The following is a 230686-nucleotide window of genomic DNA, read 5'->3' on the forward strand; positions in this document are numbered from 1 at the left end:
CGTCATGGGAAGTCAGGATATCCTGCGGGTGTCTGTCGGCCAACCCATGACCGTCGAACGCGGCGAACTGGAACTGCGCAGCGATCAAGTGATCGATCGCCTCACCGGTGAACGCGGTGTTGTTACCCAAACCATCGGGATCAGCACAAAACGCCGCTACACAGGGGAAATCGTCTACGCGACACCTGTCTCCAAAGCTTCCGAACTGGGCATCGTCGGACGCTACATCAGCGCCGGAGAAATAGGCCAGGATGAAAGCTTCATGATCGGCGCAAACTTCGGAATGCGCTTCTAAACACTTTGCAAACTGTTTTCGGATACATGTCCCGAAAGTCGACCGCAAAACCCTTAACGAACCCCACAGGAGAACAGCGAAAATGAAAAGGAATGTGAAACCACACGTGTTCCTCGCGTCTGCGCTCCTACTGGTTGCTCCGGTTGCCGTTTCTGCCCAGGCCGAGCCTGATGCATCGCCATATGATCAGAGCATCTCTGTCGCTAAGACGCAGATGATGGGCAACTCTGCCGCCGCACTGAAAGCGGCGCGCGAAGCCGAAAAACTGGCCGATGGCGACGATGAGCGCGGCATACTGGACCGACTTACCGCCAAATGGCTGCAAGGCGAGGCTCTGATGCGTTTGAACCGCGCGCCGGAAGCCGAGAAGATTATCGCCGAAGCGCTGAACGAAGTTTCTATCAAAGCGCCTGACCATAAACTTCACGCAGATCTGTTGCGCTCGCAAGCCGGTCTTAAAGCGGCCGCAAGCCAATACGGCGAGGCATTGTCGAGTTTCCAGAAAGCGCATGACCGCTACAAAGCGTTAGGCGAAGCCCGCAGCCAGGCCATTGTCCTGCAAAACATGGGCTCGCTTTATTCAGATGCGCGAGATTACGAACGCGTTCTGAGTTATTACCGCGAAGCGACTTCGGTTTTCACCGAGGATAGCGCCCTATCACTTTCGGCCCATAACAACCGCGGCAATGCTCTTAAAGAGCTGGGTCGCTATGACGAAGCCGAGGATGAATTTCAGCTGGCTCTGAAAGTCGCCGGTACAATGTCTAGCGCGATGCTAGAAGCGCGCATCCTGACCAACATTGCCTCTACCCAATTTCTCAACGGTCAGCTTGCCGCAGCAGAGCAAAGCGTAAGCCAAGGCATGCGTCTGGCAACGCGTGAGGCCCCTGACTGGTTGCCGTTTTTGCACGGCGTCAAATCGCAAATTGCCTATAAAGAAGGGCGGACTTCATTAGCCCAAGTGCACATGGAGCGGGCTTTTGCGAATCAGAATCTCGAAGAGACCTCGCCCTATTTTCGTGACTTCCACGAAACGGCCTACCGCATCTATTCGGAAACCGGCAATTACCGTCTAGCTGCGCAGCATATCGCTGCATTCAATCGGATCGACAGCCAGGCTCGTGATCTGTCTGCACAGGCAAACAACGCTCTGCTTGGTGCGCGTTTTGACGCAGAAAACCGTGAGCTTCGCATTTCCAAACTTTCCGCAGAGAAAGAGCTTAACGAAGCGCAGCTTTCGACAGCGCAAAATCAGAATTTCCTTCTTTCGACGCTGGTCGCATTGGTCATCATCGCCTTTCTGATTGCCCTGGCTGTTCTCAGAACAGTGAACCGCAACCGGGCGGCGATTAAAACCGCCAACGAAAAGCTTACCTACGTCACACAGCATGATAGCCTTACCGGACTGTTTGCGCGTGATTATTTCCGTAGCCTGCTCGACGAGGAAGCCGATGGCTGCCTGGAAGATGGCAAGCAAGGTGTGCTGATGTTGATCGACCTTGATCGGTTCAAGCAGGTCAATGATGTTTACGGCCATGCTGTCGGCGATTCCCTGCTTACTCAGGTCGCAGCTCGCTTCCGCGAGGCTGCTGGTGATCGTGCCGTGATTGGCCGTTTGGGCGGTGATGAATTCGGTTTGTTTCTGCCCCACCCCAGCACCCTGGATGAGGCCGCTGAAATTGCTGATGCGATCATTGCGCGAGTAAGCCAACCCTATGTAATTGATGATAAAGACGTCTCTGTCGGCGCATCCATCGGGATGGCTGAAATCGGTCGCGACGGGTCATCGACCAGCGTTCTGATGACGAATGCCGACCTTGCGCTTTACGAAGCGAAAGGGCGCGGGCGCGGCACACACGTAAGCTATCGCCAGGCCATGCGCGGCCAGCTTGAAGAGCGAGCTTTGCTCGAACTGGACCTGAAACACGCGCTTGAGCGCGATGAAATCTCTGTATCGTATCAGCCTATCGTCGACACAGATGGTAAAACTGTTCTGTGTCACGAAGCGCTTATGCGTTGGAACCACGCAGAACGCGGTGCAGTCGAGCCCAGCACTTTTATCCCGATTGCCGAAGATGCGCTTCTGATCGAACCACTGGGTGAATGGCTGTTACGTACAGCTTGCCATGAAGCGGTAACGTGGCCTGAAAACGTCAAACTGACTGTCAACGTGTCCCCATTGCAGCTTAAAAACCGCGCGTTTTTGGGGACTGTAGTCGAAGCGCTCGCATCGAGCGGTCTTGCGCCAGATCGCCTGCTTTTGGAGATCACCGAAAGCACAGTTTTGGAGATGGACGATGATCTGCAAAGCCTGATCAAGAGCCTGACCGAGCTCGGTGTATCTTTCGCACTGGATGACTTCGGCTGTGGTTATTCATCGCTGAACTACATAGAAAAAATGCAATTCTCGATGATCAAGATCGACAGCGATTTCGTTCAGGCCGCAGCGTCTGGTTCGACCAGAAGCCAAGCCATTGTGACTGCGATTGTCTCGCTTGCGAATTCGCTTGATATCGCGGTAACCGCAGAAGGTATCGAAACCGAAGAACAGGCCGCTGCCATGCGCGAATTGGGCTGCACTTGTTTCCAGGGCTTCTACTTCGGATTTCCGATCGCCTCGCAGAGCTCAGACAGCGGGAATGTCACGGAAATCAAAGCGCGCAAAGTCGCGTAAGGCCAACCTGTCCTAAATGTGAAGCGCCTTTCCGTAAGCGCCCAGCACGCTTTCATGCATCGATTCTGAAATGGTTGGATGCGGGAACACAGTCTGCATCAACTCTGCCTCGGTCGTTTCCAGAGTCTTGCCAATCGTATACCCTTGAATCATCTCTGTGACTTCGGCGCCAACCATATGCGCGCCCAGCAATTCTCCTGTCTTTGCATCAAACACAGTCTTGGTGAACCCTTCGGATTCTCCAAGAGCGATTGCCTTGCCGTTTCCGATGAAAGGGAAAGTCCCGACCTTTACAGAGTGCCCGGCCTCTTTGGCCTTTGCTTCGGTCATGCCGACGCTGGCGATCTGCGGGTGGCAATATGTGCATCCCGGGATTGCATCGCGGTTGAGCGGGTGCGGATGAACATCTTTATTGCCCAATTCCTGCGCAATCGCCTCCGCTGCAGTGACGCCTTCATGACTTGCTTTATGTGCGAGCCACGGCCCGGGTGTGCAGTCACCAATGGCCCACAGGCCTTTTGATTTCGTGCGGCCATACGGATCGATCTGAATGAACCCGCGGTCCATATCGGCGAGCTTTTCCAAGCCCACATTTTCGGTATTCGGCATAATCCCGATGGCAGTGATGCAGTGTGTAAATTCACTCGTTTGGATTTTGCCATCTTTGGCCTTGATCGTCGCGGTGACACCTTTGGCGCTAACTTTGATATCCTCGACACCAGCCCCGGTCATGATGGTCATGCCCTGTTTCGTGAGGCTTTTTTCAAGAAACGATGACACATCGTGATCTTCGACCGGAACAATCCGGTCCAGCATTTCGACAACAGTCACATCCGCGCCCATATCGTTATAGAAGCTCGCGAATTCGATGCCGATTGCACCTGACCCGATCACCAATAATTTTTTGGGCATTTCCGGCGGAGTCATGGCCGTCCGATAGGTCCAGACTTTATCACCGTCCGCCTTTGCAAATGGCAAATCACGCGCACGGGCGCCCGTCGCAACGATAATATGCTTCGCGGCGAGCTTTTCTTCGCCGTTTTCGCCTTTTACCGTCATGGTTGTGGCACCGGTCAGCACCCCCTCACCCATATGGACGGTGATCTTGTTCTTCTTCATGAGGTGCGCGATGCCTGAACTGAGCTGTTTTGCAACGCCCCGGCTTCGCTTTACGACCGCGTCCAGATCCGCCTCGATTTTTCCAGCAATCTTGAGCCCATAATCCGAGGCATGCTGCGCATAATGCAGAATTTCGGCCGAACGCAGCAGCGCCTTTGTCGGGATACATCCCCAATTCAAACAGATCCCGCCAAGGTTTTCGCGTTCAACAATCGCTGTTTTCAGGCCAAGCTGCGCGCAGCGTATGGCGGCAACATATCCGCCAGGACCGGAACCAAGGACGATGACATCGTAATTACCTGACATTGATCAATTATCCCTACAATATTCAAACTTTGCTGAGGTTATCGCCGCACGTATCAGACAACGAAAAGCCTCATTCGAACCTAAAAACAAAAACCGTACCCAAACCGAAATCCAGCGTGCCTTCAGCCATTAATTGCCCCGCGCTGCGGCCTGATGATCCAGAACCAACCAAGCACTGCAAACGTCATCGCAGCGATCAAACTGGGCACTCCAAAGGCAAAGGCCGCCGCTGTGTCAGCGACCAGATATGCAGCCAGAGTAATCATAACGGCCGAAAGCGCCGCAATCAGGAACAGCGCAGACGGTGTCCTCGCCAACTGACGCACTGCCAGAAAATATGTCAGCAAAGCCACGGGAAAGCCGATCGCGAGGCTGCCGAGAAGCGAGACCTGTAACGCACCCAGTTGAAAACCGCTCAGGGCGTTTTCAGAAGAGCTCCGACCAGCTTCGATCATCAAATAAATGGCAACCGGAACCCACGCAGCGATCCCGGCCAGAATGGCTATGACTGCAAATTTGGCAAAAATGATGAACGGATCCAACACAATCGCGCCCTTATCCTGCCATGAGTTCAACGAAATTTTCATTCACCCAGCCAGAATTGCAGACGCCTTCATAATTGCGGACGTTTTGCACTGGTGAACTCGTCCCGCAATTGATCTCTTCATCGCTTTCAGGCGCGTAAACGATCCCGATCCAGTTGCCGACTTGCTGGCACATGGACACATTGCGACCTGGCCCCAATTGATCGATTTCGCGCGCATTTCCAGCTGGTGCATCGCGCACAGATAGCAGGTTTTCGCCTTTGGAATTGAGATTGGTAATCCGGCCACTCCCGGCGCAGGCATCAAACCGTGGGCCGTCAAAACCGATCCTTACGGGGCGCATCGGCGTCCCTGTCTGGGTGCTTCGGGCGGTGGGTGAAACGCCATCCCGATCATAATCGTCTGGCGTACATCCCCCGGCGATCAAAGCCGCCGCACTTATTGAAATAAAAATCAGGCGCTCCGTTTGCGTCAAACGACCAGGCCCATCGGGTTCTCAATCAGGCTGCGGAATTGATCGAGCAATTTGGCACCGTCCACCCCATCAATAGCGCGGTGATCAAAGCTGCCCGTTACGCTCATAACAGTCGCGACTTGTAAGGCGCCATCAACCACATAAGGTCGCTGTTCTCCGGCACCGACGGCAAGGATCATCCCTTGCGGTGGATTGATCACGGCATCGAATTGCTTTGTTCCAAACATGCCGAGATTGGACACCGAAGCCGTGCCGCCTTGATATTCGTGCGGCTGCAATTTCCCGTCACGCGCTTTGCCTGCCAGTTCTTTCATTTCTTTCGAAATCTCCGCGAGACCTTTGCGTCCGGCATCGCGAATTATCGGCGTGATCAAGCCGGTGGGCGCAGCAACCGCGACCGAGATATCTTCGCGCGTATATTGATGCATCACATCGCCCTGAAAGCTGACATTGCATTGCGGTTCGCGTTGCAGCGAACGGGCCAACGCCTTGATGATCAGATCATTGACCGAAAGTTTTACATTGTCCGCTTCCAATGAAGCATTCAGCTGTTTGCGCAGAGCCAATAACGGATCGAGCCGAACATCGACCGTCAAGTAGATGTGCGGTATCTCCTGCTTCGCTTCGGTCAGCCGGCGCGCAATGACTTTGCGTACATTATTGAGCTTCTGTTCCTCGAACGGCGCATCAAAATCGTTGGCAGGTTGCGCCGCTGCCGGGCTCGCAGCGCTCTTCGCAGCAGGTGCCGGGGCCGCGTCTGAAGCATCAGCGTTTTCGACATCGGCTTTGACAATCCGGCCATTCGGGCCGCTGCCGGTCAAACTGGATAGGTCGACGCCATTTTGTTCAGCGATGCGCTTTGCCAGAGGTGATGCGATTACACGGTCCCCAGATTTGCCTGAGCTGGCCGCCGGTGCTGATGATGCGGCAGGTGCTGGGGCATCACTGGAAGCGGGAGCAGGTGCTGGTGCAGGTGCGGTATTTTCACTTGGCGCACTGATTGCGTTTGCATCTTCGCCTTCTTCGGCAAGCATCGCGATGACAGAACCAACCGCGACATTTTCAGCGCCCTCTTCGACAACAATTGCTGCCATCACGCCTTCATCCACCGCTTCGAATTCCATCGTCGCTTTATCGGTTTCGATCTCGGCCATGATGTCGCCTGACTGAATCGTATCACCAACTTTGACGAGCCATCTGGCGAGGGTTCCCTCTTCCATTGTCGGGGACAAAGCAGGCATCTTAATTTCAATGGCCATGGAGTAATCGATTCCTCTTTGGTCGGTTGCACACCATCTCTGGCGAATCCACAGCCTTCGGACAAGGCCTTGCATACGAAACCATTTGATCGGATAGCCCAATCAGGAGGCTTTTATGCGCACATTTCTTGTCGTTACCGACGAAAGCGAAGAGGCCCGCGCCGCGTTGCGCTTTGCCGCCCGCCGTGCGGTAGCCGTTGACGGGGCTGTTCATATCCTCGCTTTGGTACAACAACAAAACTTCAGCGCGTTTGGCGGCGTTCAGGCAACAATTGAACAGGAAGCGCGCGACCGCGCCGAAATGCTTGCTCACGGGGTCGCTGGAAACCTGTTGGCTGAAAGCGGGATTATGCCGACGATTTCGGTCAAAATCGGCAGTGGTCAAAAGATCGTCAGCGAATTCCTGAAATCGCATGACGAGGTTGCAGCCTTGATCCTCGGCGCCGCGAAAGGCAGCGCTCCGGGTCCGCTGGTCGCGCATTTCTCCGCACATGCCGGCGAACTGCCCTGTCCGTTGTATATCATTCCGTCCAATTATGACGAAAAAACCGCTGATCATGGCGTTTGATTGCAGGCTTACTTTCGTTTGCCTTGATGGCGAATGTTGCCCGGACGACCTCTTTTCCCGGTTTTGAACTTACCTTTTTTCGGGCCACCCGCGCCGCGCCTGTTATAATCATTCCGATCGCCACGCTGCGCGAGCGAATTTCCGTCTTCATCGACCGGCTCAAACTTTAACGCGCCTGTCAAAGCATTCGATTCGGCCAATTTCAACTTAACCCGATCACCCGCAGAGTAAGACGTGCCGGTGTCCACTCCGATAAGCGACTGGGCCGCCTCATCATGCCGGAAATATTCACCGCCAAGCGTCGAAACAGGCACAAGCCCATCCCCGCCAAGCCCGACGATAGTCGCGAAGAAACCAAACCCTTGAACGCCGGTGATCCGTGTCTCGAACACCTCTCCGACACGGCCCGATAGCCACGCCGCCACATAACGGTCGATTGTGTCGCGCTCTGCCTCCATTGCGCGCCTTTCAGTTTGGCTGATCTGATCGGCGATTTCTTGAAGACTGGCCGCGTCTTTCTCCGACAATCCACTTGTCTCAGGCAATGAGCCACCCGGTTTGGGCTGCTCCAGCTTGTACGCATCCACCAATGCACGGTGGACAAGCAAATCGGCATAACGCCGGATCGGCGACGTGAAATGCGCGTATGACGCGAGCGCCAGACCGAAATGGCCTGCATTGGCCGGGCCATAATAAGCCTGCATCTGACTGCGGAGAACCGCCTCCATCACTTGTGCTTTTTCGGAATCTTCGGTCAGCTCCTTTAGCATCGCGTTGAAAAGACTTGGCTTAATGACTTGGCCCAGTGCGAGAGTCTTTCCAAGTGTCGCCATATATTCTCGCAGCGCGATCAATTTTTCGCGGCTCGGCGTATCGTGGACACGGTAAACAACAGGAGCGCTCTTGGCCTCCAATGCCTTGGCTGCGGCAACGTTTGCAGCGATCATGAAGTCTTCGACTACGCGGTGCGCGTCAAGCCGTTCGCGCACGGCAATTTCTTCGATCACGCCGTCTTCATTGAGCAACACCCGGCGTTCAGGAAGATCTAGGTCGAGCGGCTCACGCGCCGCACGCGCAGCGGCGAGAGCGCGCCATGCGTCCCAAAGATTGGCGAGATATTCCGGAGGGTTTCCACTATCGACAGCGGCCTGGGCATCCTCATACGGAATGTTGTGATGGATCCGCACGAGAGCGCGCGTGAAACGGAAACTCGTAACCTTACCCTCGCCGTTGATATGCAGATGGCACGCCATCGCCGCGCGATCTTCATCCTCGCGCAGTGAACACACATCAGCTGACAGGATTTCGGGCAGCATCGGCACGACACGGTCGGGAAAGTAAACCGAGTTACCGCGCTTTCGCGCTTCTTTATCAAGCAAGCTGCCGGGTCTAACATAGAAAGACACGTCAGCGATCGCGACAAGCGCGTTGAACCCGCCCTGCCCGTCAGGCTCGGCCCAGATTGCGTCATCGTGATCCCGCGCATCCGCAGGGTCAATCGCAACGATCGGCAAATGGCGAAGGTCTTCGCGCTTTTCCTTTGAGAGTTTTAACTCGGCAGCCTGTGCCGCTTCGCTGTGCACTCCATCGGGGAATACATTGGGAATTCCGTGTTTCGCGATAGCGATTAGGCTGAAACTTTTCGGTGCAAGCGGATCGCCAATGACTTCGACAACTTTGACGCCGGCACGATCGCTGTTCCCCGTGCGCTCGGCAATGACCAGCTGGCCTTCTTCGGCTTCGCCCACATCGCTGATCGGGGCGGATTGCCGCACGCGCTTGTCAACCGGCGCCAGCCATGCTTTTCCGGCGCGGTCCAGCTCGACAACGCCCATCATTCCTTCGGTGCGCGCGGGCAATTTCTTGATCGGAAATGCAACCCAACCGCTGTCCTGTTCTTCGGTTCGGGCCAGAACACGATCGCCGCGTTTCAGGGCTGGCGCGCGTTTACCGCCGCGCCCTTTCAATTCCTTAATCGTGATACGCGGTGGTTTGCCAGGGGCTTCAGGTGACCAGTTATCGGGTTCGCCAATTGGTTCGCCATCTTCAATCGCCACCACTCGCAATACGGTAACCTTGGGGACCCCGCCCATGCGGTGATACGCAGTTTTCTTTCCGTCGATCAGTCCCTCTTCTGCCATATCTTTCAGCAGTTTTTTAAGCCTGATCTTCTCCTGCCCTTTCAAGCCAAAGGCCTTAGCGATTTCGCGCTTACCCGCAGGTTTGTCAGAGGACTGGATAAATTCGATTACCTGCTCTCGGGAAGGCATCCCGGCAGGACGGTTCATTTGTCGTTTGGCCATATCCATGGCCTATGGACGACTGCTTACTCGCTGTCACCTTCCGGCTGCGCCACCGGCTCGAATGCTCCGCCCGGAACCGCGCTCGAAATCGGGGAGCAATACCCCTGCGATGAACAGGCCGAGACACCGAGCAACCAGTCATCTCCGCGCAAAGGCACCGAATATCTCACGATTTCGGCCGGCTGCTGGCCGTTCTCCAGCGTAATCATCGGCTCCCACTGCTCGCCCTTGGTGCCGAGTGGCCGTTCATCGCGCCAATACGCTTCGTCTGTGCGCCTCGCAAAGATTCGATACGCGTCGGCACCGCTCACAGGCGCAAAGCTCAATTCGGTATCCACACGCACCGCTGCATCCGCACTTACCTTGGGCGGCATCGGAGACATCGCCAATTTGTGCAGAGCGCGGACATTCAATTGTGAAGCACGTGTTAGGTAATCAAAATCCAGCTCGTCCACAGTATCGCCGTATGTCACGCCATCTTCAACGCGCAGGTCCTGATGCTGATGCTCATAATCTTCGACCGATACGGTGATGCGAATTGCCGGATACCCCTTATCTAGAAACGGAATCTGGTCCCCGCCCCGGCCCATGCGGTCGGTACGCCAGATTTGACGGACCTGCATACCATCGGGATTATCCGCCGCCAGATCATCAAGCCAGCGCGACAGATTGCGTCCCGGACTATCATTTTCGCCTCCAAACCGGCGCTGTCTTGCGCGCAGCCTTGCGGTAGAATCTGCCCGCAATCCTTCTGAGAAAACCCGGACGTGCTTTGCATCGCAGAAACCGTCCGACCCGCATGAATTGCCGATCATATCGTTGTTGAGCACGGCTTTCACCGTCATGCCCTGAGCCTCGACCCAATCTGCCAGAATGCCAGCCCCGTAGAGGCCTTGTTCTTCGCCGGTAAGCAGCGCGTAAATGATCGTTGATGGATATTTCTGCTGCGAAAGAATCCGCGATGCTTCAAGGATCATGACACTGCCCGAACCATCATCGTTGGCGCCGGGGGCATCGTCTGTTCCGTTAAGAGGATCGGTTACGCGGCTATCGTAATGCCCCTGTACGATTATGACTTCGTCAGGGCGCTCTGTTCCGCGTTGAATTGCAACGGCGTTGCGGATTAGGGTTGGCGTAGGGATCCGGCGACCATCGGCCTCGATAAGCCGTTCGACAGACTGAACCTCGAAACAATCACCGCATGTCGCGCCAATGCGGCGGAATTCATCCAGCGCCCAGTTGATTGCCGCGCCAATTCCGCGGTTTGGATCAGTTTGCGTCGAAAGCGTATGGCGCGTTCCGAACGAAACGATTGTGTCCATATCCGCGCGAAGGCGCTCTTCAGAGACCTGCGCGGCAAGCGCATCGTCGGTTGATGCCTCCGCATGGTCATCCGCGGCAAGCGGGCTGGACAGAAGGGCGGCTGTGAAAGCGAGACGTTTGATCATGACGAACCTTCTTGCTGGTTGGAACTTGAATAACAAGTCCGGTCGCCCATCGGTTCCCCCTCACGCGCCCGGCGTCAATATGCCCGCGCAATCAAGATGCGCTCAACCGCAGCCTCGCCCGTGAAGATACACGTACCATCAGCAGGCAAACTATCACGTGGGACATTGCGAATGGTGAGCTTTTCACCTTTCAGCTTTTCGACCGCTTTTTCCAAGGCATCACCGGTCGGTTTGGACCATTGAACCTCAAGCCATCCCGGATATTTGCCGTTTGACCGGTAAAAATCCGATACCTCATCCCAATCGGTCACGCCCCGGACAATGTTTGCATCGCGGCGTTCCTTGGCCTCAACGAAAAGACTGTCTTGAATGTCTTCTAGAAGGCCGCTGATTTTGTCATAGAACTCTTGGCGTTCAGGGAATGTATTGGCGAGTTTGCCTGTTTCCGGGTTCCACAGTTTGTCGCGGCGGATGGCCGCGACTTTGCCGTTTTCCATATCGCGCGGCCCGACCTCTACGATCACTGGCGCGCCTTTCCGGACCCAATCCCAACGTTTCGCAGAAGCTTTGCCCGGCGATTTGTCGAGCAACACACGCACCTTTTCACCGAATGCGAACTGGCTTGCAATCGCGGCGCGAACCTCTTCACAATAATTAAGGGTTTCCGCGTCCTCAGGCTTATCCCGCAGCATCGGCAGAATAATGACTTGAAACGGTGCGATGCGCGGAGGCACGCGTAATCCGTCATCATCGCCGTGAGTCATTATGACACCGCCGATCATGCGGGTTGAGGTGCCCCAACTTGTCGTGTGGCAATATTGCTGCGTGCCTTCATGATCCTGATACTGGATCCCTGCGGCTTTGGCGAAATTGATACCAAGATAGTGTGAGGTTCCCGCCTGCAAGGCTTTGCCATCCTGCATCATAGCTTCGATGGACCATGTCTCGTCAGCGCCGGGAAAACGTTCGTTTTCGGGCTTCTCGCCTGCAACTACCGGCATCGCCATGTCTTCTTCAGCGCAAGCGCGATACATTTCCAATGCGCGGTGCGTCTCCTGAAGCGCCTCTTTCTTGTCGGCGTGCGCAGTATGGCCTTCCTGCCAGAGAAATTCGCTTGTTCGCAGAAACATTCTGGTGCGCATTTCCCAGCGTACGACATTGGCCCATTGGTTGGTCAACAGCGGAAGGTCACGCCATGACTGGATCCAGCGCGCCATCGCATCACCAATGATCGTTTCCGAAGTAGGCCGCACGACCAGCGGTTCTTCCAATCGCGCCTCGGGATCGGGGATCAACCCGCCCTTACCATCAGCGATCAAACGATGATGGGTGACAACCGCCATTTCCTTGGCAAAGCCATCGACATGGCTCGCCTCGCGTTCGAAATTGGAAAGCGGGATAAAGAGCGGGAAATAGCAATTTTGCACTCCAGCTTCCTTGATCCGGTCATCCATCAAACGCTGGATGCGTTCCCAGATGCCGTAACCCCATGGCTTGATCACCATACAACCGCGGACACCCGATTCCTCGGCCATGTCGGCGGCGCTGATCACTTCCTGATACCATTTGGCGAAATCGTCTTCGCGCTTCACTGTTAAAGCGTGGCGGATGTTGGACACGTTCGGAAATTTCCTACTTCAAAAAAAACTGTGGCGGATGCTTGGCCTTACTTGCCAAGCTCGTCCAGCTTCTTTTGCATCGCGGCCATCTGTTCCCGCAAAGCAGCGATTTCATCGCCCGACTTTCCCTCTGTGGCCGGAGCCGATGGCTTTTGCGGCGCGTCTTTTTTCGCACCGGGGATCAATGTTTCTGCCGCCGCGCGCATCAATGCCATGTTCGTCTCATGAATAGCAGTGAGCGGGTTTGAAGAGATTCCTTTTTCAAACGCTTCGCGAATTTTTGACTGGTTTTCGCGAAAATTGGTCATGCTCGCTTCGAGGTAAGACGGCATCAAATTCTGCATCGAATTCCCGTACATCCCGATCAATTGGCGCAGGAAACTAACAGGCAGCATTTGCCCACCATTGGATTCTTCATCCATGATAATTTGGGTCAGGATCGAATGCGTAATGTCATCGCCAGACTTGGCATCAAGCACTTGAAACTCAAAATTCTCGCGCACCATTTTGGCCAAATCATCAAGCGTGATGTAATTCGACGAGCTCGTATTATAGAGCCGACGATTGGCGTATTTCTTGATGATGATAATGTCGCCTGCATCCGTATCCGCAGACTTTGCTTTGCGCGCCATTTTGATCCCCGGCTGTTATTGTTCTTATCTTCTTAGCATTTGCACAATGTGCAGCGCAACAACGCCTTAACCGGCGCGCAGTCGATGACCCAGCACAGTCAGCAATTCATATTGAGAAACAGCACTTTGCTGCGCAGCAACCGGCAGATAAAAAGGCACCTTCAACCAGTCGCCTTCGGTCAAATCAGGCGCCAGAGTCAGATCGATCACGATCATGTCCATCGAAACCTTGCCTAGCAATGGCAGCTGCCTGCCCCCGTGCTCCAAAGCAAAATCGCGTCCCCTTGCCCGCAAAAATCCATCTGCATATCCGAGGGACACCGTCCCGACCCGCATTGAATCTGGGGCTTGGAATTCAGCATTGTAGCCCACGCATTCGCCCGCTGAAATCTCGCGCACCTGAATAATCGCTGCTTCGATATGAGCAACCTGATGAATCGTACCGGAAAGCTCTTCGCGAGGAACCCCGCCATAAAGCGCAAGGCCAGGTCGCGTAACATCAAATGCATAATCCGGCCCGAGCGCAATTCCTGCGCTGTTCGCAAGGCTCAGACGTTTATAACGGACTTTGCCGCTTGCCTCGCGAAACGCAGACAGCTGACGCGCATTCATGGAGCTGTCTTCATCGGCGCAAGCAAGATGTGACATGAAGACATCAATATTGAGCGACTGAACCGATGGATCCGAAAGGTCGCCAACGGCCAGCCCCAACCGGTTAATGCCCGTATCCACCATTAGATGGCAAGTTGCGCCGCCAGCATCACTCCATCGCCGCGCCTGATCCAATGAATTGATCACAGGCACAGCGCCAGTTGCCCGCGCAAACTCCACATCTGCGCCTGTCATGGGGCCATGCAGAACGGCCACCTGATCGGCGCGAACGTGTTCAAGTAAGGGCGCAGCCTCAGACCAATGCGCCACAAAAAACATCGCAGCCCCAGCGTCACGCAGGACCGGAACGCAGGTATCCGTTCCCAAACCATAACAATCCGCCTTTACCGCTGCGCCGGCTGTGCCCGACACCGAAAGACGATCCAAAGCGCGCCAATTGTGAGCAAGCGCGTTGGTATCGATGTTCAAGCGATGCGAGGGCGGCGGTAAACCTAAGGAAAAATCAGGTCGCGACATCATCGGAAAAATCCGTCGGCGGGCCATCGGGTAAACCCCACCATGCGATCACAACACCGAATGCAACGACCACCCATGTGTACCAAAGACCGGAATAGACATTGCCGGTGCTGGCCACGATGATCCCCGATATCAGCGGAAGGAACCCGCCCAAATATCCGGCCCCGATATGGTACGGGATCGACATTGAGGAATAGCGAATGCGAGGTGGGAACATCTCTGACAAAAGCGCCGCGACGGAGCCATACGTCAAAGCGGACAAAACACCCAACGCAAGCAACATTGCTATAATGCCGATAATATTCGCGAGCGGCGGCACCTGACGGGTAAAATCAAAGCCTGATTGCGATAGCGCGGCCTGCATTCCATCGCGAAGGTCATTGCCGCTTTCAAGCCATTCTTCGGGGATCACGACATCAGCACCCGCAACGGTCACGCCAAGGGTCTCTCCTGGGATGACCGTGTAGGAGACACCGCTAGATGTCAGCGACCCGAGGATTTTGCCGCAATCGCTTTGTTCGCGGTCAAACAGATCGGCGAACGGATCGGTGACGCATTCAGGCCCGGTAACAACTACGGGATATTTCTCGGCTGCTTCAGCAAGCGCCGGATTGGCCAAGTTGCCCATCGTCCAGAAAATAGGAAACAGCAGAGCGAGCGAAGCCAGCGCGCCAATCACAATCGGCTTTTTCCGCCCGACACGGTCCGACCAACGCCCAACCAGCAGGTAGAAACCCATCGACAGCAAGCCCGCAATCAAAAGGATGATTTCCACCGTCAATTCATCAAGCCGCATATCCCCTTTCAAAAACGACAGCGTGGAGAAGAACGCAGTGTACCAAATAGTTGTGAGAATTCCGGCGACCCCGAACAGAGCAACAAAAATCCGCTTTTTGTTTCCGGGATAGGTGAAGCTTTCAATGAACGGGTTGCCCGATGTCTCCCCCGCTTCTTTCATCGCTTTGAAAACCGGGCTTTCAGACAGCTTGAACCGCATCCAGAGCGAAATTGCGAGCAACAGGATCGATAACAGGAACGGGACACGCCAGCCCCATGCGTTAAAATCGTCCTCGGGAATGATGAACCGGCAGAGCAGGACCACGATGATCGAGAGTACAAATCCGCCAACGACACTGGCCTGAATGAAACTGGTATAAAATCCGCGTTTTTCAGGCGGCGCATGTTCCGCAACGTAAATGGCTGCTCCGCCATATTCACCGCCAAGCGCGAGGCCTTGCAACACCCGAAGGAAAATCACGATTATCGGAGCCACAATTCCGATTTGATCAACCGTCGGGATAAGCCCAACGCCTGCTGTCGCTATACCCATCAATGTGACCGTCACGAGAAAGGTGTATTTTCGGCCTAAACGGTCCCCCAGAAAACCGAACAGGATTGCCCCAATAGGCCGAAACGCAAAACCAACCGCAAAGGTTGACCAGACCAGCAAAAGGCCAAGAGTGTCATTATCGACATCGTAAAAGGCGTCTTTCAGGATATAGGCCAGCGTCCCGTAGATAAAGAAATCGTACCACTCGAAAATGGTGCCCGCACTCGACGCGCCGATTACCAGCTTGATTTCATTCTCGCTCGGCTCGCGATCAGCCAGCGCTTGTGCTTCTGCCATAGTCCCCAAAACCCTCTTATGCCTGTTATTACGGCTTATCGGTGCAGGTACTAGCTGCTCGAAAGAGGACTGGAAAGCGCCTCTACCGCAGCTCTCCACGGCAACAAGATTGCATCATGCCTGCCTGGATACGGCAATGCAGGTGTGAGCTGCTCAATCAAAGGCCAATCCGGACGGTTTCCTTCACCCGAAAGCCACCCTGCGAGTGCGGCATAGGCCGCGGCCAAATCATCAAGCGATCTTCCGGTGATGTGCTGCGCCAATATCGCGGCAGAGCTTTGTCCGACGGCGCAAGCGGCAACCTGCATTCCAACTTTTGATATCCGACCTGCATCGTCACGGCTTAGCCCGATTTTGATCGAACTGCCGCAAGTGCGTGAGCGCGCCTCGCTTATCGATTGGAGGCTATCATCGAACGGATAATCAGCCAGCCCCGTTGAAAGAGCCAGAAGCGCTGGCGAATAGAGTTTTGCCGCAGTCGTTTCGACCAACACGGTTACTCCGCCGCGTTGGCCGCATCAGCCCCGTCTTGCAAACGTGATCTCCGCTCAGCGATCATCTGAACAAGCTGGCGTGAGAATGCATCCGCAGCGGGATATGTGCGGGCCTGCGTGATCCAGTCAGGTCGACCCTTGTAGCCCCATACCGTGTCAAAACCGAGCACGACGATCGAAAATGCGAAGACCACAATCAGCACGCCTTTTACAGAACCGAACCCGAAACCGAGCAAACGATCAATTGGCCCCAGGATCGAATTGCGCGATGCCTCGCCCGCATTGCTCGCGATAACCCGCATCGCGGCATATGGAATCAACAGCAGCAAGACGAACGCCAATAAAGGTGTTGCAGGCTCGGCGTTATACACACCGCGAAGCGCCTCGGTAAGCAGATCGTGCAGATAATAAACGGCAAAGGCCGCCAAAATCCAAGCCGCAAGCGATAGAACCTCTTGCACAAGGCCGCGCATAAAACCGCCAATCGCAGCGAACCCTACGACCAAAAGCACAATCACATCAAACAAAGTCATGGTTTCGATCTATTCGCTGCCCATCACCTGGTCAACGAGATTGGCGAGTTGTCCCAATCCGCGATAGTCGAGCGCCGCCGATCCCGTCTTTGCATCAGAAGGGCCAAAGCCTTTTTTAAAGCCGAGTTTGGCTGCCTCTTTCATGCGCAAATCAGAATGCGATACGGGCCGGATTTCGCCAGCCAAAGAGACCTCTCCGAACCATGCTGCTTTATCGGGCAAAGGCTTATCCGCAAGCGCAGAAACCAAAGCCGCCGCAACCGCAAGGTCGGCGGCCGGATCGGACAATCGGTAACCCCCAGCGATATTGAGATACACCTCTGCCGAGCTGAAGTTCAGACCGCAGCGCGATTCCAACACCGCAAGCAGCATTGCCATGCGTCCGCTATCCCATCCAACAACGGCGCGGCGCGGCGTCGCCCCAGATTGCAGACGGACGATCAACGCCTGAATCTCAACGAGAACCGGACGTGTCCCTTCCAAAGCCGGAAATACCGAACTGCCGGCCAAAGGTTGATCGCGGCCAGACAGGAATAACATCGAAGGATTCGAAACCTCTTCCAGCCCTTCACTCACCATCGAGAAGACACCAATTTCATCCACCGCGCCAAAGCGATTCTTGAGCGCCCGCAAAATGCGGTACTGATGGCTGCGCTCGCCTTCGAAACTCATCACGACATCGACCATATGCTCAAGCACGCGCGGCCCAGCGATACTGCCATCTTTCGTCACATGTCCGACCAAAAACAAAGCGGTCCCGTGTTCTTTGGCAAACCGGATCAATTCCAGCGCGCATCCGCGCACCTGGCTGACTGTGCCGGGCGCGCCTTCGATCGTGTCGGAATGCATTGTCTGGATGGAATCGATCACCAGCAATGCAGGCGGTTCGCCCTGCCCCAGCGTCGTCAGAATATCGCGAACAGAGGTTTCCGATGCAAGCCGGATCGGCGCATCGGCCACGCCCAATCGTGAGGCACGGAGGCGCACCTGCCCTGCCGCTTCTTCCCCGCTCACATAAACCACATCATTGCCGCCGCGCGCGATAGTTGCGGCGGTTTGCAACAGCAGCGTGGATTTCCCGATGCCGGGATCGCCGCCCATCAGCACGGCCGAGCCTGGCACCAAACCGCCGCCCAGTGCGCGGTCGAACTCTGCCAGCCCCGTTGATTTGCGCACCGGCAATTCAGTGGGCCGGTTCAAAGGCACAAATTCAATGCCGCGCCCGCCCCGTGACAAATCATGCTTTTGAGAAAAAACCGTCGCCGGTGCATCCTCAACCAGAGTGTTCCACTCCGAACAATCTGCACACTGGCCTTGCCACCGTGGCGAAACCGCCCCGCATGACTGACACACATATCGTTTTTTGCTCTTCGCCATTGGGGATCAATAAGCGGAACATTTGCGGAACGCAATTGCAAAGGCGCGCTATCCACGGCACATAATGGACATGCGTCAAAAGGAACTCAGGCTTGCTCTCATATGCTACGGCGGGGTTTCTCTCGCGGTGTATATGCACGGCGTCACAAAAGAGATCTGGCATCTTGCCCGCGCAAGCCGCTGCTTTCATGCGCCGGTGGCAGGTGAGCTGAAGGGAGTAGCCAGTGTCTATCGCGACCTGCTCAAGACGATTGAGCGGGATTGCGGCCTACGGCTGCGTATTCTGCCCGACATTCTGACCGGAGCAAGCGCTGGCGGAATTAATGCGGTGTTCCTTGCGCAGGCGATACAATCGGGCCAATCGCTTGAACCATTGACTGACCTATGGCTCGAAAATGCAGACGTCAGCGAGCTCACCGATCCAGACGCCGAACCTATGTGGCGTTACGCAAAATTCTGGGCGCAACCGATTGCAGACTGGTTTTTGAAGCGGCCCGGCAATGTCGTAAGCGAAAGTGTATCGCCTGAAACCCGGGCAGAGGTTCGCCATAAAGTTTCGCGTTTGGTTCGCGGCAGGTGGTTTAATCCGCCGTTCTCAGGCGACCGTTTTTCAGCGATGCTGTTTGAGGCTCTTGAAAGCATGGCCGCCAGCCATCTTGGCCCTTCTCTGCTGCCAAATGGTCATCCGATCGACCTGTTTGTTACCGCAACCGATTTTCGCGGACACACAGAGATGCTGCGCCTGAATTCTCCCGCGATAGTCGAAGAAACCGAGCACCGCATGCCGATCGCTTTTCGTGCGTTTGTGAATGACGAAAAAAGCAATGCACTGGCTGATCCGCTTGAGCTTGTGACAGCGGCAAGAGCCACTGCCAGTTTCCCGGGCGCATTTCCGCCGCTTATGATTGATGAGATAGACCGGCTTGCCGCCGAAAACGGACGGCATTGGAAAAGCCGCGGAAGCTTCCTGTCGCGCATCATGCCCATGCATGTGCGCGATGGCACCGTTGATAACGTCGCGCTGATTGATGGCTCTGTTCTGGTCAACGCTCCGTTTGGTGCTGCGCTGTCGGTGCTTAACAATCGCGGCTCTCAACGCGAAGTCGATCGCCGGTTCATCTATATCGAACCGCGCCCTGATCGCACCCAATCAGTCGGAGACAAAAGGGATGAACCCGTCGGCTTCTTCGGCGCAATCCTTGGTTCACTATCCACCATTCCCCGCGAACAGCCGATCCGTGATGATCTGGAGCGTATCGAGAAACAGTCGCGCGATGCAGAGCGGCTTCAGCGGATTGTTATGGGATTACGCCCAGAGATCGACCGGGCTGTAGAAAAGCTGTTTGGCCGGACCTTTTTTCTGGACAGCCCCACGCCCAAACGGCTCGCATCGTGGCGGGCCAAGGCACAACACGCGGCGGGTGAACGCGCTGGATATACTTTTGGCGCATATGTTCAGACGAAGTTTACAGCGATCATTGATCGCTTGGCAGAGCTGACCCTGTCCGCCGCGCCGGAGCTGAGTCTCGCAGATAGCGTTCTCATTGCTGAAACCTTTCGGCGCGCTTTGGAAAACGAAGGCCTGGACACACTTGCCGGTGATGAAGGCGGCGCCAATGAGCGCGCAATCGCTTTCTTTCGAGCGCACGATGTCGGATTTAGAATCCGGCGATTGCAGCTGCTCGCTCGCCGGCTTTCGCGGGATTGGGAGATTGACCCGGAAATCCCCGACGACGCTCTCGATCTGGCTCGGGCAAAAATCTACGATATTCTGGGACTTTACAATCGGGCTGATAGCAGCGCGATTGCAATGCAGGATTTTCGGGACTTTGCGCGCCGTGCATTAGAAGACCCTATTGCCGTACTCAATTTTCTTGAGTCCTCTCGGCTGCTGCCTGAGACCGATCTTGAAGCGGAGCGGATGTTGATCGAGGCATTGGAAGCAGTGCCAAAAAGCCTGAAGCGCCGGATGCTTCTGACCTATCTTGGCTTTCCGTTCTATGATGTCGCTACATTGCCCTTGCTGCAAAATGACCGGCTGTCGGAATACAATCCGGTCAAAATCGACAGGATCAGCCCGGACGATGCGCGTTCCATCCGCGAAGGCGGCACACAAGCCACCCTGCGCGGGATCGAATTCTACAATTTCGGTGCGTTTTTCAGCCGCGCATATCGCGAAAACGATTACGTATGGGGGCGGCTGCACGGGGCCGAGCGAATGATTGATCTTGTCACTTCAACCGTTGAAAGCGGCCTGCCACAAACAACCATACGCGAATTCAAGAAAGCCGCGTTCCTCGCCATTATTGACGAGGAATTTGAAGTGGGCCGGTGCGCGTACAGCCTGCTAACGACAATTCGAAGCGAGATTACCGATAGGTTCGGTTGATCAGCCTTCGATGCTGTTCCAGATGGCTCCGACGAAGGCATCGGCGCTTACAAAACCTTCACCGCGATCAAAACCAGCCAGCGGTTTGGCGGCGACCGTTTCTTCAAGTGATTTGCCTTCACTGTGCAGGGTCTCTACCCGGCTCACAGCTTCACCAATCATTGCGCGATAGGCAATCAATTCGGGCTTGTTCGACATCGTCCCGTGGCCCGGTATCACCTTGGTTTCATCATCAATCATCGCGATAACCAGATCAAGCGATCGCATCGCGTTGTAGACATCCCCGCCGGACGCCACATCGATGAACGGATAGCCTGGAATTTTGAAGTAGAGATCGCCCATGTGAATGACGTTCTTTTCCTCCCATATGACCACGCTATCACCGTCGGTGTGGCCGCCGCCAAGAAACATCAAGTTTATCGTATCGCCATTCAGATGAAACCGCATCCCCTGCGCATAGGTGACGACAGGCAGCGCCTCTTTCGGAGATGGCGCCGTAACGCGCGTTCCGCGAGTTTGCTCGGTCGACATGCGCACCCGCACATTGTCATGCGCAAAAATGGTCGCACCTGTTTTGCCGAAATGTTCGTTCCCGCCGGTATGATCGCCATGCCAATGTGTGTTGACGACATATTTGACCGGAGTTGCGCCAATTCCCGCGACAGCGGCCTCGATCTTCCCAGAAAGCGGCGCGAACTGATCATCGATCAAAACGGTTGCGTCATCGCCAAAGCTAAGGCCGATGTTGCCACCCGCCCCGTACAACACCGCCACGCCGGGCGCGACCTGCTCAGTCTTGATCTCGACGTCATCCATGCTGCGCTGCGCGCTGGTTGGCGCGGCCATCAAGGTTGCAGATACAAGTGCGAAAGCGGCAATACGGTTCATAGCGAGAAACTCCTGTTAGGAGCAGGCCTAGGACCAGATTGCCCTTAAGTCGAGCGAACTACGCCCCGAACGCGTCTTTGAGCTTTGAAAAAAAGCCTTTGCTTTCCGGGCATTCATCACCCGTTTCCGTTTCACGGAATTGTTCAAGGATCTCTTTTTGCTGCCGGCTTAGCTTCGTCGGAGTCTCAACCGCAATCTCCACCACCAGATCTCCGCGGCCCCGGCCTTGCAATACGGGCATGCCCGCGCCGCGCACGCGCAACTGCTTGCCAGATTGTATGCCAACCGGAATTTCAACCGTGTTGGTTGAACCGTCGAGATCGGGAATGTCGACACTGCCGCCAAGCGCGGCAGTCGTGAAGCTAACCGGAACGCGGGTGGCCAACGTGGTGCCTTCACGTTCGAATACTGTGTGTGGTTTTACATGGATGAAGATGTAAAGATCGCCGGATGGTGCGCCGCGCTGTCCCGCTTCGCCTTTACCTGACAATCGGATGCGCGTTCCCGTATCGACGCCCGGCGGTATATCCACCTCTAGTTCTTGTGCGCGATCAACGCGCCCCTCTCCGCGGCAATCGCCGCAGGGGTCTTCTATCACTGCGCCGCGGCCGCTGCATGTCGGGCAAGGACGCTCGACAACAAACAGGCCCTGTTTGGCGCGAACAGCCCCTTGGCCGTTACACAGGTTACATGTGCGCTCGCCCGTTCCCGGTGTCGCACCTGATCCCGAACACGTGTCGCAGCTTTGCGAGACTTCGATTTCGATCTTCGTCGATTTGCCTTCAAAAGCCTCTTCGAGAGTGACCTGCATATCATACCGCAAATCTGCGCCGCGGCGTTGCTGCGGACGTCCGCGGCCTGCGCCGCCGCCGCCAAATGCGCTGCCGAAAATCGTCTCGAATATATCGCCTATGTCAGCAAAATCGCCTTGGCCGCCGCCGCCAAATCCGCCGGGACCGCCGCCTCCGCCATTCATGCCTTGAGTATAGGCGTCATGGCCGAAACGATCATAGGCGGCGCGCTTTTGCGGGTCTTTGAGGCATTCATAGGCCTCGTTGCAGGCCTTGAATTTAGCTTCGGCAGATGCGTCACCCGGATTGCGGTCCGGGTGATATTTCATCGCCACTTTGCGATAGGCACCTTTGAGCGCCGATCCATCGGCATCGCGGGACACCTGAAGCAATTCGTAATAATCGGTTTGGGTAGCCATCCGGTCCTCGCCCTTAGTAAAAAACGAACCGCCGCCAGCGCGCGAATGCACTGGCGGCGGAGCGGTTTTCCATCAGGACATCAGTCCTTCTTGTCTTCGTCTACCTCAGAGAACTCGGCATCGACGACATCTTCGTCGGCCTGCTCTTCCGCAGCGCTATCAGCTGCCGCATCCCCGCCTTTAGGGGCTGCGTTGGCCTGCTCCTGTTCATAGATTTGCTGGCCCATTTTCATGGCTGTTTCGGTAAGAGCCTGCGCCTTTGCGTTGATCTCTTCGGCGTCATCACCTTCGAGCGCGGTCTTGGTCGCGGCAAGCGCTTCCTCGACTGCCGATTTGGTGTCGGCATCAATCTTGTCGCCGTGCTCTTCAAGCTGTTTTTCGGTCGCATGGACAAGACTATCTGCTTGGTTGCGCGCTTCTGCGGCTTCCTTGCGCTTTTTGTCTTCGTCTGCGAATTTCTCCGCATCTTGAACCATTTGATCAATGTCGCTGTCCGAAAGACCGCCGGAGGCCTGGATCTTGATTGTCTGCTCTTTGCCGGTACCTTTGTCTTTGGCCGAAACCGAGACAATGCCGTTGGCATCGATATCAAAAGTCACTTCGACTTGCGGAACCCCGCGCGGTGCGGGCGGAATACCGACAAGGTCAAAATTCCCGAGCAGCTTGTTATCGGCCGCCATCTCTCGTTCGCCCTGGAATACCTTAATCGTCACGGCCTGCTGATTGTCTTCAGCGGTCGAATAGGTTTGGGTCTTCTTGGTCGGGATTGTGGTGTTGCGATCAATCATGCGCGTAAAGACACCGCCGAGCGTTTCAATACCCAGAGACAGCGGGGTCACATCAAGCAGCAGAACGTCTTTAACGTCGCCTTGCAGAACGCCTGCCTGAATTGCCGCGCCCATGGCGACGACTTCATCAGGATTCACGCCCGTGTGCGGCTTGGCCTCGAAGAACTTTTCAACGACTTCGCGAACTTTCGGCATACGGGTCATCCCGCCAACCAGGATCACTTCGTCGATTTCGTCCTTTGAAACGCCCGCATCGGCAAGCGCTTTCTTGCACGGCTCGAGAGTACGGTTGATCAAATCACCAACCATTTTTTCGAGGTCAGACCGGCTGATCGTTTCAACCAGGTGCAATGGAGTGGACGAGCCACCTTCCATGCGCGCTGTGATAAACGGCAAGTTGACTTCAGTCGTCGCCGAGCTTGAAAGCTCAATCTTGGCCTTTTCCGCCGCTTCTTTCAGACGTTGAAGAGCGAGCTTGTCGGTCTTCAGATCCATGTTTTCTTTTTTGTTGAACTGCCCTGCGAGCCATTCGACAATCGCATTGTCGAAATCTTCACCACCAAGGAAAGTGTCACCGTTGGTCGATTTCACTTCAAACACGCCGTCACCGATTTCGAGTACGGAGACATCGAAAGTACCGCCGCCAAGGTCATAGACAGCGATGGTTTTACCGTCTTCCTTGTCCATGCCGTATGCGAGTGCAGCCGCCGTAGGCTCGTTGATGATGCGCAGCACCTCTAGACCAGCGATCTGGCCTGCGTCTTTGGTTGCCTGACGTTGGGCATCGTTGAAGTATGCCGGAACGGTGATAACCGCCTGATCAACGGTCTCGCCAAGATAACTCTCGGCGGTTTCCTTCATCTTTTGCAGAATGAAAGCAGAAATTTGGCTGGGCGAGTAATCTTCGCCACCTGCTTTTACCCAAGCATCGCCGTTCTTTCCTTTGACGATCTCGTACGGAACAAGATCCATGTCTTTTTTGGTAAGCGGATCATTGAACGGGCGACCAATCAAACGCTTGATCGCAAAAAGAGTGTTGTCGGGATTGGTCACTGCCTGACGCTTGGCCGGCTGACCGATCAACCGTTCGCCGTCTTTTGTAAAAGCGACGATCGAAGGCGTCGTGCGAGCGCCTTCGGAATTTTCAATTACCTTCGGCTTGCCGCCATCCATTACTGAGACACAGCTGTTGGTCGTGCCGAGGTCAATACCGATTACTTTACCCATTATTTCCCCATCCATTGGACGTTGTTGGACACCGCCTTCGTGCGTTTCCCCGGTGGATCATCCTTTGGGCAAAACGCCTCGGCGGCTCGAATATGATCGGGATATAGGTGCGGTTTTGCTTGGCACAAGAGATTGACCGCACTAGTTTTGAAGTCGTTAGAAGAGGGAACATCACGAATGAATATGGCAACCAAAAGCAGTCACGCGTTTAAGACGATGGTGATTGCGGGCGCATTGGCCGGTACAATCACGCTTACCGCTTGCGCCAGCGAACCAGAAGCTCCGGCCGAAGAAGTCGCTGGCACAATCCCAGGTATGAGCGTGTCGAACGCGCGCATGGTGCTGGGGGCAGTAAAGGGCAATCCGGCCGCCGTTTATTTCGATTTGAAATACGATGCTGATCGCGGGCTGTCGATCCGGCGTGCCGACGTTACCCAAGCGGGAAGCGCGACATTGCACGATTACGGCGAATACGATTTCAAAGTTCAAATGATGGAGGCCCTTCCGATCCCTCTTGCAAAGGGCACAGAGGTGCAATTCAAACCGGGCGGCCTGCACATCATGGCGTTTGACCCTTCTCCCGATCTTAAGCCCGGCGATAAAGCGGAAATAACAATCACAGTTTCAGGCGGCGGAACGCATGTCTTCGAAGCGGAAGTGTTGGCCGCAGGCGATGAACGAGCCGCTGGAACCGGGGACGGCAACTGAGCGACACCGCTCTTACCGACTTGGAAAATGCAAAACTGCCGGCCTGTCCGGTTGGCGGAGAGCGTCATTTAACTCCGGGTGAGGTAAATCTTGCCCGGACTGTTTTTGGCGATGCAATCGACTATGGCTCGGTCAAATTAAAACGCCGCAAATTCTTTCCGTTCCAGCCCAAACGGATCACGATGGCTCCGCGTGGCCATTTGCATTTCCATCCACAGGGACATGCCTATTGCGATGATTTTGCGGATGAAGGATTGGCGCGCCAGGGGCATTTGATCCACGAACTCACTCATGTCTGGCAAACGCAAACGCGCGGCGATTGGTACCTGATCTTCAGACGCCATCCATTTTGTCGCTATGGCTACACTCTAAAACCCGGCCAGCCCTTTGCCGCCTATGGTATTGAGCAACAGGCAGAAATCGTGAAACACGCATTTTGGCTTAGACATGGGGCCCAGGTCGCAGGCGTTGCAGATGGGGATGCATACAAAATGCTCGTAAATTTTGATGGCGCGACGCTGTGACAGATTTTGAATTCGTATTCGTTCTCTACGCGCTTGTTCTTGGCTTATCGATGGTCGAACTGCTCGCCGGTTTTGGCAGGACGATGGAATACAAATTCGCGCGTGACGCCGAAAAGAAAGAATTCCAAATCGGTTGGCTGACACCGCTCCTTGCGATTTTTGTCATGCTCGATTTGATGAGTTTTTGGACCTTTGCGTGGGTCACGCGTGATTTGATCGAGGTGAACTCGCCTACAATTATGGGTGTGACCGCATTTGCCGCCTCATACTATCTCGCGGCGCGGCTTGTTTTTCCGACTGACCCAGAAGCGTTCACAGATCTGGACGTGCATTTTTACCGCGTTCGCCGGGTAGTTTTGGGAATTTTGATTGCTTTGGTCGTTGTGCAATGGAGCTATCTGTTGACTAAGATCGAGCTGGCCCAGCTTGCCTCAAATCCTGTTTCCATCGTCTTTACACTGGTTTTGGTGGGTTTGATGGGGGCAGCGATGATCTGGAAAAAAGATCGCCTGAACATAGCGCTCCTGATCGCTTTGATCGCGCGATATGTATTTATCTATTTGATTTAATCCTTCGCGCTGCATGCCCATGCGCCGATTAAGGCGTTTGCTTGAAGGCCCAGAGCCGATAAGCGGGCCACATAACGACTTCATCGAGAGGAACCGGGATGATCACCCACACGAATGATAATGGCGCCCACATCATCACAATGGATGATGGCAAGGTAAACGCTTTGAACAAGGAAAAGCTGGATGCTTTGGTCGCAAAGCTGGCGGATTGCGCAAAGGATCAGGCGCCGGTCGCGATTTGCGGGCGAAAAGGGATTTTCTCAGCCGGTTTCGATTTGAAAGGGTTTGCGGCCGGGCCAGAGATGGCAACTGCACAATTACAGGCTGGCAAAGATGCGATCCTCGCCATTCTGCGGCACCCCGCCCCGATCATCACGGTGTGCGAAGGTCATGCTTACCCGATGGGCGCATTCCTGATGCTTGCGGCAGATCATGCAATCGGAACCGAAGGTGACTTTGTGACCGGCATGAATGAAAGCGCCATCGGGATGGCTTTGCCGATCTATCCCATGATCCTTGGCGCGGCGCGCCTTAGCCCGCATGGCCGCAAGGCTGTGGCAACATCAGAAATGTTTGATCCGCACGCTGCACACGATGTTGGCTACTTTCAGAATGTCGTCCCTGCCGAGGCGGTAGATGCTACTCTGGCAGCGACGCTCACTCACATGAAAACCTTAAATCCGGGCGCGTTCAACGCCAACAAAACGGCGATGAACGATAAACTGATCAAAGATATCGAAGCCAGCCCGCTGCCCGATTTCGGGTAGCGCCAGCGATCAATCCGGCTTTTTCGCCACGCCCACCATCGCAGGGCGCAAGAGCCGGTTCTTGATCATCCAGCCAGATTGCATCTCTTGAATGACGGTGCCCGGTTCTTTTTCGTCAGTCGGGATTTCCATCATCGCCTGATGCTGGTTTGGATCAAGTGGCATATCCATGGCCGCAATACGTTCGATACCATTTTGCTTGAAGACTTTTTCCAGCTCTCGCTGGGTTGCCTCGATACCAACCACGAGGCCTTTCATCTTTTCGTCTTCGCGCAGGCTTTCGGGGATCGCATCGACTGCACGCGAAAGGTTATCCCACACGCTCAAAACGTCGCGCGCAAATCCGGTTGCGGCATAGTTGCGCGCATCCTGAATATCCTTTTCTGCGCGGCGGCGAACGTTTTGCGTGTCCGCTTTTGCGTAAAGCACTTCCTGCTTGGCTTCATCTAGATCACGCCGAAGTTCCTCAAGCGCCGCGCTGATATCATCAGCGGGCTCATCATCACCGTCAGGATCGTCTGAGAGAAACTCTTCAGGCACACCTTTCAATTCGGCTTTTACATCTTCATTCGCCGCTTCATCGTGCGGCTTTTTGTTGTCGGTCATGTCTTCTGATTTTCCGTTTAAACGATGAGCTTGTCCATCGATCGGCCAAGCGATCTTGCTGTTAAATCAACCATGGGGACCACGCGCGCGTAATTCAACCTTGTAGGGCCAATCACGCCAAGGACACCCACAACTCGTCCTTCCCGGTCGCGATAGGGTGACGCGATGACGGACGATCCCGAAAGCCCAAAGAGCCGGTTTTCGCTGCCGATGAATATCCGTGTCGCATCGGCTTCGCGTGCGCTTTCCAGAATGCTCGCAACGGATTGCTTGTCTTCCAGATCGTCCAGCAATGAACGCACGCGGTCAATGTCGCCCAGCGCCGCCTCATCAAGCAGATTGGCCGCGCCGCGCACGATCAGCACGGGCCGCTCGTTGGCATCTTCGCTCCATACGGCTAGGCCGCGTTCAACCAAATCGCGGCTCGCATCATCTAACTGGGTTTGCCCCGCTGCGATCTCCCCGCGCATCGCCTGCGATGCTTCGGCGAGCGTTCTGCCCGAAAGACGCGATGTGATATAATTCGTCGCCCGGTCAAGCGATCCGGAACTTGCTGGCCCGTCCAGTTGCACGACGCGGTTTTCCACACCGCCATCTTCGCCAACCAAAACAGCAAGCGCCCTTCCCTGACCCAGATCGACAAGATTGAACTGCGCAAGCCTTTGCTCGCGTGTCGGCACCATCACCATTCCCGCAGCGCCAGATAGATCGGAAAGCAGGGCGCTGGCTTGCTGCAAGGCGTGTTCAATGGGGCCGCTTTCCGAAAGGCGTGCTTCGATCTGCGCCCGTTCCTCGCTGGTGGGTTCGGCCACGCGCATCATGCCATCCACAAATATCCGCAACCCTGCATCGGTGGGCAAGCGGCCAGCGCTGGTATGCGGGGCCGCTAGAAGCCCGAGGCTTTCCAGATCAGCCAGGACCGAACGGATCGAAGCCGACGAAAGGTTAAGCGTGCCATCAGCGGCCAGCGCCTTTGATCCAATCGGCTGCCCGCTATCGATGTACCCTTCGACCACGCGCCGGAAAATCTCGCGGGCGCGTTCGGTCAGTTCGGTGATCGGCGGTGAAGACATATCACCTAATTAAGCTGACTGTCGCCATTCGCCAAGCCTTGCGGTGTGATCCGATCCCCTCCACACCGCGCGGCAAGAACGAATCAAACGAAAGCAGGAGTTTTTCAATGCGGCCATCAGGACGCGCGCCAGACGAAATGCGCGCTATCACAATCGAGACCGGATATACCAAACATGCAGAGGGTTCTTGCCTGATCGGTTTTGGAGATACCAAAGTTTTGTGCACCGCATCAGTTGAAGAACGCATTCCGCCGTGGCTTCGCGGTAAAGGCGAAGGCTGGGTCACCGGCGAGTATTCAATGCTCCCCCGCGCAACACACACTCGCGGAAGCCGCGAAGCAGCGCGCGGTAAACAGTCGGGTAGAACGCAGGAAATTCAGCGTTTGATTGGCCGTTCTTTGCGGGCCGTTGTCGATCTCAAAAAGCTGGGAGAACGCCAGATTACACTCGATTGTGACGTAATACAGGCCGATGGCGGAACCCGCACCGCCTCTATTTCGGGCGCTTGGATTGCCCTGCGCCTCGCGGTGAACGGCCTTATGGCATCGGGCGATATCAAAGAGGACCCGATCACGGCTCAGGTCGGTGCAATCTCTTGCGGGATATACAAAGGCACACCTGTCCTCGACCTTGATTACCCGGAAGACAGCGATGCGGATGCGGATGCCAACTTTGTGTTGATTTCGGGGGGCCAGATCGCAGAAGTTCAGGCCACTGCCGAAGGCGCGACCTATGATGAAGAAGGCCTTTTGCGCCTCCTGCGGCTCGCTAATATCGGGTGCGACGGTATCTTCAAAGCGCAATTGGACGCAGTAAAATGACACGCAAACTGGGTGGCGGGTCGCTTGTGATCGCGACCCATAATTCCGGCAAGCTGAAAGAGATTTCAGCGTTGCTTGATCCGTACGGGATGAAATGCATTTCGGCAGGCTCGCTGGGCCTGCCGGAACCCGCTGAAACGGGCACAACCTTTGCCGAGAACGCCTTGATCAAAGCGCGGTCTGCAGCAGAGGCCTCGGGCCTTGCATCGCTTGCAGATGACAGCGGTTTGAGTGTTACCGCATTGGGCAATCGTCCCGGTGTGTACACCGCCGATTGGGCAGAGCGGCAATGGTTCGAGGGGGAACCAGGGCGCGACTGGTATATGGCCATGGGCAAAGTCGAAGGGCTGCTGCAAGAACTTGGCCCCGAGACCGACCGATCAGCGGCCTTTCATTGTGTTCTGGCCATCGCATGGCCAGACGGCGAACACGCCGTTTATCAGGGCAAGTGCCCCGGAAGATTAACCTGGCCACCGCGCGGCAAGCTGGGTTTTGGGTATGATCCAGTCTTCATTCCAGAAGGGCAGGATCAAACATTTGCCGAAATCGATCCGGCACAAAAACACGCGATAAGCCACCGCGCTGATGCATTTGCCAAACTTGTTTCTGATCAATTCGGAACCTGATTAATAGGCGTATTGGCCCACGACATTACCGGGCGGGCTATATCGGCAAACCAGAACATCACGGCCACCACCCGTTGCAATGCCGCAGCCCAGCTTGTCGGTGTTTTTCCAGATTATCTGTGTGTAATGGCCAACATCCTGCCAGCGCCCCGTGCTGCTGACGAATGGGAAATTTCCATGGATGTAGAACTCTTTTTCATCAATCCAGCCAGCGGCCATGCGTTCATAACTAAAGGCGCTGGCCGTTCCCGCCCATAGGTTCTCCCCTTGCCCCTCGCGTGCATTGTTGGGGCTGTGTTCGAACCGACCGCTTGATGCCAGCTCCTGCGCATAGGCCAGAGCCTGCTTGCTCAGTTCGGCATCCAGAACCAGAGCGGGTGTACCGACCTCGGCGCGCGCTGCATTATGATCACGCAGCATCACTTGGAGCATTTGTTCTTGCCGTGTTGATACGGGCGCCGGCGTTGGCGAGGGGGACGGCGTTGCACCGGGAGCAGGCGACGGGCTCGGTGAAGGAGACGGAGAGGGGCTCGCCGATGGCGACGGGCTTGGCGACGTGCTTACCGCGCCAGAGGCATTGCCAGCTGATGACGAACCGGCGCCGCCGCAGCCGCCGAGGGCCATGGCCGTTGATACAATTGCAAATCCTGTTGAGCGGAGGAACCGATAGCGTGTTTTCATGGATTCCCCATCACCTGACCGTGTCTAATACCCCCTGAAAAAACATCCTTAACAGGCCGTAGTCAAAACAGTTTATCCCGGTTTCAAACCCGCTGGTACGAAACCGGTTCTGCAATCCAGCCAAAGTGATGGATTGGCTTTTTGCCGCGGGCATCGCATAGGGTCACCACTGTGGCACGAGCACTTTATATCCATTGGCCCTTTTGCGCGAAGAAATGCCCCTATTGCGATTTCAACTCGCATGTTCGCGAAACTGTGGAAACCAATTCATGGGCAGACGCGCTTGCCGCGGATATGCGCGCAGAGGCGCAGGTCGCCTCTGGTGAGACGCTGACGTCGATCTTTTTCGGCGGAGGTACGCCGTCGCTTATGCCGCCTGCCCTTGTCGGGCAATTGCTGGATCAGGCGAATGCGCTGTGGGGATTTGATCCCGACATCGAAATCACGCTTGAGGCCAATCCTTCATCCGTCGAGGCCGCAAATTTTGCCGCATTGGCAGGCGCAGGGATCAACCGCGTTTCGCTGGGTGTTCAATCGCTAAACGATGAAACGCTGCGATGGCTGGGCCGGCTTCACGGGAGCCAAGAGGCACTGAACGCGCTTGAAACGGCGCAGCGGCACTTCAGCCGCGTGAGCTTCGATCTGATCTATGCTTTGCCGTCACAAACTGTGGCCGATTGGGAAAGCCAGCTGAAGCGCGCGCTGGGCTTTGGCACCTCACACATGTCGCTTTACCAATTGACGATCGAACCCGGCACCCGTTTTGCCACCGATGTCAGACGCGGCGTTTTTAATCCTCTTGATGATGATGAAGCCGCCGAGCTTTTTGCGCTGACGCAGTCGCTGACCGAGGCCGCCGGAATGCCAGCCTATGAAACAAGCAATCACGCGCGCGCCGGTGAGGAAAGCCGCCACAACCTGAGCTATTGGCGGTATCAGGATTACGCGGGAATTGGCCCCGGTGCGCATGGCCGCAGAGGCGGTTTTGCCACCACCCGACATAAAAAACCGGAGAATTATCTAAAAGCCGTGTCTGAGCGCGGTCACGGTATCTCAGAGCAATTGATGTTGCGGCCGCGTGATCAGGCGGCAGAGGCATTGCTGATGGGGCTGCGCCTTGCCGAAGGCGTCGACTTGCAGCAGCTATCCGCGCGGTTTGGGCTGCGAATTGATGATTTGGTCGATCAGGCAAAACTGTTGCAATACCAGACGCTGCAAATGATCACGCGTGAGGGCAATCGAATTGCCGTTGCGCCATCGGGTAGACCGCTGCTTGACGCACTGCTGGGAGAGATCGTCTCCGATGCGCTTGTGCAGGCATGAGCAGCGCGGATATCCTTGGCGCGTGGCATTCCTATCTTAGCGATAGCAAACGTCGCTCACCCCATACCGTTCGCGCTTATTGCTCTGCCGCTCAGCGGATTGTGGCCGCCCGCGATCTATCGACGTTTGACCATGTCGCCGCGCTGGAGGCGCAAGACCTGCGCGCGCATCTTGCCGAGCGGCGCGCCGAGGGCCTTTCCAATGCCAGCGCCGCGCGCGAACTCTCCGCGCTCAAAGCTTTTATTGCCTTTGCGCGCAGTGAAAGCGGTGATCCTGATCCCGCGGCTCCGCGTATGCGAGGTCCCCGGATCAAGAAAGGGCTTCCCCGCCCTGTAACGCCTGATGAAGCGGTCAATATGGCGGACATGGTCGATGGCACCGCCAGCGATGACTGGATCGGCGCCCGTGACCGCGCCGTGCTGCTATTGATGTACGGTTCCGGCCTGCGAATTGCCGAAGCACTTTCACTGAAGGGCGGCGATGTCCCACTGGGCGAGACTCTTCGGGTCACCGGCAAAGGCGGAAAGCAACGCCTTGTCCCGATTTTGCCAATTACGCGCGATGCGGTGGGCGAATATACCAAGTCCTGCCCCTATCCACTTGGTCACAAAGAGCCATTGTTTCGCGGAGCCAAGGGCGGGCCATTATCGCCCGGTATGGTGCAAAAAGCGACAGCCAAAGCGCGCCGCGCGCTTGGACTGCCCGACACTGCCACTCCGCATGCTCTGAGGCATTCTTTTGCCACGCATTTGCTTAGCGCAGGTGCCGATTTGCGGTCGTTGCAGGAATTGCTGGGCCACGCATCGCTGGGATCAACGCAGATTTACACCAAAGTCGATGCGGCAAGCCTGCTGGAGAATTATCGCAATGCGCATCCAAGAGCCAAGAAGCGCTAAGTTTGCTACGGCCAGGGAGTTTTAAAGCCTTTTATTGCCGCGAATATAACGCCTGAATACACGATCATTTTCAGGGTTATCGGCATGTCAGGCTTACCCCTCATCGATGTTTCAAGCGCGTCTCAATCGCGTCCCAGATCACCCCCGCCGTATCGGTGCCGTTGAATTTATCAATCGCGACAATTCCCGTTGGCGAGGTCACGTTGATTTCAGTCAGCCATTTTCCGCCGATCACGTCGATGCCGACAAAAGTCAGCCCAAGGCGCTTCAATTCCGGTCCCATCGCATCGCAGATTTCCTGCTCACGCGATGTCAGACCGGTTGCCTCTGCGCTGCCGCCCATGGCGAGGTTTGAGCGGAATTCGCCCTCGCCCGGAATGCGGTTGATTGCGCCAGCAACCTCGCCGTCGATGATCACAATCCGCTTGTCGCCCTCGGCAACTTCGGGAAGGAAGGGTTGGACCATATGCGGTTCGGGCCAAGTCTGGTTGAACACTTCAAATAAAGCGGTGAGGTTGTCTCCATCCGCCGGAATGCGGAAAATCGCCTTGCCCCCGTTGCCGTGGATTGGTTTCACCACAACCGCCCCATGCTGGGCCATAAATCGTTTCACTTCATCGACGCTGCGCGTCACCAACGTTGGCGGCATAAAGTGGCGGTAATTGAGCACCATTACCTTTTCCGGTGCATTGCGAACATTGGCAGGATCATTGACCACCAAAGTCTCGTCCTTGATCCGCTCAAGCATGTGCGTTGCGGTGATATACCCCATATGAAAAGGCGGGTCCTGACGCATCAGGATAACATCGATATCCTTGCCCAGATCAAGCCGCTGCGGCGCAGCTTTGGATACGTGATCACCTTCGACCCGCTGAACTTTGACTGGATAACATTGTGCGTACAACCGATCATCCGCATCCAACGTCAGGCTTTCGACGTGGTATTCAAACACTTCATACCCGCGCTCCTGCGCTGACAGCATCAGAGCAAAAGAGCTGTCGCCAGCGATATTGATATCTTCGATAGGGTCCATCTGGACCGCGACGCGCAAAGTCATGCGGAAATCCTCTAGGGTTGAAACGCGTTGGTGATGTGGCGCGGGCTGGTGCCGGGCGCAAGCAGGATTACATCTATTCGCAAATCATCGCCCTGCTCGGCATATTCATGCGCAACCGCCTCTGCCGCGGCAGCCACCCGCCACAATCTGCGTTCGTCAATGGCGGTCGCAAGATCGGCAGCGCGCTTTCGCCACTTTACCTCGATAAAGGCAGTAAGCGTTCCGTACCGCGCGATCAGATCAATCTCGCCCACAGGTGTCTTGACCCGCTCGGCAAGAATTCTCCATCCTTGCTGGGCCAGCCACTGCGCCGCCTGAGCCTCCGCTTCGCGTCCCTTGCGCTCGGCCATTTCACGCTTGGCTGTCATCGGGCAATCATTTCGATTTCAGCTCGACCGCGCGGGCATACAGGGTCTGACGGTCAAGGCCGGTTGCTTTTGAAACCTGCGCCGCTGCTTTGCTGGGGCTAAGTTGGGTCAACGCCTCGGCCAGAAGCAAATCGGGATCAGAGACAGATGTTTTTTCATTGGGCGGACCGATCAGCAACACAATCTCGCCCTTTGGCGGATGGTCGGCATAATACGCGGCTAACTCGGCCGCATTGCCGGTGCGACATTCTTCATGAAGTTTGGTCAGTTCCCTGGCCACCGACACCTCGCGCGAAGGCCAAATTTCGGCAATCGAACGAAGGCTTCGATCAAGCCGCGGCCCTGTCTCGTAAAAAATCAAAGTTGTATTGACCGCGCCAAGTTCGGTCAGAATGTCACCTCGTGCCTTTTCTTTAACAGGCAAAAACCCAGCAAACAAAAACCGGTCATTGGGCAAACCGGAAAGCGTCAGCCCTGTTATCGCTGCGCAGGCACCCGGAATGCTTGTAATCGCAATTCCAGCCTCGCGCGCCTCTCGCACAAGACGGTATCCGGGGTCCGAGATTAACGGGGTGCCCGCATCGCTGACCAAGGCAACGGGCAAACTGCGCGCGGTATCAATCAAGGATTGCCGCTGGCTTTCAGACGCGTGATCATCATAGCGTTGCATTCGGGTGGACACGCCGCAATGCTTTAACAGCTTTCCCGTCACCCTCGTATCTTCGCAGGCTATCAGTTCGCAGCGGCGCAGCACGTCGACTGCACGAACCGTTACATCGCCGAGATTGCCAATTGGCGTGGCGACAATATAAAGCCCCGCTTCAAGTGGTTTGATAAGGGCTGATTCAGGTTGAGGCGTGTTCATATGACGCCATCTGTGGAGCAGCGATCAGGGGTCGGCAAGAATGAAGAGTGTGAACAATTCGGTTTCGCGTGTGTTTTCCAAACGCGCATTGGCTATCGCAGGCACTGCGGCCTTGCTTGGCGGGTGTTCCGTCATTCCGAAAACGGGGCCGTCAGAAACCGCTGGTCCGGTAACCGCGCCGACGCCAGAACCAAGCGCGACTGCGCTGCCAACTGACGCTACACGGCACCGTGTTGCTCTGCTCGTGCCGATGGGCGGGAATACCGCAGAGGTAGGTCGGTCGATTGCCAACGCGACAACGATGGCGCTGCTTGATACCAACGCCAACAACCTGCGTCTCACCACGTATGACACGTCAAAAGGTGCCGCTTCGGCGGCGCGCAAAGCGATCGCAGATGGAAACAAATTGATCCTGGGTCCGCTTCTCGCCGAGAACGTACCAGCGGTTCAGGCCGCTGCACGTCCGGCAAACGTCCCGGCAATCTCATTTTCAAACGATATTCGCGTCGCCAGTGCCGATGTCTTTTTGATGGGGCATGTGCCCGAACAATCCATCAGACGCTCGGTTGCCTATGCGAGAGAGCGCGGATCCAATAACTTTGCAGCGCTGGTTCCAGAGGGCACTTATGGGCAGCGTTCGTTTGATGCTCTCAACAATGCGTTGAACGATTTTGGCGGTAATCTGGTGGGATCTGCGAGCTACGCACGGGGCAACACCTCCATCGTGAGCGCAGCGCAGCGTCTACGCGCGGCCGGCGGGTATGATACCGTCGTTATTGCAGACGGGGCCCGCCTCGCCGTGCTGGCAGCCGCCGAAGTGAAAAGCAGCGGCGCAGATGGCACGCGTATTCTGGGTACAGAGCTGTGGAGCGGGGAGTCTGTTCTCACCCGCTCAAATGCCATCGATGGCGCGTTGTTCTCCGCCGTTTCCGACGGGCGTTTCAAACGATTTGCCGACAGTTACGAGGGGCGGTTCGGCAGCAAGCCGTACCGCATCGCAACTCTGGGTTATGACTCCGTCCTGCTGACCTTGCGGGTCGCACGTGATTGGCGGGTTGGTCGAGATTTCCCCACTGCCATGCTATTTGATCGCGGCGGCTTCCTTGGCGTGGACGGTCCATTCCGCTTTGGTCGCGACGGCATTGCCGAGCGCGCTCTGGAGGTCCGCGAAGTGCGCGGCAACAGCGTTGTGCCGGTTGATGCGGCCCCATCCAGCTTCCCAAGGTAGAAACCGGCGCAAAACCGGAGCAAAACAGACGTTCCTAGCTTGTGAGGGCGCGCGGGTGTGTCCATATCAGTGCTATGTCTGATGACCTGTTTGAAAATACGCCGACATCGAGCGGTGATTACGATTCCTCCTCCATCGAAGTGCTGGAGGGGCTGGAACCGGTTCGCCGCCGGCCGGGTATGTATATCGGCGGCACTGATGACCGCGCCTTGCACCACCTCGCCGCAGAAGTGCTCGACAACTCTATGGACGAGGCGGTCGCAGGCCACGCCAACCGGATTGAAATGCGCCTTGAAGAAGGCAACCGGCTGACCGTTAGCGATAACGGGCGGGGTATCCCGGTTGACGAACATCCAAAGTTTCCGGGCAAATCCACACTCGAAGTCATTCTGTCCACGCTGCACTCGGGCGGTAAATTTTCTGGCAAAGCCTACGCCACCAGCGGCGGCCTGCACGGCGTCGGCGTCAGCGTGGTCAACGCGCTTTCATCGCACACCCGCGTAGAGGTCGCGCGCGATAAACAGCTGTACGCGCAGGAATTCGGCAAAGGGCAAACGCTAGGTAAGCTCGAAGAATTGGGCTCGACGCCGAACCGCCGCGGCACCCAGGTCAGCTTTACGCCTGACACAGAAATTTTCGGCGACCGCCAATTCAAACCGCACCGTCTGTTCAAACTTGCGCGGTCCAAGGCTTATCTGTTTGCCGGCGTCGAAATACGTTGGAAATGTGCGGAAAGCCTGACCAGCGATGACGTACCGGCCGAAGCTGTTTTCAAATTTCCCGGCGGACTTGCTGATCACCTGAAAGAGCAAATCGGCGGGCGCGAATGTGTAACCACAGAGCCTTTCGCCGGGAATCAGGACTTTCCCGAAAATGCCGATGGTCAAATGCAGGGTAAGGTTGAATGGGCGATCGCGTGGCCGCTATTCTCCGACGGGTCGACCAGTTGGTATTGTAACACCGTCCCTACTCCAGATGGCGGCACCCATGAGCAAGGCGTGCGCGCTGCTCTGACCAAAGGCCTGCGCGGCTTTGGAGAGCTCACCGGCACCAAAAAAGCAAAAGACATCACAGCAGACGACGTGATGACCGGCGCCGAGGTGATGCTGAGCGTCTTTATCCGCGACCCTCAGTTCCAATCGCAAACCAAAGACCGTCTGACATCGCCAGAGGCGTCACGTCTGGTTGAAAACGCAGTCCGCGACCATTTCGATCACTTCCTCACCGACAATATGGAGCGCGGCAAAGCGCTGCTCGGTGAAGTGATGGAGCGCATGGATGAGCGGCTCAAGCGCAAGCAGGAACGCGAGGTCAAACGCAAGACAGCAACCAACGCCAAAAAGCTGCGCCTGCCAGGCAAATTGACCGATTGTTCTGGCGAGACAGACGGCGAAACGGAACTTTTCATCGTCGAAGGCGATTCCGCTGGTGGCAGTGCAAAACAAGCGCGTGACCGCAAGACGCAGGCCATCCTGCCTATCCGCGGTAAAATCCTGAATGTGGCAAGCGCCACAGCAGACAAAATTCGCGCAAACTCAGAAATCGCTGATCTCGGCCTCGCGCTGGGCTGCGGCACGCGTAAAGACTGCGATGCGGAAAACCTCCGTTATGACCGGGTCATTATCATGACCGATGCGGACGTTGACGGTGCGCACATTGCGACGCTGCTGATGACATTTTTCTTTCAGGAAATGCCCGATCTCGTGCGCAAGGGGCATCTGTTCCTCGCCCAGCCCCCGCTATACCGTCTGACCGCTGGTAAAGAGAGCCGCTATGCACGCGATGATGCACACCGGGCTGAGCTGGAAAAGACTGTCTTTAAAGGCAAAAAGGTCGAAGTGGGCCGGTTTAAGGGCCTTGGAGAAATGAACCCCCAGCAGCTGCGCGAAACCACGATGAGCCCTGATACGAGATCGCTGATACGGATCACTTTGCCGCCTGAGTTTGAACAACGCGCCGCGGTTAAAGAATTGGTCGATCAACTGATGGGCCGCAATCCAGAACACCGGTTCAACTTTATCCAGAACCGCGCGGGCGAAATGGACCGCGATATGATTGATGCCTGAAGACAGGGTAGGAAAATACCCGGATCCCCGCGAAGAGGATATCTACGCGGGCGACCGGCGGATATCACGCCCAGACAGCTCGCTTCCCGACTGGGAAGTGCCCGACACTTCGTATCGCCCGATCCCGATTGTCTGGTTTACAGGCGCGATGATCATACAGATGCTCGCCATGTGGATTGTGTCGCTCTTTTTTTCCTCGCAAAACGGCTGGCTGACCATTGCTGTCGCTGGATTGATGACGGGAATAATCGGCAAATGGACGTGGGACCGCGGTATGAAAGATGCCGCAAGTGGTTGGAAAATAGCCACGATCTCTGTGCTGCTGTTGTTGCTGGCGCTCGTCTGTTTGGGCGCGAGCACGAGGCTGTAATATCGCCTCCGCCATGGAAGAGAGAAAGACGATGGGGCTCCTTAAAACTGTAGGTTTGAGTGTTCTGGGGCTGGCGTTCGCCTTGGCCGCGCCGCTTCAACCGCTCGGCGCTCAGGAACACAGCGAAAATCCCTCTACTGATCGTTCGCCAATCGATCTGCGCAGCGGCCAAGTGATAGCCCTTTTGAACGGCGAACTGGATGCCCCCTTGGAGGATGTATTCACGGATGGTTTTCTGGCCGCGGTCCCGCCAACACAGCTTTATGTCTATTGCGCGCAGCTTGCCGCACAATTTGGACGCGCTGTAAAAATCGAGACCGATGGCCCTCCGGGCGCGAACCGTCTCGCACTCACGATCACGATGGAGCGCGCCATCGGGACCGGAGCGATTGCGATCGATCCCGCTAAAGGCAACAGGATCACCGAGCTGCTGTTTCGCAGTTTTAATCCACTGAACGATACGCCCGCGAAGATTACCGCTGATCTAAATGCTCTTCCCGGCCAGATCGGCGCGTATTTCGGTCCGCTTGATGGGAAAGATCCCGTTCTCAGCATCAACGCAGATGAACAGTTCGCCATTGGCTCAACCTTCAAACTCTACATTCTGTCGGCGCTTGCGCGGCGGATACAGGCGGGCGATGAAACCTGGGATGCCGTTTCCGATTTAAGTCTTGCGCGGCGCAGCTTTCCCAGCGGAATGATGCAGGATTGGCCCTCGCCCGCGCCCGTTACACTGCAGACACTTGCGACGATGATGATCTCCATCAGTGACAACACCGCAACCGATGTTCTGATGCAGCATTTGGGAGTTGATGCCGTCATTACCGAGATGATCGAAAGCGGCCATTCCAATCCGCGGCTGAACGTACCGTTCCTGACCACTCGCCAAATGTTCGCGCTGAAAGCCGCCGGTGACGCAGTGATGGATGAATACCGCGAAGCATCTGCTGAGGAAAAGGCTGACCTGCTCGCTTCGCTCAGCGAAAGCGAACTGGATCAGGAAGCCATCCAGTCAACATTCGCAGGCGGCCCGGTTGCGCTGGATATAGAATGGTTCGCTAGCCCGGAAGATTTGCGAAAGATGCTGATCCACATGCCAAAGGGCGGATACGGCGTCCCGCTAAAGATCATGTCGGTTAATCCGAGCATGGTTGAAAGCGGCTGGACAAACTGGTCCCGTGCGCATTTCAAAGGCGGGTCCGAACCCGGCGTGCTGAACCTGACCTGGTTGCTGTATGACCGGATTGGCCGGCCGCATGTTCTGACGCTGAGCTGGAACAATAAAGACGCGAATGTTGACAACGCTGCGCTCGAATTGATCGCACAGCGGATTCTGGCGCTTCCGCAATAGGCATTCCCGCGCGCCCTCTTGCGTAGCAGAGCCGCGCATTCTATCGCTGCGCGGAAATTAAGTTTCGAATTCAGACCAATCAAAGGGACAGTATGACCGACCAGCAACGCTTTGACGGAACCAGCGACTATATCGCGACGGATGATCTGAAAGTTGCGGTCAACGCCGCCGTTACCCTGCGCCGGCCTCTGTTGGTCAAGGGTGAACCCGGCACCGGCAAAACGGTGTTGGCTCACGAGATCTCAAAAGCGCTTGGCGCGCCGATGATCGAATGGAACATCAAATCAACGACCAAAGCGCAGCAAGGCTTGTATGAATATGACGCGGTTGCCCGCCTGCGCGACGGCCAGCTCGGTGAAGAGCGCGTCCACGACATTCGTAACTACATCAAAAAGGGCAAACTTTGGGAGGCGTTTACCTCGCCCGAATTGCCAGTCTTGCTGATCGACGAGATCGACAAGGCCGACATCGAATTTCCGAACGATTTGCTGCAAGAACTCGATCGGATGAGCTTCGATGTCTACGAAACGCAGGAGCGGATCGAAGCCAAAGAGCGTCCGATTGTGGTCATTACCTCGAACAACGAAAAAGAACTGCCTGACGCGTTTCTGCGCCGCTGTTTTTTCCATTACATCAAATTTCCCGACCGTGAGACGATGCAATCAATCATCGACGTGCACTATCCCGGCATCCAGAAGACACTCGTGAAGAAAGCCATGGATATTTTCTATGAGCTGCGCGAAGTGCCTGGATTGAAAAAGAAACCATCGACCAGCGAACTGCTCGATTGGCTTAAACTCCTCATGAACGAGGATATGCCGCTGGAAACATTGCAGGATTCGAACCCGAACAATGCCATTCCGCCGCTTCATGGTGCGTTGCTTAAAAACGAGCAAGACGTGATGATGTTTGAACGGCTTGCGTTTATGGCGCGCCGCAATCCGACCTGAACTCTGCTGTGACGCATGTAGGCGGATGCTTGTGCGGAGCAGTGCGGTTCACGATAAATGCTGAGCCTCAAGGGGCGCGGTACTGCTGGTGCCGTGATTGCCAACGCATCGCTAGCGGTATGGCGACGGCAAACGTGCTGTTTGATGCAGAGTCAGTCTCTTACAAGGGTGACATGACAACAATGCAGCTCGTCGCAGATAGCGGGAACACTGTCGAAAGAGGGTTCTGCAAGAGCTGCGGATCGCAAATGTATAGCAAGACGGTGGTCGGCCCCGTTCAGCCAATGCGAGTGCGCGCAGGTACGCTGGATGATCCGGAGATCTGTGCACCAAGCTATATCATTTGGGGCAGCCGGGCACCGACTTGGGCGCCCTTCCCAACCGATATGCCGGTCTATGAAGCCGGTCCCGGATCAAGCCGGATCGCTTAGCGACCGCCTTAATCGAAGCTGTAAGCGATCTCAAAATCGCCCCAGCGGCGGCCGTTGATAAACAGCGGAATGTATACGTTGCGGACAACAATGTAACGTTCGCCGTCGCCTTCCTGACGGTAGACCGCCATCATGTATGGCGCGTCGCTTTTCTTTGCAGCAATGTCGCACCCTTCAAGGAGGATGCGGCCATTGCGGCAATATGCCGTGTCGTGCGACAGATCTCCGGTTGGTGCGCGGGATTTATCGCTGAGATGAGTGGGCAGGAACCCGTTTATATCCGTGCAGGCGGCTGCAATAACCTGAGGATTGCTGGAGGTGGCTTCATCAAGCATCGCCTGCCAATTGCGATCAGCCCAATTGGACAATGTTGTACGATATAGCGGCGGGTTGGTGCCAGCAACCTCGACATAGTCCCGGTCAAAAAACGCCGCTTCTGTGATCTCTGCTTCAGAGATGGCTTGTTCGGCGCGCTCGACAATTCCGGCAAGCATCTCTTGCGCCTTTTGAACCATCGAACTGTCTTCAGGCGATAGACCCGCTTGAACGATGCTGTCGAACATCTCGCTTGCGGTGAGCTCAAGCTCATCCATTTTACGTTGAGCGCCTTCGAGCTGGTTCTCGTTTGTACGAGCTGCCACGTCGAAACTGGTCAAAACATTCTGCACCGCGTTAACATGGCCGCTGATTGTGCCGGTTGATCGTGCGATGACGTCGTTTTGTTTATCAACTTCTTCCACCAGTTCGCCGACGCTGAAAATGGTGTTTTCAATGCGTGAAACAGAGGCTTTGGCGTCGCTGCTGGCTTGCGAACCGGCTTCGATGCGCCCGATAACCTCGCTTGCCTCGGCACCAAGAGCCTCGACCGTCTGGGAGATTTCCTCTGTTGCCTTGCGCGTATCATTCGCAAGGCTTTTGACCTCGCTTGCCACAACTGCAAACGTTCGTCCGGCTTCACCTGCCCGCATGGCTTCAATGGTGGCGTTCAACGCCAGAATATTCGTGGTTTCGGCAATATCATCAATGTCTTGTGCACTGCGGCGAACTTGCTCCATCGCCGCAGAGAAGCTCGTGACGTGCTGACCCAGTGTATCCACCAATTCCAAAAGGCCATTTATCTGCCCCAACGAAGACCGGATCAAAGCCGTGCCCTCGCCCAGTCGCTCTATCGCGCGCTCGGACAAAAGGCGGGCTTCATCGCTTGCTTCGGAGACTTTGGCTTGATCGGCTTCAAGCGCAGCGACTGTTCCGCGCAGGGCTTCATGCTCTTCACGAAGGGATTTCGACGATTGAATGACCTTTTCGACCACCCCTGCAACATCGGTACAACCGACCGTGACTGCGCCGCAGCTCTCTGGAATTTTATCGAGCGCAGAGGCGTTCGCAGTATCGATGGTAATAGGCTTCATTATGTGCCGGTCCCTCTTGGCGCTTCATTGCGAGACCGGGGGTAGGCCTTGTTGGTTAGCGAAAACTTAACTCCGCCTATTTGCTTACGGTTAAATACTGGAAAGTCCGCTGTTTGGAGGCTACACGGTTCACATGTTTTTCAACTTTATGGATGAACTGCGCGAAGCAGGTATCGGCGCGAGCTTCAAAGAGCATCTCACTCTGCTTGAAGCGCTCGAAAAGGATGTGATCGAGCAAACGCCCGAGGCATTTTACTATTTAAGCCGTGCGACCTTTGTGAAAGACGAAGGAATGCTGGATCGGTTCGATCAGGTTTTCCATAAAGTATTCAAAGGCATAATGTCGGATTATGGCCAGAACCCGGTCGAAATTCCCGAAGACTGGCTGAAAAACATCGCCGAGAAATTCCTCACCGAAGAGGAAATGGCCGAGATCGAAAAACTTGGCGATTGGGATGACATTATGGAGACGCTCAAGAAGCGGCTCGAAGAGCAGGAAAAGCGGCACGAAGGCGGCAATAAGTGGATCGGCACGGGCGGCACGTCACCTTTCGGAAATTCGGGCTACAATCCCGAAGGCGTACGCATCGGCGGCGAAAGCAAACATAAACGCGCGATCAAGGTGTGGGAAAAACGGGAGTTCAAAAACCTCGATAGCACCAAAGAACTGGGCACTCGCAACATCAAAATGGCGCTGCGACGTCTGCGCAGGTTTGCGCGTGAGGGCGCGCAGGACCAGCTTGATCTGGACGCGACAATTGAGGGCACGGCCAAGCAAGGCTGGCTTGATATACACATGCGGGCAGAGCGGCGTAATGCAGTGAAATTGCTGTTGTTTCTTGATGTTGGCGGCTCCATGGACCCGTTCATCAAGCTATGCGAAGAGCTGTTCAGCGCAGCGAATGCAGAGTTCAAAAATCTCGAATTCTTTTACTTCCACAACTGCCTGTACGAAGGGGTTTGGAAGGATAACAAACGCCGCTGGCAAGAGCGCACCAAGGTGTGGGATGTGCTGCACAAATACGGCCATGATTACAAAGTGATCTTTGTCGGCGATGCCGCGATGAGCCCCTATGAAATCACCCATCCGGGCGGCTCAGTCGAACACATGAACGAAGAGGCCGGCGCGGTCTGGATGCAGCGTGTGACAAACACGTACCCCGCGACCGTCTGGCTAAACCCCGTGCCGGAAAAACAATGGGGTTATTCGCAATCGACCAAGATGATGAAAGAGCTGGTCAATGACCGGATGTATCCGTTGACGCTGGAGGGGCTGGAAAAAGCCACACGCGAACTCAGCCGGAAACAAGGGCACTAACACCGGCTAATAAAGCAGGTGTTCCCGCACCATTTGCACCCAGGCGGCTTCATCATGCGATGCCAGCGCGTCCAGATCATCTGGCGCCGAATTCGGATTGTCGACCCATTCGCGTAGGCCAGGCCCGCCATTGATCACATCAATCGCCAGAACATCTTTGGTGTATTCGTATTTAAAGTCAGCCGCGCGCCACAATTCATAAGATGGATAGAGCCGCTGGATCGCTTTGAAAGCAAGCGCCTGTAGCCGCCAAGGTTTGAACGCACCGTGATCATAATGCGGACCTTCTGCGTGGATCATCAGGGCATTACAGAGCTGTCCTGCATGTTTGTGGAAAGTTGGCTCAAACCAGCAATCACGCAACGCGCAGCCTTGCATCCACTCCGGAGCCAGCTTTCGCATTTCCGCCAGAATCGCCTTCGCATCCAGATCGGGTGCACCGAACAACACCTCCAGAGGGCGCGTTGTCCCCCTGCCCTCGCTCACATTGGCGCCCTCGATCATAACTGTCCCCGCATAGGCGCGGGCCATGTTCACACTGGCTGCGTTAGGTGATGGATTGATCCACACCCGTGATGTCGGCCAGCCATGCCCATCGCCATCAGGCTCCCAGCCTTCCATCGCGACCACACGGTACTTCACATCAAGATCGAAGTGGGAAAGGAACCAGTGCCCCATCTCGCCAAGCGTCAACCCATGACGCATGGGCATCGGAGCCGCACCGACAAAACTTTCGTTCCCGGGAACAAGCAGCGTGCCTTCGACAGGCCGCCCCGCCGGATTGGGCCGGTCAAGAACCCACACCTCTTTGCCGCTCTTCGCCGCTTCTTCCAAAAGATAAAGCAGCGTCGTGACAAACGTGTAGATGCGGCAGCCAAGATCCTGAAGGTCAAACAGGAACACGTCCGCGCTCGACATCATTTGGCCGGTCGGGCGGCGGACCTCGCCATATAGCGAGAAGATCGGGATGCCGTATTGCGGATCCATCTCATCGGCTGTTTCGACCATGTTATCTTGCTTGTCGCCTTTAAGCCCGTGTTGCGGGCCAAAGGCGCTCGACACATTCACACCCTTGGCAATCAAAGCATCAAGACTGTGCGTAAGGTCTTCGGTCACGCTTGCCGGATGCGCCACAAGAGCAACGCGTTTGTCTTTCAGCTCATTGAGCAATTGCGGGTCTGCCAAAAGGCGGTCGATTCCAAATTTCATAAAGTGTGAGTTGGAACAGCAGCGTTCTAAAGGCAATGGCATTCCCACAAGGAATCCCTATATGCACGGTCATGGACTGGACTGTTGCAATCATCGCCGCCCTTTGGGCCATTATCCTTGGCGGAGCGGGCGGCGCGCTAACCGAGATTGGCGAATGGTACCGAAATCTGAACAAACCCAGTTGGCAGCCGCCTGATTGGCTATTCGGCCCGGCCTGGACGGTTATCCTCGGCCTGTCTGGCTGGAGCTTTTATGAGGCAATGACAAATGCCGCGACGATTGCCGATACGTACTTTATCGGCGGATTGTTTCTCGCAAACTTCTTGGCCCATCTTGCCTGGTCACCGTTGTTTTTTAAGATCAAACGGCCAGACTGGGCGTTGTTTGAAAACGCATTCCTGTGGGCTTCTGTGCTCTCGCTCTGTGTCTTTTTGCCGCAATATTCCGCGCTCGCAGGCTGGCTGAACCTTCCTTACATCGCATGGGTCAGCTTTGCGGTTTTGCTCAATTGGAAAATTGTCCAATTGAACGGTCCGTTCGGCGCGAAAACGGCGTCCTAACGCTTAATCCCGGCGCTATACGCCAAGCCAGTTGCTTTAACGTTCGACGATCATTTGACGGCAGGCTTCGCTGTGAAATTCAGGTTTTCCCGGACCAAATGCCAAGGCCCAGAATTGCATACCGCCATCGGGGTGTTCGACGATCGCGTTAAGCGCGACCTGCGCTGGCGCAGGCAGATCACTCGCGATACTGGCTTTCAGAACGAGGCCGCTATCATTGTGTGAACATGCAATCGAAATCGCATCAACAGGCGCATCGCGCATGCCTTCGCGAAACGAATCGAAGTCATAACAGGCCCAGCGGCTTGACGGAGAGAGATTGAATTCGCGGTAATAAGTGCCGCCAATCGGCTGCCAGAAAATCTCGAAACAGGTGGTCTTCCACAGATCATCCATGCGCGTCGCAGTGGTATGCTGTGGCAGGTTGATCCGGCCAATAGTCCCGTCGAGCCGGAATTCTGCATCACAGCCTGCATCAGTGGCGGTTACAGACGCTGTCACAGCGCGGATGGGCCCCAGATCACAGGTCCGATGAAGCATAAGAGGTTGCATCCTCTCTCTATTACCGACGCAGCAATGACGGGCAAGCACTTCCCCCGCCCCTCTGCCGCTGTTAAGCGCTGCGATTATGAGCAAGAATTACGAATCCAATCTGCTGCGCCTGCTTGATGAGCGCGGATACATCCATCAGGTGACCGACGCGGGCGCGCTGGATCAGCTCGCGCTGAAAACCGTAGTTCCCGGCTATATCGGATTTGATGCGACCGCGCCGAGCCTGCACGTTGGCAGCCTGGTCCAGATCATGATGCTGCGCCGCCTGCAACAGGCCGGGCATAAACCGATTGTGGTTATGGGCGGTGGTACAACCAAAGTCGGCGATCCATCGGGCAAGGATGAAAGCCGTAAGATGCTGACCTCCGATATGATCGACGACAATATCGCTTCGATCCGCACGGTGTTTGAAAAATTGCTGACATTCGGAGACGGACCAACGGATGCCGTTATGGTCAACAATGACGAGTGGCTATCACAGCTCGGCTATGTTGAATTGCTGCGCGATGTGGGTCCGCATTTTACGATCAATCGCATGCTCACATTCGATTCAGTGCGTTTGCGGCTGGACCGCGAGCAACCGCTGACTTTCCTCGAATTCAATTACATGATCCTGCAGGCTTACGACTTTCTCGAGCTTGCCCGCCGTTACGATTGCCAATTGCAGATGGGCGGGTCCGATCAGTGGGGCAACATTGTGAACGGCATGGAATTGGGCCGGCGGATGGAGCAGCGCGAGCTGTACGGCCTGACTACGCCGCTGCTCACCACGGCCGATGGCGCAAAGATGGGTAAGACTGCTGCTGGCGCAGTGTGGCTGAATGAAGAGCAATTGCCATCGTACGATTTCTGGCAATATTGGCGCAATTGCGATGATCGCGATGTGGGTCGTTTCCTACGCTTGTTTACCGACCTACCGCTGGAAGAGATTGCCAAGTTGGAACAGCTCGAAGGGTCTGAGATCAATGAGGCCAAGATCGTGCTCGCTAATGCGGTGACGCAATTGGTTCGCGGTGAAGATGCGGCAAAGGCAGCCGAAGCGACCGCAACGGAGACATTTGCTGGCGGCGGTGCTGGCGAAGATTTGCCGACGCTCGCGGTGGGCGCTGAAGGTATGCGCGTCGGTGCGGTTTTGACCGAGCTGGGTTTTACGGCTTCCAATAAAGAGGCGAAACGCAAGCTGGCTGAAGGCGCGGTAAAGCTGAATGATGAAACGATCAGCGATCCCGGATTCCTGATTGTCCCCAAGAACGACGAAACGCTTAAGATCAGCCTGGGTAAAAAGAAGCACGCGCTCATTACGCTATAACTGCTACAGGCTTTCCAACTTTCTTTTACGCAGATTTACCAAATATCAGCCTTTGTCATTCATCAGGAACGCTGTGGAATGCATTTGGAGGGTTTGGACCTGTGTCAGCCGGAGCAAATTTAAGCGTTACTGATCTGCGCCGGGCGGCGCGTCATCCGGTTGATTTCCCGGTAATCGTTGAGCATTTTCGGCACGGCGATATCAATCTTCATGTCAGCAATCTTTCCGCACACGGATTTATGGTTGACGATGCAAAGCAATTGAACCGCGGCGACCGCGTGATTATTCGACTGCCGGTTGTCGGACGCATTGAGGCTTATACGATCTGGACCCGCGATAATCGCGCCGGCTTCCAATTTGAACGTATCATCCGGCTCGATGATTTTGTCGAAATCATCGATACAATCCAGCCCAATCCGCGCCTCCGCCGGAACCGTTAAACACCAAATTTCTCTTACACGATAAGCCCCGGCTGACTTGGCAGAGCGCGTACCGCCTGCCATGGCGTTTTGGTGACTGACACCGACACCGCCCCTTCCATGCACCCTTTCCGCGTCCATAATTTCCGCGCATACTGGCTTAGCCGGTTTGCGATGACATTGGCGCAATACGCCATGCTGCTGATCATCGGCTGGCAGACCTATAATATCGCGCGCGATAGCGGCATGAACATTGCCGAGGCATCGGGACAACTTGCGCTGATCGGTCTGCTGCAATTTTTGCCGCTGTTTATCCTCACACCGTTTTCAGGGCTGGCCGCTGACCGGTTCGATCGGCGATCGCTTGGGCGCCTGACAGTGCTCTTGCAGCTGCTCTGTGCAGCGGCCTTGGCGTGGACAACATGGAACGGCGACATTTCGCTGCCAATTTTGTTCGCCGTAGCAATCGTGCTTGGGATAGCGCGCGGTTTTGCAGGACCGGCATTATCGGCCCTCGCCCCGAACCTTGTGCCCAAGCCGATTTTGCCGACAGCAATCGCGCTATCATCCATTGCCTGGCAAGTGGGCATGATCGGCGGACCGGCGCTGGGCGGATACCTCTATTCAATTGGTCCCGCCCTGCCCTACACCGTTGCCGCAGGCTTGTTTGCGGTTTCGATGATTGCGCTCACCCTGATTGGCAAAGTGCCGCAACCGGCGGTCCGCAAAGACCAGCGTCCGATTGGCGCAATCGTCGACGGTTTGCAGTATGTCGTCCAAAACAAAATGGTCCTTGGTGCGATCACGCTCGATCTGTTTGCGGTGTTTCTGGCGGGTGCAACCGCTCTGTTTCCCGTCTACGCCCGCGATATCCTGCAGGTCGGCGAAACGGGCTTGAGCCAGCTTGCAATGGCGCCCGCTATCGGAGCGGCGCTTACCGCGTTGTTCTTTTCATTCCGGCCAATCGCAACCAATGTCGGTCCCAAAATGCTTTGGGCCGTCGCCATTTTCGGCGTTGCAACGATAGCCTTCGGCCTTTCGACATCCATGCCGCTTAGCCTCGCAATGCTGTTTATCGTGGGCGCAGCAGATATGTTCAGCGTCTATATCCGGCAGTCCCTGATCCAGCTGCATACGCCCGATGACAAGCGCGGGCGCGTGTCATCGGTCAGCTTGCTAACCATTAGCGCATCAAATGAAGGCGGTGATTTTTTCTCAGGCACACTCGCGTTTCTTATCGGCCCGGTTGCCGCAGTCGTAGCCGGCGGGATCGGCGCGATTGTAACGGTTGCGATGTGGAGCCGCGTATTTCCCGTATTGCGGACGACAAAGACCTTCGATCCGCCTGACAATTTGCTAGAACACCCTCAGACACCAGAAAAACAGAACCCTCAGGAGGCCTGATATGAAAGCCCAAAGCATTCTCGAAACCATTGGCAACACCCCGCATGTTCGCCTGTCGCGCCTGTTTCCCGATCACGAAGTCTGGCTAAAGTCCGAACGCTCGAACCCGGGCGGCTCAATCAAAGATCGCATTGCGCTCGCTATGGTCGAGGATGCAGAGGCCTCCGGCAAACTGAAAGCCGGCGGAACAATCGTTGAACCGACCAGCGGTAATACCGGTATTGGCCTTGCCATGGTTGCCGCGGTCAAGGGGTATAAACTGGTGCTGGTCATGCCCGAAAGCATGTCGATTGAGCGCCGCCGTTTGATGCTGGCCTATGGCGCGACCTTTGATCTCACGCCGAAAGAAAAAGGCATGAAAGGCGCGATCGAACGCGCAACAGAAATCGTCGAAAGCACAGATGGCGCATGGATGCCGAGCCAGTTTGAAAACCCGGCAAACGTCAACATCCATACGCGCACCACCGCTGTCGAAATCCTCGCTGATTTTGCAGATACACCGATCGACGTGATGATCACGGGCGTCGGCACCGGAGGGCACCTGACAGGATGCGCCGAAGAACTGAAAAAGCATTGGAGCGGCTTTAAAGCCTATGCGGTTGAGCCCGAGGCTTCACCGGTAATCAATGGCGGTTCACCCGGCCCGCACCCGATTCAGGGTATCGGCGCAGGGTTCATTCCTGACAATCTGCACACCGATGCAATCGACGGAGCGGTAACTGTTGCCGCCGAAGACGCCAAGGAAATGGCCCGCCGCGCTGCGCGTGAAGAAGGTATGCTGATCGGAATTTCATCCGGGGCAACATTGGCGGCAATTGCGAAGAAATTGCCGGATCTGGCCGCTGGAAGCCGTGTTCTCGGTTTCAATTATGATACGGGTGAGCGGTACCTTTCAGTCCCCGATTTCTTGCCTGTCGAGTAATTTTTGATACAACTTGCTGAATAACGGTCGCAACTCTCCGGCGGTGGATACACCCCGGCAGAGCGGTACCGGATACGACCGACATCGCTTTGCTTTGCGTATGTATCGCCATTTTACTTGCGCTTCGAAAGGGGCAGAGGAGGCGATATGGGACTGTCCAACACGCTCGGATTGTTATCAAACGATCCGGGCCGACCGCTGCATTACCGTTTTTTCAAACGCCAACGGCACCGCGTGAATGATCAGATTGCCAAAAGCTCTCTGATCTCAAACGAGGCTGTTTTCGCGCCAGAGACATTTGAATGGCCGCAAAAAGTCGCCAACCATTGGCAGGCGATCCGCGACGAAGCGCAAGCGATCTATCGGCACCGCGATGCCATCCCGCCTTTGCGAGAGATTTCGCCGGATCATCGCGGGATCGTAAAGGACAATGCGTGGCGCAGCTTTTTTCTGATCGGTTATGGTCACCGGCAGGAACAAAATATCGCTCGCGCGCCGCGTACAGCAGAGTTGGTTAGCCAAATTCCGGGACTAAACTCGGCGTTCTTTTCCATCCTTGCACCGGGCTCCGAAATCACACCGCATAGGGGCGTGACAAAAGCATTCATCACCGCGCATCTGGGATTGGTCGTACCGATACGGCGCGAGAAATGCTGGATGCGCGTTGGCGATCATCGTCTGAACTGGGCCAATGGCGAATGGACCATCTTTGACGATACTTACGAACACGAAGTCAAAAACGAGACTGACGAAACGCGGATTATCCTGCTGTGTCAGGTTGAACGCCCACTGCGCGCACCGGGTTCATGGCTTGCAGCTGGATTAATGGGCTATGTCCGGCGCAGCCATTTTGTCCGCGAAGCAAAAGACAATCTCACTGATTGGGAAACCGCTTATGCAAAAGCGGAACGCGAGATCGCCTAAACCATCGCGGCGGCGAATGAGGCAAAAGAAAAGCCCGGACAGGCGAACCGTCCGGGCTTTTCCGATCTTTTTAATGAAAGCTTATGGCTTAGGCAGCTGTGGCAAATGCCTCTTCCGTCAACGCCATCATGTTGTCGCTACCCGCTTCAAGCTTACGGCGCAGCGCGCCCGCATCCGGCAGGAAACGCTCGGCGTAATAGGCCGCCGAGGTCAATTTCGCTTCATAAAACGCGGCATCTTGGGTTCCAGCAGCCAGCGTTTCTTTGGCCACTTTGGCCATTTTCAACCAGAAAAATCCAAGCGTGACGATGCCCATAATGTGCATGTAGTGATGCGCACCAGCGCCAAGGTGGTTCGGATTGGCCATGGCGTTTTGCATGAACCACATCGTTGCGGTCTTCTGCTCACCAAGCGCCTTTTCCAGCTTCTCGGCCATGTCTTTCAGGCCTTCATCTGCTTTTGCAATCGCGATTTCATCGTCGATCATTTTGAAGAAAGCCTGAACCGCTCGGCCGCCCTTGCTGGCGAGTTTCCGGCCGCAAAGATCCATCGCTTGTACACCGTTGGTGCCTTCGTAGATCATGGCGATCCGGCTATCGCGCACAAACTGTTCCATGCCCCATTCTCTGACGTAGCCGTGGCCGCCATAAACCTGCTGCATGTTGTTGGCGATGTCATAGCCTTTGTCGGTGCCGTAACCTTTGATCACCGGCGTAATCAGACCGATCAGATCATCAGCAAGCTGGCGTTCTTCTTCGGTCTGGGCCTTGTGCGTCAGATCAACCTGAAGCGCACCCCAAAGGCACAGCGCACGCATACCTTCGTTAAAGACCTTGGCGTCCATCAACATACGGCGAACATCAGGATGAACAAAGATCGGATCGGCTTTGGCTTCGGTGTCTGCTGGACCGGTCAAAGCGCGGCCCTGACGACGATCAAGCGCGTATGTTACGGCGTTTTGGTATGATACCTCTGCCTGAGCGAGGCCTTGGAGGCCCACGCCGAGACGCGCCGCGTTCATCATTACGAACATTGCAGCCAGGCCTTTATTCTCTTCACCAACCATGAAACCGGTGGCTTCATCGTAATTAAGAACACAAGTCGCGTTGCCGTGGATGCCCATCTTCTTCTCAATGGATCCACATGAAACGCCGTTACGCTCACCCGGCTCGCCATTCTCGTCAAGAATGTATTTCGGCACGATAAACAGCGAAATACCTTTGGAGCTATCTGGCGCGCCTGGCGTCTTTGCCAGGACGAGGTGAATGATATTGTTGGTCAGATCATGCTCACCGGCGGAAATGAAAATCTTGGTGCCGGTGATCTTGTAAGACCCATCGCCATTCGGCTCTGCTTTCGTGCGGATCATACCAAGATCGGTGCCGCAATGCGGCTCGGTCAGGTTCATCGTGCCTGACCACTCACCCGAAATCATCTTGGGCAGATAGGTTTCTTTCTGCTCTTGCGAGCCCGCTGCTTCGATTGCCGCAGATGCGCCATTGGTCAGGCCGGGATACATGCCGAACGCCTGGTTGGCAGTCGCGGTGAATTCTTCAACCACAAAGCCAAGGACATGCGGCAGACCCTGACCACCGAATTCTTCCGGCTTAGCCAGAGTGCCCCAACCGCTTTCAACATAGGCGGCATAGGCTTCTTTAAAGCCGTCTGGCGTGGTGACAGAACCGTCTTCGTGGCGCGTGCATCCCTGCTCGTCGCCAATCTGGTTGATCGGGGCAAGAACTTCTGAGCAAAACTTGCCTGCTTCGTTCACAACGGTTTCAATCATGTCAGGCGTGGCGTTTTCAAAACCGGGCAGATTGCCGTAGCTGGAGAGATCCAGCATTTCGTTGACGATGAAACGCGTGTCGCGAGTAGGAGCGGTATAGGTTGGCATCACTAGATCCCCTTGGTGTGCAAAATTAAAAACTAAAGCTGGTTTGGCTGTTTAGCCGAGGTCAAGCTCTTGGATATCGGCAACAAAATCGGTCAATTCTTTAATCGATGAATCAATATCGGCGCGCTGCGCCTTAAGTTTCGCGATGTGATCCTTACACTTTTCGACAGTGACACGGCGTTGCTCTACCCGGCCATCGTCAAGATCGTACAGATCGATCATCTCGCGGATTTCGGTAAGGCTGAAACCCACATTCTTGGCCCGCATAATCCATGCCAGACGCGCCCGATCACGCTTTGAATAGACGCGGGTTAAACCCACGCGCGCCGGACTGATCAGCCCTTCGTCCTCATAAAACCGCAACGCACGCGCAGTGCAGCCGAATTCGGAGGTAAGGTCGGAAATGGAAAACTGCTCGCGGCTCAATTTGTCGGGCCGATCAAGATGCGCGCCTTTACGGCGCTGCTCTGTTCCAGCGGTTTTCTCAGCGGTTTGGTGTGCGGGTGCTGTAGCCATATCCAATGACATACCTTCCCTTTACGTGAACGTCAAGTCCTGACCTTAACGGGAGATGCGCGATAGCGCAGCGCCATCTGGTGCCTGCATATCCAAACGCCTGTAAAAACATGACGTCTCACCGGTGTGGCACGTCGGCCCCGCCGGCTTAGCCAGAATAACAAGCGCGTCCTGATCGCAATCAACGCGAATTTCCTCAACCACCAAGAAATTGCCTGACGTCTCACCCTTCAACCAAAGCTGCCCTCTTGATCGAGACCAAAAATGCACATTTCCGGTCGCGCGCGTTTTCGCCAGCGCCTCTTCATTCATGAAGGCAACCACCAGAACTTCGGAACTTTGCGCATCAACAACAACGGCGGTTATCAGTCCACGATCATCGAATTTCGGCGCAAAGCGCGCTCCCGATTCTCGTTCCTCTTTTGTGATTGCTTGTTCGTTCACGGCTAACTCGCTCCCTGATTGCCAGTCAGATATAGGTTTAAGCGATGAACGGGTCACCACCTACGATAATTTGTTGCAGGATAACCACATATTTGTCCCAAAATGGAATGTGGAAGATGTTTCATCTTTTCGATCGGGGCGTGAGATGGAAGAACCTTCGTATGAGCGCTCAAACGCTCTCCACCAGACAGCGGCCTTAACGGCCAAAGTTCTGGGGGTGCCGGATTGCATACCAACCGCGGGGTGTTGGGCCGATCCGGTCGAACGATGAGGGATACGGATCCTGATGGCGAAGTTAGGGGGTCGCCATCTGAGCTCTTTAAGAGCGGTTCCAAACCATTTCGTCACGTGGCGCCCGGGGTCTTAACGACCTCGGGCGTTATGGTTTCCGGCACATTTTTGCTAACGAGTTTGGCTTTCGAACGTTCACTGACACCATCAACAACACGCGCAAAGCATGCGATACTAACGCTGCGAGCGCCGCGATTTAGCAAAACATCGACACAGGCATTGCTGGTCGCCCCGCTCGTTAGGACATCGTCCACCAAGATCACGTCGCGTCCGGCCAGACGATTTGTTCGAGAACGGTTGAAAGTGATCGCTCCGCGCAGCGCGTTCTCCCGTTCCTTTTGGCCCAGCCCGCCTAAGCTTGGCGTCCGTTTTCGCCGGATAAGCGCATCGACCAGAACATCTCCCTTTCCCAACTTTGCCAGCTCCTGCGCCAAAAGCGCAGCCTGATTAAAGCCGCGGTGCCACAGTCGCCACCGATGCAGTGGCACCGGAATCAATAGCGGCGCAGATGCAATGTCCGTGGTTAGCCGAGCTGCAATTAATCGGGCCAACAACGGCGCCAGTGCGATCTTTCGCCCATGCTTGAACGACAAAATCAGCTTCCTTGAAGCATCAGAGTACAGTGTCGCAGCATATATGCCTGAATGGCTTGGCGGGTCGATCTTGCAGGCATAGCAATGCGATTGGGTCTCCACGTTGCCTGATCCCAACGGGCGATTGCAGCTGGCGCAAGCGGGCTCTCCCGGCACTTCCAAATCGCTCCAACATTCAACACACAAGCCGCCCTGATCGGCAACAGCATCGCCGCAAAGCGGGCAGCGCGGCGGATATAAAAGGTCTACGACCGGCCTCAATCCTTCTGCGATGTGCGATCCTAAACCCATGGCGATCTGTCTCGCATGGCTTGCACTGGGCTGGCAAGCGCGGCAGGGAGCCCGCAATGGACCGATCACCGCCCAAAATATTCAACCGGCGCCGCGCATTAACCAAATGGCGGCGATCCGAATCGCGCAGAGCTTTCCGCAGTGAAACCGCCTATCTCACCAACGCGCTGGCGGATGATGTTGCCGAACGCCTAGAGTTCATGAACCTCGCTCCCAAGCACGCACTGTTAGTCGGCGATTGCCACGATGAATTGGCGCTGCGCCTTCAAAACTCAGCTGAAAAACTGTCAAAACAATCACTTTTTGAACGCGATGATGAACAGCCTGGTCCATTTGAAGAATACGATCTGATAGTCCACCTGCTGGGTCTGGGAATGGTAAACGACCTGCCCGGCGCATTGATCCACGCCCGAAATTCCTTGGCGATGGACGGCCTGTTTATCGCCGCATTTCCCGGAGCGGGAAGCCTCACAAGCCTGCGTCAGATCGCTCTTGCTGCCGATGGCGAAAGACCTGCCGCCCGCATCCATCCGCAGGTCGATATCCGCGCTGGCACTGCGTTATTGGAGCGCGCTGGCTTTGCGCGCCAAGTGGTCGATAGCTACCCGGTCAAAGTCCGTTTCAGCTCGCTAGAGCGGATGATCGAGGACTTGCGTGACCACGGCCTGACAAGTTCGCTCGCCAGCACGGCTCCACCGATCACCCGCGCCGGTTGGCAACGCGCCCGCGCGGCATTCGACAGCATGCGAGACGACGGCGGCAAGGTCACCGAAACCTTTGAAATCCTCGTCCTTACAGGCTGGCGATAGAGAGCGCCCTTAACGCGCAGCCAAAGCAGCCTGTGCCGCGGCAAGCCGAGCAATCGGCACACGGTAGGGAGAGGCGCTAACGTAATCGAGCCCGACCTTTTCACAAAACGAGATGCTGGCCGGATCGCCGCCATGCTCACCGCAAATCCCAAGCTTGATATCAGGGCGCGTTGCCCTGCCCCGCTCAGCCGCCATTTCAACAAGCTGGCCAACACCATCGATATCAAGGCTGACAAACGGATCGCGCGGGAAAATTCCCTTGTCGACATACGGCGCAAGGAAGCGGGCCGAATCATCGCGCGATACGCCTAATGTCGTTTGCGTCAGATCGTTGGTGCCGAAACTGAAGAATTCACCTTCATGCGCAATCTCACCCGCCATCAAAGCGGCGCGCGGCAATTCGATCATCGTTCCCACAAGGTATTCCACCCGTGCGCCCTGCTCGGCAAAAACTTCTTGTGCCACCCGGTCAACCAGCGCGCGCAGCAGTTCAAGCTCGCGGCGGGTGGCGACCAACGGAATCATGATTTCCGGCAATGGTGCCTCGCCGCTCTCTTTTTGTACGGCGCAGACCGCTTCAAAAATCGCACGCGCCTGCATTTCATAGATTTCAGGGAATGTAATCCCAAGCCGGCAACCGCGATGGCCGAGCATCGGGTTAAATTCATGCAACTCACCAGCGCGCCGTTTCAAATGATCGACACCGAGGCCGGTCGCATCGGCCAGATCGGAAAATTCCTCGTCACTATGCGGCAGGAATTCATGCAGCGGCGGATCGAGCAAACGGATCGTGCACGGCAGACCGGCCATTACCTCGAAAATAGCGGTAAAGTCGGCGCGCTGTTCAGGCAGCAGCACTTCAAGCGCGGCGCGGCGGCCTGCTTCGTCTTCGGCCAAGATCATCTGACGAACTGCGCTGATCCGGCCTGCTTCGAAAAACATGTGTTCCGTGCGGCACAGGCCGATGCCTTCGGCGCCGAACTGCCGTGCCATTTTGCAATCATCCGGCGTTTCGGCGTTGGTACGAACGCGCATCCGGCGCAGCTTGTCCGCCCAAATCATGAGCGTACCAAAATCGCCTGCCAGCTCGGGCTCAACCGTTGGCACAATGCCCAGCATCACTTGCCCCTTGGCCCCATCAAGAGTGATTTCATCACCCTCTTTCAATTCCTTGTCACCGATGCGCAAAGTGCGGGTTTCGCGATTGATCGACACGCCGCTTGCGCCGGAAACGCATGGACGGCCCATGCCGCGGGCCACAACCGCAGCGTGTGACGTCATGCCGCCACGCGCAGTCAAAATGCCTTGGGCTGCGTGCATGCCGTGAATATCCTCTGGCGAGGTTTCAACCCGCACCAGAATGACTTTATCGCCAAGCTGCGACCATTGCTCTGCCGTATCTGCGTCCAGCACAATCTTACCCGCCGCCGCGCCCGGCGATGCCGGCAGGCCGGTTGTCAGGACATTTCGCGGCGCATCGGGATCAAGCGTGGGGTGCAGCAATTGATCAAGCGCCATGGGGTCCACGCGGCGCACGGCCTCTTCTTCGTCAATCAGCCCTTCTTCCACCATTTCGACCGCCATTTTCAAAGCAGCCTTCGCGGTGCGTTTGCCAGAACGCGTTTGCAGCATCCAAAGCTTGCCGCGCTCCACGGTAAACTCGATGTCCTGCATGTCTTTATAATGGCCTTCGAGGAGGTCAAAAACCCGCGCCAGCTCGCCATAAGCATCCGGCATTGCCTCTTCCATCGAAAGCGGCTTGGCATTGGCTGTTTCGCGGGCGGCTTTGGTCAAATATTGCGGTGTACGGATACCGGCGACCACATCTTCGCCCTGCGCATTGATAAGGTATTCGCCGTAATAGGCGCGGGTTCCGGTGGCAGGATCGCGGGTGAAGGCAACGCCCGTCGCGCTGGTATCGCCCATATTTCCAAACACCATCGCCTGAACATTGACGGCGGTGCCCCAATCGGCGGGAATATCGTTAAGCCGGCGATACACTTTCGCGCGGTCACTGTCCCAGCTGTCAAACACGGCTGCGATTGCGCCCCACAGCTGCTCGGTCACGTCCTGCGGGAAAGGTTTGCCCTGCTCTTGTTCCACAATGCCTTTGAATTCAGCAACCAAAGCGCGCCAATCATCGGAGCTCAGCTCGGTATCGGCATAGAAACCATTGTCTTCCTTGACGATTTCCAGCGCCTCTTCGAACAGGCCGTGATCAAGGCCGAGCACCACGTCGGAATACATCTGGATGAACCGGCGATAGCTGTCCCAGGCAAACCGTTCATCGCCGGACGTCTTGGCCAACCCTTCGACCGTCGCATCGTTCAGGCCAAGGTTCAGCACCGTATCCATCATCCCCGGCATGGATACGCGCGCGCCGGAACGCACGGATACCAGCATCGGATCGGCGGCATCGCCAAACGATTTGCCCACGCTGGCTTCGATATGTTTAAGCGCGTTGCTTACCTCGGCGCGCAGCGCATCGGAGAAATCCGCGCCCTGACGCAGGTAACGCACGCTTTCCTCGGTCGTGATGGTGAAACCCGGGGGGACCGGCAGGCCGATGCTCGCCATTTCTGCAAGATTGGCGCCCTTACCACCGGTAATGGTCTTGTCACGCTGGCGGGGATCATCATGCGGAGCGGCTCCGCCGAAAGTGTAGACCGTTTGCTGCGACATTAAATTTCCTACTTTGCTTGACACATTTTCCAACATGTCACCCATTTCATACACACTTAAGCGGCTGTAATTACGTCCAAATCATCATGTATGACACACATGACAACTGTCCAACTTGATTAACCAAAGGGTATCACCCTTCGATCCGGCTGAAATCTGCCACACGGTGCACCGCATCGCGGAACCGCGCCAGCAAATCGAGCCGAGCCGCACGGATATGCGACTCATCGGCGTTTACAATCACATCTTCAAAGAACCGGTCGATCGGCGCACGCAATGTGGCAAGAGCGGACATGGCGGCGGCGAAATCTTCCGCCTCAATCGCCTCGGCCGCTTTCGGCTCGGCCGCATCAAGCGCATCGATCAAAGCCTTTTCGGCGGGCTCGGGCGAGTAGGAAACATCTTTCGATTCCCACTCTTCTTTCTTGAGGATATTCGCCGCGCGCTTGTATCCGGCGAGGAGGTTTGTGCCGTCCTCGGTTTCAACAAAGGCTTGAAGCGCATGGACGCGGGCGAGAAGGCGAACGAGATCGTCTTCACCGCCGAGGGCGAACACTGCATCGATCAGATCGTGACGAACGCCCGCTTCGCGTTGTTGGACTTTGAGGCGGTCGATAACGAAGTCGACAGATTCGTGGTTCACTCGTCCGAACTCTTTGAGTCCCTGCTTCATGAATTCCCGAACGTGGTTGGCGCGACCGGAGAGCGTCTGCACGTCCTCAGCGTCAATGAAAACTTGGTCGTGGCTCCTGTCAGCCAGCTTCGCGCTGCCGGAGGTTTCAAGCGTATCGACTAGGTCAGCAAGAAGAAAAGACTTAGCTTCATTCGACGACGACCAAGCCTCAATCTCTGTCGTAGCCTGTCTGACCGACGCGCCTAGTGATTGCGCTAGCGCCATGAATACCGGGAGCCTCAACTCATTGCGCAAAACAAGCCGAACAATTGAAATCGCTGCTCGTCGCAAAGCAAACGGGTCTTTTGATCCCGTAGGTTTTTCATCGATGAAGAAGAATTGCATTACGGAATCTAACTTATCCGCCAAACTCACCGCCACCGTCACCGGAGCAGTCGGCACGTCATCACCTTGCCCCACCGGCTTGTAATGATCGCGGATCGCGTCTGAGACTTCGACCGGCAAACCTTCTTTGGCGGCGTAATATCCGCCCATTAGGCCTTGCAATTCGGGAAATTCGCCAACCATTTCGGTGACCAGATCGGCTTTGCACAGGCGCGCAGCCTGTTCGGCGAGGTCGGGATCGCCTTTGACGATGCCCTCTTCACACAGCCACCGCGCCAGCTTCGCAACCCGCTCCACTTTGTCAGCAACCGTGCCCAGCTTTTCGTGAAAGGTAATCCGCTCCAGACCCTTGGCGTGCTCGGCCAGCGTCTTTTTCTGGTCCAGTTCCCAGAAAAACCGCGCATCGGAAAGCCGCGCGGCCAAAACCTTGCGGTTGCCGTCCACCACCACCGCCGGATCGGCGGCGGCGATATTGGCGGTGCAGATAAATGCGTTGGCCAGATTGCCATCCGCATCCTCGCACACGAAATATTTCTGGTTCACCCGCGCCGTCAGCTGGATCGTTTCCGGCGGCACGTCGAGGAAATCATCCTCAAACCGGCCCAGCAGCGGCACCGGCCATTCTGTCAGGCCCGCATTTTCCACGACCAGACCTTCATCCTCAACCAGCTTGAGACCCGCAGCTTCCGCCGCGGCCTTTGCGCCTTCGCGAATTGTGTTCTGGCGTTCTTCATGATCGACGATCACGGACGCTGCGCGCAAAGTGCTGGCATATTCATCGGCATTCGCAATGGTCAGCGCGCCTGCCGAATGGAATCGGTGGCCAAACGTTTCGCGGCCGCTCGCCATGCCATCCAGCACCACCGGAACAACCTCGCCATCCAGCAGTGCAACGACACCCGACAAGGGGCGCACCCATTTCAGGCTTTCGCTGCTGATCGAGGCATCGCCCCAGCGCATGCTCTTGGGCCAGGAAAAATCGCGGATGATCGCAGGGATTGCTGCAGCCAAAAGATCGGTCACCGCCTGACCCGGTTTTTCAATGACCGCAAAATACGTCTCGCGGCCCTTAACATCGCGCACTTCCAAAGCATCGCGGTCCACACCGTTTTTGCGGCAGAAACCATCGACCGCCTGATCGGGCGCGCCAACGGGCGGGCCTTTGGCTTCTTCGCGCACGGCCTTTGTTTCGGTCGGCAGGCCGCGCGCGATCAAGGCAAGGCGGCGGGGCGTGGACCAGACCGTCAGCTCGCCCGCTGCGACACCGGCTGCATCCATCTCGCGGCGCAGCAGCTTTTCCAGCTCGGCGCGAGCGCCCTTTTGCATCCGCGCAGGGATTTCTTCAGAGCGCAGCTCGAGGAGGAAATCAGCCATCAGACGAGGCTCCATCCCGGATATTTCGCTTCCCATTGCGGCGCCATCTGCTTCGCATAGGTTTCGCACGATGACCGCGCCAGATCACGCACTCGGCCCATATAGCTCGCGCGTTCCTGCACGCTGATCACGCCGCGCGCCTGCAGCAAGTTGAAGATGTGGCTTGCCTCAACGGCTTCTTCATAGGCCGCGATCGGCACACCGTGTTCGATTTGATTGCGGCACTCGGCTTCGGCCATCTCAAACTTTTTGAACAGCATATCCGTGTCGAACACTTCGAAATTGGCTTTCGACATCTGCTTTTCGTTTTCGAGGAACACGTCGCCGTAACTGACCCCGTGTTGATTAAAGGCAAGGTCATAGACGCTATCGACGCCCTGAATATACATCGCGAGGCGTTCAAGCCCGTAGGTAAGTTCACCCGCAACCGGTTTGCAGTCAAACCCGCCCATCTGTTGGAAATAGGTGAACTGTGTGACTTCCATCCCGTCGCACCACACTTCCCAGCCAAGACCCCATGCGCCCAGCGTCGGCGATTCCCAGTCATCTTCAACGAAGCGGATATCGTGTTTAAGCGGGTCAACACCAATCGCCGCCAGGCTTTTGAGGTACAGCTCCTGGATGTCGGATGGCGATGGTTTCAGGATGACCTGATATTGATAATAATGCTGCAGGCGATTGGGGTTTTCGCCATAGCGGCCATCTGTCGGACGGCGGCACGGCTGAACAAAGGCGGCATTCCACGGTTCCGGGCCCAGCGCGCGTAGGGTGGTGGCCGTGTGGAACGTCCCTGCCCCCATGCGCATGTCATACGGTTGCAGAATCACGCATCCTGCCGCTGACCAAAAATCATGCAGCGTCAGGATCATGTCCTGAAAAGAGCGCGTCGGGTCGCGGGTAATTCCAGACGATTCGCGGCTTGCGGTTTTAACCTCGGATTCCATGGTTGTGGCCATGGCGGATGGCCCCATCAGCGTCAATGCCGCAGCGCAGCATTGCCAACCTTGGCGGCATGAAGACCGAGGTTTTCTGCGGTTTTTCGTCAGGTATTCATGACCAATAGTCAGGTAGTGTTGACATAGTCAGTGAAACAAGACATAAAGTAAGGCATACCTTACATCGAGTAAGGGGAACCTGATAGTTAGGAGGCTAAAAATGCAATTTCTCAACGCAAACATCCCCGTCAAAATCTGGCAGCTGGCCCTGTTCCTGCTGTTTTCCGGTTATGCCGTCGGTAACATTCTCGCCAAGGCAAACGGTGCACTGGGTTTCTGATCCGATGAAAAACCGGCTTAAAGTCTTGCGGGCGGAACGCGATTGGAGCCAGGCACGGCTTGCCGTGGAGCTCGACGTTTCGCGTCAGGCCGTGAACGCAATCGAAACCGGTAAGCACGACCCATCTCTTCCCCTGGCGTTCAAAATCGCCCGCTTGTTCAACCTCCAGATTGAGGACATTTTTGATGACGCAAACTGATTATGATGACGCACCAAAAAATGGCCTTGGCCGTGCGGTGCTGCTTACCCTAGGCGCGATAGCTGTGCTGTTTTTAAGCGGCGTTTTGATCGGCTTTGCCATGGCGGCAATCGAGGACGGCAACGCGTCTGTAAAAGTGTTCGGGATACTTGCCGTTATAATCGCACTGCTCGCTGCGTCTTTGTACGGAAGCTGGAAAGTCTGGATCAAGGACAGGCCAGAAATGATCGCACAAAGCGAGCGGAAATCCCGCAACCTTATGTTCGCGCTTGCCGGGGTTGGTGTGGTTATCGGGGTGATTTTTTCCGTCTTCGAAGGCCCGAATTCCAATGCGCTGTTCTCCAACGAACCGATCAGCGGCACTTTGGCCACCGCCGTGCTGTTGTTCTGGCTGGTATTCGTGCCGGTTCTGTCTTGGATATGGTGGAAAACCGTGGATGAACACGAAGCCAGCGTATACCGTGAAAGCGCTTCGATTTCGCTTCACGTTTATGTGTTTATCGCGCCAAGTTGGTGGCTGGCCGCACGCGCCGGATGGGTTCCAGAACAAGATCCGATGATCGTCTTGGCCATCGTGTTTATTGTCTGGAGCATTGCCTGGATCTATCGAAAATATGTCTGAGGGACCTGTGCCCTTGCCCTGTTCAACTCTCTTACAGCTTAGCGTTTTTACGACACATCAAAAGGAAACCATCTGATGAAACTGCAATCTATCTTTACCGCTTCTGTAGCGGCCATCGCCTTGTTCGCAGGCGGGCCTGCAATCGCCCAGCAATCCACTCCTGCACCGGTCGAGGAAGAGAAAGTTCTCGCCGCGGATAAGGAAATGGATGAAAGCGCTGGATCACCAGCGCTCTGGAAAGTCGCCGATGAAGACACGACGATCTATCTGTTCGGCACGGTTCACATGCTGCCCGATGATGTTGAGTGGTATACCGGTGCAATCAAAGACGCGCTGGCGTCATCAGGCACCCTTGTAACCGAAATCGACATGAACCCGGAAAAAGCGCAAGCAATGGGCCAACTGGTCGCAACCAAAGGGATGCTGACCGATGGACAGACTCTTCGCGGTTTGATGGACGAGGAACAACTGGCAGTATTTGAAGCCGGTCTTGCAAAGATCGGTGTACCGGCCGCAGCGTTTGATACAATGGAGCCATGGCTGGCGTCGATCGCGATGGTTCAAATCGTGTCACAGGCATCGGGCTTTGATGAAAGCAAAGGCGTTGAAACCGTGCTGGAATCGGTTGTTTCCGAAGGTACAAAGCGTGTGGCGCTCGAAACGGTTGAATTTCAGATCTCCGTATTTGACGAGCTGCCGATTGAACAACAGATCTTGTTCATGCTCGAAACCGCTGAAGATCCGCTGGCTGCCATCACCATGCTGAATGAATTGGTATCAGTCTGGGCAGCCGGTGAACCGGAAAAGCTCGGCGCGATGATGAACGAAGGCTTCATGGCGCATCCCAACCTCGGTGAGCGTCTGCTGTACCAGCGCAACGAGAATTGGGCTGAATGGATCGATACGCGTCTGGATGAGCCGGGCACTGTCTTTATCGCGGTTGGCGCAGGCCACCTCGCCGGTGAACGCAGCGTTCAAGATTACCTTGCCACTCGCGATATTGAGACCACACGGGTGCAATGACCCCGCGCTTGATAAAGCAATTCGGAACACTCCTCGGGGCGCTGGCGATAGCCGGTTGCTCCGAGGCTCCGTTTAAGGGCGAACCGCAGCCCGCACCCAATCCCCTGCTTTATGAAATCACCAATTCAAATGGCGATGTCGAAGGCTGGATGCTGGGGACCATCCACGCATTACCCGATGATGTGGAATGGCGAACCAAAGAAATAGACAACATCATTAGTCAGGCCGATCTCGCAGTTGTGGAGGTAGCAAACCTTGATGACAGCGATGCAGTTGCAGCCACATTCGCCCGGCTTGCGGCCAGCCCCGGCCACCCGGAATTGACCCAAAGGGTCGATGATGAACTCAGGCTTCCTTTGTATGAGTTGATCGCGATATCGGATTATTCCGATCACGATTTTTCTTCGACCGAGACATGGGCCGCAGCGTTAATGCTGGCCCGTACCCAAGCGACCGGAAACCCTCAAAACGGGGTTGATCGTGCGATCATACGCGATTTTTCCGCGCGCAATATCACCGAACTCGAAGGCGCATTCGATCAGTTGCGGATTTTCGACACGCTCAAAGAGGCCGATCAACGCGTGCTTCTCGAAGGGGTCGTGATCGAGGCAAAAGATCCGGCCAGCAGCCCTGAAAAGCTGCGTAAAGCCTGGCTGAGCGGTGACGAAAATGTGCTCGCGAGCGCAACCAAGAGCGGAATAATGGCGGACCCGGAATTGTATCAGGCGTTGATCGTGCGGCGGAATCAGGATTGGGCAGAACGGCTCGAAGGAATTCTGGCCCGGACGCCGAAACCGTTAATCGCCGTGGGCGCCGGCCATTTGGTGGGCACCGATAGCCTCACCTCCATGCTGGAAACCCGCGGATATTCTGTCAGGCGTATTGCGCAAAATTCCTTGCCATAAAGCGGTGCGCGCTGTAACGGCCCGCTCTTCGGTGTCTCGGTCATCCCTGGAGGCGGACACTGGCAGAAGTATTTTTCAAAACGCATTCGAAAGGCACGTATCATGAGCGACGCTCTTACATTGCCGGCTGAAACGCGCGAACGGGCTGGCAAGGGAGCCTCCCGAGCACTTCGTCGCGAAGGTCGGATCCCCGCTGTTATTTATGGCGGGAACGAAGAACCACTGACTATCCACGTTGAAGAGAAAGAACTGGTCAAGCAGCTTGGCACAGGTCACTTCATGAATTCGATCGTTCAGGTCGAGCTGGATGGGAAAAAGGTTCGCTCCATTCCCAAAGACGTCGCTCTGCATCCGGTCACGGATCGTCCGCTCCACGCCGATTTCCTTCGCCTGTCGAAAGATTCGAAGATCGAAGTTCAGATCCCTGTTGTCTTCATCAACGAAGAAGCCAGCCCGGGTCTCAAGAAGGGCGGCGTTCTTAACGTGGTCCGTCACGAACTTGATCTGGTCTGCAAATCAGAATCGATTCCTGATGAGATTGAAATTGACGTCACCGGCAAAGAAGTCGGCGATTCGATCCACATCAGCGAAGTGAAATTGCCCGAAGGCAGCGAAAGCGCGATCACCGATCGTGACTTTACTATCGCCACCCTCGTCGCTCCATCAGCGCTCAAGAAGAGCGAAGAAGAAGAGACCGAAGGCGAAGAGATTGCAGCTGATGAAGTGGAAGCAACCGCTCAGAAATCTGACGATGAAGGCGGCGACAGCGAATAAGCTGGACGTTCCTTTTACCACCCAATCACCAAGGCGGCGGGCTTCGAAAGAGGTCCGCCGTTTTGTTTGGGCGCTCTAGACGGTTCTCAATCCGCGAATTCTCAATCAGCAAATAGGTCGAAAACCGCGATCCCAAGCGCGGCAAGCATCGCGACAATGCCTACAGCTGAGCCCAGTCGCCGCGCTCCCGGCTGAGCGGCTTTTCGTGACACAGCAAACAGCAAAACGCCGGTCAAAAGAAGCATCAGGGTGATGGGCTTCATGCAATTTTCTCTAATGAATGCAAACGATAGGCCGGGAATTTTGCCCTAGCAACTGCCAGCGGTTGCTACATCCTATCGTGCTGTTACATGGTCACCATGCAGATTTGGGCAGGCCTTGGAAATCCCGGACCGCGTTACGCGCTTCACCGGCATAATATCGGTTTCATGGCAATCGATGTGATCGCCGACATGCATAGTTTTGGCCCGATCCAGAAAAAGTTTTCCGGATGGGTTCAGGAAGGGCGCATCGGCTCTGAAAAAATCCTGCTGCTTAAACCGGCGACTTTCATGAATGAAAGTGGCCGCAGCGTCGGCGAAGCGCTCCGGTTCTACAAACTCGAAGCAGAGGCTCTTACCGTATTTCATGATGAGCTCGATCTTGCCCCGTTCAAGGTTAAGGTGAAGCACGGCGGCGGCCATGCCGGTCACAATGGTTTGCGTTCAATTGACCAGCATATCGGCCCGGATTTTCGCCGCGTTCGCATCGGCATCGGGCATCCCGGGCACAAAGACCGCGTTCACGGCTATGTGCTGGGCAATTATGCCAAATCGGAACAGGATGATCTCGTGCAAATGTTGGGCGGTATCGGTGCAGAGGCGAAATGGCTCGCCGAAGGAAACGACCCCCGCTTTATGAGCGAGATGGCGTTGAGGATGCAGGACAGCTAAGACCAACCGGCAAAGAGGAGATACCAGATGACACAGATCAATCGCCGCACACTGCTTGCCGGAGCAGCCGCTACAGGAGCATTGGCTGCTGGCGCAGGGCTCGCTGCTGAGGATATCATGACCGCGACGCCCGACCTAACCGGGAAAAGCGTGCTGATCACGGGCTGCTCAACTGGCTTTGGCAGGTTGGCATCTGAGCATTTCGCCCGGCTTGGCGCACGCGTCTTTGCCACCATGCGCAACGTGCCGCGCGCCGAATCCGAAGAACTCACGCAGATTGCGCTCGATGATCAGCTTGATCTGCATGTGATCGAAATTGACGTAACGTCCGATGAACAAGTCGAAGCAGGCGTTGCCCGCGCGATGGAAATCAACGGCGGTCCGCTCGATGTCCTCATTAACAATGCAGGCATTTCTTTCGGTGGCCCGATCGAGATTCAGGACATGGAAGCGACCCAGCTGACATTCGACACCAACGTATTCGGCCCGCACCGGATGGCGCGCGCGGTTCTGCCCGCCATGCGCAAAGCCAAAAGCGGCCTCATCATCAATGTCTCGTCGCAGCTTGGCCGCGTGATCGTGCCTGCATATGGCCAGTATTCACCGACCAAATTTGCTTTGGAAGCGATGAGCGAAGGCATGGCATACGAACTTGTACCTCATGGCATCGAAGTCACTGTGATTGAGCCCGGCGGCTATCCGACAATGATCTGGAAAAACGCCAACGAAAACAGCCTCGCACTGCTTTCCCGCGCAGATGAAAAGCACACGTCGGGCTATTCGGCATTGATCGAGCAGCTTGGCAATCGCACCGGCGGCGGATCAACCGATCCGATGGATATCCCGCGCGCCATGGCCGAAGTGATCGCAATGCCCGCTGGAACGCGCCCTCTACGCCGCGCGGTCCACCCCGGTCCCAAACCGCAGATTGCGATCAACGATCTCACGGCAAAGGTCCAGGTCGGGTGGCTTGGCGAATCCGGCTATGGCCCGTGGATCAAGGCGGTTCACAACGTTTAAGCGCGTTTATCATGGCAAACCGCCTCACAGACTAGCTATTCGTGCGCGCTCCGGCTAAGCGCGGCGCGAATTTCAAAGATTAGTAGAGAACACTCATGGGTTTCCGTTGCGGGATCGTGGGCCTGCCCAATGTGGGCAAATCCACCCTTTTTAATGCTCTGACAGAGACGCAGGCCGCGCAGGCTGCGAACTATCCGTTTTGCACGATTGAGCCGAATGTCGGTCAGGTCGCTGTGCCTGATGAGCGGCTGGATAAAATTGCTGCCATCGCAAAAAGCGCAAAAGTTATCGCCACGCAGCTTGGCTTTGTCGACATTGCGGGCCTCGTCAAAGGCGCAAGTGCGGGCGAAGGTCTGGGCAATCAGTTCCTTGGCAATATCCGCGAAGTGGATGCGATTGTTCACGTCCTGCGCTGTTTTGAAGATGACGATATTCAGCATGTCTCGAACAAGGTGGACCCGCTGGCCGATGCAGAGGTGGTCGAAACCGAGCTTATGCTCGCAGACCTAGAGAGCCTTGAGAAACGCGTTCCCAATGCCGAGAAACGCGGCAAGGCCGGCGACAAGGAAGCCAAAGCCCTAGCCAGCGTCCTTGGACAGGCTCTTGAGCTTTTGAAAGAGGGCAAGCCCGCGCGTCTGACCGAACCAAAAGATGACGAGGAAGAGCGCCTGTTCGAGCAAGCACAGCTGCTGACTGCGAAACCCGTGCTCTATGTCTGCAACGTCGCAGAAGAAGACGCATCGCAAGGCAACGCGTTGTCAGCACAGGTTTTCGCCAAAGCCGAAGCCGAAGGCGCTCAGGCCGTGGTCGTTTCCGCTGCTATCGAAGCCGAATTGGTCGAAATGCCTCTGGAAGACCGCGCTGAGTACCTTACTGAACTTGGTCTGGAAGAAAGCGGCCTGGCCCGCGTGATCCGCGCCGGATACACATTGCTGGGGCTCAAAACCTTCTTCACCGCCGGCCCCAAAGAATCCCGCGCATGGACTTTCCCCGACGGCGCGAAAGCACCGCAGGCGGCAGGCGAGATCCACTCCGATTTTGAAAAAGGCTTCATCCGGGCTGAAACCATCGCCTATGATGACTATATCGGGCTTGGCGGCGAAAGCGCGGCGCGCGATGCGGGCAAGCTTCGTCAGGAAGGCAAGGAATACGTTGTGCAGGATGGCGATGTGATGCTGTTCAAATTCAACGTCTAATCCGCCAGCAGGGATTACCATGAGCAACAAGCCGGCAAAAACCGCACAGCTTCACCGAATGGTGATGGACCATCACACGTGTCCGTACGGGATCAAGGCGAAATATTTGCTCGAAAGCCGGGGTTTCGCGGTCGAAGACCACCATCTGACGTCGCGCGCCGAAACAGATGCCTTCAAAACCGAACATGACGTTCAGACAACGCCGCAGATCTTAATCGATGGCAAACGCATCGGCGGATATGATGCGCTGCGCGAGCATTTTGGTATCGCAAAGAAAACCAATGGCAAAAGCTATCGGCCCGTAATCGCGGTTTTTGCTGTGGCATTGGCGCTTTCTGTATCACTGTCGCTCGGGCTGCTTGGCAGTGTTGGTGTGCGCACGATCGAATGGTTTGTGGCGTTCTCTATGGGTATGCTTGCCATGCTGAAATTGCAGGATGTGGAGCAATTCAGCTCGATGTTTGTCGGCTATGATCTGCTTGGCAAACGCCTCGTCCCATATGCGTATGCCTACCCTTATCTCGAGGCATTGGCTGCGGTGCTGATGGCCGGGCGCGTTCTGCCGTGGCTGTCCATACCCATCGCATTTATCATCGGATCAATCGGGGCGATCAGCGTTTTTTACGCGGTTTATATCCAGAAACGGGATATCAAATGCGCATGTGTCGGCGGCAGCGGCGATGTCCCGCTGGGATTTATCTCGCTATCAGAAAACCTTGCCATGGTCGGCATGGCGTTCTGGATGCTGATTAGCCTGATGGGATAGATCCCGTATGCCGTGCGTCATGCATTGGTGTTGAAAGTATCTGATACGGCACGCTTTACGCCTCAATGCCGCCCAAACAGCTTTTCGACATCTTCCATGTCCAGCTTAACCCAGGTGGGTCTCCCATGGTTGCACTGGCCAGATCTTGGCGTTGATTCCATTTCGCGCAGCAGAGCATTCATCTCGGCCACGGAAAGCACGCGCCCTGCCCTGACCGATCCGTGACACGCCATGGTTGCGAGGACATATTCCAGTTTTTCGGAAAGCAGCAGCGCGCCGCTATCCTCGCTCTTGCCGTGTTTGGCGATGTCATCCGCAAGGTCTTGCAGCAATTTGCTGCTGTCCGCCTTGGCGATTGCAGCCGGAACAGCCCGAACCAGCATTGCCGCCGGACCAAACCGCTCAACATTCAACCCGAAACGGGCCAAACCCTCAGCGGCATCCTCAAGCCGGTCGCAATCCGCTTCGTCCAGTTCAACCACATCAGGCACCAACAAGGCTTGGGATCGCGCCACGGCCTCTCCTGCGCCGCCGGCACGGAGCCGCTCCAGCACAAGCCGTTCGTGGGCGGCGTGCTGATCGACCAGCACCAACCCGTCTCTGCTTTCTGCCACAATATAAGTGTTTGCGACCTGACCTCGCGCGATGCCCAGCGGGTAATCTTGCTCGCCCTCCTCAATTGGCGCGGCTTCTTCGGCGCGGCCTGTGGGCAATGCATCGCCAGCTCGCGCCGTCCACTCCGGTCGCGGTTCGGACACCCGCGATTGCGGCGCGGTCCAATCCCGGCCTTCAAACATGGACCGCAGCGCAGGCGCCTCTTCGCGGACAGGTTCCTGCCTCCAGCGTTCCATCGCCTTGCGGTCCGGCCCTTGCGCGCTGCGGCGGTCTCCGGTCGAGAGCGCTTGGCGCAGCCCCGAAACGATAAATCCGCGGACACCGCTGGCATCGCGGAACCGCACCTCTGTTTTGGCAGGATGCACATTCACATCGACATCCTGCGGCGGAATATCGAGGAACAGCGCAAGGACAGCATGGCGATCACGCGCAAGCATATCGGAATAGGCTCCGCGAACCGCTCCTGTCAGCAATCGGTCTTTCACCGGACGGCCATTTACGAACAGATATTGATGATCTGCCACTCCGCGATTGTAGGTTGGCAGGCCTGCAATGCCTGTAAGCCGCATCTCGCCATGCTCTGTTCCGCGAAGCAGATCGATTTCGACCGCATTGTCTTTCAGCTCGCGCGCGACGATCTGCGATACACGGGTGGCCAGCGGTTCATTCGCCTGCGTCGAAAGCGCTTTGCGGGTTTTGCCTTCTGAGCCGTTCTCCAACGAAAAAGCGAGTCCGGGGCGAGCCATCGCAAGCCGGCGAACGATATCGAGGCAGGCGATGTATTCACTGCGGGGCGTGCGTAGGAATTTGCGGCGGGCCGGAATCTTGGCGAACAGGTTTTCCACCCGAACACGCGTTCCTGGCGGCAAGGCGGCCGGCCCCTCTTCAACCACATCGCCATGATCAAGCACGATCCGCCAGCCATCATCTGCGCCGCGCACTCGGCTTTCGATAGTGATCCGCGCAACGCTGGCAATCGAAGGAAGCGCCTCCCCTCGGAAACCCAGAGTCGCGACCATTTCGATCGCATCATCCGGCAATTTGGACGTCGCGTGGCGTTCAAGAGCGAGCATGATATCATCGCGCGTCATGCCGCAGCCGTCATCGGTGACTTCAAATCGGGTCAAACCGCCATCGGTAAGCACCACACCGATTCGCGTCGATCCGGCATCGATGGCATTCTCAACCAGCTCTTTAAGCGCAGAAGCGGGCCGTTCCACCACCTCTCCGGCGGCGATACGGTTCACTAAGGTCTCTGGAAGGCGGCGAATTTGCGGCATTTGTCGCAAACTAGACGTCATGCGCCGCAAATTCGAGGGCAACGGTGCAAAATTACGTCTCACGTCAACAATTATTTTGGCGTTTTTGCTGCGCATTCGCTAGGCGCAACGTGTAATGTCATCACGGGGCCACACGCCTTGCAGAAGGTCTGCAAGCAACCCTGCCCCGGCATAACGGAAAAACAAAATGAGTTTCTTTGCAAATCTCTTCAAATTCGGTTCGCAGAACATGGCGATCGATCTCGGCACAGCCAACACGCTGGTCTATGTTCAGGATCAGGGAATCGTTCTGAACGAACCATCTGTGGTCGCGATTGAGACGATCAACGGCATCAAACGCGTCAAAGCAGTCGGCGATGACGCGAAAATGATGATGGGCAAAACGCCCGACAGTATCGAGGCAATTCGGCCGCTGCGCGATGGAGTGATCGCAGATATCGAAATCGCCGAGGAAATGATCAAACATTTCATCCGCAAGGTCCATGGCAAGCGCAACCTGTTCCGCTATCCTGAAATCGTAATTTGTGTACCTTCAGGCTCCACCTCGGTTGAGAAACGCGCGATCCGTGACGCTGCATCGAATGCCGGCGCGTCCGAAGTGCACTTGATCCTTGAACCAATGGCAGCGGCCATTGGCGCTGATATGCCGGTAACCGAACCGGTTGGATCAATGGTGGTCGATATCGGCGGCGGAACAACCGAGGTTGCCGTCCTCTCGCTGCGCGGGCTTGCCTATACTACGTCGGTTCGTACCGGCGGAGACAAGATGGATGAAGCCATCGTCTCGTATGTTCGCCGCCATCACAATCTGTTGATCGGTGACGCCACGGCCGAACGGATCAAAAAAGATTTCGGAATTGCAGTCATACCCGAAGACGGGGTTGGCGAGACGATCACGCTGAAAGGCCGCGATCTGGTGAACGGTGTTCCAAAAGAGATCACGATCAATCAGGCGCATGTGGCAGAGGCGCTGTCTGAACCCATCGGCGCTATCGTCGAAGGCGTTCGGATCGCTCTTGAAAACACCGCGCCAGAACTCGCGGCAGACATCGTTGATCAGGGCATCGTGCTAACAGGTGGCGGTGCATTGATCCGCCGCCTTGACGAGCATCTTCGTGAAGAAACCGGACTGCCGGTATCAATCGCCGAAGATCCATTGACCTGTGTCGCGATCGGCACCGGCAGGGCGATGGAAGATCCGATTTATCGCGGCGTCTTGATGACCGCATAAGCGACATGGCCCGGCTTAATCTCCGGGTTTTTAGGAAAAGGGGATAGCGGGCATGGCGCCGCCGTCATCGCGCCGATCATCGGGCTTTTCAAAAAAAGCTCAATATTCGGTCTTCACCGGCTATTTACTCGCCGGGCTTGGCGCGTTGCTTGGCCTCGGCCTGTTGGCGCTGTCCTTGTGGCAGCCCGCTGCGCTTGGACCGTTAAGGGGCGGGACGCAGGATGTTGTCACGACTATCGGGGAAGGCCCGGCGGCTGTTCGATCCACTGGTGGAACCGTTTGGGACACCATTTCGGCCTATTTCCAAGCAGGCAGCCAGAATGCCGCCCTGCGTGAAGAGGTAGAGCTGGCCCGCATCAGATTGGCAGAGGCAGCCGCGGTCGCCCAAGAAAACGAGCGCCTGAAATCTCTGGTCGCTTTGGCAGAAAGCGAGATTGAACCCATCGCCGTCGCGCGGCTCGTGGGATCAACCTCCACCAGCAGCCGCCGGTTTGCCTATATCGCGAAAGGCCGGCGCGATGGCATCGAAGTCGGCATGCCTGTGCGCAGCGCGCGGGGCGTGGTGGGCCGGGTTCTGGAGGTCGCTCGCGGATCATCGCGCATCCTGCTTTTGACAGACAGCGAAAGCGTCCTTCCCGTGCGCCGTTCTACAGATGAAACGGTGGCCTTTGCCGAGGGGCGCGGCGATGGCCTTGTGCGGATTCGACTGATCAATCTCGGCCTCAATCCGCTCGAGATCGGGGATGTATTCGTAACCAGCGGCGCAGGCGGGTATTACCGGCCTGGTGTCGCGGTCGCGATCCTCACAGAGAAAACGCCTGATGGCGGTATGGCGCGTCTGGTCGCGGCGCCATCGGCAACAGATTTTGTATCGATTGAGCCAATTTATGTCCCGGCAGCGGTAAACGCATCCGATGCCCGGCCCGAAGAACCCATTTCCGAGGCGGAGGGCGTGGATTGATCGATCGCCTCAACGCCACTCCCCGCCACAGCGCCAATCGGTTCGGCGGCGGGATCAATCGGGTGCAATCACCGTGGCGTGCGCAAACCGTACCGTATGTGTCGATTGCGCTGGCATCACTTTTGCCCGTGTTCCTTGTGGCAGATTTGATGCCTTTGCTGCCGCCACTTGGGTTTATGATGCTGATCTGTTGGCGGATCATGCGGCCCGGATTTTTGCCGCTTTGGGTGGGCGTCCCATTGGGCGCATTTGATGATTTGTTCAGCGGGCAACCGTTCGGCAGCGCCGTACTGCTCTGGTCAGTCGCAATGATCGTGCTGGAAATGATTGAGACGCGGTTTCCATGGCGCAGCTTTTGGCAGGATTGGTTAAGCGCAAGTCTAGCGATGATGATCTATATACTGGTCGCAATGACCGTATCTGGCGCACCCTTGACCCCTCAGATGCTTATCGTGACGATCCCGCAGATTGCGCTTGCGATCCTGCTGTACCCGTTGTTTGCCCGGCTGATCGCTCGTCTTGATATGTTCCGTCTTGCCCGCGCGCGGAGGGTAAGCTGATGGCGAGATTGTTGAACCGTAAGGGACCGAAAAAACGCGGGCCATTGATCAACGCGTCAAAGCTCAAAAGCACATTTGACCGGCGCAGCGTGGTGATAGGTTCGATCCAGGGCGGTGTCGGCGTGCTGCTGGCCTTGCGTATGGGTTACCTCGCGATTGCCGAGAATGAAAAATACCGGCTTGAATCTGAAAGCAACCGCGTCAACCTGACACTCATACCTCCGCGGCGCGGATGGATACTGGACCGCAATGGCGCACCGTTGGCCTCGAACCGTGCCGATTTCCGGGTTGATATTATTCCCGAAAGATTGACCGATCCCGATGCCACCATCGACAATATCGGCGCGCTGCTGGCGCTCGAAGAAGACCGCATCGCCGATTTAAAGCAAAAGGTCAGCGCGGCGCGCGGTTTTGCACCAATCGAAGTCGCCAGCGGACTGCATTATGAAGAATTTGCAGCGCTAAGCGTGCGCTTGCCCGATATGCAAGGCGTTGTCCCGCAGCGCGGCTTTTCACGGTATTACCCGACCGCCTCCAGCGTCGGGCATCTGATCGGTTATGTCGGCCCTGCGTCGGCCGAGGAATACGAAGAAGACCGCAGCCCGATCCTGATCACGCCCGGCTACAAAATTGGCAAAGACGGTCTTGAAAAACAGTTTGAACAGGAGCTTCGCGGCACTCCCGGTGCGCGCCGGGTAGAGGTCACGGCTGCTGGCCGGATTATCCGCGATCTGGAAACGCGTGATGACATCCAGGGTGCGCCAGTCAAATTGACGATTGATGGTCCGTTGCAGGATTACGCCGCTCGCCGGATTGGTTTGGAAAGCGGATCGGTTGTGGTGATGGATTGCGAAACCGGCGATCTGCTTTGTATGGCATCCATGCCCAGTTTCGATCCCAATAGCTTTTCAGCCGGGATCGGTAGCCTTGAATATTCCATGCTGCGCGAAGATCAGCGTGTGCCGCTGCGCAACAAGGTTTTGCAAGGCCTTTACCCGCCCGGTTCAACGGTAAAGCCGATGCACTGCATGGCGTTTTTGAAAGCTGGAATCAAACCAACCGAGACAATTGTTTGCGGCGGCGGAAGGCGGATCGGCAACCGCTTCTTCAATTGCTGGAGCAATCACGGTGTCGTCGATATGGCAAAGGCGATCTACCAAAGTTGTGACAGCTATTTTTACCACTTTGCGCAGCAAATCGGTTTTGATGCAGTCGCAGCGATGGCGACTGACCTTGGCCTTGGCGGGCAATTTCCATTGCCGGTCAACAGCCAGTTTTATGGCACCGTCCCGACCCCAGAGTGGAAACAGAAAAAGTTTGACCGGCCATGGGCACCATTCGACACGGTGAACGCGTCGATCGGTCAAGGGTATTACCTCACCAGCCCCCTGCAATTGGCAGTGATGAGCGCGCGGCTTGCGACCGGCAAACGGCTCAATCCGCGTCTCGTTCTGGATGGATCAGCCAATGATCCGGTAAGCTACAATTTCCAAGACGAAGAGATCACCTATATCCGCAACGCCATGAGCGATGTGGTCAATGGACCAGGCACCGCTGGCCGTGGTCGCCTGCCCTTCCCCGACATCAAGATGGCAGGCAAAACCGGAACTGCGCAGGTTGTTTCCCTAAGCGTGTCCGATGGCCGCAGTGGCCCGTGGAAGTACCGCGATCATGGGCTTTTCACGTTCTTCGCACCGACCGAAAACCCGCGTTATGCCGGCGCCGTGGTGATTGAGCATGGTGGCGGCTCAGGTTCGGCCTATCCAATCGCCCGCGATGTCATGACATTCATGTTTGATCCGCAAAAAGGACTGGAACAGCTCCAGACGCTTGAGAAACAGTGGGGCGGCACGGCCCAACAAAGGCTCGAAAAACGCTATGCCGCTTACGCTGCAGAACGCGGTGCCAGCGTGACACCGCCACCGCGCCGCGACGAAGACATTTTTGACCGGGTGGAAGCCGAAGCGCGCGTCGAGGCAGAGCGCGTTCAGGAAGCAGGCGATGAATTCATCGCTCCGCGTCCCAATCCGGTCGCGTCAGGCACCCCGCCCCGCGATCCGGGAACGAGTGAATGAGCGGCATCATCCCTGCCCCTATTGCGCGGCAGCCATGGGGCATGCTCATCCCGCTTTTCCTGCTCGTCGCGTTCGGCGCAGCAGTGCTGTATTCGGCGGCAGGCGGTTCTATGCAGCCCTACGCATCATCCCATCTGTTGCGGTTTTCGGTGTTTATGGTGATGGCATCGATCATTGCCTCGCTGCCGAAAGAGCTGGTGAAATTTTTCACCTACCCCGCCTATATCATTGTTCTGATACTCTTGATCGCTGTTGAAGTGATCGGGCAGGTCGGTGGAGGCAGCCAGCGCTGGCTCGATCTGGGGTTCATGGTCTTGCAACCATCGGAACTGATGAAACCAGTTTTGGTCGTGACGCTCGCTTATTTCTTTTCGACTTTGCCCATCGGTCTGATCGGCAGCTGGCGGTCGCTGATCATACCGGGCGCCATGATTGCCCTGCCAATGGCGCTCGTGCTGTTGCAACCGGACCTTGGTACATCGCTCGCGATTGCGTTTGGCGGGGGCGTTGTGATGCTTCTCGCCGGACTTCCGATGCGCTGGTTCGTCGGCGGCGGCTTGGCCGCGGCGTTGGCAGCGCCTTTGGCATTCTATTTCGGTTTACAAGATTATCAGCAACGCCGCGTGCTGACGATGTTCGATCCAGAGGCCGATCCGCTGGGCGCCAGCTATCATATCATTCAATCCAAGATTGCCATCGGGTCCGGAGGAATATTCGGCAAAGGCTTTAACAATGGCTCGCAAAGCCATTTGCAATACCTGCCCGAGCCGCACACAGATTTTGTGTTCGCAACCATGGCCGAAGAATGGGGCCTGATCGGGGGATTGTTCGTTCTCGCCGTGTTTAGCGTGATCCTGCGCTGGGGTTGGGATGTGGCGCGCGCTGCACAAGGCCGGTTTTCCAGTTTGCTGGCGGCTGGTATGGTCGCGACGATATTCTTCTATATCGCGGTCAATCTTTTGATGGTTATGGGATTTGCGCCTGTCGTCGGCATCCCGTTGCCGTTTATGAGCCACGGCGGTTCATCGATGCTGACCAACATGATCTGTATCGGCGCCCTGATGATGGTGAACAGCTGGAACAGAAGCGCACCGCGCAGCGGCTTTTCATAAAGCCTGCTACGCTGTTGTCACAAGCCCGAGTTTGAGCGCTTTGACCACTGCACCGACCCGGTCCGTTGTGCCCAGCTTGGCATAAATCCGTTTTGCATAGGTCTTCACTGTATCAGGCGAAAGCTCGAGGATCTCTCCAATGACCGAGAGAGATTTTCCTCTCACGATCCAGGTCATGACCTCGGTTTCGCGCTGGGATAGCTCAACCTTATCGCGCGATGCCTCCAGCAACACGCAGACGCGCTGATGGGCGGCCTGCGAAATACTGCGGACAATGCCCATCTTTGCCGGGGGCACACGATCAATCGAATACCCGAAATCAAATGACGCATAGGCATTGCGACTGCGCAATCCGAACAAGGGAACTCCAAATCCATGAATGAGCCCGAATTTCCGCATCGCCTCGAAAAATAATTCATTTTCCGGTGTGTTTGGACCCATTTTAATCGCGTCTGACCAAGTCAACATCGCGCCATAGTACATTACCCGCTTAGGTATCGGGTCACTTTTCCGAAATTCCGAGTCGTCGTAGAATTTTAGCCAGTCGGGATCAAAGCCATGCGCATGAACAACTGTGCGTTCAGACGTTGGAGAGTCAAATAACGGTGTAAAATGATAGCTTTGTCGAACAATACCCTGATCTTCGCATACGCCCACTGCGTACCTTAGCACTTCTCCGACATCGATGAGTGCTTCGATCTTACCGAAATATTCCTGCATCGTTACACCAGTTTACATTACGTCACCCGATTAGGCGACTTTACGTGAACGTCAGGTAGGGGCATTTGGCCCGTGGTTGTTCGAAAGAGCTCCCACGTTCGGGTCGCAGGTCAACGGTATTCCGAAAGGCTTTGTTGGACGTGAAAGACCTGGCGGCAGACACCCCCCCCAATTGGATCTGTCGCCAGGCAATAACGTCTTTCAGGAGGGTTCGATGTTCCGCTTACGGCAAGTGGCAGTTTCCATCTGCCAGAAATTGCGACATTCGCGGCTCGCGAAAGTCGACCTGAACAGCGCAAGCACCGCCGCGCAGGATATTCTTGTTCAGGCGATTAAAGCACGGGCCGATACGAACCAGACAACCACGCTTCGGCAACTCCATAAAATTACCACGCTGTCGCAGCGCCAAGCGCTGAACGCGATCAACAAATTGTCAGAAAACCAAATGGTCGCAATCGACCATGACATTAACGACGAGCTCGAATCCACAATCACGTTGATGGGGGCAAAGCGATCATCCGGGCACGCCGCAGATCGCGGTACCGCAGAGTAATTTCTTTTCATTGTCGAAACTGCCTCTATATGCAGCGCGTTGCCTGATCGGATTAGCGCGGTAGAGCGCCGATCAGGCTTCCGATTTGAATCGGCATGGACGCATAGCTCAGTTGGTAGAGCAGCTGACTCTTAATCAGCGGGTCCCAGGTTCGAACCCTGGTGCGTCCACCACCCCCTCAAGAACGCTGGTCTTCATCAGATAGCGACAGGTTGTGAACATCACAGTGGTGACTGCTGCCTTGCAATCACATTGAAATGTGATAGTTGGAGCTGATGAGCACATCCATCATCACACGCGTACGTGACTTGGTCACATCGGGCGATTTCACCAAGGCTGGTCTTGCCAGAGCAGCCGGTCTTCATGCCAACACATTGCGGGACGCGGCTGAGGCCGATTGGAACCCCACAGCCGATACGTTGGCGAAGCTGCAAGACTTTCTTGATTCAAATGACGAGCGCCCCGTGCTGGTCGGTGCCGAAGAGATTATCAACGAAGCACGCAATGGCCGAATGTACATATTGGTAGATGACGAGGACCGCGAAAACGAAGGCGACCTGATCATCCCCGGCCAGATGGCGACCCCGCATGCAATCAACTTTATGGCGACCCACGGACGCGGGCTGATTTGTCTGGCTCTTGATAAAGCGCGGGTGGACCAGCTTGGCCTTGAGCCGATGAGCCGCAATAACAAAGAGAGTATGCAAACCGCTTTCACGATTTCGATCGAGGCAAAAGAAGGTGTAACCACAGGGATATCGGCAGCAGATCGCGCCCGCACCGTTTCCGTTGCCATCGATGCCAACAAAGGCGCCGATGATATTGTCACCCCCGGCCATGTTTTCCCCCTGACCGCGCGCAAGGGCGGTGTTCTGGTCCGGGCCGGTCATACCGAAGCGGCCGTGGATATATCCCGTCTGGCTGGTCTCAATCCCAGCGGCGTGATTTGCGAAATCATGAACGACGATGGCACCATGGCCCGCTTGGATGATCTGGTTGCTTTTGCCCGTAAGCACGATCTGAAAATCGGGACGATCCGGGACCTGATTGCATATCGCATGCGCAACGATCATCTGGTCGAGCGCTTGGACGAAAGCGGCTTTGAAAGCGATTATGGCGGCCAATGGCGTTTGATCACGTATCGCAACCGCGTGGCGAATGAACAGGCATATGTCCTTCAAAAGGGGCATATTTCGCCTGACGAGCCCACCCTCGCCCGCGTCCACCCGATTTCCGTTTTTGACGATATTCTTGGCCAACCCGGAGCGCGCAAACGCACTCTTCAGCGCGCCATGAGCGCAATTGGCGAACACGGTTCAGGCGTCATTGTGATCTTGACCAGTCGCATAGGCGGCAAAGAATGGAGCCAGGACGAAGAAATTCGCAATGTGGGTATCGGCTCTCAAATCCTCGCCGATCTGGGAGTGCATGACATGATCCTGTTATCCAATTCGCGCCCCGACCTTGTCGCAATCGAGGGTTACGGCCTGACGATTTCTGATTTTAAATCCATCCCGGAGTAACCCCACATGGCAAAGTTTCTGATCGTAGAAGCGCGTTTTTATGCGCAGCTCAACGATATGCTGATCGCTGGCGCAAAAGCCGCAATCGAAGCCGCCGGCCACGAGGCCGATGTTCTCACAGTACCGGGCGCTCTTGAAGTGCCGGGAGCCATCGGCTTGGCAGCTGAAAGCGGCGATTATGATGGCTTCGTCGCCATAGGTGTCGTTATCCGGGGCGAAACCTATCACTTTGAAATTGTTGCCGGTGAAAGCGCCCGCGCAATCATGGCGCTGACCATGGACGGCATTCCAATCGGCAATGGTATTTTGACCGTCGAAAACGAAGCGCAAGCTCTGGTCCGTGCTGACTCAAACCAGAAAGACAAAGGCGGTGAAGCCGCGAAAGCCGCCCTGGCGCTTTATGATCTTGCAGTGCGATTTGACCGGTAAAGCCGTAAAAAACCTGTAAAATCTCGCAGAGTACGTACTTTCGCGTATACAGAAATCCGTAAGTGCCCGTTAGATACCAACCGAGCGGTAAGCAGGTGCACCTGCCCGCTTGGGAAGCAAAATTTTAAAAAGGCGGGATTAACACGTGGCCAAGACTGAATTGCCCTATGCGCACCAGCTGTATTCGATAATCGGCATTCTTGAGGAACAGTTGAGAGAGCTAGACAAGATCGGAGCGGGCATCGCGGCCGTCCATGTGAACGCGGCGATAGAACAGCTGCATAGCAATCTCGCAATCGTAAACGATAATGATCCCAACCCTTTCGATCCGCAAATGCTGTGCCTCATTCCGGACGATCGTTCCACAACAGCGACTTTCTACCGCCATAGTAAGGATTAGCCCGTAATGCGCTCAGGCGCCCAATTGACTAGATAGATCACGTCAGGGGGTGCAGATCGCTTCGGGTTTTTGAATCGGAGCAGCACGCCACTCAGGAGGCGGCGTGATACAGCTTATCAAACTATGGGGCGTCTGGGAAAACCCGGCAGAACGGGTTGGCTCCGCGCAGGATTGCGTATGAATGACACCCCGCTAAACCGCGTATCCCGTCATTCCAGTGAGGCCTCAAACGCGGACGACAATGCTGACATTGATCTTAAAAAGCTCGCTGGGCAGCTGACCCAAATCGCAAACCAATTGCGCAGCACGCAGACAGAAATTTCCATGCCTACATCGGGCCACGTTACATCGGGCCACGTTACATCAGGCCACGTTACATCAGGCCAGGTTGCATCGGGCCAAATTACACGGGACCAGCCTGCACCGGCCAAGTACACATCGGACATATCCAGTGTGGTGCCTTTGGTGCCCGAACCAATTGAAGCACCAACTCGCCGAGAAACAGCCAGATTGGCCTACGCGGCGTGGGCACGCGATCAATATGCGACCCGCCGCCGACGTGAGACGGTTTTCCGCAATGCTGAACTGTTCGGCGAACCTGCCTGGGATATCCTGCTCGATCTCTACATCGCTTATGTCGATCAAAAAACGGTATCGGTCTCAAGCGCTTGCATCGGTTCTGCCGCACCTTCGACCACTGGTTTGCGCTGGCTCGGTATACTCGCCGAACAGGGGCTGGTCACGCGAGAGCATGATCCAGACGATCAACGCCGGGTTCTGGTCCGTCTTTCAGATCACGGATTAGAAACAATGGACGCCTATTTCGAAAGCGTTGCATCGGCGGCATAAAGCCACAAACGCGTACTTAGAGCGCTCCGAAACATCCGCGACCGGCATAAACTGCGCTGTCGCCCAATTCTTCTTCGATACGGATCAACTGGTTGTATTTCGCGAGCCGGTCTGAGCGTGCCAGCGAACCGGTTTTGATTTGTCCGCAGTTCGTTGCAACAGCGAGATCGGCGATCGTCGCGTCCTCGGTTTCACCCGACCGGTGGCTCATGACCGATGTGTAGCGCGCGCGGTGAGCCATATCCACCGCAGCCAGCGTTTCAGTCAAAGTGCCGATCTGATTGACTTTCACCAGCAGAGAGTTCGCCAGACCAGCTTCGATACCGGCGCTCAGACGTTTTGGATTGGTAACGAACAGATCGTCACCCACCAGCTGCACTGTATCACCAATTGCATCGGTTACAGCCTTCCAGCCTTCAAAATCATCTTCATCCATGCCGTCTTCAATGGATTTGATTGGATAATCTGCTGCGAGTTTGGCTAGATACTCTGCCATGCCTGCACCGTCCAAGCTCAATCCTTCGCCGGAGATCTCGTATTTCCCGTCGCGATAGAATTCGGTCGCTGCGCAATCGAGCGCAAGGACAATGTCCTGTCCCGGCTTGAAACCCGCTTGCTCGATCGACGCCATGATGAAATCCAGGGCGGCACGTGAACTGGCAAGATCCGGCGCAAAACCGCCTTCGTCGCCGACACTGGTTGCCAGGCCCTTGTCCGAAAGCCCCTTTTTCAAGGTGTGGAAAATTTCGGATCCCCATCTCACAGCCTCGGCGATGCTGTCTGCACCCACCGGCATGATCATGAATTCCTGAATATCGATCGGATTATCGGCATGTTCGCCGCCATTGATGATATTCATCATCGGCACTGGCAGAACGTGAGCGGACACGCCGCCCAGATACGAATAAAGCGGCAGGCCGCGCGCATTTGCTGCTGCCTTCGCCACGGCGAGACTGGTGCCCAGAATCGCGTTTGCGCCCAGACGGGCTTTATTCGGAGTGCCGTCCAACGCGATCATCGCCAAATCGACATCGCGCTGGTCTTCGGCATCGTACAAATCGACCAGCATCTCGCGGATTTCAGTATTGACCGCCTCGACCGCTTTCAGAACGCCTTTGCCTTTATACCGCGCGCTATCGCCATCGCGCAGCTCAACCGCTTCGTGCGCGCCGGTGGACGCGCCAGAAGGCACCGCAGCACGGCCAAAACTGCCATCATCAAGCAACACATCCACTTCCACCGTCGGGTTACCCCGGCTATCGAGAATTTCGCGTGCGTGAAGGTCGATAATGGCGGTCATACTTGGCTCCGTAGCAAAAGTGTGGTAGACACATAACACACCTTGACCGAATGCGATCGAGATGCTGCGTCACTTAAATTTCCGGCAATCCCTATTCGTCGGAACAACGGGGCGCAAGACGCGTTAAATTAATTACATCCACTCCGGCTTTTCTTTTTGGAAAAGCAATAGATTAGAGGGCTCTAGAATCACCATGGCAGAGACTAAGACAACCAAAACGACAAAAACCGCAACCAAATCCCCTGCACCCAAGCCAGCAGCGAAGACTACGACTGCTAAAAAGGCTGCGCCTAAAAAGACCGGCGCGACCGAAAAACCGGCTACAGAAGCAAAGAGTCGCTTCAATGCTGCGCTTGAAGAAGCTAAAGCCGGTGCAGCAGCGTTGCGCGCCGGAGCGAATGAGCGTGCGGGTGAATATAAGGAACAGGCAATGAACCGCAGCGATGATCTGGTTGGCGAAGTCCGCGCCTACGGAGAAAAAGCAAAGTCGCGCGCCGGAGATCTGGCCGTCGATGCGAAATCCGCGACCAGTGATGGCATCGCGTCGATCGGCAAAGTCATCGCCGACACCGCACCGCAAATCGATGAGCGTCTGGGCGAGCAATACGGCGATTACGCCCGTAAGGCATCACGTTCACTCGCAGAAACCTCCGCCAAACTTGACGCGAAGAGCGTCGATGAACTGGGCGATGATGCACGGGAATTTGTTCGCAAAAGCCCAGGCACAGCGATCGGCATTGCTGCCGTCGCAGGTTTTCTGATTGCCCGTCTGTTCCGCGGTTCGCGCGACTAGATAACAGTTCGAGGGCAGTTGATGCGCGATAATGAAATGTCTGCGGGCAAGGAGCATGACGCCCTTGATCCGTCTGGTTCACATGGCGCCGATACTGCCCCGACTGATTCAGACCCAGCTTTTGATGAATCGCTGACTGATGAGATCGCCGCGCTCATCAATGATGGCCGGACCTATGCCGAAGCGGAACTGGTGTTTCAAAAAACGCGCGCGGTTATTGCGGGCAAAAGCATCGGTTTCGCAATTGGATATGTGCTTGTTGCGCTTGTTACCTTGCACATCGCCGTTCTCGCGCTTGCCGTTGGATTGGTTATCGCGCTTGAACCATTGGCTACCATTTGGGGCGCGATCGCGATTGTTGTCGGTGCGTTGATCGTGTTGACGGCTTTCTTGGTCTTTGCCGCAAAAAAGCATGCGGACCGGATCGGATTGATGTTCGGATCAGCTGGACAAAACAACACTGCGGAAAAAACGCAATGAGCAAACTCGATCGCCAGTTCTACGAAGACAGAGCACTTCGCGATGCTGCCAGAGAAGTGATTGAGGCGGATATTTCGCACGCGAAACTATCGCTTTCGGGCAAATCCATTGCTGGCCGAGTAACCGAGCGCATCGGTGACGGGGCGAAAGATGTTTTCGAAGTTGCGAAGACCCACGGCGAAGATCATCGCGGCATTATCGCAGCACTGATCGGCGCTATCATTCTCTGGTTCGCGCGCGGACCAATTTTGGAAGCACTCGGCCTTAGCGATGAAGAGCCCGGCGAAGATCGGATGGACCCCGACGGTTCATTCGCTGCCGACCCAGCAGAGGCCGCCGATCAAGACAATCTCGATTCAGCCCCGCTTCAGGCCAATATTTCTAACAATTCCACTCCCATCGCTGGAGATACCCATGACTGATGTAACCCTTGTTCCGGCCGAAAAACGTGATGAACTGCGCGCAAAGATTGAAGCAAGCGAACGCCGTATCGCAGAGCGTACTGTCGCGGATCAGGCGAAAGAGGCCGCCGGCGCGGCAACGACCTACGTCAAAGAAAACCCGCTTACCGTCCTTGGCGGAGCGATTGCGGTCGGACTCGTTATTGGTGCGATGACAAATCCCGGCCGGCGCGCTGCAATTGGTGCAGCCTCTGGCGCAGCAAACGCGGTGAGCGGCGCGGCATCCGGGGCGGCAAGAACTGTCAGCACCGCAGCGAAAAAGCGGGGCAACGCTTTTGGTACATTATTGGCGGATGCAGCTGTTGCATACGGTATGAAGCTGATCGACAGCGCCTTAACCACGGCCAGGGCTGGCCAAGACAAATTCGAAGACGTCAGCGATTCTGCAACGGCGAAAGCGCGCGAAGCACGCCGTGAGGCAGACTATTTCGCAGGAAGCGCAGTCGACAAAGGCCGTGCAGTGACACGCCGGACTCGCCGCCGCGCAGAGCGCGCCGTGCGCGATATCAAGGATCGCGTCTCAAACTGAATGGATTAGCAATGCGCCGCTCTTGTTCGAGCCGCGCATTGCGCTATGTGCGCCCATGAAACCCATTCTTCTCGCCAAGGATACATCATGGAAGAAACAACCCCAGAACAGCGCCTGCACCTTGTCATGGGTGGCCGCGTTACAGACCCGCGTGGCATTGAATTTCAAGACCCTGAAAGCCTGCACGTTGTCGGTGTATTCAGCTCATATGAGGCTGCGGTCGATGCGTGGCGTGCGCAGGCACATCGAACCGTTGATGACGCCGAAATGAAGTATGTCATCGTGCACATCCACAAACTTCTGATGCCCGACGAATAGGTATCTACGGGGCGGAGATATGGCGTACATAATCCGCCCCTTCTTACGTCAGGATGCCGATGAACTGGCGAATCTAACGGTTGCCGCAATTCAGTCCGTTGGCGTGAAAAGCTACACGGCAGCGCAAGTGGCGGCCTGGGCAGCGCGCCATCCCGGACCGCAGCGTTTTTTGGACAGAGCCGCAGGCGGAGATCACATCATTGTTGCTGCGGATGCTTCGGATTATCCGATTGCCTACACGCTTATCGAACCCGATGGGCATGTCGATATGTTGTACTGCCACCCGGATCATACGCGGAAGGGTGTGGCAGACGAGCTTTTGGCCGCAGCCGAACAATACGCCCGATCAGTAAAGGCAGAGACATTGTTCACCGAAGCGAGCGAGCTCGCCCGCCCCGCATTCGAACGGGCAGGATACACAGTCATCAAACGCCGCGACTTTGACATCCCCTATAAGGGCAAAGCCATCGGAATTCATAATTACGCGATGGAAAAGCCTATTATTCAAAAGGCTTAAGCGTAAACCTTTAGATGAATTCGATTTTCTGGACGAGGTAGAACTTGTCGCCTGAGGGGACTGTTACCTCAATCTCCTCATCGACCTGTTTGCCAATCATCGCACGTGCCAACGGAGAGCTGTAAGAAATACGGCCCGATGCCGCATCAGCTTCTGTTTCGCCAACGATCTGATACTTGATCGGTTTATCATTTTCATCAAGCAACGTGACCGTTGATCCGAAGACAACTTTGTCACCGGTCAGTGTTGCAGGATCGATGATCTGGGCGCGGCTGATTTTACCTTCGATGTCGCCGATCATGGCTTCCACCTGACCCTGACGCTCTTTTGCGGCATGATACTCGGCATTTTCCGAGAGATCACCGTGCGCGCGCGCTTCCTCAATCGCATCGACAATGCGAGGACGCTCATCACGAAGCGCCTTGAGATCAGCTGTCAGCCGCTCATAGCCTTCGGCGAGCATCGGAACCTTTTCCATCGTAGCCATTCCAATTCTTTCTATCTGCCCTCGCCCGATTTCATCCAATCATTTCGAACATGGCCGACCCTGACAGGGGCAGCCTCGACGCGGTAAAATGTCGGGAGGGACGGCTTGAATGCTTAGCTATAATAGTCTTGCAAGCTGCGGACTTCAAGCTGATCTGGTGTAATCGCTGCAATTGACTGCGCAGCAGCCAGCGATGCGGCCGCCGTGGTGTAGTATGGAACCTTCTTTTCCAAAGCAGTCGCGCGGATCGATTTGGAGTCCAAAAGCGACTGCCAACCTTCGGTCGTATTGAAGATGAGAGCGATATCGCCATCGATAATCTTGTCGACGATATGCGGCTGCCCTTCTGCCACTTTATTGACCTTTTCAACCGCAAGGCCTTGTTCGCTCAGGTAATCATGCGTGCCGCCAGTTGCGACAATTCTGAAACCTTCATCAATCAAAGTTTTCACAGCCGGAACAATCACAGGTTTGTCCGTATTTTTGACCGAGACAAAGACGGTTCCCTTTCTTGGCAATGACATGCCGGCGCCCAATTGCGATTTGAGGAATGCGACCGGGAACGTCAGGTCGATCCCCATCACCTCTCCGGTGGATTTCATTTCCGGCGTCAGTATAGGATCGGCACCTGGAAAGCGGCTAAATGGGAAGACTGCCTCTTTGACGGCCATATAATCGAATGTACGTTTGAACGGCTCGAATTCCGCGAGTTTCTCGCCAGCCATAACCCGGCTCGCGATTTTCGCGACTGGCTGGCCGATGGCTTTGGCGACGAATGGCACAGTCCGGCTGGCACGCGGATTGACTTCGATAAGGTAAACCTCGTCGTCTTTGACCGCGAACTGGACGTTCATGAGACCGCGAACCTTAAGAGCGCGCGCCAATGCCTCGGCCTGACGCTCCATTTCTTCGACGATCTCTGGCGAAAGCGAATAGGGCGGAAGGGTGCAGGCGCTATCTCCTGAATGGACACCGGCCTCTTCGATATGCTGCATGACGCCTGCAATGCGGACCTCATCACCATCGCATAGCGCATCAACATCGCATTCGATCGCATCACGCAGATATTGATCAACAAGGACCGGGCTCTCACCCGACACATTCACCGCGGTTTTGATGTAATCATCAAGTTGAGCCTCGGAATCGACGATCTCCATCGCGCGGCCACCAAGAACAAACGATGGGCGCAGCAAAACCGGATAACCGATCCGCGCTGCAACCGCCGCCGCTTCGTCGCGGGTGTAGGCGATGCCATTATCCGGCTGTTTCAGCTTGAGCTGATTAACCAGTTTGGCGAACCGCTCGCGGTCTTCGGCATGGTCGATTGCATCCGGCGATGTGCCAAGGATCGGGATGCCTGCATCCTCAAGCGCCTGCGCGAGTTTAAGCGGGGTCTGGCCGCCAAACTGCACGATCACACCGACCAGCTCGCCGCTCTGCTGCTCGACGCGCAGGATTTCGAGCACATCTTCGGCGGTCAGCGATTCAAAATATAGCCGGTCCGACGTATCATAGTCGGTTGAAACAGTCTCTGGATTGCAATTGACCATGATCGTTTCGAAACCCTGTTCCGCCAGCGCAAAACAGGCATGGACACAGCAATAATCGAATTCGATCCCCTGGCCGATCCGATTGGGGCCGCCGCCGAGAATTACGATCTTTCTGCGGTCTGATGGATTGGCTTCACATTCGGGCTCTCCAAATGTCGGCGCTTCATAGGTTGAGTACATGTAAGGCGTAATCGCCTCAAATTCTGCCGCGCAGCTGTCGATCCGTTTGAAAACCGGAAAAACGCCCAGCTTTTTGCGAAGTTGGCGCACCTCTTCTTCGCTGGTGGCGCCGGCCATCGCCTGAAGCGCGTCGTGCAATAGGCCTGAACGGCGCGCCTGCGTTTCCGCCAATCCGCCGGCAACCCCAACAGAACGCACAGCGAGCGTGGCCAGCCGTTTGTCGGAAAAACCCATCGACTTCAGACGCCGCAAACCAGCTGCGTCTTGCGGCAAACCGTCGCTTTGTACTTCGCGTTCGGCAGCAATAATTGCTTCAATCTGGCGCAGGAACCATGGATCGTAGCCTGTGACATTTTGAATGTCTTCAACCGAAAAACCTTCCCGAAAGGCTTGTCCGACCTGCAAAAGCCGATCCGGCGTGCGCCGCGAAATTGCCGCGGTGATCACTTCGCGCGAAACCCCTTCAAGCTCCGTCACACGGTTGAACCCATCCAGATCCGTTTCAAGCCCGCGCAGGGCCTTTTGCATGGATTCCTGGAAATTGCGGCCAATCGCCATAACCTCACCCACCGATTTCATCGCTGTTGAGAGATCGTTTTTGGCGCCTTTGAATTTCTCGAATGCAAAACGCGGGATTTTTGTGACGACATAATCGATTGTCGGTTCAAAGCTGGCTGGTGTTGCGCCGGTGATTTCGTTGGTGATCTCATCCAGAGTGTATCCCACGGCCAGCTTGGCCGCGACGCGGGCAATCGGGAACCCGGTCGCTTTTGAAGCCAGCGCAGAAGAGCGCGAAACGCGCGGGTTCATCTCGATCACGATCAGGCGGCCGTCTTTCGGATTAACGGCGAACTGCACGTTCGATCCACCTGTCTCCACGCCAATCTCGCGCAGCACCTCGATGCTGGCGGTTCGCATGATCTGGTATTCTTTATCGGTCAGTGTCAGCGCCGGAGCGACCGTGATCGAATCCCCGGTGTGGACACCCATCGGATCGACATTCTCGATCGAACAGATGATGATCGCATTATCCGCTTTATCGCGCACAACCTCCATCTCATATTCTTTCCAGCCGAGCAGCGATTCCTCGATCAAAACCTCTGTGGTCGGGGACGCATCGAGCCCCTCGCCCACGATTTTGTCAAACTCCGCTTTATTATAAGCGATGCCGCCCCCTGTTCCGCCAAGAGTAAAACTTGGGCGGATGATCGCGGGCAAGCCTGTGTGATCGATGAGCGCGCGCGCTTCCTCGAGTGTGTTGGCGACCCCGCTGCGCGCGCTTTCAAGACCGATCTTGTCCATCGCCTCACGGAAACGCTGGCGATTTTCTGCCTTATCAATAGCGTCGGCTTTCGCACCGATCATCTCGACGCCGTATTTTTCCAGAGTGCCGTCGGCGTCCAATGCCAATGCACAATTCAGCGCGGTTTGCCCGCCCATCGTGGGCAGCAGCGCATCGGGCCGTTCCTTGGCGATGATCTTCGCAACAATATCCGGCGTAATCGGCTCGACATAGGTTGCATCGGCAAATTCAGGATCGGTCATGATCGTCGCCGGATTGCTGTTAACAAGGATGACGCGATAGCCGTCCTCTTTCAGCGCCTTGATCGCCTGAGTGCCGGAATAATCGAACTCGCAAGCCTGCCCGATAATGATCGGACCAGCGCCAATGACGAGGATGGAGGAGATGTCAGTGCGTTTGGGCATTTGCGCTTTCTTGAACCACTAGTGTTGAGAGATCGGTCAGCCAAAATTCTGGTGAAGGATCGACTGGTTGCGCCAACCGAACCAATTCATAGCCATCTGGCAATTTTCCATTGACGCACTTAATCTGGGGACCAGAGAGCGTTCCAAGAAACAGGCGGTCAGGCATTTGGCTCGGAACTTCAGTTGATATCTGATCAACAGAAACCGGCTGCACGTACGACATCAATTTCCAACTCTTTACTCCGCACGACACGGCAGCATCGACGAATTTTTTGTGCCGAAAATCAATCTCGTCAAAAACGTCGTAACGTCCGTCCACATGATGAGACGACGACAAAAGATGGTGCGGATTCTGGCGCTGGTGTCGCTCTAAGTCGGGATGAAAAGCGACCCAGCGTTTCGTTTGAAGTTGGTGACTTGAGGTTTCTCCGGAAGCCAACCCAACTGCATGCCCAATCAAGAGAACCAATGCGGCCATAATTAGAAAATCAGTCCGCTTCACCCCAGCCCCCCAACAAACTTCTCGAACAGGTAAAAGCTATCCTGCGGCCCCGGGCTGGCCTCTGGGTGGTATTGCACACCAAATGCCCGCTTACCCTTCACCGCGATGCCGCAATTCGATCCGTCGAACAGGCTTACATGGGTCTGCTCCAGCGTATCGGGCAGCGTTTCGCCATCGACCGCAAAACCGTGGTTCATGCTGGTAATCTCGACAAGGCCGGTGGTCTCGCCCCACCCTTCCCCGACGCGCTGAACCGGGTGGTTTGCGCCGCGGTGGCCCTGATGCATTTTTACCGTCTTAGCGCCAGCCGCCAGAGCAAGCATCTGGTGCCCAAGGCATATCCCGAACATTGGCATGTCCTGATCCAGCAGCGCTTTGATTACCGGCACCGCGTATTCACCTGTTGCAGCGGGATCGCCCGGGCCGTTGGATAAAAATACACCATCCGGCTTTAGCACCATAATTTCTTCCAGCGTGGCCTTTGCCGGAACCACTGTTACCCGCGCGCCTGCTTTTACAAGATTGCGAAAAATGTTGTCTTTGGCCCCGTAATCGATTGCGACAACATGCGGGACAGCATCGCGCGATGCCCGGCCATATCCATGGCCCAGCCGCCAATATCCGCCTTCCCAGCGTTCCATCTGTTCCCGCGTTACCCGAGCGGCCAGATCCATGCCCTCTAATCCGGCCCACGCTTGCGCTCGGGCGATCAGAGCATCGATATCGAATTTCCCATCGGGATCGTGCGCAATCACAGCGTTGGGCGCGCCTGCCATGCGGATGCGGCGGGTCAGCGCGCGGGTATCCACCCCTGACAGGCCGATCTTGCCGTGCCGCTCCATCCAGCTCGTAAAGCGTTCAAGGCTGCGAAAATTCGATGGCTCGGTTACATCTTCGCGGACGATGCACCCGACCGCGCTTTCGACCGCGCTTTCGATATCTTCGCCATTTGCGCCGACATTGCCGATATGGGGAAAGGTAAAGGTCACGATTTGCGCGGCATAGGACGGGTCCGTCATGACTTCCTGATACCCGGTCATGGCGGTGTTAAAACACACCTCCCCCACCTGAGAGCCAACCGCTCCGAAGGCTTTGCCCCAGATAACGGTTCCATCGGACAGGACGAGACAACCCGTTGCACCTTTAGGTTGCGCAGGACGTGAGGCAGCAGAAGCCATTCGGGGCTCTCCGAGTCAGGTGTTTCCAGCAATGTCGCTAAGTCCCACCCGCTAAGCACGTGCGGCCCTCACGTCAACCTAGTCCGATGGCTCGCAATGCGTTAGATCGCCCCCATATACCAATCCATCCACAACTAATGACGAAAAGAAGCGAAACACCATGATCCGTGATGACATCAAGGCCGCCACCATCACCGCGATGAAAGCAAGGGAAAAGGACCGCACCGCAACACTCCGCCAGATTTCTGCAAAGATCAAAGACCGCGACATCGAAGAGCGGACGAGCGGTAAAGACATTCCCGATGATGAGCTGGTTACATCAGTCCTTCAGAAAATGGCCAAACAGCGCCGCGAATCCATCGAAATGTACGAAGCCGGCGGCCGCGAAGAATTGGCTGCGAAAGAAAAAGACGAGCTCTCGGTGATCGAAGAATTCCTACCGCAAATGATGAGCGAGGAAGAAACGCGCGCCGCCATCGAAGCGATCAAGACGGAAACCGGTGCCTCCTCGATGAAGGACATGGGCGCTGTGATGGGCGAGTTAAAGAAACGCCACGGCGCTGTCCTGGACGGGAAATTGGCCAGCGGAATGGTCAAAACCGCGCTTTCTTGATTGGCCCACACGCCTAACCACAGAAATCTCCACAGAGTGCGCTTGAACCCTATGCGGTTCAGGCGCACAATTTGGTTATGACCATCACACCGCAATGGAAGGACGAGCTGCGCGCGCGCGTGACCTTATCAACGGTCATTCTGCGCACAGACAAGATAACCAAGGCGGGGCGTGAATGGAAAGGCTGCTGCCCGTTCCATGATGAGAAGACACCCAGCTTCTACGTCAATGATCAGAAACAGTTTTATCACTGCTTTGGCTGCGGCGCGCATGGCGATGTGATCAGCTGGATGACGGAGCAGCGCGGGCTGTCCTTCATTGATGCGGTCAAGGAACTGGCCGCCGAAGCGGGTATGGAAGTGCCCGCCCCCGATCCGATCGCCGCAAAAAAAGCCGAGAAACGCGCCGAGCTGGTCGATGTGACCGAAGCGGCACAGCATTGGTACGTGGATAATCTGCGCAGCACCGATGGCCGCCACGCGTTAGAATACCTTCAGAAACGAGGGTTGAAGCCTGAGACATTGCGCGAATTCGGTTTCGGCTATGCACCAGAGAGCAAACAGGCGCTTCACCGCGCCTTGGCTCGCTATCCCGATGATATGCTGGTTGAAAGCGGAATGCGCATCTCAACCGAGGATGGCACGCAATATGATCGTTTCAGAGAACGCATCATGCTGCCTATTCAGGATGCGCGCGGCCGGGTCATTGCTTTTGGTGGGCGCATCCTTGGCAAGCGTGACGGCGTTGCCAAATACCTTAACTCACCCGACACCCCGTTGTTCGACAAAGGGCGTACACTTTACAACATTCACCGCGCCGCACCGGCCTCAAGACAATCGGGCCGCGTCATTGTGGTTGAAGGCTACATGGATGTTATCGCGCTTGCCCAGGCCGGGTTCGATGATGCTGTTGCGCCGCTGGGGACAGCGCTTACCGAAATGCAGCTTGAGATGCTTTGGCGGATGGTCGAAGTGCCGGTGCTGTGTTTCGATGGTGATGCTGCGGGACAGAAAGCGGCAATGCGCGCCATTGGAAGGGCGCTACCAATGCTGGCCCCGATGCGATCACTCGGGATTGTGCAGCTACCAACCGGCAAAGACCCCGACGATCTGATCAATGAGCAAGGTCCGGGCGCGATGGAAAAGCTTCTGTCTGCGCCAAAATCGTTGTTGGAAATGTTGTGGGATTACGAATTGACCGCGCAGCCGTTACAAAGCCCAGAGGCCAAGGCCGGTCTCAAAGCGCGGCTCATGGAACATGTTGATACTATTCAGGACCGCGACATCCAATCGCTGTATCGCCGCGAATTGCTCGACCGGTTTTCGGCTTTTGCGTATCCGCCCCGTGCGCCGCGGCAAGCCTTTAACCCCCAGGCCAAACGCGGTGTGTGGAACGGCAAGCCAGCGGCACCGCGCACCTTGTCGAGCGGCGCCCGCGCCACGTTGCAAAAGGCGATGGCTGGAGGCCAGCGTTCGGATCTGTTCGGAGCAATTGTCGCAGGATTGCTGCGCCATCCGAGCGAAATTCACCGCCATGCAGAGACGCTGATCAGCCTCGCAAAACACGACGCGAAGGCCGCACCTGCGATTGAATCGCTGATAGAGCTATCAGAAACGCTTGATTCGCAGGCCATAACCGCCATATCAGACGAGCAAGGCTATCCTGCCCCACCGGTAGACAATCGTTACACCTTCCTCAGAGAAGGCACGCCCCCCGGTGAAGCGCGCGAGGAATTGGCTGAAGCTGTGTCGTTGCTGGCCCACAAGCCAGCGCTCGAAGCTGCTATGGCAGCGACGATTGCGAGGTTTGAGGATGACCCGGAAGGGTCGTTCGCTGAACAGACCCGGCTGCGACAACAGCTCTTTACAGTTGAAGAACGTCTGAAAGCATTCGGGCGAAAAAGGGCCGCTACTCAAGCGGTCAGGGATGAAAATTCGGTGTCGTCAGACGGCTAAAGCCGCCAACTTACGATAACCGCGAAATGGATTGATAGCGTTACATGGCCTCGACCGCTAAAGATAAGACCTCCGAAAATGATGATGCTCCGCTGATCGACCTCAACGAGGCATCGGTGAAGAAGCTCATGACCAAGGCGAAAAAGAAGGGCTACATCACATATGATGAGCTCAACGATGCCTTGCCTTCGGGAGAAATGAGCCCCGATCAGATTGAGGATGTCCAGACCGCCCTTTCCGAAATGGGCGTGCAGATCGTCGAGAATGACGAAGAAGCCGAAGCAGAGGCCGAGCAGGAAAACGAGGTCGAAGAGATCGCCGTTGGGGCCGACGCCAAAAAAGAAACCAAAAAAGATACCAAGGCGCCGGTAGTCAAAAAAGCGACAACCGATGGCCGCACAGATGATCCCGTGCGGATGTATCTGCGCGAAATGGGCGCTGTCGAGCTGCTTAGCCGCGAAGGCGAAATCGCTATTGCGAAGCGGATCGAATCTGGCCGTGACATGATGATCATGGGCCTGTGTCAAAGCCCGATCACTTTCCACGCCATTATCCAATGGTCTGAAGCGCTCAACGCCGAAGATATGCAGCTGCGTGAGATCCTCGATCTCGATGCGATGCTTTCAAAAGAACCTCCACCTGACAAGATGGAGGAAGAAAACGAGGACGATGACGGCGAGATTTCCGAGGAAACCGCCGGTCCGACCATTCGCGATGATGACGACGATTCTGACGACGATAGCGACGACGGTGAAGACGGCGAAGACGGCGATTCCAAGAAAGACGACGAAGAGGAAGAGGATAACACTCTTTCTCTGGCCCAGATGGAAGCCACGCTGAAACCGGATGCGATCGACCGGTTTGCCCGCATCACCAAACTCTTCAAGACTTTTGAGAAGCTTCAGGCAGAGCGCGTTGAAACGCTCGCGGCTGGCGATGAATTCCCGAAAGCGAAAGAGAACAAGTACGAGACACTCGGCGATGAATTGACCGCCGAAGTTGAAAGTATGCAATTTCATGCGACGAAGATCGAATTCCTCGTCGACAACCTTTATGCCTTCAACCGCCGCCTGACCGCTCTTGGCGGGCAAATGCTGCGCCTCGCCGAGCGTCACAAGATCAAGCGCATCGACTTCCTGAAATCCTATGTTGGTAACGAGCTGGATGACAGCTGGATCATCGCCAACGCCAAAAAGGATAAAAAGTGGAAGGCGTTTGCAGAAAAAGAAGAAGCTGCGATCGACCGTATCCGCGCAGAAATAACGGATATCGCCGCACAAACCGGCATGGCGCTTCCTGAATTCCGCCGCATCGTGAACATGGTGCAAAAAGGCGAGCGTGAAGCGCGTATCGCGAAGAAGGAAATGGTCGAGGCGAACCTGCGCCTCGTGATTTCCATCGCCAAAAAATACACCAATCGCGGCCTGCAATTCCTCGACCTTATTCAGGAAGGCAATATTGGCCTCATGAAGGCCGTCGATAAATTTGAATATCGCCGTGGTTACAAATTTTCGACTTACGCGACCTGGTGGATTCGTCAGGCAATCACGCGTTCGATCGCCGATCAGGCCCGCACGATCCGTATTCCGGTCCACATGATCGAGACGATCAACAAACTGGTCCGTACAAGCCGTCAATTCCTGCACGAGGAAGGCCGCGAGCCGACCCCTGAGGAAATGGCAGGTCGTCTCTCCATGCCGCTTGAAAAAGTGCGCAAGGTGATGAAAATCGCGAAAGAACCGATCAGCCTCGAAACACCGATTGGTGACGAGGAAGATTCGCATCTCGGCGATTTTATCGAAGACAAGAACGCGATCATTCCGGTGGACGCCGCAATTCAGGCAAACCTGAAAGAAACCGTCACCCGCGTGCTCGCATCGCTAACCCCGCGCGAAGAGCGCGTTCTGCGTATGCGGTTCGGTATCGGTATGAACACCGATCACACGCTTGAGGAAGTCGGCCAACAGTTCTCGGTTACCCGCGAACGTATCCGTCAGATCGAAGCAAAGGCGCTGCGCAAGCTCAAACATCCAAGCCGTTCGCGGAAAATGCGTTCGTTCCTGGATCAGTGATATGATCTGGGGCGCCCTTCTTCTCGCGTCAACGTCGGCAATGCCGACAGTTGAAGAGATAAGGGTCGCTGCTCCAGTACACTTCGGCTCCTCTTGCGTCATGTTCTTGGATGGGGTCTGTATCTGCACGGCTTTCGTGGCAGAAAAAGTCGAAGGACTGAAATGCGTCGAGAACGAAGCGACCGGGGAAATTACGTGCAGTTACAACGTTCTTTTCTACGATTCCGGCGGGCTTGAGGGAAGGCACTGGGAACAGCGCACGGACGTATTCCGGCTGGATGACGACCTCAGATGGGAATGGCATGCAAGTGTTGGTGACCCAAAATTCTTTGAGAGTTTTGATGTGCCTTCTTATCGCTATGCTCAGAGTCGGGCAGAAGAAACTTCAAGGCGCTCGCTAAGGCGGTATTGGTAAGCTTCGGCCGATCAATTTAACAGGGTCGCAGGTCCGCAAGCCCATCGATCACTGGATCAAGTTTTGCCATAAACCATGGCATGATGTATTGATTGTGCAGTGCAGCAATTTTGGATCAACCATGCCAACGATATCACCAAAAACCCCAACAACCATAGCCATCGTCAGCCAAAAAGGCGGCTCGGGCAAAACCACGCTCGCGGTTCACCTCGCGACGCGTGCTGCTGTTGCCAAGTATGAAAGCTGTGTGATCGACACCGATCCGCAGGCCACGGCGGCGGCTTGGGGCGATTGGCGCGGCGATTTCCTGCCCGTGGTAGTCACGGCCCCGCCCGCACGTTTGGCGCGTACCATAGAAAGCGCCAAGAAAAACGGGGTCGATTTTGTAGTTATAGACACCCCGCCCCATGCCGACGCGGCTGCTCGTGAGGCGATCAAGGTGGCCGATATCGTCTTGGTTCCGACAAAGCCCAGAGCATTCGACCTGCACGCGCTTGAACCCATCGCAGATCTCGTCAGCTTTGCCCAAAAACCTGCCTATGTCGTATTAAACGCGGTGCCATCCGGTGCGACGGTTTTAACTGCCGATGCACGCACCACTGCCAAGGAAATGGGGCTTGAAATCTGTCCGATCGAACTGGGTGACCGCGCCGCATTCCATCGGTCATCGGCAAAAGGCGAAACTGCAGCCGAGATAAAGCCGGACAGCAAGGCGGCCAAAGAAATCGAAGCACTCTGGAAGTGGCTCAATAAACAGCTCGACTAGAGCTTAAAACAGCCTTTTGCATCACTCTTCCCCTGTTACGCCGTGTGGACCGTAGAAAAGCCGCCTTCACGGGGTGGAGAGAATCGCTCTAGCCCTCTATGGAGCGCCTATGCGTATAGCCATAGCCTCAGACCACGCCGCGACCGACCTTAAGGCAGAACTTGCCGAATGGTTGATCGACATTGGACACGAAGTCGCCGATCTTGGCCCGGATCCGGGTGAAAGTGTCGATTATCCCGATTACGGATACAAGCTCGCCAGCGTCGTTGCCGATGGCACAGTCGAATTCGGCATTGCTCTTTGCGGCAGCGGCATTGGCATCTCTATCAGCGTCAATCGCCATCCCGCGCTGCGCTGTGCCTTGGTATCGGAACCGCTCTCTGCTGCTTTGTCCCGTGAACACAATGATGCCAATTGCATTGCTCTGGGCGCGCGTCTTATTGGCATCGAAATGGCCAAGAGCTGCGTAGCTACATTTCTAGAAACCGAATTTGCCGATGCGGGTGATCCCGCAGGCCGCCACCAACGCCGGGTGAACAAGCTCGGCACACCGCCAATTTCAACTGATCATATTGAGACGCACCAATGAGCACCAAGCCCTCCGAAGTTTTGAACTCCATGGACGCATTCTGGAATGATGATCTGGCCACAGCAGATCCAGAGATCGCAGCCGCCATCAGCAAAGAGCTGGCCCGCCAGCAGGACAAGATTGAACTGATCGCGAGCGAGAATATCGCTTCGAAAGCCGTGCTCGAGGCCACCGGCAGCGTGTTCACCAACAAATACGCCGAAGGTTACCCAGGCAAACGCTATTACGGCGGCTGTGACTATGCCGATGTCGTCGAAACGCTCGCCATTGAGCGCGCGAAAGAGTTGTTCGGCTGTAACTTTGCCAATGTGCAACCCAACAGCGGCAGCCAGATGAACCAGGCCGTGTTCCTTGCGCTTTTGCAGCCTGGCGACACATTCATGGGGCTCGATCTGAATTCGGGCGGGCACCTTACCCACGGATCGCCTGTCAATATGAGCGGCAAGTGGTTCAACCCGGTCAGCTATGGCGTGCGCGAGGGCGACGAGTTGATCGACATGGATGCTGTCGCCGCGACTGCGCGCGAGCATAAGCCGAAATTGATCATCTGCGGCGGCACGGCCTATTCGCGCACATGGGACTTTTCCGCTTTCCGTGCGATTGCTGATGAAGTCGGCGCAATCTTGCTTTGCGATATGAGCCACATTTCCGGCCTTGTCGCAGGCGGAGCGCACCCCTCCCCCTTCCCGCATTGCGATATCGTCACCTCGACCACGCATAAAAGCCTTCGCGGGCCGCGCTCGGGCATCATCCTTTGGAATGACGAAAAGTTCACAAAGCCATTGAATATGGCGGTATTTCCGGGACTTCAGGGCGGCCCTCTGATGCATGTTGTCGCCGCCAAAGCGGTCGCATTCCGCGAGGCTTTGACACCGGAGTTCAAATCCTACGCTCATCGTATCGTCGAGAATGCGCGTGCTTTGGCCGCCAGCCTCGAAGAAAACGGATTGCGGATCGTATCCGGCGGCACCGACAATCACTCCATGCTGGTCGATCTGACCGCAAAGAATGTAACGGGTAAAGACGCCGAAAAGGGCCTCGATCGGGCGTGGCTTACTTGTAACAAAAACGGCATCCCGTTCGATACGCGTTCGCCTTTCATCACCAGCGGTATCCGGCTGGGAACGCCCGCAGGCACAACGCGCGGCTTTGGCCCTGCAGAGTTCCGCACGGTAGGCAAATTGATCGCTGAAGTGGTCGATGGTCTGTCGAAGAATGGCGCCGAAGGTGATGCACAGATCGAGGAAAGCGTTCGCGGCCGCGTTGCCGAATTGTGCGCAGCCTTCCCCGTTTATCCAAACGCGTAAGACTGGCCTGCGATGCGTTGCCCTTTTTGCGCCTTTGACGACAGTCAGGTGAAAGACAGTCGTCCAACGGAGGATTCAACCTCGATCCGGAGGCGGCGCCAATGTTCATCATGCGGTGCGCGCTTTACCACGTTTGAGCGCGTTCAGCTTCGCGAAGTCACGATCGTCAAATCGGGCACGCTTGGCGAAGAACGACGAGAAGCATTTGATCGGTCTAAGCTGGAGCATTCCGTCTCCCTTGCCTGCCGCAAACGCGGCGTGACACAGGAGCGGATCGATCAACTGATTTCCGGCATTCAACGGCAGGTTGAAACCGCAGGTGAACCCGAAATCCCATCCGCAAAGATTGGCGAGCTGGTGATGGACGGGCTGAAACAGATCGACAGCGTAGCCTATATTCGGTTCGCTAGTGTGTATCGCGATTTTTCCGAAGCCCGCGATTTTGAAGAATTTGCCAGCACCGTTCAAGAAGCGGCAAAGGATTAATCCGTGCCTGGTCCGGTAATCGTTCTTGTCCGTCCGCAATTGGGCGAGAATATCGGCAAGGCTGCGCGGGCAATGCTCAATTTCGGTCTGACCGAATTACGCCTGGTCAAACCGCGTGACGGCTGGCCCAACCCCTCTGCCGGTCCTTCGGCTGCGGGAGCGGACATCGTGCTGGATCAAGCGAAAGTTTTTGAGACGACCGCCGACGCGGTAGCCGATTGTCAGCATGTATACGCCACAACCGTACGAAAGCGCGGCGTGACAAAACCTGTTGTCGCCCCTGATGAAGCTGCGCGTCTGATGCATTCTGAAACCGGACGCCACGCCATCCTTTTCGGACGTGAGGCCTCTGGCTTGGGAACGGACGACGTCGCTTTGGCGCGCTATATCTTGACGGTGCCCATCAATCCTGAATTCGGCTCTCTTAACCTTGCCCAGGCAGTGATCCTCACTGCTTATGAATGGTCACGCATTGGCCGCGAATTCAACGCGGATATCGATCTGGTACAGCCCACAGCCGAGGACGAGACGCTTCCGCCGGCACCTCAAAGCGAGCTTGAAGGCTTGATCAACCACTTTGAACAATTGCTGGACCCGCGCGGATATTTCTTGCCTGAGGCGCGCAGTGATGTCACGCGCCGCACACTGCGCAGTGTGCTTACCAAGCCGAACTGGAATCACCTCGAAGTACGCACGTTAAGAGGTATCCTGACCACGCTAGGGCGGGATCGTCGCGATTAAGGCCGTGGAACAACAATTATGAACCGCATGGATGCGGCCAGCACCTTTCAACCCGCTTGGCCAGAACACGATCAAAAGCGGATGGCCCGCGATTTCCTGCTCTGGCGGCATTTGCGCGTTGTTCGGGCGCGGACAATGCGGCACGTGCGCGGTTTCATAGGCGGCGCTGGCGATGCTCCTGTAACCACCACTTACGGTGTTCGGATGTGGCCCAACTGGGGTGATAAGACCTATGCCTATTGCCATTATGGCACCTACGGCAGCTATCTTTCAGATTTGCTTGCTTCGGTTCGGCAACCGTTTTGCTTCCTTGATATTGGCGCAAATCAGGGATTGTTCTCGCTCGTCGCCGGACAAAACCCTGCCTGCAAGAGCATTGTCGCCCTCGAGCCTGTCGGGCCGACTTACCAACGCCTCGCTGCAAACCTTACCGCCAATGCGTTGGACGACCGCGCGAAAGCACTCAATTTCGGCCTTTCCGATCAAAGCGGAGAGTTTCCGATCACTCTGAGCAAAGGGCATAGCGGCCTCGCTACATTGGGCGCCCATGGCACCCAGCTCGCTGGTGAACATACACAAACCCGTGTCACGCTCGAAACGATGGCTACTTTGGCCAAACATCTTCCGGCAGACTTGCCGATCTTTGTAAAAATCGATGTCGAGGGTCACGAAGAGACTGTGATCCGCCAATTGCTTGGATCATCCGATGCGGAACGGATCATCGCGATATTTTATGAACAGGACGATCGCTGGACTGATAAAATAGCGGTGAATGGTCTGCTCGATGATGCTGGCTTTGAACATTCGCGCATCTATGGCCGCGGCAAACATTACGATGTCTTGGCCACGCCGATCAATCGCTAGGCGCAGGTTAGCACGGAATACTTGACCGTAACGGGATTCCTGCTATTCGGCGCGCTCGCAATTGGCTCCGCATCCCGGTGAAGCGGCAGCCGCATGAGGCGTATTGGTCTTGTGGTGCGATACCGGGTTGAATGGCTGTCAAAAGGGCAGTCCAGCAAATTTGAAGGATACGACTTATGTCGAAGCGCAAAAGCGCCAAGTACAAACTCGACCGCCGGATGGGTGAAAACATCTGGGGCCGTCCAAATTCTCCAGTAAACAAGCGTTCTTACGGTCCGGGCCAGCACGGTCAGCGTCGCAAGAGCAAGATGAGCGACTTCGGTCTGCAGCTTCGTGCCAAGCAGAAGCTCAAAGGCTATTACGGCGACGTAACCGAGAAGCAGTTCCGCTCGACCTATAAAGATGCCACTCGCATGAAGGGTGATACCGGACAGAACCTGATCGGTCTGCTTGAGCGCCGTCTGGACATGATCGTTTACCGCGCCAAGTTCGCACCAACGATTTTTGCTGCGCGGCAAATTGTGAACCACGGTCACATTTATGTGAAGGGCGTAAAGTGCAACATCCCAAGCCGTCGCTGTGACCTTGGCGATGTCATCAGCCTTGGAAGCAAAGCCAAAGAAATGGCTCTTGTTATCGAAGCGCAGAGCCTGCCAGAGCGCGAAATTCCAGACTATGTCGTTCCAGAAGGCAACGACAAGGTCGCTTTGACACGCGTTCCGAAACTTGATGAAGTGCCTTATCCGGTCACTATGGAACCGAACCTCGTGGTCGAATTCTATTCGCGCTAATTGCCGCGGAATGACAAACAAAAAGGGCGGTCCCGCGGGGCCGCCCTTTTTGTTTCAGCAATCGGAACAGCGCCGATTTATATGCGCGTTTTATCCCATTCGCCCAATTCATAGGCGATAGAGCCTTCGACCAAGCGCTCCCATATATCGCCGACCACATCTGCTGGAATTCCGCGCGCTTCCGCCTCTAGAACGGCGGCGGCGATAACGCTCGCTTTGCGGTCTTCATCGCGGACGGCTTCGCGATTTGGCTTAATCCGCGCGGCAGCACGCATATACCCAAATCGGCGATCAAGCAGAGCAACCAGTTCGCGATCGGTGGTATCCACGCCAACACGCACTTCGGCCATTGTCTGGCATTCATCTGGAGATTTGACCGGAGGCGTCGCCGGATTATCAGACATCAATCATTACTTCCCAGATAGTCACGCCGAAAATCGGCAGCAAAGGCAGCGAATTGCTGGCTCGCAATGGCACTGCGCATCGCGCGCATCAAGGCCTGATAGAATGCAAGATTGTGTTCCGTCACCAACATTGCACCAAGGATCTCTCCCGATTTCTGCAAATGATGAAGATAGGCCCGCGAATAGCTCGCACATGTTGGACATTCGCAGCGCTCATCCAAAGGACCTGTGTCCTCCTTAAATCGCGCATTGCGTAAATTGACCGGACCGTTCCAAGTGAACGCCTGGCCATTGCGGCCGGATCGCGTGGGCAGCACGCAATCGAACATATCGATCCCGCGTTCAACCGCGCCAACAAGATCATCCGGTTTGCCAACACCCATCAAATAACGCGGATGGTCTGTTGGCAACATTTCAGGTGCATAATCGAGCACTCCAAACATCGCCTCTTGTCCCTCACCCACTGCAAGGCCGCCTACCGCGTAGCCGTCGAAGCCGATGTCGATAAGTTTATCTGCGCTGATCCTGCGCAATTCCTGATCCAGCGAACCTTGCTGGATCCCGAAAAGCGCAGACCGCGCGGCGTGCTCACCACCGCAATCAAAACCATCGCGGCTGCGCTTTGCCCACCGCATCGAAAGCTCCATGCTTGCAGCAATCTCGTCTCGTGGGCGGTCGGCGCGCGGGCACTCGTCGAATGCCATCACGATATCGCTCCCAAGCAAGCGCTGGATTTCCATCGACCGTTCGGGGGTCAGCATATGTTTGGAGCCATCAAGATGGCTGCGGAACTCAACGCCTTCCTCAGTCAATTTGTTGAGGTCAGAAAGACTCATGACCTGATACCCGCCGCTATCCGTGAGGATCGGCCGGTCCCAGTTCATGAATTTGTGCAATCCTCCAAGCTTCGCAACGCGTTCTGCACCAGGGCGCAGCATCAGGTGGTATGTGTTGCCAAGAATGATGTCCGCGCCCAGCGCTCTGACAGATTCAGGCTTCATCGCCTTAACCGTCGCCGCTGTGCCAACGGGCATGAACGCCGGGGTCTGGATATCGCCGCGCAGCATTGAAATGGTGCCCGTACGCGCACGACCATCTGTAGCCTTCAGATCAAATGAGAACCGGTTGCCCATATCCTTACTCGCGCAGCCTCCAACCGGTCTTAAATATGTAAGCGATGATCCCGGTACAAAGCGCAAGGAAGCCCAACGTCAGCCCGAGCGATACGCCGATTGAAACATCAGACGTGCCATAAAAGGTCCATCGAAGCCCGCTCACCAGAAACGCAATGGGATTTGCAAGGGCAACAGTTTTCCAAACGCCCGGCAGATCGGCAATCGAATAGAATGTCCCACCCAAAAACGTGAGCGGCGTGAGGATCAAAAGCGGGATAATTCCCAATTTTTCAAAGCTGTCGGCCCAAATGCCGAGAATAAATCCGAACAAAGAAAAGCTTGCCGCCACGAGCATGATAAAGCCCATCGCGAGCAGCGGATATTTGATCTCGTAATCGACAAAAAACGTCGCCGTCGCCAAAATGATGGCGGCTAGGATGAGCCCCTTTGTCGCAGCGGCGCCGACAAAGCCGAGCAATGTTTCAGCCACACCAACGGGAGCTGATAACAATTCATAAATCGTGCCTGTAAAGCGCGGCATGTAGATCCCGAAACTTGAATTGCTGGTCGTCTCACCGAGCAAAGTCAGCATCAACAGACCGGGAATGATGAACGCACCATATGCGACACCCTGGACCGGCTCCATCCGGCTACCGATAACGGTGCCGAACACGATAAAATACAGCGAGGTTGTAAGAACCGGAGAGAGAATCGACTGAAACGCGGTGCGAAATGCACGCATCAATTCGCGCTGATAGATCGACCAGGCGCCGCGAAAGTTAAAGCCCATCATACAGCCTCCTGCTCGGATACGAGGCCGACAAAAATATCCTCAAGCGAGCTATCGTGGATATCGATACCGCGATAATCGATGCCCGCAGCGATCAAGGCCTTAGTCAGCGCAGCGACATCCTCTCGCCCGCCGCCTGCTCCATCACCGCCGCGATAGCAAACTTGTGTGCCATCAGCCCGCAGCTCGACTGGAAATGCCTTGATGCTTTCAGGCAATTCAGAGACCCCAGCAGTGAGAGTGATCACGGCTTCGGTGCGCCCCATCCTTTCCATCATCGCGCTTTTATCATCAACCATCAGGATTTGCCCGTTGCGGATGACGCCAACACGATCTGCCATCTCTTCGGCTTCTTCGATGTAATGCGTTGTCAGAATAATGGTGGTCCCCCGCTCTCGCAAAGCGGCAATCTGCTTCCACATATCCTTGCGCAATTCGACATCAACACCCGCTGTCGGCTCGTCGAGAAACAACAGATCAGGCTCATGCGCTAATGCTTTTGCAATCAATACGCGCCGCTTCATTCCGCCGGATAACTCGCGGATCTGGCTGTCTTTCTTGTCGTAAAGGGAAAGGCTGCGGAGCACTTCCTCTATCCGGGCATTGTCCGGAGGATGACCGAACAAGCCGCGCGAATAAGAAACGGCGCGCCAGACGGTTTCAAACATATCTGTGCTAAGTTCTTGAGGAACCAAACCGATCCGCGCTCTTGCCGCGCGCCATTCGCGTGACAGATCATACCCGAATGCAGTGATTGTGCCTGCACTTGGCCGCACCAGGCCGCAGACTGCGCCAATCAACGTAGTCTTACCGGCGCCGTTGGGGCCAAGCAGTGCAAAAATCTCTCCCTGACGGATATCGAGATCGACATTGTCGAGCGCTTTCACGCCGCCCTTATAAACTTTTGTGAGGCCTGAGATGGAAAGGATCGGTTCTGACATGAAACCCGACTAGGGAAGGAGCAGCGATGAGTCACCATAGGAATAAAAGCGATATTCCTCAGCAATCGCGTGATCATACGCCGTCATCATGCGTTCGCGGCCCATCAACGCGCTGACAAGCATCATCAGTGTCGATTTGGGCAGATGAAAGTTGGTCATCAACCCGTCAACGCCTTTAAAAACATAGCCGGGCGTAATGAAAATGTCGGTATCGCCCGAAAATGGCCTGATCATGCGATTTTCATCGGCTGCGCTTTCGAGCAGGCGCAGCGCAGTCGTGCCGACCGCAATTATCCGCCCGCCCTTTGCCCGCGCGGAATTGAGGCGATCGGCCGTTTCCGAACTGATTTGTCCAAACTCGGAATGCATCGCGTGATCATCTGTATCATCGGTTTTGACAGGTAGAAACGTACCCGCCCCGACATGCAGGGTCAGGGTCTCTCGCTGGATGCCGCCTGCATCGATTGCGCCGATCAGTTCAGGCGTAAAATGCAGGGAGGCGGTGGGCGCGGCAACCGCGCCATCCTTTTCAGCAAACATCGTTTGATAGTCGACAAGATCCTGTTCATCGACGCCGCGTTTCCGAGCGATATAGGGCGGCAAAGGCATGGTGCCTGCCTTGCCGAGCAGAACCTCGACAGGTTCATCCCCTTCGAACATCAAAGTGAAACTGCCATCAACATGTCGTTCTTGAGCGATTGCTGTGACGTCTCCCCCGAAGACAATCTGATCGCCCTCTTTCAGACGCCGCGAATTGCGCACAAAAGCCTGCCAGCGACGCAAATCAATGCGTTTGTGAAGTGTTACGCCAAATTTTGCCTGCCCACCTGCCCGGTGCCCCTCAAGCTGGGCCGGGATCACCCGCGTATCATTGAACACAAGAACATCACCGGCGTTGAGGATCGCCGGTAAATCGCGGACCCCCATATCAGCCAAAGGCTCATTCCCGCGCACAAGCAACATGCGCGCCGCGTCTCGCGGACGGACGGGACGCAAAGCTATCCGCTCTTGCGGAAGGTCAAAATCAAAGAGGTCTACACGCATGTAAGCGCGCCTAGCGGGGCTTGCTTGCGAGGGAAAGTCTTACTGGTCGATCGGTGCTCTCAGCATATCGGCGGTGACTTCAGCTTCCGCAGTTGCGGGTGCCGTTGGCAGGACCGGCGGAGCCTTGTTGTCGCTGGCCATGGATGCCTGCACAATCCGTGTCGGCTCGGCGGGCGGCTCGCCGCGGTTGATCGCATCGACCCCAGCCATATTCTCAATCACGCGGCCAAAATTGGTGTAGCGTTTGTCGAGGCTGAAACGCGGATAGAACACGATGAAAAACTGGCTGTTCGCACTATCGTCTTCATTCGCACGCGCCATTGCCAAAGTACCGCGCACGTGCGGCATCGGATTAAATTCCGCTTTCAGATCAGGCAGCTCGCTGCCGCCCTGCCCGGTTCCGGTCGGATCGCCGCCTTGCGCCATGAAGCCATCAATTACGCGGTGGAAGATAACGCCGTCATAAAACCCACGCTTGGTAAGAGTTTTGATCCGTTCAACATGGCTTGGTGCCCATTCGGGCATCAAACGGACTTTAATCCGCTCACCATTTGAAAGGTCCAGAACCCAGATATTTTCAAGCTCTTCGCTCGCGTCATAATTGATCGGCGAGAAGGTCGGCGCTTTTATGATCGCTTCTTCTTCGTCCTGCGCAAACGCGGCGCTTGGCGCAGCGAAAAGCGAAAGTGCGGCGATCGCGCCCAGAGTTTTCTTAATCATCATAATCTTCACGAAATTGTCCAGTTGCGCGCGGTGTAACGAGGGTATGCTGACACTTCAATGAATGAGTGCAATGCCACACGGAATTGCCCACGCCCATCGCAGCCTAAAAATCACCTTTACGGCCGATTTCGGCAACACGATCATTCACTTCATTACGAACCGGCGCGCTAACAAAAGGGGCGATATCACCGCCATATAGTGCGATCTCTTTAACCAGTTTCGATGCGATTGGCTGGAGCGATACGTCCGCCATCAAAAACACCGTCTCGATTTCATCGTCGAGCTGCTGGTTCATGCCTGCCATTTGATATTCATATTCAAAATCCGCCACAGCGCGCAGCCCGCGGATAATCACATTCGCGTTCTGCTTCTGTGCAAATTTCACCAGAAGCGCGTTGAAACCCACGACCTCGACGTTTTCAATGCCAAGGGTTTCGACTTCGCGCTCTACCATCGCAAACCGTTCTTCGTTTGTGAACATGGGATTTTTGGATGGATTGGTGGTCACGCCGATGATGAGTTTGTCGACCAGTTTGGCGCCGCGCCGGATAATATCCGCATGACCCAGCGTGATGGGATCGAATGTCCCCGGATAGATACCGATGCGCTGTGTCATTCTTTTACCCTCTCCCATTCGAACGCGCCGCTCTCTTTGGATTGCCCGCTTCCGAATATCAAAACCTCGCGGTAACCCCGCCCGTCTTCATACGCAAAATTATCATCCACATTTGCTTTGAAACCGCGGCGATCCGCGGCATGTTTGATCTCTGCAACGCACTTTTGCCCGGCGTAAAACGCAGTGCGGTGCTGATATGTTTCTTCGCGCGCATTGGCACGAAACATAGACCCAAGAACCTCAGTTTCAGAGCAATTCTGCAATTCGAACATCGTAATCAGGCATGAGACCTGTCCGCTGGCATCTTGCGCGCAATCTTCAGAAGTAAATACGCGGTCATGCGGCAGACTTTGCCCGCATCCCTGCAATACCAGTAGACTCAAGATGCCGAGCGATGCGGCAAATTTCACCGATCCCGCTCGACAATAAAGCGGGCAAGAGCGCGCAGCACGTCTGCTTCCTCGCCGTGATTGCCAAGGTGCGCAACCGCCTGATCCACCAATGCACGGGCCTGATCGCGGGCCTGATCCACACCCATCAGAGTGACGAAAGTCTGCTTGCCCTGCTCTGCATCCTTGCGGAGCGCCTTGCCGGCTAATTCCTGATCGCCGGTCACGTCTAGCAAGTCATCCGCAATCTGGAATGCGAGGCCGATGTCACGCGAATAGGCGCGCAGGTGCGCACGCCCTTCTGGCGGCACCTTCCCCAAGATTGCGCCCATTTCAACCGACGCAGCCAGCAATGCACCGGTTTTAAGCTGCTGCAATTTGGTGATGGAATGAAGGTCATAATCAATGCCTTCCTCGTCTGCGACCATATCCATGATCTGGCCGCCTGCCATACCGTTCATGCCGCTTGCGGTGCCAAGCGTAGCGATAAGTTCGCTGCGCACAAATGGATCTGCGCTGGTGCCTGTATCCGCCAGGATTTCAAACGCCAACGCATGGAGCGAGTCGCCGGCAAGCACAGCGGTCGCTTCGTCGAACACTTTGTGCAGCGTCGGTTTTCCATGGCGCAAATCATCATCGTCCATGCATGGCAGGTCATCATGGATCAGCGAATAGACATGGATCGCTTCGATAGCGGCGCCTGCGCGCAGGGCCGCTGTGCGATCCACTCCGAACAATTCTGCGGTGCTTACGACCAAAAGCGGGCGAACCCGTTTACCGCCGCCGATTGCGGCATATCGCATTGCCTCCACCAATCGGGCACGCGTATCATCCGGCACAGGTAAAAACGCATCGAACACCGAATCGATTTCGCCTTGGATGCGTTTCAACCCGCTTGCCAGCAGATCGTTTTCCACCTCAACCAAGGCCATCTCAGCTGGCTCCGTCCAGCGGTGCTGTCCCGCTTGGGTTGCCGTCGGAACCTGTCACGATTTTTTCGATCCTCGCCTGTGCAGCGTCCAATCGCTTTTGACACGCGGCGCGCAATTCCTCGCCCCGCGCATACAAGTTTATTGAATCGTCGAGCGGCACGTCTCCGCGCTCCAATTGCTGCACAATGCTTTCAAGCGCGCCAAGCGCCTGTTCAAAGCTCATATCTGCGATGTTATCCGCATTTCCTGCGGTACCATTTCCCTCATCCATGCATCGGAGCATTGACCGCGAGAGTCCTCATGGTCAAGGCTGAGATTGTCGACGGGCAAAAACAGGGAATCGCAAATGTCAAAATATCTCGTTGCATTTATCTGCGCCGCCCTCGTGTTCGGGGCGCTTGATGCAGTTTGGCTCAGTTGGGCCGGTCCAAACCTTTACCGACCGATAATTGGCGAAATCATGGCCGACGAATTTAATGTCGTAGCCGCCGGATCGTTTTATTTCCTGTATTTGCTGGGGATGGTTTGGTTCGCGATAAAACCGGGGCTGCAAAGCGGCAAAGTTTCGGTAGCGCTGCTGAACGGGGTTTTATTGGGCGCGCTGTGCTATGCGACATTTGATTTGACCAGTCAGGCTGTCTTTAAAGTCTGGGCGACACAAATTTCGATCATGGATATTTTTTGGGGCGGGTTTGCGACAGGCACAACCAGCGCTATCGCAACGTTCGTTTCGCTCCGTCTTACCAAATAAGCTGTCGTCGTAAGGCTCGCACATTAAGCTCGTACAAGGGGAAGAGCTCACATGTTCATAGGACATTTCGCGCCGGCATTCGTGGCGGCAGCATTGGGGCCGCGTGCGCCTAAACTGGCGACAACATTTATCGCTGCCCAATTGGTGGACTGGGGTTTCTTCACTCTCGCCCTGGTGGGAGTTGAAAAAATGCAGGTGGAGCCCGGCGCAACCGCGATGGTCCCGTTCGACCTTTATTTCATGCCCTACACCCACAGTTTGGCAGGCACTGGCGTCTGGGCAGTCGTCTTCGCGTTGATTGTCATGCTGTGGAGCAAGAACGCTCTAGGAGGGTTTCTCGCCGGTCTCGTCGTATTGTCTCACTGGCTGCTCGACTGGATCACTCACCGCCCTGACCTGACGATGGCCGGAGGCGAGGCAACCTATGGGCTTGGTCTATGGAATTATCCGGCCATTGCCATTCCGTTTGAGATCGGGATCACGGTTGCGGCCTTTCTTTTCTACATTCGGCGCTCACGCGGGCCAATCGGACAGCCGATGATCCTGATGATCGTGCTCCTCGCATTTCAAGCTGTGAACTGGTTTGGCCCTGAACCAACCGAAGCCGGACCGTTTTTGTACATTCAGGCCCTGATTGCCTTTGGGATTGTGACAGCAATCGCCGCGTGGGTCGGGGAGAACCGCTATTTCATACGCAGAGGTGGCTTGGCGGCGCCGAGTGTGTGATCTAAGTGGCTTTGCATGAGCCAGATCACACCTGAAATCGTCGAGCAGCACGGCCTCTCACCCGAAGAATACGAACGCGTCCTCGCAGGGCTTGGGCGCGAGCCTAACCTTGTTGAGCTGGGCATATTTTCGGTCATGTGGTCGGAGCATTGCAGTTATAAATCTTCTCGCCTGCATTTAAAGAAACTCCCGACCGAAGCCCCTTGGGTGATTTGCGGCCCGGGCGAGAATGCCGGTGTGATTGATATCGGCGATGGTCAGGCAGCAATCTTCAAGATGGAAAGCCACAACCACCCGTCGTATATTGAACCGTATCAGGGCGCAGCAACAGGCGTCGGCGGAATCCTTCGCGATGTGTTCACCATGGGCGCACGTCCGGTGGCAAATGCCAATGCCCTGCGCTTTGGCCGTCCCGATCACCCAAAAATGAAGCACCTTGTACAGGGCGTGGTTGCAGGCATTGGCGGCTACGGGAATTGTGTGGGCGTGCCGACCGTTTGCGGGGAAACCAATTTCCACCCTGCTTATGACGGAAATATTCTGGTCAACGCGATGACCGTCGGCGTTGCTGATGCCGACAAGATTTTTTACTCTGCTGCAACCGGCGTAGGCAATCCGATCGTCTATGTCGGATCGAAAACGGGCCGCGATGGTATCCACGGCGCCACAATGGCAAGCGCGGATTTCGAAGAGGACGCCGAAGCAAAACGCCCCACCGTGCAGGTTGGCGATCCCTTCACAGAAAAGCTCCTGATCGAAGCCTGTCTGGAACTGATGGCGACTGATGCCATCGTCGCGATCCAGGATATGGGCGCTGCGGGTCTGACGTCTTCCAGTGTGGAAATGGCAACCAATGGCAAAGCGGGCATCCGGCTGGACATGAACAAGGTGCCATGCCGCGAAGAAGGCATGACGCCTTATGAAATGATGTTATCCGAAAGTCAGGAACGGATGCTCATGGTGCTCAAACCCGGCAAAGAAGAGATGGCGGCGGCTATCTTTGAAAAATGGGAATTGGATTTCGCGGTCATCGGTGAAGTCACCGATACGCGCCATATGGTGCTCGAATTTGATGGCGAGGTAGTCTGTGACATACCGCTAGGCCCGCTTGCTGCCGACGCGCCCGAATATGACCGGCCGTATCTCTCGAAAGAAGAATACACCCGTTGGGCAAATATCACGCCGATGCACGATGCGCCTGACAGTGATGATCCCGGCGCAGACCTGCTCGCGCTTCTCGCTACCCCCAACCTCGCTTCGCGTCGTTGGATTTCAGAGCAATATGATAGCCAGGTTATGGGTGACACGTTGCAAACAGGCGGCGATGCCGGCGTTGTGCGTATTCACGGCACCCAAAAAGCGCTTGCGCTGACAACCGATTGTACACCGCGCTACGTCCATGCCGATCCGTATGAAGGCGGGAAACAGGCAATAGCAGAAGCATACCGGAACTTGTGCGCAGTCGGTGCGAAACCGCTTGCAGTGACAAACTGCCTCAATTTTGCGAACCCGCAGCGGCCTGAGATTATGGCGCAATTTGTCCACGCTCTCGAAGGCATGGGCGAAGCCTGTCGCACGCTCGATTTCCCGATCGTTTCTGGCAATGTGTCACTGTATAATGAAAGCAAGGCAACAGGCGGCGGGTCTGCCATCCTGCCTACTCCGGCAATCGGCGGCGTCGGCATCATCGAAGATGCAAGCCAGATGATGACAATGGCGTTCAAATCAGAAGGCGACGCAATCTATCTTGTCGGTCCAGAATTCTGGGCTACTCCCGATCCCACACGATCGCATCTCGGCAAATCGCTATGGCTGAAAGAGATCAAGGGCCGCGACGAAGGGCGCACCCCGCCAACGGATTTGGTGGTTGAGCGCAATGCGGGCGCGATTATCCATGAACTGATCGCTGACGGGCTGGTAAACGCGGTCCACGATCTTTCCGATGGCGGTCTCGCTGTCGGCCTCGCAGAAATGGCGATGGCGGGCGGCATAGGCGCGGATGTCGAAGCCAGCGCAGACTACACCGCCGCGCAGTGGTGGTTCGGTGAGGATCAAGGCCGCTATCTCGTCACCGTTCCTGATGTCGAGGCGCTGAACGCAGCCCTTGCGAAGGGAACGCGGGACAGCGAGACCGCACAAATTGGTTTTCAGCGGGTTGGCACCGTTGGCGGCGACAGCCTTCTTGGGCAATCGCTCGGCGATCTAAAAGCAGCCCATCGCAGCTTTTTCGAACAATGGATGGGTGATTAAGCGCTTTTCGCGTGGAGCTGGTCCAGACATTTTTGCATTACGGCGGGCACTGGATTGCGCCGTTCGCATTCGGCTGGATTGTTTGGCGCGGTGACTGGCTGCGATCCGGGGCTGTCATCGCATCGGCAAATCTGATCGACCTCGATCACCTGCTTGCCGATCCGATTTTCGATCCGAGCCGCTGCTCGATTGGTTTCCACTTGCTCCACGGCTGGGAAGCCGCCCTCGTCTATGGTTTGATGTTGTTCATACCAAGGTGGTGGGCACGCGCGTTTGCATTGGGTGCGCTATGGCACCTCGCAGTGGATTTCGGCGATTGCCAGTGGATGATGGCCTAGGCTGCGCGAGCGCCCGCCCCGTCACAGCATTCTTGCTTGGGTTCTGAGAGACCGAGATCCTCGGCCATATTGCCCTCGCCTTCGAGGATACGCAGACATTCCCGATACACCTCCGGTTTTCCGATTTTCAGGCGCGCCCGCGCTTCGTCGATATCTTCGCGCATCAGCGCCTCAATATCGAGATGAGCGATCTTTGATGCGACCTTACCACCACGCTGTCCTTCGCGGATCGCGGAATAGAGCGGTGCTTTGGTGCCAGTGACTTTCTTGATCTGACGCGCGCCGGCAAAGGCAATGAACAAGATGCCGCCATTGTGGTTCTGGGAATATGAAAAGCCCAGCAGGCTGGCCTCGCCCAGAGCATCACGGCCATACCCGGTCAGCACATGGAAAAGATCATGCGTATCGCGCAGGCGATCAAAATACCATTCGGTGAGGTCTTGCGGGCGCGCTTCGGGCGGCGCCCATTTGTGGCTTTCCGCGACCAATCCTGCGGCGCTCAATCCTTCGCGCTTCATGAACGCCATATAGTGTTTGCCGACACTGTTTTCCGGCAAATCGGCCCAGCGCGCGTGATCATCCAACATGGCAGGAATATCGACTTCACTGCGCAGAAACCGTTGGCCTTGGGGCGATTGAATGAAATCCCACGCTTGTTTGTGGCTGCGCTTACCCTTTGTCGCCTCGATGATATGAAACACCTGTTCGGTGTCTTCCTTATCCTCGATCAACTTACCAAAATGGCGCAGCACCTTTCGCGGTTGAAACCCGGAAATCTTGCGTTCAGGTGAAACGAGTGGTCGGTCAAGCAAAGCCATATTTGCCTCCTGGGCGTGGATCAATTTACGTTCACTATTTGCAACTTACATTGATGTCAATTGCTGTCAAGCGAGATTTCCGTTACGGAAGTCTTCCCTTATCTGCCTCTGCTGCGCATAGGAGAACTATGCGAGACCACGATACCCTCCCCTATTCGCTTGAAGAATTGCCCGATGATGAAAGCATCGCCCGCGCGCAGTCTTTACGTGACCGATTAAAGCAACGGCGAACATGCCGGTATTTTTCCGATGAACCCGTCCCTCGCGAAGTGATTGAAGCTGCTATCGAAGCGGCTGGAACAGCGCCTAACGGCGCCAACCATCAGCCGTGGCATTTCGCGGTGGTTTCCTCTCCGGACAAAAAACGCGCAATTCGCGTAGCCGCAGAAGAAGAAGAGCGCCGATTTTACGGGGCCGATGGCGATGATCCCAAAGCGTCCGACGAATGGTTAGGAGCGTTGAAAGACCTGGGCACGGATGCGGACAAACCGTTTCTTGAAACTGCGCCTTATCTCATAGTGGTATTTGCCCAGCGCAAAGGCGGCATCGAGGAAGACGGCAAAACGCAGAATTACTACGTCAATGAAAGCGTCGGGATCGCTTGCGGGATGTTGATCGCGACTTTGCACGAGGCCGGTTTGGCCACACTGACCCATACGCCGTCACCCATGGGTTTTCTGCGTGAAGCCTGCGAGCGGCCCGAATGGGAAAAACCGCTTATGATTGTTGTGGTCGGGCGGCCCAGCGCAGATGCAACCGTGCCGGCACATGCGGTAAAGAAAAAGCCGCTAAGTCAGATCGCAACCTGGCTTTAGCGGCTTTGTTCAAGCGAAGGGATCAGCGGTTACGCTGATGCCATCTGCGTTTCTTCGCCGCTGGCGAGCATATTGTAAGGGTCGATCCCCTCTTCGCGCCATATGCGATGACATTCTTCGTAAACGCTAGGCTCGGGGATATTCAATGATGAGCGCACGACATCGAGCGGCTGCTTGAGCAATTCGCGGATCGGTTGCTGAATCAGACTAGGAGCACCCTTGCCCGTGCGCTTGGCCTGCTGTGCCGCACCGAAAATTGGCGCTTTGCTGCCCCATGCCATTTTTTTGATGTTCGCGGCGCCTGCATAACCGATCAGCAAGTGGCCTTGGGTAGGCGACTGGCCGTGAGTGAAAAGCAGAACGCATTGTTCACCAAGCGCATCACGGCCGTATCCGGTAAGAACGTGGAACAGATCATGCGTGTCGCGCGAACGCTCGGAAAACCATTGGACCAGATCAGGAAATTTGGTCCGGCCCAGTTTTTCAGATTCGGCAACAAGACCAGCGGCGGAGAGGCCTTCGGTTTCCATAAAGTCGCAATAAGCATGCGCGAGGCTGCCCTTGGGTGTCTTGCGCAGCGTTTCGTGATCATCAAGAATTTCAGGCAAATTCGGCTCGGTTCGACGCAGATATTCTCCACGCTCCGACAATGTCAGATCGCGAACGCGCGGCAAAAAATCACTCGAAGGGAGTGATTCGTAGATTTTGAAGACGAGGCTCGTATCTTCCTTGTCTTTCATCAAAAGCCGAAAATTCTTGATCGCACGGGGCAAGGAATACCGCGGCTGCGGGCGCTCTGGATGACGTAAAACTGTGCCATCAGCGGCATATTGTGCAGAATAATCTGTGGCTGTCATCGGTCTCTTGCCTTCTTAACGGAACGGTCTGATCGCTTCTTAGCGACGCTTACTTACACAAATGTAAATAGCAGGCTTCGGTTCCCAATCACAACCTTTTTGGCACCGATCAACTGTAAATTCTCTCAATCCACCGCACTATCTAGGACACAACCCAATCTTTCGGAGGGATACCAAGCAACGCGAGAATGACGCTTAAATCGCCGCGATCAACGCGGCCATTTGCCGAAGCGCGCGCTTTTGGCTTGGCCCGATAGGCAAACCCATACGTTGCCGCTTCGATCATCGGAATATCGTTTGCGCCATCGCCCGTCGCCAAACTGCGCGCGTTCACGCCGATTTTGGCCATTTCCTCCGCAAGCACAGCCGCCTTTGTCGTCGCGTCGGTAATCCCGCCGACAAGTTTGCCGGTCAATTTCCCGATTTCAACATCAAGCCGATTGCCAACAACCCGATGAAAGCCGAGCTCTTCCCCCACAGCGTCAGCGAAATGATGAAATCCGCCTGTGACCAGCACGCACCGCGTTCCTTGCGCGGCGAGCGTCGCGGTAAGAGTCTTGGCCCCCGGGGTCGCGGTGATGCGGTCGGCAAGGCAGCTCGCGATTGCACTCTCATCCAGGCCGGCCAGCAAAGCCACCCGTTCTCGCAATGCTTTTTCAAAATCAAGCTCGCCCTGCATCGCTCTTTCGGTGATTTCGGAGATTTGAGCCTTGAGACCAGCGAAGTCTGCGAGTTCATCAATGCATTCCTGCCCGATCATCGTTGAATCCATGTCGGACACGAAGACTTGCGGCACGGCGATTTCACTGCGGCTGACCAACGCATCGGTTGGCGCAAAAAACCGATCAATCCCGGCCAAAATCTGAGCCGAGTCGCCCTCGTCAAAACTCAACTGCAGGACTTCACCGCCAAGGGCTTCCGATGCGAAGTCAAGCATCGCCGCAGAGATGACCGGCATCCCCGCCGTCTGAAACGCGTCGGCTGCTGCATCGAGCCGCGTTTCAAGATCAGCCATTTCCCCGCCGTCAGTGTCTGCTATCAGACGCGCTATGAGCACCAAAATATCTCCAACAAAATCGCTGCCGATCCGGCCAGCTAAACCAGTCGCGCTCATTGCAGGGCCAACTGCAAGCGGCAAGAGCGCAATTGCACTGGATCTGGCAAAATCGCGCGCGAAGTCAGATCTGGATACGTGGATCATCAATGCTGATAGCATGCAGGTCTATGCTGATATCCCGATCGTGTCCGCCGCACCGACTGCGGATGAACAATCCCAATGCCCACATCACTTATATGGAACGTGGGACGGGACGGAAAGCTGCTCGGCAGCCGATTGGGCAAACCGGGCCCGTGCATTGATCACGCGTGCGCACGACACAGGCGCCCTTCCCGTTCTCGTCGGCGGAACCGGGATGTATATGAAAGTCCTCTTTGAAGGCATCGCGCCAATTCCCCCGATTGATCCGGAAATCCGCGAAGTCGTTCGCGCGCTGGATACCACCGCAGCATATGCGGCCCTGATGATCGAAGACCCGGAGCGCGCCTGTCAACTCGACCCCGGTGATAGTCAGCGCATTTCCCGCGCGCTTGAAGTCAAACGATCAACCGGCGTGACGCTCGGCGACTGGCAATTGGCGAAGACCGGCGGCATCGGTGACGACATCGACCTGACAGCCACCGTGCTTTTGCCAGAACGCCAATGGCTTTATGATCGCTGCGAGAAGCGGTTTGAAATTATGCTGCAATCAGGAGCGATCGCCGAGGTTGAAGCTTTGTTAGAGCGCTCTCTGTCACCAGACCTGCCGGTGATGCGCGCTATCGGCGTGCCAGAGATCGCGGCATTTCTTGCTGATGAGATCGACCGCGAGGACATGGCCGCCCGCGGCGCGCAGGCAACCCGCAATTATGCCAAACGGCAATTCACTTGGTTCCGCAATCAATCTCCGTCAGATTGGACGCGAGTTGAATCTCAAAATGTCGATATTGAGCATCTTTTCGCATCATTATTACACAATTAAGCATTGACGCGATAGATTATGCCTTATATTGGGTCGTCACACACCGTTACTGCGGTGCACAATCAACCCTTGGTTTCGCATATCAATCCCGTTAGAAACCACCGCACTGCAAAGATGAAGGCATCTCGATAATGATTACCGTCCTAGTCGTGCGAGATAGTGGGTTGATCTAGGATTCTTCGAAGAGAAACGTCCAGATCGGCCCGATGCGAATAACCGCTTCGGGCCGTTTTTATTAGGAGAAGTACGTTGGCGCAGCGCTCCGGAGCCGCCTTGTTAATAGACTGCCTGGTGGATCAGGATGTCGAATTTGTATTCGGTTATCCTGGCGGTGCCGTGCTGCCCATCTATGACGAATTGTTCGGCGAAGAGCGCATTCGGCATATTCTTGTCCGCCACGAGGCAGGCGCTGCGCATGCGGCGGAAGGATATGCGCGCGCAACAGGTAAACCCGGCGTCGTGCTTGTGACATCGGGACCAGGTGCAACCAATGCCGTGACCGGTATCGCCGATGCCTTTATGGATTCCATCCCGATGGTCGTAATAACCGGACAGGTCCCGACTGGCCTGATCGGAACTGACGCGTTTCAGGAGGCTGACACGGTCGGCATCACGCGCCACTGCACCAAGCACAACTATCTCGTAAAAGATCCCGCCGATCTCGAGGCGACCATAAAGGAAGCGTTCCGCATCGCGACCACGGGACGGCCTGGTCCAGTGGTAATCGACATTCCGAAAGACGTCCAAATCGCAATCCCTTCGGAAAGCCGCGCCTCAAAACTGGCCGCCGCGCACCGCTACGCGCCGCAAATGGCAGCATCGCCAGAGCAAATCGTCGAGGCAATTGAAATGCTCGAAGGTGCACAGGCACCGATCTTTTATACGGGCGGCGGCATCATAAATTCCGGACCGGAAGCGAGCAAGCTGCTCCGCCAGTTGCAGGACATCACCGGTGCCCCGGTAACATCGACTCTCATGGGCCTTGGTTGTTTTGCAAACACGCATCCCGATTGGCTTGGGATGCTGGGAATGCACGGCACTTTCGAAGCTAATATGGCCATGAACAAATGCGATGTCATGGTTTGTATTGGCGCTCGTTTTGATGACCGTGTGACCGGCAAACTTGAAGCTTTCTCGCCCGATTCCAAGAAAATCCACATCGATATCGACCGCAGCTCCATCAACAAGAACGTGACGGTTGATCTGGGTATTGTTGGCGATTGCGGAACCGTGCTCGGCCAGATGATCGAGGCATGGGGTGATCGCAAAGCCCAAGATCTGGGCGAATGGAAAGCCAGGATCGCAGGGTGGCGCGCGCGCGAGTGTCTGGCCTATCCCGAAAAATCAAAAAAGAACCCTCAAGCGATCATGCCGCAAAAAGCGGTCGAGCGGCTCTATGCCCTTACCCACAAACGCTCTCCGATTATCACGACAGAAGTCGGTCAGCACCAGATGTGGGCGGCCCAGTATTTCGGCTTTGCAGAGCCGAACAAGTGGCTGACCAGTGGCGGTCTGGGAACGATGGGCTACGGTATGCCTGCCGCGATCGGCGCACAGCTTGGCCATCCCGATGCATTGGTCATCGACATTGCCGGAGAAGCCTCGATCCAGATGAACATTCAAGAGCTTGGCACGGCCAGCCAGTATCGCCTGCCGATCAAGATTTTCATCCTCAATAACGAATATATGGGCATGGTCCGCCAATGGCAGGAACTGACCTATGAAAGCCGGTATTCCAACAGCTATTCAGACAGTCTGCCAGACTTCGTCGCTTTGGCAGAAGCGTATGGCTGGAAAGGCATCCGCATCCAGGACGAAAAAGACCTCGATGCGGGCATCATTCGCATGATGGAGCATGATGGCCCCGTGATCGTCGATTGCTGTGTGGCCCAAGACGCCAACTGCCTGCCGATGATCCCGTCAGGCGCGGCTCATACAGATATGATGCTTTATGGCGATGAAGTGGGCGGAACGATGGATGACGAAGCAAAGGCACTTGTCTGATGAAAATAAAAAGCGCCTCAACTGAGCGCCACGTTCTCAACGTCACCGTCGATAACGAGCCCGGCATTCTGGCAAAGATCACCGGCCTGTTCACCGCGCGCGGCTATAATATCGACAGCCTGACCGTGGCCGATATTACCGAAGATCACGCAGTCAGCCGGATCACGATTGTGACAGGCGGTCCGCCCGAAGTCATCGACCAGATCGAGGCGCAGCTTGAACGGCTTGTGCCCGTTCATGGCGTGATAGACCTCACCACCGCTGGCCCGCATGTCGAGCGCGAGCTCGCTCTGATTAAAGTGGCGGGCATTGGCGAGAAGCGGGTCGAGGCGCTGCGGGTCGCGGATATTTTCCGCGCCAGCGTAGTCGATACCACCACCGAAAGTTTCGTGTTCGAGCTTACCGGAGCGCCGAACAAGATTGACAGTTTCATCGCTCTTATGCGCGGCCTCGGCCTTCTCGAGGTTGGCCGTTCGGGCGTGGTGGGCATGATGCGCGGCGCCGAGGGGAAGTAATTTACTCTTGACTCTACTATTACTACTATTATTCCTATAGCCACTCAAACAGAAGGAGAGTGCCTATGGATATGCGACAAATTGAAATTGATTTTGAAGTTCACAAAGCCATCGAAGCGGAAAGAAATGGCTTTTCCGAACCCCCAAACGCAGCGCTTCGCAGACTGCTGGGGATCGACGAAGCGGAGGATGAATACGACGACAAGTTTGAAGGTTTGGCTGGCGGAGGATGGGCTTCCAAGGGCGTGACGCTGCCTGAGGAAACCAGCCTTCGGATGGAATACAATGGGATTGTAGGCCGAGCATTCATACGCAAAGGTCAATGGAAGACGCCAAAGGGGATCTTCAATGGCCCCTCTCCGGCGGCTGCCGCGGTGGCCTCGACGAAAGACGGAAAAACACCAGTGCTGAACGGTTGGAGGTACTGGCGAGCCAAACTGCCCGGTTCAAGGAACTGGGTGCCAATCCAAGAAATGCGCGACAAAGCGAAGGGAAGATAATGAAAGTTTATTATGACGCCGATGCCGATCTGGGACTGGTGAAATCGAAGAAGATCGCCGTTGTCGGCTATGGCTCACAGGGCCACGCTCACGCGCAAAACTTGCGTGACAGCGGCGTTGCCGAAGTCGCTATCGCCCTGCGCGAAGGCTCTGCCACCGCGAAGAAAGCCGAAGCAGCAGGCTTCAAGGTGCTGTCCAACACAGAGGCCGCCAAATGGGCCGATATTCTGATGATCCTCGCGCCTGACGAGCATCAGGCCGCGATCTATGCCGATAACATCCACGGCCACATGAAGCCGGGCAGCGCGCTCGCCTTTGCCCACGGCCTCAACATCCATTTCGGCCTGATCGAGCCGCAAGCCGATATCGATGTGATCATGATTGCGCCTAAAGGCCCCGGCCACACCGTGCGCAGCGAATATCAGCGCGGCGGCGGCGTGCCTTGCCTGATCGCGGTGCATCAAGATGCCAGCGGCAATGCACATGATGTGGCGCTTGCCTATGCCAGCGGCGTCGGCGGTGGCCGCTCCGGCATTATCGAAACCAATTTCCGTGAAGAATGCGAAACCGATCTGTTCGGTGAGCAGGCGGTTCTTTGCGGCGGGATCACTCACCTGATCCAGGCCGGTTTCGAAACGCTGACGGAAGCGGGCTATGCGCCGGAAATGGCGTACTTTGAGTGTCTCCATGAAACCAAGTTGATCGTCGATCTGCTTTATGAAGGCGGCATCGCCAACATGCGCTATTCGATCAGCAACACGGCGGAATATGGCGACATCACAACTGGCCCGCGCATCATCACAGATGAAACAAAAGCGGAAATGAAACGCGTTCTCGACGATATTCAGTCGGGCCGTTTTGTGAAAGATTTTGTGCTGGATAACCGCGCCGGTCAGCCAGAATTAAAGGCTGCCCGCAAGCGCGCCGAAGCGCATCCGATCGAGAAAACCGGCGCAGAGCTGCGCGCCATGATGCCGTGGATCAGCGCGAACAAGCTAGTCGACAAATCGAAAAACTAAAAGCACAGGAGCGGGTGGCATGTTGAACACCCGCTCCACCACTACCCTGTTCTTTGGTCTTTGTGCGCTGGCTTGGGCCGTCATCGTCGCCCGCGCCTATTTCAACGTCAAAGGTCCGGAAGATTTTGTGGTCACTACGACCCAACCCGAGGTTCAGGCCTTTGCCCGGGCGCAATTGAACGCATTGCAGCAACGCTCATTTTCCGAAGATATCGAACTGTGCGGAATTATCTTCGAACGCAGCAATGGCGAACTGGGTACCTCGTCGATTAAGCAAGGTGACGAGGCAAGCTGCGGGATCGCATTTTTTGACGAGCCCGGCATGAAACCACTCGCCAGCTTTCACACCCACGCTGCCCAGAACGAACGTTATGACAGCGAAGTGCCGTCTATTCTTGATCTTCGCAGCGATTCCGCCCTTGGGATTGATGGATATCTCGCGACGCCGGGAGGGCGGTTTTGGTGGATTGATGGCCGTACAGAAACTGCCAAAATGGTGTGCGGAGAGCGCTGTGTTGCGCAAGATTCAAACTACCGTGCCTGCCCTTCAAACCCGCCTTCAGATCAATACAATGCGACCGGCCTTATGGCTCGATATCGAAGCACGTCTTCGAGTTGTTAAACCAGAACGATCCGCCCCCAAATCAGGAACCGTTGAACTCAATCGCCATTGATTAGACAGGACCAATGGAGATTGATTGTATGAAAAACCTAGCTTTCGCGGCCGCTGCCGCGCTCACAACAACAGGCGCAATTCTTACCGCCCCGGCGATTTTTGCTCAGGAAACACCGTCAGCTCCCGGCGCAGTGGATGCTTCGCGGATCACCGGCGGAACCTATGCATTAGACCCATCCCATACGCTCGTCGATTGGCAGGTCGATCACTTTGGATTCAACGATTACATCGGCCTGTTCGGTAACATTTCGGGCACGATGACCATGCAGCCCGATAACATCAACGATGCCAAGTTTGATATTATGATTCCGATCGCAGATGTAACTGTAGCCAGCGCTCAGTTAAAAGATCACCTCCTGCGACCGGGCAAGGATGGCGGTCAGCCTGACTTTTTCGGCCCTGAACCCGGGATGGCCCAATTCACCTCGACCAATGTGCGCCAGAATGGTGATACCACTGCGATTGTTTCGGGGATGCTCGACATGAACGGTAAAGCCGGGCCGGTGACGATGCTGGTCGAATTTACCGGAGCGGGCACCAACCCCTTTAACAAGAAAGAGACCGTCGGCTTTCAGGCGCGCGCCACGATTGATCGGACCGACTGGGGGATCATGTATGGTCAGGGGTTGGTCGGTAACGATGTCGATCTGACAATCACTGCGGCCTTTGAAAAGCAATAAGAACGCATTCATTGCGCAAATGAAATTGGCCCGCAGAACAATATTCTGCGGGCCATCCATTTTTCAATATATATGCCTGCGCAAAAAGGGTGCAGCCGACCTGTCCTAGGAGGAAGTTCAGGCCTGCTGCACCCCCAATGCGCGCACCGTCAGGCTGTCGGTGCGCAAGCTCCTGCTGCGCAAGCGCTCGCTGAACATGCGCTCGCTGCGCAGGCATTGGCGCCGCAATCGTCTGCAGCCGCGCAGCAAGCGGCTGCTCCGCATGCACCCGCACCGCATGCACCCGCCGCGCAAGCTGCCGCAGCACATGCTTTGGCGTTAGCTTTTGCAGCCTTCTTTGCCTCCTTGCGTGCTTTACGCTCAGCCCGGGCCTGAGCCCGATCGGCCGAATCTGAATTCGACGATGCATTTGACAGTCCACTTGGACCGCATGGAGCATCTGCCAGGGCCGGCGCTCCGGCAGTCGCAACCGCTAGGCCGCCAGCAACCATCAACATTTTTGCGAAGCTCTTGGAATTTGACATCAGGGGATTCCTCTCAGTTTTCTCTAGGGGGGGGATATTGCAGTCAGTAAGGTATTGAGCGCCCCGGTGGATTGGGGGTCAGGGGTAAGACCGGGGCGCCCAATTTCGTAAGCTCTCGATTAGGCTCCGAAACGCTTTCCATCTGGAACGGATATCCAGGCAAGATTCGCTTTGGCGATGAAACCGGGAATGTCGGCGAGCCATGTCTTTTGAACATTGCGGTTGAAGTTGAGATAGAGTTTGCCATCCACAACCTTGTAAAGTTGCGGATCACCCGGGGCGAGCGATCCTCGGCTCATCGCCCAAGCACAATGACCACCATATTGCGGTGCATATGCCGCTGGGTTCTCTTTGAATGCGTCGGCGTTTGCTTGCGACGAAAAACGCCACTCGGTTTCTTTATACCGCACCGTATAGCGCGTATCGCCTTTTACAGGTTCGCCAGAGCCCTGGAAATAGCTGACGGTGTCATAACCTCCTACAGCGATATTGGGCTGGCCGACTTCTACGAAAATGCCGCCGTCGGCATTGGCTGGTGCGATCATCGCTACAGGCGCGATAAACGCAGCGGCAGCGATCAAAAAAGTGCGGACTTTCATCGGGGTCGTCTCCTCAAATACAATGTGTGCAGCGGCCACTCGATCAACTTTCAGGCGGGATCTCAGGGGGATAAAACCAGCAAGGGAAACTGGCTAAACTGTCCTGAAAGCCGCCGAGTGGCCGCGCACATCATGGTATTCGCAGGGACCATCAAAAAGGTGACAGATGAGGCGAAAAAAAATGAAATCAGGTTTAATCAAAGCCTCATCGCGCATTGACTGCTGCCGTGCAGAAAAACTAAACGCAGCACATCGGTGCAAACCTGACGGGACAGATAATGACCAGTTTTCGAGCCATCGCGGCAGCGACTATCCTGCTGGCATTAAGTGCATGTGGCAGCGACCCCGATTCAGCAGACGAAGCACGCAACGCGGCTGATGATTTTGCCGCGCGGATCAACGGTGTCGGTGATGGTGCGAATAACAATCCGCCGACAACAGGCAACGCCCCGCGATCTGTTGCAACGCCAACCATTGCGGAACCATTGCAACCCCAAGCACAGGCGGCCTTCACACCTGGAACCGCAAACGATCCCGCCTCTGAAACCTGCGGGGCCAACAAAATGGGGCCGTTTATAGGGATGGTAGCGGATGTTCGTACGCGGGTTGATATCGAAGATGTTGCCGGACCTGGCAGGGAAATCAGGTTTCTGCGTCCTGGCGGCGCTTTTGTGCAACCTGATGCGTCGAATCCGCGCCTTAACGTGATGCTCGACAGTCAGGACATAATCCGCGACGCACGCTGCGGATAACGCTGATCACGAGATAAGAAAAACCCCTGCCAGACACACTGCTGACAGGGGTTTCTTGCGACCACAAAAAGGGCCTTCCCATTTTGGGTTTGTTTAGTCTTGGAAGTGTTCGTCAGCCGAATGGGTCGGATAGTTCGCGTCACCTTTTACGATAAAACCGGGAATGTCTGCTTCCCAGCGGTCCTGAACGCTTTCGTTGAAATTGAGATAAAGCGTTCCGTCGACAATCTCATAAACCTCGGGATCGCCCGGCGCGAGCGCATCGTTGGCGCCGATAGCCCACGCACAGTACCCTCCGTAAGCAGGCGCATATTTGGCAGCATCGTCAACGAAAGCCGCCGCATTTTCCTCATTTGCGAAGCGATAGTCATATCCATTGTAACGCACAGTGAATTCTTCCGAACCCACAACAGGAACGCCATCCCCTGTGAAGTAACTGACGACATCATATCCCGATACAGCCAGCGTCTCGCCTTTGGATGCAGTGTGGATGGGGCCGGTTGGTTCACCGCCAAGATCTGCAAAATAAGCGGTCTCGGCTGTTGCCTCAACGGCCGCACTATCGCCTGTATCGGCGGTTTCTTCCGAAGGGCTGCTGCATGCTGCAGCTGACGCGAGCAAAACGCTCACAACGGCAGTTTTGAAAATCGAGTTGGTCATAATCATTCCTCCAAAAGGGCTGTCACTGTGCAGGTAGCCTATTGACTGCTGACATCGGGAGTTCGCGAGATTTCGGCCGAACGTTACAATGGCAAAACTTTTGTGCCAAAATACTTGAGCCGCGCCGCTAAATCGGCAACAACGTCAATGATGACACGGAATAGCAGCCTATACCTACGACTTATGCGCCCTTGGGCGTGACAGGCTGCGTGCGAGTGAATGCGGCCTAACTCCCAAGGGACAGGCCACCTTATTCCCCAGACACCAGTCGTAAAGTTTCCGTTTCCATGACCATGCTCGAAAATCCTTCCATTAAGTACAAATCGTTTGGCCAGATCAATCTGCCTGACCGGCAATGGCCAACCCGCATGATTGAAAATGCGCCGCGTTGGCTCTCAACCGATCTGCGCGATGGCAACCAATCGATCATCGATCCGATGGATGCTGTGAAGAAACGGCGGTTCTTCGATCAGTTGATCGAGATTGGCGTAAAAGAAATCGAAGTCGGATTTCCCAGCGCCGGAGCAACCGAATTCGATTTTATTTCAGGACTCGTGAAATCGGGCGCTATTCCGGATGACGTGACAGTTCAGGTCCTCACGCAATCACGCGAAGATCTGATCAGGACGTCTTTTGAAAGTCTGGAAGGTGCCCGTTCGGCAATCGTGCATCTTTACAACGCAGTTAGTCCGGCGTGGCGGGACATCGTTTTCCGCATGTCAAAAGACGAAGTGCGCGAGATTGCGGTGGCAGGCGCCAAAATCATGCGCGAAGAGGCTGCAAAAAGACCGGAAACCGATTGGCACTTCCAATATTCTCCGGAAACATTTTCCACCGCCGAGCTGGATTTCTCGATCGAGGTGTGTGCCGCAGTGATGGAAGTGCTGGCCCCTACCCCGGACAGACCGATCATTCTCAATCTGCCCGCAACGGTTGAGGCGGCAACGCCCAATATCTACGCCGACCAGATCGAATATTTCTGCCGCCATCTGCCAAACCGTGAAAGTGCGGTGATATCGCTTCATACTCATAATGATCGCGGCACAGGCGTTGCTGCGGCGGAACTTGGCCTGATGGCCGGTGCCGACCGCGTTGAAGGATGTTTGTTCGGCAATGGCGAGCGAACCGGTAATTGCTGTCTCGTAACCATGGCGCTGAATCTCTACACGCAGGGCATCAATCCCAATCTGGACTTTTCGGATATCGACCGCGTGATCGAGACTGTCGAATATTGCAACGATCTGCCCGTGCATCAGCGGCACCCCTATGGCGGTGAGCTTGTCTACACCGCTTTTTCAGGCTCGCATCAGGATGCGATCAAGAAGGGGTTTGAAGCCAATTCCGCACAGAATGACCAGCAATGGCGCGTTCCGTATCTACCCATAGACCCGGCGGATCTTGGCCGTGATTACGAAGCCGTCATTCGCGTTAACTCGCAATCTGGAAAAGGCGGCTTTGCATGGGTTCTTGAACAGGACCAGGGCCTTAAACTTCCCAAGAAAATGCAGGCTGATTTTTCCAAGCATGTCCAGCACATGGCCGATCGCCTGGGCCGCGAGCTGAATGCATCGGATATATGGGAGGCATTTCAAGAGGCCTATCACGTACAGACACCCGACAAGCATTTTCAGCTTGTCACATATGAAGAAAGCCGCGCCGCAGATGGAACCCGCCTGTTTGCGGGTACGATTGCAGTCGCTGGCAGTGAACAAAGTGTATCCGGGCGCGGCAACGGATTGATCTCCAGCGTCGTCTCAACACTGGAGGAAAATTTCAACCTCGATCTCAAAGTTCTCGATTACACCGAGCACGCATTGGGATCGGGCCGCGATGCGCGCGCGGCCGCATATTTGATGTGCCAATCGGGAGATCGGATCATCTGGGGCTGCGGAATTGATGAAGACATCGCCACAGCCAGCGTTCGCGCCGTTCTAAGTGCGGCAAACAGCGCGGCTTAATCGCGCGGCGGTTTTCTTTTTACAAAAGGCTTTCCGCCGCCGGGCTTGCCGTTATTCTTTGGCAAACCGCCCTTGCCGCCCGGTTTGCCTTTCGGCTTTCCAGCGAATTTGTCTTTCGGCTTGAAGTCGCTGCTGGATTTGTTCTCGCCATCCCATGGCTTGCCCTTTCCAGCGGGCTTGCCACTCGCTTTGCCGCCGGGTTTACCGCCGGGTTTACCGCCGCCGCCTTTGCGGAACGGTTTGGCCTTTGTATGGCCGCCGCGCGCGCCATCGCGGTCAAAGTCGCGTCCGCTTCCGCCATCGCGGCGGTTGCGCCGACCAGCGTCGCGAGGTGCCTCGTCCGACTGCTCGATATGCACCGGCTTTTCATCCTGATCCGTTTCGGCAGTACGCTGCAGCGCATCATTGAATTTGTCCGCATGCGCGCTCGGGATCTGAAAGAATGTCTCGGTCTGGGCGATGCGGATCGCGCCGATTTCATTGCGCGTCACATGGCCACGCCGACAGATCAATGGCAGGATCCAGCGAACGTCGGCATTTTGCCGGCGTCCAATGTCCATCTTGAACCAGACCGTATCTTCAAAACCGGGCCGATGCTTTTCCTTTTGCGCTTCACGCCGGGCTTCGGGCGTATTGGCGACCAATTCTTCAGGCTCTGGCATCTTGGCGCGGTGCGTTTGCACCAACATTGCTGCGATTTCTTCGGCGCTACGCTCTGAAAGAATTTTCTGTGCAATTACGCGGTCCGCTTCATCAATCTCAACCGGCTTAAGCAATTCAGCGAGCAGTCGCTCGTGGTCTTTCGCTTTAATCGCATCCCGATCGGGCGCCTCGGTCCATTCCGCGTTGATCTTCGCGTTGCGCAACATGCTTTCGACACGGCGGCGACGCGAAAATGGCACGATCAGAACAGCCGTGCCCTTTTTGCCGGCACGGCCAGTGCGGCCGGAACGGTGTTGAAGCGTCTCGGCATCGCGGGGGATTTCCACGTGCACAACCAGGCTGACGCTGGGCAGATCGATCCCGCGCGCTGCCACATCGGTGGCCACGCAAACCCGGGCTCGTTTGTCACGCAGCGCCTGAAGCGCCTGATTGCGTTCTTGCTGTGAATGTTCGCCAGACAGCGCAACAACGCCAAAACCGCGCTCCTGCAAAGTCGCGTGAAGATGCCGCACCTTGTCGCGCGTCCCGCAAAACAAAATTGCGGTTTCCGCTTCGTGATAGCGCAGCAGATTAACGGCGGCGTTTTCCACCTCTGGGGGCGAAACGGTTACAGCCTGATAGGCGATATCTCCGTGCCCACGCTCTTTGCTGATCGTGGCAATCCGAAGTGAATTGAGCTGATACCGACGGGCCAGCGCCTCAATCGGGCGCGGCATCGTCGCAGAGAACAACAGGGTACGCCGCGATTCCGGTGTGGCGTCAAGGATGGCCTCAAGCTCTTCGCGAAAGCCCATATCGAGCATCTCGTCCGCTTCATCCAAAACAACCGCTGCGAGCTCGGACAGATCAAGTGCGCCGCGTTCCAGATGGTCGCGCAACCGGCCCGGCGTTCCAACGACAATCGTTGCGCCGCTGCGCAAAGCCTTGCGTTCTTGTGAGGGGTTCATGCCGCCCACACAGGTGGCAACTCGTGCGCCTGCTTTGCTGTAGAGCCACGCCAGTTCGCGGCTAACCTGCAGCGCGAGCTCTCTGGTTGGTGCAATTACCAGGGCTTTCGGCGCAATCCCAAAGGGCACTTTCCCGTTTTCATCAAGCATTTCGTCGGCAATCGCCAGACCAAAAGCGACCGTCTTTCCTGATCCGGTCTGGGCCGAAACGACAAGATCGCGTCCACGCGCTTCTGGTTCAAGAACGGCCGATTGCACATCGGTGGCCGAGGTGTATTCACGCTCGATAAGGGCTTGCGAAAGGGTGTCGGGTAATGCGGGAAAAGACATAGCTAAAACTCAAGTGACGCACACGCGGCAAAGGCGGTGTACGGGAGGGAATGACCGACAGAATGATGGTAAGCTGGCGGGCGAGACTTATAAGGCTCGCGAAGGATTGCGCCGTCTATAGAGCAGCGGGAAGCGTTTGGCTTGTGAAAAATGCTGCAGCGCGAAAAGACCCTGCGCTTTCCCTTTAATCGATGCTGTGTCAGACGATCATTTCAAAGCAAAAAAGGCGAGCCAAATTGCCTATTCGACGGGAGAGAATTGCATGACCGAAACGATCATTGAACCTGATCTGCCAATTATCGATCCGCATCACCATCTGTGGGATTTGCGCCCTATGATGCCCATGTTCCCAGAGCCGCGGCACCGCTTTATCGAAACGCTGGTTGATGTGGCCTATTATGGTTTTGACCATCTGCATGCTGACGTAACCAGCGGTCATAATGTCATTGGCACTGTCTTTATGGAATGCGGTGCATTCTACAATCCTGCTTATGGAGACGCGCTGAAACCTGTCGGCGAGGTTGAATATGTAAACGGCGTCGCTGCGCAATCATCGAGCGGCCTCTATGGCCCGCTGCGCGCCTGTGCGGGTATTGTTGGCCATGCCGATCTGACACAAGGAAGCGCCGCTGGCGGAGTGCTTGACGCATTGCTCGCGGCCTCGCCAAACCGTTTCAAAGGCATCCGTCATCAAGGCGCCTGGGATGCCGATCCTGAGGTGCTCGGCCCGCCTTTCCATGCTCCGCCCAAACTGTATCGCGATGCCAAATTCCGCGAAGGATTTGCCGAATTGGGCAAACGCGGGATGAGTTTCGATGCATGGGTTCTGGAGCCGCAATTAAGCGACGTGATCGACCTTGCCCGGGCTTTTCCTGATACGCGGATCTGCCTTGACCATTGCGGCACTCCGCTGGGAATGGCGAGCTACACCGGGAAACTGCATGAGCGTTTCGACACATGGCGGCACGGTATAAAGGAACTGTCAGCCTGCGAGAATGTGATGGTAAAGCTTGGCGGTCTTGCGATGCAAAATTGCGCCATGCCCGAAGAAGGCCCCGCTGCTGGATGCGGCTCTGAACACCTCGCCGGATTATGGCGCCCCTACATCGAAACCTGTATCGACGCATTTGGCACGCGCCGCGCGATGTTTGAAAGCAATTATCCCGTCGATCGTTGGGGGGCCACCTACCCTGTGCTGTGGAACACATTCAAACGGCTTACCATCAATGCAAGCGCTGAAGAAAAAGCCGCGCTTTTTGCTGGGAACGCAGCACGCTTCTACCGCGTTGAGGAGGTTCTTGCCTGATTGCAATTTGCAACCTAACGCGCAAGCAAGTTAAATTCAGGAGAGACCAATGCCGCTTCCCGCCCCGTTTGATCGTCTTAGACTGCCGCTGATCGGCTCGCCGTTGTTTATCGTATCCGGCCCCGAGCTTGTGATTGCGCAGTGCAAAGCCGGGATCATTGGCAGCTTCCCTGCGCTGAATGCGCGTCCGCAAACTTTGCTGGATGAATGGCTGCATCAGATCACAGAAGAATTGGCGAAACATAATCGCGAGAATCCTGATCGGCCCGCAGCGCCATTTGCCGTGAATCAGATCGTCCACAGGTCCAATGACCGCGTTATGGCAGACATGGCCACATGCGAAAAATGGCAGGTCCCTCTGATCATCACATCGCTTGGCGCGCGCACTGAAATCTTCGATGCGGTCCGCAACTGGGGCGGGATCTCGATGCATGATGTGATCAACAACAGGTTCGCAAACAAAGCGATCGAAAAAGGCGCCGACGGCCTTATTCCTGTTGCTGCGGGCGCAGGCGGACATGCGGGCACGCAGTCACCCTTCGCCCTAATGCAGGAAATTCGCGAATGGTTCGATGGCCTCGTCGCGCTTTCTGGATCGATCGCAAATGGCGCGTCAGTCCTCGCTGCGCAGGCAATGGGTGCAGACTTTGGCTATGCCGGAAGCGCATTCATCGCAACCGAAGAAGCAAATGCCGATCAGGCGTATAAAGACGGGATCGTAGAAGGTTCTGCCGAGGGCATCGTTTATTCGAACCTGTTCACCGGCGTCCACGGAAACTATCTGCGGTCCTCGATCGAAAATGCGGGGTTGGATCCTGAAAATCTGCCAGAAAGTGACCCTTCAAAAATGAACTTTGGTTCTGGCGGCAACACCAAAGCGAAAGCCTGGAAAGATATCTGGGGCTCTGGACAAGGTGTCGGCGCGATCAAATCTGTTGGCTCTGTCGAAGATCTGGTAGCGCGCATGGAAAGCGAATATCATGCTGCAAAATCGCGGCTTCTCGCCAATTCCAATTACACAGCTTGGCGCGATTAACGCCGACTAATCTGCTTGCGTCGCATCCCATAGGCTTTCCGCCATCGCATCGAGTTCGCTAAAATCGAACCCGGTGCCGAGGGGATCTTTGCGATTGAGCAAGAACCGTCGCCGTTCCTGAAGCAGCCGCGTGCGCAAAGCGCGTTGGAGTAATTTTAAACGCATCACGGCCTGCATTTGGGGCGCTCGGCATCACGCCCTGCGGCAATGCTCCAACGCGCCTCAATCGCGCCAACACGTTGAAGGACCAATTCATTGTAGCGACGATGCGGGCCCCGGTGCAGTGGCATTCCAGTACGGATCGTCGCCGCCTCCGTCGAGGGAAGCAGCAATCCATTCACCCGGAAATCATCAAACCCGACTGCAACACGGCCGATCGAAGCGAACATGTTGCCCAAACATCCATGAGACAGCAATTGTCGCGGCAAAAGATGATGCCTTTGCATGCCCGGATCGTAGCTTGCTGATCTCCGGCAATTCACGGAGCGAAAGGGAATATGTGCGCGCTCATTGCTTTTCAAACGCAGGCTCAATCCTCCCATCGTCTAAGGCCCCGGCTGCATCGGTTATTCTCGCGCAACGCGGACAAATTTTCCATTGCGTGAAGGCCCCATGATCAACCGGCTTCCGTCTGGCGCTGTCAAACGTTCACTCTTGTCGAGCCCGCCGATTAGCACGAGTTGATTTACCAGCCTGACGCCAAGGCGCGTCGCCTCGACCTTGTTATTCGAGAGCGGCGGTTCAATCCGCAGCTCCTGCCCGATCCAAAATTCCAGACCCACCGTCTGCAACGCGCCGTCAACGGTCGAGCGAAACGAAGTTAAGCCAAGTGCGGGAAAAGCCCCGCCATCAAGCCATGCTGATCCGACCGATTCAAAATAACGACGTCCGATAACGCTTTTGGCAGGCGCCCATGCAACCGCCACAAGTTCGCTAAAATGATGGATGAAATCGCAAGCCAATCCGATCATCGCTCTCATAACCGGAATTGAATTGGCACCGCCCGCCAGATGCTTTCCGGGCAAAAGATGCAAGCCTTCCAGCCGGAGTGAGTTTGGCGACTGGTCAAAATCATAGCGGTATTCAATTGCCGGCAAGATCGGCATTGGACCGGGCGCGAGGCCAAGCAGATCAAATGTCAGCGCATCGCGCAGCAGTTCGACCCAGACTGATTGATCCTTGTCCGCAGGTGTCGCCCGATCCTGACCGATCTTTTCTCCCTCCGCCGCGATCAATTGCAACGAACGATCGGCAAATGGGTCAAAAGTCAGCGAGGTCGTGCGCTGCGCTTCGGCGAATTCGCGGATAGACGCTGGATTGGGCCGTTTGCCGGATGCAAACAGCAAATACAGGCCTGCGGGCGAATCGTCGGGACTTTGCGTAATTTTCTAAGCCCCCTCTTAGTCTTGCAAGCGCGTGTGGGCATTTCTCAAATGCCGGCATTTCTGACGTGAATTTCCGTCAGCGTCGAGTCCCCAATACGTTGATTCCCCAACCGAATGGTAAGCGATGTCAAAATAGCCCAAGCCGAACCCCCTCACCGAAACCGTCGCCCAATTCGGAGCACTCTTTCAAGATATGGGATTCAACCACTTTCGTTGCCCAAATTTCTTCGGGGCTTTGAGCTTCAAAGTTGACAATCTTGCGCTCTATCACCCGTTTCAACCGCCACCCTGTCACAATTCGATCAAGCTGTCGCTCAGCCCCCTCTCCATCGGAACCGGCAGCAATTATCGTAGCATAGGGTCTGCCTTCAATCTGACCCAGCAAATCGTAATAGATGCGGTCGAACATCTCTTTCATCTCCCCGCTCAGCGAACCGAGATTCTCGGGGCACACAAAAACATAGCCTGAGGCTGCCAACATTTGCTGCGCAGTTACATCTTGCGCACGCACAAGCCTGGCATTGTCTGAATGCGCCGCCGCTTTGGCCATGGCTTCACTTGCGCCGGTACGGCTGTGCCAGATAATCAGGAAGTGAGACGCGTTTTCCATCCCGCAACCGAAGTCCAATTGACTGTCGATTGTCAATGCCACGCTCTGTTATGCGGATCAGCGATAGAGTAGTGAACACATATGGTATCTCATTCGCTTTCACACGTTCTCGGGGTTTCCCAATCCCTGTCTGGCCGCGCATGGCTCTGGCGAGGGGGTAATATGGATCTGGGAGAGGCTCAAAGCCTAGAACACGACATTCTTTCCCAATTGCTGAGAACGCGGGGTGTGGGTGAGGATGATCTGGCCCGTCATACAGCTCCGACGATGCGAGACTTTCTCCCAGACCCATCTGAATTTCGGGATATGGATAAGGCCGCTGAACGGATCGCCAAAGCCGTAATAGAGGGCGAGCAAGTTACGATCTATGGCGACTACGACGTTGATGGCGCAACCAGCGCGGCGTTGCTTGTCGAGCTGCTGCGCGACCTTGGGTTGGAAGCAGACTATTACATCCCTGACCGGCTGCTTGAAGGGTACGGACCAAGCGGAGAAGCGTTGGTCAAACTATCGGAGAATGGTTCAAATCTGATTGTTACCGTCGATTGCGGAGCAATGGCCTATGAAGCTCTTGGCATGGCGCGCGATGCCGGGGTGGATGTGATTGTAGTGGACCATCACAAATGCTCGGCAGAGCTTCCGCCAACCGTTGCTCTGGTCAATCCGAACAGACTTGATGAAAATGACCTCGCAGCCAGCCATGGGCATTTGGCAGCCGTTGGTGTCGCGTTCCTGCTTGCGATTGCATTGGTGCGGCATTTGCGAACCAAGGGACATTTCAAGGATCGCAAAGAACCCAACCTGATGGCGCTGCTGGATCTTGTCGCCCTTGGCACCGTCGCTGACGTGGCGGCTTTGCATGGGCTGAACCGTGCCTTTGTATCGCAGGGTCTAAAGATACTCACCAGAAGAGACCGTATTGGCATGGCAGCTTTGATGGATGCAAGCCGCCTGAAACGCGCGCCGCAGGCCAGCGATCTTGGCTTTGCCCTTGGCCCGCGCATCAATGCCGGAGGCCGAATTGGCGAATCAACACTAGGCGTGCGGCTGCTCACCACCAAAGACCCCGAAGAAGCGCGTGAAATTGCGGAGCACCTCTCTGCCCTGAACGAAGACCGACGCGCTATTGAAGCCGAAGTGCAGGAGGCAGCAGAAGCGCAGCTGGCCAGCCAGCATAATATGGCAGTGCACGTAATATCAGGTGAAGGCTGGCATCCCGGCGTGATCGGGATCGTCGCGGGGCGCATTAAAGAGAAAACTGGCAAACCTTCGATCGTCATCGCTAATGATGCCGATGGGACGGGGAAAGGCTCTGGTCGCTCGATCAGCGGTGTCGATCTGGGCGCTGCGATTATAGCGGCGCGTGAACAGGGCCTGTTGGTCGCAGGCGGCGGTCATGCGATGGCTGCCGGAATGACCATTGCGACCGAAAACCTCTCTGCCTTCACCGAATTTCTAGACAATCGGCTCGCACGAGATGTTGACCGTGCGCGGGCAGAACAGTCGATGAAACTTGACCTGTCGCTTGCGCCCGGCGGTTTGACACCGGACCTGGTGAACACGCTCGATGCGGCGGGGCCTTACGGTGTAGGATGGCCCGCCCCGCGCGTTGCGGTTGGACCGGTGCGCATCATCAAGGCCGATATTGTCGGGAAAGACCATTTGCGGATTATCGCCGCAGGAGAGGACGGTCGATCGTTCAAAGGTATCGCCTTCCGTGCAGCGGAGACCGAAATGGCGCAAACTCTTCTCCACCGCAGCAAAGGTCGCCGCTTTAATTTGGCGGGACGCGTAAAGATCGATGATTGGGGGCCCCGCCCCGCTGCTGAACTTCATCTCGAAGATGCCGCCTTCGCTGATTGAAGAGCGGCACACATAATTTTTCGCGAAACAAACCAATACGGGCTTGACCGTTTCTTCACACCCCCCTAGATGCGCGCTCTCGCAACGAGCGTGGCCCCTTCGTCTAGCGGTTAGGACGCGGCCCTTTCACGGCTGAAACACGGGTTCGATTCCCGTAGGGGTCACCACCTCCCTCTTGGACCGATCTATGATCGACCTACAGAGGAACCCTTCGAAAAATTGATCCCAAAATCCTTTTAACCTTTAGCGGTTGAGGATAAAGCGCCGTGCCATGGGTAACATCGAAACGATTCCTGTTGCAGGCATGATGCTCGCCGTTGCGACTGTTGTTGCCATGATCATTCTGGGCCTAGACCCAGTCTTATCGCTCTCTGTGCTGGTGGTGTGGTGCGGATCGCTGTTCCTTGCGTCGGGCCGGCCACCTGAAAAGACAAAGATTGTCGAAAAACAATCCTTCAGCCCGGACTATATCAGCAAGATTATTGAAAATTCAGCGACCCCTGTGATGGTAACCAACAAGAACACCATCACAATCGCCAATGCTTCTGCACGGCGCATGCTTGGCCAGTATATGATCGGGCAAGACGCACGCATGGCGATCCGCCATCCCGAAGCGATCTCGCTGCTTAGCAATAATCGCAATGGCCGCGCGATTGTGCGGGGCTTGGTCCGGCGTCAGGACATATGGGAAATCAATCGTCAGACAATCGATGATACCATCGCAGTCATCGAATTGATCAATCAAACCGCCGAAGCCGATATAAGCCGAGCGCACACCGATTTCGTCGCCAATGCAAGCCACGAATTGCGCACGCCTCTCGCCGTGATTCTTGGCTATGTGGAGACACTGCGCGAAGGCAAAGACACCATCGACACGCCCACGGCGCAGAAATTTCTTGGCACTATAGAGCGCGAGGGCAAACGACTTCAGAGCCTGATCAGCGATCTCATGAGCTTATCCCGGGTCGAAGCGGAAAAACATGATCTGCCTAGCGATATCATTGATCTGGCATCATTGGTTGACCGGGCAGCATCGGATGCAGCAGGGCCGCATCGGATCGAACGTCTTGAACTCGCATTAAATTGTTCGCCAAAAGTACGCGGTGATCGCCAGCAATTGGAGCAACTGGTTCGCAATCTGGTCGACAACTCGCTCAAATACGGCACGCAAGGCACTCCTGTAAAAGTCAGTCTAGATATGACTCGCGAGAATTTTGCGCGGATTTCAGTGATCGATATCGGCGAAGGGATCGCGCCTGAACAAATCCCGCTACTTACGCGCCGCTTTTACCGGACCGATCCCGGTCGCAGTCGTGCATCTGGGGGCACCGGACTGGGCCTTGCGATTGTTAAACATATTGTGGAACGTCACCGCGGTCGTCTCGACATCGAAAGCGAACTTGGCAAAGGGACACAAATTGTCGTTCGGATGCCTGTCGCATTAGAGCCGATTGAAATTTCGGAAGCGGAGCGAACGGATGCAGCAGAGGGTTCATTCGAGTGATTGTCATCGCATTGTCTTATTTCCTCAACATGGCGGACTCGCAGAGACTTTTCTGAACTCGCTCCATCGGATTCGGGCAGCACTCTCAGGGGAAACAGGTTTTAAGTAATGTCGCCGATCACACTCATTCTGATTGCCATCGGGCTGGGTCTCGCAGGTTGGCTGGCAGGCCGCGCAAAGGCGTGGAGCTTTCAAAAAGCGGCACCGGAAACGCGCCCTGTCGCACGGCCGGTATATCATGCGTGGTATGTTGCCCTTTGGATCGTGGTGCCAGTTTTGGCGTTTATCGCGATCTGGTCGTTTGTTGCGCCGCAACTCGTTTCGCAAAGCGTCCTGAGTTCACCGGCAGCAGAAGCCTTGCCGGAATTCGGATTTGAGCGTGATTCATGGCTGTCCGAGGCCCGCGCTGTTGCGAGCGGAGATGCCGTTGGCGTGTTTAACGATGCCGCCGAGCCGCTGGTTGAACCGTTTAGACAGGCAATTGACCGATACAGCCTGATCGGTGTCGTTTTGACGATCATGATCGGATTTGCCGGAGGCGCCTTTGCGTTCTTGCGCATTCGCCCGGACTTTCGCGCTCGTACTAAGGTTGAACGGACGGTTATGACCGTCTTGTTACTCGCATCGCTAGTGGCAATTTTGACCACGTTCGGAATCTTTGCGAGCCTTGTGTTCGAAACCGTCCGGTTCTTTGGCATGGTTTCGCCGATCGACTTTTTCACCGGGACATTCTGGGGTCCCGACCCGATGAGCAGCGCGGATAATACCGATGGCTCCCGCTATGGCGCGATCCCGCTGTTCTGGGGCACCCTGTTTATCGGCGCGATTATCGCGATGATTGTGGCCATTCCGCTTGGTCTATTGAGCGCAATTTATCTGACCCAATACGCAGATCCTCGCTTACGCGCTTGGGTGAAACCCGCGCTGGAAATTCTCGCAGGCGTGCCCACCGTTGTGTACGGATATTTCGCAGCTCTTACTGTCGCGCCGGCGATCCGGGATGCAGCGGTGGCGATAGGCATATCAGGCGCTTCGACGGAAAGCGCGCTTGCCGCAGGCGTGGTCATGGGTGTGATGATCATCCCGTTCGTATCGTCCATGGCCGATGACTCAATCGCGGCTGTGCCATCGGCGATGCGCGATGGCAGCTATGCGATGGGTGCAACCAAATCAGAAACAATCAAGAGAGTGCTGTTCCCGGCCGCCCTACCCGGCATTGTTGCGGGAATTATGCTCGCAATCAGCCGGGCCATCGGTGAAACAATGATCGTGGTGATGGCCGCATCCACCGCCGCCAATCTAAGCGCCAATCCGCTCGACCGGATGACAACGGTCACGGTGCAAATCGTAAAGCTGCTTACCGGTGAACAAAGCACCGATCACCCGACTTATCTCAGCGCCTTTGCGCTTGGTTTCACCTTGTTCCTGGTCACCCTTGTGCTGAACATCATCGCTCTGCGCGTCGTAAAACGGTTCCGTGAAGCTTATGACTGATCCAACAACCCCATCGGCCACCGCCGCCGCCGAAGCGAACGCATCGGACCGCGCAAGTTCGGTTGGCCCAACCCGTACGCCGGAATTCGAAAAGCGCCTTGCAAAGCGGTATCGTAAGGAGCGTAATTTCAAACGCATGGGACAAGGCGCGATTGCGTTCTCAGTCGGCGTTCTGATCTTCCTGCTCGCAAATATGTTCATAAACGGGATCGGCGGTTTCCAGCGCGCTGAACTCGAAGTTCCGATTGATTTCTCTCAAAGCGGTATCGCCGCCGACGAAGCGACACTGAGCACGCCAACCGCGCTGCAAACACTCGAAGCTCAGGGATTGGCGGATGTTGTCCAATTCTATGCCGAGGAAGAGCTTGGAGAAGAGGGCGCCGCAGAATTGAGCCGCGAAGCATGGCGCGACGTTGCTCTTGCTCTGACCAAAGATCCTTCACTCTTGTCGCAAAGCGGCACATTTTATCTTCCCGCATCTTCAGATCTCGCAGCTGGCCTCGCAGGCGAAGGGTCGCCCGAGATGCAAGCTTTGGCGTCCGATCTCGCAGCAAAAGGCAAACTTGCAGAAAATTGGGACGAAGGCTTTCTGGCGCGCTCGGATGCGACAAGCCCTCAAGCCGCAGGTATCTGGGGGGCGCTAAAGGGTTCGATCCTGACGATGATCGTCACTTTCGTTCTGGCATTCCCAATTGGCGTGCTCGCGGCGCTTTATCTTGAGGAATACGCCCCGAAAAACCGTTGGACCGACTTGATCGAAGTATCGATCAACAATCTGGCTGCCGTTCCTTCGATCATTTTTGGCTTGCTCGGACTTGCCGTTTTCCTGTGGCTTTTCCCGAACCTTCGATCCGCGCCGCTGATTGGCGGTATGACCCTCGCACTGATGACGATGCCTGTTATCGTTATCTCAGGGCGCAACGCGATCAAAGCGGTTCCGCCGTCGATACGTGACGGGGCTCTTGCTGTGGGTGCCTCGCCGGTTCAGGTGGTTTTTCACCACGTTCTACCGCTTGCGATGCCGGGGATGCTGACAGGGACCATTATTGGTATGGCCCGCGCGCTTGGCGAAACGGCTCCGCTCCTTCTGATTGGTATGCGCGCATTTGTGGCAACGCCGCCCGATGGCTTTACCTCTGCTTCTACTGTATTACCGATGCAGATCTTTCTATGGTCCGATGAGATCGACCGCGGTTTCGTAGAGAGAACAAGTGCTGCAATCATCGTACTCTTGCTGTTCCTCATGTTGATGAACGGCGTCGCAATTTACCTCCGCAACAAATTCGAGAAGACCTGGTGACTGTCATTCACGAAAACCTCCAAGACACTGCCAGCAAAATGAAGGCTCGCGATGTCACGGTCTATTATGGCGACAAGAAAGCCATTGATGAGGTGTCGATCGACATTTCACCTGACTATGTGACGGCATTCATCGGCCCATCGGGCTGCGGCAAGTCAACTTTCCTTCGATGCTTCAATCGTATGAATGATACGATCCCGATCGCGAAGGTCGAAGGGCTGATCGAGCTTGAGGGAGAAGACATCCACTCCAACGCAATGGACGTTGTCCAGCTGCGCGCCCGCGTCGGGATGGTTTTTCAGAAACCCAACCCGTTCCCGAAATCGATTTATGACAACATCGCTTATGGCCCGAAAATTCACGGCTTGGCCGAGAAAAAGCCTGATCTTGACGCGATCGTCGAAAAATCGCTCGTTCGCGCAGGCCTCTGGGATGAAGTGAAAGACAGATTGGATGATTCCGGCACAGCATTGTCGGGCGGTCAGCAACAGCGCCTGTGCATAGCGCGCGCTATCGCTGTCGATCCCGAAGTCATCCTGATGGACGAGCCCGCGTCTGCACTTGACCCGATCGCAACTGCAAAGATCGAGGAATTGATTGACGAACTCTCTGGCCGCTATGCCATCGTCATTGTCACGCACTCGATGCAACAGGCAGCGCGTGTTTCACAGCGGACTGCGTTCTTCCATCTTGGGAAAATGGTAGAATATGGGCGCACGTCCGATATTTTTACCAACCCGATTGAGCAGCGCACTCAAGATTACATCACAGGGCGATACGGATAATGGCCGAACATACCGTCAAAGCGTTCGATGAAGATATCACCCGTCTCCGCGGTCTGATTGCTGAGATGGGCGGTCTTGCTGAGGTCGCCATTCAGGAAGCACTCGACGCGATGATGCGCGGCGATGAAGAGCTTGGCGATCGCGTGGTGGCCAATGACAAGAAAATCGATGCGCTCGAATCAGAAGTGGATCGGCTCGCCGTGCGCATTATCGCTTTACGTGCGCCGATGGCCGATGATCTTCGCGAAGTTATCGCCGCGCTCAAGATCGCCGGCGTGGTTGAGCGGATCGGAGATTATTCCAAGAACATCGCCAAACGCGTCAATAGGATCGAAGGCCGCGACCGGTTTGAACCGCTTACATTGCTCGGTGCAATGGGCGACCTGGCCAGCGAAATGGTACACGACGTTTTGACTGCATATGCAGCCCGCGATCCAGAGCTGGCCCGTGAAGTGATCGCCACCGATGATAAGGTTGATGCGTTTTATAACAGCATTTTTCGCAACCTTGTCAGCCATATGGTCGAAAATCCTGCCACTATCTCAAGCGCAGCCCAGTTGTTGTTCGTCGCACGTAACCTGGAACGGATCGGTGACCACGCAACCAACGTGGCGGAAATGGTCCATTATGCTGCAACCGGCCTATATCCACCAGAAGAAGAGACTGCATAATTCGCGCTGTTTCGAACTGTGCAACTAATGGAGACGAGCACCGATGCTAGCTGCCAAATTGCTACTTGTCGAAGACGATCCAGCTCTTTCGGAACTGCTTGAATATCGCTTCAAAAACGAAGGATATGACGTCCGCTCCACTGGTGACGGTGATGAAGCTTTGGTCCTTGCCAGCGAAGATGTACCCGACCTTATCATTCTTGATTGGATGATCGAAGGAACCAGCGGGATCGAAGTCTGCCGCAGGTTGCGCCGGGACAAGGAAACGGCCCACGTTCCCATCATAATGCTGACCGCACGCGAAGCCGAAGATGACCGGGTACGCGGCCTTGAAACCGGCGCGGATGATTACCTTACAAAACCATTCAGCCCGCGCGAATTGCTTGCGCGTGTTGCGGCGGTGATGCGGCGTATTCGCCCTGCTCTTGCCGGTGAAAAGGTTGATGTGGGTGACATCTCGCTTGATCCGGTGGCGCATAAGGTTGAACGGCGCGGCAAATCGCTCCAGCTCGGCCCAACCGAATACCGCCTGTTGAAATTCTTCATGGAAAGCCCTGGCCGAGTTTTTAGCCGCGGGCAGCTTTTGGATGGTGTCTGGGGAACAGGGTCGGAAATCGAATTGCGCACCGTTGACGTGCACATCCGCCGACTGCGCAAAGCGATTGATATCGAAGGCGTCAAAGATCCGATCCGCACAGTTCGTTCTGCGGGTTACGCGTTAGAACCCGGCTGATCATGCCAAACGCTGATTAACGGCAAACGCCGCGCCAGCGTCCCTGTTGGTCAAGATGGAAATGGTCTGCGTGGGCGGCGTTGTAATCGGGTGAGAGAACCGTCGCGAAAGCCGTGCATGCACCATCTCGTACTTCACGCAGAAAACGCTGTTCATCGTTATCGCCATCCCATCCACCAAGGACGCTGATACGGCGCCCGTCTTTAAGGACAAACGCAGATATATCGATCGCATTGGAACTAGCATGTTCGCTCCATGGGCCGTCATCGCCGCCATAAAGACGGCGGCAGGAATACGCGCCAAGATGTTCTATCTGGTCAAGATCGCTGCCAAGAATTTCCCGCGCTGCCGGCTCAACGTTTTTGGCCCGCCAAACCTCTAATCCAACAGCGACCGGACAAGTCACAGAGGGCGTATTCGGGCTCAAGGGATAAGCATCAAGTTGCGTGCGGTCCTGTCGCTCACATACTCCGCTACCGGTGCTCGGAAGAGCGCGAAACGAAACCTCGCTGCGGGAAAGCGCCAGTCGGCATTCTTCGACATCGCCTTTCAGCGCCGCGAGTTTGCCTGCAGTCGCAATACCGATGGGATCGCGTAGATCGAGCGGAGCCCAAGGATTATGTTCGGGGTGCACGCTGATCCAGCTCCATAGCCCAACCCCGAGCGCAATCAGCGCGAGCAAGCCGATCATACGCCGATCGCCAGAAAATGCCCCAATGCGGCGGTTGATGCGCCGAGTTGTTTTTTTGCGTGCCATATAGAATTCAGGTCTAATGAAAGTCGCGTGATTTGGGAATGATCCTGTGATTGCGCGGATGGCCAGTCACATTGGAAAGCTGATCGATCAAATCGCGCGGCTGCAACGCCTCTCGTGTTTCTGGAGGTGCTCTACTCACAAGCGGCGCATTAACATGATCGGCGCGCGCCACGGGCGCGTTCAGCATGTCATCGGACAGCCGGTAAAGCTGATCTGTTGCGTCAGTCATATTCTGTGCGATGACATGTATGACCTCGTCATCATATTCGACCCGTCCGCGCACTTCCATCAATCGGGCGCCCATCACAACACGGCGCTGTTTCTCTTTGAGATCAGGCCATATGACGAGGTTGATCACACCTGTCTCGTCTTCGAGTGTGATAAAACATACCCCTTTAGCAGAGCCCGGACGCTGACGAATGAGAACGACCCCGGCAACCTGAACCATGCTGCGGAATTTCCGATCGCGCAGATCGCACGCACGCGCAAAACCACGCTCTGCCAATTGCGGGCGCAGGAACGCCATCGGATGCGCTTTAAGGCTGAGCCGTGTGGTTTGATAATCGGCAACGACCTCTTCCGACATAGGCATAATCGGCAATTGCACTTGCATACGTTCGGCCCCTTCATCGCGCTGCGCCGCCGCGCGGAATAATGGCAGATCAGGCCCTGCAATCAGGCTGCGCGCATCCCACAAGGCCTGCCTGCGGGACAAGTCCATCGAACCAAAGCAATCCGCACTCGCAAGCCGTTCGATATGGGCGGGAGAAAGACCCGCCCGCTCTCGCAATTCGGCAACATCGCGGTACACACCGCTCGCCTCACGTTCGGCAATCAATTGCGCGGCAATATGTTCGGGCAACCCGTCAATCCGGCGCAGACCAAGTCGCAGCGCGATATGGCGATCAAGACGGCCCGATTGCTCATCCTTGCATTCGGCAACCGGCTCCAAAGTGCAATCCCACTGTGACCGGTTCACATCGCTGGGAAGCACCTTCACCCCGTGTTCGCGCGCATCGCGCACAATCTGGGCCGGTGCATAAAACCCCATCGGCTGTGAATTGAGCAATGCGGCAGCAAAGGCAGCCGGAAAATGACATTTCAGCCAACTGGAAACATAAACAAGATGCGCGAAGGATGCGGCGTGGCTTTCGGGAAAACCATATTCACCAAAACCCCTGATCTGGTTGAAACAGCGTTGTGCAAACTCGCGTTCATAGCCGCGCTTCACCATCCGCTCGACCATCATATCCTGCAGCTCATCCACCATCCCACGGCTGCGGAATGTGGCCATCGCCTTGCGTAGCCGGTTGGCCTCCAGCGAAGAAAATTTCGCTGCATCCAGGGCGATCTTCATCGCCTGCTCCTGAAAGATCGGAACGCCCAAAGTTCGCCCGAGAATGCTCGAAAGCTCATCAGGCGGACCATGCTGCGGCGCCGGAGCCGGAATAGAGACTTTCTCCGCACCTCTACGGCGTTTGAGATAAGGGTGAACCATGTCGCCTTGGATCGGGCCAGGCCGGACAATCGCCACCTGAATCACAAGGTCATAAAATTCACGCGGGCGCAGGCGCGGCAGCATATTCATCTGAGCCCGGCTTTCGACCTGAAAAACTCCCAGCGAATCCCCTTTGCGCAGCATCGCATAGGTTTCCGGATCTTCGCGCGGGACACTCGCCAGCGTCAAAGCGCGCCCATGATGCGCCTCCAGAAGATCGAGGCACTTCTTGATGCAGGTCAGCATCCCCAGCGCCAGCACATCAACCTTTAGAATACCCAGCGTCTCAATATCATCCTTATCCCATTCGATAAAACTGCGGTTCGCCATCGCGCCATTACCGATCGGCACAGTTTCCGTAAGCGCACCTTCCGTCAGGATAAAGCCGCCGACATGCTGCGACAGGTGGCGCGGCATACCAATCATTTGCTCGGTCAATTTGAGCACGCGCCGAAGATGCGGATCCTCAAGCTTCATGCCGATTTCCTCGACATGCGCTTCACCGATTTCGCGGCCATGTCCGCCCCATACCGTACGTGCGAGCGAGCTGGTGATGTCTTGCGACAGCCCCATCGCCTTACCCACCTCGCGGATCGCCATACGCGGGCGATAATGAATCACTGTCGCTGTAAGCCCGGCGCGGTGCCGCCCATATCTTTTGTAGATGTACTGGATCACCTCCTCGCGCCGCTCATGCTCGAAATCGACATCAATATCGGGCGGTTCCTTGCGCTCTTCCGAGATAAAGCGATCGAATAAGAGTTGATGCTTGGCCGGATCGACGCTGGTGATTTCCAGACAATAACAAACAGCCGAATTTGCCGCACTTCCCCGCCCCTGGCACAAGATCGGCGGCTCTACAGAACGCGCGAAATCGACGATGTCCTTGATCGTGAGAAAATATCGCGCAAGGTCCAGTTTCGCGATCAAAGCAAGCTCTCGCTCCAGCGTGTCGCGCACGCTATCGGGCACGCCGCAAGGGTAACGTCGCTCTGCCCCGTTCCATGTCTCTATCTCGAGATATTCTTGCGGAGACATGCCATCGGGATAAATTTCTTCCGGATATTCGTAACGCAATTCATTGAGGCTGAAATGACACGCATCAGCCACTTTGCGCGCAGCGGCAATCGCGTGCGGCCAGCGCGCAAACAGGCGAACCATTTCATAGGGCGCCTTAAGATGCCGCTCTGAATTGGCGTGCAGCAAATGCCCGGCCTCAGCGACGGTGGTCTTGTGTGCGATCGCGGTCATCACGTCCTGAAGCGGGCGGCGTTCAGGCGTGTGGTAATGCACATCATTGGTAGCAAGCAGAGCAAGTCCATTGGCACAGGCGAGCGCATCAAGGCGATCAATGCGGGCTATATCATCACCGCGATACAGGTAACTTGCAGCAAGATGCCCAAGGCTGAGAAGCCCGCGCACAAGATGCGGCAATAAATCCGATACAGTGCCTGTTACATGGCTTTCCAGACCGCTGCCGTCGAACGCGACAACATTGCTTGCCCATGCGGGAACAGTAAAGCGCGTCTCCAGATCATCGGGCGGAACCAAGATCAACTGTACGCCTTCGCCATGGTCAGCAAGCATTGCGAGATCAATCTCGCATACGCCTTTGTCCTGCCATTCTCCCCCGAGTGTCCGCATCCGTCCCGCACTGATCAAACGGCATAGCCTGCCATAGGCGCAGCGGTCCTTGGGATAGGCGAGAAAGGCCAGGCCTTCGGCTGTTTCGATCCGCGTACCGATCACTGGCCTTAGCTTGAGTGTCGCTGCCTCGCTATGGATGCGCACGACACCTGCCATGGAGTTCACATCGGCAATGCCGATCGCATCATATCCAAGTGAGCGCGCTCTCATCACAAGGTCCACCGCATCGGAGGCCCCGCGCAGAAAGCTGAAACAGCTTACAAGTCCCAGCTCCACAAATGGCGCGCGCGAAGGGGTTTCGATAAGGTCGGGATCAATGTCCAGCGTGCGTTTATCGGGCGTAAGCGGAGCTTCGGGCATCCCCTCACGCCTCAAGCTCGGTAAGGCGCGCGCGGATCGCGGCCAGATCGTTTGCAAACAAAGCCGCCTGTTCCACGCGCGCTTTGCCATCGAGGCGCAGCAAATAGGATGGATGCACCGTCACCCACAATTCGCTGCCATCTTCAAGCGGGATCGCTTTACCGCGCGCCTGCGACACGCTCACTGTTTTACCAATCAGACCGCGCGCGGCTGATGCTCCCAAAGCCACCACTACACGCGGCTTTACAACGGCGCGCTCGGCCTCCAGCCACCAGCGACAAGTATCAATTTCCTTAGCAGTAGGGCTTTGGTGAAGCCGGCGCTTGCCTCGCCAGCTGAATTTGAAATGCTTTACAGCGTTGGTGACATAGGCGGCGGCGCGGTCGATACCGGCCCGCTCCAGATGCTCGTCCAGCATTTGGCCTGCTGGCCCTATAAAAGGCCTGCCTGCTTTACCTTCATGATCGCCAGGCTGTTCGCCGACAATCATCAGCGCGGCGTCAACCTTGCCCTCCCCGGCAACCGCGCGAGTCCCGCATGTCGCAATTGCACAATCACGGCACGCGGCGATCGCATCGCCAATCTCTCCAAAGGTCGCTGGGTGTTTACGCTCCTCGCGTTCGCCTGCCGCCACCATTCCCGCTTCGCGCGCCTGCGCACCAGCGATCAGACCGGGGATCAATTCCGCCTCCGGCATATTTTTCCAGTACTTTTTCGGCATCTCAGCCATCATCGCACCGACTTTCAACCGCGCCGGATTAAAAGTGGAGGCGTAGTAGGATTTCCACAAATCCTCTATCGGATCGCCTGAGGGGGCATCGTTTCGCTGCGCAGGACCGCTTTCGCGCATGGTTTCACCGTCCCAGTGAATACAGCCACGCGGTGTCAATATAGACCAATGCATGTTGGCAAATCTGCGCATGAAGAAACCTGCATTGGCGCGCACGATATGATGATCCGGTTCAAACCACGCGACATAGTGTTCACCTGTATCGCTTGGGACTTCGCGAAAACGGACAAAGGCATGCATCTTATGACTGTCGCGCCGCACCGATTTGTCGAGCTCTTCGATCCGGCGCACATCAGTGTCCGCCTTGTCCTCCATCCCGCGCGGGTTTGACTGGAGCCGCCATAGCATCCGGTAAAGCAGACCAAACCGCTCTGTATCCGAATGGAGGGCGGCATTGCGGGCCACCTGCATAAACCGTTTACTCGCCCGCACAGGAGGTGCCTCCTGACCGGCGACAGGCAGACGTTTTTCACCGCGAGAATGACCCTCATGCGCGAACAGATCGCCCGTCTCGCCCGGTTCCACCCAGCTCACACGGTCGGGCGGAACATCGCACTGGATCAAACCACGTGCGCGCTCACGCCAGAATGCGAAGTCATCGGGCGCGGGCATGTGGACGGTGTAATGCGCGCCTAACGATACATTTTGCACATTTGCTCTTTGGACTGTCATCAAAACAGTTCCAGCTGTTCCTGCTTGGGCGTCAGCAATGCGCGCAGATCTGCTCGGTCGGTAAGGCTTGTCGGCCTCCAATCGAGCGCCACCAGAAACGGACGCACCTTCGCAATCGACTGGGTTAGCCTTGCGACATCGTCCAGACGCAAAGTCCGGTGCCGCCGCGCGTTCAATATCCGTCCAACCGCCGTGGTCCCCAACCCGGGGACACGCAACAATTGTTCTTTCGAAGCGCGGTTTACATCAACGGGAAACTGTCCGCGAAACTTGAGCGCCCAAGCGAGTTTGGGATCAATATCCAGCGGCAGATTGCCATGGCTATCGGTTGCCTGCGCCACCTCATCGGGCGCATAGCCATAGAACCGCATCAACCAATCCGACTGATACAGCCGGTGCTCCCGCATCAGCGGAGGGCGTTTCAAAGGCAGAACCGCACTCGCATCGGGAATCGGCGAGAACGCGCTGTAATACACCCGGCGCAATCCGAAACTGCCGTAGAGCGTACTCGCTTTCACCACGATATCCGCATCAGAGGCATTGTCTGCCCCAACAATCATCTGAGTTGATTGGCCTGCCGGGGCAAAACGCGGCGCGTGTTTGAAGCGTTTGCGTTCATCTTTTGCCTCGATGATACGCGATTTGGTCTTGGCCAACGCGCCTTCGATCTGGCGTGCATCCTTGTCCGGTGCGAGACGCGCCAGGCCGCTTGTGGTTGGCAGCTCGACATTGATCGAAACACGATCCGCATACAGACCCGCCTGATGGATCAGGCCAGGATCCGCTTCGGGAATGGTTTTCAGGTGAATATACCCGCGAAAATCATATTCCTCGCGCAGGATACGGGCGCATTCGACCAGCTGCTCCATCGTGTGGTTAGAGCTTTTGATAATGCCCGAGGACAGAAACAGCCCCTCGATATAATTGCGCTTGTAGAAATTGATCGTGAGGTCCGCGACCTCTTGCGGGGTGAAGCGCGCACGGCGCACATTGCTGCTTTTGCGATTGATACAATAATGGCAATCGAAGATGCAGTGATTGGTCAGCAGCACCTTGAGCAGCGAGATGCATCGCCCATCAGGAGCATAGGCATGGCAAATTCCCATCCCTTCGGTTGAACCGATGCCGCCCCGCCCTTTTGCACCGCCGAGCGAATTCTTTTTCGCCGTCCCCGAAGACGCGCAGGAGGCATCGTACTTTGCCGCATCGGCCAGTATTTCAAGCCTTTGCTGAAGCGTTTGTTGAGTCGTATTTTGAGCCATGGGAACACCTTTATGTTCCTTATATGTTCCAAAAATAAATCCAGCAAATGCAAACTATGCATGTTGCAGTCATCAATCGTATATGATATATAATAACACACGGACCGGGCCCCTCTGGCGAGCAATCCTGCTCGTGATGTCGGACGTAACCTGCGGCATAGCCGCTTGATTCATGTGGGGGGCCATTTCAGCTCCCTGCAAGGGAGTATGAAATGAATAAGTTTGTTTACGCATCTGCACTCGGCGCCAGCACTCTCGCACTTGCAGCATGTGGTTCAGATGAAACCGCGTCAGTCAGCGCGGCGAATGCCAACCCCATCACCGCTGAAGAAGTCGAAGCGGCTCAAAAAGCATGGGGCGAAGGCATCGTAACAATTGGCCAAACCTTCACAGACGAAGGCGATTATCGTCAAACGGCCACGGATCACATCAACACGCATTATGCCTATGGCGATGATGCAACCGTCCTTTTCAAACCTACACTCGCTGCGGAAGACCAATTCCGTGAAAATTTTGATGAAGCCCTCAGCTACTTCGTTGGCAAAGAAGGCACCGAAGACGGCGGGTTCGCGATCGCGCCATTCACCGCAGTGCGGTGGGAGAATAACGGCACTGTGATCGATCCGGACGGCGACATGGCCGTTGCAATGGGCAATTACTATTTCACTGGCACTGATGGAAGCGAGACCAAGGTCGAGTATTCTTTTGCCTATGAAAAAGATGATGCTGGCGATCTCAAGATCGTCCTGCATCACAGTTCACTGCCATTTTCAGCGAATTAATCGCTGGTCATTGTGAAAGGGCCGGCGCTGATGCGCTGGCCCTTTTCATAATATATCCGGAAATTTTCAAAGATAACGCCGGTTATCGCTCTCATCATTAGCCAGTTTTGTGGCTTCGTTCTGAATGAGATGATCGATCACGGCCGCATGCATCTGGCCTTCAAAGGCGATGCCTGCAAACTTGCCATCCACCCAGGCCACTCTGCCCAGCGGAGCATTGATCCCTCCGACTTGCATGGTCAACCGATCCCCGATACTTGCGAACCCGGCCGAGCCCCTAAGTTTGCAACCACCCTCTGAAATATCGATCAGGTCGCAATAGACCACGCGTGACTTTACGCGGCCCTTGATCATCAGGCTGAGCGAGCGGCGCTCTGCAGCGCGGGGGATGCTGTGCATGTTCATAGTGAACGGCTTAGCAAGCATTTGTAAAAAAATGCTAACCAGCAAGCTCGGAAATTTATCAATACATTAAAAACAGCCTCAGGCATAAAGCCCTTGCAAATACCAATCCGGCGCACCGCCCCGGCCATCTCCGATAATCCCATGGCGATAGATCCAGTATCTCCGGCCATCGGCATCCTCGATCCGATAATAATCGCGCAGCCGCATGATCGATCTCTCACGCCACCATTCTGGCGCTATGCGTTCTGGCCCTTCCACCCGCGCCACTTCGCGTACATCTCCGCGCCACCGGAAACGCTGTGGCAGGCCATCGGGAGAGGTATACAGCACCGCGATCAATTCAGGTTTATCAAGTAATTTCAGAGGCCTTGACCGAAAAGCCAACGGTGATTGTGCAACTGGCTCAGAATCCAGCGGTGGCTGCCAGCGCTGCGCACGTTCGGGCAAGTGACTGGCATAGAGAACCGGGCGACGCACACAATGCGGGCCCAAGCGGACGGTCAATCGATCGATGCAGGCATTCAAGGAAGTGCCATGCCGTTCGGCCGCCTCCTCAATATCGCCTTGCGACAATGCCAGCGGCTCAGTCCAACTGGCGCGAAGACGCACCGTTTCAATACCGAAGCCCGCATCGATATCTTCAAGCCGGTTAGCAAACAGACGAATTATATGAGAGGCATCGCGCGTAACGCTTGCCAATTCGAGTCGCCGGACCAGCACTTCGCCATCGACCCGCCACAGACCAAGCTCAAGCCGCCGTGCCCCCTGCCCGCGGGCTTCAAGTTCGCGCACCATGTCATCCGCAAGATCACTCAGCACTTGATCGAGCAGACTGCGATGGCGGATCGGTTCCATCAATCGTCGCTGAACCAAGGGCGCGTGCTGCGATATCACGGGCAGCAAGGGTTCGGGGACTTTACCGCACAATTGATCGAGACGGATAAGCGGATTGGCCGAGGGTGATTTGCGGTTGCGAAACCGCCGGTGGATCGCATCGCGCGCAGCCGCTTCCTCGCCGAAACCTTTATGGTCGCTGGTCAGCGCAGCAATATCGCCCAATCGTTTCAGCCCCAGACGGCGCAAAACAGTAAGCACGTCCTGATCCAGCCTCAGCGCGGCCACCGGCAAATCAGAGAGGCGTTGCACGCTGTCTTCTTCAGGCCCGATTGCCGAACGGGAAGGACCAAAATGCGCCAGCGCCCACGCTGCACCTGCAGTCGGTGCGATCGCTGTACGGGCAAGCAGTTTGCGCTTTGCAAATGCGGCCTCGACATCGGCCAGCAATCTGCGCTCCCCGCCAAACAGATGCGCCGCTGCGGTGATATCGACCAAGACACCATCGGGCGGATCAAGCGCGCTCCAAGGCCCCCATCTCTGAGACCAGAGCGCGAGCTTTTCCAGAAAATCGAGATCCCCTGCTGGATCAGCAGGCGCAGTCTGGATTTCGGGGCATACAGTGCGCGCATCAGTCAACATCATGCCCGTTCGCGCGCCTGCAATGTGGCCTGCGGCGTTTACGGCCTCAATCCTTGGTCCATGGGCTGTTTCAGTGATCAGCACCGTTGGGAGCGCATCTGCGCCTTCCTCTGGATCAACCCCGCCCGTTTCAGGCGCGAGCGTATGCCGCCAGCGATCGACCGAAAGTCGGGCGAACCAGATCGCCAATATTCTGCGTGTTGGCGGCGATGGGCGTGTTTGGTTTGCGCGCATGCAGGCGTCCATCTTCATTGCTCAAAATCCATTTTCCGGGCGCATGGCGCGCGGCGCGAAACAGCTCTGCTTTCCATGCCGGTGAACCCGGGGCATCGGGGTTCCAGAGCGGGCGGGATGAAGGCGCAGGCTGCGCGCGCCAACGCATCCGGGCCGAAGACAATTCAGCCGCTGCATCAAGCCGTATGAGCCACAGCGGCACACCATGCTTTTCCGCAGTCAGGCTGAGACGGCGCGACGCGGTAAAATCAAACGCGCGGGGATTGCCGCTTATTTCTCCGATGACGCAGGCGAGGTCACGGCAACGCAGCCCCTCTTCCAGCGCGAAGAGCGCATCTTCGGTGGTTTTGGCTTCGACATGGATCAACCGATCGCGCAAATCTGCAGGCAAACCCTGACAATAGGGCCGTCCGCCGCGCTGCACGGCGCGGGCATCCTGCACCCACAACACCTGCCGCCGATCATACACATCCGCTGTGGGATCAGCGCCCTCGCCCGCGATGTGCATCTGAATGTTAAGCGCATCGCGTGCCAGGCCCAGCGCCAGCCCTGCTCCGCTGCCATCGCCAGTGCTTGCAAAAATTTCGCTATGCAGTGGCTGATCGCTTAGCCCGGGTCGCCAGCGCCCTTCGCGCGCTTTGGACAGCGTGGCCATCTCGCTCGCAGACAGACGCATGGTGCTGCCAACCTTCGGACGGTCGGGAGCAGAATAGGACGAAAGCGCCTTCGCGCTGGAGGAAGATTGTATGTCTGGCATAGGAACACTTATCGACGGCGACTCACATCAACGAAGTCACACTGTTCCTATTTTGTTCCACATTTGCAGAACAATTGCAATGCTGCGTTCGGGTCTGATGGGAGCAGCGCAGGCAAACCCTGCCGCCGCTCCCTCCGTTCAATTCAGCCGAATATGCCGAACAGCAGAATGACCGTCAGGGCTAACGGGCATACATAGCGCACCAGCGCACGCCACAATTTATGCAAAGCCCCGTCGAGACCGTTTTCCTGATCGATCAACTTCGCATCTGCGACCCAACCCACAAAAATACAGGTCAGGATCGCACCAATCGGCATAAACAGCTTTGCGGTAAGCCCATCAAGCGTGTCGAAGAAATTCGTCTCGGCAAACAACGGGATGAAGCTCAGCGGATAGAACTCTGCCAATTCGTTAAACGACAGCGCCGCCATCGTGCCAAGCGCCGCTGCACCAAGCCCGACGATCAGCGTTGCCATGCTGCGCGACATGTTGAACTTCTCAAACATCCAAGCGGTTGGCGCTTCGAGCAGAGAAACCGAACTTGTGAGTGCAGCGAAGAAAATCATCGTAAAAAACGCCAAGCCGATCAAGGATCCGAACGGCATCTCCTGAAACGCGATGGGCAGCGACTGAAACATCAAACCCGGCCCTGCATTGGCCGACAGGCCTGCAGCAAACACGATCGGGAAAATCGCCAGACCAGCAAGCAGCGCAACCGCCGTATCAGCGCCCGCAATAATACCCGAAGTTTCCCCCAGATTGGTATCGCGATTGGCATAGGCACCGTAGGTCATCATGCCAGCAACACCCAGCGATAACGAGAAGAATGCCTGCCCCACAGCGGCCAGCATCACTTCACCGGTCAATTTCGAGGCGTCAAAGGTAAAAAGATAACTCAACGCTTCGCCGAAATTGCCCGTGAACGCGCCATAGATCGTAATGCAGAGAAACAGGAAGAAGAACAGCGGCATCAGATATACAGCGACCCATTCAATGCCGCCCGATACACCGCGCGCGACAAAGAACATTGTCACAGCCAAAAATCCGAGATTAAGCCCAACCATCAAACCGGCATTGCCGAATAACCCCGGCAACAGACCCTCGATATCTTCCGCTGCACGCCCTTCGAATGCGCCTCCTACAACCCCAGTTTGAAACACATCGCTCAAAAAGACGCCGATGTAATAGACGACCCAGCCGCCCACGACGCAATAAAAGCTCAGGACCAAAAACGCCGCGAACACACCCATTGAGGCAAGAACGCTCCACCCCTCACCGGCACCCGAATCGCGGGCCAGACGGCGGACACTTTCCGGCGCAGAGGATTGACCATGTCGGCCAACCAAAACCTCGGACAGCAAGACAGGCAAACCAATCAACAGCACGCAGAATATGTAAAACAGCACGAACGCGCCGCCGCCATTCTCACCTGCCTCCGCAGGAAACCGCCACATATTGCCAAGACCAACCGCCGAACCGACGGCCGCCAGAATAAATGCACTGCGTGACGACCAATTTTCGTGGCCCTTACCCGATGCTGCCATGAATCTTTATATCCCTGTTGCGCGCAGCCGGGGCTGTGCTGTCTCATTTGTGTTCCTCTCTGCAATGTTTCTGCGCCCGCGCCAAGAGGCAAGCTTTGCGTTTATCCCGCTTGGTCTTTTCCAAGGGGGACGCTAAACGCACAGCATGTCGACGACCTTTCAGCTCGATACGAGCACCAGCAGAGCCAATCCCACCCCTGCGCCGATGAAGCGGCTCACCGTGCCGCGCATCCGGGCACGCAAGAAAGATGGCGTTACCGAGCAACCTCTGGTGATGCTCACTGCGTACACTGCGAGGCAGGCACAATTGCTCGATGCGCATTGCGATATGCTGCTGGTGGGAGATTCGCTGGGCCAGGTGATTTACGGCCTGCCCTCCACTATTCCGGTGACGTTGGAGATGATGGCCAATCACGGCGCAGCGGTGGTACGCGGATCGTATCACTCGGTCGTCGTGGTCGATATGCCGTTCGGATCGTATGAAAGTTCACCGGAGCAGGCCTTTGAAAGCGCGGCCTATTTGCTTAAACAAACCGGTGCTGCCGCAGTTAAACTCGAAGGCGGCGAAGCCATGGCACCTACTGTCGAGTTTCTGAATTCACGCGGTATTCCTGTGATGGGGCATGTCGGTTTGACACCTCAAGCCGTGAATGTGCTGGGCGGATACATGGCGCGCGGGCGCAGCGATGCAGAAGCCGACAAGATTGTGACCGATGCGGTCGCGCTGGAAAAAGCAGGCGCATTCGCAATCGTGATAGAAGGTGTCGTAGAACCCATCGCCATCGCCGCAACTGAGGCCGTTTCTTGTCCGACGATCGGCATCGGCGCATCCGCCCGTTGCGATGGTCAAGTGCTGGTAACAGAAGACATGCTGGGCATGTTTGAACGTGTGCCGCGCTTTGTGAAGAAATATGACGACATAGCCGGGATGATCGAAAAAACTGTCGCGACCTATGCCGAGGAAGTGCGTGATCGCAGCTTCCCAAGTGACGAACAGACTTACCAGCCCAAAAGCTAATCCACACTCGCGAAGGCCAACCTCTCCATGCAAACGCTGCTGCGTTATTACACCTTTTCGCTCATCTTTACCGCCGGCTGTTTCGCGCTGGGTGGTTGGTATGGCTATGCCAGCACTGGCACCGTCACGGGAATGCTATCGATCCTGTGGATCATATTTGTGCTGTCGATCCTCGAAGTCTCGCTCAGCTTTGACAATGCGGTGGTAAACGCAACAGTGCTGCGGGAAATGGACCCCGTCTGGCAGCAACGCTTTCTTACCATCGGTATTCTGATCGCAGTTTTCGGGATGCGGATCGTATTCCCCATAGCCATCGTTTCAATCGCTGCGCAGATCGGCCCGTGGGAGGCGATTCAACTTTCGCTGGGCGATCCAGAAGAATACGAACGGATCGTCTCTGCCGCCCATATCGGAATTGCCGGATTTGGCGGCGCGTTTTTGGCGATGGTTGGCCTGACGTTCTTTTTCGATGAAGAGAAAGACGTTCACTGGATCAGCGCAATCGAGCATGCGGTAAATCGCTTTTCCAGCATCCCCGCGCTCGAAATCGGATTTGTGCTCGCGGTGCTTTATGGGGTTTCGACTTTGCTCACCCCCGAGGAGGCTCTCACCTTTTTGACTGCTGGCGTGATGGGGCTGCTGACTTTCATCGGCGTGAACGCGCTTGGCGAGATAATCGAGCAAGGCGAAGCGAAGAAAAAGGCAGCAGGCGAAGTCGTACGCAGCGGCCTTGGCGGATTTCTCTATCTTGAGGTTCTGGATGCGAGTTTCAGCTTTGACGGCGTGATCGGAGCCTTTGCCCTTTCGAACAACATGATCGTGATCGCGATTGGCCTATCGGTCGGTGCGATGTTTGTCCGATCCATGACAATCCACTTGGTGCGTGCGGGCACGCTCTCACAGTTCCGGTATTTGGAGCACGGCGCGTTTTGGGCGATTATCGCGCTCGGCATAATCATGCTGGTTTCGGCAAAGTACCATATCCCGGAAACCTTCACCGGCCTCATCGGTGCAGTGATGATTGGACTCTCGCTTTGGTGGTCGATCCGGCACAATCGCAAAGAGGCATCTGCTAATCCGGTTGATACTCTGCAAAACGAGTAGCAAGCGGCGCTGCCACGGCAAGCTGTAGCAAGTGATAAAGCAGCAGCGGCGCAATCACAAAGCCAGCGACAGCGGGCTCAAACAGGATCGCAGCAAGCGGCGCACCAATGGCGACGCTTTTCTGCGGCCCTGCGAACACAAATGCGATACGATCTGCGCGGGCATAGCCACCAAACCCTGATATTTTCCATGCCAGGCCATAGGCAAGCACCAGAAAGACGACAGTGATGAGCGTGAGCCATGAGGCAGCGCTCGGCGACATACTGGTCATCAGACCCTGAGCGACTGCGCCAGACATGGCGACATAGACAGCGATCCCGATCACAATCCGATCGAGCCAGACGACCTTCGATTTCTGTTTGATCAGCCAACTGCGCGTGAAGCCTTGCAGCACTTGGCCAATCACAAATGGCAGCAGCAAAATCATACCGATGCGGAGGATTGTTTCCGTCCCAAGGTCAACCGCCGCACTGCCTGCCAACGCTGCGAAGAGCGGCGCACTTACGAACACGCCGAGAATATTGATCAACGCTGCACCGACCACCGAAAGCGCGGCATTGCCGCCAGCGAGCGTAGTGTAGCTGGTCGCAGACTGAATGGTCGATGGCAGCACCCCCAGAAAAATAAAGCCAAGCGCAATTTCCGGCGCAGCAAAAAGCGCGGCCAAAAATGAAAATCCCGCCCCCATCATCGCCATGCCCCCAAACACAAACAGCACAAGCGGCGCAAAGAAACGCCAATTGCCGATCGCATTCACGATTTCCCCGCGTGCAATCCGCATTCCGTTGACGAGAAAGAGAAGAAAGATCGACACATTAGAGACGATCTGCGCGGCCTCGCGCGTTTCTCCCATCGCAGGCAGGGCAAGCGCGAGACCCGTCGCAATCACGAGGACCGCGATCATTGGGTCGGCTAAATTGGCAATCCACCTTGGCATGGCATTGCGCCCTGCCCCGCTGCTGCTCAATTGTCGAGCGTGCGACCGTGCCTAATTGATGAAACCATCCGGGCTAACCTGAGCAAGAGTTGCCAAATATTTTTCGACATCGGTTTCTTTACCAAGCGAGCGGGCCGCCTCCAGCCTCAATTCTAAAAGCTTTGGATCATTCCCGGCGCCGCGCTCAATCGCGTTGTCCAGCAGCACCGCGGTGCGCAGCCAGTCTCCGGTTTGCGCGCTGCGCTCTGCGTACATTATAGCGGCTTCGGTATTGAGCGGTTCCGACCGCACATGCCGGATTAACAGAGTATCCGCCGCGTCATCATCGCCCTGTTCCCGGTAAGCGTGAATGATCTTTCGGGTCAGCGGCCATGGCCTGCGGATCTGGGATGCTCGGCTATACAAATTGAGCGCGTCAGCCGAATCACCTGTCGCCAACGCCGCATCGCCTGCGAGGGCGATAATGTCTGATGATCCGCTAAAGCGCGAGACCAGTCCGCTGGCATATTGACGCGCTTCACCTGAATTGCCGGCCGCAATCATTTCGCGCAACTGACGCGTTGGCGCAGGCAAGGCCGCGCGCAATTCTTGCGGTACGTTCAAAACGGCAAGCTCCCCGCTTTGCCCGGCATATGCCAGCTCCAACATCGGCGCTGCACGATCACGTTGGCCCAACCTCTCTAACGACCGCCCGACCAGCATCCGCATATACGCAGAGGCATCCGCGGCTTCCGCCCGGCTTGCAAACCGATCGACAATTTCGCGGTCTCTTCCGTTCAGCCACATGGCCCGGGCCAGCAATTCCATCACCCGAACATTGCCGGGTTGACGCGCAAGCAGCCCTTCGAGGGATGTCGCCGCCGTATCGAAATTGCCTTGCTGCATTTCTCCCAAGGCATCGACCAAGATAGCGGAGGGAACGCCTGCTTCGCGCATTCCGCTGCGCTTCAACAGACTGCTCGCCAACACAGGATCGTTTCCACGCACGGCCAGAACAGCCTGAAGGTAATGCACGCGCACATCACGCGGATCGAGTTCAGCCAAAGCGCGCACTGTCTTCAGCATATCCTTTGCGCGGCCAAGATCGCCCAGTGTCCCTGCATATTCCGCAAGTAAATCAGTGTTTTCGGGATGCAATACCAACGCGCGCTCAAACCACGCCAGCGAAGCCTCAAGGCCATAGGCATCACGCACCAGTTGCGCTCGCATCAACAAAGCGGGCGCGAATTCCGGATCTAGCGTCAGCGCGAGATCGGCGGCTTCCAATGCGCCAACATGTTCTCCGCCGCGAAAGCGGAAACGCGCAATATCAATCCAGAGCCCCGGATTCTCGCGATCGATCTCAAGCGCCTCATCAAACAAGACGCCGGCTTGATCGAGGTTACCCTCCTCCATTTCGTACCGTGCATCCTCCAGCAAGCGCTGGAATTCCGGAGTAACAGGCGGTCCTGCGCTGCCATTGTCACCGCCGCCAGAACACGCTGAAAGGGACAGAGCGGCGCATAAAGACACCGTGACGGCAAATTGCTTGATCTTAGGCATGTAGATCATACTGCTTTAACAGATCATACAAAGTCGGACGGCTGATGCCGAGCAATTTGGCTGTGCTTGAGATATTTCCTTCACTTCGCGCTAAAGCATGGCGGATCACTTTGCGATCGGCTTGCTCGCGCGCGGCTTTCAAATTGAGCGCTTCTGCGCTGTCATCTTGATCATCGTCAAAATCGAGATCGCCCGCATTCACCAATTTCCCATCGGCCATGATCACGGCGCGCTTAACCCGGTTTTCCAGCTCGCGGACATTGCCCGGCCATTCATGCGCATCAATAGCTGTCAGCGCGTCTGGCCCGAAGCCCGTCACCGCGGGATTCATGTCTGACGCGAACCGTTTTAGAAACGCTTTGGCTAGCAACACGGCGTCACCGTGACGTTCGGCCAGCCCGGGGATACGAACAACAATCTCTGCCAGACGATAGAACAGATCTTCACGGAACGTGCCCGCCCCGATCATCGATTCAAGATCCTGATGAGTGGCGCAAACGATGCGCGTGTCGACGGATATCGTCTTGCGCCCGCCGATCCGCTCAATCGTGCGCTCCTGCAAAAACCGGAGCAGTTTGACCTGCAAAGGCAGCGGAATATCGCCGACCTCGTCGAGAAACAGCGTCCCCCCGCTGGCGCTTTCAATTTTGCCTTCGGTGGTTTTGACAGCGCCAGTAAACGCGCCTTTTTCATGCCCGAACAACTCGCTTTCCAGCAGGTTTTCCGGGATTGCAGCGCAATTAATCGCTACAAAAGGTCCGTTCGCCCGGTCGCTTGCATCGTGCAGCCCTTGAGCCAGCAATTCCTTGCCCGTTCCACTAGCACCCAGCAGCATCACCGAAACGCTCGTGCTCGCAACGCGTTCGATCGTGCGAGCGACTTTGACCATTTCAGGCGCACCAGTGATCAAGCGGCCCAAAACAGTTTTGTCTTCGCTCGAATTGGCCAAGAGCCTGCGGTTTTCGTCTTCAATCTGATGCAGATTAAACGCTCGTCGAACAATCAGGCCTAATGCGTCGATATCGAGCGGCTTTTGATAAAAATCATAGGCTCCGCGTTCAATCGCCTGAAGCGCACTTTCACGCGCATCATGCCCGCTGGCGACGATGACTTTCGTATCCGGTTTGAGCTTCATAATCGCATCAAGGACAGCGAAACCCTCGGTCGTACCATCGGGATCAGGCGGCAGGCCAAGATCGAGCGTTACAACCGCCGGCGTCTCGCTTCGCAGCGCGGTGATCGCGCTATCCCGGTCCCCGGCGATGACAACGTCAAAGTCTTCGTAGGCCCATTTGAGCTGCGCCTGAAGGCCTTCATCGTCTTCGACAACTAGCAGAGTGGGTTTTTTATCAGCCATTATGCGACCTCGTTGCTCTGGTGAGCTGGAATGTTTGAATTGGAAGCGATCTTGCCCACCTCCGCGATAGGCAGAATGACGCTGAAGCGGGTGCCAACATGTTCGCGGGATTCGACCATTACGCGTCCGCCCATGGCCTTTATCATTTCGCGCGCTTCAAAAGCGCCAATGCCAAAGCCGCCTTGCTTTGAAGAAATGAAGGGTTTGAACAGCCCGCTACGCACGAATTCCGGGCTCATACCGTGTCCAGCATCAAGAATATCGATCTGGCCGTTAAGCCCCTGAAGCGTCGCGCTGATTTCAACCGGATTATCATGATCGCTGGCGTCTATTGCGTTTTGGACCAGATGGATCAGAGCCTGCTCCAGCCCGTCATGATCGGCATGCACTGCGACTTTCTCAACCTGCGAAAGCACAACCGGATGCACGCCGACAAAGCGTTTTGCCAAACGCTGTGCCAAATCATTCAATCGCACTTCTTTCAATTCCTGAACTGGTCCGGCGCCATACCGACCAAGCCGGGCGAGTAGCGCCGAGAGTTTGTCTGATGAATTGCGCAGCGTAACCAGCATGTCAGCGCGAAATTCGGGGTTGTCTGCGTGTTTTTGGGCGTTGGCTGACAGCAATGACATCTGGCTGGCAAGATTTTTGATGTCATGCATCACAAACGCCATACGGCGATTGAATTCATCAAAACGGCTCGCATCCATCAACGCTTGCTGGCCTGCTTGCTCCGCGAGATAGCTGGCCAATTGTTGTCCAGCGACCCGCAGCAGATCGAAATCCTCCCAGTCCAGACTGCGTTCAATACGAGGGCGCGCAAGGACAATGGCACCGACCAGCCGGTCAAAGTGAATGAGCGGGACCATCGCCCACACATCTTCTGCTTCGCGCAGCCATTCAGGGACAAAACCAAGCTCTCCGTGATGCTCGATGCCGCTTCGCACTTCGTCGAGATCAAGGATGTAATTGTGTTTTTCTAGCAGCGCGGAAAGCGCGCATTCGCCAGCAATTCCGGGCACTTCGATTGTCGCCCAATTCCACCGTGCCGTCAGCTCAAGCTGGGCCTCTTCGTTGCTGACCAATAGCAGTCCGGCGGGACTGTCCGTTATGTCTGCAATCGCTTTGACGGCGCGCTCGTGAAAACTGGCATCGGCGCTGGAGCCGCGACCGACCGTTTGCGTAAAACGCAGCCACTCCTCGCGGTAGTCATAGCGGTGCTGAAACAGATGTTTGGTCGCTGTTACCCTCAACCAGGCGCGTACGCGTTTGGATGGCAGCCATGCTGCAGCGACAAGAATACCGAGGATCAGGAACACAACCTGACCGGCTCTGGCAATGTCTCCGCCGATCAGCGTTAAAGATCGCGTGACCAGAACCATAATGATCAGATAACTGGCGATGACCAGCAAGGACAGCGTTTGAAAGGTTACCGCTCTTGAAGGGCGGAATTGCAACCCGCGCCCTGCGGTGCTGCCTCCGAATGCCAGCATGGATGCAGCGATGCCCGCCACAGCGCCGCGCAATGTCACCAGCAGGCCCGGCTGTTCACCGACCAGATACGCGATCGTAAAGAGATTGAGATCGTACCCAAAACTGACAGCGAGCGCGATGCCGCTCCATCGCAGAACCTGGCGCGAGGCAGCGGCCGCGCCGGCATACAAATTGTGCAGCAGGACCAACGCGCCAATCGCGACCAGCATATTCAGAACCGAGGAAACCTCAAAGATTAACGATGCAATTTCGGGAACATATCCAGCGCGAAATTGAATAAGCAGCAGGACAGGCTGAAACAGCTGAACCAATGCAAGCGCGATTATGACCGGACGAATAGGCTTTAGACTTTCATCACGGCCATCAGCAGAAAACAGCCGAAAGATTACCGCGATGAATGACAGGTTCCTTCCCGTCTCGGCCAGTGTAGTAATCGGATGCTGCGGCCCCAATCCGGCAACTAAAGCGCACCAGATTGCGGTAACGAAACAGGCCAGCAATAGCGGTGCGCGATCGGGTCTTTGTCGGTCTCCGAAACGTGCGATCCAGAAACCGGCACCCGCGCTCAGAACCCCGCCCGCAATGTAGCAAACCAGGCTGGCGAAAAGTCCAAGGCCATCCAGCTCAGGCATCAGCGCGCGCCTTCAGGCCAAAGAACCACGCGAACCGTTTGAAGCAGGATCACAAAGTCCAGAAACGGCGTGTAATTCTTTGCATAATAGAGATCGAATTCCAGCTTTTTGCGGCTGTCCTCGGTCGAAGCCCCGTAAGGATAGTTGATCTGGGCCCAACCGGTGATGCCGGGTTTGACCATATGCCGCTCAGCAAAAAAGGGGATTTCCTCTTCAAGGCTCTCGACGAATGTGGGCACTTCAGGACGCGGCCCGACAAAGCTCATATGGCCTTTCAGAACGCTCCACGTTTGCGGCAGTTCATCGATCCGTACTTTGCGGATAAACCGGCCCATGCGCGTGATCCGCGGATCATTTTCCTCGGCCCATTTCGAACCGTCTTTTTCCGCGTCGGTGCGCATGGAGCGCAATTTGTGCAGATAAAACGTCTGACCATAAAGGCCCACACGCTCTTGACGGAAAAAGGCCGGCCCTTTGCTATCGAGCTTAACCAGAACCGCAAAAACCGCGATGATCGGAAATGTCAGCAGCAGCAGGATCAAACTGGCTGTGATATCGAAAACGCGTTTTACGGCGCTGGAAAACATCCGCCCGCTTGAAAAGCCATCGGAGAAAATCAGCCAGCTGGGGTTGACCGTGTCCAGATCAACCTTGCCGGTTTCGCGCTCCATAAAACTGGAGAAATCATTGACATGACAGCCCTTGGTCTTGATTCGCAGCAGATCTTTCAGCGGCAAGGCATTGCGTCGTTCCTGCAACGCAAGCACGACTTCGCTGACACCCAGATTTTCAACAAAGCGGCCAAGATCGTGAATGGCCTCTCGCGGGATAGCCTCTTCGACAACTCGCTCCGGTTCGCTCATCGCGACGTAGGAAACAATCGCAAAGCCAGCTTCGGGCTTTTCACCCAGTTTGCGCAGTCGCTCCGCGCGGTCGCCCGCGCCCAGAACCATGACACGGCGCCTGAACGCTGACGAGCCGAGAAAACTGTTGAGCACCAGGCGGTCGATGACCAAGACCAGAACGGCAAATCCCATCGCGTAAAGCAGCGTTGAACGCCAGAAAGTGTTGCCGGGGAGCAGAAAGTCAATGAACGCAAGCGCGATAATGCCAAGGCTGATCGCGACCAGCAATCGCGCTCCGGCAAACCGCAGGGATCGCAGCGCATACGGGCCGTAAACCCCGACCGAAATCATAGCGAGCCAGACGACGGAAGCCGACCCAAGCAGCGCCAGCCAGCGATCTGCAAACGGTCCCGGATCGATAGCGATCTGTCCCGCGCGGACCTGCCACGCAAGTTCGCCTGCCAAAAACAGCAACCCGAAATCCAGCAAACCGAGAAGAATGACGGCATGGGGAATATAATGTTTGAACAAGCGGATCATATCAGCGCGGTGTCACTCATAAAACTAATGAGAGAGCAGCCTTACGCGCTAGAAATTAAGTGTCGGTAAATTTTACAATGGTGTTCTAAAGCGCGCAGAACCTTGGAAATCGAGGTAAAGAAGACGGTAATGAGTAGTCCGATAGCCTAGCGAGCCGGGACCTGTCTTGATCACATGCCCGCCCGCGCCAGCCTTTGCGGCGCGGGGGTAAGGCAATCGGCCCTGCCGCAGCGCGGGCATCCAACGCCAAGCGGCACGGCGTCTTTTGGATCAAGCGATATGCCTCTTGCCTGGGCCAATTCGCCTGCGAACCGCGCTTCGAGCCCCAGAACCACCGATTTGCGCGCAGAGCACGCCGCACCGTCCACTTCGATCGTCCGGGCAATTGTAAACCAATGCTTTGGCACCGCCTCACCCTCGCCGAATGTCACGGCCTGCGTTAACAAAGAACCGCGGCTTTCGAATGCGGCATAGGGAACCCATGCTGGCCAGCGCGCGCCTTCGATGGGATGAACCGCCCCGCTTGCCCCTGCGCTAAAGTGAACCATTCGCCCCGTGCGCCCGAATCGAGCACTGAAAAAGGGCAAGCCGCGTTCACCCACACGTTGCAGCGTGGTCAGACGCTGGGCAATTTGGTCAAAACTCGAAGCGAACCGGCGTTGCAGAATGTTCACATCATACCCGGTTTGCTCGCAGGCGCGCAGAAACCGGCGATATGGCATCAAGAGCGCGGCGGCGGCGTAATCTGTGACATGCTCGCGAAACTTGTCCCGCGCCTCAGCTGTGTTGAGATTTGCACCTGCAGTCAAAAGCTCAATTTCGTCCCGCAATTCGAGCGCGCCAACTTGCCGCGCGATTTGGAACCGGCGGGCCGCGCCCGGTAACATTTCGGACAGCTGCAATTGCCGCGCGTGCAGATCCAGCCTGTGCACGATGCCCGGCATCACCTCTGCGGGCAGGATACGAACCGAAAGCTGATGCTGTTCGCGCAAACGCTCTGCCAGCGCGGCCCCGGTATCTGAGCGGGACAGCCGTAATTCATCGGACATCCCCTCTGCTGCGCGATCAAGGTCGGCAAAATGGTTCTGCCAACGCTCAATCGCTTGGCGCGCGTCTGCCACCGGATCATCTCCGCGCGCTCCGGCCTCTCCCGCTGTATCATAAAGCCTCGCAAAAGCGGCTGCGGCCTGCGGGGCAGCGGCTAGGAATTCCTGCACTTCCTCGCGATCAATTCCGAGATCTGCAAACCGCTTATCCGACATGCGCCGGACAAGCCCATCAATACCGCCGATGGCTTCATCTTCGCGCAGAGTACGCGGATCGAAATCGAACCGCTCGATCACTTGCACCAGAACGCGCGCAGATAGCGGTCTTTGATTGCGCTCTATCAAATTGAGATAACTGGGCGAAATACCAAGCGATGCCGCCATTGCTGCCTGAGTAAGCCCTTCGCGTTTGCGCAAACGGCGCAATGCTGGCCCGGCGAGAAGTGAGGTTTCGGTCATAACCCACTCTGTAAATAAATTTACAGAGTTACACAAGAATTACCGCATTTCACCCGATACAGACAGAATTGTCTGTAATTTTTCCTATCGTGGTGCGCTGCAACATGGCAATAGGGGGCATCACTTCCCTCCCCAATGAATCGGAGACCTCTCATGACATACCAGAATACAATCGCACAGATGCAAAGCATCATCGAAGCCAACGGCCCCAGCTGGAGCGCAATCGACGCCGAATCTACGGCTCGTATGGCGATCCAGAACCGGTTCCCAACCGGCCTCGATATTGCGAAATACACTGCGAAGATCATGCGCGCCGATATGGAAGCGTATGATGCAAACCCCGCAGACTACACGCAGTCGCTCGGTTGCTGGCACGGCTTCATTGCGCAGCAGAAGATGATTTCGATCAAAAAGCACTTCGGCAGCACAAAACAGCGTTACCTTTACCTATCGGGTTGGATGGTTGCCGCTCTGCGCAGCGAATTTGGTCCGCTTCCCGATCAATCGATGCACGAAAAAACCAGCGTTCCGGCACTGATTGAAGAACTCTACACCTTCCTCAAACAGGCTGACGCGCGCGAGCTTGGCGGTCTTTTCCGTGACCTCGATGCCGCCCGCGATGCTGGTGACGATGTCAAAGCGAAAGACATCCAGAACCAGATCGACAATTACGAAACACATGTTGTTCCGATTATTGCCGATATCGACGCCGGTTTCGGTAACGCCGAAGCAACGTATCTTCTCGCCAAAAAAATGATTGAGGCCGGCGCCTGCGCCCTTCAGATCGAAAATCAGGTTTCTGACGAAAAACAATGCGGTCACCAGGACGGTAAAGTCACTGTCCCGCATGAAGATTTCGCGCAGAAGATCCGCGCCTGTCGCCACGCTTTCCTTGAAATGGGGATCGAAGATGGCGTGATCGTTGCCCGCACAGACAGCCTTGGTGCTGGCCTGACCAAACAAATTGCCTACACCAAAGAAGAAGGCGATCTGGGCGATCAATACAACAGCTTCCTCGATTGCGAAGAAGTCGATCCGTCAAACATCAAAAACGGCGACGTCTTCCTCAGCCGCGATGGCAAGTTGCTGCGTCCAAAGCGCTTGCCTTCTAACCTGTTTCAATTCCGCGCTGGCACCGGCGAAGACCGCTGTGTTCTTGATGGCATCACCTCGCTTCAGGCGGGCGCTGACCTGCTCTGGATCGAAACCGAAAAGCCCCATGTTGAGCAGATCGCCGGTATGGTTGACCGTATCCGTGAAGTCGTCCCGAATGCAAAACTGGTTTACAACAACTCGCCTTCGTTCAACTGGACGCTGAATTTCCGCCAGCAAGTGTTTGATGCATGGGCAGAAGCAGGCAAAGACGTATCAGCATACGACCGCGATCGTTTGATGAGTGTTGATTATGACACCACTGACCTTGCGATTGAGGCTGACGAGAAAATCCGCACTTTCCAGTCTGACGCTGCGAAACGTGCCGGTATCTTCCACCACCTGATCACGCTGCCGACATATCACACGGCCGCGCTCAGCACCGATAACCTTGCTCGTGAATATTTCGGCGAACAAGCAATGCTGGGTTACGTCAAAAACGTGCAACGTGAAGAAATCCGTCAAGGCATCGCTTGCGTGAAGCACCAGAATATGGCCGGATCCGACATCGGAGACGATCACAAAGAGTACTTCGCCGGTGAAGCGGCCCTGAAAGCGGGCGGCAAAGACAACACCATGAACCAGTTTGCTGCTGCGTAATCGAAATCGGGGTTAACGCGGGGCCGGACATTGTTTCCGGCCTTGCGGGAACCTTCCAAGCCCTCCATTAGCATTGTCATTAAACTGACGCCCGCAAATGGAACAGGGAGAGAAATAATGAGCGATACCGATACTCCGAGCCGCGAACCTTCACGCGCCCGTGCACTGCTTTCAACAGCAGACATGAAATTGCTGCGCCGTGCGCTGGAAAGCCACGCCCGCAATACAGAAGACCGCGAAGAACTCGCCAAAATTAACGCGCTGCATCACCGGCTTGGCACATACGTGCCATCGTCGAGCTAAGATTAGCTGCAAGCGTTTCCCAGTTCTCCTGGGGAGGAGAATACGGCCGTCGAACCAGAGCAATCTGGTTCGGCGGCCGTTACTTTTTCGAATAACTCATCCTGGCGCGAACGCGGCGCAGCGCGGCCCTAACCGCCTGCTTTCGGCATCAGATCAAGCGTCGCAGCGGTCAGCGCCTCGGTCGCGGTCGCAATCACCTTTTCTGCATCCGGCGCCCAGAATGGCGAATGCAGTGACGGCAGCTCCGCCTCGCCAGCCTGCGCCTTTTCCCATTCGGCCTGCGGAACTCCGCCGACCCAAAAGATCAGCGTTTGCACATTGTCGGGATCGGCGCGGCGGAATTGGCTGAAATCTTCTCCGCCCATCACCGGGTCTGTTTCAAACACACGCCCCGGAAAACGCGCGGTCAACACTTCGGCAATGTCTGCGGTCAATTCGGGCGAGTTGTACGTCGCGGGCGTATACGGATCTTCAATCTCGACTACGGGCAGCAAGTCGCCGGAAAGGCCGGAAGCCATCGCTTCGGCTTTGGCAATCCGTTCGATCCCCTCAAGCAAGGCCGCGCGGGTCTTGTCGCTGTATGACCGGACTGTCAGCTGCAGTTTCGCTTCGTCAGAGATGATGTTGTGTTTTGCGCCAGCGCGGAAGCTGCCGACTGTTACCACCGCCGAATCAAGCGGGCTGGTTTCGCGGCTGACCAGCGTTTGCAGGCGCATGACGATACTGGACGCGATCACAATCGGGTCTTTTGTCGTGTGCGGATATGCTCCGTGCCCGCCGACGCCCTTTACGGTGATATCGACGCTATCAACATTCGCGAGCGCAAAACCGGGCGTGTATCCGATGAAACCCGCAGGCGCAGCGGCGGCATCGTGGAACGCCAGCACATAATCAGGTTTGGGAAAACGTTCGTACAGCCCATCTTCGAGCATTGCGACCGCGCCAAGACCCAATTCCTCGGCAGGTTGCAAGATCATGACGAGCGTGCCCGACCATTGATCCTTCCGCTCGGCCAGCAGCTGCGCAGCGCCGACCCAGGCCGCCATATGGGTATCATGTCCGCACGCATGCATGATGCCGCTTTCAACGCCGCTCGCAGGGGTCCCGCGCGCTTTGGAAGCGAAGGGCAATCCCGTCTGTTCCTGCACCGGCAAACCGTCCATATCGGCGCGTAGCATGACTGTCGGTCCATCACCGTTCTTCATCACTGCAACAACGCCGGTCTGACCAACGCCCTCGGTGACTTCAAACCCGAGTTCGCGTGCACGCGTTGCGAGCTTTTTGGCGGTATTGAATTCCTGAAATGAAAGTTCCGGATTGGCGTGGAGGTCTTGATAAAGCTCGACCAGTCCGGCCATGTCCTGCGCCAATGCATCGCGCAGTTCGTCCGCCTGCGCGGGCACCGCAAAAGCCAGCCCGCATACTCCGGCCAATGCCAATCCGATCCTCATATCTGTTCCCTTATTCGAATTTCTAAAGTCCGTACCAAAGCGCCAGCAGGATGGAGAGCGTTGTCACCATCAAAATGACAAGCGGAACACCGGTGCGTACATAATCGACAAAGTCGTAATTACCCTCTGCCATGATGAGCATGTTGGTTTGATACGCAATGGGAGTAGCATAACACAAATTACAGCCAAACAAGACGGCGAGTACCAGTGGCTCTGGCGGCAAACCCAGCTGGGCAGCGATGCTGAATGCGATGGGTGTACCAACCGTCGCCGCTGTCGCGTTGGATGCGAAATTGGTGAGTACCGTGACAAAAGCCATAATTGCAGCCAGCACCAAAGCTGGCGGTAAATAGCCCAGCCCCAATGAAAGCGCCTGACCCAGCCAATCCGCCGCGCCGCTTTCGTCGATCACGCGGCCAATCGCGATACTGGCGGCGACCAGAACAATCACCTGTCCAGAGAGCGCCCTGCCAACACGGTCAAACTTCACGCAACCTGTAACAAACATCAGGATCGCGCCGGCCAGAGCCGAGATCGCGATCGGGACAAATCCGGTTGAAGCGGTCACCACAGCAGCGCCCATGATTGCCGCCGACAACAGCGCTTTAGAACGGCGCGGCAGCTCCCGCGCGCCTTCGAGCATCAAAAGGCTGTCTGCACGGGCAAACCCCTGAAGATCTGATTCCAGCCCCATGACGAGCAACACATCGCCTTCGGACATACGCAAATCGCCGCCGTCCGAATATTGATCCCGTTCACCCAGCAACCGTTCTGGACGATGGATGCCCAACACTGCGACACCGTACAAATCGGCAATACCGGACGATGGCAAGGTCCGCGTGATCAGACGCGAATCTGCGGTTACGGTCATTTCCACAACGAGGATATCGGCGTCCTTAGCCGAAGCATTGCGCTTGATCCGGTCAAGCACCCAGTTTGGGGCGAGTTCGCCCTTTAAAACGCGCACCGCATCTTCCAGCCCTTCGTGGGTCCCGGATAGATGCAAGCGATCCTGAGCCTGTAAGGCGCCATCGTGGTGCCCATGGAATTGGATGTTCTTTGGGAGCTTTGGCAGAATTTCAGATACGTTTTTCCCCACGAGATCGCTATCGCCGCTAATCCGTAGCCGGGTGTGGAACCTTCGGAAATTCTCTTCCGCTTCAACCCGGTTATTGCCCAAGAGGCGCGGCATCACGAGCCACATATACGGCAGCGCGACAAGCCCGGCGAGCAACACAATCGGTGTGAAATCGAATACGCCGATTTCGCGCATTCCCAAATCAACCGCGATTGAAACAACCAGAATATTGGTCGAAGTGCCAATCGTTGTGGCGAGACCGCCGATCAACGAAGCCGAATTCAGCGGCATCAGAGTTTTAGAGGTCGGAAGCGCGCCTCGCGAGGCCAGAGCGGCAAAGATTGGGATCATCAACACCAGAACCGGGGTGTTGTTCACAAACATCGACAGAACCAAAGCAATCAGGAGCGAGACCAACAATCCCAATTGGAGATTGATCTTGAAAACTTTCTCCAGAACGCGGGCCGCGGGCTCAAGCGCGCCTGTCACGACAAGCCCCCTGCCCATCACCATCAGCGCGCAAATCGTGATCAACGCGTAATGGCCAAAGCCACCGAAGGCGAGCGCCACCCCATCAATGGGACGGGTCCCTTCGAGCGGGAAAAAATACAGGCCAACCGCAATCACTGCGATGGTCAATAGCGACACAATCTCGATAGACATGCGTCCGCGGACGAAGCCTACGAACATGAGGACCGTGATGACCATTGCGGCTAGCGCGTGATAGGATGGAAGTTCCAGCATGATCCCTTTTGCGACGAATCCCAAAGCGCGCGGCAAATTACAAGTGAATTCTGCGATCGCCCCAACCAAAGGATCGCGGTATCTCAATGAAACTTTGGCACCACACAGCTACTGCTTCGCGGCGGTGACAGCGTATATTTGATGGGAAAACTGCAAATCCGAAGAAGTGTGGTGCCCCTGGCCCGACTCGAACGGGCACTCCGTAAGGAACTCGATTTTGAGTCGAGCGCGTCTACCAATTCCACCACAGGGGCACACCTGAGCAGAGGACGCGCTGTTAGCGCCGCTGCTCGTTTACTTCAAGACACCTTTGCGTTCGATCGCGCTTCTATTTGAGCGAATTCGCAAGCAGCTTGTGCAGCTTTGAATGCAAAACGTCATTTGCAGCCAGCACTTGGGCCGAATGGATCGGGTTTGAACGCCCGCGATAATCACTGACGAATCCGCCAGCCTCACGAATCAGCAGACACCCTGCTGCCGTATCCCAATCATTAAGCCCGCTTTCCCAAAAGCCGTCAAAGCGCCCCTGCGCGACATAAGCCATGTCGAGCGATGCTGCGCCAAAGCGGCGAATACCGGCGACTTCAGGGCCGATTGCGCCGAAAATCCGGCTCCATTCGGCAAAGTCTCCGTGCCCCTGAAACGGGATGCCTGTCGCGATTAAGGCTTCGTCGAGATGCCGGCGACCGGACACACGCAGTCGCGCATCCTGCAGCCATGCGCCGCGGGTTTTCTCCGCCCAATACGTTTCGTCGTTGATCGGGTGGTAAATCACCGCAGCGGTAACATCACCCCAGCCTTTGCCATCGAGACGCGGCTCCTGCACTGCGATACTAATGGCGAAATGCGGAATACCATGGAGGAAATTGCTGGTCCCATCGAGCGGATCGATGATCCAGCGCGGCTTATCCGCGTCCCCTTCGATGACGCCGGCCTCTTCGAGTACAAAGCCCCAACCGGGCCGCGCATTCAAAAGTTCGTCATACAGGATGCGTTCGGCGCGCATATCGGCCTTGGACACAAAATCAGCCGGGCCTTTCCGGCTAACTTGCAAATGCTCGACCTCACCGAAATCGCGGCGCAGGCGGTTGCCCGCCTTACGTGCAGCGCGTTCCATGACGCGGATCAAGCCTGAGAACATCGACATGTTTGCTTAGCTCGCTTTGCCGACATAAGTTTGTTCGTAGACATCTACGATGATGCGCGTGCCGCTTCCGATGTGTGGCGGGACCATGATGCGAACACCATTATCAAGCACAGCCGGTTTATAGCTGGAAGAAGCGGTCTGCCCCTTCACCACTGCATCAGCCTCAACGATTTCTGCTTCGATTTGCTGGGGAAGCTGCACCGAAATCGGCTTTTCTTCCCAAAGCTCCAATTGCACCTGCATGCCGTCTTGTAAAAACGGGCGGGCATCACCGAGCAGATCGCTGGGCAGGTTGATTTGCTCGTAAGTGTCCTGATCCATGAACACCAGCATTTCGCCGTCTTCATACAAGAACTGATAATCTTGCGTATCGAGGCGCACTTTCTCTACCGTATCCGCGCTACGGAAGCGGACATTGGTTTTCCGGCCATCTTGCAGGTTTTTCATCTCCACCTGCATGTAAGCGCCGCCTTTACCCGGCTGCGTGTGCTGGATTTTGGCAACTTTCCAGATGCCTTTTTCATACTCGATGATGTTACCGGGACGAATGTCTACGCCGCTGATTTTCATGGGGCCTGCTGCCTTTTGTCGGAATTGGGTCGCGCGCCGATGGGCGGTACGCGCAAGATACTGTGATGCGCGCCAATAGCGAAGCGGCGGCCCAACGGCAAGCATACCGCGCTCCAACTGTAATTTGTCGTAAAATGTCAGCCCAAATTCAGCTGAACATCCTTAACGTCGTGGATGAAAGCGCCACATAATGTTACCAAGAGGCGCACAATGAGAACCCTAAAATGAAAACGCGTTACATATTCCTTTTAACAGCGGTTGCGGCTGCGGTTGCTGCGGCAGCGCCAATGATGGCGCAAAACACGCCTGCTGGCGGCCCGCTGCAAACGATGCCGCATGGCACATATCAATGCGCGCTCCCTGGCGATGCCGGCGGCGACGCATTTCGCGTGGTAAAGAGCGAGGAATTCCGGCTCGGCGCTTCATCCAGCTACTCCAATGCCGATGGCAACGGCATCTACCTTTTGAAAGGCAAGTCGCTGACGTTCACGCGCGGCCCCAAAAAAGGCGAACAATTCACCCGTGTTGGCACCAACCAGCTAAAGCGCGGCAAGCTGATCTGTACCCGTCTTGGGTCAGGTTCGTGATTTAAGTTTAAATCTTACCTCGCGTTTCGCTGATATCGGGCGACGGTACCCTATTCTGCTGAGGTGTCGGGTTTAGGCTTGGGTTTGGGCTTGGGCTTGGGCTTGGCCGCGTTGCCGGAGGCTGCGATTGCGATACTGGCGGTTCAGCTACGGCGGGCGCTGCCGGTGGTGACGCGATTGGCGGGTTAGCGATTGGGGGCGCGGAAGGCTCGATTGCTGGCGGTGATGGCGGTGATGGCGGAGTGTCAACCGAAGGCGCTTCTCCGGCTGCCTCGGCGGCAGTCCCTGCGTCTGTCTGGCGATCACTCGCCATCTCAAACATGGTTCCGCCAAAGATAATCCATACCGCAGACGTCAGCGTCGCGGTTATGACGATGGTGAGAACTCGGTCTACAAATTTCATTGAGCAGGCCTTTCTGTTTCGTCGATCACCTTAGCGAAGGCTTCGACTGCCGCGGCTTCATCGCCGTTCCAGACACCGCCCGAAACCGCGATAAAATCGGCACCAGCCTTGATCAAAGGCGCGCAATTACCCGGTGTTATACCGCCGATGACGACGCAGGGAATTTCAAACAAGGTGGTCCACCATTCGACCGTCTCAATCGTAGGCCGCTCCGCCCCGGACTTGTCTTTCGTGGTGCTTTCAAAAAACGCACCAAAGGCGACGTAATCCGCGCCCGCCTCGCCTGCGTCCATCGCCATGTGCTTTGATGCGTGACAGGTAATCCCGATCTGAGCGTCCCGGCCCAGTTCCTCACGCGCCTCTTTGGGGTCGCCGTCCCCCTGTCCCAGATGCACCCCATCCGCCTTTAACCGTTTGGCCAGCGGCACGCTGTCATTCACGATAAAGGCGACGTCATGTTCGGCACATAGCGCCTGAAGCGGCTGCGCCAAGGCGGCCAGTTGATGCTGATCGTCAATTCCCTTCACGCGAAATTGAAACGCGGTCACCACGCCTTTGCCTGCGGCAAGCGCACGTTCGAGACGGGCAGGAAAATCGCCGGCCACATCGGGCGGTGAAATAAGGTAAAGCTGTGTTTTAATCATCGCCACCGCGCTTAGCCTCGCTTGCGCTTCACGCCAAGCGCGCTGTTTGGCCGCTTAGGCAAACGTGACATTGCTGCGCAGCAAAGCAGCATCGAAGGCGTCTGGATCATCGAGCCGTACAAAAATCCGATCCCGCCCATTCTCCAACGGCTGCAACAATTCGATACAGCGATTGGGAAAGGCAATTCCAGCGAGATTGATGTGCCCCTTCTTTTCCAAGGCACCTTGCTCCCAACTGCGTCTGACCTGCGCAATATTCGCGCAGTCCAGCTCGATCGTTTTCAAGGACCCGAAATTCAGGGTCAGCGCATCGCCGGAAAGCTGATGCGGTTTTGTCCTGAATGACCGGATCCAAAGCAGGATCCAAAGCGCACTAATCGCCGAGACAGTGGTTAACGTCCAACCGATGAGCGGCCATTTCAGAGCAACCAGAAAATGCACCACGAACAGTTCAACCAGAGTGAGTGCAAACATCACCCACATTATCGGGGAAACATCCCTGTGATATTCAAATCGCTCTGGTTCGCCGGACGACATAAACGATCAGGCGCAGCTTGCACCTGCGATTTTGTCGATCGCGCTTGCCAACGTATTGTCAAATTCAGCATCCGATTGGTCTACGCGCAGGTCCTGCAACAGCCCGCGGCTAAAGCTGGCAATCATTCCGGGGTTCTTGGCGAGATGCGCGCAGGCATCATCGGTTGAATAACCGCCAGACAATGCAACCACCCGCAAGACGTTGGGGTGCTCGATAACAGGCGTATAATGCCCTGGCTTAACCGGAATCGAGAGCTTCAGCATGACTTTGCGGCCCTCCGGCAATGCATCAAGGCCTTTCAAAATCTCCGCGAGCAAGATGTCCTCACCTGCTTCGCGGTCTTCGGCAGTGATGTCATATTCCGGCTCGAGCATCGGCATCAATCCGGCATCGGCAATCTGGTTGCCAACCGCAAATTGCTGAGCGACGATTGCAGCGATTCCTTCTGGATTGGCCGATTTGATCACCGACCGCATTTTTGTGCCGAACATGCCGTGCGACACCGATTTTTCCAGAAGCGCGGGCAATTTATCGAGCGGTTTCATCAACTGAACGCCGTTCTCTTCGTCTGCGAGCCCCTGATCAACCTTGATAAACGGGACAATACCGCGCGCCTTCAGCGCATCGGCGGTCGATTTTCCATCGACGGACCCATCCATCGTTCTTTCAAACAGAATAGCGCCGATGACCTTGCCGTTCGAGAAACAGGGTGAGGTTATTACGCGGCTGCGCATTGCGTGGATCTGCGCGAACATCTCATCGTCGCCCGACCATTCGCTGTCTTCAACACCGTATCCGCGCAGCGCCTTTGGCGTGGAGCCGCCCGATTGATCCAAAGCAGCAATAAAGCCTTTACCCTCGGCGATTTTGGCGGTCATCTGTTCGGTGTTCATCGGGTGTCCTTCGGTGTACATAGGTATGCATGAATGGGCTGTCCGCGCTTTAGCCAGACCTTGGCCGTGCTGCAACTGCGAGTTCAGCGCTTTGAGAACTTGCGGATAATACCGGTAAAACTGAGCGCAGGGTTACCATCTGCAGTTATCAGCCCGCGCACAAAAATAGTCTTGCCGCCGCCGCGCGTAACTTCCCCGCGCGCCTCGACCAATGCCCCAACCGGCACTGCGCCCAGAAAATCGCTGGAAAGGTTCATAGTGACCGCATTGGCCCCGCCCAGCTCATCAGTCGCGATTGCAAACAAGGCAAAGTCGGCGAACGTCATCAGGCATCCGCCGTGCATCGAGCCTGCACCGTTCATGTGTCTTTGCTCGGCGCGGAACGCGCTGAGATAGGAGCCGTCGTCTTCGCGGCGCATAAAGAACGGACCGCTACGCGTTTCGAACGGATCGTAGTTCCAATGGTGCCAACCGGTAAATTCGCCATCGGCGCATTCAACGGCATTGCCGTATCCGTATTCAGTGATCGTTTCGGTCATGTCAGGTCCAGAACTGCAGGCTTCTAACGATCTTGGTAAACCGTTCATCCGTGGCAGTGGGTGCAATGGTCCGTTCGGTCAGCTGCCAACCACCAAACCGTGCTTTGCGCCACAATCCGGTGACCATGAATTCGCCTTTCCACTCGGCGCGCCCCAATTGCAGATCGAGTTTTGCTCCCGCTGCATACCAGGCGCATCGCCCGTGCCGGCGGACAAATGCTTCACCCAGCAAAAAGCCGGTGCAGCGAAAGCCATCTTCCATGGCGGCCACAAAACTGGGCCGGTCGAGCAGCTCGGGCGGTGTTGCCCCGACCATCATCATAAAATCTCGCGCTGCCAATTTGCGTATCGCCCCGCCATCACGGTGCATCCAGGCCTGCATAAACCGCAGCTCTTGCGCCTGGATCAAGGATGGAACATCCGCCACTGTCAGTTCCGGAGCGCAGCCACACCGGGTAGCTCTTTGCCTTCCATCCATTCAAGGAAGGCCCCGCCAGCGGTTGAAATATACGTTACATCATCGGTCACGCCTGCCTGTGCGAGCGCGGCAACAGTATCGCCGCCGCCAGCAACACTGACCAGCGATCCTTCCTGTGTAAGCGCAGCCGCATGGCGGGCCAGCGCGACAGTCGCGGCATCAAACGGCTCTGTCTCGAACGCGCCGAGCGGACCATTCCAAACCAAAGTCCGGCACGTCTTAAGGACATCGGCCAGCGCCTCTGTTGCAAGCGGCCCGATATCAAGGATCATCTCATCCTTGGCGACCTCGTGTACATTGCAAATGCGAAGAGAGGCCGGGTTTGCGGCAAATTCTTTCGCGACAACCACATCATATGGCAGATGCACGGTGCAGCCCGCGTGATCGGCTTCGTCCAGGATTTTCGAAGCCGTGTCCGTCAAATCATGTTCACAAAGCGATTTGCCAACATTGACGCCGCGCGCGGCGAGGAATGTGTTCGCCATGCCGCCGCCGATGATCAGGTGCTGTACCCTGCCAACAAGATTTTCGAGCACGGCCAGCTTGGTAGAAACCTTTGCACCGCCGACCACCGCTGCAACGGGAGTTTCGGGCGTACCTAATGCGGCCTCAAGTGCCTTGAGCTCGCGCTCCATCGCACGGCCAGCATAGGACGGCAGAAAATGCGTAATGCCTTCGGTCGTCGCATGTGCACGGTGCGCGGCGCTAAACGCATCGTTCACGAAGAAATCGCCATGGGCTGCGATGGCCTGCGCAAAATTGGGATCGTTGTCGGTTTCACCGGCCCAGAAACGCGTATTGTCGAGCAAGCCGATATCGCCGTTTCGCAGAATTCCAATGCTCTGCTCAACCACGGGCCCGGCGACTTCTGGAATGAACATCAATTCCTTGCCCAGCACGCCCTCGACATCGCCAACGACCATGCTTGTCGAAAGGACGGAAGAACGTTTGCCTCCCGGACGCCCGAAATGCGCGAGCAGCAAAACTTTCGCGCCTTTATCGGACAATTCCAGAATGGTCGGCTTTACCGCTTCCACACGGGTTACATCGCTCGCCGAACCATCTTTCATCGGCAAATTGAGATCAACCCGAACGAGCGCGACCTTGCCGGTCACGTCACCCAAATCATCAAGTGTCTTGAATGCGGCCATGTCGCGCCCTTTCGAATCGATTAAATCAGAGGAACTTCGCCATAACGCCTGCAGTGTCGATCATGCGGTTGGAGAAACCCCACTCGTTGTCATACCAGCTAACCACACGGGCGAGTTTGCCTTCCATGACACTGGTTTCAAGACTATCTACAGTCGAGCTGGCCGGGTGATGGTTAAAGTCAGACGATACCAGCGGCTCATCAGTGTAATCGAGCACACCCTTCATCGCGCCATCGGCCGCCGCTTTAAGAGCTGCGTTCAATTCATCAACCGACGTGTCACGGCCCGGTTGGAAAACCAGATCTACAAGCGATACATTCGGGGTCGGGACCCGGACTGATGAACCGTCAAGCTTGCCTGCAAGCTCGGGCAGAACGAGACCGACAGCGCGCGCCGCGCCAGTGGTGGTCGGGATCATATTCTGCGCCCCGCCGCGGGCACGGCGCATGTCGCTGTGCATTTGGTCAAGCATGCGCTGATCATTGGTGTAGGAATGGATCGTGGTCATGAAACCGCGTTTGATGCCGACGGTATCGTTCAGCACTTTTGCGATGGGCGAAAGGCAGTTTGTGGTGCAGCTCGCGTTGGAGACGATCACATCATCGCCCGTCAGCACATCGTGATTGACGCCGTAAACGATTGTGGCGGTGACGTTTTTCGCAGGGGCGGAAATCAGCACACGCTTTGCGCCAGCGGCAAGATGCGGGCGGCAGGCTTCGTCGCTTTGGAAAAAGCCCGTGCATTCCAGTACGATATCGACGCCTTGCTCGCCATGCGGCAGGTTGGCCGGATCGCGTTCGCTCGTAACAGCGATCGACTTACCGCCGACAACAATCGCACCGTCCTTTACATCAACTTCACCGGGAAAACGGCCATGGGTGGAATCGTATTTGAACAGCAGAGCGTTCGATTTGGTATCCGCCAGATCATTAATCGACACGAGGTCAAGATCATGATCATCACGCTCGAGGATAGCGCGGGCGACAAGACGGCCGATGCGGCCAAAACCATTAATTGCAACTTTGGTAGCCATGAAAGGAGCTCCTGCTTAGTCGTTCAGTTTGTTCAAAATTTGTGGCACGATCGCGTCAGCGGTGAAACCGAAATGCGCAAACAAGTCTTTGGCTGGCGCTGACGCTCCGAACCTGTCGATCCCGATATTGACACCGTTTGTACCGGTGTAACGCTGCCAGCCGAAAGTGCTCGCCGCTTCGATCGAAACGATCAACGCGTCCGCAGGCAACAAATCAGCGCGGTAGCCAGCATCCTGTTCATCAAACAGCTCGGTGCAGACCATGGAAACAACATCGGCGCCGATGCCCTTTTCCTCCAGCGCCTTGGCACTTTCCATCGCAAGCCCGATCTCTGCGCCTGTAGCGAGGATTACGACCCTGCGACCCGCCTCCGCAGCATTCAGGCGATACGCGCCTTTCGCGGACAGGTTCTCCCCTGCATCCTCAAGCCGGACTTGCGGCAAACCCTGGCGCGACAGGGCGAGGATCGTTGGCCGATCAGACTGCTGTAAAGCGACCTGCCAGCATTCCGCTGTCTCAACAGCATCAGCCGGGCGCATCACCAGCAAATTGGGCATCGCGCGCAACGAGGCAAGGTGTTCAACAGGTTGGTGTGTCGGACCGTCTTCGCCAAGGCCGATTGAATCGTGCGTCATCACATAAATCGCACGGGTTTTTTGCAGAGCCGACAGGCGGATTGCCCCGCGTGCGTAGTCGGTAAAGACCAGGAAAGTGCCGCCATACGGGATGATACCGCCATGCAGCGCCATGCCGTTCATTGCTGCGGCCATGCCGAATTCGCGGATGCCGTAATAAACATAACGGCCGCCGTAATTATCGGCAGTAAATCCTTCGATACCGCCAGCTTTCGTGTTGTTTGACCCCGTCAGATCGGCACTGCCGCCCATTGTTTCGGGCATCGCCGGGTTGATCACCGCAAGAGCCATTTCGCTCGCTTTGCGGCTCGCAACCCCTTGCGGATCAGCAATCAGGCTTGCGATATGCTGTTCGATCACATCGGTATCTGGCAAATCGCCAGACATGCGGCGCTCAAATTCGTCTTTATGTGCCGACGCCGCCAAACGGCTATTCCATGCCCCTGACGCATCGCGTCCCGCAGAGCCAATCGAACGCCAGTCTGAAAGAATCTCAGCCGGTACGACAAATGGTTCTGCGGTCCAGCCCAATGCTTCACGCGCACCGGCAATCTCTTCTGCGCCAAGTGGCGCGCCGTGCGTGGCGCTCGTGCCCTGTTTGGTCGGAGCGCCTTTGCCGATTACCGTTTTGCAGGCAATTAATGACGGGCGCTCAGATGCTTTCGCTTCGTTGATTGCCCGTTCGATGTCGTCAAAATCATGACCGTCACAGCTGACCACGTGCCAACCGGTCGCTTCAAAACGGGCCTTCACGTCTTCGCTGGTTGATAGATCCGCCGGCCCATCAATCGTGATGTTGTTATCATCCCAAAGCACGTTCAACCGGCCAAGATGCAAGTGGCCAGCCAAACCGATTGCTTCGTGGTTAACGCCTTCCATCAAACACCCATCGCCTGCGATTACCCATGTCCGGTGATCGACAAGCTCATCGCCAAACGCCGCGTTAAGATTGCGCTCGGCCATCGCCATGCCGACAGCCATCGCGATACCCTGACCGAGCGGGCCAGTGGTCGCTTCGACGCCATCAAGCAGAAAGTTTTCCGGGTGGCCGGCGCACGGGCTGCCCAATTGCCGGAATGCGCGAATGTCATCCATGGTCGGGCTGGCATAACCGGTCAGGTGAAGGAGGCTGTAAATCAGCATCGAACCGTGTCCGGCGGACAAGACAAAGCGGTCCCGATCAGCCCAATCGGGACGTGCCGGGTCAAACTTCACATGGTTCTTAAACAGAACGGTCGCGACATCCGCCATGCCCATTGGCATACCCGGATGGCCCGAATTGGCTGCCTGCACAGCATCCATTGAAAGCGCGCGAATGGCATTGGCCATGCTCTGCAAACGTGAAGTATCAATCGTCATGCGGGTCTGTTGCCTCCTGCTGGCAGGCGGCGTGTCCATAGGGTTGCCGCTGCGCAATATCCTCGCGCGCCGCAAGGTGTCTCTTCCGCGCGCGATTCGATGTTCTGCCACGCCATTGCCGAGCGTTAAGATGAGGTCAAGCGATCCGGGGCTGCTGTCTCGCGTTGCTCCCCAGATGCGCGGCGATGCATTCGCGCCTTAAGGTTCAAGATCACTTATCAACAGGCACCAGCAAAGCTTTGCGCAGACACGGCATTCTTGATATTTAGTGGTCATGACAGAAGGCCGCATCGTTACTGCTATGGCGCGCATAGAGGCCGCGATGGAACGGATCGCATCTGCACGCGCCTCTTCCGTGACCAGTTCCGGTGAAGGAAACACCTCCGCCAAGGTAATGGCCTTGGTCAACACACATGAAAAACTTCGCGAAGAAGTGGCCGACACAATGCGCGAGCTCGACACATTGATCGAGGAGCTTGAGGGATGAGCCAAGTAAAGCTTTCAATCGGCGGGCGCAGCTACACCGTGAATTGCGCCGATGGTGAAGAAAACCACATCACCGACCTTGGAGCGATGATCGACGAGAAATATGGGCAGCTCGGTGAAGCGCGCAGCGCGCAAGAATCGCAGAACCTCCTGTTTACTGCCTTATTTTTGGCAGACGAGCTGTCCGAAGCTCGCAAAGTGGCCAAGAAATCGTCCGAGATTGTCGAGCATGAAAAGGCCAAATCCGGCGGCAAGAAAGCCGAATTGAAAACTGCGATTGAAACACTAACCAAAGCCGAGGCACGCGCCCGTGAAGAAGTGGGCGAATTGAAAGCGCAGATTGCCGAAATGCGCGAATCCGCCAGCCATCAACACGACCTTTTCGGCGCCGCTGACCTTGGCGAAGATATCGTAGAAAAGCTTGAAGCGCTCGCTGCGCGCGCCGAAGAGACTGCAAGCGCGCTTGAAGGTGCGGCCTAGGCAGCCTAAGTCTATTTATGGCGGGGCTGCCCGGCACGAGCCGATTGAACATCCCTGAGGCTATAAGCAATCCATAGGGAGCTGTCCCTGTCCGGGTGCACGGGTTCGTCCTGGATGCTTGGATACACGGCGCCCACCTGACGTTTTCGCGTCAGAGGATTTCTAGCGCAACGACCCATGGTGGTCCCGTCATTATTGTTTTGCACAGCCCGAAGGGCGCGAGAACACGTAGTTCTTGCGGCCATCGATCGCACCGCTTCAGCCGCCCTTGCGGGCGTGCGGCCTGGTGCTTACTTCTCTGGGCAATGACCCTTTCCAAATCAGATCTTCGCAAAACGCTTCGCAAGAAACGGCGGGAACATGTCGCTGCGCAGCCAACTGCGATCCGCGCTTTGCTGTTTCATCGCCCGCCAGCGCCCTTGCTTGCCAAAATTGGCGCGGGGGCAAGCATTGCCGTTTATGCAGCCAATCCGCAGGAGGCACCGGCGAGCGGATACGCAAAATTCTTTCACGAGGCCGGTCATACAATCGCTTTGCCCTATTTCGATTCAGACGATGCCCCGATGACGTTTCGCGAACATAGCGATCCGTTTGGCGGAAGTGATCTTGTGCCGGGGCCTTTCGACATCGCCCAGCCGCCCGCAGATGCTGCGGAACTTGTGCCCGATATTCTCTTTGTTCCGCTGCTTGGCTTTACCGCCGACGGAGAACGGCTCGGCCAAGGCGGCGGGCATTATGACAGGTGGCTAGCGGAACATCCGGGCCGTACGGTCATTGGGTTGGCATGGGACGCGCAGCTTTGCGATGCGCTGCCAACCGAACCGCATGACATCGCCCTCGACGCGGTGGTTACCCCAACCCGCATTTACGGAATCGATTGATGAGAGAGACACCGACTTGGCGCATACCGGCTGGTATTATCGGGCTGTTTGTATTCTTGATGATCTATGGCATCCTGATCGCTCGCTATGCTCCTGATCTGATCGGTGGCTGGCCCGGCTGGGCTCAAACGATCATCTATCTGGTGCTCGGTCTGATCTGGTTATTGCCGCTCAAACCGCTGCTGATCTGGATGGAAACAGGCAGTTGGAGCGCGCCGGAAGAACCGGACCCGGACAAGAATTAAATTCCGCCGGGCCCGGTCATATCTGGGTCAGGTAACCTTGTGTTTGCCATCGGCTTGAATGTGAATAGCATCGAGCGGTTTCTTGCCAGAGATCGGCTTCGCGCCCTCTTCCCAATGCTCCTCGATATCGGTGGCCACAACGCCGAAAGTGGTTCGGCGAGATTGTCTTCGTCTCTTCCCTGTGATTGGTCGCACACAATTTGGCTAGAACTTCGGGTTCTTTATTGCCTCCATCGAAAGCGCCCTCACATATTCCAAGTCGTTCAGGGGCACAGATTCCACTGGGTCTTCTTCGTAAACAAATCCCAAGGTATCAAGATACCGTGTGGTTTGAACAGAGAGCCGCGCTTCCGGATTGGGTCGGAGCAGGAGGACGGGTGATACAGCTTTGACGGTCTAAGCCAGATCGCCCGATGACGACTGCTGAGACGCAAATTACCGATTTCAGAGATCCCAAGTGGCGCGAGTGACGAGACTTGAACTCGCGACCTCCGGCGTGACAGGCCGGCGCTCTAACCAACTGAGCTACACCCGCTTAAACTTGACTGTTCAAACTGTGGTTTGCACCGCTTGGGAAGCAGGCCTCTAAGCCCCGCTTTCGACGCTGTCAACGGCCATTGGCTCTTGATGCGTCCATTAATTGCGCTTTTATTTCTCCAATCAATCCGCGAGCAGCAAAACCGGCGTTTCGATCAGCTTTTTCATATCCTGAATAAAGCTTGCTGCGTCATATCCATCAACCACCCGGTGATCGCAGCTGATCGAGATATTCATCAGCTTGCGTTTCTCGATTCGCTCGACACCGTCGGCCCCGGTTACAAACATGGGCCGTTCAATGATGCGATTTGGGCCAATGATTGCGACCTCAGGGCGATTGATCACCGGAGTCGTCGCCACACCGCCCAGCGGGCCGAGCGAGGTCACAGTCAAGGTAGAACCGGAAAGCTCTTCTGACTTTGCCGAACCGGTTCGGGCCGCCTCTGCCAAACGACCGATTTCGCGCGCCAATTGCCAAAGATTTCGGCTTTGCGCGTCTTTGATAACCGGCACCATCAACCCGTTATCGGTTTGAGCGGCCAGTCCTAGATGCACTGCGCCGTGGCGGGTGACGATGTTTGCTTCATCATCGTACCGCGCATTGATCATCGGATAATCCGGGATCAGTTTGCAGATCGCCGTGATCAGCAAGGGAAGCATAGTCAGCTTTGGTTTGTCGCCGCGCGCACTGTTCAGATCAGCCCGCATGCGCTCCATGTCCGTAACGTCGCATTCCTCGACATAGGTAAAATGCGGAATGTTACGTTTTGCAGCGGACATATTCTGCGCGATCCGTTTGCGCAGACCAATCACTTTGATCGCTTCATCTTCGCGCGCCGCACCAGCCGGAGCAAACCCGCCGCCGGAATTGTACGAAAGAAACTGGTCCAGATCGCCGTGGCGAACGCGGCCATCATCGGCAGGCTTCACCTGCGCCAGATCAATCCCAAGATCGCGGGCACGCTGACGTACAGCGGGACTGGCAAGCACTTTGGCCGCAGAAGAAGGCTCCGAAACCGGAGCCGAAGCGGGTGTTGGTGCTGGTGCTGGTGTAGGCTCAGGCGTCTGAGCAGGAGCAGGAGCCGCCTCAGGCGGGCTCTCAGGCGCAGGTGTAGGTACCGGTGCCGGTGCCGGTGCCGGTGCCGAAGCAGGCTCTTGCGGTGCCTCTTCACCTTCATCTGACGCTTCGTCTGATACTTCGCCTTCGACTTCAACGACAAGCAACATCGCACCAACCGAAATGGTATCGCCAACTTCCCCGGCGACTTCGATCACTTTGCCGTCAACTGGGCTCTCGATATCGATCGTTGCCTTATCGGTCATCACGTCGACCAAATGCTGGTCTTCGGATACAATATCGCCGACCTTGACCTGCCATTCGACGATCTCCGCCTCGGCAACGCCCTCGCCCACATCGGGCATGTTGAAAGTGAACTTAGCCATATTTCAAACTATCCTTCGACCTGCGATCGCTCGCTTCGATTGTGTAGGACCTGGGTGACAAAAACGGAATGTGTCATCCGGTGCCTACAGGCTCAATCCATTGTTATTTTTGGAAAATCTTCCAAAATCGCTGCTTGACACTTGTCCAACTTCCTTTGGTATTTGCGGGCTGGTTCATCATCATTTCAATGCCATGAAACCGCGCGCGTAGGAAAGTTGGTCATGCCATACGTTAGTCTTTCAAAATCTTGTCGATTGCCTCGCCAATGCGAACTGGACCGGGGAAATATGCCCATTCGAGGCTATGCGGATACGGCGTATCGAACCCGGTCACCCGTTCCACTGCGGCTTCGAGGTGGTAAAAGCACCGCTCTGTTACGAGCGCGGAAAGCTCTGCGCCGAATCCCGATGTTCGGGTGGCCTCGTGCACCACAAGGCAACGTCCGGTCTTTTTAACCGACGCCTCGATTGCGTCTATATCGAGCGGAACAAGCGTGCGCAGATCGAGAATATCGGCATCAATGCCTTTCTCGCGGCAAACCGCCTCGGCCACATGAACCATCGTGCCGTAGGTAAGCACTGTCAGCTCTTCGCCTTCACGCACCTGACGCGCTTTACCCAGCGGGATCTTGTAATACCCCTCCGGCACGATGCTGGCCTCGTGTTTCTTCCACGGCTCTACCGGCTTGTCATAATAGCCTGAAAACGGGCCGTTATAGATCCGCTTAGGCTCAAAAAAGATCACCGGATCATTGTCTTCGATGCAGGAAATCAACAGCCCCTTTGCATCGTAAGGCGTGGCGGGAATGACCGTTTTCAAGCCTGAAACGTGAGTGAAGATGCTTTCGGGTGATTGCGAGTGCGTTTGCCCGCCGAAAATGCCGCCACCAAAGGGGGAGCGCACCGTCATCGGCGCGATATATTCCGTTGCGGACCGGTATCGCAGACGGGCTGCTTCGGATATCAACTGGTCAAGACCGGGATAGATGTAATCGGCAAACTGGATTTCAGGGACAGGGCGAAGGCCATACGCGCCCATCCCCACCGCCGCGCCGATGATCCCGCATTCGTTGATCGGGGTATCGAACACGCGGGTCTTGCCGTGTTTTTCCTGAAGCCCGGCTGTGCAGCGGAACACACCGCCAAAATAACCGACATCCTCGCCCATCACCACGACATTATCGTCCCGCTCAAGCATCACATCGAGAGCTTCGTTGATCGCCTCGATCATGTTGATCCGGCGTTCCCCACCCGTTTCACCGGTCGGTTTTGGTTTGGTCTGGGTGCTCATTGATCGGGCCTTTCCGAACCGAATTTCGCAATCCGTTCGCTGGTCGCCTGCTTGGCCTGTTCTTCGAGATGCCATGGCAATTCTTCGAACACGTCTTCGAACATGGTGTGGAACGGATGGTGCATTCCGTGGCCAAGGATACCGTTCTTTTCAGCCTCCTTGGTCGTCGCCTTCACTTCTTCCGCACATTTGAGGTCCATCGCCTGTTGGCGATCTTCATCCCATTCACCGATTTCGATCAGGTGGTTTTTCAAACGCATTACCGGATCGCCCAGCGGCCATTCCTCGCGCTCCTGCGCAGAACGGTAGCCGGAGGGGTCATCGGAGGTTGAGTGACCTTCGGCGCGGTAGGTGAAGTATTCGATCAGGGTCGGCCCCTGATTGGCGCGGGCGCGATTGGCGGCCCATTGCTGCGCCGCGAAACACGCCAGCGCATCGTTGCCATCCACGCGCAGCCCGGCAAGCCCATATCCCAGCGCTCGCGCGGCAAAGGTGGTTCGTTCAGCGCCCGCAAAACCAGAGAAGCTGGAAATCGCCCACTGATTGTTGATAACATTGAGGATAACCGGTGCATTATACACCGTTGCAAAGGTGCAGGCGCTGTGGAAATCGCCTTCCGCTGTGGAGCCTTCGCCAACCCATGTTGCCGCGATCCGGCTGTCGCCCTTGATCGCGCTGGCCATGGCCCACCCAACCGCCTGCGGAGTTTGGGTCGCAAGGTTGCCTGAGATGCTGAAAAAACTGTGCTCGCGGCTCGAATACATGATCGGCAGCTGCCGGCCTTTTAATTTGTCACCTCTGTTCGAATAGATCTGATTGATCATCTCTATCAAAGGGTAACCGCGCGCGATCAGGATGCCTTGCTGACGGTATGACGGAAAAACCATATCGTCACTGGCAAGCGCCATCGAAGCGGCAACGCTGGTCGCCTCTTCACCGGTGCATTTCATGTAGAATGACGTTTTACCCTGACGCTGTCCGCGGAACATGCGCTCATCAAAGGCGCGGACCATCGCCATATGGCCGAGCATGATCCGCAAGGTGTCAGGGTCCAGTTTCGGGTCCCACGGGCCATACGCTTTGTTATCATCACCAAGCACGCGGACAAGACCATAGGCCAGGTCTTTCATGTCGGCTGGCGCGGTGCCTTCATCCGGGCGTGGTTGATCACCGGCCTTGCCGATATCGATGTCGGCGAAGTTTACCGGACCGCCCGGGCGCGAGCGCGGCTCCGGCACGTGCAGCGCAAGTGCGGGCCGGTTGTCTCCGGTATGCGGCTTTTTATCGGCCTGATCGGCCATAATTGTGCTCTCCCGTAAAGAGTCCGTTTGCACAGGAGAAATGCGTAGATCCGTCGGGCCGTTCCCGGCCGGATCAATGCTGCTCCCAATGCGTCTGAATCGGCGCGTATGTCAGCATTTCGGCGCGGTCAAGCGGCGCAGATCAGACCGCAACAGGTGCCTTGATCGGGGCCTGCGGCGCGTAATCATGCACCACAAAATCATCGATTTTGTAATCGAAAATTGTTTCAGGCTTTCGGGAGATTTCGAGAGTTGGGCTTCCGCAAGGCGTTCGGCCCAGCTGTTCGGTGATCAGATCTTCGTGATTGAGATACAGGTGAACATCACCGCCCATCCACACCAGCTCGCCCGGCTCCAGCCCAACTTGCTGCGCCATCATTCGCACCAACAGCGCCGCTGACCACAGGTTGAACGGCAGGCCCAGCGCCACGTCACAGCTGCGCTGATACAGCATGCAATTCAAGCGGCCTTCTGCAACGTGAAACTGATAGGTCTTGTGACATGGCGGCAATGCCATCCGGTCAAGCTCGGCGACATTCCACCCTTCGATGATATGGCGGCGGCTGCCGGGATTGTTGCGCAGACTATCAATGACCTCGGCAACCTGATTGATGCCTTCACCGCGCTCGTAAAGCCCATCTTTGCGATATCGGTAAGTCGGCCAATCCACCCATTGCTTGCCATAGACCGGCCCCAGATCGCCCCAACGCGCGGCAAAAGCCTCGTCATCGGCAATGCGCTGGACAAATTCGTCAAGCGAGACATCATCGCCGCTTTCTTTGACATAGCGGGCGTGCGGCCATTCATTCCAGATTTTCACCCCTTGCAGCACCAGTGGCCGGATATTCGTCTCTCCGGTAAGGAACCACAGCATTTCGCGCGTTGCTGTTTTCCAGTACACCCGCTTTGTCGTGAGCAAAGGCATGGCGCCATCCGCGAGATCATAACGCAGCATCGCCCCTGCAATCGAGCGTGTGCCGATACCGGTCCGATCGACCCGCTGGCTGCCGGTCTCCCAAATCTGCTGCATCAGATCGAGATATTGCTGTTCAGGATGAATTTCGTGAATCGCTGCGCTTTTCATAGGCGAAAGCTATAGGCGGCATTTGGCCGCTTGCCACCCTGCCCGCTTTCACATTTCAACACATGCAGCGATCAAACGATTGCCTCTGCCACAAAACCAAGCGCGATCGTCAGCACGCCTAGCCCGACCGACAATTGCACCCGCAGCCGCATGAAATCGTTCGCTGCAAAGTTCAGCTTTCGATCAATCGCGGGCGACATCAGGATAAATCCGCCCAGATACATCAGCGCAGGCCCCGGCCAGTCCCAACCGAAACTCCACGGCAAAAACAGCGCAACGGCGATCAAACTGGGCATCACCGCCACCAGATACGATCCTGCGCCTGCTTTGCCGCTTGCTATCGCCTGCCCCCACCAGACCCCGCCGAGAAAGCTGAAAATCGCCGCTGCATAGGCAAACCCGCCTGCAAGCGCGGTGAAGGCATATTCATGGCCTGTCGCAGCCAGCGTGAGGCAGATGATTTGCGGCAACAACCCGGCATAGCCAAGCCAGCGCGCGGCGGGAGTGAGTGAAGATGTTCCGTCCATGCCAGCCCAATCATCAGAAGCCGCTCGCGGTTCCCGCTGGCTTGCGAGATCGCGCGCTTTACGCCACGAAAGCAGGCATGGAACTGTTTGATCTATCGGGCCGTGTGGCGGTCATCACCGGCGGCAATGGCGGCCTTGGCCTCGGCATGGCGCGCGGGTTAGTCAAAGCGGGCGCGAATGTCGCGATCTGGGCGCGCAATAACACCAAGAATGCCCGGGCGATGCTCGAATTGCGCTCAATCGGCACAGGCGAAATCAAAGCTCTGCAATGCGACGTGACCGACGAAACGCAGATCGAATCCGCGATGGCCGCAACTTTGGCTGCATTTGGCAGGATTGATGCGTGTTTTGCCAATGCCGGGATTTCGGGCGCGGGCACGGCCATTCCCGACATCACGCAAAGCGGCTGGGACAACACGATGGCCGTGAACGCTCGCGGTCCTGCGCTGGTGTACAAACATGTGTCGCGCCACATGATTGAACGAGCGCAGAATGGCGATGCAGGAGGAAAACTGATCGCGACCTCTTCTGATCAGTCGATCATGGGGGTGAACCGGTCATCCGATTACGCCGCGTCAAAGGCAGCGCTCAACGGGCTTACTCGCGGCGCGGCTTTCGAGCTTGCCCGGTATAAAATCACTGCCAACGCCTTGTTGTTCGGGTTTTACGAGACGGACATCACCGCGAAAGCCGACCCCAAATTCGCCGCGTGGATGGAAAAACGCATCCCGCTTCGGCGCTCAGGCGATCACACCGGTCTCGAAGGGCTCGCTGTCTTCTGGGCCTCATCGCACAGCGATTACATCACCGGGCAAAGCCTGCCAGTTGATGGCGGACTGTCAATCAGCTGACCGTGCCCTAACGCACAGGCAAGCTATTGGTTCCAAATAGTTTTCTGGAACATTTCGGCCTGGATAACCGTTAATTGGTTGAATGTCGGCGCGACTGATCGCCCGCAAATACCAGTTTCAAGGAATACCGAAATGATCGAATTTATCACAGTCATCGCGACCGTTCTTTTGCCGCCGCTTGGCGTGGCCATGAAAAAAGGTCTCACATCTGATTTCTGGATCAATCTGATCCTGACGCTGCTGTTCTTCGTCCCCGGTCTGATCCACGCCGTATACGTCAATTACGTGTCAGGCGAAGCGCGCTCACTCGCGTAACCGCATACACAAAAATTCACTCGGCGATTACCGAGAGGCGAAGGCCCGGACCTGGTTCCGGGCTTTCGTCGTGCTGGCGGCGTATTCAGGCGGGATCATTCCGCCGGTCTCACCGTTACATAGGCAAGCAGTCAATTGAGGCGCATTGAGATCCAATGAACGACGACAAGAACGATAAATCTCGCGAACGCGCCGTCCCGTCTGGCCGCGTTTCGCGCTTTGCCAGTTTCGGCAGGCTCGCCAGCGGCGTTGCCGGCGGCATGGTTGCCGAAGGCGCGCGGCGACTGGCGAAGGGCGAAGGTATTTCGGCGCGCGACCTGATGCTGACCCCCGGCAATGTTCAACGCATGACAGATCGTCTCTCGCATTTGCGCGGTGCGGCGATGAAGATGGGCCAGATGATCAGCATGGATTCGGGCGATTTCCTGCCAAAGGAACTTGCCGATATTCTCGCGACGCTGCGCGATCAGGCAAACTTTATGCCGGCACGACAACTGGATACGGTGCTCAGGTCAGAATGGGGGGCCGATTGGCGTAAGCAGTTCCGTTGGTTCAACCCCCGGCCCATCGCCGCAGCCTCCATCGGCCAGGTGCATAAGGCGCTGACGCGAGATGGCGAAGAACTGGCCATCAAGGTGCAATATCCGGGCATCGCGGAAAGCATCGACAGTGATGTCGATAATGTCATGACCCTGCTGAAAGTGGCTGGATTTGCCCCGCCTGAACTGGAAATCGATGCGCTGCTGGCAGAGGCGAAAAAACAGCTTCACGAAGAAGCCGATTATCGCCGCGAAGGCGCGCAGATGGAGCTGTATCGGGAAAAGCTGAAAGGCGTACCGGGCTTTGTTGTGCCAAAACTCCATGACGGTCTAACGCGGGATCGCATTCTGGCGATGAGTTTCGAAGAAGGCGTCAGCATCGAAGAGCTGGAGCATGAAACCGAGGCGCGCCGCGATGAAACGATGGCCCGCCTGATGGAGCTTGTAGCGCGGGAATTGTTCGATTTCGGTGTCATGCAGACCGATCCGAACTTTGCCAATTTCCGTTATCGGCCCAGCACAGGCGAAATCGTGCTGCTTGATTTTGGCGCCTGCCGTGATGTCGATCCCGATGTTTCAAACGGCTATCGCAAAATGTTGATCGCAGGCCTTAAAGGAAACCGCGAGGAAGTACTCCAAGCGACCATTGAATCCGGTTTCATGATGCCAATCGTCGCCGAAAAACACCCGGAACGGGTGAACCGCATGATCGATATTGTCATCAATGAAATGCGCGAAGACAAGCCGTTTGATTTCGGTGACCGCGCCTTTATCCCGCTGCTGCGCGATGAAGGTCTGGCAATTGCGCAGGACAAGGATACGTGGGCGTTTCCGCCTGTCGAAACCCTGTTCGTCCAACGCAAGGTCAGCGGCACCGCGCTGCTTGGCGCGCGATTGAAAGCGCAGGTCAATATTCGCCGCATGACCGAGGACGTGCTTGGATCGACCAAACCCCTCCCGGCCAAGGCCGCTTAATCAGACCGGGGTTCTTGCAGCACCAATTGCGCTTCGATCCAGTTGTCGATGTAATCCTCAAGCACCGAAAGCGGGATTGAACCGTTTTCAAGCACCGCATCGTGGAACGCGCGCAAATCGAAATCTGCGCCAAGCGCCGTTTCGGCGCGGCTGCGCAATTCGCGGATTTTCAGCTCACCGATTTTGTACGCCAGCGCTTGGCCGGGCCATGTCATGTAACGGTTTACCTCCGCGTCAATATTCGCAGGCGAAAGCGCGGTGTTATCGAGCATGTAATCGACCGCTTGGCGTTTGCTCCAACCTTTGGAATGAAGTCCGGTATCAACCACCAGCCGCGTCGCCCGCCACATTTCATAACTCAAACGGCCCATCTGTTTGGCGGGTGTATCATACAGCCCCATCTCGATCCCCAGACGCTCAGAATACAGCCCCCAGCCTTCGACAAATGCGGTGAAAAATGTGCCGTTGGCGCGCAGCGGGTGGATATCGAGTTCCTGTTGCAACGCGATCTGATGGTGGTGGCCCGGTACAGCCTCGTGCACGCCGAGAGCGGGCAATTCCCACAAGGGGCGCTGGTCCAGTTCGGTCAGGTTAAGCCGGTAAATGCCCGCCTGCCCCGTCTCTAAAGACCCCGGTTCATAATAAGCGGTGGTGTTGCCCGGCGCATTCGCAGCAGGGATCGGGTCCACGGTATAGGGCTGGCGCGGCAAGCGCCCGAACAGTTTGGGCATGAACCCGTCGATCTTTTTCGCCAGCGCCTGCGTGTAACGCAGATATTCCTGCTCATCCGTCATGTAATATTGCGGGTCGGTGCGCAGATGTTCGATAAACGCTTCGCGGGTTTCAAAACCTGCCTCGGTCGCGACTTCTACCATTTCGGCGCGGATGCGCGCGACTTCGGACAGGCCCAGATTGTGGACTTCGTCCGGCGTCATGTCGGTGGTGGTGAAACTGCGCACACGGTAAGCGTAATATTCATCGCCATTGGGCGTGGCTAGGATACCGGGCGTACCGGCCCGGCATTTGGGCTCATATTCGTGGCGATAGAATGCCAGAAAGTTTTCATAAGCCGGCAAGACACCGGTTTGGATGGCGTCGGCAGCCGAGGCTTTAAGCGCGCTCCAGTCCTCTTCCGAAACAGAGCCCGGCTTTTCTGCGGCAAAGGGCTCCCAGAACGGCGAGACCGTGTAATCGCCTGTGATCTGCTGCGCGATGCGCGCATCAAACCCCTGCATTGGCTCGCAAGGCTGGGTCAGGCCCAGCTCAACCGCTTTTCGGCTGCGGGCGATCCCATCTGCGTTATACGCCCTGAATGCTCTCAGACGGGCGATGTAGCTTTGATAATCGGCTTTGGTGAAAAACGCAGACCGGTACGGCAGCGACGCAAAGCCGGAGAACCAGCCGCCGCGATTGGTGAACAGGATGTAGCGGTTATGATCGAAATCCGCGCCTGCCAGCTGATCTTCGAAACTGCTTTTCAGGATCGCATAATCAACTTTCAGATCGCGCGTCAGATCATCGGCATCAATCGCATCGAGTCGGGCCAGAAAAGCGCGAGTTTCCGCGACAACGCGGTCATATTCGGCAAGCGATAAATCGCCCAATTGCCCGTCACCCCGGCGATCCCCGATGCTGCTGGCAAGCTGGGGATCGCTATCAAGCGTCGCCTCCCACACTTCTTCGCGCAGCGCCTCGTAATCTTCGATGGGTCCGGCAAATACCGGCGCAATCGGAGCCAGAGCCAGCACGGCCCCCATGGTTAACAGGCGCATAATCTTTACTCCATCTTTTCTATGGTGCGTATTGAGTACGTTGCAATTGGTGCATTATGGGTCGGTCATGACAGACCACGCTCGTCCCCCGCTCAGCGTGCTTTTCGTATGCCTGGGCAATATCTGCCGCTCTCCGATGGTTGAGGGCGCTTTTCGTGCGGCTGCCGAAAACGCAGGCATTGAAGCCCGCGTAGATTCGGTTGGCACCGCTGCGTACCATATCGGAGAGCCACCAGACAGCCGCGCGATCGCCACCGCAATGGCGCACGGCGTGGACATTGCCGCTCTGCGCGGACGCCAGCTTCAGCCGCAGGATTTCTATGAATTCACCCATATCTTTGCGCTGGATACAGCCAATCTGGCCGGGGTCAAAGCGCAAGAGCCCCGAGACGCGAGCGCCAATGTATCGCTTTTGATGGACGCGGTAGAGGGGCGATCAGGCGAACCGGTGCCAGACCCGTATTACGGCGATGAAAGCGATTTCCAAGCGGTGTGGGCAGAAATCCAAACCGCGGTCGCAGCCCTTGTCAAAGCGTTTGAAGAAAGCGGCGCCGAAGCCCGTTTCTAACCGCCGCGCAGCAATTGAACGCCCCAATCGCGCTCGAACAGATATAGCAATATTCGCGCGGCCTCGCCGCGCTCGCTCGTAAGTCCGCCATCGCGATCAATAAGCAACCGCGCATCGGCATGAGCGACGGGGAGTAATTTTTGCACCTGTTCCAGATTGGCGACCCGGAATGCCGCATCACCCGATTGCCGCGTGCCCAACAATTCGCCGCCGCCGCGCAGCTCCAAATCTTCCTCAGCGATGCGAAACCCGTCCTGCGTTTCCCGCATCAACGCCAACCGTTTGCGGCCCGTTTCGGACAATTCATTGCCGCGCATCAACACGCAGACCGACTTTTCCGATCCCCGCCCCACGCGTCCGCGCAGCTGGTGAAGCTGTGCCAGCCCAAACCGTTCAGCCTGTTCAATCACCATCAGCGTTGAAGACGGCACATCCACACCGACTTCGATCACAGTCGTCGCGACCAGCAATTTTGCGCCGCCGCTGGCAAAGCGTTCCATATTGGCGTCTTTGATATCAGGCGGCAGCTGACCGTGCACCATCACCACATCATCGCCGAACCGCTCTTTCAACCAGGAATAACGCGCCTCTGCCGCAGCGATATCGTCCGTCTCGTTTTCGCGCACCATCGGGCACACCCAATAGGCCTGCTGACCGCTGGCCAAATGCCTTTCGACACCAGCGGCCATATCTTCCAACCGATCCTGCGAGATAACGCGCGTATCAATCGCCTGCCTGCCGGGCGGAAGCTCATCAAGACGGCTCACATCCATTTCGCCATATTGCGCAAGTGTCAGGCTGCGCGGGATTGGCGTCGCTGTCATCGCCAGCGTGTGCGGCGCGCGCTTTCCCTTTGCCGCCAGTGCAAGCCGTTGCTGGACTCCAAAGCGGTGTTGCTCGTCAATCACCACCAGGCCGAGATCTTTATAATTGACCGTATCCTGAAAAATCGAATGCGTACCCACGAGAATATCGATCGATCCATCAAGCAATCCCATCAGAATGCCTTCGCGTTCCTTACCCTTGGCCCGGCCTGTAAGGATCGCGACCTCTGCACCTGTTGGCGCAGCCATTTTGCGCAGAGTCTCGAAATGCTGACGGGCTAATATCTCTGTCGGCGCAAGCATTGCCGCTTGCTTGCCAGCCTCAACCGCGATCAGCATCGCCGCGAGCGCAACAACCGTTTTACCCGCGCCGACATCGCCTTGTAACAGGCGCAGCATGGGCGATTCCTGCTGTAGATCGCCTTCGATCTCTTTGATCGAGCGCTTCTGTGCGCCGGTCATTTCAAATGGCAGATCCAGCTTTGCGCGCAGATTGCCATCGCCTGCCAAGGCCTGACCTTTACGCCGCCGCCCCTCGGCCTTTACCATCAACAAAGCCAGACTGTTGGCGAGCAGTTCATCATAGGCCAACCGGTCACGGGCGGGCTCGTTCATATCTTTATGCGCCAGTTTCAACGCATCGCGCCATGCAGGCCAGCTTTCGCGTTCGAACTGGCCTCTTTCAATCCACTCCGGCAGATCCGGTAACCGTTCCAACGCTTGCGCCGTTAGCGATGCGACGCGCGGCTGGGTCAGCCCCTCGGATAGCGCGTAGACGGGTTCGACCAGCCGCCCCATATGCGCCGCGCTGTCTTTCTCGACATGATCCGGATGTACAATCTGCAACATATCGCCGTATCGATCGAGACGTCCGGCAACCCAGCGTTTTTCGCCCACCGGCAATTGTTTCTTCGCGGTGTAGGATGCCCGCCCGAAATATGTCAGCGCACAGATATTGCCCGCGTCATCCTGAGCCAGCACCCGGTAAGGGCCTCTGCCCGGGTTGCGGCTGGCGCGGTGCTCGGTCGGGGTCAGCGCAATAACAACCTGCTCACCCTCGCCCCCTTCATCCAGATCGGCAATCACGCGGCGGGTCACAAATCGTTCAGGCAGATGATAGGCCAGATCCTTGACGCGGGTCAGGCCCAGCTTCTCCAGCGGCTTCATCATCTTGGGCCCAACCCCATCAAGGTCGCGGGCTTCGATAAACAGCGGATTGAGGGCCTCTGGACGCATAAGAACACTCTATACCGTCTTGAACGCGATTGCCGAGTGCCTTACTTGGCCCTGCATGACGGATATGCCCACATTCGAAGCCCGACTGGCGCGCGCAAAGTTCCGCGCATGGCATCGCGGCACGCGCGAAGCCGATTATATGATCGGCGGTTTCTTCGATCGCTACGCGTCAGAATGGGATCACCCGACGCTGGAATGGTTTGAAGAATTGCTGGCCGAAGATGACGTGGACGTGATGGCATGGGCGCTTAAAACAGCACCGGTGCCCGAAAAATTCCAAGGCGAGCAGATCGAAAAAATGCAAGCGCTCGACTACGTCGATATCCCGCGCTAATCGCTGCGTCCTTTCTAAATCGGGAACAGCTCGTGTCCCCGACCTTTTACTGAGCAGACATGCCCGATCTGAACCGCATCCTGGCGGCGGAAACTCCGCTTACGCTTTCGTCGCTGCCACGCGGCGCGGTTCCGCTTATCCTCGGCGATATGGCACGCGCGGCAAAACAGCGCGCTGTATTTATTGCCGCCGACGATGCTTCCATGAAATCTGTGGCCGAAGCGGCAAGGTTTTTTGCACCAGAGGTCGAGGTGCTGGAGCTGCCTGCATGGGATTGCCTCCCCTATGACCGGGCATCACCTGCCCTTTCCGTTAGCGCGGCGCGGCTTTCCGCGTTGTTCAAACTGCAGCATCCCGCTGGCGGATCGCAATTGCTTGTCACCACGGTCAACGCTGCACTGCAACGGGTGCTGACCCCGTTTCGTATTCGCGAAAGCGTGCGTCAATTTAAACCGGGCACGTCGATCGGGCATGACAGCCTTTCTGCGTTGCTCACCCGGCAGGGATATTCGCGCACTGACACGGTAATCGACCACGGCGAATTCGCGGTGCGCGGTTCGATTGTCGATATCTTTCCGTCGTCGCTTGAATCCGGCCTGCGGCTCGATTTTTTTGGTGACGAGCTGGAAAGCCTGCGGCTGTTCGATCCCGGCACGCAGCGGTCGATCGGACGGTTGGATTCGCACCTTTTGTTGCCCGCATCCGAAGCGCTGATTGATGATGACAGCATCAAAAGGTTCCGGTCGCGATACCGCGAAATGTTTGGCGCTACCGCCACACAGGATCCGCTTTACGAAGCGGTAAGCGATGGCCGGCGACTGGCCGGAATGGAACATTGGTTGCCGCTGTTTGAAGAACGGCTTTCAACCTTGTTCGACCATGTGTCGGACGATGATCTGATCGTGATTGATCAGGCCGCCATCGGCGCCGCAGAAGAGCGCCTGACCGATATCAGCGATTATCACGAGCAACGCGGGCGGATCGCCAGCGAAAAGAGCGGCAGCTATCGCCCGATTGATCCCACCGCGCTTTATGTCGGCAAGGATGAATTCGAGAGCGCTCTGAAATCGGCTGCCGCCCACCGCGCCAGCATATTCTCGGCTCCTGAAAGCGACACGAACCTCGATTTCGGGTTTAAGGCCGCACGTGATTTCACCCCGGAGCGCGGGCGCGGCGACAATATCTATGACGCGGCGGCAAAGCACTTCAAAGAGATCGCGAAATCGGGCCGCAGACCGCTTTTCGCCGCCTATTCCACTGGCAGCCGGTCACGCATTGCATCGATCCTGTCCGAAGCGGGCTGCGAAACGACGCTGGCCGACACGTGGCAGGAAGCCCTCGGCCTCGCCGCCAAGGGCAAAACCGCCGCGATGGTTCTCCCCCTTGAAGCAGGCTTTGCCAACAGCGATCTGGAAATCCTGACAGAGCAGGACGTTCTGGGCGACAGGCTCGTCCGCCGGAAAAAGAAGCGCAAGGATTCCGACGCGTTTCTGGCCGAACTGCAGGCGCTTACACGCGGCGATTTGGTGGTCCATGTCGAACACGGGATTGGCAAATATCTCGGTCTGGACCCGGTTGCCGTCGGCAAAAGCCAGCATGATTGCGTTGCGCTGGAATATCGCGGCGGCGACAAATTGTTCATTCCCGTCGAGAATATCGACGTGCTCTCCCGCTATGGCTCCAGCGAGGAAGCCGTCCAACTTGATCGGCTGGGCGGTGAAGCATGGCAAAAACGCCGCGCCAAGCTGAAAGAACGCATCACTGCGATTGCCGGCGAATTGATGAAAGTCGCCGCGGAACGCGCGCTGAAAAAAGCACCGGTCTTCGAAGCCGAAGAAGCAAGCTTCAACCAGTTCGTCGATCGTTTCCCATGGGAAGAAACCGACGATCAGGATGCCGCCATCGCCGATGTTCTGCGCGATCTGGAAAGCGGCAAACCGATGGACCGCCTCGTTTGCGGCGATGTTGGTTTTGGCAAAACCGAAGTCGCCTTGCGCGCCGCATTCGTTGCGGCGATGAGCGGGCAACAGGTCGCAGTGGTGGCCCCCACGACTTTGCTCGCACGTCAGCATTATCAGAACTTTACCGAACGCTTCGCTGGCTTCCCGCTTAAAGTCGGGCGTCTTTCCCGTCTCGTTTCAGCCAAGGAAATGGCGGAAACCCGCGAAGGGTTGGCCAGCGGCGATATCGATATCATCGTCGGAACCCACGCGATCCTTTCCAAATCGACCGAGTTCGGAAATCTCGGCCTCGTGATTGTTGATGAAGAACAGCGTTTTGGCGTCACGCATAAAGAGAAGCTGAAACAGCTGCGCTCTGACGTCCACATGCTGACCCTCACCGCCACGCCCATCCCGCGCACCTTGCAGATGGCGATGACGGGTCTGCGCGAACTGTCCACCATCCAGACCCCGCCAGTCGATCGTCTCGCCGTGCGTACATACGTCATGGAATGGGATGATATGGTGATGCGCGAGGCGTTGCTGCGGGAACACCATCGCGGCGGTCAAAGTTTTATTGTCGTGCCGCGCATTTCCGACATGGCCGATGTCGAGGAATGGCTGCGCGAAAATGTGCCCGAGGTTAAGCCGATCTCTGCCCACGGCCAGATGGGCGCAGGCGAAATCGAAGAGCGCATGAGCGCATTTTACGAAGGCAAATACGAAGTTCTGCTTTCGACCACCATCGTGGAGAGCGGGCTGGATCTGCCCAGCGCGAATACAATCATCATTCACCGTGCTGACCGCTTTGGTCTGGCACAGCTATATCAGCTGCGCGGGCGCGTGGGCCGGGCGAAACTGCGCGCCTATGCATATCTTTCCTATGAGAAAGACGTGCAGCTTTCAGAGATCGCAGAAAAGCGCCTCAAGGTGCTCGGCGATCTCGATAGTCTGGGTGCCGGTTTCCAGCTGGCGAGCCACGATCTTGATATTCGCGGTGCAGGCAATTTGCTTGGCGATGAACAATCGGGTCACATCCGCGAGGTTGGTTTCGAACTGTACCAATCCATGCTCGAAGATGCGATTTTGGCCGCCAAAGCGGGTGAAATGGGGCTTGAAGCCGCCAAAGACAAAGTCTCGCCCCAGATCACTGTCGATGCGCCGATTATGATCCCAGAGGAATACGTGCCCGATCTTGCGGTGCGTATGGCGCTCTATCGCCGTTTGAATCAGGCTCAGGACAGCGCAGAAATTGAAAGCATGGCCGCAGAGATGATCGACCGGTTTGGCGATTTGCCGGAGCCGACCAAAAATCTGATCCGCCTGATCGAGATCAAGCATCAGGCCATAACTGCAAATATCGCAAAGATTGACGTCGGCGCGCGCGGCACGCTGGTGACGTTCCACAATGACGATTTCCCCGATGGCCCCGGCCTGATCGCCTATGTCGACCGCTTGGCAGGGACCGCGAAATTGCGCCCGGACATGAAGCTGGTCATCAACCGCGCATGGGGCGATCCGCAAAGCCGCCTCAATGGGCTGTTCCAACTGACCAAGGGATTGAGCGGTATCGTGAAGAAGGCGCACAAGAAGGCGGCTTAAACCGTAAGGGCTTGTGAGTTTTGCGCAGTTTAGCCTGCCCTCACCTTTCGGCGCCTACCCTCTTATGAGTTGGCGGCGACCAATCAAATCTGGGCGCGGCATTCCTTTGAAACCCACATCGATCACAGCGCCATCAGATTCGATACCGGGTCGTAACCACATGGCTACGGCGCGTCCGGAATCGGTGTTGTAAACGCTCGATTGATCAAATTCGGCCGCTGCCTAATGCGATTGTGAAGCGCGGCCTGGCACCTCTCCTTGCGCGCCTGCGGCTAAATCTTCGGATATTACGGATGGCCGCCGCCGGGTTTCGACGTAGCCTTGCGTGTTGATCAGCAAGGGAGATCACGATGGGAGATCAGTATGGGAGATAGATTAAAGGGCAAGATTGCGATCATCACCGGGGCCACTGGCGGGATTGGCGAGGCAAGCGTCCGGCGATTCCTGGATGAAGGCGCAAGCGTGATGATGACGGGCCGCAATTCTGACAAGCTGGCAAAGAGTGCGAAGCGCCTCGGCTCTGGCGACCGTCTCTCGTATTTTACCGCAGACGTTGTGGATGAGGAACAGACGAAAGCCTCCATCGAGGCGACCGCCGAGCGATTTGGGGGTCTCGACGTTGTGTTCGCAAATGCTGGCATCGAGGGCGTAATACAGCCAATCGAAGAGCAGACACAAAAGGACGTGCTCGACGTTTTGCAGCCAAACGTGATTGGGGTCTGGAACCTGCTCCATCACGCTATTCCTCACCTGAAGAAACGCGGCGGCGGGTCCATCATGATCACGTCGTCTACAGCAGGGCTTACCGGCTTTCCGGGCCTCAGCGCCTATTGCGCCAGTAAGCACGCGGTGATCGGCATGATGCGCACCGCAGCGGCCGAGCTTGCACCGGATAGAATCCGCGTGAACACGATCAATCCCGGTCCGATCGATAACAGGATGATTGCGTCTGTAGAAAACCAGCTCTCAACCAATGGACCGGAGTCCGCTAGGGCGCGGATTGAGGCCATGGTCCCCATGGCTCGTTACGGGACAAATGAGGAAGTCGCGAACCTCGCGGTCTTTCTAGCCAGTGACGAAAGCACCTATACCACTGGTTCGGTAAATGTGATCGACGGCGGATTGACGGCACTTTAGGTGTGGCAGTCCGCCTTTAAGCCCAATCATATCCAGGCCAAACGATCTTTTGATCCAATTGAGGGCCACGAATAGCCATAAAAGTCCGCTTAGCGAATGATCGGGCGCAGCAACAACGTGCCCTCACCCATGCCCGCGGCCGCGCGCTGTTCTGGCCAAAGCCAGCACCTGTTCGCTTTTCATCGGCTGTGCACGCAGGAAACCCTGCCAATATTCGCACCCTTCCGAGATGATCGCCACGCGCTGAATCTCGCTTTCAATACCCTCGGCATAAACATCAAGCTCAAGCGCGCGAGCGAGCGCGATGATCGCCCGGAACACCGCCAGCGCTTTAGGATCGCCCGGCACGCCTTCGACCATGATTTTGTCGAGCTTGATCGCGTCCAATGGCAATTCACGCAGATATCTAAAATTGCAGAAGCCCGCGCCAAAATCGTCCAGCGCCGTGCGAAAACCCAGACTGCGCAGCGCGCCCAGCGCCTCGCTTGCCTGCTTCAAATTTCGCAGCAGCAGATCCTCTGTAATCTCCAGCATCAGCCGCGACGGTGCAATTTCACTGCGCCCGATCAATTCCGCAAAATCGGCCGCAAAGCGGGGGTTGCCCAATTCTTCGGGTGTGATGTTCAGCGACAGGCTTAATTCTTCCGGCCATGCAGCTGCGTTTTCCAACGCGCGGGCCACGACATGACGCGATAGCGGCGCGACCAAGGCGGCCCGTTCGGCAATGGCAAACAGATCGCGCGCGCCAATCTCTCCCAATGTCGGGTGCTTCCACCGCGATAAAGCCTCTGCGCCGACAACGGCACCGGTGCTGCCTGAAAACTGGGGCTGAAACAGGACCTCGATCTCTGATCGGTCAAGCGCGCTCAGCAGATCGCTGTCGAGCGCCGATTCCTTCACACCCGGAAACGATCCGCGGGTCGGCCCTCGTAGGGAATGAGTCAAAGATGTTCGGTCTGTTTGCATAAATCGCCCTTAGACGATCATATCAGCGAAACCTTACTACAATTGCAATCCGACCGAATTTGGAACATCAGGATAACTGACTACCGCCGTTTGGGATCGCAGCGGCATGCAACACCTATGATATGGGATCGGCATTGTGGCTTAGGGGGCCTTAAAACCGTAATGACGACTGCGACCAAACCTGCAACCAATGGCGCGACCAACGGATTGACCAACCCCTATGCCCGCATGGCTTTGGTGGCATCCGATACGCCTAACGCTCAGGAAGCTTACGACGCATTGCTTGGCCAACAGGACTGGTGCCCTCTCGAAGAAGCGGATGTCGCCGTTGTTCTGGGTGGGGACGGGTTCATGCTGCAAACATTGCACGCAATGCTCGATGTTGGCCGGATCATACCGGCCTATGGGATGAATTTGGGCACAGTCGGGTTTCTGATGAACCGCTATGACAAACGCGCCGTGATCGCCAACCGGCTGGCCAAGGCTCACAGCAAACGGATTGCACCGCTGCGCATGGAAGCGATCCTGCAGGATGGTGAGAAGCAATCACTTTGCGCGATCAACGAAGTCTCGCTGCTGCGTGAAACGCGCCAGACCGCCAAAATCGAAGTTACCGTGGGCAGCCGTGTGCGGATCAAGGAATTGGTCGGTGATGGTGTGCTGGTGGCGACCCCTGCGGGCTCGACCGCCTACAATCTATCGGCGAATGGCCCGATTCTGCCGCTCGACAGCCAGATGCTGGCCCTTACCCCGATCAGCCCGTTTCGCCCGCGCAGGTGGCGCGGCGCGATTCTGCCTGACCGTATGCGAATCAGATTGCGGGTGCTCGACCATGAAAAACGACCGGTTGCAGCCGTCGCCGATCAAAAGGAATTGCGCCATATCGCGGAGGTAACATTGGAGATTGCGCACGATACCGAGCTGGAGCTGCTGTTTGATCCGGGCCAGTCGCTGGAAGAGCGGATCGTGGCAGAGCAATTTGTCACGGATTGAGCATTTTCCTGCCAAACCCTCTTGCAATGAAATCCGAGCGCCCATATAGGCGCTGCTCGCACCGGAGAGACAACCGGTTGCTGTTCCCCGATAGCTCAGCGGTAGAGTAGGTGACTGTTAATCACTTGGCCGTAGGTTCGAATCCTACTCGGGGAGCCATTTTCCTTACACTTCAGACTTTGGCCTGGGCCTAGATCCCAGCCAAAAGTCGTGCGCCCACTACAAACACCAGTGCTGCGGTTAGCCATCTGATCCAACGCTTTGGCAACAGTTTTAGCGCCATCAGGCTGCCGATCTGTCCGCCAATCGCAACGGCTATCAACAGCGGCAGCGCGGCACCTAAAGCGCCGCCGAATGCGCCCGGTCCCTGTTTAAGCAATTGCCCCGCAAGGCCGAACAGGGAATTCACAAGAATGAAGAAACTCGCCGTCGCGGCGATGGCGCGCGGATTGTCCCAACGGATCAAATGCAGCAACGGGGCTAGGAATATACCTCCCCCGATACCCACCAATCCCGCCAGATATCCCAGCGGCGCAGCAATGACCGGCATATACCGGGCGATACGATGGGGCTCTTCCCCCTGCTCTTCATGCAGCGGGATAAACATCGTAACCGCCGTGAGCACAAGGCTCGCGCCCAGCAGCGTCATAAAATTCGCCTGGCCGATCGGTGTCAGCCCGCCAATAAGTGCAGCGGGCGCAGCAATCGCAGTCATCAGGATAGCGCCGCGCCACGGCGTGACACCCGACCTGCCAAAGCGCAGCGTGCCCCCTGCAACGACCACGATATTGCAGGCCAGCGCCACCATCGGTAGCAACCGGTAATCGAGGCCAGAGATCGCCAGCAACGCGGCGTAGGTCGATCCTCCTCCGAAGCCAACGCTGGCATAAAGCAGCGCGGTAACAAGGAATGTGAGCGCCAGCAGAACTGGAACCGCTCCGATCATCGCAACCGCGCCCCTTTGCCGCGCGCGTTTATGCGTTCAGCTTTGCATTCGGGTTGTTCGCCGAGCCGTGGCAATGCTTATATTTGTTTCCGCTGCCGCATGGGCATGGTGCATTCCGGCTGACATTGAGGTTCGCGTAGGGATTATCGGTGTTGGAACCACCCGGACCGGATGCCGCGCGCGGCGAACCTGCCAGCGATCCGAACAGTTCAGGCCGCTGTTCCGACCCATCGCCATCATTCGAATTGTCGAGCCCCGTGAGCGGATCGATATGCCCGGTCAGGAAATCGGGCAAATCAGGCAGAGCCTGTGTTTGCGGCTGCGAGATCTGCAGCTCGGATTTGAACAGGATCTTTGTGACTTCGCCGCGCAACGTATCCAGCATCGTTTCGAACAGGCCGAAGGCTTCCTGTTTGTATTCATTAATCGGCTGTTTCTGGGCGATGCCGCGCATCCAGATTACCTGACGCAACGCATCAAGCGTGGCGAGGTGTTCTTTCCAGTGGAAATCGAGCTGACGCAGCAGCACGTCTTTTTCCACCATGCGCCAGATGCTCGGATCGTTTTTAGCGATCTTCTCTTCCATCATCTTGTCGGTCTCGGTGCGCAGACGCTCTTCGAAAATTTCAGGTTCAACCTGATCTTCCTCGATCCATTCTTCAAACGGGAAGGAAAGACCGAATACTTCTTCGACGCGTTCTTTAAGGCCTTCGATGTCCCACTGCTCCGGATATGATCCGGGAGGGCAAGCGGTGCCGACAATCGAATTGATCGTATCATGGCGCATATCCAGCACCACGTCATCGACGCTTTCCGATTCCATGATTTCGCCGCGCTGTTCGTAAATGACCTTGCGCTGGTCGTTCATCACATCATCATATTGCACGACCTGCTTACGCGTGTCGTAATTGCGCGCCTCGACCTTCTTCTGAGCGGTTTCAATCGCTTTCGACAGCCATTTCGAACCAATCGCCTCGCCGTCTTCGAGGTTTGAATTCATCATTTTCGAAAACAGCGTGTCTGGACCGAAAATCCGCAGCAGATCATCCTCAAGGCACAGATAGAAACGTGACAGGCCCGGATCGCCCTGACGACCGGAACGACCGCGCAGCTGGTTATCGATCCGCCGGCTTTCATGCCGTTCTGTGCCGAGCACGAACAGACCGCCCGCTTCGAGAACTTTCTGCTTCTCTATCGCGACTTCTTCTTTGACTCTAGCAATCACTGCGTCTTTCTCCGGCCCGTCTTCCATCGCGCCGGTTTCATCCTCGATCCTGAAATCAAGGTTCCCGCCAAGTTGAATATCGGTTCCGCGGCCCGCCATATTGGTCGCGATTGTTACCGCGCCCAAACGGCCTGCCTGCGCCACGATGTGCGCTTCGCGTTCGTGCTGGCGCGCATTAAGCACTTCATGCTTCACGCCTTCTTTATCGAGGAACTGGCTGAGCAATTCGGATTTCTCGATTGAAACCGTGCCGACCAGCACGGGCTGCCCGATCTCATGCTTTTCCTTGATGGCGACCGCGATAGCGGCGAATTTGTCCATCGTATTCTTGTAGAATTCGTCTTCTTCATCGATCCGCGCGACAGGGAGATTGGTCGGAATTTCGACAACGTTGACGCTGTAGATATCCCAGAATTCCGATGCTTCTGTCGCAGCCGTACCGGTCATGCCAGACAGTTTGGGATACATGCGGAAAAAATTCTGGAAGGTAACAGACGCCATGGTCTGGTTTTCCGGCTCGATCTTGACGCCTTCCTTGGCTTCGACTGCTTGGTGCAAACCATTAGACCAGCGCCGGCCTTCCATCATCCGGCCAGTGAATTCGTCGATGATCACGACCTTGCCGTCTTTGACGATGTAATTGTCATCGCGCTTGAACATATGGACCGCTTTGAGCGCCTGATCGAGGTGATGGACAACCTGGGTATTTTCGACATCGTAAAGGTTGTCAGTTTCCAGCATCCCCTTGGAAATCAGCAACTGTTCCGTCTGCTCCAGCCCGTCTTCGGTTAGCTGGATGCTTTTGGATTTCTCGTCTTTTTCGTACCAGTCTTCCGGGATCTCTTTGGCGACTTCATCCAGCGCGACATACAGATCGGATTTGTCCTCTGTCGGTCCCGAAATGATAAGCGGCGTGCGCGCTTCATCGATCAGGATGGAATCCACCTCATCCACAATCGCAAAGTTAAACGGACGCTGCACCATTTGCGCGCGTTCGTGTTTCATATTGTCGCGCAGGTAATCGAACCCAAACTCGTTGTTGGTGCCGTATGTGATATCCGCATTGTAAGCGTCACGCTTCGCCGTTTCGTCCATGTTCGGCACAACCACACCGATGGTCAGACCCATCCAGTTGTACAGCTGTCCCATCCATTCGGCGTCACGCGCGGCGAGGTAATCATTGACCGTAACAACGTGGACACCCTTGCCCTCGATCGCGTTGAGATACACAGCGAGCGTCGCCATGAGGGTTTTACCCTCACCCGTGCGCATCTCGGCGATTTCACCGCGATGCAGTACGATGCCGCCGATCATCTGCACATCAAAGTGCCGCATCCCGAAAACGCGCGTCGATGCCTCGCGGATCGTCGCAAACGCCTCTGGCATGATATCATCCAGGGTGCTGCCATTGTCCAAAAGGCCGCGGAACTTGTCGGTCTGCGCGCGCAGCTCATCATCTGAAAGCGTTTGAAGCTGAGGCTCAAGCGCATTGATTTCATTGACGATCTTGCCAACAGATTTGATGTAACGGTCATTCGATGAACCGAAGACCGATTTCATGAGCGAGTTGAACATGGAAGAGGTGCCTTAATGTCGATGCTGCCCGCACAATCGGGGCCAATGCAATTTTGAAAAAAATCGAGAAGAACGGCGCGCAGCCTGAACAGGCGCGCGAAAACCTTTAGGAATCGAGGACGCTATTCGTAAGCGCGATCAATGCCCATAAGCACCGGCATCCGCAGCGATTGCGGACGCGGGAGACGCGTATTTTCAGCCGCGTCTTTTTTACCAACAGAGGCAATGCCGGGGCTCGCATCAGACTGGATATGCCTGTCCGATGCGGCGTTCTCGGCGCTCGCCATGACGCTTGCATTGCAGGCAGAAGACGTGTGCGCATAGGACGCAGTCGCAGTACCGCCTAAAGCGGCAAGGCCTGAAAGCAGGGCCAGAAAGGCAAACAGCTTACGCGTCATAAGCGTGTCAGATAGGCGTTTTGTTCGCAAACGTCCACTCGCATTGCAGACCGATTCACCGATTTACTGCAATTGCTCGCTCGCCTAAGCGATACCGGTATGGATATCGAAACCTCGCCCCTCGCTCAGCCCTTTCCCGAAATGCCTGCGATTAACGGTGTGACACTGCGCGTGGCGCGTGCGCGCTACAAAGACTGGGATCGCTGCGATCTGACATTTGTGGCGCTTGATGAAGGCACCAGTGTAGCCGGTGTTTTCACCCAAAGCGCATGTGCCTCAACCGAGGTCGAGATGGGGCGCAAACAGCTGAAAGCGGGCACCGCGCGCGCTTTGATTGTGAACGCTGGCAACTCGAATGCTTTTACCGGGCATCGCGGCGCAGAGGCTGTTGAGCAGATCATGACACAAGTCAGCGAGGGTCTTGGCTGCGCACCTGATGAAGTTTTCGTCTCTTCAACCGGTGTCATCGGGGTGCCACTGCCAAAAGATCGCGCTCGCGAAGGCGTGGCTGCGGTGCTTTCGGCGCGCCCCTGCGGGTGGGAAGACGCAGCAGCGGCAATCTCCACGACAGACACTTTTGCAAAAGGCGCGCATGCCAGCGCGATGATTGGCGATACCCGTGTGGAATTGTGCGGAATTATCAAAGGATCGGGCATGATTGCGCCGGATATGGCGACCATGCTCGGTTACATATTCACCGACGCAGACGTTGCCCCAGAATTTCTGCAAGAGCTGCTGAATAATGCGAATGCACAAACCTATAGCTGCATCACAGTAGACGGAGATACCTCGACAAGTGACACTGTGCTCGCCTTTGCAACCGGAAAATCGGCACATCCCCGTATCGCGGGCTGGGACAGTCCGGGGGCCGATGCCTTTGCCGCCGCGCTGACCGATATATGCCGCGAGCTGGCGCAATTGGTGGTGAGAGACGGGGAAGGCGCAAGCAAGTTCATCAGCGTGCGCGTAACCGGCGCGGTGAGCGATGAAAGCGCCCGCCGCATCGGTCTATCGATTGCCAATTCGCCGCTCGTAAAAACGGCTATCGCAGGCGAAGATGCCAATTGGGGCCGCGTTGTCATGGCGGTCGGCAAAGCGGGAGAACCCGCCAACCGCGACACGTTATCCATCGCATTCGGCGGCGTTTGGGCTGCGCGTGGCGGAGTGCCGGTTGAAGATTACGACGAAGCGCCGGTAGCAAAGCATCTGCAAGGTGACGCTATCGATCTCGCTGTCGATCTGGGCATGGGCGATGGTCATGCAGAAGTGTGGACCTGTGATCTCACCCACGGATACATTTCGATCAACGCGGATTATCGTAGCTGATATGAGCAAACTTTCTCCCCTTGATGCCGAGATCCGCGATCTTTTTCGCTTTGCCGCACAGCGATCCATGCTGCCGCGTTTCCGCGCGCTGACAGACAGCGAGATTGAGATGAAGGCTGAGGATGATCCCGTCACCGTCGTCGACCGGGAGATTGAGAGTTTTCTGACCGATGCCCTTACCAAACTCGCGCCCGGTGTTGCCGTGGTTGGCGAAGAAGCGGTTCATGCCGACAAATCGGTGCTCGGTCACTTGTCCGATCAATCCTGGATCATTGATCCACTGGATGGAACCGCGAACTTTACCGAAGGAAAAGAGCCATTTGGCATAATCATCGCTTTGGCAGACGGCGGAAAGGCTGTTGCCGGATGGCTCTATGATCCAATTGCTGACCGCCTGTGCCACGCCAAAGCCGGCGAAGGGGCATTCATCAATGGCGAAAAAATAAAAGCCCGCACCACTGGCGAAACGCCGCCGGTCGCGGCAATCAGCCGGATGTTTCTCACCGAAGATCAATGCACCGAATTTGACGCAAAAATCGCACCGCATTACACGCTGACTGACATACCCCGCTGCGCTGCCGAGCAGTATCCGCGATTGGCGTTGGGACAAAACGACGTATCTACGTTCGAGCGAACGCTGGCATGGGATCACGCCGCCGGGGCGTTGTGGCTTAATGAAGCAGGCGGCAAGGTCGCACGGCCCGATGGCAGCGATTACCGCGTGGACGAACACGAAATGCCCGGCCTTCTGGGCGCATCGAGCCCCGCGATATGGGAAGCATTTGCCCAGCGAATGCGGGCCTGACCTACCTAAAGGTCAAGCCCGCAATTCTTAACGTCCGAAAATCAAATTTCGCTTTCGATCCAGTCTTTAAGCTGGCTTTTGGGAGCCGCGCCTACTTTTCGCGCAACGGCTTCACCGTTCTTGAACAGCACCATGAGCGGAATTGATTGCACACCCATTTCGGCCGGGATGCCCGTGTTTTCCATAATATCCATCTTGGCGATGGTGACTTTACCGTTCAGCTCATCGCTGATTTCCTCAAGCGCCGGAGCAATCATTTTGCACGGCCCGCACCAATCGGCCCAGAAATCGACCAGAACGGGTGTGTCGCTTTCCAGCACATCGGTTTTGAAATTTTCGTCGGTCACATTGATGGTGGCCATGATGTTTCTCCTGTAATTGGGTTGATCCCTATCTAGGCGGATTTCCCGCTTACTCAATATCGATCGGGACATAGCTTTCCTGCGCGTCCCCCAAATGATCCTTGTACGGGGCCAGCAATTCGGCGGCGATTTCGATCAATTGCGGCGTTTGCGTGTACAAAATTGCCGCGCGCGCTGATTTCCCCGGAAAGATAACCTCAAGAGCAGCCGTGTATGCCGCCATCTGCCTTAGCGTCGCGTTCGGAATATCCTCTGCATTGCGCGGCGGGCGACGCGTGGTCTTGAAATCCACCACCGTCACTTGGTCATCGCCGATCAGCAGCCGATCTGCCGTCCCCGAAATAACCACTTTGCCAACGGTTGCAGCCAGCGGAACCTCCGCCAAAGCATCCGGAGAAAAGATATCCTCAAACCGCTCTGTTGACAGCACCCGCATCGCACTGGCGAGCATTTCAGCGCGTGTATCCTCTGGCAAATCATCGCCCTGCTGCGCCAGCCACGCGGCACCTGCCGCTTCGCGCGTATCAATCGGCAGATCGGGTAACCGCTCCAGCAATCGGTGGATCAAAACACCGCGCCGCGCCGCAACCTTCAGTGCATCGACCGGCAATGGCGGATCAGCGGCCAGTTCTTCGCCAGCGGAACTGGGTGCAAGCGGCCTTGGCGGTTTGGGCTCCGGCCCGATCGGCGTCGTGGCCCATACAGGCAGCTCGGGTCGATCTGCTGTGCTGGCTGCTTCATCGGCGGAAACCAGCGGTTCGGCCTGCTCACCCCATTCTCGCCGCTCACCCCAGCGCGGATCGGGCAACGGATCTGCTTCGAACACTGTCGCCAGACGCGCATACCAGCTGTCTTCATGCGGGCCTTTTTTTATCTCGCGCCGGCCAAGAGCCCCGCCAATAAACAGCGCCTCTTCTGCGCGGGTCATTGCAACGTAAAGCAGGCGCCAATGCTCTTGCATGCTGGCATCGCCAGCCACGTTTTCCGCATCAAGAACAGGCCCGCGCTTTTCGTCTTTCGCCAGCGACGGCAAAGGCACGCTACGGTGTATTTCTGCGCCTATATCCCTGTCTAACAATTCCAGATCGCCGCCCTGCCCCGGCTTTCCAGTTGCATCACCCAGAATAACAATCGGGGCCTGCAATCCCTTTGATCCGTGCACTGTCATCACACGCACTTGGCCGCCCGCCCCATCGGCATCGCGTTTCAGATCATCATCCGAGGCATCGAACCATTCGATAAAGCCCGCAAGGCTGGGCACATGCGCGCTTTCAAACGCGAAAGCGGCATTGACCAACTCGTCAATCGGATCATTCGCTTCACGACCCAACCGCATGATCAACTTTTCACGGCCGCGCCACGGGCCGGTCAGCAGCCACGCCAGCAATGCCTGCGGGGTCTGATAATCCGCCCTGGCAAGCAAACTTCTAAGGTCCGCGCATGTCTGCGCGACCTTGGGATCGGAAAGCTTGCGCAAATGCCCCCATAGCGATGGAAGTTTGCCCGTATCAGACTGTTTCTCTCGCGGAACATGGGCGAGCAGATCGTCCTGCGTCCACCCGATCAACGGCGAAGACAGCAGGTTCGCCAATGACAGATCATCAAGCGGCTGTGCCGCAAATCTCAGCGCCGCCATCAGGTCTTTTACCGCCAATGGCGCGCCCAGCCTCAGCCGGTCGACCCCGGCCACGGCAACGCCTTTGGCATGAAGTTTCGCCACAATCTGCGCCGCCAGCGCGCCGCGCTTTCGCACGAGCACCATCACATCGCCTGCGGTGGCATGGCGCGGTGGCTGCGACTTGGCGAGAACAAGCGGGTTTTCACCCTTGACCCAGTCGTAAACCTGCGCGGCGATCTTTTCCGCCAGCACGGTTTCATGCGGGGGCAGCCAGCCCGGTTCTGCGGCATCATCGCCGTCTTCTGTCTGCTCGGTAAAATCGTCGGCCGATGTGACCGGCTGCCACATTGCCACCAATCCGGGCCGCACCGCACCGATATGGTCGGGCGGCGTGTCGCTCAATCCGAATTCCGAATGCCCGATCGATGCAATGGCGCGATTTACAAAATCCAGAACCGGTTTCGATGTTCGAAAAGATCGGCCAAGATCGAGATCCTGCCAGCCGGGAATGCGGCGTCCATCGCGCATATCGGCGGCATGTTTGCGTGCGTCTTCGATGGCTTGGGCGACTTTGGCCTTGGCTTTCGCAAAATTTTCGGGGCTGGTCCCCTGAAACCCGAAGATCGCCTGTTTGTAATCGCCCACGGTAAAGACGGTCCGCAAACGATCACCGCTTGCGCCCTCGCCGCTGAAGAAATCATCGATCAGCGCAAAAACAATGTCCCATTGCGCTTCATTGGTGTCCTGCGCCTCATCGATAAGAATGTGGTCAAACTGGCGGTCGAGCTTGTACCGGATCCAGTCTGCTGTGACGCTGTTTTTCAGAAGCCCCGCCGCGCGCCGGATCAGATCATCAAAATCAAGCAGGCTCTCGCGCCGTTTTGCATCCTGCCAACGGATTGCGAAATCACGGCCAATTTCCAACGCAGCTGTCAGGAATTCGGCGAGGTCCAGCAAGGCAGCGCGTTCTTCAACTTGCAAGACAGCCTGAGACACCATGTCATGCCCTTCGGCAAAGCCGGGATATTGCTCGCGAGGCTTTTTGATTGTCATGTTAGGCGTGCCGTCCGCTTTAAGCAGATTGCCTCTAAATTCGCCAAACCGCTCAATTCGCGCCGATGTATCCAGCGCGAGCCATTCGCGCATGAATACCAGGCACTTTTTTGCCGTCTTCGTATCCCATTCTTCCAATGCAGGAATCATGGCCATCAGTTGGTCGTCAGGGAAGAATTCTGCATCAAGCCCTTCGAACGACCAATTCGCATCGGCATTCGCGGGAATTCCCAGCAATTGACGCACTCGATCATCCATCGGCGATTGCCAGGCGGTCGGCCCCGCCCACATGTCTTCCGCCTTGGCACACCGCATCAACCAATTGCTCAGCGCTTCGGGGGCTTTCGAAATGGTAAACAGGGTCACTGCATCAAGGATGCGCGTGTTGTTTGTCTTGCGGGCGCTGGTCAGCAGATCGGTCAACACTTCACGCGCCAGCAATGCGCGGGTGCGATCCTCCATCGGCTGCGCGCCGGGCGGCAGATCGGCTTCTTCGGGAAAATTGGCGAGCAGCCACTGCGAAAAGGCGTGGATCGTATCAATCCGCAAGCCTCCGCCCGGACAATCGAGCACCTGGGCAAAGAGCGTCCGCGCGCGCTCCTGTGTCTTGGGCCCGATATCCGCACCCAGATCGCCCAGTTCCGCCGCCAGCTTGGTCGGTTCCAACCGCACCCAGCGCGCGAGCACCGCGTTGATCCTGGTCGCCATTTCTGCGGCGCCCGCTTTGGTAAAGGTCAGACACAGAATTTCCGAGGGATCGACATCCGGGCGCAGCAGCAGCCTAAGCACGCGCGCTGAAAGGACCTGCGTCTTGCCTGTGCCTGCCGAAGCCGACAGCCAGACATTGTCATCAGGATTGGCCGCTGAAAGCTGCTCTCCGGCAAGAGGGTATACTTTACCCTGATTTTGCAGCGCGCCGCTCACGCGTCCGGCCCCGCATCATCGCTCGCTTGGGCAAGCTGCCATTCGTCCAGCCGCATCAGCTGATCGTAATCGGTAAAACCTGGATAATCGGGATTTTCCTTGGCGATAAAGGGGGCGTCCCCCTTGATGTATTTCGTGATGGCTTCGCGCAGATAGCGTTCATGTTCATGCAGAAAGTCCTCGGGTAACAGACCGCTTTGCCGATCGCTCAGTTTTACCGGCTCATTTCGTTCGCCAAATTCGCCAGCAACTTTCCTCAGGGACCAAAATTCGAATTTGGTTGCATCACCTGAAATCGCAGCACCATCTTTGTCAAAAACGCCCTCACTCGCAATCAGACCAAGCACGCCAAGCTGAAGGCGATACCCCTTGGAAACTTCCTGTTTCGAGGGCGGCTTTCCTGTTTTGTAATCGACAATCGCCAAAGTTCCGTCGGCCAAGCGATCAATCCGATCGGGCTTTCCGCCGACCCGTACGCCCTCGAACATCATCTCGCCCCAAACTTCGGTGGCGATCACTTCACGGCCCTGTTTCGCGTCTTCGTTCACCCATTCTTCAAATCGCTCCAACGCTGCGCAAATACGCGGGCGCCACAGCCCCCAGAACAGGGGGTGGACCTGTTTCTCAGTCAGCATTTTTTCCGCGAAAGGAACCAAGGCCAGATTGGGATGATCAATGCGCGCCTTGTGCCACGCATCCAGAATGTCGTGAACCAATGTGCCGCGCAAAGCTGGATCGGCAAACGGATCCGCGGCAAGCGGATCAAGGCGTTTCAGGCCCAGAATTTCGCGCGCGTAAAACTGATACGGATCGCCCAGCAACCGGTCGAGCGCGGTCGCGCTGATTTTGACCTGTCTTTGCTCTGACGATGGCTTGGGTTCCGGCCTTGGATAGGGTTCTGGTTCAGAGGCCGGCACCGGATCGCGATCGAGCAGCGGCATTATCAACGGTATCGTGCTTTCGCGGTGCTCGGCTGCCAGTTTTTCACCCAGCAGCGCCTCAACCCGGAGCCAAAACCGCGAAGCGAGCGTCGGCCCTTCACTGTCGCGCTGGGCTCTGCTCAGCACCACTTCGGGTGCGCCCATTGCTCCGGCCAGATCATGCGCGGACAATCCGATGCGGAATTCTGCACCGGGCACGCCCAATGCACGCAAAATAGCAGGCGCCAGCATCGGATCGGCTCCGGGTGCCTGCGGCCAGCTGCCTTCATTCAATCCGCCGCATATGATCAGATCCGCTCGCGCCATGCGGCTTTCCAGCAGACCATATATGCTCACTCGGGGATGCCCGCCATATGGAGGCCTCACCGAAACCTCGTCCATGCAATCGCGCAGAACGCCTGCCAGATCAGCGGGCGCAATCGCGGTGTCTCTGCCGCGCGCATGAAGGCGCAAATCTTCGATCATGGCCGACAGAGCGCGCCCGTCTTCGCGCGCCCATACAGCATCACCGGCCAGCGCTTCTGCTGCAATCGTCAAAGTGTCGATCGCATCGGCAAGAGCGATTTCTGGTTCATCAGCGAAAAGTGGCGCGAGCAGAGGTGTAAGAACCCGCTCAACACCGTCCCACCAATCGCGAACCTTGGCTTTATCCGCGACCGCGCGGAGCGGTTCGTATCCCGGCGCCGGAGACGGACCGCGCAGGTCGTATTCAAACGCCCGCAAAGCGGACAGCCATTGGGACCGGGCACCTTCGATATCTCGCTGAACCAGCGGATGCGCAAGCGCCGCGATCAACGCCGCCGGTTCCAGCCCTCCCGAAGCCAGCCCTGCAAGCAGGCCGATCATCCGGCCCGCAGGCGTCAACGATAGCGGACGGCCCGCCGTATCATCGGCAACGATGTTCCAGCGTTCAAGCTGCTGTGTCACACGCAGCGCCAATGCCCGGTCAGCTGTAATCACGGCAATACGCCTGGTCGGCTGCTCAAGCGCCTCGCGCACCAGCATGGCAATCGCCTGCGCTTCTTCCGCGCTGGTCGCGGTGGTCATCAACCGGACGCCCGACAGTCGGCGTTTATCCGGCTCCAGATCGATCCATGACTGGCTTGCTTGCGGCGGCAGGAACAGTGAACTGATCGCATGGCTGCGCGCCGGCGGCGCTGCGGCTTCGCCTTTGCGATGCCATGGGCGGACTTCGGCACGGGCAATACCCATCCGCTGAAGCAGGAGTTTGAGATGGTATTGCGGGTGGGTCAGCGCATCCTTTTTGCCGAACACCTCGCCGCCGGGTTCAGGGGCCGCACCAGCACGCCCAAGCTCATCCCATGCATCCTCGTTCATCGACAGATCAAGGTCGGGCAGGATCACAGCGCCATTGGGCAAATCTGCAATCACGCGCAACATCCTTGCGAGGGCTGGCGAGGCGCTCGTCACACCTGCGGCCACGATAGGCTGAGATGGCGGATCGGTGCGCCATTTTAACGCGGCCCGATCAAACAGCATATTGCGGCGGGTGGCGGCATCAACCCGTCCAAGCTCCGCCAATCTCTCACGCCAGCGCGCCTCTACACGCGCAAATCGCCGCAATGATTTTTTCCAATGCCCGGACAAATTACCCAGCTGGTCCAGAACCGCCTCGCCGGTCAGTGCATCGGGTGACACGTCTTCAACCAAAAGCCGGTCCATGGCTCTGGCGATATCGCGCGCCAGCCTGAGCCGGGCCAACCCAGGTAACGGCGCAAGGCCCTCTTCGGCCTGTTCCGCTTCGATCAATTGGGCAATTTCCAGCCAGCGCTGCGTCGGTTCAACCGCCGGGGGAATATCGCTCGCTCCAAGCGGATCGAGCAAATTGCCAAGCGCTTCATCCAGATCGAGATCGCCGACCGTCACCATTCGCGGCATCAGCAATCCCGCCTCTCCCGAATGACGCACGAAGGCTTCGGATAGGGTGCGCGCCGCGCGTGAACTGGGCACCAGCAATGTCAGACGGGCGAGGCCGGCATCGGTCTGAGAATATCGCGGGATCAACCCTGCGACGAGAGCATCTGCGAAACCGCGATGGGCGGCGATGGAATAAATCTCTGGCCCGGATGTCTCACCCACGCTTCAAAGCTTCTTCCGTTGGGCCGATCGCCTCTGGCGTGCCGACTTCATACCATTGTCCGGTAAAGGAGGCTCCGAATAGGCGCCCCTCTTCGATGGCGCGGTTCCACAGGACGTTGGTTGAAAACTTACCCTGCGGTGCGTCGCGCAAAAGGCGGTGCGAAATCAATTGGATTCCGGTGTAGATAAACGGCGCAATGCGCCCCGGCTTTCGGCGCGAAAGTTGACCGGCGGCATCCATGTAAAAATCACCAGCGCCGCTGAAATTTGCCGCGCGGACATGGCTTACGACAAGCAGCAGCGCGTCCATTTTTTCCGGGTTCCAGCATGACGTCAAATCGCGAAACGCATCCCGCGGACCATCAAGCCAGATATTGTCAGCGTTGAGACAAAAGAACGGATCGGGCAGATGCGCCTGCGCGCGGATTAAGCCGCCGCCCGTTTCCAGCAAAGCATCGCGCTCATCCGAAATCGTGACTTTGGGAATGGCGCGATCAATCACATGCGCCTCAAGCGCATCGGCCATGTAATGCACATTAACCACAGCGCGTTCGATCCCGCTTTCGGCCAGCCGGTCAAGCGCGTGATCAATCAACGGCTTTCCAGCCACGCGCACCATCGGTTTCGGTTGGCTGACGGTAAGCGGGCGCATCCGCTTACCCATTCCAGCGGCCATCACCATCGCCGTATCGCTCGCCAATCCGTTCGCGCTCATACGATCGTGCCTCCGCCGCTTTCGCGCAGCTGAGGCGGAATATTATCGTCAAACCATTGTGCCACCGGCTCAAGCGCAGGATGCGCCAAATCGCGCTCCATCGCCGTCCAAACGCGCGGGATCATCTCCAGATAGCGCGGCTTTCCATCGCGCTTGTATAGACGGGTAAAGATCCCGACGATCTTGGCGTTGCGCTGTGCGCCCAAGCGAGCATAGTCGGCTTCAAAATCCGCATCGGCATCAGCACAATCAATGTAACGAGCAAGCATGGCTGCCTCCAATTGCGCGGACACATCGCGGCGCGCGTCCTGCAACAAAGACACAAGATCATAGGCTGGGTGACCAACCAACGCGTCTTGGAAATCAATCAAACCCTGCGGCGCGCGGTCCGCCGGATCACCAAGCAGCATGATATTCTCGGCATGGTAATCCCTGAGCACAGTAACGCCGGGCTCCTGCCGCGCAATCATAGGCGCCAAAGCAGCTTCCCATGCCGCCGCATAGCCTGCGATATCAACATCCAGTTTTTGCGCAGGTGCATACCATTCCGTCAGCAGCGCAGTTTCTCTGGAATAGGTCGCCATGTCATAGGCCGGAAATGGCCCCGCAGGCCGTTTGTGCAGTTCGACAAGCGCATCAATCGCGCCTTCATAGGCAGCGGTTTCGCGATCTGGGTGATCATCCAGCCAATCGCGCATCCGGTCATTGCCGAAATCCTCGGTAAGCACCCAACCCTGGGGTGCATCAGTCGAATAGATTTCCGGGGCGCGCATTTTCTGATCAGATAGCCACTGCGCAACATGCAGAAACGGTTTGGGATCCTCATGCGGCGGCGGGGCGTGCATCAACATCGCGCCCGATCCATCAGCTTTGCGAAGACGAAAATACCGGCGGAACGAGGCATCGCCGGGAATCGGGTCAATATTTGCGTCTGCCCAACCCGCATTTGCCAAGAATTCAACTATGCCGTTAGGAAGATCGTTCATGGCATACGTCCTAGCCAATCGGCGGCACCCTCGGCAATCGCAATTCGGCCCGCATCCGCACCTTTTACCGCGTTTTTCAAAGCGATGGTCAAACACGCAGCCTCATGGCCAAATCCGCCTGCGTGATCGGGCCATTCGGCAATCATGGCGGCGCCATCGCGGTAATCATCCAAGCCAATTTCCTCGACTTCGTCTGGTTCTTTCAAGCGATAAAAATCAGCGTGAATGACCGGCAATCGCAGCGGCGGCGCATCGTAGGTTTCGATAATGGTAAAGGTCGGGGATGGAACCTCACGATCATAACCAAGCGCCGCAATTATCGCGCGCGCCAAAGTCGTTTTGCCCGCCCCCAAGCCGCCTTCTAATGCGATCACATCCCCAACCCGCAGCTGCTTGGCTATCCGTCCGCCCAGATCTTCCATCGCGGCAAGATCGGGTAGGTCATATCGGCACGTTTCGCTCACGGTAGGTGGATAATCGCGGTGGTGCCCACGCCTTCTTGACTGGATATCTCCAGCAAGCCGCCATGGGCCGCGATAAGTTGCCGGGCGAGCGGGATGCCCAATCCGGTGCGTTTTTCGGTATCGCTGTCCTCGGCCGAGCGACCGCCATCCAATGCCCGCTCAAGCTCGTCCGCGTTCATTCCTGCACCGTTGTCGGATATGACAAAGCTGGTGCCCCATTCGCTTGCGGGATCGGATTTCAGGATTTCGATTGTAATGTGACCATCCGCCGGTGTTCCGTTGATCGCGTTATCTATCAAATTGCCGACCGCCCGGCTCATCTGGCGCGGATCAAGATCGACCATCCGCCCGCGCTTGCCTTTCAGGTCAAGGCCAAGCTGCGCCTTGATAATCGCCGTCTCGCGCTCTCGCACCAGTTTGGTCAAGAACCCGAGCAGATCGGTCTGCTCCTTCGTAATCGGCAGCAGCCCCGCTTCACTTTGCGAAAGATCGAGCACATTTTCGACCTGCTCGGTCAAGCGGGCAGCGGCAGTCAGAATCGAATCGATATATTCACCAGCCCCCTCGTTAAGCTCACCCGCGGCACCGCTTTTCAGCAGTTCGGCATATCCGCCAATGGTCGTAAGCGGCGTGCGGAATTCATACGACATATTGGCAAGGAAGCGCGCTTTCACGGCATCCGCTTCTTCCAATGCGACCGCACGTTCGCGCAGAGCCCGCTCTGCTTTTTGAGAGTCGGTTATGTCGAGCACTGTCAGCAACCCGTTCCCATCGGGTAACGGCACGCCCGCAAATCGCAGCGAACGACCATCGGACAGCTGAACCCGGCCCTCCTTCTCCTTGCGATCCAGAGTAGCGGCGCGGACCACAGCACCAATCTGTTTGGCGTCGCCGGGACGCGTCAAATTCTTGCCAATCGCTTCGAGCAACGCATCGGCGGACGGATGCGTATCGAGAAATTCGCCAGAAAGCCCCCAAGTGCCTGCAAAGCTCCGGTTCCATAGCTGCACCGAGCCATCTGGCGCAAAAATCGCCAGCGCTTCAAATAGACTGTCGAGTGTGGCGGTGCGGGTGCGCAGCAAAGTGTCACGCGTGGCCGACAGCGCGAGGCTTTCGGTTCGGTCTTCTGCCACCAGAACAATACCGCCATCGGGCATTGGCTGCGCGACGATCCGAAGATGCGTGCCACCGGGCAGCGGCCACGCCTCTTCCTGCATATCGGGAGAATCGAACCATGCCGCATGTTCACGGCGCCACTCCGGAAAATCGCGGACTTCCGGGGTCAAACCTTTTTCACGCGCTTCGGACAGGAACCGTTCAAACGGGGTATTGTTGCGCACCGCGCCATCGGGCAGCTCGAACAGCCTGCGGAAAGGACGGTTGGCGAAGGTCAGCTGTTCGCTATCGTCAAACTGCGCAACGCCAACGGAAAGTTGATCGAGCATTTCGCGCTGCGCTTCGCGGAACGCACGAAATTCGCGCAGCACTTGCTGCTGTTCTTCGATATCGATCGCGTATCCGGTCACGCCTTCTTTGCCGAGCGGCTGATTGCTGACGCGCAATGTGCGGCGCGCGCCATGTAGCGTCGCGGTCATCGTGCGTTCTGCGGCCGCCTCGCCTTCGAAAACTGCTAGCGCCTGCTGCGCCGGGCTTGCGCCAGCTTCGGCTTCAAGCAGTTCGATCTGCTCGGCGATCACGGCGGCAGCATCCTCTGCCCCGACCGCGTCGACATAGGCCTGATTGACAAGTTGCAGGCGCATATTGCGGCCCCGGAACCACATCGGCACAGGCGCAGCCTCGATCAATCCGACCAGCGCGGCAAAATCGCCCTCGGCCTGAGCCGCCGCCTGCCGTAGCCGCGAAAGTTCATCTTCGCTTTCGCTAAAGTCAAACACCCATACCAAAGCCGCACCGCCAGGGGATACCTGCGGATCAGCGAGCGCACCCTGCAAAGCCAGACTGCGCCCCGAACCGGGCGGCGTGATCGCCATTTGAAAAGGCGCTGCGCTTTTCTGTGTGAGCCGAATTTTTTCCGTCAGGCTGTTTACCTGCTTTTCGGACAGGCCATGCTGACCTGCATCGTCATCGTCCGCGGCAAGCTCGCTCAGATAATTGGGCATCGCATCCAGCCCTAGCCAGCGGGCAAGTCGGTCTGGCGCTTCGATCCGGCCATCCACCCGGACAAGCATCGGGATTGCCGGTGCCTGATCGAGCATACGTTGCATCCGCTTTAGCGAAATCTGCAACGCTTTGGTGCGCTTTGTCTTTGCGCTGGCCCTGACAATCATCACCGCCGCCGCCACTGTCCATGCAGCGAGCAGCAACCCGATAACAACAAGAGCGAGCGGCGAAAATTCCATATTGTCCAGCTATGCTCGCTGGCGCGGCGATGCAACTGTCTGGCAAAGGAAAAGCCCCCGCAAATACGATGATTTGCGAGGGCTTCTGTAATCTTGTCGATAAACTGCGGTTCAGGCCTAGTAGCGGTAGTGATCCGGTTTGAACGGACCAGCTGCCGGAACACCGATATAATCGGCTTGCTTCTGGCTCAATTCGGTCAATTTCACGCCCAGCTTTTCGAGGTGCAGCGCGGCCACTTTCTCATCGAGATGCTTTGGCAGCACGTAAACGTCATTCTCATATTCATCCGACTTGGTGAACAATTCGATCTGAGCCAGCGTCTGGTTCGTGAAACTCGCGCTCATCACGAAACTCGGGTGGCCGGTAGCGCAACCGAGGTTCACAAGACGGCCTTTGGCAAGGATCAAGAGCGAATTGCCCTCTGGGAAGGTGACCATATCGGTGCCTTCCTTGATCTCTTTCCAGTCGTAATTGTCGAGCGCCGAGATCTGGATCTCGCTGTCGAAGTGACCGATATTGCAGACAATCGCCATGTTTTTCATGTTCTTCATGTGCTCACCGGTGATCACGTCTTCGTTGCCGGTTGCGGTCACAAAGATATCGGCGCGCTTGGTCGCTTCATCCATGGACACGACTTCAAAGCCATCCATCGCCGCCTGCAAAGCGCAGATCGGGTCAATTTCGGTTACCATAACGCGGGCACCGCCATCGCGCAGCGAAGCAGCCGAGCCTTTGCCGACATCACCATAGCCGGCGACACAAGCGACTTTACCCGCCAGCATAACGTCAGTGGCGCGGCGGATCGCATCGACCAGCGATTCCTTACAACCATAAAGGTTGTCGAACTTCGATTTGGTCACAGAATCGTTCACGTTGATCGCCGGGAAAGGCAGCTTGCCCTGTTTGGCGATCTGATAAAGGCGCATCACGCCGGTAGTGGTTTCTTCGGAGACGCCTTTGATGTTCTTGACCGTTTTGGTCAAATAGCCCGGTTTTGCCGCAACATAGGCTTTCAGAGCCTTTTGCATTTCAATTTCTTCGGCGTTTTGCGGCGCAGGCATTTCTTCGCCTGCTTCCAATCGAGCGCCCCACAGCGCAAACATAGTCGCATCACCGCCATCATCCAGAATGATGTTCGTGGTCAGATCGGGGTTCTCTTCAGTCGACCAATCGAAGATGCGGCCAACATATTCCCAATAATCAGCAAGTGTCTCGCCCTTGATTGCAAACACCGGGATGCCTTGATCCGCAATCGCGGCCGCCGCGTGATCCTGTGTCGAGAAGATATTGCAGGTTGCCCAGCGCACTTCTGCACCAAGAGCAGTCAGCGTTTCGATCAGAACAGCGGTCTGGATTGTCATGTGCAGCGAACCGGTGATGCGCGCACCCTTAAGCGGCTGCGCAGCGCCGTATTCCTCACGCAAAGCCATCAGACCCGGCATTTCTGTTTCAGCGATAGCGATCTCGTCACGGCCATATTGTGCGAGCGAGATGTCTTTAATGATATATTCTTGCGTAGGTGCGGCGGTCGCCATGAACTGTCTCCAATGGGGGTAATCTTCGTTACCGCGCCCCTAGCGATATCATGGCCTTCACGCAAATATAAAGTTTTCTTTATATCTCTATGTCCACACCGAAATCTGGTTAGCCTCGCAGCCAGATTGGTATTTTCACAGAACTGTTCTCGTCTGCTGATGCCCCGTCTGGCCTTTGCGGGATTCCTGATCCGGTAACTTGCAATTCATACTGGAGCTTCGGCGCGGATGGTACAAATGCAGACCAGGTTGCCCCTTTGGCCGATGTGTCGGCGCGCGATACATTACTTTCGAGCAGCCAGGCCGCTAAGTCTGAGAGCCGTTGCCGATCCTGGCTACGCGCAAGTTCAAATGTCGCACGTTTCAACTCGGCGCAATCGAGGCGCGGGTGTCCATCGCCATACGAATTCGCGATCGTCACTCCGATCCGGTCCAGCGCGCGGCTTGTGCTATCCTCGCCGTGAACTGCGACAAGTTTGCGGCTCAAATGATGGTGGGCTTCGGCAAGGTTCTGCGCATGGGTGCGCGCAAACATATCGTATTCTGCGCGGAAATCATGGGCGCCAGTCCGGCATCTCAGGGATGTTACCATCAACATGATATTGAGGCCGCGGATATTCTCGGCATTGGCGGCGACTGGTCCGACATGGGCACCGTCCCGTGTTTGAGCATATTCGGGTGAATGCGCATAAGTGTCCGCTGGAAATGCCACTGCAAGTCCCGCCGCAATTACAGCGAGATTTTCAAAAATACGCATATCCGCTCTCCTTCGTCACAACAGCAAGCGACACAGACGGTATGGCAAATCCGTTTATCCGATCTTCAACGCCCTCGGCAAAAGCCCCTTAACCAGACGATCTATTCGCCTAGGATTCGCTTAAGCATTGCTGCGCGCTGCCGAGCGCCTATATCGTGCGCAGAGGCGCTGGGCTTCCGGTTTCGGAACACTCTTACCCTGCGCCCGGCACACCCTAATGGAGGATGCGATGACAATTTCTGTAGGCGACAAAATTCCTGAAACGACACTGGTCAAGGCGACTGCTGAAGGCCCTCAGCAGGTTCAGACGAGCGAATATTTCGCTGGTAAAAAAGTGGCGCTTTTCTCTGTTCCGGGGGCATTCACCCCGACATGTTCAGCAAAGCATCTTCCCGGCTTCGTTGAAAAAGCCGCGGATCTCAAAGCCAAAGGCGTCGATGAAATCGTCGGCACCGCAGTGAACGATGCGTTCGTTATGGGCGCATGGAACAAAGCCGCAGGCAGCGATGACATCACAATGCTGGCAGATGGCAATGCGGATTTTGCCGAAGCGGTTGGCCTTACTATGGACGGCAGCGGATTCGGCATGGGCAAACGCGGCCAGCGTTTCTCGATGATTATCAACGATGGCGTCGTCGAACAGCTCAACGTCGAAGAAGCGGGCGATTTTAAAGTGTCTAGCGCAGAGCACATGCTCGGCCAGCTTTAGGTTCCGGCGGATTGCCAATACCAACAGCCAATACAAAAAGGGCGCCTCGATCGAGGCGCCCTTTTTCGTTTTGGACAGGTCTGATGATTAAAAGCCCATCAGGCTCATGACCTCTTTGCGGCTACGATGGTCTTCTAGGAAACAGCCCATCATCCGGCTGGTGAGCATCTCGACTTCGTGAACCTTCACGCCCCGCCCCGTCATACAGCCATGCTCGGCCTGAATGACAACGGCAACACCGCGTGGTTCCAGATTGTCCCAGATGCACTCGGCCACTTCGGCAGTCAGCCGTTCCTGCACCTGAAGCCTGTTGGCGTAGCCATGCAGCACGCGCGCGAGCTTTGAAATGCCAGTAATCTTTTTGTCTGGCAGATATGCAATATGCGCTTTGCCCTTGATCGGGGCCATGTGGTGTTCGCAATGTGAATGGAACGGAATGTCTTTCAGCAAAACAATCTCGTCGTAACCGCCCACTTCCTCGAAAATGCGAGAGAGATGGATTGCAGGATCTTCCTGATTACCAGCGCAATATTCTAACCACGCTCTGCCAACGCGTTTGGGCGTGTCGATCAACCCTTCGCGTGTGGGGTCATCGCCGGCCCATTTGATCAGCGTACGGATCGCGTCCTGCACATCTTCGGGGACATCAGGTTTTTGCAAAGGATTCTCCGGGTCAAATTCATTGTGATCATGCACGTTCATATAGTTCATGGCTAACGTCTTTCTTGGCAAGAGGCCGACCCGGTGTGCGGCCTTCCTTAAATTTCACATGATCCCACCGTTAAAAATCCCCATCGCTACAACACGTTCCCTGCAAAATTTGCATCAAACCTTGCGCCGGCATTTGCAGCGCGGTCTGGCCGACCCTATTTCAATGTGACTATGATAAGACGCTTTGCCGAATCCTTACGCTACTCTCCGGATGCCTTTGAACAGGCGGCGCAGGCAGCGGTTAACCAGCTGCCGGCCGAATTTCGCGAGAAATTGAGTAATGTCGCGCTTCGGATAGAGGAGTTTGCGACACCGGATCAGCTGGCAGCGGTGAATATACAGGATCGGTGGCATCTGACGGGACTGTATGAAGGCGTGCCGCTGACTGAGCAGTCATCCTGGGCAACCGGCACGCTGCCTCCTGTCATAAGCCTTTTCCGGCAGCCCCTATTGTTGGAGTTGCGGCAGACTGGCGTCGTGTTTGAAGAGTTGGTGCGCCACGTCGTAATTCACGAAGCGGGCCATCACTTCGGCTTTTCGGATGAGGACATGCACGCCTTGGAAGACAGCGTACCGGATTAATTCTCCCGGCATCCAATCCCCATGACGCAAGAAAAAAGCCCACCCCCCTGATGGGGATGGGCTTTCTTGGTGCGCCAGGAAGGATTCGAACCTCCGGCCGCCTGATTCGTAGTCAGGTACTCTATCCAGCTGAGCTACTGGCGCACGAGAGCTCGGTCACATAAGGGGGCTTGGTTGGCTTGGCAACCTCTGTTTGCTGCTTGCAGCGCAATTCTTTAGCTACCGGCGAACAAGCGCCCGGCCAGAACCTGATCCAGCGGCGGTTTATCCAGCTTTGCGATCTGCTGCGGCGTGTACCATTCTATTGCTCCGCCCTCCAAAGACGCAGGAATTCCGGTCCACCGGACGATTCTGTAAAGGAGTATGACAATCGGTTTTTGCCGTGCATCGCGGGCGTTATCGGCAAATCCAACAGGCTCGCAATCAACAGCATCAATCACAACGCCAAGCTCTTCACGCAGTTCTCGCACGAGTGATTCAACCGGGATTTCAGTGGGTTCAACCTTACCACCGGGAAATTCCCAAAGCCCTCCATGGTGCTTTCCAGCGGGCCTTTTATGCATCAGCCAAAGCCCATCCTCTCGCTCAAATGCTCCCGCCACCACGGGGATCCACGTAGATGTCATGTCGGATTTTTTTCCATTCTTGTGCGCGTCATCAACCTTTTCTTAAGCCCGATCCGCAATACCCCAAATCGTCAGGAACGTATTGACGGGTGAAGAATGATTTTATCGACATTTCTTAAACAGATCGGTTCGGATGAATCAGGAGCCACTGCGGTTGAATACGGCTTGATCGTGAGTCTGATCGTCATTGCAATGATCGGTGCTCTTCAGGGCGTAGCTCGGGAGACCTCTGATATGTGGAGTGATGTGCAGACCGCGCAAGAGGAAGCAAGTGGCTGACCAAATTAAGGCTTTTGAAAGGATCCGAATTAGGAAATTTTCAAGAGCTGCCCCTTAAAACCTCAAATGTCCGGATCGGCATTTCGATTTGAACAACGGGTAACGAAGACCATAACCAGGAGACTACTAATGACATTTTTCAACAAACTCGCACGTGACGAACAGGGCGCAACTGCAATTGAGTACGGCCTTATCGCTGCTCTTATCGCTGTTGCTGCAATCACTGCAATGCAGAGCCTCGGCTCGACCCTTTCGGATACTTTCTCTGAAGTACAGACCGAAATGGCTGCTTAAGTCTAACGACTTTTGACAAAAAGGAAGCGGCGGGGAATTTCCCCGCCGCTTTTCTTTTGTGCGCAGTTAATTTCGCGTGCGCCAGAATTTGAAAAGCCGCTCTTTACCGGCCTCGAACAACCAGCTTCACTTTTTGCCCTGCGCGCAAAGTGTCGTTTGATCCCAGCGCATTCAGCACGCGGAACCGTTCCACTTGGGACGAGTCGTAAGCCATCCGGCGGGCCAGCGAACTGATAGTATCGCCGCGCTGTACGGTGACGATGTCAACGCGGCGCGGAATAACGGCACTCGCTTCGCGTTGAGTGATGCGCCGCATCGACTGAAACATCGAAGAAAACGCGTTTGATTTACCAGCGGGCGTAATTGCCTGAAAATGGTACGCGCGATCATTCGCGAATTCATACGCAAATACCACGACATCCACCTGGCTGTTGCCATTGTTGACCCGCGCTGTGCCATAGGCAGCGCGAATGCCATTTACCGTGGTCCGCTGAATGTTTGACGGAGCAAGATTGCTATCTTCCCCTCCCAATTTCGTGAATTGCTGGCGAACATAGCTGTCGAGATCGCCCGCATAAGGCGCCAGCGTCAGCTGCGCTTTACCGCTTTGGCCATTCACGCTGACGGCGCGCGTGCCATTCACCATGTAAAACCCTTGCGGCGCGGTGAAGGACAGCATCAATTCTGGGTGAATAAACTGGCTTCCTTCGACAACGCCCTGTTCCGGATCATCGCCGTAAACCATCCCGTCAATCCGCGACATAAACGTATCGCGGTTGGTTACGCCGCCCGCGAGGCCCTGCGTTTTTGCCAGCGCCGTTTGAACCCGGCCCGCCGGGTCCGGGTGTGTTGATGCCCATTCGGGAACGGTTGCATCATTGCGCCCCTGCAATCTCGCATCGAGCGAATTTTGTGCAGCGAGACTGGCCAGAACCGTGCTCATCGCCTTTGGATCATAGCCCGCGCGTTGCAGATACAGTATACCAAGATCATCGGCTTCCAATTCCTGCTTACGGGAAAACTTAAGGGTACGCAGCTGTGATCCCTGCATAAATCCGCGTGAAAGCGTGTTTCCGAGAGAGCTGTCGCCAAGCAGGATTGAGCTGCCAATGGCACCCAGAACACCAAGGATCGAATTGCGCTGCGCAGCTTGCTGACGGCGCTGTGAGTGGCGCGCGGCAACATGGCCGACTTCATGACCGAGCACACCGGCAAGTTCGGCTTCGTTATTCATCAACGAAACAAGCTGACGAGTGGAATAGATATAGCCGCCCGGAATCGCGAAAGCGTTGTTCACGGGGCTGTTCAGCAGGCTCACCGTAAAGCTATCGCGCGCATTCCCGAGGCCGGAATGAACCGCGATATTCTTACCAATCTGTTGGACATAATCGGCCTGCGGACCGGTCATCGCGCCGCCGAATTCCTGCAAGAATTGCGGGTGATATTCGGCGCCCTGCTGTGCCTCTGACTGCGTGATCGGCGTAGAGGCAGACGGCACAGAACCACCGGCGCCCATGCAGCCGCTCACCGCAAGGGCCAACGGCGCAGTTCCCAAAGCAAGGATTTTACGTGAAATAATTGGCATCTTTCTCTCCTCCAGACAGGCGCCGCGCTCCACCACTCGCTGCAATCCTACTTTTTGTTAGGCATGACTATTGAGCAAGCGAGGCCGCCCGGCAACCCTTTGACCCCAAATGGTAAATGTAAATTTTTGAAGCGGTTCAACCGCCAAGCTGGAGAAAACGCTCTTCGCGGGTCCGAATTAAGGTCTCACTTGGCAAGCCGGAAAGCCCGTCCAGCTCTTCTGCCAGCGCGCCGCTCAGATTAATCGCTGTTCCCACGGGGTCACGGTGCGCACCGCCAGAAGGTTCTTTAACGATCCGATCAATCACGTTGAGCCGTTTCAGGTGCTGCGCTGTAACCTTCATGGCTTGCGCAGCTTCGGATGCTTTTTCCGATGTTCGCCAGAGAATAGAGGCGCAACCTTCAGGGGAAATCACCGAATAAACAGAATGTTCTAACATCAGGACCCGTTCCGCACTGGCAAGAGCAACCGCGCCGCCTGAACCGCCCTCGCCCACGATTACCGACACCATCGGTACGGGCAAAGCCAGGCAAGCCTCCGTCGAACGGGCGATCGCCTCGGCTTGGCCGCGCTCTTCTGCTTCGATTCCCGGAAATGCCCCAGAGGTATCCACCAAAGTCACCACTGGTAGGCCGAACCGTCCAGCCATCTCCATCAAACGAATCGCTTTGCGGTAGCCTTCGGGTTTGCCCATGCCGAAATTGTGCTTAATCCGGCTTTGCGTATCGTTGCCTTTTTCATGGCCGATCAGCATGACGCGTCTGCCTTGCCCATCTGGACCTTTCAGCTTGGCAAAGCCGCCCATGATCGCGAGATCATCTCCGAAAAGCCGGTCCCCGCCCAGCGGCATGAACTCTTCAAAAGCATGCGCGACATAGTCTTTGAAATGCGGTCGTTCTGGATGCCGCGCGACCTGAGTCTTTTGCCACGGCGTCAGCGAGGAATAGGTGCTGGCCAGCAGATCGGCGCTTTTAATCTCAAGGCGCTCGATCTCACTGGAAATATCAACCTCGTCGCTCTGGCTGGCAGCGCGCAATTCGGCGATACGCTCTTCTAGCTGTGCGACGGGTTTCTCAAATTCGAGATAGGAAGTCATGCCTATCCCGCTAATCCTATCGATCGTGCGTAGCAAGGGCCAAGCCGCGTTGCACCGCGTTTACCCGCCTTTACCAGCCTTTTACCCGCGATGGGCAAGCGGGTGACGCGCATTGACCAGCTCAACCAATCGCGCTGC

Annotated in this window: 220 protein-coding genes, 6 tRNA genes and 1 other RNA gene (1 of these 227 cut by a window edge); 112 read left to right on the forward strand and 115 right to left on the reverse strand. The window is 56.2% G+C overall.

The features are described from left to right. Both FGU71_RS14145 and FGU71_RS12585 read left to right on the forward strand, forming a co-directional pair. Positions 1 to 295 (forward strand): hypothetical protein (locus FGU71_RS14145; RefSeq protein ID WP_185960165.1); only part of this gene is annotated, 295 nt, incomplete at its 5' end. An 82-nt stretch (positions 296 to 377) separates the two neighbouring features. Next, positions 378 to 2969 carry an EAL domain-containing protein gene (locus FGU71_RS12585; RefSeq protein ID WP_142789137.1) on the forward strand — a complete coding sequence of 864 codons (2592 nt, stop codon included), beginning with the start codon at positions 378 to 380 and terminating at the stop codon, positions 2967 to 2969. Positions 2970 to 2981: 12 nt separating this feature from the next. Here the strand turns inward: FGU71_RS12585 and lpdA are convergent, their stop codons facing one another. The 4 genes from lpdA to FGU71_RS12605 form a co-directional block, all read right to left on the reverse strand. Next, positions 2982 to 4394, reverse strand: coding sequence for a dihydrolipoyl dehydrogenase (lpdA, locus tag FGU71_RS12590; RefSeq protein WP_142789138.1), 1413 nt, complete (start codon positions 4392 to 4394; stop codon positions 2982 to 2984). Between the two features lie 122 nt (positions 4395 to 4516). Then, positions 4517 to 4981, reverse strand: coding sequence for a hypothetical protein (locus FGU71_RS12595; RefSeq protein WP_142789139.1), 465 nt, complete (start codon positions 4979 to 4981; stop codon positions 4517 to 4519). Next, a complete protein-coding gene (locus tag FGU71_RS12600) occupies positions 4950 to 5366 on the reverse strand; it encodes an integron (RefSeq protein ID WP_142789140.1) in 417 nt (138 codons plus the stop codon). Before FGU71_RS12600 ends, FGU71_RS12595 begins: the two co-directional genes overlap by 32 nt. Before the next feature lie 44 nt (positions 5367 to 5410). Further along, the gene (locus FGU71_RS12605) at positions 5411 to 6673 is read right to left on the reverse strand and encodes a pyruvate dehydrogenase complex dihydrolipoamide acetyltransferase (protein ID WP_142789141.1); all 1263 of its coding nucleotides are present in this window, start codon (positions 6671 to 6673) and stop codon (positions 5411 to 5413) included. A 115-nt stretch (positions 6674 to 6788) separates the two neighbouring features. On the opposite strand from FGU71_RS12605, the gene FGU71_RS12610 reads away from it, so the two are divergent. Beyond that, a complete protein-coding gene (locus FGU71_RS12610) occupies positions 6789 to 7241 on the forward strand; it encodes a universal stress protein (RefSeq protein ID WP_142789142.1) in 453 nt (150 codons plus the stop codon). An 8-nt stretch (positions 7242 to 7249) separates the two neighbouring features. On the opposite strand, the gene rnr is transcribed toward FGU71_RS12610, so the two are convergent. From rnr to radA, 9 genes are all read right to left on the reverse strand, one after another. Continuing rightward, the gene (gene rnr / locus FGU71_RS12615; protein ID WP_234035780.1) at positions 7250 to 9544 is read right to left on the reverse strand and encodes a ribonuclease R; all 2295 of its coding nucleotides are present in this window, start codon (positions 9542 to 9544) and stop codon (positions 7250 to 7252) included. A gap of 23 nt (positions 9545 to 9567) precedes the next feature. Next, positions 9568 to 10992 (reverse strand): M28 family peptidase, encoded by a 1425-nt coding sequence (locus tag FGU71_RS12620; RefSeq protein WP_185960314.1) that lies wholly within the window; start codon positions 10990 to 10992, stop codon positions 9568 to 9570. A 74-nt stretch (positions 10993 to 11066) separates the two neighbouring features. Next, complete coding sequence (proS, locus tag FGU71_RS12625) at positions 11067 to 12611, reverse strand: proline--tRNA ligase (protein WP_142789144.1); 1545 nt, start codon at positions 12609 to 12611, stop codon at positions 11067 to 11069. Positions 12612 to 12658: 47 nt separating this feature from the next. Further along, positions 12659 to 13243: a polyhydroxyalkanoate synthesis repressor PhaR gene (gene phaR / locus FGU71_RS12630; RefSeq protein WP_142789145.1), complete on the reverse strand. Its 585-nt coding sequence runs from the start codon at positions 13241 to 13243 to the stop codon at positions 12659 to 12661. A gap of 66 nt (positions 13244 to 13309) precedes the next feature. Next, positions 13310 to 14266, reverse strand: a complete 957-nt coding sequence (gene alr, locus FGU71_RS12635) for an alanine racemase (protein ID WP_325053188.1) — start codon at positions 14264 to 14266, stop codon at positions 13310 to 13312. Positions 14267 to 14357: 91 nt separating this feature from the next. Continuing rightward, positions 14358 to 15998 (reverse strand): MFS transporter, encoded by a 1641-nt coding sequence (locus FGU71_RS12640; protein ID WP_142789146.1) that lies wholly within the window; start codon positions 15996 to 15998, stop codon positions 14358 to 14360. 50 nt (positions 15999 to 16048) lie between these two features. Then, positions 16049 to 16492 carry an iron-sulfur cluster assembly scaffold protein gene (locus FGU71_RS12645; protein ID WP_234035781.1) on the reverse strand — a complete coding sequence of 148 codons (444 nt, stop codon included), beginning with the start codon at positions 16490 to 16492 and terminating at the stop codon, positions 16049 to 16051. Between the two features lie 2 nt (positions 16493 to 16494). Next, on the reverse strand, positions 16495 to 17025 hold the full coding sequence (locus FGU71_RS12650; protein ID WP_142789147.1) for a CvpA family protein: 531 nt from the start codon (positions 17023 to 17025) through the stop codon (positions 16495 to 16497). Positions 17026 to 17034: 9 nt separating this feature from the next. Continuing rightward, positions 17035 to 18402: a DNA repair protein RadA gene (radA, locus tag FGU71_RS12655; RefSeq protein WP_142789148.1), complete on the reverse strand. Its 1368-nt coding sequence runs from the start codon at positions 18400 to 18402 to the stop codon at positions 17035 to 17037. A gap of 70 nt (positions 18403 to 18472) precedes the next feature. Between radA and FGU71_RS12660 the strand changes: the two genes are divergently transcribed. After that, complete coding sequence (locus FGU71_RS12660) at positions 18473 to 20791, forward strand: patatin-like protein (RefSeq protein WP_142789149.1); 2319 nt, start codon at positions 18473 to 18475, stop codon at positions 20789 to 20791. Here FGU71_RS12660 and FGU71_RS12665 read toward each other — a convergent pair whose 3' ends face one another. The 3 genes from FGU71_RS12665 to dnaK all read right to left on the reverse strand — a co-directional run bounded on the left by FGU71_RS12665 (position 20792) and on the right by dnaK (position 24904). Then, on the reverse strand, positions 20792 to 21679 hold the full coding sequence (locus FGU71_RS12665; RefSeq protein ID WP_142789150.1) for an MBL fold metallo-hydrolase: 888 nt from the start codon (positions 21677 to 21679) through the stop codon (positions 20792 to 20794). Between the two features lie 58 nt (positions 21680 to 21737). After that, positions 21738 to 22889 carry a molecular chaperone DnaJ gene (gene dnaJ / locus FGU71_RS12670; protein WP_142789151.1) on the reverse strand — a complete coding sequence of 384 codons (1152 nt, stop codon included), beginning with the start codon at positions 22887 to 22889 and terminating at the stop codon, positions 21738 to 21740. An 80-nt stretch (positions 22890 to 22969) separates the two neighbouring features. Continuing rightward, the gene (gene dnaK / locus FGU71_RS12675) at positions 22970 to 24904 is read right to left on the reverse strand and encodes a molecular chaperone DnaK (RefSeq protein WP_142789152.1); all 1935 of its coding nucleotides are present in this window, start codon (positions 24902 to 24904) and stop codon (positions 22970 to 22972) included. A gap of 177 nt (positions 24905 to 25081) precedes the next feature. On the opposite strand from dnaK, the gene FGU71_RS12680 reads away from it, so the two are divergent. The 4 genes from FGU71_RS12680 to FGU71_RS12695 all read left to right on the forward strand — a co-directional run bounded on the left by FGU71_RS12680 (position 25082) and on the right by FGU71_RS12695 (position 27472). Further along, positions 25082 to 25612 (forward strand): copper chaperone PCu(A)C, encoded by a 531-nt coding sequence (locus FGU71_RS12680; RefSeq protein WP_234035782.1) that lies wholly within the window; start codon positions 25082 to 25084, stop codon positions 25610 to 25612. Positions 25613 to 25632: 20 nt separating this feature from the next. After that, the gene (locus FGU71_RS12685; RefSeq protein ID WP_234035783.1) at positions 25633 to 26136 is read left to right on the forward strand and encodes a vgr related protein; all 504 of its coding nucleotides are present in this window, start codon (positions 25633 to 25635) and stop codon (positions 26134 to 26136) included. Continuing rightward, the gene (locus FGU71_RS12690) at positions 26133 to 26705 is read left to right on the forward strand and encodes a hypothetical protein (protein ID WP_142789153.1); all 573 of its coding nucleotides are present in this window, start codon (positions 26133 to 26135) and stop codon (positions 26703 to 26705) included. The genes FGU71_RS12685 and FGU71_RS12690 overlap by 4 nt, the downstream gene beginning before the upstream one ends. 98 nt (positions 26706 to 26803) lie before the next feature. Then, positions 26804 to 27472: a crotonase/enoyl-CoA hydratase family protein gene (locus tag FGU71_RS12695; RefSeq protein WP_142789154.1), complete on the forward strand. Its 669-nt coding sequence runs from the start codon at positions 26804 to 26806 to the stop codon at positions 27470 to 27472. 9 nt (positions 27473 to 27481) lie between these two features. Here FGU71_RS12695 and grpE read toward each other — a convergent pair whose 3' ends face one another. Both grpE and hrcA read right to left on the reverse strand, forming a co-directional pair. Continuing rightward, the gene (gene grpE, locus FGU71_RS12700; RefSeq protein WP_142789155.1) at positions 27482 to 28078 is read right to left on the reverse strand and encodes a nucleotide exchange factor GrpE; all 597 of its coding nucleotides are present in this window, start codon (positions 28076 to 28078) and stop codon (positions 27482 to 27484) included. A 17-nt stretch (positions 28079 to 28095) separates the two neighbouring features. Then, positions 28096 to 29151: a heat-inducible transcriptional repressor HrcA gene (gene hrcA / locus FGU71_RS12705; RefSeq protein ID WP_142789156.1), complete on the reverse strand. Its 1056-nt coding sequence runs from the start codon at positions 29149 to 29151 to the stop codon at positions 28096 to 28098. A gap of 107 nt (positions 29152 to 29258) precedes the next feature. Here hrcA and rph point away from each other — a divergent pair, with 107 nt between their 5' ends. Continuing rightward, positions 29259 to 29972, forward strand: coding sequence for a ribonuclease PH (gene rph / locus FGU71_RS12710; RefSeq protein WP_142789157.1), 714 nt, complete (start codon positions 29259 to 29261; stop codon positions 29970 to 29972). Then, positions 29969 to 30598: an RdgB/HAM1 family non-canonical purine NTP pyrophosphatase gene (gene rdgB, locus FGU71_RS12715; protein WP_142789158.1), complete on the forward strand. Its 630-nt coding sequence runs from the start codon at positions 29969 to 29971 to the stop codon at positions 30596 to 30598. The genes rph and rdgB overlap by 4 nt, the downstream gene beginning before the upstream one ends. On the opposite strand, the gene FGU71_RS12720 is transcribed toward rdgB, so the two are convergent. Next, complete coding sequence (locus FGU71_RS12720) at positions 30599 to 31030, reverse strand: CAP family protein (protein ID WP_142789159.1); 432 nt, start codon at positions 31028 to 31030, stop codon at positions 30599 to 30601. A gap of 420 nt (positions 31031 to 31450) precedes the next feature. Between FGU71_RS12720 and hemW the strand changes: the two genes are divergently transcribed. Beyond that, positions 31451 to 32602, forward strand: a complete 1152-nt coding sequence (gene hemW / locus FGU71_RS12725; RefSeq protein WP_142789160.1) for a radical SAM family heme chaperone HemW — start codon at positions 31451 to 31453, stop codon at positions 32600 to 32602. Further along, a complete protein-coding gene (locus FGU71_RS12730; protein WP_142789161.1) occupies positions 32599 to 33498 on the forward strand; it encodes a tyrosine recombinase XerC in 900 nt (299 codons plus the stop codon). The genes hemW and FGU71_RS12730 overlap by 4 nt, the downstream gene beginning before the upstream one ends. Positions 33499 to 33598: 100 nt before the next feature. Here the strand turns inward: FGU71_RS12730 and gshB are convergent, their stop codons facing one another. From gshB to rsmI, 3 genes are read right to left on the reverse strand one after another with little or no spacing between them, the layout of a single operon-like run. Further along, positions 33599 to 34555: a glutathione synthase gene (gshB, locus tag FGU71_RS12735; protein ID WP_142789162.1), complete on the reverse strand. Its 957-nt coding sequence runs from the start codon at positions 34553 to 34555 to the stop codon at positions 33599 to 33601. An 11-nt stretch (positions 34556 to 34566) separates the two neighbouring features. Continuing rightward, on the reverse strand, positions 34567 to 34923 hold the full coding sequence (locus FGU71_RS12740) for a YraN family protein (protein ID WP_142789163.1): 357 nt from the start codon (positions 34921 to 34923) through the stop codon (positions 34567 to 34569). Positions 34924 to 34930: 7 nt separating this feature from the next. After that, complete coding sequence (gene rsmI, locus FGU71_RS12745; protein WP_142789164.1) at positions 34931 to 35788, reverse strand: 16S rRNA (cytidine(1402)-2'-O)-methyltransferase; 858 nt, start codon at positions 35786 to 35788, stop codon at positions 34931 to 34933. Positions 35789 to 35828: 40 nt separating this feature from the next. Here rsmI and FGU71_RS12750 point away from each other — a divergent pair, with 40 nt between their 5' ends. The 6 genes from FGU71_RS12750 to FGU71_RS12775 all read left to right on the forward strand — a co-directional run bounded on the left by FGU71_RS12750 (position 35829) and on the right by FGU71_RS12775 (position 42184). Beyond that, positions 35829 to 37016 (forward strand): penicillin-binding protein activator, encoded by a 1188-nt coding sequence (locus FGU71_RS12750; protein ID WP_142789165.1) that lies wholly within the window; start codon positions 35829 to 35831, stop codon positions 37014 to 37016. A gap of 74 nt (positions 37017 to 37090) precedes the next feature. After that, positions 37091 to 39082 (forward strand): DNA topoisomerase IV subunit B, encoded by a 1992-nt coding sequence (gene parE, locus FGU71_RS12755; RefSeq protein WP_142789166.1) that lies wholly within the window; start codon positions 37091 to 37093, stop codon positions 39080 to 39082. Continuing rightward, positions 39075 to 39452, forward strand: coding sequence for a hypothetical protein (locus FGU71_RS12760; protein WP_142789167.1), 378 nt, complete (start codon positions 39075 to 39077; stop codon positions 39450 to 39452). Before parE ends, FGU71_RS12760 begins: the two co-directional genes overlap by 8 nt. 13 nt (positions 39453 to 39465) lie before the next feature. Further along, complete coding sequence (locus FGU71_RS12765) at positions 39466 to 40803, forward strand: serine hydrolase (protein ID WP_142789168.1); 1338 nt, start codon at positions 39466 to 39468, stop codon at positions 40801 to 40803. Between the two features lie 92 nt (positions 40804 to 40895). Next, entirely contained in the window at positions 40896 to 41753 is an 858-nt protein-coding gene (locus tag FGU71_RS12770; RefSeq protein WP_142789169.1) for an AAA family ATPase, read from the forward strand. Positions 41754 to 41761: 8 nt separating this feature from the next. Further along, positions 41762 to 42184, forward strand: a complete 423-nt coding sequence (locus FGU71_RS12775) for a GFA family protein (protein WP_456073069.1) — start codon at positions 41762 to 41764, stop codon at positions 42182 to 42184. Positions 42185 to 42192: 8 nt separating this feature from the next. Here the strand turns inward: FGU71_RS12775 and FGU71_RS12780 are convergent, their stop codons facing one another. Further along, positions 42193 to 43593 (reverse strand): methyl-accepting chemotaxis protein, encoded by a 1401-nt coding sequence (locus FGU71_RS12780; protein WP_142789171.1) that lies wholly within the window; start codon positions 43591 to 43593, stop codon positions 42193 to 42195. A gap of 133 nt (positions 43594 to 43726) precedes the next feature. Between FGU71_RS12780 and FGU71_RS12785 the strand changes: the two genes are divergently transcribed. Next, positions 43727 to 44911, forward strand: a complete 1185-nt coding sequence (locus FGU71_RS12785) for a vWA domain-containing protein (protein ID WP_142789172.1) — start codon at positions 43727 to 43729, stop codon at positions 44909 to 44911. A gap of 6 nt (positions 44912 to 44917) precedes the next feature. On the opposite strand, the gene FGU71_RS12790 is transcribed toward FGU71_RS12785, so the two are convergent. Continuing rightward, positions 44918 to 46120: an exo-beta-N-acetylmuramidase NamZ family protein gene (locus FGU71_RS12790; protein WP_142789173.1), complete on the reverse strand. Its 1203-nt coding sequence runs from the start codon at positions 46118 to 46120 to the stop codon at positions 44918 to 44920. A 71-nt stretch (positions 46121 to 46191) separates the two neighbouring features. Here FGU71_RS12790 and FGU71_RS12795 point away from each other — a divergent pair, with 71 nt between their 5' ends. After that, positions 46192 to 46680 (forward strand): TspO/MBR family protein, encoded by a 489-nt coding sequence (locus FGU71_RS12795; protein WP_142789174.1) that lies wholly within the window; start codon positions 46192 to 46194, stop codon positions 46678 to 46680. A gap of 36 nt (positions 46681 to 46716) precedes the next feature. On the opposite strand, the gene FGU71_RS12800 is transcribed toward FGU71_RS12795, so the two are convergent. Further along, positions 46717 to 47232, reverse strand: coding sequence for a DOMON domain-containing protein (locus FGU71_RS12800; RefSeq protein WP_185960315.1), 516 nt, complete (start codon positions 47230 to 47232; stop codon positions 46717 to 46719). Positions 47233 to 47308: 76 nt separating this feature from the next. Here FGU71_RS12800 and tyrS point away from each other — a divergent pair, with 76 nt between their 5' ends. The 5 genes from tyrS to FGU71_RS12825 all read left to right on the forward strand — a co-directional run bounded on the left by tyrS (position 47309) and on the right by FGU71_RS12825 (position 52210). Continuing rightward, positions 47309 to 48541, forward strand: coding sequence for a tyrosine--tRNA ligase (gene tyrS / locus FGU71_RS12805; RefSeq protein WP_142789175.1), 1233 nt, complete (start codon positions 47309 to 47311; stop codon positions 48539 to 48541). 101 nt (positions 48542 to 48642) lie between these two features. Continuing rightward, positions 48643 to 48981 (forward strand): PilZ domain-containing protein, encoded by a 339-nt coding sequence (locus tag FGU71_RS12810; protein ID WP_142789176.1) that lies wholly within the window; start codon positions 48643 to 48645, stop codon positions 48979 to 48981. Between the two features lie 153 nt (positions 48982 to 49134). Further along, complete coding sequence (locus tag FGU71_RS12815; protein ID WP_234035801.1) at positions 49135 to 50364, forward strand: MFS transporter; 1230 nt, start codon at positions 49135 to 49137, stop codon at positions 50362 to 50364. Between the two features lies 1 nt (position 50365). Beyond that, the gene (gene cysK / locus FGU71_RS12820; protein ID WP_142789177.1) at positions 50366 to 51286 is read left to right on the forward strand and encodes a cysteine synthase A; all 921 of its coding nucleotides are present in this window, start codon (positions 50366 to 50368) and stop codon (positions 51284 to 51286) included. Positions 51287 to 51433: 147 nt separating this feature from the next. Next, the gene (locus FGU71_RS12825) at positions 51434 to 52210 is read left to right on the forward strand and encodes an aspartyl/asparaginyl beta-hydroxylase domain-containing protein (RefSeq protein WP_142789178.1); all 777 of its coding nucleotides are present in this window, start codon (positions 51434 to 51436) and stop codon (positions 52208 to 52210) included. A gap of 88 nt (positions 52211 to 52298) precedes the next feature. Here FGU71_RS12825 and FGU71_RS12830 read toward each other — a convergent pair whose 3' ends face one another. The 4 genes from FGU71_RS12830 to FGU71_RS12845 all read right to left on the reverse strand — a co-directional run bounded on the left by FGU71_RS12830 (position 52299) and on the right by FGU71_RS12845 (position 56239). Further along, on the reverse strand, positions 52299 to 54104 hold the full coding sequence (locus FGU71_RS12830; protein WP_142789179.1) for an acyl-CoA dehydrogenase C-terminal domain-containing protein: 1806 nt from the start codon (positions 54102 to 54104) through the stop codon (positions 52299 to 52301). Positions 54105 to 54155: 51 nt separating this feature from the next. Further along, positions 54156 to 54620, reverse strand: coding sequence for a MerR family transcriptional regulator (locus FGU71_RS12835; RefSeq protein ID WP_142789180.1), 465 nt, complete (start codon positions 54618 to 54620; stop codon positions 54156 to 54158). A 45-nt stretch (positions 54621 to 54665) separates the two neighbouring features. Continuing rightward, positions 54666 to 55064: a phosphoribosyl-AMP cyclohydrolase gene (gene hisI / locus FGU71_RS12840; RefSeq protein ID WP_234035785.1), complete on the reverse strand. Its 399-nt coding sequence runs from the start codon at positions 55062 to 55064 to the stop codon at positions 54666 to 54668. A gap of 344 nt (positions 55065 to 55408) precedes the next feature. Continuing rightward, entirely contained in the window at positions 55409 to 56239 is an 831-nt protein-coding gene (locus FGU71_RS12845; RefSeq protein ID WP_142789181.1) for a ComF family protein, read from the reverse strand. Between the two features lie 56 nt (positions 56240 to 56295). Between FGU71_RS12845 and FGU71_RS12850 the strand changes: the two genes are divergently transcribed. Beyond that, entirely contained in the window at positions 56296 to 57048 is a 753-nt protein-coding gene (locus tag FGU71_RS12850) for a class I SAM-dependent methyltransferase (protein ID WP_142789182.1), read from the forward strand. Positions 57049 to 57057: 9 nt separating this feature from the next. Here FGU71_RS12850 and ppdK read toward each other — a convergent pair whose 3' ends face one another. The 3 genes from ppdK to FGU71_RS12865 form a co-directional block, all read right to left on the reverse strand. Beyond that, positions 57058 to 59730 carry a pyruvate, phosphate dikinase gene (gene ppdK, locus FGU71_RS12855; protein WP_142789183.1) on the reverse strand — a complete coding sequence of 891 codons (2673 nt, stop codon included), beginning with the start codon at positions 59728 to 59730 and terminating at the stop codon, positions 57058 to 57060. Between the two features lie 133 nt (positions 59731 to 59863). After that, positions 59864 to 62122 carry a glycine--tRNA ligase subunit beta gene (gene glyS / locus FGU71_RS12860; RefSeq protein WP_142789184.1) on the reverse strand — a complete coding sequence of 753 codons (2259 nt, stop codon included), beginning with the start codon at positions 62120 to 62122 and terminating at the stop codon, positions 59864 to 59866. Continuing rightward, positions 62122 to 62991 (reverse strand): glycine--tRNA ligase subunit alpha, encoded by an 870-nt coding sequence (locus FGU71_RS12865; RefSeq protein WP_199799185.1) that lies wholly within the window; start codon positions 62989 to 62991, stop codon positions 62122 to 62124. Before FGU71_RS12865 ends, glyS begins: the two co-directional genes overlap by 1 nt. Positions 62992 to 63401: 410 nt before the next feature. Here FGU71_RS12865 and FGU71_RS12870 point away from each other — a divergent pair, with 410 nt between their 5' ends. From FGU71_RS12870 to FGU71_RS12890, 5 genes are all read left to right on the forward strand, one after another. Next, complete coding sequence (locus FGU71_RS12870) at positions 63402 to 63596, forward strand: helix-turn-helix transcriptional regulator (protein WP_142789185.1); 195 nt, start codon at positions 63402 to 63404, stop codon at positions 63594 to 63596. After that, the gene (locus tag FGU71_RS12875) at positions 63583 to 64218 is read left to right on the forward strand and encodes a hypothetical protein (protein ID WP_142789186.1); all 636 of its coding nucleotides are present in this window, start codon (positions 63583 to 63585) and stop codon (positions 64216 to 64218) included. Before FGU71_RS12870 ends, FGU71_RS12875 begins: the two co-directional genes overlap by 14 nt. Before the next feature lie 75 nt (positions 64219 to 64293). Next, a complete protein-coding gene (locus FGU71_RS12880) occupies positions 64294 to 65241 on the forward strand; it encodes a TraB/GumN family protein (protein ID WP_142789187.1) in 948 nt (315 codons plus the stop codon). Continuing rightward, positions 65238 to 66146, forward strand: coding sequence for a TraB/GumN family protein (locus tag FGU71_RS12885; RefSeq protein WP_142789188.1), 909 nt, complete (start codon positions 65238 to 65240; stop codon positions 66144 to 66146). Before FGU71_RS12880 ends, FGU71_RS12885 begins: the two co-directional genes overlap by 4 nt. 102 nt (positions 66147 to 66248) lie before the next feature. Next, on the forward strand, positions 66249 to 66920 hold the full coding sequence (locus tag FGU71_RS12890) for a 50S ribosomal protein L25/general stress protein Ctc (RefSeq protein WP_142789189.1): 672 nt from the start codon (positions 66249 to 66251) through the stop codon (positions 66918 to 66920). A gap of 101 nt (positions 66921 to 67021) precedes the next feature. Here the strand turns inward: FGU71_RS12890 and FGU71_RS14150 are convergent, their stop codons facing one another. Then, positions 67022 to 67183: a hypothetical protein gene (locus FGU71_RS14150; RefSeq protein WP_185960316.1), complete on the reverse strand. Its 162-nt coding sequence runs from the start codon at positions 67181 to 67183 to the stop codon at positions 67022 to 67024. Positions 67184 to 67279: 96 nt separating this feature from the next. On the opposite strand from FGU71_RS14150, the gene pth reads away from it, so the two are divergent. The 4 genes from pth (at position 67280) to FGU71_RS12910 (ending at position 70834) form a co-directional block, all read left to right on the forward strand. Further along, positions 67280 to 67852, forward strand: a complete 573-nt coding sequence (gene pth, locus FGU71_RS12895; RefSeq protein ID WP_142789429.1) for an aminoacyl-tRNA hydrolase — start codon at positions 67280 to 67282, stop codon at positions 67850 to 67852. Positions 67853 to 67879: 27 nt separating this feature from the next. Next, positions 67880 to 68872 (forward strand): SDR family oxidoreductase, encoded by a 993-nt coding sequence (locus tag FGU71_RS12900; protein ID WP_142789190.1) that lies wholly within the window; start codon positions 67880 to 67882, stop codon positions 68870 to 68872. A gap of 95 nt (positions 68873 to 68967) precedes the next feature. Continuing rightward, positions 68968 to 70068 (forward strand): redox-regulated ATPase YchF, encoded by a 1101-nt coding sequence (ychF, locus tag FGU71_RS12905; RefSeq protein ID WP_142789191.1) that lies wholly within the window; start codon positions 68968 to 68970, stop codon positions 70066 to 70068. Positions 70069 to 70087: 19 nt separating this feature from the next. Then, positions 70088 to 70834, forward strand: a complete 747-nt coding sequence (locus FGU71_RS12910) for a glutaredoxin family protein (protein WP_142789192.1) — start codon at positions 70088 to 70090, stop codon at positions 70832 to 70834. A gap of 62 nt (positions 70835 to 70896) precedes the next feature. Here FGU71_RS12910 and mutL read toward each other — a convergent pair whose 3' ends face one another. Then, complete coding sequence (gene mutL, locus FGU71_RS12915) at positions 70897 to 72729, reverse strand: DNA mismatch repair endonuclease MutL (RefSeq protein ID WP_142789193.1); 1833 nt, start codon at positions 72727 to 72729, stop codon at positions 70897 to 70899. A 187-nt stretch (positions 72730 to 72916) separates the two neighbouring features. Here mutL and FGU71_RS12920 point away from each other — a divergent pair, with 187 nt between their 5' ends. Genes FGU71_RS12920 through rodA form a run of 5 tightly spaced genes read left to right on the forward strand, consistent with a single transcriptional unit; the run spans position 72917 to position 78668 of the window. Next, positions 72917 to 73960, forward strand: coding sequence for a rod shape-determining protein (locus FGU71_RS12920; protein WP_142789194.1), 1044 nt, complete (start codon positions 72917 to 72919; stop codon positions 73958 to 73960). 52 nt (positions 73961 to 74012) lie between these two features. Next, complete coding sequence (gene mreC / locus FGU71_RS12925) at positions 74013 to 74921, forward strand: rod shape-determining protein MreC (protein ID WP_142789195.1); 909 nt, start codon at positions 74013 to 74015, stop codon at positions 74919 to 74921. Next, a complete protein-coding gene (gene mreD, locus FGU71_RS12930; protein ID WP_234035786.1) occupies positions 74918 to 75481 on the forward strand; it encodes a rod shape-determining protein MreD in 564 nt (187 codons plus the stop codon). Before mreC ends, mreD begins: the two co-directional genes overlap by 4 nt. Positions 75482 to 75492: 11 nt before the next feature. Beyond that, the gene (mrdA, locus tag FGU71_RS12935; protein WP_234035787.1) at positions 75493 to 77556 is read left to right on the forward strand and encodes a penicillin-binding protein 2; all 2064 of its coding nucleotides are present in this window, start codon (positions 75493 to 75495) and stop codon (positions 77554 to 77556) included. Continuing rightward, positions 77553 to 78668 carry a rod shape-determining protein RodA gene (gene rodA / locus FGU71_RS12940; RefSeq protein WP_142789197.1) on the forward strand — a complete coding sequence of 372 codons (1116 nt, stop codon included), beginning with the start codon at positions 77553 to 77555 and terminating at the stop codon, positions 78666 to 78668. Before mrdA ends, rodA begins: the two co-directional genes overlap by 4 nt. A gap of 6 nt (positions 78669 to 78674) precedes the next feature. On the opposite strand, the gene FGU71_RS12945 is transcribed toward rodA, so the two are convergent. Continuing rightward, positions 78675 to 79388: a helix-turn-helix transcriptional regulator gene (locus FGU71_RS12945; RefSeq protein ID WP_142789198.1), complete on the reverse strand. Its 714-nt coding sequence runs from the start codon at positions 79386 to 79388 to the stop codon at positions 78675 to 78677. 214 nt (positions 79389 to 79602) lie between these two features. On the opposite strand from FGU71_RS12945, the gene FGU71_RS12950 reads away from it, so the two are divergent. The 6 genes from FGU71_RS12950 to FGU71_RS14325 all read left to right on the forward strand — a co-directional run bounded on the left by FGU71_RS12950 (position 79603) and on the right by FGU71_RS14325 (position 83142). Continuing rightward, positions 79603 to 79941 carry a hypothetical protein gene (locus tag FGU71_RS12950; RefSeq protein ID WP_142789199.1) on the forward strand — a complete coding sequence of 113 codons (339 nt, stop codon included), beginning with the start codon at positions 79603 to 79605 and terminating at the stop codon, positions 79939 to 79941. Positions 79942 to 80038: 97 nt separating this feature from the next. Then, positions 80039 to 80114, forward strand: a tRNA-Lys gene (locus tag FGU71_RS12955). Positions 80115 to 80216: 102 nt separating this feature from the next. Continuing rightward, positions 80217 to 81464, forward strand: a complete 1248-nt coding sequence (gene ribB, locus FGU71_RS12960; RefSeq protein WP_142789200.1) for a 3,4-dihydroxy-2-butanone-4-phosphate synthase — start codon at positions 80217 to 80219, stop codon at positions 81462 to 81464. A gap of 6 nt (positions 81465 to 81470) precedes the next feature. Further along, positions 81471 to 81893 (forward strand): 6,7-dimethyl-8-ribityllumazine synthase, encoded by a 423-nt coding sequence (gene ribH / locus FGU71_RS12965; RefSeq protein ID WP_142789201.1) that lies wholly within the window; start codon positions 81471 to 81473, stop codon positions 81891 to 81893. A 145-nt stretch (positions 81894 to 82038) separates the two neighbouring features. After that, on the forward strand, positions 82039 to 82293 hold the full coding sequence (locus FGU71_RS12970; RefSeq protein ID WP_142789202.1) for a hypothetical protein: 255 nt from the start codon (positions 82039 to 82041) through the stop codon (positions 82291 to 82293). Between the two features lie 465 nt (positions 82294 to 82758). Beyond that, a complete protein-coding gene (locus FGU71_RS14325; RefSeq protein ID WP_407644415.1) occupies positions 82759 to 83142 on the forward strand; it encodes a winged helix DNA-binding protein in 384 nt (127 codons plus the stop codon). Between the two features lie 16 nt (positions 83143 to 83158). On the opposite strand, the gene eno is transcribed toward FGU71_RS14325, so the two are convergent. Further along, the gene (eno, locus tag FGU71_RS12985; protein ID WP_142789203.1) at positions 83159 to 84442 is read right to left on the reverse strand and encodes a phosphopyruvate hydratase; all 1284 of its coding nucleotides are present in this window, start codon (positions 84440 to 84442) and stop codon (positions 83159 to 83161) included. Positions 84443 to 84635: 193 nt separating this feature from the next. On the opposite strand from eno, the gene FGU71_RS12990 reads away from it, so the two are divergent. The 6 genes from FGU71_RS12990 to FGU71_RS13015 all read left to right on the forward strand — a co-directional run bounded on the left by FGU71_RS12990 (position 84636) and on the right by FGU71_RS13015 (position 87540). Beyond that, on the forward strand, positions 84636 to 85235 hold the full coding sequence (locus FGU71_RS12990; protein WP_142789204.1) for a hypothetical protein: 600 nt from the start codon (positions 84636 to 84638) through the stop codon (positions 85233 to 85235). 21 nt (positions 85236 to 85256) lie between these two features. Continuing rightward, positions 85257 to 85715, forward strand: a complete 459-nt coding sequence (locus tag FGU71_RS12995; RefSeq protein ID WP_142789205.1) for a phage holin family protein — start codon at positions 85257 to 85259, stop codon at positions 85713 to 85715. Next, positions 85712 to 86137 (forward strand): hypothetical protein, encoded by a 426-nt coding sequence (locus tag FGU71_RS13000; protein WP_142789206.1) that lies wholly within the window; start codon positions 85712 to 85714, stop codon positions 86135 to 86137. Before FGU71_RS12995 ends, FGU71_RS13000 begins: the two co-directional genes overlap by 4 nt. Further along, on the forward strand, positions 86130 to 86705 hold the full coding sequence (locus FGU71_RS13005) for a hypothetical protein (protein WP_142789207.1): 576 nt from the start codon (positions 86130 to 86132) through the stop codon (positions 86703 to 86705). The genes FGU71_RS13000 and FGU71_RS13005 overlap by 8 nt, the downstream gene beginning before the upstream one ends. 87 nt (positions 86706 to 86792) lie before the next feature. Further along, positions 86793 to 87023, forward strand: coding sequence for a DUF4170 domain-containing protein (locus FGU71_RS13010; protein ID WP_142789208.1), 231 nt, complete (start codon positions 86793 to 86795; stop codon positions 87021 to 87023). A gap of 19 nt (positions 87024 to 87042) precedes the next feature. Further along, positions 87043 to 87540: a GNAT family N-acetyltransferase gene (locus FGU71_RS13015; protein WP_142789209.1), complete on the forward strand. Its 498-nt coding sequence runs from the start codon at positions 87043 to 87045 to the stop codon at positions 87538 to 87540. Positions 87541 to 87550: 10 nt separating this feature from the next. On the opposite strand, the gene greA is transcribed toward FGU71_RS13015, so the two are convergent. The 4 genes from greA to carA form a co-directional block, all read right to left on the reverse strand. Next, the gene (greA, locus tag FGU71_RS13020; protein ID WP_142789210.1) at positions 87551 to 88027 is read right to left on the reverse strand and encodes a transcription elongation factor GreA; all 477 of its coding nucleotides are present in this window, start codon (positions 88025 to 88027) and stop codon (positions 87551 to 87553) included. A gap of 113 nt (positions 88028 to 88140) precedes the next feature. Continuing rightward, positions 88141 to 91464, reverse strand: coding sequence for a carbamoyl-phosphate synthase large subunit (carB, locus tag FGU71_RS13025; protein WP_142789211.1), 3324 nt, complete (start codon positions 91462 to 91464; stop codon positions 88141 to 88143). Continuing rightward, positions 91448 to 91966 carry a hypothetical protein gene (locus FGU71_RS13030; RefSeq protein ID WP_142789212.1) on the reverse strand — a complete coding sequence of 173 codons (519 nt, stop codon included), beginning with the start codon at positions 91964 to 91966 and terminating at the stop codon, positions 91448 to 91450. Before FGU71_RS13030 ends, carB begins: the two co-directional genes overlap by 17 nt. Continuing rightward, positions 91963 to 93144, reverse strand: coding sequence for a glutamine-hydrolyzing carbamoyl-phosphate synthase small subunit (gene carA, locus FGU71_RS13035; protein ID WP_142789213.1), 1182 nt, complete (start codon positions 93142 to 93144; stop codon positions 91963 to 91965). Before carA ends, FGU71_RS13030 begins: the two co-directional genes overlap by 4 nt. Positions 93145 to 93304: 160 nt before the next feature. Between carA and FGU71_RS13040 the strand changes: the two genes are divergently transcribed. The 10 genes from FGU71_RS13040 (at position 93305) to rpsD (ending at position 103743) form a co-directional block, all read left to right on the forward strand. Next, positions 93305 to 93757, forward strand: a complete 453-nt coding sequence (locus FGU71_RS13040) for a GatB/YqeY domain-containing protein (RefSeq protein WP_142789214.1) — start codon at positions 93305 to 93307, stop codon at positions 93755 to 93757. A gap of 77 nt (positions 93758 to 93834) precedes the next feature. Then, positions 93835 to 95712, forward strand: a complete 1878-nt coding sequence (gene dnaG, locus FGU71_RS13045; RefSeq protein WP_142789215.1) for a DNA primase — start codon at positions 93835 to 93837, stop codon at positions 95710 to 95712. A gap of 44 nt (positions 95713 to 95756) precedes the next feature. Further along, the gene (gene rpoD / locus FGU71_RS13050; RefSeq protein ID WP_142789216.1) at positions 95757 to 97784 is read left to right on the forward strand and encodes an RNA polymerase sigma factor RpoD; all 2028 of its coding nucleotides are present in this window, start codon (positions 95757 to 95759) and stop codon (positions 97782 to 97784) included. Between the two features lie 536 nt (positions 97785 to 98320). After that, entirely contained in the window at positions 98321 to 98965 is a 645-nt protein-coding gene (parA, locus tag FGU71_RS13055; RefSeq protein ID WP_142789217.1) for a ParA family partition ATPase, read from the forward strand. A gap of 109 nt (positions 98966 to 99074) precedes the next feature. After that, complete coding sequence (locus FGU71_RS13060; protein ID WP_142789218.1) at positions 99075 to 99554, forward strand: RpiB/LacA/LacB family sugar-phosphate isomerase; 480 nt, start codon at positions 99075 to 99077, stop codon at positions 99552 to 99554. After that, positions 99551 to 100861 carry a serine hydroxymethyltransferase gene (gene glyA, locus FGU71_RS13065; RefSeq protein WP_142789219.1) on the forward strand — a complete coding sequence of 437 codons (1311 nt, stop codon included), beginning with the start codon at positions 99551 to 99553 and terminating at the stop codon, positions 100859 to 100861. Before FGU71_RS13060 ends, glyA begins: the two co-directional genes overlap by 4 nt. A 12-nt stretch (positions 100862 to 100873) precedes the next feature. Next, entirely contained in the window at positions 100874 to 101347 is a 474-nt protein-coding gene (gene nrdR / locus FGU71_RS13070; protein WP_142789220.1) for a transcriptional regulator NrdR, read from the forward strand. Between the two features lie 3 nt (positions 101348 to 101350). Beyond that, entirely contained in the window at positions 101351 to 102088 is a 738-nt protein-coding gene (locus FGU71_RS13075) for an RNA methyltransferase (protein WP_142789221.1), read from the forward strand. 18 nt (positions 102089 to 102106) lie between these two features. Next, complete coding sequence (locus FGU71_RS13080) at positions 102107 to 102952, forward strand: FkbM family methyltransferase (protein WP_142789222.1); 846 nt, start codon at positions 102107 to 102109, stop codon at positions 102950 to 102952. Positions 102953 to 103128: 176 nt separating this feature from the next. Beyond that, complete coding sequence (gene rpsD, locus FGU71_RS13085) at positions 103129 to 103743, forward strand: 30S ribosomal protein S4 (RefSeq protein WP_142789223.1); 615 nt, start codon at positions 103129 to 103131, stop codon at positions 103741 to 103743. 77 nt (positions 103744 to 103820) lie between these two features. Here the strand turns inward: rpsD and FGU71_RS13090 are convergent, their stop codons facing one another. From FGU71_RS13090 to FGU71_RS13135, 10 genes are all read right to left on the reverse strand, one after another. Beyond that, complete coding sequence (locus FGU71_RS13090) at positions 103821 to 104147, reverse strand: chorismate mutase (RefSeq protein WP_142789224.1); 327 nt, start codon at positions 104145 to 104147, stop codon at positions 103821 to 103823. Then, complete coding sequence (gene tgt, locus FGU71_RS13095) at positions 104147 to 105280, reverse strand: tRNA guanosine(34) transglycosylase Tgt (RefSeq protein ID WP_142789225.1); 1134 nt, start codon at positions 105278 to 105280, stop codon at positions 104147 to 104149. The genes FGU71_RS13090 and tgt overlap by 1 nt, the downstream gene beginning before the upstream one ends. A gap of 4 nt (positions 105281 to 105284) precedes the next feature. Then, positions 105285 to 106052 (reverse strand): ABC transporter permease, encoded by a 768-nt coding sequence (locus FGU71_RS13100; protein ID WP_407644416.1) that lies wholly within the window; start codon positions 106050 to 106052, stop codon positions 105285 to 105287. Further along, complete coding sequence (locus FGU71_RS13105; RefSeq protein ID WP_142789227.1) at positions 106052 to 106993, reverse strand: ABC transporter ATP-binding protein; 942 nt, start codon at positions 106991 to 106993, stop codon at positions 106052 to 106054. The genes FGU71_RS13100 and FGU71_RS13105 overlap by 1 nt, the downstream gene beginning before the upstream one ends. Positions 106994 to 107002: 9 nt before the next feature. Continuing rightward, positions 107003 to 108037: a tRNA preQ1(34) S-adenosylmethionine ribosyltransferase-isomerase QueA gene (gene queA / locus FGU71_RS13110; RefSeq protein WP_142789228.1), complete on the reverse strand. Its 1035-nt coding sequence runs from the start codon at positions 108035 to 108037 to the stop codon at positions 107003 to 107005. 39 nt (positions 108038 to 108076) lie between these two features. Beyond that, positions 108077 to 108757 (reverse strand): peptidylprolyl isomerase, encoded by a 681-nt coding sequence (locus tag FGU71_RS13115; protein ID WP_142789433.1) that lies wholly within the window; start codon positions 108755 to 108757, stop codon positions 108077 to 108079. 106 nt (positions 108758 to 108863) lie between these two features. Further along, positions 108864 to 109376, reverse strand: coding sequence for a pantetheine-phosphate adenylyltransferase (gene coaD, locus FGU71_RS13120; RefSeq protein ID WP_142789229.1), 513 nt, complete (start codon positions 109374 to 109376; stop codon positions 108864 to 108866). Further along, a complete protein-coding gene (locus tag FGU71_RS13125; protein ID WP_142789230.1) occupies positions 109373 to 109603 on the reverse strand; it encodes a hypothetical protein in 231 nt (76 codons plus the stop codon). The genes coaD and FGU71_RS13125 overlap by 4 nt, the downstream gene beginning before the upstream one ends. A 179-nt stretch (positions 109604 to 109782) precedes the next feature. After that, positions 109783 to 110697, reverse strand: coding sequence for a polyprenyl synthetase family protein (locus FGU71_RS13130; RefSeq protein WP_142789231.1), 915 nt, complete (start codon positions 110695 to 110697; stop codon positions 109783 to 109785). A gap of 1 nt (position 110698) precedes the next feature. After that, complete coding sequence (locus FGU71_RS13135) at positions 110699 to 110968, reverse strand: exodeoxyribonuclease VII small subunit (RefSeq protein WP_142789232.1); 270 nt, start codon at positions 110966 to 110968, stop codon at positions 110699 to 110701. A gap of 75 nt (positions 110969 to 111043) precedes the next feature. On the opposite strand from FGU71_RS13135, the gene FGU71_RS13140 reads away from it, so the two are divergent. From FGU71_RS13140 to FGU71_RS13155, 4 genes are read left to right on the forward strand one after another with little or no spacing between them, the layout of a single operon-like run. Continuing rightward, entirely contained in the window at positions 111044 to 111448 is a 405-nt protein-coding gene (locus tag FGU71_RS13140; RefSeq protein WP_142789233.1) for a DUF2177 family protein, read from the forward strand. A 51-nt stretch (positions 111449 to 111499) separates the two neighbouring features. After that, positions 111500 to 112174: a hypothetical protein gene (locus FGU71_RS13145; RefSeq protein ID WP_142789234.1), complete on the forward strand. Its 675-nt coding sequence runs from the start codon at positions 111500 to 111502 to the stop codon at positions 112172 to 112174. A gap of 15 nt (positions 112175 to 112189) precedes the next feature. Next, entirely contained in the window at positions 112190 to 114424 is a 2235-nt protein-coding gene (gene purL / locus FGU71_RS13150; protein WP_142789235.1) for a phosphoribosylformylglycinamidine synthase subunit PurL, read from the forward strand. Between the two features lie 11 nt (positions 114425 to 114435). Beyond that, the gene (locus FGU71_RS13155; RefSeq protein ID WP_142789236.1) at positions 114436 to 114762 is read left to right on the forward strand and encodes a DUF6122 family protein; all 327 of its coding nucleotides are present in this window, start codon (positions 114436 to 114438) and stop codon (positions 114760 to 114762) included. Here the strand turns inward: FGU71_RS13155 and FGU71_RS13160 are convergent. Further along, the gene (locus FGU71_RS13160) at positions 114759 to 115580 is read right to left on the reverse strand and encodes a Coq4 family protein (protein ID WP_142789237.1); all 822 of its coding nucleotides are present in this window, start codon (positions 115578 to 115580) and stop codon (positions 114759 to 114761) included. The two genes, FGU71_RS13155 and FGU71_RS13160, sit on opposite strands and share 4 nt — an antisense overlap. A gap of 128 nt (positions 115581 to 115708) precedes the next feature. Between FGU71_RS13160 and FGU71_RS13165 the strand changes: the two genes are divergently transcribed. After that, positions 115709 to 116395, forward strand: coding sequence for a nitroreductase family protein (locus FGU71_RS13165; protein WP_142789238.1), 687 nt, complete (start codon positions 115709 to 115711; stop codon positions 116393 to 116395). A gap of 29 nt (positions 116396 to 116424) precedes the next feature. On the opposite strand, the gene FGU71_RS13170 is transcribed toward FGU71_RS13165, so the two are convergent. After that, on the reverse strand, positions 116425 to 117252 hold the full coding sequence (locus FGU71_RS13170) for a Coq4 family protein (RefSeq protein ID WP_142789239.1): 828 nt from the start codon (positions 117250 to 117252) through the stop codon (positions 116425 to 116427). 142 nt (positions 117253 to 117394) lie between these two features. Then, positions 117395 to 118267, reverse strand: coding sequence for a phosphoserine phosphatase SerB (gene serB, locus FGU71_RS13175; RefSeq protein WP_142789240.1), 873 nt, complete (start codon positions 118265 to 118267; stop codon positions 117395 to 117397). Positions 118268 to 118301: 34 nt separating this feature from the next. Here serB and miaA point away from each other — a divergent pair, with 34 nt between their 5' ends. The 7 genes from miaA (at position 118302) to FGU71_RS13210 (ending at position 124664) form a co-directional block, all read left to right on the forward strand. Next, entirely contained in the window at positions 118302 to 119270 is a 969-nt protein-coding gene (gene miaA, locus FGU71_RS13180; RefSeq protein WP_142789241.1) for a tRNA (adenosine(37)-N6)-dimethylallyltransferase MiaA, read from the forward strand. Between the two features lie 249 nt (positions 119271 to 119519). Next, positions 119520 to 121274, forward strand: a complete 1755-nt coding sequence (gene ilvB / locus FGU71_RS13185) for a biosynthetic-type acetolactate synthase large subunit (RefSeq protein ID WP_142789242.1) — start codon at positions 119520 to 119522, stop codon at positions 121272 to 121274. Continuing rightward, the gene (gene ilvN / locus FGU71_RS13190) at positions 121274 to 121789 is read left to right on the forward strand and encodes an acetolactate synthase small subunit (protein ID WP_142789243.1); all 516 of its coding nucleotides are present in this window, start codon (positions 121274 to 121276) and stop codon (positions 121787 to 121789) included. The genes ilvB and ilvN overlap by 1 nt, the downstream gene beginning before the upstream one ends. A gap of 65 nt (positions 121790 to 121854) precedes the next feature. Next, entirely contained in the window at positions 121855 to 122289 is a 435-nt protein-coding gene (locus tag FGU71_RS13195; RefSeq protein WP_142789244.1) for a hypothetical protein, read from the forward strand. Next, positions 122289 to 123308 (forward strand): ketol-acid reductoisomerase, encoded by a 1020-nt coding sequence (gene ilvC / locus FGU71_RS13200; protein ID WP_142789245.1) that lies wholly within the window; start codon positions 122289 to 122291, stop codon positions 123306 to 123308. The genes FGU71_RS13195 and ilvC overlap by 1 nt, the downstream gene beginning before the upstream one ends. Before the next feature lie 19 nt (positions 123309 to 123327). Beyond that, complete coding sequence (locus FGU71_RS13205) at positions 123328 to 123930, forward strand: DUF4329 domain-containing protein (protein WP_142789246.1); 603 nt, start codon at positions 123328 to 123330, stop codon at positions 123928 to 123930. Positions 123931 to 124010: 80 nt separating this feature from the next. Beyond that, the gene (locus tag FGU71_RS13210; RefSeq protein ID WP_142789247.1) at positions 124011 to 124664 is read left to right on the forward strand and encodes a YceI family protein; all 654 of its coding nucleotides are present in this window, start codon (positions 124011 to 124013) and stop codon (positions 124662 to 124664) included. Between the two features lie 643 nt (positions 124665 to 125307). Here the strand turns inward: FGU71_RS13210 and FGU71_RS13215 are convergent. Beyond that, positions 125308 to 125787, reverse strand: a complete 480-nt coding sequence (locus tag FGU71_RS13215) for a YHS domain-containing (seleno)protein (RefSeq protein WP_142789248.1) — start codon at positions 125785 to 125787, stop codon at positions 125308 to 125310. A 278-nt stretch (positions 125788 to 126065) separates the two neighbouring features. On the opposite strand from FGU71_RS13215, the gene FGU71_RS13220 reads away from it, so the two are divergent. Beyond that, positions 126066 to 126539 (forward strand): hypothetical protein, encoded by a 474-nt coding sequence (locus tag FGU71_RS13220; RefSeq protein WP_142789249.1) that lies wholly within the window; start codon positions 126066 to 126068, stop codon positions 126537 to 126539. A 93-nt stretch (positions 126540 to 126632) separates the two neighbouring features. Here the strand turns inward: FGU71_RS13220 and FGU71_RS13225 are convergent, their stop codons facing one another. Then, positions 126633 to 127199, reverse strand: coding sequence for a YHS domain-containing (seleno)protein (locus FGU71_RS13225; RefSeq protein ID WP_142789250.1), 567 nt, complete (start codon positions 127197 to 127199; stop codon positions 126633 to 126635). 287 nt (positions 127200 to 127486) lie between these two features. On the opposite strand from FGU71_RS13225, the gene leuA reads away from it, so the two are divergent. After that, positions 127487 to 129157 (forward strand): 2-isopropylmalate synthase, encoded by a 1671-nt coding sequence (gene leuA, locus FGU71_RS13230; RefSeq protein ID WP_142789251.1) that lies wholly within the window; start codon positions 127487 to 127489, stop codon positions 129155 to 129157. On the opposite strand, the gene FGU71_RS13235 is transcribed toward leuA, so the two are convergent. After that, entirely contained in the window at positions 129154 to 131097 is a 1944-nt protein-coding gene (locus FGU71_RS13235; protein ID WP_142789252.1) for a DEAD/DEAH box helicase, read from the reverse strand. The genes leuA and FGU71_RS13235 overlap by 4 nt on opposite strands. 262 nt (positions 131098 to 131359) lie before the next feature. Between FGU71_RS13235 and FGU71_RS13240 the strand changes: the two genes are divergently transcribed. Together FGU71_RS13240 and FGU71_RS13245 are read left to right on the forward strand one after the other, a co-directional pair. Beyond that, positions 131360 to 132403 carry an amidohydrolase family protein gene (locus tag FGU71_RS13240; protein WP_142789253.1) on the forward strand — a complete coding sequence of 348 codons (1044 nt, stop codon included), beginning with the start codon at positions 131360 to 131362 and terminating at the stop codon, positions 132401 to 132403. A gap of 49 nt (positions 132404 to 132452) precedes the next feature. Further along, on the forward strand, positions 132453 to 133439 hold the full coding sequence (locus FGU71_RS13245) for an NAD(P)H-dependent flavin oxidoreductase (RefSeq protein ID WP_142789254.1): 987 nt from the start codon (positions 132453 to 132455) through the stop codon (positions 133437 to 133439). Between the two features lie 6 nt (positions 133440 to 133445). Here the strand turns inward: FGU71_RS13245 and FGU71_RS14245 are convergent, their stop codons facing one another. From FGU71_RS14245 to FGU71_RS13260, 4 genes are all read right to left on the reverse strand, one after another. Beyond that, positions 133446 to 133604 carry a hypothetical protein gene (locus FGU71_RS14245; protein WP_234035789.1) on the reverse strand — a complete coding sequence of 53 codons (159 nt, stop codon included), beginning with the start codon at positions 133602 to 133604 and terminating at the stop codon, positions 133446 to 133448. Continuing rightward, complete coding sequence (locus tag FGU71_RS14250; protein ID WP_325053190.1) at positions 133604 to 133981, reverse strand: AHH domain-containing protein; 378 nt, start codon at positions 133979 to 133981, stop codon at positions 133604 to 133606. The genes FGU71_RS14245 and FGU71_RS14250 overlap by 1 nt, the downstream gene beginning before the upstream one ends. 24 nt (positions 133982 to 134005) lie before the next feature. Beyond that, a complete protein-coding gene (locus FGU71_RS13255; RefSeq protein ID WP_142789255.1) occupies positions 134006 to 134785 on the reverse strand; it encodes a hypothetical protein in 780 nt (259 codons plus the stop codon). Between the two features lie 166 nt (positions 134786 to 134951). Next, positions 134952 to 135434, reverse strand: coding sequence for a flavodoxin family protein (locus FGU71_RS13260; RefSeq protein ID WP_142789256.1), 483 nt, complete (start codon positions 135432 to 135434; stop codon positions 134952 to 134954). A gap of 81 nt (positions 135435 to 135515) precedes the next feature. On the opposite strand from FGU71_RS13260, the gene recJ reads away from it, so the two are divergent. The 8 genes from recJ (at position 135516) to phoB (ending at position 143784) form a co-directional block, all read left to right on the forward strand. Then, the gene (recJ, locus tag FGU71_RS13265) at positions 135516 to 137297 is read left to right on the forward strand and encodes a single-stranded-DNA-specific exonuclease RecJ (protein ID WP_142789257.1); all 1782 of its coding nucleotides are present in this window, start codon (positions 135516 to 135518) and stop codon (positions 137295 to 137297) included. A gap of 92 nt (positions 137298 to 137389) precedes the next feature. After that, positions 137390 to 137464, forward strand: a tRNA-Glu gene (locus FGU71_RS13270). A gap of 104 nt (positions 137465 to 137568) precedes the next feature. Next, positions 137569 to 138801, forward strand: coding sequence for an ATP-binding protein (locus FGU71_RS13275; RefSeq protein ID WP_142789258.1), 1233 nt, complete (start codon positions 137569 to 137571; stop codon positions 138799 to 138801). 108 nt (positions 138802 to 138909) lie between these two features. Then, entirely contained in the window at positions 138910 to 140295 is a 1386-nt protein-coding gene (gene pstC, locus FGU71_RS13280) for a phosphate ABC transporter permease subunit PstC (RefSeq protein ID WP_142789259.1), read from the forward strand. Then, entirely contained in the window at positions 140288 to 141595 is a 1308-nt protein-coding gene (pstA, locus tag FGU71_RS13285) for a phosphate ABC transporter permease PstA (protein WP_142789260.1), read from the forward strand. The genes pstC and pstA overlap by 8 nt, the downstream gene beginning before the upstream one ends. 38 nt (positions 141596 to 141633) lie before the next feature. Next, the gene (gene pstB / locus FGU71_RS13290; RefSeq protein ID WP_234035791.1) at positions 141634 to 142380 is read left to right on the forward strand and encodes a phosphate ABC transporter ATP-binding protein PstB; all 747 of its coding nucleotides are present in this window, start codon (positions 141634 to 141636) and stop codon (positions 142378 to 142380) included. Beyond that, positions 142380 to 143051, forward strand: coding sequence for a phosphate signaling complex protein PhoU (gene phoU / locus FGU71_RS13295; RefSeq protein WP_185960317.1), 672 nt, complete (start codon positions 142380 to 142382; stop codon positions 143049 to 143051). Before pstB ends, phoU begins: the two co-directional genes overlap by 1 nt. A 43-nt stretch (positions 143052 to 143094) precedes the next feature. Further along, positions 143095 to 143784: a phosphate regulon transcriptional regulator PhoB gene (phoB, locus tag FGU71_RS13300; RefSeq protein WP_142789263.1), complete on the forward strand. Its 690-nt coding sequence runs from the start codon at positions 143095 to 143097 to the stop codon at positions 143782 to 143784. 16 nt (positions 143785 to 143800) lie between these two features. Here the strand turns inward: phoB and FGU71_RS13305 are convergent, their stop codons facing one another. The 4 genes from FGU71_RS13305 to FGU71_RS13320 are packed head-to-tail and all read right to left on the reverse strand — an operon-like array spanning position 143801 to position 150770. Continuing rightward, positions 143801 to 144541 carry an extensin-like domain-containing protein gene (locus FGU71_RS13305; RefSeq protein ID WP_142789264.1) on the reverse strand — a complete coding sequence of 247 codons (741 nt, stop codon included), beginning with the start codon at positions 144539 to 144541 and terminating at the stop codon, positions 143801 to 143803. 13 nt (positions 144542 to 144554) lie between these two features. After that, positions 144555 to 148046, reverse strand: coding sequence for an error-prone DNA polymerase (locus tag FGU71_RS13310; RefSeq protein WP_142789265.1), 3492 nt, complete (start codon positions 148044 to 148046; stop codon positions 144555 to 144557). Between the two features lie 4 nt (positions 148047 to 148050). Further along, on the reverse strand, positions 148051 to 149508 hold the full coding sequence (locus FGU71_RS13315) for a UdgX family uracil-DNA binding protein (RefSeq protein WP_142789266.1): 1458 nt from the start codon (positions 149506 to 149508) through the stop codon (positions 148051 to 148053). Then, positions 149508 to 150770, reverse strand: a complete 1263-nt coding sequence (locus FGU71_RS13320; protein WP_142789267.1) for a putative DNA modification/repair radical SAM protein — start codon at positions 150768 to 150770, stop codon at positions 149508 to 149510. Before FGU71_RS13320 ends, FGU71_RS13315 begins: the two co-directional genes overlap by 1 nt. 212 nt (positions 150771 to 150982) lie before the next feature. On the opposite strand from FGU71_RS13320, the gene FGU71_RS13325 reads away from it, so the two are divergent. Continuing rightward, positions 150983 to 151552 (forward strand): phosphoribosyl-AMP cyclohydrolase, encoded by a 570-nt coding sequence (locus FGU71_RS13325; protein WP_142789268.1) that lies wholly within the window; start codon positions 150983 to 150985, stop codon positions 151550 to 151552. A gap of 66 nt (positions 151553 to 151618) precedes the next feature. Here FGU71_RS13325 and FGU71_RS13330 read toward each other — a convergent pair whose 3' ends face one another. The 4 genes from FGU71_RS13330 to FGU71_RS13345 all read right to left on the reverse strand — a co-directional run bounded on the left by FGU71_RS13330 (position 151619) and on the right by FGU71_RS13345 (position 155968). Continuing rightward, positions 151619 to 151957 carry a PilZ domain-containing protein gene (locus tag FGU71_RS13330; RefSeq protein ID WP_234035792.1) on the reverse strand — a complete coding sequence of 113 codons (339 nt, stop codon included), beginning with the start codon at positions 151955 to 151957 and terminating at the stop codon, positions 151619 to 151621. Positions 151958 to 152035: 78 nt separating this feature from the next. Further along, positions 152036 to 153667 carry a DUF6504 family protein gene (locus tag FGU71_RS13335; protein ID WP_142789269.1) on the reverse strand — a complete coding sequence of 544 codons (1632 nt, stop codon included), beginning with the start codon at positions 153665 to 153667 and terminating at the stop codon, positions 152036 to 152038. Next, the gene (locus tag FGU71_RS13340; protein WP_407644413.1) at positions 153564 to 154424 is read right to left on the reverse strand and encodes an ImuA family protein; all 861 of its coding nucleotides are present in this window, start codon (positions 154422 to 154424) and stop codon (positions 153564 to 153566) included. Before FGU71_RS13340 ends, FGU71_RS13335 begins: the two co-directional genes overlap by 104 nt. Positions 154425 to 154567: 143 nt before the next feature. Further along, a complete protein-coding gene (locus FGU71_RS13345; RefSeq protein WP_142789270.1) occupies positions 154568 to 155968 on the reverse strand; it encodes a sodium-dependent transporter in 1401 nt (466 codons plus the stop codon). A gap of 145 nt (positions 155969 to 156113) precedes the next feature. On the opposite strand from FGU71_RS13345, the gene panB reads away from it, so the two are divergent. Then, a complete protein-coding gene (gene panB, locus FGU71_RS13350; protein ID WP_142789271.1) occupies positions 156114 to 156986 on the forward strand; it encodes a 3-methyl-2-oxobutanoate hydroxymethyltransferase in 873 nt (290 codons plus the stop codon). A 27-nt stretch (positions 156987 to 157013) separates the two neighbouring features. After that, entirely contained in the window at positions 157014 to 158090 is a 1077-nt protein-coding gene (locus tag FGU71_RS13355) for a DUF475 domain-containing protein (protein WP_142789272.1), read from the forward strand. On the opposite strand, the gene FGU71_RS13360 is transcribed toward FGU71_RS13355, so the two are convergent. The 6 genes from FGU71_RS13360 to FGU71_RS13385 all read right to left on the reverse strand — a co-directional run bounded on the left by FGU71_RS13360 (position 158059) and on the right by FGU71_RS13385 (position 166942). Further along, positions 158059 to 158994, reverse strand: a complete 936-nt coding sequence (locus FGU71_RS13360) for a bile acid:sodium symporter (protein ID WP_234035793.1) — start codon at positions 158992 to 158994, stop codon at positions 158059 to 158061. The two genes, FGU71_RS13355 and FGU71_RS13360, sit on opposite strands and share 32 nt — an antisense overlap. A gap of 84 nt (positions 158995 to 159078) precedes the next feature. After that, a complete protein-coding gene (locus tag FGU71_RS13365) occupies positions 159079 to 160569 on the reverse strand; it encodes a tetratricopeptide repeat protein (RefSeq protein ID WP_185960318.1) in 1491 nt (496 codons plus the stop codon). Continuing rightward, positions 160562 to 161926: a PEP-CTERM-box response regulator transcription factor gene (gene prsR, locus FGU71_RS13370; RefSeq protein WP_142789275.1), complete on the reverse strand. Its 1365-nt coding sequence runs from the start codon at positions 161924 to 161926 to the stop codon at positions 160562 to 160564. Before prsR ends, FGU71_RS13365 begins: the two co-directional genes overlap by 8 nt. Further along, positions 161926 to 164052: an XrtA/PEP-CTERM system histidine kinase PrsK gene (gene prsK / locus FGU71_RS13375; protein ID WP_142789276.1), complete on the reverse strand. Its 2127-nt coding sequence runs from the start codon at positions 164050 to 164052 to the stop codon at positions 161926 to 161928. Before prsK ends, prsR begins: the two co-directional genes overlap by 1 nt. Further along, positions 164052 to 165437: a TIGR03013 family XrtA/PEP-CTERM system glycosyltransferase gene (locus FGU71_RS13380; protein WP_142789277.1), complete on the reverse strand. Its 1386-nt coding sequence runs from the start codon at positions 165435 to 165437 to the stop codon at positions 164052 to 164054. The genes prsK and FGU71_RS13380 overlap by 1 nt, the downstream gene beginning before the upstream one ends. Positions 165438 to 165607: 170 nt before the next feature. Beyond that, positions 165608 to 166942 carry a helix-turn-helix domain-containing protein gene (locus FGU71_RS13385; RefSeq protein WP_142789278.1) on the reverse strand — a complete coding sequence of 445 codons (1335 nt, stop codon included), beginning with the start codon at positions 166940 to 166942 and terminating at the stop codon, positions 165608 to 165610. Between the two features lie 153 nt (positions 166943 to 167095). Between FGU71_RS13385 and FGU71_RS13390 the strand changes: the two genes are divergently transcribed. After that, complete coding sequence (locus tag FGU71_RS13390) at positions 167096 to 168694, forward strand: isocitrate lyase (RefSeq protein ID WP_142789279.1); 1599 nt, start codon at positions 167096 to 167098, stop codon at positions 168692 to 168694. Positions 168695 to 168811: 117 nt separating this feature from the next. Then, complete coding sequence (locus FGU71_RS13395) at positions 168812 to 168997, forward strand: hypothetical protein (protein ID WP_142789280.1); 186 nt, start codon at positions 168812 to 168814, stop codon at positions 168995 to 168997. A gap of 128 nt (positions 168998 to 169125) precedes the next feature. On the opposite strand, the gene FGU71_RS13400 is transcribed toward FGU71_RS13395, so the two are convergent. From FGU71_RS13400 to efp, 5 genes are all read right to left on the reverse strand, one after another. After that, positions 169126 to 170448, reverse strand: a complete 1323-nt coding sequence (locus FGU71_RS13400; RefSeq protein WP_142789281.1) for an amidohydrolase — start codon at positions 170446 to 170448, stop codon at positions 169126 to 169128. A 22-nt stretch (positions 170449 to 170470) separates the two neighbouring features. After that, positions 170471 to 172270 carry an SLC13 family permease gene (locus FGU71_RS13405; RefSeq protein WP_185960319.1) on the reverse strand — a complete coding sequence of 600 codons (1800 nt, stop codon included), beginning with the start codon at positions 172268 to 172270 and terminating at the stop codon, positions 170471 to 170473. Positions 172271 to 172439: 169 nt separating this feature from the next. Then, positions 172440 to 172524 (reverse strand) — tRNA-Leu (locus tag FGU71_RS13410). A gap of 74 nt (positions 172525 to 172598) precedes the next feature. After that, the gene (locus tag FGU71_RS13415; protein ID WP_142789282.1) at positions 172599 to 173417 is read right to left on the reverse strand and encodes an inositol monophosphatase family protein; all 819 of its coding nucleotides are present in this window, start codon (positions 173415 to 173417) and stop codon (positions 172599 to 172601) included. Positions 173418 to 173423: 6 nt separating this feature from the next. Continuing rightward, complete coding sequence (gene efp, locus FGU71_RS13420; RefSeq protein ID WP_142789283.1) at positions 173424 to 173987, reverse strand: elongation factor P; 564 nt, start codon at positions 173985 to 173987, stop codon at positions 173424 to 173426. Positions 173988 to 174211: 224 nt separating this feature from the next. Here efp and FGU71_RS13425 point away from each other — a divergent pair, with 224 nt between their 5' ends. After that, complete coding sequence (locus FGU71_RS13425; protein WP_142789284.1) at positions 174212 to 174574, forward strand: elongation factor P; 363 nt, start codon at positions 174212 to 174214, stop codon at positions 174572 to 174574. A gap of 7 nt (positions 174575 to 174581) precedes the next feature. Here FGU71_RS13425 and FGU71_RS13430 read toward each other — a convergent pair whose 3' ends face one another. The 9 genes from FGU71_RS13430 to tkt all read right to left on the reverse strand — a co-directional run bounded on the left by FGU71_RS13430 (position 174582) and on the right by tkt (position 182248). Further along, on the reverse strand, positions 174582 to 174977 hold the full coding sequence (locus FGU71_RS13430) for a hypothetical protein (RefSeq protein ID WP_142789285.1): 396 nt from the start codon (positions 174975 to 174977) through the stop codon (positions 174582 to 174584). Further along, complete coding sequence (thiE, locus tag FGU71_RS13435) at positions 174974 to 175621, reverse strand: thiamine phosphate synthase (RefSeq protein ID WP_142789286.1); 648 nt, start codon at positions 175619 to 175621, stop codon at positions 174974 to 174976. The genes FGU71_RS13430 and thiE overlap by 4 nt, the downstream gene beginning before the upstream one ends. A 54-nt stretch (positions 175622 to 175675) precedes the next feature. Beyond that, the gene (locus FGU71_RS13440; RefSeq protein WP_142789287.1) at positions 175676 to 176095 is read right to left on the reverse strand and encodes a hypothetical protein; all 420 of its coding nucleotides are present in this window, start codon (positions 176093 to 176095) and stop codon (positions 175676 to 175678) included. 69 nt (positions 176096 to 176164) lie between these two features. Then, on the reverse strand, positions 176165 to 177052 hold the full coding sequence (locus FGU71_RS13445; protein ID WP_142789438.1) for a fructose bisphosphate aldolase: 888 nt from the start codon (positions 177050 to 177052) through the stop codon (positions 176165 to 176167). Positions 177053 to 177135: 83 nt separating this feature from the next. Continuing rightward, positions 177136 to 177591, reverse strand: coding sequence for a PaaI family thioesterase (locus tag FGU71_RS13450; protein WP_142789288.1), 456 nt, complete (start codon positions 177589 to 177591; stop codon positions 177136 to 177138). Between the two features lies 1 nt (position 177592). Next, positions 177593 to 178018 (reverse strand): DUF4440 domain-containing protein, encoded by a 426-nt coding sequence (locus tag FGU71_RS13455; RefSeq protein WP_185960320.1) that lies wholly within the window; start codon positions 178016 to 178018, stop codon positions 177593 to 177595. Positions 178019 to 178020: 2 nt separating this feature from the next. After that, complete coding sequence (locus tag FGU71_RS13460) at positions 178021 to 179220, reverse strand: phosphoglycerate kinase (RefSeq protein ID WP_142789290.1); 1200 nt, start codon at positions 179218 to 179220, stop codon at positions 178021 to 178023. A 25-nt stretch (positions 179221 to 179245) separates the two neighbouring features. Next, positions 179246 to 180253, reverse strand: coding sequence for a type I glyceraldehyde-3-phosphate dehydrogenase (gene gap, locus FGU71_RS13465; RefSeq protein ID WP_142789291.1), 1008 nt, complete (start codon positions 180251 to 180253; stop codon positions 179246 to 179248). A 15-nt stretch (positions 180254 to 180268) separates the two neighbouring features. Beyond that, positions 180269 to 182248, reverse strand: coding sequence for a transketolase (gene tkt, locus FGU71_RS13470; RefSeq protein ID WP_142789292.1), 1980 nt, complete (start codon positions 182246 to 182248; stop codon positions 180269 to 180271). Positions 182249 to 182522: 274 nt separating this feature from the next. On the opposite strand from tkt, the gene FGU71_RS13475 reads away from it, so the two are divergent. From FGU71_RS13475 to FGU71_RS13490, 5 genes are all read left to right on the forward strand, one after another. Next, positions 182523 to 182735 carry a hypothetical protein gene (locus tag FGU71_RS13475; RefSeq protein WP_142789293.1) on the forward strand — a complete coding sequence of 71 codons (213 nt, stop codon included), beginning with the start codon at positions 182523 to 182525 and terminating at the stop codon, positions 182733 to 182735. Further along, positions 182732 to 183214 (forward strand): cell division protein ZapA, encoded by a 483-nt coding sequence (locus tag FGU71_RS13480; protein WP_142789294.1) that lies wholly within the window; start codon positions 182732 to 182734, stop codon positions 183212 to 183214. Before FGU71_RS13475 ends, FGU71_RS13480 begins: the two co-directional genes overlap by 4 nt. A gap of 20 nt (positions 183215 to 183234) precedes the next feature. Next, a non-coding RNA gene (ssrS, locus tag FGU71_RS14340) (6S RNA) lies at positions 183235 to 183405 on the forward strand. A gap of 114 nt (positions 183406 to 183519) precedes the next feature. Then, on the forward strand, positions 183520 to 184095 hold the full coding sequence (locus tag FGU71_RS13485; protein WP_142789295.1) for a 5-formyltetrahydrofolate cyclo-ligase: 576 nt from the start codon (positions 183520 to 183522) through the stop codon (positions 184093 to 184095). Continuing rightward, positions 184095 to 184340, forward strand: coding sequence for a DUF2842 domain-containing protein (locus FGU71_RS13490; RefSeq protein ID WP_142789296.1), 246 nt, complete (start codon positions 184095 to 184097; stop codon positions 184338 to 184340). The genes FGU71_RS13485 and FGU71_RS13490 overlap by 1 nt, the downstream gene beginning before the upstream one ends. A gap of 458 nt (positions 184341 to 184798) precedes the next feature. Here FGU71_RS13490 and FGU71_RS13495 read toward each other — a convergent pair. From FGU71_RS13495 to FGU71_RS13520, 6 genes are all read right to left on the reverse strand, one after another. After that, positions 184799 to 184875: transfer RNA gene (locus tag FGU71_RS13495), tRNA-Asp, on the reverse strand. 125 nt (positions 184876 to 185000) lie between these two features. Next, positions 185001 to 186320, reverse strand: coding sequence for a dihydrolipoamide acetyltransferase family protein (locus tag FGU71_RS13500; RefSeq protein WP_142789297.1), 1320 nt, complete (start codon positions 186318 to 186320; stop codon positions 185001 to 185003). A gap of 232 nt (positions 186321 to 186552) precedes the next feature. Continuing rightward, entirely contained in the window at positions 186553 to 187611 is a 1059-nt protein-coding gene (locus tag FGU71_RS13505) for an alpha-ketoacid dehydrogenase subunit beta (protein WP_142789298.1), read from the reverse strand. Beyond that, positions 187608 to 188912, reverse strand: coding sequence for a thiamine pyrophosphate-dependent enzyme (locus tag FGU71_RS13510; RefSeq protein ID WP_142789299.1), 1305 nt, complete (start codon positions 188910 to 188912; stop codon positions 187608 to 187610). The genes FGU71_RS13505 and FGU71_RS13510 overlap by 4 nt, the downstream gene beginning before the upstream one ends. 142 nt (positions 188913 to 189054) lie before the next feature. Then, complete coding sequence (thyA, locus tag FGU71_RS13515) at positions 189055 to 189996, reverse strand: thymidylate synthase (protein WP_142789300.1); 942 nt, start codon at positions 189994 to 189996, stop codon at positions 189055 to 189057. Positions 189997 to 190067: 71 nt separating this feature from the next. Next, positions 190068 to 190523, reverse strand: coding sequence for a DUF3429 domain-containing protein (locus FGU71_RS13520; RefSeq protein ID WP_142789301.1), 456 nt, complete (start codon positions 190521 to 190523; stop codon positions 190068 to 190070). Positions 190524 to 190600: 77 nt separating this feature from the next. Between FGU71_RS13520 and FGU71_RS13525 the strand changes: the two genes are divergently transcribed. From FGU71_RS13525 to FGU71_RS13535, 3 genes are all read left to right on the forward strand, one after another. Further along, positions 190601 to 191374, forward strand: coding sequence for an SDR family NAD(P)-dependent oxidoreductase (locus tag FGU71_RS13525; protein WP_142789302.1), 774 nt, complete (start codon positions 190601 to 190603; stop codon positions 191372 to 191374). 132 nt (positions 191375 to 191506) lie between these two features. Further along, positions 191507 to 191689 (forward strand): YqaE/Pmp3 family membrane protein, encoded by a 183-nt coding sequence (locus FGU71_RS13530; protein WP_325053191.1) that lies wholly within the window; start codon positions 191507 to 191509, stop codon positions 191687 to 191689. A gap of 155 nt (positions 191690 to 191844) precedes the next feature. Then, positions 191845 to 193203: an ABC1 kinase family protein gene (locus FGU71_RS13535; protein WP_142789303.1), complete on the forward strand. Its 1359-nt coding sequence runs from the start codon at positions 191845 to 191847 to the stop codon at positions 193201 to 193203. Here FGU71_RS13535 and FGU71_RS13540 read toward each other — a convergent pair. Continuing rightward, positions 193200 to 194975, reverse strand: coding sequence for a DUF885 domain-containing protein (locus FGU71_RS13540; RefSeq protein WP_142789304.1), 1776 nt, complete (start codon positions 194973 to 194975; stop codon positions 193200 to 193202). The two genes, FGU71_RS13535 and FGU71_RS13540, sit on opposite strands and share 4 nt — an antisense overlap. Before the next feature lie 67 nt (positions 194976 to 195042). Between FGU71_RS13540 and FGU71_RS13545 the strand changes: the two genes are divergently transcribed. Next, complete coding sequence (locus FGU71_RS13545; protein ID WP_142789305.1) at positions 195043 to 195543, forward strand: low molecular weight protein-tyrosine-phosphatase; 501 nt, start codon at positions 195043 to 195045, stop codon at positions 195541 to 195543. Here FGU71_RS13545 and recG read toward each other — a convergent pair. Continuing rightward, positions 195540 to 197603, reverse strand: a complete 2064-nt coding sequence (gene recG, locus FGU71_RS13550) for an ATP-dependent DNA helicase RecG (RefSeq protein WP_142789306.1) — start codon at positions 197601 to 197603, stop codon at positions 195540 to 195542. The two genes, FGU71_RS13545 and recG, sit on opposite strands and share 4 nt — an antisense overlap. Positions 197604 to 197658: 55 nt before the next feature. Between recG and FGU71_RS13555 the strand changes: the two genes are divergently transcribed. The 3 genes from FGU71_RS13555 (at position 197659) to FGU71_RS13565 (ending at position 202616) form a co-directional block, all read left to right on the forward strand. Next, on the forward strand, positions 197659 to 197937 hold the full coding sequence (locus tag FGU71_RS13555) for an FAD assembly factor SdhE (protein WP_142789307.1): 279 nt from the start codon (positions 197659 to 197661) through the stop codon (positions 197935 to 197937). Positions 197938 to 197996: 59 nt separating this feature from the next. Beyond that, positions 197997 to 201479 (forward strand): transcription-repair coupling factor, encoded by a 3483-nt coding sequence (gene mfd / locus FGU71_RS13560; RefSeq protein ID WP_142789308.1) that lies wholly within the window; start codon positions 197997 to 197999, stop codon positions 201477 to 201479. A gap of 363 nt (positions 201480 to 201842) precedes the next feature. Next, positions 201843 to 202616: an SDR family NAD(P)-dependent oxidoreductase gene (locus FGU71_RS13565; RefSeq protein ID WP_142789309.1), complete on the forward strand. Its 774-nt coding sequence runs from the start codon at positions 201843 to 201845 to the stop codon at positions 202614 to 202616. A gap of 123 nt (positions 202617 to 202739) precedes the next feature. Here FGU71_RS13565 and FGU71_RS13570 read toward each other — a convergent pair whose 3' ends face one another. Continuing rightward, the gene (locus tag FGU71_RS13570; protein ID WP_234035794.1) at positions 202740 to 203516 is read right to left on the reverse strand and encodes an EAL domain-containing protein; all 777 of its coding nucleotides are present in this window, start codon (positions 203514 to 203516) and stop codon (positions 202740 to 202742) included. 228 nt (positions 203517 to 203744) lie between these two features. On the opposite strand from FGU71_RS13570, the gene FGU71_RS13575 reads away from it, so the two are divergent. Beyond that, complete coding sequence (locus FGU71_RS13575; RefSeq protein ID WP_185960321.1) at positions 203745 to 204575, forward strand: NAD kinase; 831 nt, start codon at positions 203745 to 203747, stop codon at positions 204573 to 204575. A gap of 84 nt (positions 204576 to 204659) precedes the next feature. Next, positions 204660 to 204734, forward strand: a tRNA-Asn gene (locus FGU71_RS13580). A 31-nt stretch (positions 204735 to 204765) separates the two neighbouring features. Here FGU71_RS13580 and FGU71_RS13585 read toward each other — a convergent pair. From FGU71_RS13585 to FGU71_RS13595, 3 genes are all read right to left on the reverse strand, one after another. Further along, positions 204766 to 205521, reverse strand: coding sequence for a sulfite exporter TauE/SafE family protein (locus FGU71_RS13585; RefSeq protein ID WP_142789311.1), 756 nt, complete (start codon positions 205519 to 205521; stop codon positions 204766 to 204768). A gap of 28 nt (positions 205522 to 205549) precedes the next feature. Beyond that, positions 205550 to 208321, reverse strand: coding sequence for a preprotein translocase subunit SecA (gene secA, locus FGU71_RS13590; RefSeq protein ID WP_142789312.1), 2772 nt, complete (start codon positions 208319 to 208321; stop codon positions 205550 to 205552). Between the two features lie 122 nt (positions 208322 to 208443). Then, positions 208444 to 208719, reverse strand: a complete 276-nt coding sequence (locus FGU71_RS13595) for a hypothetical protein (protein WP_142789313.1) — start codon at positions 208717 to 208719, stop codon at positions 208444 to 208446. 99 nt (positions 208720 to 208818) lie between these two features. Between FGU71_RS13595 and argJ the strand changes: the two genes are divergently transcribed. Together argJ and FGU71_RS13605 are read left to right on the forward strand one after the other, a co-directional pair. Then, a complete protein-coding gene (gene argJ, locus FGU71_RS13600; RefSeq protein ID WP_142789314.1) occupies positions 208819 to 210045 on the forward strand; it encodes a bifunctional glutamate N-acetyltransferase/amino-acid acetyltransferase ArgJ in 1227 nt (408 codons plus the stop codon). Between the two features lies 1 nt (position 210046). Next, on the forward strand, positions 210047 to 210850 hold the full coding sequence (locus FGU71_RS13605) for an inositol monophosphatase family protein (RefSeq protein ID WP_142789315.1): 804 nt from the start codon (positions 210047 to 210049) through the stop codon (positions 210848 to 210850). 41 nt (positions 210851 to 210891) lie between these two features. On the opposite strand, the gene trxA is transcribed toward FGU71_RS13605, so the two are convergent. From trxA to FGU71_RS13650, 9 genes are all read right to left on the reverse strand, one after another. Continuing rightward, the gene (gene trxA, locus FGU71_RS13610) at positions 210892 to 211212 is read right to left on the reverse strand and encodes a thioredoxin (protein ID WP_142789316.1); all 321 of its coding nucleotides are present in this window, start codon (positions 211210 to 211212) and stop codon (positions 210892 to 210894) included. A 49-nt stretch (positions 211213 to 211261) separates the two neighbouring features. After that, positions 211262 to 214807 carry a double-strand break repair helicase AddA gene (gene addA, locus FGU71_RS13615; RefSeq protein WP_142789317.1) on the reverse strand — a complete coding sequence of 1182 codons (3546 nt, stop codon included), beginning with the start codon at positions 214805 to 214807 and terminating at the stop codon, positions 211262 to 211264. After that, positions 214804 to 217848, reverse strand: a complete 3045-nt coding sequence (gene addB / locus FGU71_RS13620; RefSeq protein WP_142789318.1) for a double-strand break repair protein AddB — start codon at positions 217846 to 217848, stop codon at positions 214804 to 214806. The genes addA and addB overlap by 4 nt, the downstream gene beginning before the upstream one ends. Then, positions 217841 to 218563, reverse strand: coding sequence for a nucleotidyltransferase family protein (locus tag FGU71_RS13625; RefSeq protein WP_142789319.1), 723 nt, complete (start codon positions 218561 to 218563; stop codon positions 217841 to 217843). Before FGU71_RS13625 ends, addB begins: the two co-directional genes overlap by 8 nt. Further along, a complete protein-coding gene (locus FGU71_RS13630; RefSeq protein WP_142789320.1) occupies positions 218560 to 219549 on the reverse strand; it encodes an aminoglycoside phosphotransferase family protein in 990 nt (329 codons plus the stop codon). The genes FGU71_RS13625 and FGU71_RS13630 overlap by 4 nt, the downstream gene beginning before the upstream one ends. Beyond that, positions 219546 to 220013, reverse strand: coding sequence for a tRNA (adenosine(37)-N6)-threonylcarbamoyltransferase complex ATPase subunit type 1 TsaE (gene tsaE / locus FGU71_RS13635; RefSeq protein WP_142789321.1), 468 nt, complete (start codon positions 220011 to 220013; stop codon positions 219546 to 219548). The genes FGU71_RS13630 and tsaE overlap by 4 nt, the downstream gene beginning before the upstream one ends. Next, positions 220010 to 222373 carry a PAS domain-containing sensor histidine kinase gene (locus FGU71_RS13640; protein WP_142789322.1) on the reverse strand — a complete coding sequence of 788 codons (2364 nt, stop codon included), beginning with the start codon at positions 222371 to 222373 and terminating at the stop codon, positions 220010 to 220012. The genes tsaE and FGU71_RS13640 overlap by 4 nt, the downstream gene beginning before the upstream one ends. Positions 222374 to 222490: 117 nt before the next feature. Continuing rightward, positions 222491 to 223909 (reverse strand): adenosylhomocysteinase, encoded by a 1419-nt coding sequence (ahcY, locus tag FGU71_RS13645; protein WP_142789323.1) that lies wholly within the window; start codon positions 223907 to 223909, stop codon positions 222491 to 222493. Between the two features lie 109 nt (positions 223910 to 224018). Continuing rightward, positions 224019 to 224666, reverse strand: a complete 648-nt coding sequence (locus FGU71_RS13650; protein ID WP_142789324.1) for a hypothetical protein — start codon at positions 224664 to 224666, stop codon at positions 224019 to 224021. A gap of 229 nt (positions 224667 to 224895) precedes the next feature. Here FGU71_RS13650 and FGU71_RS13655 point away from each other — a divergent pair, with 229 nt between their 5' ends. Then, the gene (locus FGU71_RS13655; RefSeq protein ID WP_142789325.1) at positions 224896 to 225375 is read left to right on the forward strand and encodes a peroxiredoxin; all 480 of its coding nucleotides are present in this window, start codon (positions 224896 to 224898) and stop codon (positions 225373 to 225375) included. A gap of 87 nt (positions 225376 to 225462) precedes the next feature. Here FGU71_RS13655 and folE read toward each other — a convergent pair whose 3' ends face one another. Next, positions 225463 to 226086: a GTP cyclohydrolase I FolE gene (folE, locus tag FGU71_RS13660; RefSeq protein ID WP_142789326.1), complete on the reverse strand. Its 624-nt coding sequence runs from the start codon at positions 226084 to 226086 to the stop codon at positions 225463 to 225465. A 171-nt stretch (positions 226087 to 226257) separates the two neighbouring features. Between folE and FGU71_RS13665 the strand changes: the two genes are divergently transcribed. Beyond that, complete coding sequence (locus tag FGU71_RS13665) at positions 226258 to 226668, forward strand: metallopeptidase family protein (protein WP_142789327.1); 411 nt, start codon at positions 226258 to 226260, stop codon at positions 226666 to 226668. Between the two features lie 67 nt (positions 226669 to 226735). Here FGU71_RS13665 and FGU71_RS13670 read toward each other — a convergent pair. Together FGU71_RS13670 and FGU71_RS13675 are read right to left on the reverse strand one after the other, a co-directional pair. After that, positions 226736 to 226812, reverse strand: a tRNA-Arg gene (locus FGU71_RS13670). 71 nt (positions 226813 to 226883) lie between these two features. After that, the gene (locus FGU71_RS13675) at positions 226884 to 227294 is read right to left on the reverse strand and encodes a (deoxy)nucleoside triphosphate pyrophosphohydrolase (RefSeq protein WP_142789328.1); all 411 of its coding nucleotides are present in this window, start codon (positions 227292 to 227294) and stop codon (positions 226884 to 226886) included. A gap of 96 nt (positions 227295 to 227390) precedes the next feature. Here FGU71_RS13675 and FGU71_RS13680 point away from each other — a divergent pair, with 96 nt between their 5' ends. Together FGU71_RS13680 and FGU71_RS13685 are read left to right on the forward strand one after the other, a co-directional pair. Continuing rightward, positions 227391 to 227573: a Flp family type IVb pilin gene (locus FGU71_RS13680; protein WP_142789329.1), complete on the forward strand. Its 183-nt coding sequence runs from the start codon at positions 227391 to 227393 to the stop codon at positions 227571 to 227573. Between the two features lie 129 nt (positions 227574 to 227702). Beyond that, the gene (locus FGU71_RS13685; RefSeq protein WP_142789330.1) at positions 227703 to 227867 is read left to right on the forward strand and encodes a Flp family type IVb pilin; all 165 of its coding nucleotides are present in this window, start codon (positions 227703 to 227705) and stop codon (positions 227865 to 227867) included. A 103-nt stretch (positions 227868 to 227970) separates the two neighbouring features. Here the strand turns inward: FGU71_RS13685 and FGU71_RS13690 are convergent, their stop codons facing one another. The 3 genes from FGU71_RS13690 to FGU71_RS13700 form a co-directional block, all read right to left on the reverse strand. Next, positions 227971 to 229452: a M48 family metalloprotease gene (locus tag FGU71_RS13690; protein ID WP_142789331.1), complete on the reverse strand. Its 1482-nt coding sequence runs from the start codon at positions 229450 to 229452 to the stop codon at positions 227971 to 227973. Between the two features lie 136 nt (positions 229453 to 229588). Beyond that, positions 229589 to 230548: an acetyl-CoA carboxylase carboxyltransferase subunit alpha gene (locus FGU71_RS13695; protein ID WP_142789332.1), complete on the reverse strand. Its 960-nt coding sequence runs from the start codon at positions 230546 to 230548 to the stop codon at positions 229589 to 229591. An 81-nt stretch (positions 230549 to 230629) separates the two neighbouring features. Then, positions 230630 to 230686 carry the 3' portion of a tyrosine recombinase gene (locus tag FGU71_RS13700; protein WP_142789333.1) on the reverse strand. The gene runs 822 nt beyond the window's last position, so only the last 57 of its 879 coding nucleotides appear in the window; its start codon lies off the right edge, out of view — the gene reads right to left on this strand; it ends in the stop codon at positions 230630 to 230632.

The organism is Erythrobacter insulae, from assembly GCF_007004095.1.
GTDB lineage: Bacteria > Pseudomonadota > Alphaproteobacteria > Sphingomonadales > Sphingomonadaceae > Erythrobacter > Erythrobacter insulae.

Bases quoted from the DNA above. Each gene is read 5' to 3' on its own strand.
- FGU71_RS13310 (WP_142789265.1), bottom strand. From the start codon at position 148,046: ATGCCCGAAGCTCCGCTTACGCCCGATAAACGCACGCTGGACATTGAT.
- FGU71_RS12750 (WP_142789165.1), top strand. From the start codon at position 35,829: ATGAAGAGTGTGAACAATTCGGTTTCGCGTGTGTTTTCCAAACGCGCA.
- lpdA (WP_142789138.1), bottom strand. From the start codon at position 4,394: ATGTCAGGTAATTACGATGTCATCGTCCTTGGTTCCGGTCCTGGCGGA.
- pstB (WP_234035791.1), top strand. From the start codon at position 141,634: ATGAAGGCTCGCGATGTCACGGTCTATTATGGCGACAAGAAAGCCATT.
- FGU71_RS13595 (WP_142789313.1), bottom strand. From the start codon at position 208,719: ATGACGCGTAAGCTGTTTGCCTTTCTGGCCCTGCTTTCAGGCCTTGCC.
- FGU71_RS13140 (WP_142789233.1), top strand. From the start codon at position 111,044: ATGTCAAAATATCTCGTTGCATTTATCTGCGCCGCCCTCGTGTTCGGG.
- FGU71_RS12850 (WP_142789182.1), top strand. From the start codon at position 56,296: ATGGACCGATCACCGCCCAAAATATTCAACCGGCGCCGCGCATTAACC.
- phaR (WP_142789145.1), bottom strand. From the start codon at position 13,243: ATGGCGCGCAAAGCAAAGTCTGCGGATACGGATGCAGGCGACATTATC.
- FGU71_RS13640 (WP_142789322.1), bottom strand. From the start codon at position 222,373: ATGGAATTTTCGCCGCTCGCTCTTGTTGTTATCGGGTTGCTGCTCGCT.
- FGU71_RS12695 (WP_142789154.1), top strand. From the start codon at position 26,804: ATGATCACCCACACGAATGATAATGGCGCCCACATCATCACAATGGAT.
- FGU71_RS12830 (WP_142789179.1), bottom strand. From the start codon at position 54,104: ATGCCAACCTATACCGCTCCTACTCGCGACACGCGTTTCATCGTCAAC.
- dnaG (WP_142789215.1), top strand. From the start codon at position 93,835: ATGACCATCACACCGCAATGGAAGGACGAGCTGCGCGCGCGCGTGACC.
- FGU71_RS13090 (WP_142789224.1), bottom strand. From the start codon at position 104,147: ATGTCTGATAATCCGGCGACGCCTCCGGTCAAATCTCCAGATGAATGC.
- phoU (WP_185960317.1), top strand. From the start codon at position 142,380: ATGGCCGAACATACCGTCAAAGCGTTCGATGAAGATATCACCCGTCTC.
- FGU71_RS12900 (WP_142789190.1), top strand. From the start codon at position 67,880: ATGACACAGATCAATCGCCGCACACTGCTTGCCGGAGCAGCCGCTACA.
- FGU71_RS13535 (WP_142789303.1), top strand. From the start codon at position 191,845: ATGAACGACGACAAGAACGATAAATCTCGCGAACGCGCCGTCCCGTCT.
- rodA (WP_142789197.1), top strand. From the start codon at position 77,553: ATGAGCGGCATCATCCCTGCCCCTATTGCGCGGCAGCCATGGGGCATG.
- purL (WP_142789235.1), top strand. From the start codon at position 112,190: ATGAGCCAGATCACACCTGAAATCGTCGAGCAGCACGGCCTCTCACCC.
- FGU71_RS13585 (WP_142789311.1), bottom strand. From the start codon at position 205,521: ATGATCGGAGCGGTTCCAGTTCTGCTGGCGCTCACATTCCTTGTTACC.
- pstA (WP_142789260.1), top strand. From the start codon at position 140,288: ATGACTGATCCAACAACCCCATCGGCCACCGCCGCCGCCGAAGCGAAC.
- FGU71_RS13440 (WP_142789287.1), bottom strand. From the start codon at position 176,095: ATGTTTGCACTCACTCTGGTTGAACTGTTCGTGGTGCATTTTCTGGTT.
- FGU71_RS13380 (WP_142789277.1), bottom strand. From the start codon at position 165,437: ATGATCCGCTTGTTCAAACATTATATTCCCCATGCCGTCATTCTTCTC.
- FGU71_RS13545 (WP_142789305.1), top strand. From the start codon at position 195,043: ATGACAGACCACGCTCGTCCCCCGCTCAGCGTGCTTTTCGTATGCCTG.
- FGU71_RS13235 (WP_142789252.1), bottom strand. From the start codon at position 131,097: ATGTCTTTTCCCGCATTACCCGACACCCTTTCGCAAGCCCTTATCGAG.
- FGU71_RS12995 (WP_142789205.1), top strand. From the start codon at position 85,257: ATGCGCGATAATGAAATGTCTGCGGGCAAGGAGCATGACGCCCTTGAT.
- FGU71_RS13675 (WP_142789328.1), bottom strand. From the start codon at position 227,294: ATGACATCTACGTGGATCCCCGTGGTGGCGGGAGCATTTGAGCGAGAG.
- prsR (WP_142789275.1), bottom strand. From the start codon at position 161,926: ATGGCTGATAAAAAACCCACTCTGCTAGTTGTCGAAGACGATGAAGGC.
- folE (WP_142789326.1), bottom strand. From the start codon at position 226,086: ATGAACTATATGAACGTGCATGATCACAATGAATTTGACCCGGAGAAT.
- argJ (WP_142789314.1), top strand. From the start codon at position 208,819: ATGGATATCGAAACCTCGCCCCTCGCTCAGCCCTTTCCCGAAATGCCT.
- eno (WP_142789203.1), bottom strand. From the start codon at position 84,442: ATGACCGCCATTATCGACCTTCACGCACGCGAAATTCTCGATAGCCGG.
- FGU71_RS13360 (WP_234035793.1), bottom strand. From the start codon at position 158,994: ATGATCGCGGTCCTCGTGATTGCGACGGGTCTCGCGCTTGCCCTGCCT.
- FGU71_RS13475 (WP_142789293.1), top strand. From the start codon at position 182,523: ATGACAGAAGGCCGCATCGTTACTGCTATGGCGCGCATAGAGGCCGCG.
- FGU71_RS13105 (WP_142789227.1), bottom strand. From the start codon at position 106,993: ATGTCAGAACCGATCCTTTCCATCTCAGGCCTCACAAAAGTTTATAAG.
- FGU71_RS13015 (WP_142789209.1), top strand. From the start codon at position 87,043: ATGGCGTACATAATCCGCCCCTTCTTACGTCAGGATGCCGATGAACTG.
- FGU71_RS14150 (WP_185960316.1), bottom strand. From the start codon at position 67,183: ATGAAGCCCATCACCCTGATGCTTCTTTTGACCGGCGTTTTGCTGTTT.
- ilvC (WP_142789245.1), top strand. From the start codon at position 122,289: ATGAAAGTTTATTATGACGCCGATGCCGATCTGGGACTGGTGAAATCG.
- FGU71_RS13365 (WP_185960318.1), bottom strand. From the start codon at position 160,569: ATGCCTAAGATCAAGCAATTTGCCGTCACGGTGTCTTTATGCGCCGCT.
- FGU71_RS13125 (WP_142789230.1), bottom strand. From the start codon at position 109,603: ATGTTTCGTGCCAATGCGCGCGAAGAAACATATCAGCACCGCACTGCG.
- FGU71_RS13315 (WP_142789266.1), bottom strand. From the start codon at position 149,508: ATGACAGTCCAAAGAGCAAATGTGCAAAATGTATCGTTAGGCGCGCAT.
- dnaK (WP_142789152.1), bottom strand. From the start codon at position 24,904: ATGGGTAAAGTAATCGGTATTGACCTCGGCACGACCAACAGCTGTGTC.
- FGU71_RS12885 (WP_142789188.1), top strand. From the start codon at position 65,238: ATGACCCCGCGCTTGATAAAGCAATTCGGAACACTCCTCGGGGCGCTG.
- phoB (WP_142789263.1), top strand. From the start codon at position 143,095: ATGCTAGCTGCCAAATTGCTACTTGTCGAAGACGATCCAGCTCTTTCG.
- FGU71_RS13345 (WP_142789270.1), bottom strand. From the start codon at position 155,968: ATGGCAGCATCGGGTAAGGGCCACGAAAATTGGTCGTCACGCAGTGCA.
- FGU71_RS12780 (WP_142789171.1), bottom strand. From the start codon at position 43,593: ATGAAGCCTATTACCATCGATACTGCGAACGCCTCTGCGCTCGATAAA.
- FGU71_RS13335 (WP_142789269.1), bottom strand. From the start codon at position 153,667: ATGCGCGCAAACCAAACACGCCCATCGCCGCCAACACGCAGAATATTG.
- FGU71_RS12945 (WP_142789198.1), bottom strand. From the start codon at position 79,388: ATGCAGGAATATTTCGGTAAGATCGAAGCACTCATCGATGTCGGAGAA.
- rpsD (WP_142789223.1), top strand. From the start codon at position 103,129: ATGTCGAAGCGCAAAAGCGCCAAGTACAAACTCGACCGCCGGATGGGT.
- FGU71_RS12640 (WP_142789146.1), bottom strand. From the start codon at position 15,998: ATGGCAGAAGCACAAGCGCTGGCTGATCGCGAGCCGAGCGAGAATGAA.
- ilvN (WP_142789243.1), top strand. From the start codon at position 121,274: ATGAAAATAAAAAGCGCCTCAACTGAGCGCCACGTTCTCAACGTCACC.
- queA (WP_142789228.1), bottom strand. From the start codon at position 108,037: ATGCGTGTAGACCTCTTTGATTTTGACCTTCCGCAAGAGCGGATAGCT.
- FGU71_RS12605 (WP_142789141.1), bottom strand. From the start codon at position 6,673: ATGGCCATTGAAATTAAGATGCCTGCTTTGTCCCCGACAATGGAAGAG.
- tgt (WP_142789225.1), bottom strand. From the start codon at position 105,280: ATGGGCAACCGGTTCTCATTTGATCTGAAGGCTACAGATGGTCGTGCG.
- serB (WP_142789240.1), bottom strand. From the start codon at position 118,267: ATGGCTGATCTTGAAACGCGGCTCGATGCAGCAGCCGACGCGTTTCAG.
- greA (WP_142789210.1), bottom strand. From the start codon at position 88,027: ATGGCTACGATGGAAAAGGTTCCGATGCTCGCCGAAGGCTATGAGCGG.
- FGU71_RS13480 (WP_142789294.1), top strand. From the start codon at position 182,732: ATGAGCCAAGTAAAGCTTTCAATCGGCGGGCGCAGCTACACCGTGAAT.
- FGU71_RS13685 (WP_142789330.1), top strand. From the start codon at position 227,703: ATGACATTTTTCAACAAACTCGCACGTGACGAACAGGGCGCAACTGCA.
- FGU71_RS13165 (WP_142789238.1), top strand. From the start codon at position 115,709: ATGCGAGACCACGATACCCTCCCCTATTCGCTTGAAGAATTGCCCGAT.
- FGU71_RS12765 (WP_142789168.1), top strand. From the start codon at position 39,466: ATGGAAGAGAGAAAGACGATGGGGCTCCTTAAAACTGTAGGTTTGAGT.
- FGU71_RS13530 (WP_325053191.1), top strand. From the start codon at position 191,507: ATGATCGAATTTATCACAGTCATCGCGACCGTTCTTTTGCCGCCGCTT.
- carA (WP_142789213.1), bottom strand. From the start codon at position 93,144: ATGGCTTCTGCTGCCTCACGTCCTGCGCAACCTAAAGGTGCAACGGGT.
- FGU71_RS13655 (WP_142789325.1), top strand. From the start codon at position 224,896: ATGACAATTTCTGTAGGCGACAAAATTCCTGAAACGACACTGGTCAAG.
- FGU71_RS13000 (WP_142789206.1), top strand. From the start codon at position 85,712: ATGAGCAAACTCGATCGCCAGTTCTACGAAGACAGAGCACTTCGCGAT.
- FGU71_RS12665 (WP_142789150.1), bottom strand. From the start codon at position 21,679: ATGAACCGTATTGCCGCTTTCGCACTTGTATCTGCAACCTTGATGGCC.
- grpE (WP_142789155.1), bottom strand. From the start codon at position 28,078: ATGACCGACAACAAAAAGCCGCACGATGAAGCGGCGAATGAAGATGTA.
- FGU71_RS12950 (WP_142789199.1), top strand. From the start codon at position 79,603: ATGTTCCGCTTACGGCAAGTGGCAGTTTCCATCTGCCAGAAATTGCGA.
- leuA (WP_142789251.1), top strand. From the start codon at position 127,487: ATGACCATGCTCGAAAATCCTTCCATTAAGTACAAATCGTTTGGCCAG.
- ppdK (WP_142789183.1), bottom strand. From the start codon at position 59,730: ATGTCGCAGCAAACGGTCTACACTTTCGGCGGAGCCGCTCCGCATGAT.
- FGU71_RS12880 (WP_142789187.1), top strand. From the start codon at position 64,294: ATGAAACTGCAATCTATCTTTACCGCTTCTGTAGCGGCCATCGCCTTG.
- gap (WP_142789291.1), bottom strand. From the start codon at position 180,253: ATGGCTACCAAAGTTGCAATTAATGGTTTTGGCCGCATCGGCCGTCTT.
- FGU71_RS13505 (WP_142789298.1), bottom strand. From the start codon at position 187,611: ATGAGCACCCAGACCAAACCAAAACCGACCGGTGAAACGGGTGGGGAA.
- FGU71_RS12785 (WP_142789172.1), top strand. From the start codon at position 43,727: ATGTTTTTCAACTTTATGGATGAACTGCGCGAAGCAGGTATCGGCGCG.
- FGU71_RS14245 (WP_234035789.1), bottom strand. From the start codon at position 133,604: ATGCGTTTAAAATTACTCCAACGCGCTTTGCGCACGCGGCTGCTTCAG.
- FGU71_RS13080 (WP_142789222.1), top strand. From the start codon at position 102,107: ATGAACCGCATGGATGCGGCCAGCACCTTTCAACCCGCTTGGCCAGAA.
- FGU71_RS12795 (WP_142789174.1), top strand. From the start codon at position 46,192: ATGGACTGGACTGTTGCAATCATCGCCGCCCTTTGGGCCATTATCCTT.
- FGU71_RS13405 (WP_185960319.1), bottom strand. From the start codon at position 172,270: ATGCTGGAACTTCCATCCTATCACGCGCTAGCCGCAATGGTCATCACG.
- parA (WP_142789217.1), top strand. From the start codon at position 98,321: ATGCCAACGATATCACCAAAAACCCCAACAACCATAGCCATCGTCAGC.
- FGU71_RS13160 (WP_142789237.1), bottom strand. From the start codon at position 115,580: ATGGCTTTGCTTGACCGACCACTCGTTTCACCTGAACGCAAGATTTCC.
- FGU71_RS12870 (WP_142789185.1), top strand. From the start codon at position 63,402: ATGAAAAACCGGCTTAAAGTCTTGCGGGCGGAACGCGATTGGAGCCAG.
- FGU71_RS13605 (WP_142789315.1), top strand. From the start codon at position 210,047: ATGAGCAAACTTTCTCCCCTTGATGCCGAGATCCGCGATCTTTTTCGC.
- trxA (WP_142789316.1), bottom strand. From the start codon at position 211,212: ATGGCCACCATCAATGTGACCGACGAAAATTTCAAAACCGATGTGCTG.
- FGU71_RS13010 (WP_142789208.1), top strand. From the start codon at position 86,793: ATGGAAGAAACAACCCCAGAACAGCGCCTGCACCTTGTCATGGGTGGC.
- FGU71_RS13390 (WP_142789279.1), top strand. From the start codon at position 167,096: ATGACATACCAGAATACAATCGCACAGATGCAAAGCATCATCGAAGCC.
- prsK (WP_142789276.1), bottom strand. From the start codon at position 164,052: ATGCCTGAGCTGGATGGCCTTGGACTTTTCGCCAGCCTGGTTTGCTAC.
- mutL (WP_142789193.1), bottom strand. From the start codon at position 72,729: ATGCCGCAAATTCGCCGCCTTCCAGAGACCTTAGTGAACCGTATCGCC.
- FGU71_RS13215 (WP_142789248.1), bottom strand. From the start codon at position 125,787: ATGAAAGTCCGCACTTTTTTGATCGCTGCCGCTGCGTTTATCGCGCCT.
- glyS (WP_142789184.1), bottom strand. From the start codon at position 62,122: ATGGCTGATTTCCTCCTCGAGCTGCGCTCTGAAGAAATCCCTGCGCGG.
- miaA (WP_142789241.1), top strand. From the start codon at position 118,302: ATGAGCACCAAAATATCTCCAACAAAATCGCTGCCGATCCGGCCAGCT.
- FGU71_RS13135 (WP_142789232.1), bottom strand. From the start codon at position 110,968: ATGGATGAGGGAAATGGTACCGCAGGAAATGCGGATAACATCGCAGAT.
- FGU71_RS13195 (WP_142789244.1), top strand. From the start codon at position 121,855: ATGGATATGCGACAAATTGAAATTGATTTTGAAGTTCACAAAGCCATC.
- FGU71_RS13490 (WP_142789296.1), top strand. From the start codon at position 184,095: ATGAGAGAGACACCGACTTGGCGCATACCGGCTGGTATTATCGGGCTG.
- cysK (WP_142789177.1), top strand. From the start codon at position 50,366: ATGAAAGCCCAAAGCATTCTCGAAACCATTGGCAACACCCCGCATGTT.
- FGU71_RS13340 (WP_407644413.1), bottom strand. From the start codon at position 154,424: ATGCCAGACATACAATCTTCCTCCAGCGCGAAGGCGCTTTCGTCCTAT.
- FGU71_RS14250 (WP_325053190.1), bottom strand. From the start codon at position 133,981: ATGGGAGGATTGAGCCTGCGTTTGAAAAGCAATGAGCGCGCACATATT.
- ahcY (WP_142789323.1), bottom strand. From the start codon at position 223,909: ATGGCGACCGCCGCACCTACGCAAGAATATATCATTAAAGACATCTCG.
- FGU71_RS13540 (WP_142789304.1), bottom strand. From the start codon at position 194,975: ATGCGCCTGTTAACCATGGGGGCCGTGCTGGCTCTGGCTCCGATTGCG.
- mreC (WP_142789195.1), top strand. From the start codon at position 74,013: ATGGCGCCGCCGTCATCGCGCCGATCATCGGGCTTTTCAAAAAAAGCT.
- FGU71_RS13130 (WP_142789231.1), bottom strand. From the start codon at position 110,697: ATGGCCTTGGTTGAGGTGGAAAACGATCTGCTGGCAAGCGGGTTGAAA.
- FGU71_RS12845 (WP_142789181.1), bottom strand. From the start codon at position 56,239: ATGGGTTTAGGATCGCACATCGCAGAAGGATTGAGGCCGGTCGTAGAC.
- FGU71_RS13445 (WP_142789438.1), bottom strand. From the start codon at position 177,052: ATGAACACCGAACAGATGACCGCCAAAATCGCCGAGGGTAAAGGCTTT.
- nrdR (WP_142789220.1), top strand. From the start codon at position 100,874: ATGCGTTGCCCTTTTTGCGCCTTTGACGACAGTCAGGTGAAAGACAGT.
- thiE (WP_142789286.1), bottom strand. From the start codon at position 175,621: ATGATTAAAACACAGCTTTACCTTATTTCACCGCCCGATGTGGCCGGC.
- FGU71_RS13060 (WP_142789218.1), top strand. From the start codon at position 99,075: ATGCGTATAGCCATAGCCTCAGACCACGCCGCGACCGACCTTAAGGCA.
- FGU71_RS13100 (WP_407644416.1), bottom strand. From the start codon at position 106,052: ATGGGCTTTAACTTTCGCGGCGCCTGGTCGATCTATCAGCGCGAATTG.
- gshB (WP_142789162.1), bottom strand. From the start codon at position 34,555: ATGACTTTGCGCGTCGCGGTCCAGATGGACCCTATCGAAGATATCAAT.
- tkt (WP_142789292.1), bottom strand. From the start codon at position 182,248: ATGACGATTGATACTTCACGTTTGCAGAGCATGGCCAATGCCATTCGC.
- FGU71_RS12920 (WP_142789194.1), top strand. From the start codon at position 72,917: ATGAGTTTCTTTGCAAATCTCTTCAAATTCGGTTCGCAGAACATGGCG.
- pth (WP_142789429.1), top strand. From the start codon at position 67,280: ATGCAGATTTGGGCAGGCCTTGGAAATCCCGGACCGCGTTACGCGCTT.
- FGU71_RS12890 (WP_142789189.1), top strand. From the start codon at position 66,249: ATGAGCGACGCTCTTACATTGCCGGCTGAAACGCGCGAACGGGCTGGC.
- FGU71_RS13005 (WP_142789207.1), top strand. From the start codon at position 86,130: ATGACTGATGTAACCCTTGTTCCGGCCGAAAAACGTGATGAACTGCGC.
- FGU71_RS12650 (WP_142789147.1), bottom strand. From the start codon at position 17,025: ATGACTTTGTTTGATGTGATTGTGCTTTTGGTCGTAGGGTTCGCTGCG.
- FGU71_RS12835 (WP_142789180.1), bottom strand. From the start codon at position 54,620: ATGGCTACAGCACCCGCACACCAAACCGCTGAGAAAACCGCTGGAACA.
- FGU71_RS12620 (WP_185960314.1), bottom strand. From the start codon at position 10,992: ATGATCAAACGTCTCGCTTTCACAGCCGCCCTTCTGTCCAGCCCGCTT.
- FGU71_RS12660 (WP_142789149.1), top strand. From the start codon at position 18,473: ATGCGTCAAAAGGAACTCAGGCTTGCTCTCATATGCTACGGCGGGGTT.
- carB (WP_142789211.1), bottom strand. From the start codon at position 91,464: ATGCCCAAACGCACTGACATCTCCTCCATCCTCGTCATTGGCGCTGGT.
- rnr (WP_234035780.1), bottom strand. From the start codon at position 9,544: ATGGCCAAACGACAAATGAACCGTCCTGCCGGGATGCCTTCCCGAGAG.
- FGU71_RS13565 (WP_142789309.1), top strand. From the start codon at position 201,843: ATGGGAGATAGATTAAAGGGCAAGATTGCGATCATCACCGGGGCCACT.
- FGU71_RS13525 (WP_142789302.1), top strand. From the start codon at position 190,601: ATGGAACTGTTTGATCTATCGGGCCGTGTGGCGGTCATCACCGGCGGC.
- FGU71_RS12610 (WP_142789142.1), top strand. From the start codon at position 6,789: ATGCGCACATTTCTTGTCGTTACCGACGAAAGCGAAGAGGCCCGCGCC.
- FGU71_RS13205 (WP_142789246.1), top strand. From the start codon at position 123,328: ATGTTGAACACCCGCTCCACCACTACCCTGTTCTTTGGTCTTTGTGCG.
- FGU71_RS12720 (WP_142789159.1), bottom strand. From the start codon at position 31,030: ATGCTCCAAGTGATGCTGCGTGATCATAATGCAGCGCGCGCCGAGGTC.
- secA (WP_142789312.1), bottom strand. From the start codon at position 208,321: ATGTTCAACTCGCTCATGAAATCGGTCTTCGGTTCATCGAATGACCGT.
- FGU71_RS12740 (WP_142789163.1), bottom strand. From the start codon at position 34,923: ATGACAGCCAAGCGTGAAATGGCCGAGCGCAAGGGACGCGAAGCGGAG.
- FGU71_RS13520 (WP_142789301.1), bottom strand. From the start codon at position 190,523: ATGGACGGAACATCTTCACTCACTCCCGCCGCGCGCTGGCTTGGCTAT.
- FGU71_RS13330 (WP_234035792.1), bottom strand. From the start codon at position 151,957: ATGAACATGCACAGCATCCCCCGCGCTGCAGAGCGCCGCTCGCTCAGC.
- FGU71_RS12800 (WP_185960315.1), bottom strand. From the start codon at position 47,232: ATGCAACCTCTTATGCTTCATCGGACCTGTGATCTGGGGCCCATCCGC.
- FGU71_RS12990 (WP_142789204.1), top strand. From the start codon at position 84,636: ATGGCAGAGACTAAGACAACCAAAACGACAAAAACCGCAACCAAATCC.
- FGU71_RS13220 (WP_142789249.1), top strand. From the start codon at position 126,066: ATGACCAGTTTTCGAGCCATCGCGGCAGCGACTATCCTGCTGGCATTA.
- parE (WP_142789166.1), top strand. From the start codon at position 37,091: ATGTCTGATGACCTGTTTGAAAATACGCCGACATCGAGCGGTGATTAC.
- FGU71_RS13690 (WP_142789331.1), bottom strand. From the start codon at position 229,452: ATGCCAATTATTTCACGTAAAATCCTTGCTTTGGGAACTGCGCCGTTG.
- FGU71_RS12790 (WP_142789173.1), bottom strand. From the start codon at position 46,120: ATGAAATTTGGAATCGACCGCCTTTTGGCAGACCCGCAATTGCTCAAT.
- FGU71_RS13355 (WP_142789272.1), top strand. From the start codon at position 157,014: ATGCAAACGCTGCTGCGTTATTACACCTTTTCGCTCATCTTTACCGCC.
- FGU71_RS13425 (WP_142789284.1), top strand. From the start codon at position 174,212: ATGAAAACGCGTTACATATTCCTTTTAACAGCGGTTGCGGCTGCGGTT.
- FGU71_RS13450 (WP_142789288.1), bottom strand. From the start codon at position 177,591: ATGACCGAAACGATCACTGAATACGGATACGGCAATGCCGTTGAATGC.
- recJ (WP_142789257.1), top strand. From the start codon at position 135,516: ATGGTATCTCATTCGCTTTCACACGTTCTCGGGGTTTCCCAATCCCTG.
- FGU71_RS12875 (WP_142789186.1), top strand. From the start codon at position 63,583: ATGACGCAAACTGATTATGATGACGCACCAAAAAATGGCCTTGGCCGT.
- FGU71_RS13555 (WP_142789307.1), top strand. From the start codon at position 197,659: ATGACGGATATGCCCACATTCGAAGCCCGACTGGCGCGCGCAAAGTTC.
- FGU71_RS13245 (WP_142789254.1), top strand. From the start codon at position 132,453: ATGCCGCTTCCCGCCCCGTTTGATCGTCTTAGACTGCCGCTGATCGGC.
- recG (WP_142789306.1), bottom strand. From the start codon at position 197,603: ATGCGTCCAGAGGCCCTCAATCCGCTGTTTATCGAAGCCCGCGACCTT.
- FGU71_RS13320 (WP_142789267.1), bottom strand. From the start codon at position 150,770: ATGGCTCAAAATACGACTCAACAAACGCTTCAGCAAAGGCTTGAAATA.
- FGU71_RS13275 (WP_142789258.1), top strand. From the start codon at position 137,569: ATGGGTAACATCGAAACGATTCCTGTTGCAGGCATGATGCTCGCCGTT.
- FGU71_RS13485 (WP_142789295.1), top strand. From the start codon at position 183,520: ATGACCCTTTCCAAATCAGATCTTCGCAAAACGCTTCGCAAGAAACGG.
- coaD (WP_142789229.1), bottom strand. From the start codon at position 109,376: ATGACACAGCGCATCGGTATCTATCCGGGGACATTCGATCCCATCACG.
- FGU71_RS12730 (WP_142789161.1), top strand. From the start codon at position 32,599: ATGAGCAGCGCGGATATCCTTGGCGCGTGGCATTCCTATCTTAGCGAT.
- panB (WP_142789271.1), top strand. From the start codon at position 156,114: ATGTCGACGACCTTTCAGCTCGATACGAGCACCAGCAGAGCCAATCCC.
- FGU71_RS13145 (WP_142789234.1), top strand. From the start codon at position 111,500: ATGTTCATAGGACATTTCGCGCCGGCATTCGTGGCGGCAGCATTGGGG.
- efp (WP_142789283.1), bottom strand. From the start codon at position 173,987: ATGAAAATCAGCGGCGTAGACATTCGTCCCGGTAACATCATCGAGTAT.
- radA (WP_142789148.1), bottom strand. From the start codon at position 18,402: ATGGCGAAGAGCAAAAAACGATATGTGTGTCAGTCATGCGGGGCGGTT.
- FGU71_RS13240 (WP_142789253.1), top strand. From the start codon at position 131,360: ATGACCGAAACGATCATTGAACCTGATCTGCCAATTATCGATCCGCAT.
- thyA (WP_142789300.1), bottom strand. From the start codon at position 189,996: ATGAAAAGCGCAGCGATTCACGAAATTCATCCTGAACAGCAATATCTC.
- FGU71_RS12760 (WP_142789167.1), top strand. From the start codon at position 39,075: ATGCCTGAAGACAGGGTAGGAAAATACCCGGATCCCCGCGAAGAGGAT.
- FGU71_RS13260 (WP_142789256.1), bottom strand. From the start codon at position 135,434: ATGGAAAACGCGTCTCACTTCCTGATTATCTGGCACAGCCGTACCGGC.
- FGU71_RS13305 (WP_142789264.1), bottom strand. From the start codon at position 144,541: ATGGCACGCAAAAAAACAACTCGGCGCATCAACCGCCGCATTGGGGCA.
- FGU71_RS13625 (WP_142789319.1), bottom strand. From the start codon at position 218,563: ATGAGCGCGAACGGATTGGCGAGCGATACGGCGATGGTGATGGCCGCT.
- ribB (WP_142789200.1), top strand. From the start codon at position 80,217: ATGAGCACATCCATCATCACACGCGTACGTGACTTGGTCACATCGGGC.
- FGU71_RS13575 (WP_185960321.1), top strand. From the start codon at position 203,745: ATGACGACTGCGACCAAACCTGCAACCAATGGCGCGACCAACGGATTG.
- FGU71_RS13170 (WP_142789239.1), bottom strand. From the start codon at position 117,252: ATGACAGCCACAGATTATTCTGCACAATATGCCGCTGATGGCACAGTT.
- tyrS (WP_142789175.1), top strand. From the start codon at position 47,309: ATGAGCAAGAATTACGAATCCAATCTGCTGCGCCTGCTTGATGAGCGC.
- FGU71_RS13040 (WP_142789214.1), top strand. From the start codon at position 93,305: ATGATCCGTGATGACATCAAGGCCGCCACCATCACCGCGATGAAAGCA.
- FGU71_RS12585 (WP_142789137.1), top strand. From the start codon at position 378: ATGAAAAGGAATGTGAAACCACACGTGTTCCTCGCGTCTGCGCTCCTA.
- FGU71_RS13385 (WP_142789278.1), bottom strand. From the start codon at position 166,942: ATGACCGAAACCTCACTTCTCGCCGGGCCAGCATTGCGCCGTTTGCGC.
- rph (WP_142789157.1), top strand. From the start codon at position 29,259: ATGCGGCCATCAGGACGCGCGCCAGACGAAATGCGCGCTATCACAATC.
- mfd (WP_142789308.1), top strand. From the start codon at position 197,997: ATGCCCGATCTGAACCGCATCCTGGCGGCGGAAACTCCGCTTACGCTT.
- FGU71_RS12910 (WP_142789192.1), top strand. From the start codon at position 70,088: ATGAGCAACAAGCCGGCAAAAACCGCACAGCTTCACCGAATGGTGATG.
- rdgB (WP_142789158.1), top strand. From the start codon at position 29,969: ATGACACGCAAACTGGGTGGCGGGTCGCTTGTGATCGCGACCCATAAT.
- FGU71_RS13395 (WP_142789280.1), top strand. From the start codon at position 168,812: ATGAGCGATACCGATACTCCGAGCCGCGAACCTTCACGCGCCCGTGCA.
- FGU71_RS13510 (WP_142789299.1), bottom strand. From the start codon at position 188,912: ATGGCCGATCAGGCCGATAAAAAGCCGCATACCGGAGACAACCGGCCC.
- pstC (WP_142789259.1), top strand. From the start codon at position 138,910: ATGTCGCCGATCACACTCATTCTGATTGCCATCGGGCTGGGTCTCGCA.
- FGU71_RS13630 (WP_142789320.1), bottom strand. From the start codon at position 219,549: ATGAACGATCTTCCTAACGGCATAGTTGAATTCTTGGCAAATGCGGGT.
- FGU71_RS13225 (WP_142789250.1), bottom strand. From the start codon at position 127,199: ATGACCAACTCGATTTTCAAAACTGCCGTTGTGAGCGTTTTGCTCGCG.
- ribH (WP_142789201.1), top strand. From the start codon at position 81,471: ATGGCAAAGTTTCTGATCGTAGAAGCGCGTTTTTATGCGCAGCTCAAC.
- FGU71_RS13695 (WP_142789332.1), bottom strand. From the start codon at position 230,548: ATGACTTCCTATCTCGAATTTGAGAAACCCGTCGCACAGCTAGAAGAG.
- FGU71_RS13210 (WP_142789247.1), top strand. From the start codon at position 124,011: ATGAAAAACCTAGCTTTCGCGGCCGCTGCCGCGCTCACAACAACAGGC.
- FGU71_RS13400 (WP_142789281.1), bottom strand. From the start codon at position 170,448: ATGAGGATCGGATTGGCATTGGCCGGAGTATGCGGGCTGGCTTTTGCG.
- glyA (WP_142789219.1), top strand. From the start codon at position 99,551: ATGAGCACCAAGCCCTCCGAAGTTTTGAACTCCATGGACGCATTCTGG.
- ychF (WP_142789191.1), top strand. From the start codon at position 68,968: ATGGGTTTCCGTTGCGGGATCGTGGGCCTGCCCAATGTGGGCAAATCC.
- FGU71_RS12680 (WP_234035782.1), top strand. From the start codon at position 25,082: ATGAATATGGCAACCAAAAGCAGTCACGCGTTTAAGACGATGGTGATT.
- FGU71_RS13650 (WP_142789324.1), bottom strand. From the start codon at position 224,666: ATGCGTATTTTTGAAAATCTCGCTGTAATTGCGGCGGGACTTGCAGTG.
- FGU71_RS13500 (WP_142789297.1), bottom strand. From the start codon at position 186,320: ATGGCTAAGTTCACTTTCAACATGCCCGATGTGGGCGAGGGCGTTGCC.
- FGU71_RS12815 (WP_234035801.1), top strand. From the start codon at position 49,135: ATGACATTGGCGCAATACGCCATGCTGCTGATCATCGGCTGGCAGACC.
- rsmI (WP_142789164.1), bottom strand. From the start codon at position 35,788: ATGAACACGCCTCAACCTGAATCAGCCCTTATCAAACCACTTGAAGCG.
- rpoD (WP_142789216.1), top strand. From the start codon at position 95,757: ATGGCCTCGACCGCTAAAGATAAGACCTCCGAAAATGATGATGCTCCG.
- FGU71_RS12825 (WP_142789178.1), top strand. From the start codon at position 51,434: ATGGGACTGTCCAACACGCTCGGATTGTTATCAAACGATCCGGGCCGA.
- FGU71_RS12595 (WP_142789139.1), bottom strand. From the start codon at position 4,981: ATGAAAATTTCGTTGAACTCATGGCAGGATAAGGGCGCGATTGTGTTG.
- FGU71_RS12770 (WP_142789169.1), top strand. From the start codon at position 40,896: ATGACCGACCAGCAACGCTTTGACGGAACCAGCGACTATATCGCGACG.
- hrcA (WP_142789156.1), bottom strand. From the start codon at position 29,151: ATGTCTTCACCGCCGATCACCGAACTGACCGAACGCGCCCGCGAGATT.
- dnaJ (WP_142789151.1), bottom strand. From the start codon at position 22,889: ATGGCTACCCAAACCGATTATTACGAATTGCTTCAGGTGTCCCGCGAT.
- FGU71_RS13665 (WP_142789327.1), top strand. From the start codon at position 226,258: ATGATAAGACGCTTTGCCGAATCCTTACGCTACTCTCCGGATGCCTTT.
- FGU71_RS13415 (WP_142789282.1), bottom strand. From the start codon at position 173,417: ATGTCGATGTTCTCAGGCTTGATCCGCGTCATGGAACGCGCTGCACGT.
- FGU71_RS13460 (WP_142789290.1), bottom strand. From the start codon at position 179,220: ATGGCCGCATTCAAGACACTTGATGATTTGGGTGACGTGACCGGCAAG.
- FGU71_RS12865 (WP_199799185.1), bottom strand. From the start codon at position 62,991: ATGATCCTGACGCTGCATGATTTTTGGTCAGCGGCAGGATGCGTGATT.
- FGU71_RS13325 (WP_142789268.1), top strand. From the start codon at position 150,983: ATGAATAAGTTTGTTTACGCATCTGCACTCGGCGCCAGCACTCTCGCA.
- FGU71_RS13430 (WP_142789285.1), bottom strand. From the start codon at position 174,977: ATGAAATTTGTAGACCGAGTTCTCACCATCGTCATAACCGCGACGCTG.
- FGU71_RS13115 (WP_142789433.1), bottom strand. From the start codon at position 108,757: ATGATTAAGAAAACTCTGGGCGCGATCGCCGCACTTTCGCTTTTCGCT.
- FGU71_RS13680 (WP_142789329.1), top strand. From the start codon at position 227,391: ATGATTTTATCGACATTTCTTAAACAGATCGGTTCGGATGAATCAGGA.